The 230,686-nt window shown below is 65.9% G+C and carries 176 protein-coding genes and 8 pseudogenes (2 of these 184 only partly in view); 117 read left to right on the top strand and 67 right to left on the bottom strand.

What is annotated here, in order from left to right; all coding sequences use genetic code 11:
• The 6 genes from WS51_RS29305 to pqqE form a co-directional block, all read left to right on the top strand.
• On the top strand, positions 1–1,320 hold the 3' portion of the coding sequence (locus WS51_RS29305; protein WP_059502520.1) for a sigma-54-dependent Fis family transcriptional regulator. Its footprint begins 693 nt before the window's first position; 1,320 of the gene's 2,013 nt are visible here — the last part of the coding sequence; its start codon lies beyond the left edge, outside the window; it ends in the stop codon at positions 1,318–1,320.
• Positions 1,321–1,612: 292 nt separating this feature from the next.
• Positions 1,613–1,687, top strand: coding sequence for a pyrroloquinoline quinone precursor peptide PqqA (gene pqqA, locus WS51_RS29300; protein WP_006410019.1), 75 nt, complete (start codon positions 1,613–1,615; stop codon positions 1,685–1,687).
• Between the two features lie 64 nt (positions 1,688–1,751).
• Complete coding sequence (gene pqqB / locus WS51_RS29295) at positions 1,752–2,675, top strand: pyrroloquinoline quinone biosynthesis protein PqqB (RefSeq protein WP_069230279.1); 924 nt, start codon at positions 1,752–1,754, stop codon at positions 2,673–2,675.
• Positions 2,676–2,677: 2 nt separating this feature from the next.
• A complete protein-coding gene (pqqC, locus tag WS51_RS29290; protein ID WP_059452232.1) occupies positions 2,678–3,397 on the top strand; it encodes a pyrroloquinoline-quinone synthase PqqC in 720 nt (239 codons plus the stop codon).
• Positions 3,394–3,675, top strand: coding sequence for a pyrroloquinoline quinone biosynthesis peptide chaperone PqqD (pqqD, locus tag WS51_RS29285; RefSeq protein WP_006751646.1), 282 nt, complete (start codon positions 3,394–3,396; stop codon positions 3,673–3,675). The genes pqqC and pqqD overlap by 4 nt, the downstream gene beginning before the upstream one ends.
• Before the next feature lies 1 nt (position 3,676).
• On the top strand, positions 3,677–4,801 hold the full coding sequence (pqqE, locus tag WS51_RS29280) for a pyrroloquinoline quinone biosynthesis protein PqqE (RefSeq protein WP_069230278.1): 1,125 nt from the start codon (positions 3,677–3,679) through the stop codon (positions 4,799–4,801).
• 27 nt (positions 4,802–4,828) lie between these two features.
• Here the strand turns inward: pqqE and WS51_RS29275 are convergent, their stop codons facing one another.
• Positions 4,829–5,899: a DNA topoisomerase IB gene (locus WS51_RS29275; RefSeq protein ID WP_059502579.1), complete on the bottom strand. Its 1,071-nt coding sequence runs from the start codon at positions 5,897–5,899 to the stop codon at positions 4,829–4,831.
• 475 nt (positions 5,900–6,374) lie between these two features.
• Between WS51_RS29275 and WS51_RS29270 the strand changes: the two genes are divergently transcribed.
• From WS51_RS29270 to yjfF, 4 genes are all read left to right on the top strand, one after another.
• A complete protein-coding gene (locus WS51_RS29270; protein ID WP_059452234.1) occupies positions 6,375–7,337 on the top strand; it encodes an ABC transporter substrate-binding protein in 963 nt (320 codons plus the stop codon).
• Positions 7,338–7,405: 68 nt separating this feature from the next.
• Entirely contained in the window at positions 7,406–8,920 is a 1,515-nt protein-coding gene (locus WS51_RS29265) for a sugar ABC transporter ATP-binding protein (protein WP_069230277.1), read from the top strand.
• Complete coding sequence (locus WS51_RS29260) at positions 8,917–9,957, top strand: ABC transporter permease (protein WP_069230276.1); 1,041 nt, start codon at positions 8,917–8,919, stop codon at positions 9,955–9,957. The genes WS51_RS29265 and WS51_RS29260 overlap by 4 nt, the downstream gene beginning before the upstream one ends.
• Positions 9,954–11,063, top strand: a complete 1,110-nt coding sequence (gene yjfF, locus WS51_RS29255) for a galactofuranose ABC transporter, permease protein YjfF (protein WP_069230275.1) — start codon at positions 9,954–9,956, stop codon at positions 11,061–11,063. Before WS51_RS29260 ends, yjfF begins: the two co-directional genes overlap by 4 nt.
• Before the next feature lie 144 nt (positions 11,064–11,207).
• Here the strand turns inward: yjfF and WS51_RS29250 are convergent, their stop codons facing one another.
• Both WS51_RS29250 and WS51_RS29245 read right to left on the bottom strand, forming a co-directional pair.
• Positions 11,208–13,541: a sensor histidine kinase gene (locus tag WS51_RS29250; protein ID WP_069230388.1), complete on the bottom strand. Its 2,334-nt coding sequence runs from the start codon at positions 13,539–13,541 to the stop codon at positions 11,208–11,210.
• Positions 13,534–14,367 (bottom strand): response regulator transcription factor, encoded by an 834-nt coding sequence (locus WS51_RS29245; RefSeq protein WP_059452238.1) that lies wholly within the window; start codon positions 14,365–14,367, stop codon positions 13,534–13,536. Before WS51_RS29245 ends, WS51_RS29250 begins: the two co-directional genes overlap by 8 nt.
• A gap of 831 nt (positions 14,368–15,198) precedes the next feature.
• Between WS51_RS29245 and WS51_RS29240 the strand changes: the two genes are divergently transcribed.
• The 4 genes from WS51_RS29240 (at position 15,199) to uvrA (ending at position 27,268) form a co-directional block, all read left to right on the top strand.
• Positions 15,199–15,411 carry a hypothetical protein gene (locus tag WS51_RS29240; RefSeq protein ID WP_151005020.1) on the top strand — a complete coding sequence of 71 codons (213 nt, stop codon included), beginning with the start codon at positions 15,199–15,201 and terminating at the stop codon, positions 15,409–15,411.
• A 391-nt stretch (positions 15,412–15,802) separates the two neighbouring features.
• On the top strand, positions 15,803–20,179 hold the full coding sequence (locus WS51_RS29235; RefSeq protein ID WP_069230274.1) for a YadA-like family protein: 4,377 nt from the start codon (positions 15,803–15,805) through the stop codon (positions 20,177–20,179).
• A gap of 109 nt (positions 20,180–20,288) precedes the next feature.
• Positions 20,289–20,951 (top strand): OmpA family protein, encoded by a 663-nt coding sequence (locus WS51_RS29230; RefSeq protein WP_059502503.1) that lies wholly within the window; start codon positions 20,289–20,291, stop codon positions 20,949–20,951.
• Positions 20,952–21,373: 422 nt separating this feature from the next.
• Complete coding sequence (uvrA, locus tag WS51_RS29225) at positions 21,374–27,268, top strand: excinuclease ABC subunit UvrA (protein WP_069230273.1); 5,895 nt, start codon at positions 21,374–21,376, stop codon at positions 27,266–27,268.
• An 86-nt stretch (positions 27,269–27,354) separates the two neighbouring features.
• Here uvrA and WS51_RS29220 read toward each other — a convergent pair whose 3' ends face one another.
• The 3 genes from WS51_RS29220 to WS51_RS29210 all read right to left on the bottom strand — a co-directional run bounded on the left by WS51_RS29220 (position 27,355) and on the right by WS51_RS29210 (position 30,782).
• Positions 27,355–28,296, bottom strand: a complete 942-nt coding sequence (locus WS51_RS29220; RefSeq protein ID WP_059502500.1) for an amino acid ABC transporter substrate-binding protein — start codon at positions 28,294–28,296, stop codon at positions 27,355–27,357.
• 13 nt (positions 28,297–28,309) lie between these two features.
• Positions 28,310–29,617, bottom strand: coding sequence for a dicarboxylate/amino acid:cation symporter (locus WS51_RS29215; protein ID WP_059977522.1), 1,308 nt, complete (start codon positions 29,615–29,617; stop codon positions 28,310–28,312).
• A gap of 241 nt (positions 29,618–29,858) precedes the next feature.
• Positions 29,859–30,782 (bottom strand): LysR family transcriptional regulator, encoded by a 924-nt coding sequence (locus tag WS51_RS29210; protein ID WP_059502496.1) that lies wholly within the window; start codon positions 30,780–30,782, stop codon positions 29,859–29,861.
• A gap of 176 nt (positions 30,783–30,958) precedes the next feature.
• On the opposite strand from WS51_RS29210, the gene gltP reads away from it, so the two are divergent.
• Entirely contained in the window at positions 30,959–32,287 is a 1,329-nt protein-coding gene (gene gltP / locus WS51_RS29205; protein ID WP_069230272.1) for a glutamate/aspartate:proton symporter GltP, read from the top strand.
• A gap of 53 nt (positions 32,288–32,340) precedes the next feature.
• A complete protein-coding gene (locus WS51_RS29200) occupies positions 32,341–33,618 on the top strand; it encodes an aminotransferase class V-fold PLP-dependent enzyme (protein WP_059502576.1) in 1,278 nt (425 codons plus the stop codon).
• A 115-nt stretch (positions 33,619–33,733) separates the two neighbouring features.
• Here the strand turns inward: WS51_RS29200 and WS51_RS29195 are convergent, their stop codons facing one another.
• Complete coding sequence (locus WS51_RS29195; RefSeq protein ID WP_069230271.1) at positions 33,734–34,639, bottom strand: LysR family transcriptional regulator; 906 nt, start codon at positions 34,637–34,639, stop codon at positions 33,734–33,736.
• Positions 34,640–34,756: 117 nt separating this feature from the next.
• Here WS51_RS29195 and WS51_RS29190 point away from each other — a divergent pair, with 117 nt between their 5' ends.
• The 3 genes from WS51_RS29190 (at position 34,757) to WS51_RS29180 (ending at position 38,046) form a co-directional block, all read left to right on the top strand.
• Complete coding sequence (locus WS51_RS29190) at positions 34,757–35,350, top strand: flavodoxin family protein (RefSeq protein WP_059502490.1); 594 nt, start codon at positions 34,757–34,759, stop codon at positions 35,348–35,350.
• 71 nt (positions 35,351–35,421) lie between these two features.
• Entirely contained in the window at positions 35,422–36,477 is a 1,056-nt protein-coding gene (locus WS51_RS29185) for an aldo/keto reductase (protein WP_059502488.1), read from the top strand.
• Between the two features lie 129 nt (positions 36,478–36,606).
• Positions 36,607–38,046, top strand: coding sequence for a DEAD/DEAH box helicase (locus tag WS51_RS29180; RefSeq protein WP_059451873.1), 1,440 nt, complete (start codon positions 36,607–36,609; stop codon positions 38,044–38,046).
• A gap of 243 nt (positions 38,047–38,289) precedes the next feature.
• Here WS51_RS29180 and WS51_RS32715 read toward each other — a convergent pair whose 3' ends face one another.
• From WS51_RS32715 to WS51_RS29155, 5 genes are all read right to left on the bottom strand, one after another.
• Positions 38,290–38,460: a hypothetical protein gene (locus WS51_RS32715; RefSeq protein ID WP_196493331.1), complete on the bottom strand. Its 171-nt coding sequence runs from the start codon at positions 38,458–38,460 to the stop codon at positions 38,290–38,292.
• A 50-nt stretch (positions 38,461–38,510) separates the two neighbouring features.
• A complete protein-coding gene (locus WS51_RS29170) occupies positions 38,511–39,431 on the bottom strand; it encodes a LysR family transcriptional regulator (RefSeq protein WP_069230270.1) in 921 nt (306 codons plus the stop codon).
• 263 nt (positions 39,432–39,694) lie between these two features.
• A complete protein-coding gene (locus tag WS51_RS29165; protein ID WP_059451871.1) occupies positions 39,695–40,003 on the bottom strand; it encodes an EthD family reductase in 309 nt (102 codons plus the stop codon).
• Between the two features lie 49 nt (positions 40,004–40,052).
• Entirely contained in the window at positions 40,053–41,534 is a 1,482-nt protein-coding gene (locus WS51_RS29160; RefSeq protein ID WP_059502481.1) for an MFS transporter, read from the bottom strand.
• Positions 41,535–41,583: 49 nt separating this feature from the next.
• On the bottom strand, positions 41,584–42,180 hold the full coding sequence (locus WS51_RS29155) for a TetR/AcrR family transcriptional regulator (RefSeq protein ID WP_059451869.1): 597 nt from the start codon (positions 42,178–42,180) through the stop codon (positions 41,584–41,586).
• A gap of 153 nt (positions 42,181–42,333) precedes the next feature.
• On the opposite strand from WS51_RS29155, the gene WS51_RS29150 reads away from it, so the two are divergent.
• From WS51_RS29150 to tcuC, 4 genes are all read left to right on the top strand, one after another.
• A complete protein-coding gene (locus tag WS51_RS29150; RefSeq protein ID WP_069230269.1) occupies positions 42,334–43,287 on the top strand; it encodes a LysR family transcriptional regulator in 954 nt (317 codons plus the stop codon).
• Between the two features lie 63 nt (positions 43,288–43,350).
• A complete protein-coding gene (gene tcuA, locus WS51_RS29145; protein ID WP_059543194.1) occupies positions 43,351–44,760 on the top strand; it encodes an FAD-dependent tricarballylate dehydrogenase TcuA in 1,410 nt (469 codons plus the stop codon).
• A complete protein-coding gene (gene tcuB / locus WS51_RS29140) occupies positions 44,747–45,961 on the top strand; it encodes a tricarballylate utilization 4Fe-4S protein TcuB (protein ID WP_069230268.1) in 1,215 nt (404 codons plus the stop codon). The genes tcuA and tcuB overlap by 14 nt, the downstream gene beginning before the upstream one ends.
• Before the next feature lie 58 nt (positions 45,962–46,019).
• Positions 46,020–47,339 carry an MFS transporter gene (gene tcuC, locus WS51_RS29135; protein ID WP_069230267.1) on the top strand — a complete coding sequence of 440 codons (1,320 nt, stop codon included), beginning with the start codon at positions 46,020–46,022 and terminating at the stop codon, positions 47,337–47,339.
• Positions 47,340–47,342: 3 nt separating this feature from the next.
• Here tcuC and WS51_RS33105 read toward each other — a convergent pair.
• From WS51_RS33105 to WS51_RS29115, 4 genes and pseudogenes are all read right to left on the bottom strand, one after another.
• Positions 47,343–47,901: pseudogene (locus WS51_RS33105) on the bottom strand (cytochrome c oxidase subunit 3); the annotation flags it as partial.
• 53 nt (positions 47,902–47,954) lie between these two features.
• A complete protein-coding gene (locus WS51_RS29125; RefSeq protein ID WP_059951358.1) occupies positions 47,955–48,464 on the bottom strand; it encodes a hypothetical protein in 510 nt (169 codons plus the stop codon).
• Positions 48,465–48,882: 418 nt separating this feature from the next.
• Positions 48,883–49,617 (bottom strand): ABC transporter substrate-binding protein, encoded by a 735-nt coding sequence (locus WS51_RS29120; RefSeq protein WP_069230266.1) that lies wholly within the window; start codon positions 49,615–49,617, stop codon positions 48,883–48,885.
• A gap of 111 nt (positions 49,618–49,728) precedes the next feature.
• A complete protein-coding gene (locus WS51_RS29115; RefSeq protein ID WP_069230387.1) occupies positions 49,729–50,022 on the bottom strand; it encodes an antibiotic biosynthesis monooxygenase family protein in 294 nt (97 codons plus the stop codon).
• A gap of 231 nt (positions 50,023–50,253) precedes the next feature.
• On the opposite strand from WS51_RS29115, the gene nosR reads away from it, so the two are divergent.
• A complete protein-coding gene (gene nosR / locus WS51_RS29110) occupies positions 50,254–51,666 on the top strand; it encodes a response regulator c-di-GMP phosphodiesterase, NosR family (RefSeq protein ID WP_060256874.1) in 1,413 nt (470 codons plus the stop codon).
• Between the two features lie 81 nt (positions 51,667–51,747).
• Positions 51,748–53,520 carry a histidine kinase gene (locus WS51_RS29105; protein WP_069230265.1) on the top strand — a complete coding sequence of 591 codons (1,773 nt, stop codon included), beginning with the start codon at positions 51,748–51,750 and terminating at the stop codon, positions 53,518–53,520.
• Positions 53,521–53,538: 18 nt separating this feature from the next.
• Here WS51_RS29105 and WS51_RS29100 read toward each other — a convergent pair whose 3' ends face one another.
• The 6 genes from WS51_RS29100 to WS51_RS32360 all read right to left on the bottom strand — a co-directional run bounded on the left by WS51_RS29100 (position 53,539) and on the right by WS51_RS32360 (position 59,692).
• Complete coding sequence (locus WS51_RS29100; protein ID WP_069230264.1) at positions 53,539–54,615, bottom strand: extracellular catalytic domain type 1 short-chain-length polyhydroxyalkanoate depolymerase; 1,077 nt, start codon at positions 54,613–54,615, stop codon at positions 53,539–53,541.
• A 324-nt stretch (positions 54,616–54,939) separates the two neighbouring features.
• A complete protein-coding gene (locus WS51_RS29095) occupies positions 54,940–55,323 on the bottom strand; it encodes a GtrA family protein (RefSeq protein ID WP_059770039.1) in 384 nt (127 codons plus the stop codon).
• Between the two features lie 15 nt (positions 55,324–55,338).
• Positions 55,339–56,382: a glycosyltransferase family 2 protein gene (locus tag WS51_RS29090; protein WP_059502462.1), complete on the bottom strand. Its 1,044-nt coding sequence runs from the start codon at positions 56,380–56,382 to the stop codon at positions 55,339–55,341.
• Between the two features lie 28 nt (positions 56,383–56,410).
• The gene (locus WS51_RS29085; protein ID WP_069230263.1) at positions 56,411–57,790 is read right to left on the bottom strand and encodes a glycosyltransferase family 87 protein; all 1,380 of its coding nucleotides are present in this window, start codon (positions 57,788–57,790) and stop codon (positions 56,411–56,413) included.
• The gene (locus tag WS51_RS29080) at positions 57,787–59,025 is read right to left on the bottom strand and encodes a glycosyltransferase family 87 protein (protein WP_069230262.1); all 1,239 of its coding nucleotides are present in this window, start codon (positions 59,023–59,025) and stop codon (positions 57,787–57,789) included. The genes WS51_RS29085 and WS51_RS29080 overlap by 4 nt, the downstream gene beginning before the upstream one ends.
• Positions 58,961–59,692 carry a hypothetical protein gene (locus tag WS51_RS32360; protein ID WP_155773640.1) on the bottom strand — a complete coding sequence of 244 codons (732 nt, stop codon included), beginning with the start codon at positions 59,690–59,692 and terminating at the stop codon, positions 58,961–58,963. Before WS51_RS32360 ends, WS51_RS29080 begins: the two co-directional genes overlap by 65 nt.
• A gap of 370 nt (positions 59,693–60,062) precedes the next feature.
• Between WS51_RS32360 and WS51_RS29075 the strand changes: the two genes are divergently transcribed.
• The 15 genes from WS51_RS29075 (at position 60,063) to WS51_RS29005 (ending at position 73,318) form a co-directional block, all read left to right on the top strand.
• On the top strand, positions 60,063–60,245 hold the full coding sequence (locus WS51_RS29075) for a Flp family type IVb pilin (protein ID WP_059451855.1): 183 nt from the start codon (positions 60,063–60,065) through the stop codon (positions 60,243–60,245).
• 169 nt (positions 60,246–60,414) lie between these two features.
• On the top strand, positions 60,415–60,627 hold the full coding sequence (locus WS51_RS29070) for a Flp family type IVb pilin (protein WP_059502455.1): 213 nt from the start codon (positions 60,415–60,417) through the stop codon (positions 60,625–60,627).
• Positions 60,628–60,658: 31 nt separating this feature from the next.
• Positions 60,659–61,198 (top strand): A24 family peptidase, encoded by a 540-nt coding sequence (locus tag WS51_RS29065; protein WP_069230261.1) that lies wholly within the window; start codon positions 60,659–60,661, stop codon positions 61,196–61,198.
• A 32-nt stretch (positions 61,199–61,230) separates the two neighbouring features.
• On the top strand, positions 61,231–62,631 hold the full coding sequence (locus tag WS51_RS29060; RefSeq protein ID WP_069230260.1) for an ATP-binding protein: 1,401 nt from the start codon (positions 61,231–61,233) through the stop codon (positions 62,629–62,631).
• A gap of 35 nt (positions 62,632–62,666) precedes the next feature.
• Positions 62,667–63,512 carry a Flp pilus assembly protein CpaB gene (cpaB, locus tag WS51_RS29055; RefSeq protein WP_059451851.1) on the top strand — a complete coding sequence of 282 codons (846 nt, stop codon included), beginning with the start codon at positions 62,667–62,669 and terminating at the stop codon, positions 63,510–63,512.
• A 115-nt stretch (positions 63,513–63,627) separates the two neighbouring features.
• Positions 63,628–65,592 carry a type II and III secretion system protein family protein gene (locus WS51_RS29050; protein ID WP_069230259.1) on the top strand — a complete coding sequence of 655 codons (1,965 nt, stop codon included), beginning with the start codon at positions 63,628–63,630 and terminating at the stop codon, positions 65,590–65,592.
• Positions 65,593–65,612: 20 nt separating this feature from the next.
• Positions 65,613–65,912: a hypothetical protein gene (locus tag WS51_RS29045; RefSeq protein ID WP_069230258.1), complete on the top strand. Its 300-nt coding sequence runs from the start codon at positions 65,613–65,615 to the stop codon at positions 65,910–65,912.
• 25 nt (positions 65,913–65,937) lie between these two features.
• Positions 65,938–67,209: a pilus assembly protein TadG-related protein gene (locus WS51_RS29040; RefSeq protein ID WP_069230257.1), complete on the top strand. Its 1,272-nt coding sequence runs from the start codon at positions 65,938–65,940 to the stop codon at positions 67,207–67,209.
• Positions 67,210–67,222: 13 nt separating this feature from the next.
• Positions 67,223–67,756, top strand: coding sequence for a TadE/TadG family type IV pilus assembly protein (locus WS51_RS29035; protein ID WP_059451847.1), 534 nt, complete (start codon positions 67,223–67,225; stop codon positions 67,754–67,756).
• Positions 67,753–68,196 carry a TadE/TadG family type IV pilus assembly protein gene (locus WS51_RS29030; RefSeq protein WP_059451846.1) on the top strand — a complete coding sequence of 148 codons (444 nt, stop codon included), beginning with the start codon at positions 67,753–67,755 and terminating at the stop codon, positions 68,194–68,196. Before WS51_RS29035 ends, WS51_RS29030 begins: the two co-directional genes overlap by 4 nt.
• Positions 68,197–68,217: 21 nt before the next feature.
• On the top strand, positions 68,218–69,426 hold the full coding sequence (locus WS51_RS29025; RefSeq protein WP_069230256.1) for a CpaE/TadZ family protein: 1,209 nt from the start codon (positions 68,218–68,220) through the stop codon (positions 69,424–69,426).
• A 19-nt stretch (positions 69,427–69,445) separates the two neighbouring features.
• Complete coding sequence (locus WS51_RS29020; RefSeq protein WP_059451844.1) at positions 69,446–70,813, top strand: CpaF family protein; 1,368 nt, start codon at positions 69,446–69,448, stop codon at positions 70,811–70,813.
• A 31-nt stretch (positions 70,814–70,844) separates the two neighbouring features.
• Complete coding sequence (locus WS51_RS29015; protein ID WP_059543259.1) at positions 70,845–71,822, top strand: type II secretion system F family protein; 978 nt, start codon at positions 70,845–70,847, stop codon at positions 71,820–71,822.
• A 38-nt stretch (positions 71,823–71,860) separates the two neighbouring features.
• Positions 71,861–72,835: a type II secretion system F family protein gene (locus tag WS51_RS29010; protein WP_059451842.1), complete on the top strand. Its 975-nt coding sequence runs from the start codon at positions 71,861–71,863 to the stop codon at positions 72,833–72,835.
• A gap of 255 nt (positions 72,836–73,090) precedes the next feature.
• Positions 73,091–73,318, top strand: coding sequence for a hypothetical protein (locus tag WS51_RS29005; protein ID WP_208606691.1), 228 nt, complete (start codon positions 73,091–73,093; stop codon positions 73,316–73,318).
• Here the strand turns inward: WS51_RS29005 and WS51_RS29000 are convergent.
• The 5 genes from WS51_RS29000 to WS51_RS28980 form a co-directional block, all read right to left on the bottom strand.
• Positions 73,312–74,271, bottom strand: coding sequence for a SphA family protein (locus WS51_RS29000; RefSeq protein ID WP_155628458.1), 960 nt, complete (start codon positions 74,269–74,271; stop codon positions 73,312–73,314). The two genes, WS51_RS29005 and WS51_RS29000, sit on opposite strands and share 7 nt — an antisense overlap.
• A 33-nt stretch (positions 74,272–74,304) precedes the next feature.
• Complete coding sequence (locus tag WS51_RS28995) at positions 74,305–74,832, bottom strand: flavin reductase family protein (RefSeq protein WP_059543264.1); 528 nt, start codon at positions 74,830–74,832, stop codon at positions 74,305–74,307.
• A gap of 5 nt (positions 74,833–74,837) precedes the next feature.
• Positions 74,838–76,076, bottom strand: a complete 1,239-nt coding sequence (locus WS51_RS28990; protein WP_059543265.1) for a styrene monooxygenase/indole monooxygenase family protein — start codon at positions 76,074–76,076, stop codon at positions 74,838–74,840.
• A 64-nt stretch (positions 76,077–76,140) separates the two neighbouring features.
• Positions 76,141–76,929 carry an SDR family oxidoreductase gene (locus tag WS51_RS28985; RefSeq protein WP_059502437.1) on the bottom strand — a complete coding sequence of 263 codons (789 nt, stop codon included), beginning with the start codon at positions 76,927–76,929 and terminating at the stop codon, positions 76,141–76,143.
• A 67-nt stretch (positions 76,930–76,996) separates the two neighbouring features.
• On the bottom strand, positions 76,997–78,226 hold the full coding sequence (locus WS51_RS28980; protein ID WP_069230254.1) for a dienelactone hydrolase family protein: 1,230 nt from the start codon (positions 78,224–78,226) through the stop codon (positions 76,997–76,999).
• A gap of 354 nt (positions 78,227–78,580) precedes the next feature.
• Here WS51_RS28980 and WS51_RS28975 point away from each other — a divergent pair, with 354 nt between their 5' ends.
• Positions 78,581–79,606 (top strand): AraC family transcriptional regulator, encoded by a 1,026-nt coding sequence (locus tag WS51_RS28975; RefSeq protein WP_059502433.1) that lies wholly within the window; start codon positions 78,581–78,583, stop codon positions 79,604–79,606.
• A 278-nt stretch (positions 79,607–79,884) separates the two neighbouring features.
• Here the strand turns inward: WS51_RS28975 and WS51_RS28970 are convergent, their stop codons facing one another.
• The 4 genes from WS51_RS28970 to WS51_RS32355 form a co-directional block, all read right to left on the bottom strand.
• Positions 79,885–80,994 carry an S-(hydroxymethyl)glutathione dehydrogenase/class III alcohol dehydrogenase gene (locus tag WS51_RS28970; RefSeq protein ID WP_059502431.1) on the bottom strand — a complete coding sequence of 370 codons (1,110 nt, stop codon included), beginning with the start codon at positions 80,992–80,994 and terminating at the stop codon, positions 79,885–79,887.
• Between the two features lie 58 nt (positions 80,995–81,052).
• Positions 81,053–81,328 (bottom strand): formaldehyde-responsive transcriptional repressor FrmR, encoded by a 276-nt coding sequence (gene frmR / locus WS51_RS28965; RefSeq protein WP_006753040.1) that lies wholly within the window; start codon positions 81,326–81,328, stop codon positions 81,053–81,055.
• Positions 81,329–81,409: 81 nt separating this feature from the next.
• Complete coding sequence (locus WS51_RS28960; RefSeq protein ID WP_069230253.1) at positions 81,410–82,372, bottom strand: LysR substrate-binding domain-containing protein; 963 nt, start codon at positions 82,370–82,372, stop codon at positions 81,410–81,412.
• Positions 82,369–82,521, bottom strand: a complete 153-nt coding sequence (locus tag WS51_RS32355) for a hypothetical protein (protein WP_155773639.1) — start codon at positions 82,519–82,521, stop codon at positions 82,369–82,371. The genes WS51_RS28960 and WS51_RS32355 overlap by 4 nt, the downstream gene beginning before the upstream one ends.
• Here WS51_RS32355 and WS51_RS28955 point away from each other — a divergent pair.
• The 3 genes from WS51_RS28955 to WS51_RS28945 all read left to right on the top strand — a co-directional run bounded on the left by WS51_RS28955 (position 82,509) and on the right by WS51_RS28945 (position 85,779).
• Positions 82,509–83,678, top strand: coding sequence for a M20 aminoacylase family protein (locus WS51_RS28955; RefSeq protein WP_059543273.1), 1,170 nt, complete (start codon positions 82,509–82,511; stop codon positions 83,676–83,678). The genes WS51_RS32355 and WS51_RS28955 overlap by 13 nt on opposite strands.
• A 61-nt stretch (positions 83,679–83,739) precedes the next feature.
• Positions 83,740–84,534 (top strand): ABC transporter substrate-binding protein, encoded by a 795-nt coding sequence (locus WS51_RS28950; protein ID WP_059543275.1) that lies wholly within the window; start codon positions 83,740–83,742, stop codon positions 84,532–84,534.
• 60 nt (positions 84,535–84,594) lie between these two features.
• The gene (locus tag WS51_RS28945; protein WP_059543276.1) at positions 84,595–85,779 is read left to right on the top strand and encodes a porin; all 1,185 of its coding nucleotides are present in this window, start codon (positions 84,595–84,597) and stop codon (positions 85,777–85,779) included.
• A 131-nt stretch (positions 85,780–85,910) separates the two neighbouring features.
• On the opposite strand, the gene WS51_RS28940 is transcribed toward WS51_RS28945, so the two are convergent.
• Positions 85,911–88,400 (bottom strand): xanthine dehydrogenase family protein molybdopterin-binding subunit, encoded by a 2,490-nt coding sequence (locus WS51_RS28940; RefSeq protein ID WP_069230252.1) that lies wholly within the window; start codon positions 88,398–88,400, stop codon positions 85,911–85,913.
• A gap of 21 nt (positions 88,401–88,421) precedes the next feature.
• Positions 88,422–88,880: a (2Fe-2S)-binding protein gene (locus WS51_RS28935; RefSeq protein WP_059543280.1), complete on the bottom strand. Its 459-nt coding sequence runs from the start codon at positions 88,878–88,880 to the stop codon at positions 88,422–88,424.
• A 723-nt stretch (positions 88,881–89,603) separates the two neighbouring features.
• On the opposite strand from WS51_RS28935, the gene WS51_RS28930 reads away from it, so the two are divergent.
• Entirely contained in the window at positions 89,604–102,320 is a 12,717-nt protein-coding gene (locus WS51_RS28930) for an autotransporter-associated beta strand repeat-containing protein (RefSeq protein ID WP_069230251.1), read from the top strand.
• 248 nt (positions 102,321–102,568) lie between these two features.
• Here WS51_RS28930 and WS51_RS28925 read toward each other — a convergent pair whose 3' ends face one another.
• Entirely contained in the window at positions 102,569–103,582 is a 1,014-nt protein-coding gene (locus WS51_RS28925) for a LacI family DNA-binding transcriptional regulator (RefSeq protein WP_059502419.1), read from the bottom strand.
• A 234-nt stretch (positions 103,583–103,816) separates the two neighbouring features.
• Between WS51_RS28925 and WS51_RS28920 the strand changes: the two genes are divergently transcribed.
• From WS51_RS28920 to WS51_RS28895, 6 genes are all read left to right on the top strand, one after another.
• Positions 103,817–104,971 (top strand): ABC transporter ATP-binding protein, encoded by a 1,155-nt coding sequence (locus WS51_RS28920; protein ID WP_059541637.1) that lies wholly within the window; start codon positions 103,817–103,819, stop codon positions 104,969–104,971.
• A gap of 61 nt (positions 104,972–105,032) precedes the next feature.
• Positions 105,033–106,271 carry an ABC transporter substrate-binding protein gene (locus WS51_RS28915; protein WP_059541639.1) on the top strand — a complete coding sequence of 413 codons (1,239 nt, stop codon included), beginning with the start codon at positions 105,033–105,035 and terminating at the stop codon, positions 106,269–106,271.
• 108 nt (positions 106,272–106,379) lie between these two features.
• Complete coding sequence (locus WS51_RS28910) at positions 106,380–107,297, top strand: carbohydrate ABC transporter permease (RefSeq protein ID WP_059502413.1); 918 nt, start codon at positions 106,380–106,382, stop codon at positions 107,295–107,297.
• An 11-nt stretch (positions 107,298–107,308) separates the two neighbouring features.
• Entirely contained in the window at positions 107,309–108,160 is an 852-nt protein-coding gene (locus tag WS51_RS28905; RefSeq protein WP_059502410.1) for a carbohydrate ABC transporter permease, read from the top strand.
• Between the two features lie 33 nt (positions 108,161–108,193).
• Positions 108,194–110,164 (top strand): beta-galactosidase, encoded by a 1,971-nt coding sequence (locus tag WS51_RS28900; protein WP_059541641.1) that lies wholly within the window; start codon positions 108,194–108,196, stop codon positions 110,162–110,164.
• A gap of 4 nt (positions 110,165–110,168) precedes the next feature.
• Positions 110,169–111,467 (top strand): sugar efflux transporter, encoded by a 1,299-nt coding sequence (locus WS51_RS28895; protein WP_059868147.1) that lies wholly within the window; start codon positions 110,169–110,171, stop codon positions 111,465–111,467.
• A 44-nt stretch (positions 111,468–111,511) separates the two neighbouring features.
• Here WS51_RS28895 and WS51_RS28890 read toward each other — a convergent pair whose 3' ends face one another.
• Positions 111,512–112,669, bottom strand: coding sequence for a glycoside hydrolase family 53 protein (locus tag WS51_RS28890; RefSeq protein WP_069230386.1), 1,158 nt, complete (start codon positions 112,667–112,669; stop codon positions 111,512–111,514).
• A 630-nt stretch (positions 112,670–113,299) separates the two neighbouring features.
• On the opposite strand from WS51_RS28890, the gene WS51_RS28885 reads away from it, so the two are divergent.
• A complete protein-coding gene (locus WS51_RS28885; RefSeq protein ID WP_059502406.1) occupies positions 113,300–113,578 on the top strand; it encodes a hypothetical protein in 279 nt (92 codons plus the stop codon).
• 98 nt (positions 113,579–113,676) lie between these two features.
• On the top strand, positions 113,677–114,681 hold the full coding sequence (locus WS51_RS28880) for an SDR family oxidoreductase (RefSeq protein WP_059541643.1): 1,005 nt from the start codon (positions 113,677–113,679) through the stop codon (positions 114,679–114,681).
• Positions 114,682–114,807: 126 nt separating this feature from the next.
• On the opposite strand, the gene WS51_RS28875 is transcribed toward WS51_RS28880, so the two are convergent.
• Complete coding sequence (locus tag WS51_RS28875) at positions 114,808–115,896, bottom strand: aldose epimerase family protein (protein ID WP_059945765.1); 1,089 nt, start codon at positions 115,894–115,896, stop codon at positions 114,808–114,810.
• Between the two features lie 25 nt (positions 115,897–115,921).
• On the bottom strand, positions 115,922–117,115 hold the full coding sequence (locus tag WS51_RS28870) for a XylR family transcriptional regulator (RefSeq protein WP_069230250.1): 1,194 nt from the start codon (positions 117,113–117,115) through the stop codon (positions 115,922–115,924).
• Positions 117,116–117,380: 265 nt separating this feature from the next.
• Between WS51_RS28870 and xylA the strand changes: the two genes are divergently transcribed.
• The 5 genes from xylA (at position 117,381) to WS51_RS28845 (ending at position 124,152) form a co-directional block, all read left to right on the top strand.
• Entirely contained in the window at positions 117,381–118,703 is a 1,323-nt protein-coding gene (xylA, locus tag WS51_RS28865) for a xylose isomerase (RefSeq protein WP_069230249.1), read from the top strand.
• A gap of 4 nt (positions 118,704–118,707) precedes the next feature.
• Positions 118,708–120,186, top strand: a complete 1,479-nt coding sequence (gene xylB / locus WS51_RS28860; protein ID WP_069230248.1) for a xylulokinase — start codon at positions 118,708–118,710, stop codon at positions 120,184–120,186.
• Positions 120,187–120,294: 108 nt separating this feature from the next.
• Complete coding sequence (gene xylF, locus WS51_RS28855) at positions 120,295–121,323, top strand: D-xylose ABC transporter substrate-binding protein (RefSeq protein WP_059502380.1); 1,029 nt, start codon at positions 120,295–120,297, stop codon at positions 121,321–121,323.
• 73 nt (positions 121,324–121,396) lie between these two features.
• Positions 121,397–122,956, top strand: coding sequence for a D-xylose ABC transporter ATP-binding protein (xylG, locus tag WS51_RS28850; protein ID WP_059799419.1), 1,560 nt, complete (start codon positions 121,397–121,399; stop codon positions 122,954–122,956).
• Positions 122,953–124,152 carry a sugar ABC transporter permease gene (locus WS51_RS28845; protein ID WP_069230247.1) on the top strand — a complete coding sequence of 400 codons (1,200 nt, stop codon included), beginning with the start codon at positions 122,953–122,955 and terminating at the stop codon, positions 124,150–124,152. The genes xylG and WS51_RS28845 overlap by 4 nt, the downstream gene beginning before the upstream one ends.
• Before the next feature lie 44 nt (positions 124,153–124,196).
• On the opposite strand, the gene WS51_RS28840 is transcribed toward WS51_RS28845, so the two are convergent.
• On the bottom strand, positions 124,197–125,153 hold the full coding sequence (locus WS51_RS28840; RefSeq protein ID WP_069230246.1) for a mannuronate-specific alginate lyase: 957 nt from the start codon (positions 125,151–125,153) through the stop codon (positions 124,197–124,199).
• Positions 125,154–125,463: 310 nt separating this feature from the next.
• On the opposite strand from WS51_RS28840, the gene WS51_RS28835 reads away from it, so the two are divergent.
• From WS51_RS28835 to WS51_RS28815, 5 genes are all read left to right on the top strand, one after another.
• On the top strand, positions 125,464–126,960 hold the full coding sequence (locus WS51_RS28835; protein ID WP_059541655.1) for a sensor histidine kinase: 1,497 nt from the start codon (positions 125,464–125,466) through the stop codon (positions 126,958–126,960).
• On the top strand, positions 126,945–128,324 hold the full coding sequence (locus WS51_RS28830; RefSeq protein ID WP_069230245.1) for a sigma-54-dependent transcriptional regulator: 1,380 nt from the start codon (positions 126,945–126,947) through the stop codon (positions 128,322–128,324). The genes WS51_RS28835 and WS51_RS28830 overlap by 16 nt, the downstream gene beginning before the upstream one ends.
• Before the next feature lie 271 nt (positions 128,325–128,595).
• Positions 128,596–129,141, top strand: coding sequence for a hypothetical protein (locus WS51_RS28825; RefSeq protein ID WP_069230244.1), 546 nt, complete (start codon positions 128,596–128,598; stop codon positions 129,139–129,141).
• A 13-nt stretch (positions 129,142–129,154) separates the two neighbouring features.
• On the top strand, positions 129,155–130,450 hold the full coding sequence (locus tag WS51_RS28820) for an MFS transporter (protein ID WP_069230385.1): 1,296 nt from the start codon (positions 129,155–129,157) through the stop codon (positions 130,448–130,450).
• A 42-nt stretch (positions 130,451–130,492) separates the two neighbouring features.
• Complete coding sequence (locus WS51_RS28815; RefSeq protein WP_069230243.1) at positions 130,493–131,737, top strand: arsenic transporter; 1,245 nt, start codon at positions 130,493–130,495, stop codon at positions 131,735–131,737.
• 101 nt (positions 131,738–131,838) lie between these two features.
• Here WS51_RS28815 and WS51_RS28810 read toward each other — a convergent pair whose 3' ends face one another.
• Positions 131,839–132,741, bottom strand: a complete 903-nt coding sequence (locus WS51_RS28810; RefSeq protein WP_059799424.1) for a LysR family transcriptional regulator — start codon at positions 132,739–132,741, stop codon at positions 131,839–131,841.
• Between the two features lie 100 nt (positions 132,742–132,841).
• On the opposite strand from WS51_RS28810, the gene WS51_RS28805 reads away from it, so the two are divergent.
• Positions 132,842–133,717 (top strand): aldo/keto reductase family oxidoreductase, encoded by an 876-nt coding sequence (locus tag WS51_RS28805; protein WP_069230242.1) that lies wholly within the window; start codon positions 132,842–132,844, stop codon positions 133,715–133,717.
• Positions 133,718–133,756: 39 nt separating this feature from the next.
• Here the strand turns inward: WS51_RS28805 and WS51_RS32670 are convergent, their stop codons facing one another.
• The 9 genes from WS51_RS32670 to WS51_RS28765 form a co-directional block, all read right to left on the bottom strand.
• Positions 133,757–133,927, bottom strand: coding sequence for a hypothetical protein (locus WS51_RS32670; protein WP_167358015.1), 171 nt, complete (start codon positions 133,925–133,927; stop codon positions 133,757–133,759).
• Between the two features lie 59 nt (positions 133,928–133,986).
• Positions 133,987–134,898, bottom strand: a complete 912-nt coding sequence (locus WS51_RS28800) for a DUF72 domain-containing protein (protein ID WP_069230241.1) — start codon at positions 134,896–134,898, stop codon at positions 133,987–133,989.
• A 199-nt stretch (positions 134,899–135,097) separates the two neighbouring features.
• On the bottom strand, positions 135,098–137,056 hold the full coding sequence (locus WS51_RS28795; protein WP_059945919.1) for a phosphatase PAP2 family protein: 1,959 nt from the start codon (positions 137,054–137,056) through the stop codon (positions 135,098–135,100).
• Positions 137,057–137,270: 214 nt separating this feature from the next.
• Positions 137,271–138,791 carry a GGDEF domain-containing protein gene (locus WS51_RS28790; RefSeq protein ID WP_069230240.1) on the bottom strand — a complete coding sequence of 507 codons (1,521 nt, stop codon included), beginning with the start codon at positions 138,789–138,791 and terminating at the stop codon, positions 137,271–137,273.
• A 202-nt stretch (positions 138,792–138,993) separates the two neighbouring features.
• A complete protein-coding gene (locus WS51_RS28785; RefSeq protein ID WP_069230239.1) occupies positions 138,994–140,466 on the bottom strand; it encodes an NAD-dependent succinate-semialdehyde dehydrogenase in 1,473 nt (490 codons plus the stop codon).
• Positions 140,467–140,574: 108 nt separating this feature from the next.
• Positions 140,575–141,066: an Lrp/AsnC family transcriptional regulator gene (locus WS51_RS28780; protein WP_006749694.1), complete on the bottom strand. Its 492-nt coding sequence runs from the start codon at positions 141,064–141,066 to the stop codon at positions 140,575–140,577.
• Between the two features lie 85 nt (positions 141,067–141,151).
• Complete coding sequence (locus tag WS51_RS28775) at positions 141,152–142,552, bottom strand: aspartate aminotransferase family protein (RefSeq protein WP_059502360.1); 1,401 nt, start codon at positions 142,550–142,552, stop codon at positions 141,152–141,154.
• Positions 142,553–142,713: 161 nt separating this feature from the next.
• Positions 142,714–143,640, bottom strand: coding sequence for a 2-hydroxyacid dehydrogenase (locus WS51_RS28770; protein WP_069230238.1), 927 nt, complete (start codon positions 143,638–143,640; stop codon positions 142,714–142,716).
• Between the two features lie 10 nt (positions 143,641–143,650).
• Complete coding sequence (locus WS51_RS28765; protein ID WP_059541672.1) at positions 143,651–144,511, bottom strand: GNAT family N-acetyltransferase; 861 nt, start codon at positions 144,509–144,511, stop codon at positions 143,651–143,653.
• 466 nt (positions 144,512–144,977) lie between these two features.
• Between WS51_RS28765 and WS51_RS28755 the strand changes: the two genes are divergently transcribed.
• The 11 genes from WS51_RS28755 (at position 144,978) to WS51_RS28705 (ending at position 158,933) form a co-directional block, all read left to right on the top strand.
• Positions 144,978–145,646 carry a haloacid dehalogenase type II gene (locus WS51_RS28755; RefSeq protein ID WP_069230237.1) on the top strand — a complete coding sequence of 223 codons (669 nt, stop codon included), beginning with the start codon at positions 144,978–144,980 and terminating at the stop codon, positions 145,644–145,646.
• A gap of 769 nt (positions 145,647–146,415) precedes the next feature.
• On the top strand, positions 146,416–147,999 hold the full coding sequence (locus tag WS51_RS28750) for an ABC transporter substrate-binding protein (protein WP_059791729.1): 1,584 nt from the start codon (positions 146,416–146,418) through the stop codon (positions 147,997–147,999).
• A gap of 79 nt (positions 148,000–148,078) precedes the next feature.
• Positions 148,079–149,032, top strand: coding sequence for an ABC transporter permease (locus WS51_RS28745; protein WP_069230236.1), 954 nt, complete (start codon positions 148,079–148,081; stop codon positions 149,030–149,032).
• A 30-nt stretch (positions 149,033–149,062) separates the two neighbouring features.
• Positions 149,063–150,022, top strand: coding sequence for an ABC transporter permease (locus WS51_RS28740; RefSeq protein ID WP_069230235.1), 960 nt, complete (start codon positions 149,063–149,065; stop codon positions 150,020–150,022).
• Positions 150,022–151,893: an ABC transporter ATP-binding protein gene (locus tag WS51_RS28735; RefSeq protein WP_069230234.1), complete on the top strand. Its 1,872-nt coding sequence runs from the start codon at positions 150,022–150,024 to the stop codon at positions 151,891–151,893. The genes WS51_RS28740 and WS51_RS28735 overlap by 1 nt, the downstream gene beginning before the upstream one ends.
• 200 nt (positions 151,894–152,093) lie before the next feature.
• Complete coding sequence (locus WS51_RS28730) at positions 152,094–153,371, top strand: NAD(P)/FAD-dependent oxidoreductase (RefSeq protein ID WP_069230384.1); 1,278 nt, start codon at positions 152,094–152,096, stop codon at positions 153,369–153,371.
• A gap of 183 nt (positions 153,372–153,554) precedes the next feature.
• Positions 153,555–154,010: a helix-turn-helix domain-containing protein gene (locus tag WS51_RS28725; protein WP_059541682.1), complete on the top strand. Its 456-nt coding sequence runs from the start codon at positions 153,555–153,557 to the stop codon at positions 154,008–154,010.
• A 91-nt stretch (positions 154,011–154,101) separates the two neighbouring features.
• The gene (locus tag WS51_RS28720; RefSeq protein WP_059541683.1) at positions 154,102–154,836 is read left to right on the top strand and encodes a cupin domain-containing protein; all 735 of its coding nucleotides are present in this window, start codon (positions 154,102–154,104) and stop codon (positions 154,834–154,836) included.
• Between the two features lie 2 nt (positions 154,837–154,838).
• Positions 154,839–156,164: an NAD(P)/FAD-dependent oxidoreductase gene (locus tag WS51_RS28715; protein ID WP_059541685.1), complete on the top strand. Its 1,326-nt coding sequence runs from the start codon at positions 154,839–154,841 to the stop codon at positions 156,162–156,164.
• Positions 156,165–156,225: 61 nt separating this feature from the next.
• Positions 156,226–157,695, top strand: a complete 1,470-nt coding sequence (locus WS51_RS28710) for an aldehyde dehydrogenase family protein (RefSeq protein ID WP_069230233.1) — start codon at positions 156,226–156,228, stop codon at positions 157,693–157,695.
• A gap of 50 nt (positions 157,696–157,745) precedes the next feature.
• The gene (locus WS51_RS28705; RefSeq protein ID WP_069230232.1) at positions 157,746–158,933 is read left to right on the top strand and encodes a M20 aminoacylase family protein; all 1,188 of its coding nucleotides are present in this window, start codon (positions 157,746–157,748) and stop codon (positions 158,931–158,933) included.
• A 79-nt stretch (positions 158,934–159,012) separates the two neighbouring features.
• Here WS51_RS28705 and WS51_RS28700 read toward each other — a convergent pair whose 3' ends face one another.
• The gene (locus WS51_RS28700) at positions 159,013–161,226 is read right to left on the bottom strand and encodes a LamG-like jellyroll fold domain-containing protein (RefSeq protein WP_069230231.1); all 2,214 of its coding nucleotides are present in this window, start codon (positions 161,224–161,226) and stop codon (positions 159,013–159,015) included.
• Positions 161,227–161,873: 647 nt separating this feature from the next.
• Here WS51_RS28700 and WS51_RS28695 point away from each other — a divergent pair.
• Entirely contained in the window at positions 161,874–164,060 is a 2,187-nt protein-coding gene (locus tag WS51_RS28695; RefSeq protein ID WP_069230383.1) for a TonB-dependent siderophore receptor, read from the top strand.
• A gap of 24 nt (positions 164,061–164,084) precedes the next feature.
• On the opposite strand, the gene WS51_RS28690 is transcribed toward WS51_RS28695, so the two are convergent.
• Positions 164,085–164,909, bottom strand: a complete 825-nt coding sequence (locus WS51_RS28690) for a response regulator transcription factor (protein WP_059799439.1) — start codon at positions 164,907–164,909, stop codon at positions 164,085–164,087.
• A 208-nt stretch (positions 164,910–165,117) separates the two neighbouring features.
• Here WS51_RS28690 and WS51_RS32350 point away from each other — a divergent pair, with 208 nt between their 5' ends.
• Both WS51_RS32350 and WS51_RS28685 read left to right on the top strand, forming a co-directional pair.
• Complete coding sequence (locus WS51_RS32350) at positions 165,118–165,387, top strand: hypothetical protein (protein ID WP_155623861.1); 270 nt, start codon at positions 165,118–165,120, stop codon at positions 165,385–165,387.
• A 590-nt stretch (positions 165,388–165,977) separates the two neighbouring features.
• Entirely contained in the window at positions 165,978–169,592 is a 3,615-nt protein-coding gene (locus tag WS51_RS28685) for a YadA-like family protein (protein WP_069230230.1), read from the top strand.
• 89 nt (positions 169,593–169,681) lie between these two features.
• Here WS51_RS28685 and WS51_RS28680 read toward each other — a convergent pair whose 3' ends face one another.
• Entirely contained in the window at positions 169,682–170,800 is a 1,119-nt protein-coding gene (locus tag WS51_RS28680) for a helix-turn-helix transcriptional regulator (RefSeq protein WP_069230229.1), read from the bottom strand.
• Positions 170,801–171,032: 232 nt separating this feature from the next.
• Here WS51_RS28680 and WS51_RS28675 point away from each other — a divergent pair, with 232 nt between their 5' ends.
• Positions 171,033–173,114 carry a hypothetical protein gene (locus WS51_RS28675; RefSeq protein WP_069230228.1) on the top strand — a complete coding sequence of 694 codons (2,082 nt, stop codon included), beginning with the start codon at positions 171,033–171,035 and terminating at the stop codon, positions 173,112–173,114.
• Positions 173,115–173,273: 159 nt separating this feature from the next.
• On the opposite strand, the gene WS51_RS28670 is transcribed toward WS51_RS28675, so the two are convergent.
• The gene (locus WS51_RS28670) at positions 173,274–173,573 is read right to left on the bottom strand and encodes a hypothetical protein (protein WP_069230382.1); all 300 of its coding nucleotides are present in this window, start codon (positions 173,571–173,573) and stop codon (positions 173,274–173,276) included.
• 479 nt (positions 173,574–174,052) lie between these two features.
• On the opposite strand from WS51_RS28670, the gene WS51_RS28665 reads away from it, so the two are divergent.
• Positions 174,053–175,795 (top strand): caspase family protein, encoded by a 1,743-nt coding sequence (locus tag WS51_RS28665; RefSeq protein WP_069230227.1) that lies wholly within the window; start codon positions 174,053–174,055, stop codon positions 175,793–175,795.
• Positions 175,792–176,664, top strand: coding sequence for a hypothetical protein (locus WS51_RS28660; protein ID WP_069230226.1), 873 nt, complete (start codon positions 175,792–175,794; stop codon positions 176,662–176,664). The genes WS51_RS28665 and WS51_RS28660 overlap by 4 nt, the downstream gene beginning before the upstream one ends.
• A gap of 68 nt (positions 176,665–176,732) precedes the next feature.
• Here WS51_RS28660 and WS51_RS28655 read toward each other — a convergent pair whose 3' ends face one another.
• The 3 genes and pseudogenes from WS51_RS28655 to WS51_RS28650 all read right to left on the bottom strand — a co-directional run.
• A complete protein-coding gene (locus tag WS51_RS28655) occupies positions 176,733–177,860 on the bottom strand; it encodes a hypothetical protein (protein WP_155773638.1) in 1,128 nt (375 codons plus the stop codon).
• A 644-nt stretch (positions 177,861–178,504) separates the two neighbouring features.
• Positions 178,505–178,672: pseudogene (locus WS51_RS31755) on the bottom strand (helix-turn-helix domain-containing protein); the annotation flags it as partial.
• Positions 178,673–178,981: 309 nt separating this feature from the next.
• Positions 178,982–179,386 (bottom strand): annotated as a pseudogene (locus WS51_RS28650) (sigma-70 family RNA polymerase sigma factor); the annotation flags it as partial.
• A gap of 812 nt (positions 179,387–180,198) precedes the next feature.
• Between WS51_RS28650 and WS51_RS28645 the strand changes: the two are divergent.
• Positions 180,199–180,405, top strand: a pseudogene (locus WS51_RS28645) (integrase core domain-containing protein); the annotation flags it as partial.
• 17 nt (positions 180,406–180,422) lie between these two features.
• On the opposite strand, the gene WS51_RS28640 reads toward WS51_RS28645, so the two are convergent.
• Positions 180,423–180,719, bottom strand: a complete 297-nt coding sequence (locus WS51_RS28640; RefSeq protein ID WP_069230222.1) for a hypothetical protein — start codon at positions 180,717–180,719, stop codon at positions 180,423–180,425.
• Between the two features lie 173 nt (positions 180,720–180,892).
• Entirely contained in the window at positions 180,893–181,348 is a 456-nt protein-coding gene (locus WS51_RS28635) for a hypothetical protein (RefSeq protein ID WP_069230221.1), read from the bottom strand.
• 579 nt (positions 181,349–181,927) lie between these two features.
• On the opposite strand from WS51_RS28635, the gene tssF reads away from it, so the two are divergent.
• From tssF to WS51_RS32665, 8 genes are all read left to right on the top strand, one after another.
• On the top strand, positions 181,928–183,808 hold the full coding sequence (gene tssF / locus WS51_RS28630) for a type VI secretion system baseplate subunit TssF (RefSeq protein WP_069230220.1): 1,881 nt from the start codon (positions 181,928–181,930) through the stop codon (positions 183,806–183,808).
• Positions 183,809–183,955: 147 nt separating this feature from the next.
• On the top strand, positions 183,956–186,955 hold the full coding sequence (locus WS51_RS28625) for a type VI secretion system Vgr family protein (RefSeq protein WP_069230219.1): 3,000 nt from the start codon (positions 183,956–183,958) through the stop codon (positions 186,953–186,955).
• Positions 186,955–187,824: an ankyrin repeat domain-containing protein gene (locus tag WS51_RS28620; protein WP_034193886.1), complete on the top strand. Its 870-nt coding sequence runs from the start codon at positions 186,955–186,957 to the stop codon at positions 187,822–187,824. Before WS51_RS28625 ends, WS51_RS28620 begins: the two co-directional genes overlap by 1 nt.
• 43 nt (positions 187,825–187,867) lie before the next feature.
• On the top strand, positions 187,868–188,311 hold the full coding sequence (locus tag WS51_RS28615) for a hypothetical protein (protein WP_069230218.1): 444 nt from the start codon (positions 187,868–187,870) through the stop codon (positions 188,309–188,311).
• A gap of 65 nt (positions 188,312–188,376) precedes the next feature.
• Positions 188,377–188,835, top strand: coding sequence for a DUF1795 domain-containing protein (locus WS51_RS28610; protein WP_034203759.1), 459 nt, complete (start codon positions 188,377–188,379; stop codon positions 188,833–188,835).
• Between the two features lie 21 nt (positions 188,836–188,856).
• Positions 188,857–193,095, top strand: a complete 4,239-nt coding sequence (locus WS51_RS28605; protein WP_069230217.1) for an RHS repeat-associated core domain-containing protein — start codon at positions 188,857–188,859, stop codon at positions 193,093–193,095.
• A 6-nt stretch (positions 193,096–193,101) separates the two neighbouring features.
• Positions 193,102–193,662: an imm11 family protein gene (locus WS51_RS31745; RefSeq protein WP_081333641.1), complete on the top strand. Its 561-nt coding sequence runs from the start codon at positions 193,102–193,104 to the stop codon at positions 193,660–193,662.
• Positions 193,663–195,159: 1,497 nt separating this feature from the next.
• On the top strand, positions 195,160–195,624 hold the full coding sequence (locus WS51_RS32665; protein WP_069230216.1) for a hypothetical protein: 465 nt from the start codon (positions 195,160–195,162) through the stop codon (positions 195,622–195,624).
• Between the two features lie 64 nt (positions 195,625–195,688).
• Here WS51_RS32665 and WS51_RS28595 read toward each other — a convergent pair whose 3' ends face one another.
• Together WS51_RS28595 and WS51_RS28590 are read right to left on the bottom strand one after the other, a co-directional pair.
• On the bottom strand, positions 195,689–195,892 hold the full coding sequence (locus WS51_RS28595) for a hypothetical protein (protein ID WP_069230215.1): 204 nt from the start codon (positions 195,890–195,892) through the stop codon (positions 195,689–195,691).
• Positions 195,893–196,135: 243 nt separating this feature from the next.
• Complete coding sequence (locus tag WS51_RS28590) at positions 196,136–196,432, bottom strand: H-NS histone family protein (protein ID WP_069230214.1); 297 nt, start codon at positions 196,430–196,432, stop codon at positions 196,136–196,138.
• Between the two features lie 235 nt (positions 196,433–196,667).
• On the opposite strand from WS51_RS28590, the gene WS51_RS28585 reads away from it, so the two are divergent.
• The 4 genes from WS51_RS28585 (at position 196,668) to WS51_RS31725 (ending at position 200,908) form a co-directional block, all read left to right on the top strand.
• A complete protein-coding gene (locus WS51_RS28585) occupies positions 196,668–197,300 on the top strand; it encodes a hypothetical protein (protein ID WP_069230213.1) in 633 nt (210 codons plus the stop codon).
• The gene (locus WS51_RS28580; protein WP_069230212.1) at positions 197,300–199,285 is read left to right on the top strand and encodes an integrase core domain-containing protein; all 1,986 of its coding nucleotides are present in this window, start codon (positions 197,300–197,302) and stop codon (positions 199,283–199,285) included. The genes WS51_RS28585 and WS51_RS28580 overlap by 1 nt, the downstream gene beginning before the upstream one ends.
• A gap of 26 nt (positions 199,286–199,311) precedes the next feature.
• On the top strand, positions 199,312–200,289 hold the full coding sequence (locus WS51_RS28575) for an AAA family ATPase (RefSeq protein WP_069230211.1): 978 nt from the start codon (positions 199,312–199,314) through the stop codon (positions 200,287–200,289).
• Positions 200,290–200,356: 67 nt separating this feature from the next.
• The gene (locus tag WS51_RS31725; RefSeq protein ID WP_081053972.1) at positions 200,357–200,908 is read left to right on the top strand and encodes a hypothetical protein; all 552 of its coding nucleotides are present in this window, start codon (positions 200,357–200,359) and stop codon (positions 200,906–200,908) included.
• Positions 200,909–201,161: 253 nt separating this feature from the next.
• On the opposite strand, the pseudogene WS51_RS31720 reads toward WS51_RS31725, so the two are convergent.
• The 4 genes and pseudogenes from WS51_RS31720 to WS51_RS28555 all read right to left on the bottom strand — a co-directional run.
• Positions 201,162–201,503: pseudogene (locus tag WS51_RS31720) on the bottom strand (IS110 family transposase); the annotation flags it as partial.
• A gap of 212 nt (positions 201,504–201,715) precedes the next feature.
• Positions 201,716–202,659: pseudogene (locus WS51_RS31715) on the bottom strand (IS3 family transposase); the annotation flags it as partial.
• Between the two features lie 131 nt (positions 202,660–202,790).
• Positions 202,791–203,048: a DUF4148 domain-containing protein gene (locus tag WS51_RS28560; protein ID WP_069230210.1), complete on the bottom strand. Its 258-nt coding sequence runs from the start codon at positions 203,046–203,048 to the stop codon at positions 202,791–202,793.
• 187 nt (positions 203,049–203,235) lie between these two features.
• Positions 203,236–204,234: a LysR family transcriptional regulator gene (locus WS51_RS28555; protein ID WP_236872410.1), complete on the bottom strand. Its 999-nt coding sequence runs from the start codon at positions 204,232–204,234 to the stop codon at positions 203,236–203,238.
• Here WS51_RS28555 and WS51_RS28550 point away from each other — a divergent pair.
• The 9 genes from WS51_RS28550 to WS51_RS28510 all read left to right on the top strand — a co-directional run bounded on the left by WS51_RS28550 (position 204,234) and on the right by WS51_RS28510 (position 214,421).
• A complete protein-coding gene (locus tag WS51_RS28550; RefSeq protein ID WP_069230381.1) occupies positions 204,234–205,379 on the top strand; it encodes a TDT family transporter in 1,146 nt (381 codons plus the stop codon). The two genes, WS51_RS28555 and WS51_RS28550, sit on opposite strands and share 1 nt — an antisense overlap.
• 68 nt (positions 205,380–205,447) lie before the next feature.
• Complete coding sequence (locus WS51_RS28545) at positions 205,448–206,446, top strand: malate dehydrogenase (protein ID WP_069230208.1); 999 nt, start codon at positions 205,448–205,450, stop codon at positions 206,444–206,446.
• A 475-nt stretch (positions 206,447–206,921) separates the two neighbouring features.
• Complete coding sequence (locus WS51_RS28540) at positions 206,922–208,523, top strand: cbb3-type cytochrome c oxidase subunit I (RefSeq protein ID WP_069230207.1); 1,602 nt, start codon at positions 206,922–206,924, stop codon at positions 208,521–208,523.
• 18 nt (positions 208,524–208,541) lie between these two features.
• Positions 208,542–209,141, top strand: coding sequence for a cbb3-type cytochrome c oxidase subunit II (locus tag WS51_RS28535; RefSeq protein ID WP_069230206.1), 600 nt, complete (start codon positions 208,542–208,544; stop codon positions 209,139–209,141).
• Positions 209,138–209,704, top strand: a complete 567-nt coding sequence (locus WS51_RS28530; RefSeq protein ID WP_069230205.1) for a c-type cytochrome — start codon at positions 209,138–209,140, stop codon at positions 209,702–209,704. The genes WS51_RS28535 and WS51_RS28530 overlap by 4 nt, the downstream gene beginning before the upstream one ends.
• Positions 209,701–211,980 carry a heavy metal translocating P-type ATPase gene (locus tag WS51_RS28525; RefSeq protein ID WP_069230204.1) on the top strand — a complete coding sequence of 760 codons (2,280 nt, stop codon included), beginning with the start codon at positions 209,701–209,703 and terminating at the stop codon, positions 211,978–211,980. The genes WS51_RS28530 and WS51_RS28525 overlap by 4 nt, the downstream gene beginning before the upstream one ends.
• Positions 211,977–213,218, top strand: a complete 1,242-nt coding sequence (locus WS51_RS28520; protein WP_081333638.1) for a molybdopterin-dependent oxidoreductase — start codon at positions 211,977–211,979, stop codon at positions 213,216–213,218. The genes WS51_RS28525 and WS51_RS28520 overlap by 4 nt, the downstream gene beginning before the upstream one ends.
• Before the next feature lie 17 nt (positions 213,219–213,235).
• On the top strand, positions 213,236–213,655 hold the full coding sequence (locus WS51_RS28515; RefSeq protein ID WP_069230379.1) for a cytochrome c: 420 nt from the start codon (positions 213,236–213,238) through the stop codon (positions 213,653–213,655).
• A 118-nt stretch (positions 213,656–213,773) separates the two neighbouring features.
• The gene (locus tag WS51_RS28510) at positions 213,774–214,421 is read left to right on the top strand and encodes a thiol:disulfide interchange protein DsbA/DsbL (protein ID WP_069230203.1); all 648 of its coding nucleotides are present in this window, start codon (positions 213,774–213,776) and stop codon (positions 214,419–214,421) included.
• Between the two features lie 31 nt (positions 214,422–214,452).
• Here the strand turns inward: WS51_RS28510 and WS51_RS31710 are convergent.
• From WS51_RS31710 to WS51_RS28495, 4 genes and pseudogenes are all read right to left on the bottom strand, one after another.
• A pseudogene (locus tag WS51_RS31710) lies at positions 214,453–214,668 on the bottom strand (IS110 family transposase); the annotation flags it as partial.
• Positions 214,669–214,695: 27 nt separating this feature from the next.
• Complete coding sequence (locus WS51_RS28505) at positions 214,696–215,502, bottom strand: IS5 family transposase (protein ID WP_069230202.1); 807 nt, start codon at positions 215,500–215,502, stop codon at positions 214,696–214,698.
• 111 nt (positions 215,503–215,613) lie between these two features.
• Positions 215,614–216,210 (bottom strand): annotated as a pseudogene (locus tag WS51_RS28500) (plasmid pRiA4b ORF-3 family protein).
• Positions 216,211–216,298: 88 nt separating this feature from the next.
• Entirely contained in the window at positions 216,299–217,063 is a 765-nt protein-coding gene (locus WS51_RS28495; protein ID WP_081333636.1) for a prepilin peptidase, read from the bottom strand.
• A 592-nt stretch (positions 217,064–217,655) separates the two neighbouring features.
• Between WS51_RS28495 and WS51_RS28490 the strand changes: the two genes are divergently transcribed.
• The 14 genes from WS51_RS28490 to WS51_RS28425 form a co-directional block, all read left to right on the top strand.
• Positions 217,656–217,940, top strand: coding sequence for a Flp family type IVb pilin (locus WS51_RS28490; protein WP_069230199.1), 285 nt, complete (start codon positions 217,656–217,658; stop codon positions 217,938–217,940).
• A 22-nt stretch (positions 217,941–217,962) separates the two neighbouring features.
• Positions 217,963–219,540, top strand: a complete 1,578-nt coding sequence (locus WS51_RS28485) for a Tad domain-containing protein (RefSeq protein WP_069230198.1) — start codon at positions 217,963–217,965, stop codon at positions 219,538–219,540.
• Between the two features lie 23 nt (positions 219,541–219,563).
• Positions 219,564–220,415, top strand: coding sequence for a hypothetical protein (locus tag WS51_RS28480; RefSeq protein WP_155773637.1), 852 nt, complete (start codon positions 219,564–219,566; stop codon positions 220,413–220,415).
• Between the two features lie 83 nt (positions 220,416–220,498).
• Entirely contained in the window at positions 220,499–221,116 is a 618-nt protein-coding gene (locus tag WS51_RS28475; protein WP_236872432.1) for a hypothetical protein, read from the top strand.
• Between the two features lies 1 nt (position 221,117).
• Entirely contained in the window at positions 221,118–221,300 is a 183-nt protein-coding gene (locus WS51_RS28470; protein ID WP_059820777.1) for a hypothetical protein, read from the top strand.
• 18 nt (positions 221,301–221,318) lie between these two features.
• Positions 221,319–222,380 (top strand): Flp pilus assembly protein CpaB, encoded by a 1,062-nt coding sequence (cpaB, locus tag WS51_RS28465; RefSeq protein ID WP_069230195.1) that lies wholly within the window; start codon positions 221,319–221,321, stop codon positions 222,378–222,380.
• 27 nt (positions 222,381–222,407) lie between these two features.
• Positions 222,408–224,096: a type II and III secretion system protein family protein gene (locus tag WS51_RS28460; protein WP_081333635.1), complete on the top strand. Its 1,689-nt coding sequence runs from the start codon at positions 222,408–222,410 to the stop codon at positions 224,094–224,096.
• A 25-nt stretch (positions 224,097–224,121) separates the two neighbouring features.
• The gene (locus tag WS51_RS28455; protein WP_069230378.1) at positions 224,122–225,927 is read left to right on the top strand and encodes an ATPase, T2SS/T4P/T4SS family; all 1,806 of its coding nucleotides are present in this window, start codon (positions 224,122–224,124) and stop codon (positions 225,925–225,927) included.
• Complete coding sequence (locus WS51_RS28450; protein ID WP_069230194.1) at positions 225,924–226,772, top strand: type II secretion system F family protein; 849 nt, start codon at positions 225,924–225,926, stop codon at positions 226,770–226,772. The genes WS51_RS28455 and WS51_RS28450 overlap by 4 nt, the downstream gene beginning before the upstream one ends.
• Before the next feature lie 36 nt (positions 226,773–226,808).
• Positions 226,809–227,690: a type II secretion system F family protein gene (locus WS51_RS28445; protein WP_069230193.1), complete on the top strand. Its 882-nt coding sequence runs from the start codon at positions 226,809–226,811 to the stop codon at positions 227,688–227,690.
• Between the two features lie 74 nt (positions 227,691–227,764).
• On the top strand, positions 227,765–228,031 hold the full coding sequence (locus WS51_RS28440; RefSeq protein ID WP_335645616.1) for a DUF192 domain-containing protein: 267 nt from the start codon (positions 227,765–227,767) through the stop codon (positions 228,029–228,031).
• Positions 228,024–228,803 (top strand): TadE/TadG family type IV pilus assembly protein, encoded by a 780-nt coding sequence (locus tag WS51_RS28435; RefSeq protein ID WP_069230191.1) that lies wholly within the window; start codon positions 228,024–228,026, stop codon positions 228,801–228,803. Before WS51_RS28440 ends, WS51_RS28435 begins: the two co-directional genes overlap by 8 nt.
• A gap of 86 nt (positions 228,804–228,889) precedes the next feature.
• Positions 228,890–229,492: a lytic transglycosylase domain-containing protein gene (locus WS51_RS28430; protein WP_155773636.1), complete on the top strand. Its 603-nt coding sequence runs from the start codon at positions 228,890–228,892 to the stop codon at positions 229,490–229,492.
• 191 nt (positions 229,493–229,683) lie between these two features.
• Positions 229,684–230,686, top strand: the 5' portion of a protein-coding gene (locus WS51_RS28425; protein ID WP_236872409.1) for a tetratricopeptide repeat protein. Its footprint extends 233 nt past the window's final position; 1,003 of the gene's 1,236 nt are visible here — the first part of the coding sequence; its start codon is at positions 229,684–229,686; the stop codon falls past the right edge of the window.

The raw sequence follows: 230,686 nt of genomic DNA, 5'->3' as shown, positions 1-230,686 counted from the left end.
GGCCGCTTCCTGTCGGCCAACCGCAGCGCGCAGTTCCAGCTCGGGATGCCGCTCGCCGCGTTGCGCGCGCATACGCTCGCGTCGCTGTTCGACGTGACGAGCGCGCAACTGATCGACCGGATGCGGGCGAGCACCGAGCCGCACGTGTCGCTGAACCTCGGCAACGGCGCGGTGGTCTGCGCGCGCGTGCAGTTCCGGCGCGCGTTGCGCGCCGAGGGCAGCCGGCCCGCGGAAGTGCACGACGGCGCCGCCCCTGCCGCGCGGCCGCCGGCGGCGCAGGGCGCGGCGAGCCTGTCGCGGCTCAGTTATCTCGACACCGGCGATCCGCAGGTGGCGGCGGTGATCGCGAAGGTCCGCAAGGTGATCGGCAAGGACATTCCGGTGCTGATCACCGGCGAGACCGGAACCGGCAAGGAACTGCTCGCGCAGGCGATCCACAACGACTCGCCACGCCGCGACGGGCCGTTCGTCGCGGTCAACTGCGCGTCGATTCCGGAGACGCTGATCGAATCCGAGCTGTTCGGCTATGAGGAGGGCGCGTTTACCGGCGCGCGTCGCAAGGGCGCGACCGGCAAGCTGCTGCAGGCCAACGGCGGCACGCTCTTTCTCGACGAAATCGGCGATATGCCGTATCCGCTGCAGGTGCGGCTGCTGCGCGTGCTTCAGGAGCGCATCGTCAACCCGCTCGGCTCGACGAAGGCGATCGGCGTCGACATCGCGATCATCTGCGCGACGCACCGCGACCTGCGCGACATGATCGCGCAGAACCGCTTTCGCGAGGACTTGTACTACCGGCTCAACGGCCTCGTCGTGCGCCTGCCGCCGTTGCGCGATCGCACGGATCTCGCGGTGGTCGTCCAGAAGATGCTGCAGCGCGAGACGCTGTCGGGGCCCGGCCGACGGCCGTTGAGCGTTGCGCCCGACGTGATGGCGCTGTTCGAGCGCTGCGCGTGGCCGGGCAACTTCCGGCAGCTCGCGAACCTGCTGCGCACGGCGGCCGCGATGGTCGACGACGACTGCGAGATCCGCTGCGAACATTTGCCGGACGACTTCTTCGACGACGTGCGGCGCGACGGCGCGCCGGCCGCGCAGGAAGCCTGTACGGCCGCGCCGCCCGCGCCGCTCGCGGCGGAGACGCCGGTGTTGCCGGCCGGTGATGCGCGGCTGCAGGACGTGGCCGCGTGCGCGATCGCGGCCGCGCTCGCGCGTCATGGCGGCAACGTGTCGGCCGCCGCGCGCGCGCTCGGCGTGTCGCGCAACACGATCTACCGCAAGATGCCGGCCGCCGGACCGGATGCGCTGGAGCCGGACGAACACTGACGCAAGCCGCGACTGTCACACCGGTGTGTCAGGTTGCAACACCCGGTGTTCAAGGATTCAACAGTTGTTCGACCGGCGGTGCACGACATGAGCCGTCGCCTGACGGTTTTCGAAATATTACCGTTAGCAAATCGTAATAATCGCGGGGCCGTGACCATCCGGCGGCTGCCGCACGCGTTCGCACGCCGCTGCGCGACGCAAATCCTGCCCCGGCACGCTCCTTGCTGAACTGGTATCGGCCGCTCGATCGATGCGGTTTTTTCGACTGACCTACTCAACAAGGAGACACATCATGCAATGGACGACCCCGGCTTATACCGACCTGCGTTTCGGTTTCGAAATCACGATGTACATCGCCAACCGCTGATCGACGCGCGCAGTGCCGCCCGCATCGGCGGACACGATGCGGGCGGCACCGGGAGCACACGCAGATGAAGATCAAGATACTCGGCTCGGGCGCCGGCGGCGGGTTGCCGCAATGGAACTGCAACTGCGGCAACTGCCGCCGCGCGCGGGCCGGCACCGACGGCATCGTGCCGCGCACGCAATCGTCGATCGCGGTCAGCGGCGACGGCATCGGCTGGGTGCTGGTGAACGCGTCGCCGGACATTCTCGCGCAGCTGCGCGCCGCGCCCGATCTGCAGCCGGCCCGCGCGATCCGCGACACCGCGATCGCTGCCGTCGTGCTGTGCGACGCGCAGATCGACCACGTGACGGGCCTGCTGATGCTGCGCGAACGCACGTCGCCGCTGCCGTTGTATGCGAGCGCGCCGGTGCTCGACGACCTGTCGACCGGGCTGCCGCTCGTGCCGCTGCTCGGCCACTACTGCGGTGTCGATGTCCACCGGATCGCGCCGGGCGAATCGTTCGCGATACCGGGCGCCGACGGCATTCGCTTCACCGCCGTGCCGGTCGACAGCAAGCCGCCGCCCTATTCGCCGCGCCGTGAGGCGAGCGTGCCGGGCGACAACATCGCACTCCTGATCGAGGATACGACGAGCGGCCGGCAGGCGTTCTACGCGCCGGGGCTCGCCGACGTCGACGACGGTGTGCGCGCCGCGATGCGCGACGCCGACCTCGTGCTGGTGGACGGCACATTCTGGACCGGCACGGAGATGATCGATCTCGGCCTGTCGTCGAAGCACGCGGCCGACATGGGGCATCTCGCGCAGTGCGGCGACGCGGCGCGGCCGGGCATGATCGAGCGGCTCCGGCTGTTGCCGACGCATACGCGCAAGGTTCTCACGCACATCAACAATACGAATCCGATTCTCGACCCTGGCTCCGCGCAGCGTGCGCAGTTGCGCGAGCACGGCATCGAGGTCGCCCACGACGGCATGCAATTCGAGGTCTGACCATGAACGCACCGATTCCCGCCGCGGCATTGCACGCGATGCCCTGGAGTGCGCAGGAGTTCGAGGCGCGGCTGCGCGCGCTCGAATCGCGCTATCACATTCACCATCCGTTCAACCGGCGTCTCAATAGCGGCGCGTGCTCGCCGGCGCAGATTCGCGGCTGGGTCGCGAACCGCTTCTACTATCAGATCAGCATTCCGCTCAAGGATGCGGCGATCCTGTCCAATTGCCCCGACCGCGACACGCGCCGGTTGTGGGTCGAACGGATTCTCGACCACGACGGCCACGGCGGCCAGGAAGGCGGGATCGAGGCATGGGCGCGGCTCGGGGAGGCGGTCGGCATCGAGCGCGACGCGCTGTGGTCGCTCGAGCATGTATTGCCCGGCGTGCGATTCGCGGTGGATGCCTACGTCAATTTCGCGCGGCACGCGCCGTGGCAGGAGGCCGTGTGCTCGTCGCTGACCGAGATGTTCGCGCCGCAGATCCATCTCGACCGGCTCGCGGGCTGGCCGTCCCACTATCCGTGGATCGAGGCGGACGGGCTGCAGTATTTCCGCAGCCGCGTGCCGCTCGCGCAGCGCGACGTCGAACACGGGCTCGCGGTGACGCTGAGCCATTTCACGACACCGGCCGCGCAACGGCGCGCGCTCGACATCCTGTCGTTCAAGCTGGATGTGCTGTGGTCGATTCTCGATGCGATTGAAAAGGCGTATCCCGCATGAACTCCAACGACGCCGTCAGCGGCGTGCCGCTGCGCCCCTCGCTGAGGGGCATGTACCGCCTGCAGTGGGAGGCGGCCCAGGATGCGTACGTGCTCCTGTATCCGGAGGGCATGGTGCGGCTCAACCCGAGCGCGGGCGAGATCCTCGCGCGCTGCGACGGCACCCGCGAGCTCGACGACATCATCGACGAACTCGAGCGGCTGTTCAGTACTTCTGACCTTGCGTCGGATGTCTATCGCTTCCTCGATCATGCGCGCCTGCGCGGCTGGCTCGACTGACATGGACATGACACTTCCACCGAACCGACCGTCCGCGCCGCTGTGGCTGCTTGCCGAGCTCACGTACCGCTGTCCGTTGCACTGCGCGTTCTGCTACAACCCGGTCGATTTCGCGATGCACGGCGCGGAGCTCGATACTGAAACCTGGCGCAGGGTGATCAGCGATGCGCGCGCGCTGGGTGCCGCGCAGATCGGCTTTTCAGGCGGCGAGCCACTGCAGCGCGACGATCTGGAGACGCTGGTCGGGCATGCGCGCTCGCTGGGTTTCTATACCAACCTGATCACGTCGGGGGTGGGCCTGAATGTCACGCGCATCGACCGGCTCAAGGCGGCCGGGCTCGATCATATTCAGTTGTCGCTGCAGGATTCGACGCGCGAACTGAACGACTTCCTGACGAGCACGCGCACCTTCGACCTCAAGCGCGGCGTCGGGCGGCTGATCAAGTCGCACGGCTATCCGATGGTGCTGAACTGCGTGCTGCATCGGTACAACCTGCCTCACGTCGGCCAGATCATCGAGATGGCGCTGGACCTCGGCGCGGATTTTCTCGAGCTCGCCAACACGCAGTATTACGGATGGGCGATGCTGAATCGGGACCAGTTGATGCCGACTGTCGAACAACTGCGCGAAGCGGAGGAAACGGTCAACCGCTACCGCAAGCTCGTCGGCGAACGGTGCAAGATCCTGTTCGTCGTGCCCGATTACTTCGAGCAGCGGCCGAAGGCCTGCATGAACGGCTGGGGCTCGGTGTTCCTCGGCGTCGCGCCGGACGGCACCGCGCTGCCGTGCCATGCCGCGCGCGGGCTGCCCGGCCTCCCGCTGCCGAACGTGCGCGAGCGGTCGTTGAAGGAAATCTGGTACGAAAGCGACGCGTTCAATGCGTTTCGCGGCGACGGCTGGATGCGCGACCCGTGCCGCACGTGCGACGAGCGCCATGCGGATCATGGTGGGTGCCGCTGTCAGGCATACATGCTGGCCGGCGACCCCGCGCAGGCCGACCCGGTCTGCGCGAAGTCGCCGCATCACGGCAAGGTCGAGCATGCCGTGCAGTTCGCGCGCAGGGCGGATCGGCGGGGCGACCATCCGCTGGTGTTTCGCAGTGCTGCGAATTCGATCGGGCGCTGAGCGGCGCGTGACGCTGTCTCGGGCGCGTCACTTCGTTGACTTGCGCGACGATCGGGGCGCCGCCTGTTCGAGCAACGCGGCGAACGCGGCTTCGTCCGCGCGCAGCCCGCGCGGCGAGCGGCGTACCTCCAGCGCCGCGAGCATCCCGGCTTCGAACGCATCGAGCACCGCCGGGTGGATGTAGCAGCGCCGGCACACGGCCGGCGTGTTGCGCAATATGTCGGCGACGGCCCGCACCGTTTCGACGATCTGCTTGCGCGCATGCGCGACGTCCTCGTGCGGCACGCGCCGCAGCAATGCCAGCGCCTGCACGCTGCCTGCCCACGTCCGGTAATCCTTCGCGGTGAATTCCGCGCCTGCCGCCTCGCGCAAATAGTCGTTCACGTCGGAGGAGCCGACCGAATGACGTGTGCCGTCGTCGTCCACATACTGGAACAGCTCATGGCCGGGCAACTCCGCGCAGCGCCGCACGATCCGGCCGACGCGCGGGTCTTCCACGGTCACGTCATGCTCGATGCCGCTCTTGCCGGTGAAGCGCAGGCGAACCTGCCCCGACCGGATGGTTACATGGCGCTTGCGCAGCGTCGTCAGCCCGTACGATGCGTTCTCGCGCGCGTACTCGGCGTTGCCGATCCGCGCGAGCGTCGTGTCGAGCAGCCGGACGATCGTCGCGACGATCTTGTCGCGCGGCATGCCGGGCAGTGCCAGATCGCGCGCGACGCGCGTGCGGATGCGCGGCAGCGCACGGGCGAAGGCCGCCATCCGCGCGTACTTATTCGCGTCGCGCGTCTCGCGCCACTGCGGGTGATAGCGATACTGCTTGCGCCCGCGCGCGTCGCGCCCCGTCGCCTGCAAGTGGCCGTGCGGGTCCATGCAGATCCAGACGTCGGTGTACGCGGGTGGAATCGCGAGCGCATCGATGCGGGCGATTTCGTCGGGGTCGCGGATCCGGACGCCGTCCGGCGTGTAGTACGCGAAGCCGTTGCGTAACCGCCGGCGCGTGTAGCCGGGGTGCCGGTCGTCGACGTGGCGCAGCGGGACGGGTGAACGCGTGCCGGTTTCCGCGCCGGATCCCGTCCGGGACGTGCGTTTCTTCATGCCGCACGCTGCCGACGGAGCGGCGTATTTGTTTGCGGCGACCGCGGGTCGCGCACAGCGGGCATCGTTGTTCTCCTTGTTGTCTGAGCCGCCGTCGCGGGGCGCGAACGGCGCTTTCCAGCGCATCAGCAAGATCCGTGCGCCATCGACGGAGCCGCTACGCCGCGTTCCATGTCGACGCGGATCGCGCATACGACGGCGAACACGCGAGAGGCCGCACGACGCCGCCTTTGCGGATACGCGCGCGGGCGCTAGGTGTTTATACGTATGCCGATACCGATATCGATTCAATCCAAGATTTCATTGGAAGGTTATCGGACTTGTTCCTAGACTGATCCGGGGCGCACATACCGGTCCGGCCGCACGCGCCGGCCGGCGCCGCCCCGAACCGCGCCGCGCCACGCAGAACCACAACAGCACGGCAACCGCGCCGGGCCGGCGCCGCGGCATACAACGACATCATCGGAGACGGACCATGACATTCATCAGGAAGCTGACGGCCGGCGCGCTCGTCGCCGCGGCGACGGTATTCGCGTCGGGCGTGCACGCGCAGCAAAAGCCGATCACGCTCGGGTTCTCGCAGGTCGGCGCGGAGAGCGCATGGCGCACCGCGAACACCGTGTCGGTGAAGAGCGCGGCGAAGGACGCCGGCATCAACCTGAAATTCTCGGACGCGCAGCAGAAGCAGGAAAACCAGATTCGCGCGATCCGCTCGTTCATCGCGCAGAAGGTCGACGTGATCGCGTTCTCGCCGGTCGTGGAGTCGGGCTGGGAGCCGGTGCTGACCGAAGCGAAGGCGGCGCACATTCCGGTGATCCTGACCGATCGCGGTGTCGACGTGAAGGATCCGTCGCTGTACGTGACGATGATCGGTTCCGACTTCCTCGAGGAGGGGCGGCGCGCCGGCCACTGGATGGAAGAGCGCTACAAGAACGATCCGGGCCCGATCAACATCGTCGAGCTGCAGGGCACGGTCGGCTCCGCGCCGGCCAACGATCGCCGCGCGGGCCTGCTCGAGGTGATCAAGAACAATCCGAAGTTCAAGGTGATCGCGTCGCAAAGCGGCGACTTCACGCTCGCCGGCGGCAAGCAGGTGATGGAAGCGTTCGCGAAGACTTACGGCAAGCAGATCAACGTCGTCTATGCGCACAACGACGACATGGCGCTCGGCGCGATCCAGGCGATGGAAGAGGCCGGCATCAAGCCCGGCAAGGACGTGAGCGTCGTGTCGTTCGACGCGACCAAGGGCGGCTTCCAGGCGATGGTGGCCGGCAAGATCAACGTCGACGTCGAATGCAGCCCGCTGCTCGGGCCGCAATTGATGACCGCCGTGAAGGACGTCGTCGCCGGCAAGCAGTTGCCCAAGCGCATCGTCACGAACGAGACGGTGTTCCCGATGAGCGTCGCGGCGCAGGTGCTGCCGACCCGCAAGTACTGAGTCCCGGCGGACGCGGGCGGCGGCGCGGCTGCCGCCGTCCGCCTTCCGCCTCGAATCGAGGGCGATCCATGACGAATCCGCCGGTAGTCGAGATGATCGGCATCGACAAGGCGTTTCCGGGCGTGAACGCGCTGCAGCGCGTGAACTTCCGGCTGTTTCCGGGCGAGATCCACGCACTGATGGGCCAGAACGGCGCCGGCAAGTCGACGCTGATCAACGTGCTGACCGGCGTGCATGCGCACGATGCGGGCGAGATTCGCGTCGGCGGCGCGCCCGTGCACTTCGCCGCGCCGCGCGAGGCCGAGGCGGCGGGCATCCAGACGCTGTACCAGGAAGTGAACCTGTGCGCGAACCTGTCGGTTGCCGAGAACATCTTCGCGGGCCGGCAGCCGATGCGGCGCGGCGCGATCGACTGGAAAACGATCCATGCGCGGGCGCGCGATGCGCTTGCCGAACTCGACCTGTCGCTCGACGTCACGCGCTCGCTCGATGCGTATCCGATCGCGGTGCAGCAGATGGTCGCGATCGCGCGGGCCGTGTCGGTGGACGCGCGCGTGCTGATTCTCGACGAACCGACGTCGAGCCTCGACGACGGCGAGGTCGCTCGGCTCTTCGACGTGCTGCGCCGGCTGAAGGCGTCGGGCATCGCGATCCTGTTCGTCACGCATTTTCTCGAACAGACCTATGCGGTGTCCGACCGGATCACGGTGATGCGCAACGGCGAGCGCGAGGGCGAGTATCTCGCGCGCGATTTGCCGGTCGACATGCTGGTCGCGAAGATGACCGGCCGCGAACCGATGTCCGGCACGCTGCAGGCAGGCGCGGCGGCCGTGCAGCGCGATGCCGACGCGGCCGCGCCGTTCCTGTCGATGCAGCAGGCCGGCCGGCGCGGAATGATGAGCCCGCTCGACCTCGACGTGCGGCCCGGCGAAATCGTCGGGCTGGCCGGGCTGCTCGGCTCGGGGCGCACGGAAACCGCGCGGCTCGCGTTCGCGGCCGAGCGAACCGACACCGGCGCGATCGAGATCGACGGCGCGCGCAAGCGTCTCGCGTCGCCGCACGATGCCGTGCGCCACGGGATCGCGTATTGCCCGGAGGATCGCAAGAAGGAAGGGATCGTCGCGGCGTTGTCGATCCGCGAGAACATCGTCCTCGCGCTGCAGGCGCGGCGCGGCTGGTGGCGGCTGATCGGCCGCGCGCGCCAGCGCGAGCTCGCCGACACGTACATTGCGCGGCTGGGCATCAAGGCGCGCGACGCGGAGCAGCCGATCGGGCTGCTGTCCGGCGGTAACCAGCAGAAAGTGCTGCTCGCGCGCTGGCTCGCGACGGAGCCGAAGCTGCTGATTCTCGACGAGCCGACGCGCGGCATCGACGTCGCCGCGAAATTCGACATCATGGAGCGCGTGCTGGCGTTGTGCGCGCAGGGGCTCGCGATCCTGTTCATCTCGTCGGAGATCAGCGAAGTGGTGCGCGTTAGCCACCGGATCGCGGTGCTGCGCGATCGCCGCAAGGTCGCCGAACTGAGCGGTGCCGAGGCGTCGGAGGAACATGTGTATCAACTGATCGCGGGAGGCCGGTCATGATCCGGTTACGCACGTTGCTTCGCCACCCGCTCGTGTGGCCGGTGCTGACGCTTGCACTGCTGTTCGCGCTCGACGTCGCGCATCGGCCGGGTTTCCTGTCGATCGCAGTGCTCGACGGCCACTTGTTCGGCGCGCCCATCGACATCCTGAACCGTGCGGCGCCGCTCGTGATCGTGTCGCTCGGCATGACGCTCGTGATCGCGACGCGCGGGATCGACATCTCGGTCGGCGCGATCGTCGCGATCGCCGGCGCGGCCGCGGCGATCGTGCTCGACGGCGATCCGACGCGGGTCGGCACGGCGCTGGTCGCCGCACTCTGCGTCGGGCTGCTTGCAGGCGCATGGAACGGCGTGCTGGTCGCGTTCGTCGGGATGCAGCCGATCATCGCGACGCTGATCCTGATGGTCGCCGGACGCGGCATCGCGCAGTTGCTCACGGGCGGACAGATCATCCCGATCGGCGCGCCGGGCTATCTCCAGATCGGCGGCGGCTATCTCGCGGCCGTGCCATGCTCGGTCTGGATCGCGATCGCGACGATCGCGGCGACCGCGCTGCTGGTCAATCGCACGGCGCTCGGGCTGTTCATCCGCGCGATCGGCGTGAACCCGGTCGCGACGCGGCTCGTCGGGCTGCGCGCGGGGGCCGTCGTGTTCGGCGTCTATCTGTTCTCCGGCGTGATGTCGGCGCTCGCCGGCATTCTCGCCAGCTCGAACGTGCGCAGCGCCGACGGCAACAACGCGGGGCTGTTGCTCGAACTCGACGCAATCCTTGCGGTGACGCTCGGCGGCACGTCGCTGCTCGGCGGCCGTTTCAGCCTAGCGGGCTCCGTGCTCGGCGCGCTGATCATCCAGACGCTCACCTATACGACGTATTCGATCGGCGTGCCGCCGGAGGCGACGCTCGTCGTGAAGGCGCTCGTCGTGATCGTCGTGACGCTGATCCAGTCGGACGCGGCGCGCGCGCTGGTGATCCAGCATGCGTCGCGGCTGCTGCCTTCCACCCGTTCGCGCACCACCACCGGAGCCACGCAGCGATGAACCGATTCTTCGCACGGTTGACCGATCCGCGCACGCTGCCGATCGTCGTGACGATCGTGCTGTTCGCCGCATTGTTCGGCTTCGGATCCGTGATGTACACGGGATTCTTCTCGATGCAGGTGCTGACCGGACTGCTCGTCGACAACGCGTTCCTGCTGATCGTCGCGATCGGGATGACGTTCGTGATCGTGTCGGGCGGTATCGACCTGTCCGTCGGTTCGGTCGTTGCGCTGACAACGATCTTCTGCGCGGTGGGTGCCGAGAGGTTGCACTGGCCCGTCTGGGCGATCGTGCCGCTGGTGCTCGTATTCGGGGCGCTGTACGGCGCGGCGATGGGCGCGCTGATTCATTACTTCCGTCTGCAGCCGTTCATCGTCACGCTGGCAGGGATGTTTCTTGCACGCGGCGCATGCTTCCTGATCACGACGCAGTCGATCACGATCAACGAGCCGACCTTTCATGCGCTCGCGGGCATCAGCGTGCCGGTCGGCGGCGGGACGCTGAGCGCGGGCGCGCTGATCGCGCTGGTGACGCTGGCCGCGGCAATCTACGTCGCGCATTTCACGCGCTTCGGCCGCAATGTGTATGCGGTCGGCGGCAACGAGCGCTCGGCGCTGCTGATGGGCCTGCCCGTCGCGCGCACGAAAGTCGGCGTGTATGCGCTGAGCGGCTTCTGTTCGGCGCTCGGCGGCATGGTGTTTACGCTGTACGTGCTGTCCGGCTACGGTCTGCAGGCGCAGGGCATGGAGCTCGACGCGATCGCCGCGACCGTGATCGGCGGCACGCTGCTCACGGGCGGCGTGGGGTACGTGATCGGCTCCGTGTTCGGCGTCGGCATCCTCGGCACGATCCAGGTGTTGATCACGTTCGACGGCACGCTGAGTTCGTGGTGGACGCGGATCGTGATCGGCGCGCTGCTGTGCGTGTTCTGTCTGCTGCAGCGGGTCATCGAGCGGCATGCGGCGCGGCGGCGCAGCGGTGGGACCGGGCTCGATCCGAAACGGCGCAAGCGCGATGCCGCACAGGTGGCGCCGGCCGCACCGGGCGACGATGCGGCGCTTGGGTCGACGATGCGAAGGCTGTTGCGCTTGCAACGTTCGGCCTGACGTCAGCGCGCATTCGAGGGGCGCGCGGAGCGGCAGCGTTTGCTTCGTCGCCGTTGCCGGCCTTCGGCCGCGCGTCGGCGCGTCGGCCGGTCGCGGCAGCGGGTGGCGAACGCACGTCGTGCAACAGCGGCGCATCCATTGCAATCAAGCCGGCCCGGCCATGTCGGCTTCCGCATCGAACGACGCGTCCGCGCTGCCGGCCCGTTTCAGCGATTCGGCGAGTCGTTCGATCGCCTGCAGGTCCAGCGCGTCCAGATGCTCGCGCACCGCCTGCACGAATTCGGCATGCCGAGGCGCGTGCGCGTGCTGGCCGAGCCATTCCTCGATGTCGGTGAGGCGGCCTTCGCTCGCGAACACGGCCAGCTCGTCGAGCGCGTCGGCTGGCGGGCAGCGCATCGCGTGCGCCGCCGGCGCGGGCTCCGCTTGATCGGCAGGCTCGGCGGCGCGCACGAGCGCCGATGCCGGGATCATCGCGCGGCCGATCGCGGGCGCCACGATCTGGAACGTGAACGACGTGCCGACGCCCGGCCGGCTCGTCACGGCCAGCTCGCCGTTCATCGCGCCGACGATCCGCTGCGCGATGAACAGGCCGAGCCCCGTCCCGCCGTTGACCGCCTGCACCTGCTGGTACGCACGGAAGATGTCGGTGGTCTTGTCGATGTCGATGCCGATTCCGGTGTCGGCGACCTCGAACACGATCCGCCATGCATCGCCGTGCGCATACGCGCCGACCGACAGCGTGACGGTGCCGTCGCGCGTGAACTTCGATGCGTTCGACAACAGGTTGAGCAGCACCTGCTGCAGCCGAATGCCGTCGATCGATACTTTGCGCGGCAGCGGCGTCAACGGCCGGTAGTCGAACCGGTTGTCCTGCTGCAGACACAGCGCGACCGCATAGTCGCCGATGTCGCTCAGCAGGCCGGGCAGGTCGGTCGGGTCCGGCGAAATGCCGAGCGGCTGCAGCTCAGCCTTCGTGTATTGCAGCAATTCGTCAATCAGCGCGAGCTGGTAGCGGATGCTGCGGTCGATCGAGCGGATCAGCCGCGCCTGGCTGCGCGTCGCGCCTTCCAGCAGCAGCTTCGCGTATCCGTTGATCGTCGACAGCGGCGCGCGCAGGTCGTGGCTCACGTAGCCGAGCGTCTCGATCTTCTGCTGCATGTGCACGCGAACCTGTTGCAGCGCGTCGTTGAGCGCGACCGTGCGTTTCGCGACCTCGTCGCGCAGGCGATCCTGCTCGGTGAGCTGCCAGTGCTCGAGCCGCTTGCGTGCTTCGGTGCGCTGACGGCCCACATGGTTGATCCACGCGGCCAGCACCAGCAGGTGCGTGGCGAGACCGATGATCGCGATGACGGGGTTCGGGTAGATGTCCGACTTGAGCCAGGACAGCCAGGCCGGGATCGCGTCGTTGCCGTCGAGAACGCGGATCATCATGTTGAAGCTCGCGAACGCGATCGCGATCAGCATCACGCGGCCCGTCGGCGTGCGGCGAATCGCGAGCATCAGCGCGAGCGTGAGGTTGACGATCGACAGCGCCGTGTTCAGCCGCAGGCAGAACCACGTGAACGTGAGGAGGTCGGCGCACGCGGCCCCGGCGACGCCCACGCATTCGAGCGCGATGAAGCCCGCGTAGATCGCGCGAAACGGGATGCGTGCCTTCTCGCGACGGGCGACCGTCAGGATGAACGCGATGAAGCATATGATCGACAGATAGACGAAGATCACTTCGCCGCGCGCCCACCATTCGCGTGCGGCCGGCCACAGATACAGCGCGGTGTAGCCGCGGTAGGTGGCCTCGAACAGCGCCGTGTTCAATGCGAGCGCGGCCAGCACGACGAACATGCCGCTGCGCGAGAAGAAGCCGATCAGCAGCGCACACCACACGAGTGCGAGCAGCCCGCCGAGGAAGCCGAAGTTCCACATGGTCGCGTGAAGCTCATGGGCCTGCCACGCGTCGCGCGTGAACGCGCTCGGCGCGAGCCGCAGCTCCTTGCGCGACGTGATGCGCACCAGGATGGGCAATCGTTCGCCCGGGCGCAGCGCGGCATCGAGCACCGGATACCGGGAAGCCGGCCGGCGCATGCCGTTTTCGTCGGCGGGAAAGCGGCCGGCGAGCGCCCACTGGCCGCCGTGCTCGACGTAGAAATCGGCACGGTCGACGCGTGCGTCGCGGATCGCCAGCACCAGCGGCTGGTCGATGCCGGCGCGGTTGACCAGCGTCGCGCCGACCCACCAGGCGGAGCGCGAGAATTCGATATTGAACGACGGTCGCGCCGCCGCGGCGGCACGGCGCTGGGAATCGGCGAGCCGTGCGGCGGCCTGGTCGACGGACATCCGCGTGCCCGGATCCTCGAGCAACGAGACCGCGTCCAGCTGTGCGGGGTTTTCCGTCGCGTGCGCGCGGTGTGCCGCGCAGGAAAGTGCGAGTGCCGCCAGCAGCAGCACGATCGCGTGCCAGCCGGTGGTGCGGCGCCTATGCATCGTGCGGGTGGTCATGCGACGGCGGCGGAACATCGACCGCCGGCCGCTGGCGCCGCCAGTCCGACGGCGTGATGCCGAATCGTTCGCGAAACGCCGTCGCGAAATTGCCCGGCGTCGAGAAGCCGATTTCCTCGGCGATGTCGCCGATCCCCATCGACGTCTCGGCGAGAAAGTGCTTGGCGGCGCGCAGCCGCGTGTCGCGCAGGTATTCGAATACGGTCTGGCCGAGCTGGTCGCGGAACACGCGCGACAGCCGTTTTTCGTGCGTGCCGACCTGTCTTGCGAGTTCGTCGAGCCCCGGCGGATTGCGCAGTTCGCGCAGCAGGATGTCGCTTGCCGCGCGCACCAGCGCGGCGTCGGGATGATCGGGCAGCTCGGGCAGATGCGCGAACGGCTGGCTGCGTCGCGCCCGTTTCAGATGATTGCGGATCCGGGCGATGACTTCGACCGGCTCGAACGGCTTCACGATGTAGTCGAGCGCACCGGTTTCGAGCCCCGCGATGCGATCGTCCAGGTCGCTCGCCGCAGTGAGGATGATGACCGGAATGTTCTGCGTCGACGGCGTCGAGGCCAGCAGCCGGCACGCGGCGAAGCCGTCCATGCGCGGCATCCGCACGTCGATCAGGATCAGGTCGGGCGCGATTGCCTGCGCGCGGTGATAGGCCTGCAATCCATCGAACGCGACGCTGATCCGGCAGCGAGCGGAACGCAGGATCTCCGTCAGGAGCCGCAGGTCGTTCGGCCGGTCATCTACGACGAGAATGTGTGCGCCAACGAGATCCGGCGTGGCGCGGAGCGACGCCGGACTGGACGAGCGGGATGACATGGTTGCGAACGTGAACGGAGGGTAGGCCGGGGTCGGACTCGATGCATCTATGTGCACGATTGTTGCGAAAAATTATATGACGACGATTGAGCCGACAGTGGGGAGTCCGTGCGGTTCGTGTGGGCATGCGTGACACGGCGGCGCGGATCCACGAGTGCCCCGCTCGATTCGACGAAACGGGGTGTGGAAAAACTTTCCGAATTACAAATTGCATATCGGTTTTTATTGCCGAATGATTCTTTATGAAAATCGCGTGGCCCGAACGATGTTTTCAAGAGAGTTATGTCGTTGCAAAGCCCGGATCTGGTGCCGATCGTGTTCGCCAATTAATCATCTCCATGATCGAGATTACTTTCACATTTAAATTTATTCCGGGCGAACCTGTATGAATGTAAATATCGTCCGCTCTGGAAAAGAATTTTTCCGCTCGGGAAAAGATTTGTTCCGACGAATCCCGGCACACTAGGCCGGAAGCGCCTGGAATCGGTTCTGCGGCACGAGCGGTTTCAGCGAAAAAGCTTTATGCGAGCGCCTTTTGGGGCGCCACATTCAATGTGACATTGCATGCTGTCAATCTCGTGTTCCGGGATTGCAGCGGTGCGACGGAGACCGGCACGAGGGTAATGAAAACTTCATCATTCTTCGAATGTATTGATGCAACGAGATGCATCGAAGAATGCAGAAGTCGATGCGAGTTTGACACATAAGACAGCAAGAAATCGTCAAAGAAAGTCAGTCGATAAATGGGATGAAGGGGTCATCCGGCCAGTCGGCGGTATTTCCGGAAATCCGGAATGTCCGGCGACGGCCTGGATGTAGAAAGGGGTGAGCGTGGACGCATCGATCGCCGGGCAGTTCGGTTCCTCGAGCGGCGATCGTGCGACACCGCTGTCGATCAGGCAGGCACGAGAAGACATGAACATCAAAGGCATGGCAGATCAACGCACCGGCTCGCTCGAGCCCGTGTCGGCTGTCAGCGTTCGCGATCATGCGGCGCATGCGTCAGTTCCGATCGCCGCACGGCGGCATCCTCCTCCCGAATGAACCAGCGCGGCCGGTCTGGCCGGCCGTATCCATCCGGCGTCCGAACGACGCCTCCTCACGAGATTCGAAGTCGCCGCCGGTCCGGCGCGACGGCGCTCGCGCGCGCTGGCCGCGCGGGGTGTCGTCGCCCGTTGAGCGACGTCGGCTTCCGTGATTCGGTAACCCGCGAACGTCGCCGCGCGTCGTGTCCGACTGGCACGCGCGGTGTGCGGTCGTGTGATCGCGACAGCGGTCGCGAGTGTCATGCAGGGCTGTTCGGCAGTCTAGTTAGTCGTCCGAAGTGAGACACCGCAGAGGAGCGACGTGACGAGCGCGTGCGTGGATGCGCGCTTCGTTTGCCGTCGCTTTCGCTGGCGCGTGATTCAGCATACGAGAACCGAGGGAAAACAAGATGAACAAGTCGTTCAAGTCGATCTGGAACGAAGCATTGGGGGCGTGGGTCGCAGCGTCCGAGCTCGATCGCGCGCGCGGCAAGCGCGTGGCGTCGTCGAGAAGGACGGCGGAGCATGCCGCACCGGGTACCGGCGCCGCCGCCAGCACGGCAGCGCTGGCGGGGCTGTCGCCGCGGCGCATCGCCACGATGATCGCGGCCGCGTATCTCGGCCTGTTTCAGGCGGGCGCCCACGCGCAGTATTCGGCGGGGGGCGGTTCCGCGACCGGCGGCGCCAGTTCGATCGCCGTCGGTAACGGTTCGGTCGCCACGCAGGTGAATTCCACTGCATTCGGCAACCTGTCCACGGCGGCTGGCCTGTCAGCCACCGCGATCGGCCCGGGCGCGCATGCCATCGCCGACGGTTCGACATCCATCGGCATCAACTCTCAGGCAACCGGCGTCAACAGCGTGGCCATGGGCGTTCAGGCAATCGGATCCGGCAGCTATTCGGTCGCGATCGGCAACCTGTCGAGCTCGACGCAAAACGGCTCGGTGGCGATCGGCAGCGGTGCGTCGGCGCTCGGCGTTTCGGCGATCGGGCTCGGGAACAATGCGACGGCCTCCGGGCAATATGCAGCCGCGCTCGGGCTCGGTTCGGTCGCGTCGGGCGCGCAAGCCGTCGCGCTCGGCTTTGCATCCAATGCGACGAATACGGGTGCCGTCTCGCTCGGCAACCAGTCGACCAGTTCGGGCGCGGCCGGCGTGGCCGTGGGCAGCGGCTCGCTCGCTTCGGGCAATTCGGGCGTGGCAATGGGCGTGAACAGCGGCGCGAAGGGTACGGCGTCGATCGCCATCGGCTGGGGCGGCACGGCAGGCGTGCCGGGATCGGGTACGCAATCGCTCGGCACCAGTTCGATCGCGATGGGCTCGAACACCTCGGCCGGCGCCGACAATGCGCTGGCGTTCGGCCTGAATGCGAATGCGTCCGGCCTCAGCTCGATCGCGATGGGCGTGCAGTCGACCGCGACGCAGCAGTTCGGCGTCGCGCTCGGCAATCTCGCGCTCGCCACGGGCACATCGGGTACCGCACTGGGCGCCGGCGCGACGGCGTCTGCCGTGAATGCAACGGCGATCGGCATCAATAGCGTGGCGGCCGCCGGCGCCACGGTCGCAATCGGCGCCAGCAACTCGGTTGCGGCGGCGGCGGGCGCGGGCTCGATCGCCGGCGGCAACAACTCGCAGGTCCTGAGCGGCACCGGCGCCGTCGCGCTCGGCGAAGGCCAGACCGTGAGCGGCAATGGTGCGGTCGCCATCGGCGACCCGAGCACCTCGATCGGCACCGGCGCGGTGACGCTGGGGGCGAACAACACTGCGAATGGAAATGGCGCGGTGGCGATCGGTAATTCGAACAACGCGCAGGGTGTCGGCTCGCTCGCGCTCGGCAATACGTCGACGGCGGCAGCGGCGGGTGCGGTCGCCTTCGGCGCGTCGGCCGTGGCCAACAACGCCAACGATGTCGCACTCGGTTCCGGGTCGGTGACGGCGGCGCCGAATCCGACCGCGACCGGGACGATCGGCGGCGTCACGTACAGTTTCAACGGCATCAATCCGACCAGCGTCGTCAGCGTCGGCGCGCCGGGCAGCGAGCGTCAGATCACCAACGTCGCGGCCGGGCGGATCAGCCCGTCGAGCACGGACGCGATCAACGGGTCGCAGCTCGATGCGACGAACCAGGCGGTGACGTCGCTGTCGACGTCGACGCTGTCCAGCATCACGTCGCTGTCGACCGGGGTGTCTTCGTTGTCGACGGGCTTGTCGTCGGCGAATAGCGCGATCACGTCGTTGTCAACATCGACGTCGACGGGGATCAGCTCGCTCTCCACGGGCTTGAGCTCGACGAACAGTTCGGTGACGTCCTTGTCGACGTCCACGTCGACGGGTCTCTCGTCGGCGAACAGTGCGATTACGTCGCTGTCCACGTCGACTTCGACGGGGATCAGCTCGCTCTCCACGGGCTTGAGCTCGACGAACAGTTCAGTAACGTCGTTGTCGACGTCCACATCGACGGGCTTGTCGTCGGCGAACAGCGCGATCACGTCGTTGTCCACGTCGACGTCGACGGGGATCAGCTCACTTTCCACGGGCTTGAGCTCGACGAACAGTTCGGTGGCGTCCTTGTCGACGTCCACATCGACGGGCTTGTCGTCGGCGAACAGCGCGATCACGTCGTTGTCCACATCGACGTCGACGGGGATCAGCTCGCTTTCCACGGGCCTGAGCTCGACGAACAGTTCGGTCGCGTCTTTGTCGACGTCCACGTCGACGGGCTTGTCGTCGGCGAACAGCGCGATTACGTCGTTGTCCACATCGACGTCGACGGGGATCAGCTCGCTCTCCACGGGCCTGAGCTCGACGAACAGTTCGGTCGCGTCCCTGTCGACGTCCACGTCGACGGGCATCAGCTCGCTGTCGACCGGCCTGAGCTCGACGAACAGCTCGATCACGTCGCTGTCGACTTCGACGTCGACCACCATCGGCTCGCTGTCGACCGGCCTGTCGAGCACGAACAGCAGTCTGACCTCGCTGTCGACCGCCACGTCGACCGGCATCAGTTCGTTGTCGACGGGCTTGAGCTCCATCGCGAACAACAACACGAACCTCGGCAACAGCACGGCCGGCGCGATCGGCGGCGGTGCCACCTACGATCCGACGACCGGCACGATCTCGGCACCGTCGTACGTGACGTACAACAGCGACGGCTCGACGACGATCAACAACAACGTCGGCTCCGCGATCGACAACATCAACGCGCACGGCATCAAGTACTTCCACGCGAACTCAACCGCGCCGGACAGCCAGGCGATCGGCGTCGACAGCGTCGCGATCGGCCCGAACGCGATTTCGCGCGTGGACGGCAGCATCGCGCTCGGCTCGGGCTCGGTGGCCGACCGCGCGACGGTGCCGGCGTCCGGGATCATCCGCAACGGCACCGCGGCGATTCCGTTCAACACGACGGACCAGACGCTGCTCGGCGCGGTGTCGGTCGGCGATACGACGAACAAGACGTACCGCCAGATAACCAATGTCGCGGACGGCACCGGCCAGCAAGACGCGGTGACGGTGCGGCAGTTGACCGGCGCATTGCAGTCGTTCGCGGTCACGGGCCAGAAGTACTTCCACGCGAATTCGACGGCGGCGGACTCGCTGGCCGTCGGCGCCGAATCGGTCGCGGTCGGGCCGACGACGGTCGTCAACGGCGACAACGGTGTCGGCATCGGCAACGGCGCGATCGTGGATCAAACCGCGCCCGGCGGCGTCGCGATCGGACAGGCGGCAAGTTCCGCGCAGGCTGACGCCATTGCACTGGGCAGCGGCGCGGCGGCCATCGGTGCGCAGTCGGTGGCACAGGGCGCGAACGCGGCGGCGGTCAGCGTGGGTAGCGTCGCGCTTGGCTCGGGTGCCCGCAGCACCGCGACCGATGCGCTCGCGCTCGGTGCCGGCGCGTCGGCAACGTTCGCGAACAGCGTCGCGTTGGGCGCCGGTTCGCTGACGACGGTCGGCGCGCTGACGAACTACGTCGCGTATGGCCTGAGCAGCCCGCAGTCGTCGGCCGGTGAAGTGAACGTCGGCAACCGGCAGATCACCGGGCTCGCCGCCGGCCAGAACGGCACGGACGCGGTGAACGTGTCGCAGCTCGATTCGGTCGCGAACCGGCTGACGACGCTGATCGATCAGCGCACGACCAACGTCGGCGGTTCCTACACGTCGAACCCGTCCGGCGGCAACGTGCCGCCGGGGCCGTCCGGCTCGAACTCGTCGGCCGGCGGCTCGGGCGCCGTGGCCTCGGGCTCGAACAGCACGGCGGTCGGCAACAATTCGACGGCGTCCGGCAGCGGCTCGACCGCGATCGGCGTCGGGGCCAGCTCGTCGGGCAGCAACTCGGCGGCAGTCGGCGCGGGCAGCAACGACGGCGGCCGCTCGAACGTGGTCGCGGTCGGCTCGGCGGAATCGGCGCGGCAGGTCGTGAACGTCGCGGCGGGCACGCAGGGCACCGACGCGGTGAACGTGAACCAGTTGAACGCGGTATCGAACCAGTTCACGCAGTCGCTGAACACGGTCAACAACCAGCTCACGCAGATGCAGCAGCAGATCCAGCAGACCGATTCGATGGCACGTGAAGGGATTGCCGCGACGGCCGCGATGGCGTCGATCCCGCACATGGACCGCGATTCGAACTTCGCGATGGGTGTCGGCACGGCGTCGTTCCAGGGCCAGAAGGCGATGGCGGTCGGCATGCAGGCGCGCATCACGGAGAACCTGAAGGCGACGCTGAACGGCGGTTTCGCCGGCAGCCAGCGCGTCGTCGGCGCGGGCGTGCTGTATCAGTGGAAGTAATCGTGCACGGCGGTCCGTTCCGGCACGCGTTGCCGGAGCGGGCCGCGTCGAACGCAACGCATGCGGCCGCGCCGTCGCGCCGTGCTCAACGCATTTTCGGAGTCCTCAAGTGAAAAACATCCATCTTGTCCTGCTGGCGTCCGTGGCGTCCCTCGCTGCCTGTTCGAGCGCGTCGGGCCCGACGTACAACGCATACGAACTGCAGTCGCGAAACGGTATCCGGACGTTCCAGGTCGACTGCCACGGCATTCTGTCGACCGCGAAGACCTGCATGAAGGTCGCGACGCGCATGTGCGGCAACGAGCCCGTGCGCCTGGTCGACACCACCACGCCGTACCGCGACGGCGCCGATCCGCATTCGATCGTGTTCCAGTGCGGTGCGGCGCCGGGGCCGGCCGCCGCGGCCGTTGCGCCGGCGCCCGTGCCGGTCGAGAAAGTGAGCCTGACCGGCGATGCGTACTTCGCGACGGATTCCGCGGTGCTCTCGCCCGTCGCGCGTGCCGAGCTCGACAAGTTGCTGAACCGGCAAGGCGACCGGCATTTCTCGCGTGTCGAAGTACATGGCTACACCGATGCGACCGGCTCGGAAGCGCACAACCAGGCGCTGTCGAAGCACCGCGCCGATGCGGTCGCCGCGTATCTGCAAGAACGCGGGCTGAAGGCGGACACGTTCGAAGCGACCGGGCACGGCGAAGCCGATCCGGCCGCCCCGAACGATACCGCCGAGGGGCGTGCGCGCAATCGCCGGGTCGAAATTTCGCTGCAGAGGTAACGCGCAGCGTGCCGGTTGCCGCCGGCGTGGCCGTCGACGCCTGGCGGCGCGGCGCGCTCGCGGCAGCGGCACCAGGTTTCGTCGGGCCTGCCCAATCGACTGTCTTGCCGCGCGCGCGACGATCCGATCGACTCGCGCGGCCCTGCCTTGCCCGTGTCGCCGTTGCCCGTTCGGGCCACGCGTATGAGAAACGGGAGTCCGGAGTCCGGCGCCGCCGCATAATGCTCGTACGAGGATTATGCGGCGGCGCTTTCCCGCGTTCGCGCGGTTCGTGGAAAACTGTATGAATATACAGTATAGTATCCGGCGAACCCGAGCGGCGCGGGCATGACCCGTGCGGCCCGTGCGCCGCGCCTGCGGGCATCCGCCGCGGCGTTCCGGCACCGTGAATTCCGGCTAACTCATTCAGACGGGCAGGCAAATTGTCATCCAGCAATCTGATCCGCATTCGCGGAGCACGTCAGCACAACCTCAAGAACCTCGATCTCGACCTGCGCACCGGCGAAATGACGGTCGTCACCGGCCCGTCGGGCTCCGGCAAGTCGAGCCTCGTGTTCGACACGCTGTACGCGGAAGGCCAGCGGCGCTACGTCGAAACCTTCAGCGCGTATGCGCGGCAGTTCCTGGACCGGATGGACCGCCCGCAGGTCGAGCGCGTCGACGGCGTGCCGCCCGCGATCGCGATCGACCAGACCAACCCGGTCCGCAGTTCGCGCTCGACCGTCGGCACGATGACCGAGCTCAACGATCACCTGAAGCTGCTGTACGCGCGCGCGGCCGAGCTGTTCGATCGCCGGACCGCGCGGCAGGTGCGGCACGACACGCCCGAGACGATCTACGCGGAACTCGTCGAGCGCACGCGCGCCGACGATCCGCGCGTCGTCGTCACGTTTCCGGTCGAGCTGCCGGAAAGCGCGTCCGAAGACGAAGTCGCGCAATGGCTGTCCGCGAGCGGCTACACGCGCGTGCAGGCGCAGCGCGAAGTCGCGTCGCCCACGGGCCCACGCAAACTGCTCGACGTGGTGGCCGACCGCTTCCGCGTGCAGCAGGCCGACAAGGTACGGGTAGTCGAGGCGATCGAGGCGTCGCTCAAGCGCGGCGGCGGCCGCGTGAACGTCTACGTGCTCGGCGCCGAAGCCGATAACGCGCTCGCCGAGCCGCAGATCTGGCGTTTTTCCACCGGGCTGCACGACCCCGACAGCGACCTGCGCTACGCGGAGCCGCAGGCGGCGCTGTTCTCGTTCAACTCGGCGTACGGCGCATGCGAAACCTGTCGCGGCTTCGGCCGCGTGATCGGCGTCGATCTCGGCCTCGTGATTCCCGACGCGCGCAAGACGCTGCGCGGCGGCGCGATCAAGCCGATGCAGACGCCCGCGTGGAAGGAATGCCAGGACGACCTGATGCGCTACGCGGCGAAGGCGGACATCCGCCGCGACACGCCGTGGTCCGACCTGACGGACGCCGAGCGCGACTGGGTGATCAACGGCTCGCCGGACTGGAACGGCAAGTGGCAGAGCCAGTGGTACGGCGTCAAACGCTTCTTCGGCTATCTCGAGTCGAAGGCGTACAAGATGCACATCCGCGTGCTGCTGTCGAAGTACCGCAGCTACACGCCGTGCGAAGTGTGCGGCGGCGCGCGCCTGAAGACGGAATCGCTGCAGTGGCGGCTCGGCTCGAAGGCGAACGCCGATGCGGTGCTCGCGCCCGCGGATCGCTTCATGCCGCGCGGCGTCGAATGGACGCGCGCGCAGCTCGAGGCGCTGCCGGGCCTGACGGTACACGACCTGATGCTGCTGCCGATCGAGCGCATTCGCCGCTTCTTCGACGAAATCACGCTGCCGAGTGCGCTGCTCGACGATGCGTTGAAGCTGCTGCTCGCCGAGGTGCGCACGCGCCTGAAATACCTGTGCGACGTGGGCCTCGGCTACCTGACGCTCGATCGCCAGAGCCGCACGCTGTCGGGCGGCGAGGTGCAGCGGATCAACCTGACCACCGCGCTCGGCACGTCGCTGACCAAAACGCTGTTCGTGCTCGACGAGCCGAGCATCGGCCTGCATCCGCGCGACCTCACGCGGATCGTCGAGGCGATGCAGCGGCTGCGCGACGCGGGCAATACGCTGGTGGTCGTCGAGCACGATCCGTCGGTGATGCTCGCGGCCGACCGGCTGATCGACATGGGCCCGGGCCCCGGCGAGCGCGGCGGCACGATCGTCTACGACGGCACGCCGGGCGACATCCGTTCCGCGCACACGCTGACGGGCGAGTATCTCGGCGGCCGCAAGCACGTCGCGCATGCGTCGAACTGGGCGCGCCGCCCGGTGGACGCGAACACGCCGCGCATCGTGCTCGAAGGCGCGACCGAGCATAACCTGCGCGACGTGACGGTCGAGATCCCGCTGCAGCGGCTCGTGTGCGTGACGGGCGTGTCGGGTTCCGGCAAGTCGACGCTGCTGCAGGACGTGCTCTATCCGGCGATGGCGCGGCACCACGGCAAGGCGACCGAGTCGCCGGGCGCATATCGCAGCCTCACGGGCGCCGACCAGGTGGGCGACGTCGTGTTCGTCGACCAGTCGCCGATCGGCAAGACCACGCGGTCGAACCCGGCCAGCTACGTCGGCGCGTTCGACGAGATCCGCAAATTGTTCGCGAAGGCGCCGCTCGCGCTGCAGCGCGGCTACGGCGCCGGCACATTCAGCTTCAACTCGGGCGACGGCCGCTGCCCGACCTGCGGCGGCTCCGGCTTCGAGCACATCGAGATGCAGTTCCTGAGCGACGTCTACCTGCGTTGCCCGGATTGCGATGGCAGCCGCTACCGCGCCGAGATTCTCGAAGTGCGCATCGAGCGAGCGGGCCGCGCGCTGAACATCGCCGACGTGCTCGACCTGACCGTCAGCGAAGCGGCCGCGTTCTTCGCGACCGATGCCGAGGTGCTGCGCGTGCTGCAGCCGATCGTCGACGTCGGCCTCGAATACGTGAAGCTGGGCCAGCCGGTGCCGACGCTGTCGGGCGGCGAAGCGCAGCGGCTGAAGCTGGCCGGGTTCCTCGCCGAATCGGCCGCCGCCGCGGGCGGGCGCCGGATCGCGAGCGAGGAGGCGCGCATCGCGCGCGCGAAGCTGTTCATGTTCGACGAACCGACGACCGGGCTGCACTTCGACGACATCGCGAAGCTGATGCGCGCGTTCGGCAAGCTGCTCGCGGCCGGTCATTCGCTGATCGTGATCGAGCACAACCTCGACGTGATCCGCGCGGCCGACTGGCTGATCGATCTCGGCCCGGAGGGCGGCGACGGCGGCGGCCTCGTGCTGTGCGCGGGCACGCCCGACGACGTGAAGGCATGCGCGCAATCGCATACCGGCGTCGCGCTGCTGCAGTACGACCGTGCGATGGACGGCGAAACCACGCTCGCCGACGAGGGCGTGCCGCTGCAGGCCGTGCTGAACGCCGCTCGCGAGCGGCGCGCGATCGAGGGCGAGGATGTCGTGCGCATCGTCAACGCGCGCGAGCACAACCTGAAGGCGCTCGACGTCGATATCCCGCATGGCAAGTTCAACGTGATCACCGGCGTGTCCGGTTCCGGCAAGTCGACGCTCGCGTTCGACATCCTGTTCCACGAAGGCCAGCGCCGCTATCTCGAATCGCTGAACGCATACGCGCGCTCGATCGTGCAGCCGGCCGGGCGGCCTGAAGTCGATGCGGTGTACGGCATTCCGCCGACGGTGGCAATCGAGCAGCGGCTGTCGCGCGGCGGCCGCAAGAGCACGGTGGCGACCACGTCCGAAGTCTGGCACTTCCTGCGGCTGCTGTACGTGAAGCTCGGCCTGCAGCATTGCATCCACGACGGCACGCCCGTCACGTCGCAAACCGTCGAATCGATCGCCGCGCAGCTGCTGCGCGACCATCGCGGCGAACATGTCGGGTTGCTCGCGCCGCTCGTCGTCAACCGCAAGGGCGTGTATACCGATCTCGCGAAGTGGGCGAAGGCGCGCGGCAGCACGCATCTGCGCGTCGACGGCGAGTTCGTGACGGTCGATCCGTGGCCGAAGCTCGACCGTTTCCGCGAGCACACGATCGAATTGCCGGTGGCCGACATCGTCGTGTCGCCGGACAACGAAGCCGAGTTGCGCCGCGTGCTCGACGAAACGCTCGAGCTCGGCAAGGGCGTGATGCATCTGCTCGCGCCGCTCGACGGGCTGCACCACGCGATGCAGAACGAGCGCTCGACGGCGCGCGTCGGCGAAATCAAGGTGCTGTCGGTCAAGCGCGCGTGCCCGGTGTGCGGCACGAGCTACCCGGAACTCGATCCGCGGATGTTCTCGTACAACAGCAAGCACGGCTGGTGCACCACCTGCGTCGGCACGGGCGTTACGCTCACGCGCGAGCAGCGCGCCGCGTACGACGACACGATCCTCGCCGGCGACGAGCGCGGCCGCGAGCAGACCTTGCCGTCGGACGAGCAGGAGCCGGAAGGCATCGGCAACGAGCCGTGCCCGGATTGCGGCGGCACGCGCCTGAACCCGGCCGCGCGCGCGGTCACGTTCGATGCGCATCCGATCGTCGAGGTCGCGCAGTGGACGGTGTCCGATACGCGCCGCTGGATCGATACGCTGAAACTGACGGGGCGCGACGCGCAGATCGCGCGCGACATCGTCAGCGAGATCGGCAGCCGCCTCGCGTTTCTCGAAGAGGTCGGGCTCGGCTATCTGAGCCTCGATCGTGCGGCGCCGAGCCTGTCGGGCGGCGAAGCACAGCGGATCCGGCTTGCCGCGCAGCTCGGCAGCAACCTGCAGGGCGTGTGCTATGTGCTGGACGAGCCGACCATCGGCCTGCATCCGCGCGACAACCAGATCCTGCTCGATGCGCTGCGCAAGCTCGGCGACAAGGGCAACACGCTCGTCGTGGTCGAGCATGACGAGGACACGATCCGCCGCGCGGATCACATCATCGATGTCGGCCCGGGCGCCGGCAAGCGCGGCGGCGCGCTAGTCGCCGAGGGCGCGGTCGCCGATCTGGCCGCGCAGCCGGATTCGGTCACCGGGCGTTTGCTCGCGCACCCGATGACGCACCCGCTGCAACCGCGTCGCGCGGTGAGCCTGCCGGGCAAGAGCGGTGCACCCGCGGTGCCGGAAGGCTGGCTCACCGTCCACGGCGCGACGCTGCACAACCTGCGCGACGTCACGGTCGGCATCCCGCTGGCACGCCTCGTCGCGGTGACGGGCGTCAGCGGCTCCGGCAAGTCGACGCTCGCGCGCGACGTGCTGATGACGAACCTGCTCGACGCGGTCGGTCGTTCGGTGCTGTCGTCGCCGGCCACGCGGCGCGCGCGCAAGGCCGCGCAGCAGGACGCGCCGGCCACGAACCGGCGCTCGAGCGTGCTCGCGCGCAGCGCGCCGCGGCCGTCGCTGAACGTCACGCACGCGTGGCAAGGCTGCGAGCGGCTGAGCGGCTGGGAACGGATCGACCGCGTGCTCGAAGTCGACCAGACGCCGATCGGCAAGACGCCGCGCTCGTGCCCGGCCACCTACATCGGCGTGTGGGACACGATCCGCAAGCTGTTCGCGGATACGCTGGAAGCGCGCGCGCGCGGCTACACGGCATCGCGTTTCTCGTTCAACACCGGCGATGGGCGATGCCCGGCTTGCGAAGGACAAGGCGTGCGCACGATCGGGATGAGCTTCCTGCCCGACGTGAAGGTGCCGTGCGACGTGTGCCACGGTCAGCGCTTCAATCCGGAGACGCTCGCGGTCACGTGGCGCGGCCGGAACATCGGTGATGTGCTGACGATGGAAATCGACGAAGCGGTGGAATTCTTCGCGCCGATTTCGAACATCGCGCATCCGCTGCAGCTGATGAAGGACGTCGGCCTCGGCTATCTGACGCTCGGCCAGCCGTCGCCGACGCTGTCCGGCGGCGAGGCGCAGCGCATCAAGCTCGTCACCGAGCTCACGAAGGTGCGCGACGACGTCACGCGGCGCGGGCAGAAGGCGCCGCACACGCTGTACGTGCTCGACGAGCCGACGGTCGGCCTGCACATGGCGGACGTCGCAAAGCTGATTCGCGTGCTGCACCGGCTGGTCGACGGCGGGCACAGCGTGGTCGTGATCGAGCATGACCTCGACGTGATCGCCGAAGCCGACTGGATCATCGATCTCGGTCCGGAAGGCGGCGTGGGTGGTGGCACGATCGTCGCGGCCGCGCCGCCCGAAGGGCTCGCGCAGGTGAAGGCGAGCCATACCGGGCAGGCGCTCAAGCCCGTGCTGGCGCGAACGGCGGCGCAGGAGGGTGAAGCGGTGCGGCAGGGAGAAGCGCGGGTCGGTTGAGCGCGGTGCTTCATGCGAGCGGCTCCGGTGTGCGGTGAGGCACCGGGGCCGCTTTTGCATTCGTCCATGCGATCAGCCGCGCAGTCTCATTCGCCCTTGACGCCGATCGTCTCGATGATGGTCTCCAGTTGCGGGCTCATCGGCAGGTTGAGACTCATGCCGGACGGAAGCGGGCGCAGGAACCAGCGCTTGTACTGACGCGTGATCTCGCCATCGGCGGCCAGCTCCTCGAACGTGCTCTTCACAACGCGCGCGAGTTGCGGATCGTCCTTGCGGAACATGATGCCGTACGGGTCGTATGACAGGAAATCGCCCACCACGTCGTACTGCCCGCCCTTGCCCGCATTCTCGGCAATCAGGCCGTACAGCAGCACGTCGTCCGTCGCGAACGCATCGGCTTGACCGTTCGCGACGAGCGCGAAGCCCTGCGCATGGTCCGGCACCACCTGCAGCTGGATCCCGAGCCTGAACCGCGCGTCCAGGTCGCGCAGCGCCTTCTCGTTGGTCGTGCCCGCCGTCACCGCGACCTTCTTGCCCGCGAGATCGCGGAACGAGCGGATCGGCGAGCCTCGCTTCACCATCACCTTCGTGCCGGCCACGAAAATGATCGGCGAGAACGCCACGCGCTTCTGGCGTTCCAGGTTGCTCGTCGTGGAGCCGCATTCCAGATCGACCGTGCCGTTGACCACCGCGTCGATGCGGTTGTCGGAAGTGACCGGCACCCAGCGGATCGTCAGGCTCTTGTTGATCGCATCCTCGATCGACGACACGAGCGCCTTGCACAGCTCGATCGAATAACCGATCGGCTGGTTGCGCGCATTCAGATACGAGAACGGGATCGACGCGTCGCGGTAGCCGATCGCGATCGTGCCGCTGCTGCGCACCTTCGCGAGCGTGCCGGTCAGTTGGGCCGGCGCGGACGGCTCGACGCGCGTCGTCGTGGACGGCGCATCTTCCGCGTGCGCGGCCCCGCCCGCGGCAACCAGGCCCGCAAGCGCGAGCGCACGCCAGAATCGCAGCATCTTCATCGCCGGGCCTCCGTCAGACATCCGCCGGATGGGCGATCGTCCCTTCCTGCTCGGCGTCGATGCGGGCGACGTTGGCCTCGGCTTCCGCCTCCGACATGAGCTGGCCTTCCCACTTCGCGACCACGGCGCTCGCGATCGAATTGCCCACCGCATTGGTGGCCGAGCGGCCCATGTCGAGGAACGTGTCGACGCCGAGGATCAACAGCAGCCCGGCTTCCGGCAGCCCGAACTGATGCAGCGTGGCGGCGATCACGACGAGCGACGCGCGCGGCACGCCGGCCATTCCCTTCGACGTCAGCATCAGCACCAGCAGCATCGTGATCTGCGTGCCGAGCGACAGGTGGATGTTGTACGCCTGCGCGATGAACAGCGCCGCGAACGTGCAGTACATCATCGAGCCGTCGAGATTGAACGAATAGCCCATCGGCATCACGAAGCTCGAGATCTTGCGGCGGACGCCGAACCGGTCGAGCGCATCGAGGATCTTCGGGTATGCGGCTTCGGAGCTGGCGGTCGCGAACGACAGCATGAACGCTTCCTTGATCAGCACCAGCAGCTTGAATACGCGCCGGCCGAGGAACAGCAGCCCCGCACAGACGAGCAAGGTCCAGAGCAGGAACAGGCTCACGTAGAAGTCGCCCATGAACACCGCGAACTTCAGCAGCACCGACAGCCCGTTGACCGCGACGGTCGCGGCCATCGCCGCCAGCACCGCGAGCGGCGCGAGTTTCATCACGTAGCCGGTGATCTTCAGCATCACGTGCGACAGCTGATCGATCGCGGCCACGAGGATCTTGCCGCGCTCGCCGAGCGCGGCGAGCGCCACGCCGAAGAACATCGAGAACACGACGATCTGCAGGATCTCGTTGTTGCTCATCGCTTCGGCGAACGACCTCGGCACCATGTGGCCGACGAAGTCCTTGAGCGTGAACTTGGAGGTCGCGAGGTTCGCCGATGCGCCGATGTCCGGCAGCGGCAGGCCGAGGTTGTCGCCGGGCCGCAGCAGGTTCGCCATGAAGAGCCCGAGCAGCAGCGAGATCAGCGATGCGGTGACGAACCAGCCGAACGCCTTCACGAACACGCGCCCGACCGACGCCGCGTCGCCCATGTGCGCGATGCCCACCACCAGCGTGGAGAATACGAGAGGCCCGATCACCATCTTGATCAGGCGCAGGAACACGTCGGAGATGAGGGAGATGTACCCGGCGATCTCGGTGGTGGCCTTTTTGTCCGGAAAGCTCGAGAAGATCATGTAGCCGATCACGATGCCAGCCACCATCGCGATCAGGATCCAGACGGCTGCAGCATTCTTTTTCTGCATCGTGAGCCTCCCATGCACCGGTTCCGCTACCGGGGATGGAAAGGACAATACAGGACGCAAAAGGCGATGAACAGTGCAACCGGGGGCGGGTTTGCGCTAGCGCCGCGTCGCGACCGATTGCCCGCCGACGATTGCACCGGCGGCGCGCCGGTGCCGGCGCGCGGCGCAACCCGGTATCCGGATTGTGCGGAGCAGCAGACGGCCGGCCATGGCGCCGCGCGGGCGCTTCGGTCGCCGGGTGTCACGCCTGCTCGTGCGCACCGGGGGCCAGCAGGCTCGTGCCGAAATCGCACGTCTGCGCCGCCAGCCGGACGATTTCGGCGGTCAGCGAATGGGCCCGTTCCGCACGATGCAGCGCGACATAGCGCACCGGTGGCAGCGCCGGCCGCGTGCGCACAATCTCCAGCGCCTTGCAGGCGACCAGATGCGCGACGCATGCCTGCGGCAGATAGCTAACACCCAGGCCCGACAGCGTCAGGCCGATCTGCGCGATCAGGCTGTTGCTCGACAGCACGCGCTGCATCGCGACGCCGTGTTCCTGCAGAAAGCGCGTGTACAGATGCCCGGTGCCTGACAGCGTGCCTTGCAGGATCAGCGGAAACCGGGCGACGTCCGTCAACGAAATCGCCGCCCTGCGCGCCGGCATGAAGCCGGCCGCGCACATCCACGCGTTGTCGACTTTACCGACCACCGTCGCCGCGAACGATTCGGTCGCGTGAATCTGCGGGACGACGATCAGGTCGATCGTGTCGGCGGCGAGACGATCGCGCAGCACCGCCGTGAGGTCCACCTCCGCTTCCACGTGCACGCGCGGATAGGCGGCCTGGATTGCCGCGATCAGGCGCGGCAGCCAGGTCAGCGCGGTCAGTTCGGTCACGCCGATCCGGACATGCCGCACCAGCGCCTCCTTCGAACTCATTCGCTCGACGACGCGGTCGCGCTGCTCGAGCAATTCCCTGGCGTGGTCGAACAGTTCGGTGCCCTTGTCGGTGAGCCGGGCGCTGCGGTGCGTGCGATCGAACACCGTCAGGTCGAACGCGCGTTCGAGTTCCTGGATCCGTTTCGACACCGCCGATTGTGTCGTATTCAAGCGCGTCGCCGCCGCGTCGAACGAGCCGAGCTGCACGATCCAGTACAGCGCTTCCATCTGTTTGAACGTGAGCATCGTGTGGCGCTCGATAGATGAAGAAAAGCGATATTTTCGCATATCAAAAAATCGCTTTTTTTACATATTTCGGCTGTTTAAGGTGCTCGCGTTGCGTCGCCTAGCGAGTGCGTTCATCAGAAAACGCGCCGCATCGCACACAGCGTTCAATCGAACCCCCATTTTCTGGAGATTGCATGGACACCGTCATCGACTCCCCGCCCGCCCCCGACGCGGTGCGCAAGCCGCGCATCGGTCTCGCGTGGCAGATCGTCATCGGCCTCGTCATCGGCATCGCGACCGGGCTCGTGTTGAACCGGTTCCCGCAACTGCGCGATGCCGCCATTTCCGGGCTGCTGCAGCCGGCCGGCGACATTTTCATCAAGCTGGTGCGGATGATCGTCGTGCCGATCGTGTTCACGAGCATGGTGATCGGTATCGCCGGCGTGGGCGACGGCAAGTCGCTCGGCCGCCTCGGCCTCAAGACGCTGCTCTATTTCGAGGTGATCACGACGATCGCGATCGTGCTCGGGCTCGTGATCGGCAACGTACTGCAGCCGGGCGTCGGCACCGACGTGTCGCAACTCGGGCACACCGACATTTCCCGTTACCAGCAGACCACGCAACAGGTGCAGCAGGCACATCACGGGCTGATGGCGCTGGTGCTCGGCATCATCCCGGACAACATCGTCGCGTCGATGGCGAAGGGCGACCTGCTGCCGGTGATCTTTTTCTCGCTGCTGTTCGGGCTCGGGCTGCAGTCGGTGCCGGAAGAACATCGCAAGCCAGTGCTCGCGATGCTCAAGGGCATCGCCGATGCGATGTTCAAGGTGACGAACATGGTGATGCGCTATGCGCCGGTCGGCGTGTGCGCGCTGATCGCGGTGACCGTTTCGAGCTTCGGCTTCGGATCGCTGCTGCCGCTGCTGAAACTCGTCGCCGTCACTTACTTCGCGATCCTGCTGTTCGCGATCGCCGTGCTCGGCGTGACCGCGCGGCTGTTCGGGTTCCGCATCCTGACGCTGCTGCGCGTGATCAAGGACGAGCTGATCATCGCGTTCTCGACCTGCAGTTCAGCGACCGTGCTGCCGCAGTTGATGAAGAAGATGGAGGACTACGGCGTGCCGAAGAGCATCACGACCTTCGTGGTGCCGACCGGCTACACGTTCAACCTCGACGGCGCGTCGATCTATCTCGGCATCGGCACGCTGTTCGTCGCGCAGCTGTACGGCGTGCATCTCGGCTGGCAGCAGCAGGTGCTGCTGACGCTGACCATGGTCGTCACGTCGAAGGGCGCCGCCGGTGTGCCGGGCTTCATGTTCGTGATCATGCTCGCGACGCTCGCGAGTGCGGGGTTGCCGCTCGAAGGGCTCGCGTTCATTGCCGGCGTCGACCGGATCATGGACATGGGCCGCACCGCGCTGAACGTCGTCGGCAACGCGCTCGCGCCGCTCGTCATCGCGAAATGGGAAGGCCGGTACGACGCGGAGAAGGGCCGCGCGTACGTCGAATCGCTGCGCGGCTGAACGCCGCCATGCACGTATCGCACAACATTCCGAAGCAAACAGGAGCATCGAAGATGAGCAGTCCCCGTGGCGCACTTTTCCCCGACGCGTTGATGCAGCAGATCAAGTCGCGCTTTCATCACGTCGATCGCGACGTCGACGGCCGCGAGCGGCTGTTCTTCGACAACGCAGGCGGGTCGTTCCGGTTGAAGGCCGCGGTCGACGCGTACGCACGGGTCGATGCGCTGCCCGATTGCCCGGAGCGGATCCACGCGCGCGCGCTCGATCTGCAGGCGATCCAGTCGCGCGGCGAGGACGACGTGCGCACGATCCTGAACGCGCAGGGCGGCACCGTATATGCGTCGCTGACGGCGTCGGGCGCGATGTTCGACATGGTGCGCGCGATCATGGAGAACGTGCCGGGCACCAATGCGGTGACGACCGTGCTCGAGCATCCGTCGTCCTACGACGCGATGACGTATTACGCGCAACGCACCGGCAAGGCGCTGCGCATCGCGCCGAGCAATCCGCAGACCGGCGGCGTGGACGTCGATGCGATCGTGTCGCTGGTGGACGCCGATACCGCGCTGCTCAGCGTGATGTTCGCGTCGAACATCTCCGGCGCGAAATTCGACATCGAGACGATCGTTGCCCGTGCGCGGGAGAAGAAACCGGACCTGTTCATCGTCGTCGACGCGGTCCAGCATGCGCCGCACGGCATCATCGACGTGCAGCGCACGCCGGTCGACGGCATCAATTTCGCGCCGTACAAGTTCTTCGGCTGCCGCGGCTCGGGCATCTCGTGGCTGTCGCCGCGCGCGGCCGCGTTGCCGCATCACCGGCTCGCCGCGAAGGAGAACGGCGTATGGGAGCTGGGCAGCCCGGCGCCCGCGCAGTTCGCGGTCGTGACGTCGATCGTCGATTACGTGACCTGGATCGGCCGATATTTCCGCGATTCGGACGATCGGCGCACGCTGTTCGTCGAGGGCATGCACCGGATCGAACTGCATGAGCGTGCGCTGCTGGCCGCGTTGCTCGACGGGTGCGGCGATCGTCGCGGGCTGCGCTCGATCGACGGTGTCGAAGTCTACTGGGATCACGACGACCTGACGAAGCGCGACCTGATCGTCGGGATCGGCTTCGCGAACCTCGAACCGACGCAAGCGGTGCGAGCGTACGAGCAGCACGGCGTGATCGTCTACGAACGCGTCGCGTCGAGCCTGTATTCGGGACGGATGCTGAAGTCGTTTGGGCTCGATGGCGCGGTACGGATATCGCCGCTCCATTGTCATTCGCCCGACGACATCGCACGATTCCTGGCGATTACCGAAACGCTCGCGGCGGCCCGCTGATCGCCGGTACGGCCCGGATTTTCCGGGCCGTGTCGCATCCGGCGCCGGAAAACGCACGGCGCAACAAGCCGGCCGCGAGACAGGCAATGCCGCCGTCTGCCCGCCAAACCGCCTGTCAATCGAAATAAGGTTGCAGCACGCCCTCGATCCAGTCCATGAACGCCCGAACGCGCGGCGACAGATTGCGCCGATGCGCGACGACGAGCGACGCCGCGAGCGGTTCGGGGCGCAGGTCGGGCAGCACCTCGACCAGCGCGCCGCTTTCGATATGATTCGCGAGCGCGGAATACCCGGCCTGGATCAATCCGATGCCCGCCAGCCCGGCTGCGTGATAGGTCTGCACGTTGTTGACCTGCATCGCGCTCGGCAATGCAAGCGTCGCGTAGCCGTCGCCAGTCGGATATTCCCACCCGGGATGCCGGGCGCCCAGTGTCAGCGCGTAATGAATCATCCGATGCCCCTGGCCGAGCAGATCGTCGAGCGTTCGCGGCACGCCATGTCGCGCCAGATAGCCGGGACTTGCCGCATTGATCATGCGCAGGCGGCCCAACGGTCGGGCAATCAGCGTCTCGTCGACGATCGGCCCGAGGCGAATCACGCAATCGAACCCCTCCTGAACCAGATCGACGCGCCGATCGGTGCTCGACAGTTCCAGCTCCAGCTCCGGATGCGCCGCCATCAGTTGCGGCAGCGCGGGAACCACGACGCTGCGCGCGAGCTCGGTCGGCATGTCGACGCGCAACCGTCCGCGCAGCCGCGTGCCATTGCCGGAGAACATCGACTGCAGCTCCTGCACTTCAGCCAGCAGGTCCCGCGCTCGCGCGTAAAAGGCGCGTCCGTCTTCGGTCAGTTGCACGCTGCGCGTCGTCCGATGCAGGAGCGCGACACCCACGTCGCGCTCCAGCGCGCGGATCACCATCGACACACGCCCTTTCTGGATGCCGAGGCTTTCGGCCGCGCGCGTGAAGCTCGACATTTCGGCGACACGGGCGAAGATCAAAAGCGCATCGATGTTTTGCATTGTTCACCCTGGGAGTAACAGAACGTTCAATCTGACGTCATTTATAACTCAATTCCGACTCAGTAAAGTGCCCTCCGATGTCGTCCCCGACGACCCACCGAACGAAAGGGCACAACCATGACACAGCAGCAGACCTCAGACGTTGCAACGATCGTCGTCTATCACTCCGGGTACGGGCATACCGAGCGGATGGCGGCGGCTGTCGCCGAAGGCGCCGGCGGCGCGCTCGTCGCAATCGACGCCGACGGCAACATCGCGCCGCACGCGTGGCAAGCCCTTGCGGGCGCGGATGCCATCCTGTTCGGCTCGCCGACGTACATGGGCGGCCCCAGCTGGCAGTTCAAGAAGTTCGCCGATGCATCGTCGAAGGCGTGGTTCGAAGGCACATGGCGCAACAAGATCTTCGGCGGCTTCACCAACAGCGCGAGCATCAACGGCGACAAGCTCAACACGCTCGAATACTTCGTACTGCTTGCCGCGCAGCACGGCGGCCTCTGGGTGAGCATGGACATCAAGCCGGCGAACCTCAAGGCGTCGATGCGCGACGACCTGAACCGCATGGGCGCCTATATCGCGCCGATGGCGCAGACGCCGGCCGATGCGTCGCCGGCTGAAATGTCGCCGGGGGACCTCGAGACGGCCCGCCGCTACGGCGCACGCGTCGCGACGATCGCCGGACAATTTCGCGCCGGACACGCTCTGGCCAGCTGATACCTGGTGTGCGGATGCGCGCCGGAACGGCGCCGCCGCAATTTCTCTAGCCGATCTCGAAGGAAACGGTCATGAAATACAAGCAACTGGGCCGCACCGGCCTGTACGTCTCCGAGCTGTGTCTCGGGACGATGACGCTGGGCGGCAATGCCGATGCCGGGATGTGGGCAGCGATCGGCACGGTCGGCCAGGACGACGCGACCCGACTGATCGCCCGCGCGCTGGAAGAGGGGATCAACTTCATCGATACCGCCGACATCTACTCGTTCGGCCACTCCGAACGACTCGTGGGGCAGGCGCTGCGCGACCTCGGCGTTGCACGCGGCGAGATCGTGCTCGCGACGAAGACAGCGGGCGTGATGGGCACGAAACCCAACGATCAAGGCGCGTCGCGCGGCCACATCATGGATTCCGTGCAGCGAAGCCTCGAGCGGTTGCAGGTCGACCATATCGACCTTTACCAGATCCATGCGTACGATCCCGTGACGCCGATCGAAGAGACGTTGCGGGCGCTCGACGATCTCACGCGTCAGGGGCTGGTTCGCTATGTCGGCGTCTCGAACTGGCGCGCCGGAAAAATCGGCAAGGCGCTCGGGATCAGCGAAGCGCTTCATGCGACGCGTTTCGAAACACTGCAGGCGTACTATTCGATCGCCGGACGCGACGTGGAACGCGAGCTGGTGCCGCTCGCGACCGATGAGAAGATGGCGTTGCTCGTCTGGTCGCCGCTCGCCGGCGGGCTGCTTTCGGGGAAGTTCGGCCCCGGTGCGCCGACCGCGGACGGTTCGCGACGCAGCCATTTCGATTTCCCGCCGGTCGATCTCGAGCGCGCGTGGCCGTGCGTTGCCGCGATGCGCGCCATCGCGGATGCGCGAGGCGTGTCCGTCGCGCGGATCGCGCTCGCCTGGCTGCTCGCCAAGCCGCATGTCACAAGTGTCATCATCGGCGCCAAACGCGTCGAACAGCTCGAGGACAATCTCGGCGCCGTCGATGTCGCGCTGACCGCGGACGAGCTTGCGCATCTCGACGCCGTGAGCGCGTTGCCCGCCGACTATCCAGGCTGGATGATCGACCGTCAGGCGGCGGGCAGGCTGCCGCGGCCTTTCACGCGGGCCGTGCCGAAATAGCGCGACGGGCGGCGATCCTCGTCGTGCTCGACGAGATCGCCCGACGCCGAATGTTGCCCGGCACCGGATATCCGCGCGGCGACCATCGCGGCAACCGCTAGAATTGCGGTTTTAGCCCGGAACACGCCCATGTCTTTTGCCTCGCTAGGCCTGATCGATCCCTTGCTGCGTAATCTGCAGGGCCTCAATTACCAGACACCCACGCCGGTGCAGGCCAAGGCGATTCCCGCTGTGCTTGGCGGCAAGGACGTCATGGCCGCGGCACAGACCGGCACCGGCAAGACGGCGGGTTTTGCGCTGCCGCTGCTGCAGAGACTGGTGCAGCACGGGCCGGCGGTATCCAGCAACCGCGCGCGCGTGCTGGTGCTGGTGCCCACGCGCGAACTGGCTGAACAGGTGCTGCAGAGTTTCGTCGAGTACGGCAAGGGCCTCGACTTGCGATTCCTGGCCGCCTATGGCGGCGTGAGCATCAACCCGCAGATGATGAAGTTGCGCAAGGGCGTGGACGTGCTGGTCGCCACGCCGGGCCGGCTGCTGGACCTCAATCGTCAGAACGCCGTGCAGTTCGATCAAGTGCAGACGCTGGTGCTCGATGAAGCCGACCGCATGCTCGATCTGGGCTTCGCCCGCGAGCTCAACGCCGTGTTTGCCGCGTTGCCCGTGCAGCGCCAGACGCTGCTGTTCTCCGCGACCTTTACCGACGATATCCGCGCGATGGCGGCGAGCATTCTGCGCAGTCCGGTCAACATCAGCGTCAGTCCGCCGAATGCAACGGCCAGCAAGATCAAGCAGTGGGTCGTGCCGGTGGACAAGCGGAACAAGCCCGATCTTTTCATGCATCTGGTGGCCGAGAACAACTGGGATCACGCCCTGGTGTTCGTCAAGACCCGCAACGGCGTGGATTATCTGGCGGCCATGTTGAACGATGCGGGCTATGCGGTCGACACCATTCACGGCGACAAGCCGCAACCCGCGCGTCTGCGTGCGCTGGAGCGCTTCAAGGCGCGCGAAGTGCAGATGCTGGTGGCGACCGATGTGGCTGCGCGCGGGCTGGATATCGACGACTTGCCGCTGGTGATCAACGTCGATCTGCCGATCGTGGCGCAAGACTACGTGCACCGCATCGGTCGTACCGGCCGCGCGGGCGCAAGTGGTGTGGCGGTATCCCTCGTGTGCGCGGACGAAGCGCCGCAACTGGCCGCGATCGAGGCGTTGATCCGGCAAACGCTGCGTCGTGAGGAAGAGCCGGGTTTTGAGGCAGAACATCGCGTGCCGGAAACCAGCGCGACGGGGCAGATCATCAAGAAACCCAAAAAACCGAAGAAGCCGAAAGTGCCGCAGGCCGGGGTGGGCGCCATGCCGGTGGCGGGCAAGAAGCCACGGCCGCAGGGCGGGGAGGGCAAGCGGAAGCCGGCGGGGCAGCGTGCCGGGGCCGTGGGCAAGGGGGCGAGCTTGTCCAGCGGAAGCCCGTTCAGCGTGCAGAAGCCGCGCGGCAAACCCGCGGGCAAGGCGGCCGCGGGATCACGGAAACCGGCTGGCAAGCCGGCGGGCGGGCGCGGTACGCGTTGATGCTGATCGGGGCGTTAGGGGTTAGGGGTACCGATTCGTGGTGGAACGGCGGTTAGTTCCTTCTGGCCGCCGTCGGCCATCCTCAGTCACGAGCGCTTGCGTTTCACCGTCATGCGAGCGCCCCATCTGCACCGACTTGCGGACATCGCCCCTCGCGCATGCTTGATACCCCGATGCGCTTCTGCAATGGCAGCGGCACTACGTCAACGGCGTGGATCAGGCGCCTCGACCGAGAGACGCAGGTCAGTCCAGCGCCGCTCGCGTTTCACGAAGAATTTCTTGCGACAGTTCAGGGTCGTCGATCGCGCGAGCCAGAACGAGCGCGCCGACGATGCTCGAAAGTATATGAATCGCATCGCGACGCGCATGCTTTTTCCGTGGCTTCGAATCAGACTCGACGAAGCGTTCGAGCATACCCTCCCCATCCAGCGACCCGGCGCCGGGGCGCGAGACGCGCATGTGCCTCAGGCAGCGCCGCCGCGCGTGCTGAAAAGCCTGGATATCAGATCGATCTGATCCAGTTGTTCAATCCACCATCTCGACGCGCGTCCTGTCTTGTCCTCGCGCCAGCCGAGGTAGCAGTTCGTGTGCGCCCGCACGCCCGTTACCTGGCGCTCGACGAGCCTGCCCTGCAGTATCAACTCCTCGGCGACGGGCGCGGGCAGCATGCCGACGGCAATGCCTTCGCAAAGGAGGTCGATCTTGGCGGCCAGGTTCGGTACGACGATGACCGGTTGTCCGTCATGAATGGCCACCGATCTCGGCTCGAGGTCACGCGACGTATCGCTGATGACGACGCCGCGATGACTTGAAATTGTGCCGCTGTCGAGCGGCGTTTCGTTCGCGGCAAGCGGATGATGAGGCGCCGCGACAAAAACGTGACGCAGCATGCCGATCGGCCTTGCCGCAATGTTCGGCGCGTGTGGCGGCTCTCCCGCGGCGCCGATCGCGATATCCGCACGTCCCGTCACAAGCGCGTCCCATACGCCACCGAGCACTTCGGTCGACAAGCGAAGCCGTGTCGTCATCTTCAGTTCGTAGAAATCACGCACGTGCGGCCACAACGAAGACAACGGAAGAATCTCGTCGACGCACAGCCTGAGCTCAGCTTCCCAACCCGCATGGACGCTTCGAACCTTGCTCTCCAGCTCCTGTCCGGCTCTCAGCAAACGACGACCGTCCTCGACGAGCAGTCGCCCCGCGTCGGTCAGTTGCGCACGCCGGCCGCTGCGATCAAACAGGGCGACGCCAAGATCAGCCTCCGTCTTCTGCACCAGGTAAGTCAATGCAGACGGTACGCGATGAAGCAGCACGGCCGCTTCCGCGAACGTGCCTGCCCGGTCTATGGCATCGAGCACTTCGAGAACTTCAAACGACAACTTCAAAGCGATTACCTGTTGGATACGCGTCTGATGATCGACACAGCGGCTTGCGGCGCCGGTTGGTCGAGGCTTCCGTCGCGGCTGAAGCCACGGGGCATGCCCGACGCCCCGGCTCACGGCGCTGCGGGGGCGCCATTGTGGCAGCCGCCACGACGCTTTGCCACTGATTCCTCGGATCATGCGCGTCAGCGTGGCTGGGCTTTGGGGCACTGATGCGAGATGTTCAGGGACGAAAGCGTACGGCACGAGTCTATCAATGCCGGAAGTCAATCCGCGCGCGGGATGACATCCGTGACGTGCCGATCGGGCTCGATATCGGTGAACGCGTCGATGTCGGCCATGACGTCGGCCGCCTCCGCGGACGCGAACGCCGCGTCCAGCGCCGCCCGGTCCGCGAAGCGGCACATCGCCACGACGATCAGTTCGCTGTCCTCTCGTGCCGGAAAAAACGCGTCGACATATTCGAGTCCGTACCGCTTCCAGGATTTTTCCACGAGCGGAATATGTTGCTCGACGTAGTAACGGGAATCGAACCGCGTGCCCGCGGCACGGCGATAGGAAACGACGAAATACATATGGCCTCCCGGATCGGACTGACGTAACGATGAATAACGAGACTCTCGACTACGGCCGCTTGCGTTCGGGGCCGAAGCATGGCCGGGCGACCGCCCGCACCGAGGTCGGCGGGGAGGACGTGCGTGCGAGCGAGATGCCCAGCGCGGCGCCGGCGGCGAGGAACAACGACATCGACAGAAGCGCGACGATGAACGCATGCGCAATGGCGGCCGGATCGTCGCGCGTGCCGAGGACCGTATAGAAAATTCCGCCGATGATCGCGACGCTGAGCGACGTGCTGACCTGCAGCGTCGAACTGGCGATGCCGGCGATCATGCCGGAAAGCGCCGGCGCGACGCGCCCGGTCACCATGCGCATCAGCGTGGGCAGCGCGAGCCCCTGTCCGAAACCGATGACGAACAGCGCGGCCGCGAGCGGCACGGATGCAAGCGGCATCCCGATCGGCGTGACATCGATCAACCATGCGAGGCCGACGAGCCCGGCCACCTCCAGCACCATGCCGAACGGATTGACGTAAGCGCCGATGAGACGTGCGCAGAACGGCGTCGACAACGGACCGAGCAGGAAACCCACGCCGAACGGCAAGAACACGAGGCCCGCGCTCAGCGCGTCGACGTGCAGCGCATTCTGCAGATACACGGAGAACAGCAGGAAGAACGCGCCGATCGCGTACAGCAGCAGCGCGATCAGCAATGCCCGTCCCAGCCCCGGCGCTCGCAGCGCGGCCGGATTGAGCAGCGGTGCGCCGCCACGGCTGCCCAGCCGGCGCTCGTAGCGCCAGAAGAACGCGACGAGCGCCGGCACCGCGAGCAACGACACCCATGCCCAGACGGGCCAGCCTGCTTCGCGTCCCTCGATCAGCGGCACGATCAGCGCGCCCAGCGTCAGCATCGACAGCGCTGTGCCGCCGAGGTCGAGCTTGCGCGCATGCTGCGCACGCGTTTCCTTCAACAGCGGAATCCCGAACAGCACGACCAGAATCGCCAGCGGCAGATTGACGAGGAAGATCGTGCGCCACCCCAGGTGCAACAGGTTCAGCGAGATCAGGATCCCGCCCAGCGCCTGCCCGACCACGGCGGCGAGGCCGAACACAGCGCCATACAAGCTGAGCGCCAGCGGCTTCTCCGTTTCGGGGAAGATCGCCTGGATCGAAGCGAGCGCCTGCGGCGCCATGATCGCGGCCGTGATGCCCTGCAACGCGCGACCGGCGATCAGCATCCACGGCGAGTTCGCGAGGCCGCACAGTGTCGACGCCGTCGCAAATCCGATCAACCCGAGAAAGAACATGCGACCGCGGCCGAACAGGTCGCCCAGGCGCCCGCCGGTGATCAGCGTCACGGCGTACAGGCCGGCATACGACGAAATGACCAGTTGCTCGGCCGACGCCGAAGCGCCAAGCTCCGCGCGGATCGACGGCAGCGCGACGTTGATGATGAAGAAGTCCAGCGGTGGCAGGAATGCGCCGACGAGCAGGACCGAAAACATGGCCCAGCGACGCGGGTCGGGTGAGACGGGATCATTTCGTGACATGGACGATTCTCCATAAGGAACCAATCGGTTCCAAATTGGGTAAAAAAACTCAGTCGAGCAGGCGCATCGTGCGGTCGACCAGGGCGAGCATGTCGCGCTCGGGCACGCCGGTTTTGCCCAGCACGCGCATGCCCTCGACCTGGCAGACGAGCAATCGCGCCAGCACCTGTTCGTCTTGCTCGGCGATCTCGCCGCTCGCCTGGCCGCGGACGATCGCGCCCGCATAGAGCTGCTGCAGGCGCCGGAACATGCGCCCCGTGCGCTCCGCGACGTCTGCATCGCGTGCGGCCAGTTCGGTGGTCATCGCGACCGCGAAGCATCCGCGCCGGCCGGCCTCGCCGACGGACAGGCGCGCATAGCGCAGCAGCGAGTCGCGAATCGCATCCTTCACGGGGCCGGGTTGCGACAGGATGTCCGCGGTCTCCTTGAGACCATTGGCCATGTACAGGTCGAGCGCCGCCAGCAGCAGTGCCTTCTTGTCGCCGAATGCCTTGTAGAGACTGCCGCGCGACAGGCCGGTGCCGGCGATCAGGTCAGGCAGGGACGCGCCTTCATAGCCGCGGTCCCAGAAAACGTCCATCGCATCGCGCGCGGCATCGCCAAGTTCGAATTCGCGGGGACGGCCCACGCCAGCCGGATTTGCCATGGATCAGTTTCGCAAACGATGCGGTGCTTGAAAGTAGTGGCGATTATATGGACTGATCGGTTCCGATGTCAATGCGCTTGTGCTGGCGGGGCGGAGGAGCGTGCGACGACGTTCTGTCAGAATACCCGCTTGATCTTCCCGACCGATCGCGGAATGGAACTCAGACAACTACGCTATTTTCTCAGCGTCGTGGAACACGGAAGCATGGGCAAGGCCGCGCTGGAACTCGGCGTGGTGACCTCTGCATTGAGTCAGCAGATCAGCCGTCTCGAAGGCGAACTGTCCACGCGTCTGCTGCAACGCACCTCGGGCGGCGTCGTTCCGACCGACGCAGGTTTGGCGTTCTGGCGTCAAGCGCAACTCGCGCTGCGTCATATCGACGATGCCGCGCTCGCTGCACGCTCGGCCCGTCTGTCGGGCCATGTCAGCGTCGGCATGGCGCCGAGCACGGCGAGCGTGCTCGGTGTCGCATTCATGCAGGCCATGCGCTCGCGTTATCCCGATGTGCGGCTGCACATGGTCGAAAGTCTTTCGGGCTATCTGGCGTCCATGTTGAGCGCGCGTCAGATCGATCTCGCCGTGCTGTTCCGCGAGGAGTCCGCGCAACGCTGGAGCGTGCTGCCGCTGCTGGACGAGCGGCTGTTCCTGATCGGCGCGGGCGACCTCGATGGCATGCCGACGAGCGCATCCGTCCGGCTCAGGAATCTCGGCAGGCTTCCGCTGATTCTCCCCAGCGGCACGCACGGGCTGCGTTCGCTGCTGCTTTCGGCATTCAGACGGGCCGAGTACGAGCCGAACATCGTCGCCGAAGTCGACGGCCTCGCGCTCCTGATGGACTTCGTCCGCACCGGCATCTGCGCGACGATACAGCCGGGCGCGGCGCTCGCAAGGCCCGAGAACGTGATACTGACGAGCGTGCCCGTCGCCGAGAAATACGCCACGCGGCCCAACATGCTCGCCAGCATCTCCGATGACGAACTGTCTCCCGCCGGCCTCGCCGCGCGCGTGGTGCTTGCCGATGTCGCCCGTCAACTGGTGCGGGAAGGCCGCTGGCCCGGCGCACGGCTGCGGGAACCCCAGCCTTCACAAAAAGTGAACACCCGTTGACGGCTGGCTGATAGCGGCGCGAACACGAGGCCTTTACGATTTGCCCAAAAGGAGGCAAGTCTGATGGTCGATGTGCTCGTAATCGGAGGAGGCAATGCCGCGCTGTGTGCCGCATTGATGGCGCGCGAAGCGGGCGCCTCGGTACTCCTCCTCGAATCCGCGCCGCGCGAATGGCGCGGCGGCAACTCGCAACACACGCGCAATCTGCGCTGCATGCACGATGCCCCCCAGGACGTTCTCGTCGATGCCTATCCGGAAGAGGAATTCTGGCAGGACCTGCTGAAAGTGACCGGCGGCATCACGAATGAGCATCTCGCGCGGCTGACGATCCGCGCGTCGTCGTCGTGCCGGCCGTGGATGCGCAAGCACGGCGTACGCTTCCAGCCGCCGCTATCCGGTGCGCTGCACGTGGCCCGCACCAATGCGTTCTTCATGGGCGGCGGCAAGGCGCTCGTCAACGCGTATTACCGCAGCGCCGAAGTACTCGGCGTCGATATCCGCTATGAAACGCCCGTCGATTCGCTTGAACTCGACGGCAGCCGCTTCATCGCTGCGCGCAGCGGCTGCCGGCGCTTCGAGGCGCGCGCCTGCGTGCTGGCGGCGGGCGGCTTCGAATCAAATCGCGAATGGCTGCGCGAAGCGTGGGGGCAAAACGAGCGCGGCGAATGGCCCGCCGACAACTTCCTGATTCGCGGCACGCGCTTCAACCAGGGCGTGCTCATCAAGCATATGGCCGACGCCGGTGCCGACATGATCGGCGACCCGTCGCAGTCGCATTGCGTCGCCATCGATGCACGCGCGCCGCTCTATGACGGCGGCATCTGCACGCGCATCGACTGCGTTTCGCTGGGCGTCGTGGTGAATCGTGACGCCGAACGCTTCTACGACGAAGGCGAGGATTTCTGGCCGAAGCGCTATGCAATCTGGGGACGGCTCGTTGCGCATCAGCCGGGGCAGATCGGCTATTCGATCATCGACTCGAAGGCAATCGGCCGCTTCATGCCGCCGGTGTTTCCGGGCGAGAAGGCCGACACGCTGCCGGAACTCGCGCGCAAGCTCGGGCTGCCGGAAGCACGCTTCATGGAAACGCTCACGCGCTATAACGATTCGTGCCGCGACGGCACCTTCGATCACACCGCACTCGATGACTGCCACACCGAAGGTCTCGAGCCGCCCAAGACGCATTGGGCGCGTCGCATCGAGACGCCGCCGTTCTACGGTTATGCATTGCGGCCAGGCATCACGTTCACGTATCTCGGACTGAAGACCAACGACCGCGCGCAGGTTCATTTCGGCGGCACCGCCAGCGAGAACCTGTTCGTGGCCGGCGAAATGATGGCCGGCAACGTGCTCGGCAAGGGCTATACAGCGGGCGTCGGCATGTCGATCGGCACGGCCTTCGGACGCATTGCCGGGACGCAGGCCGCGCGCGCCGCACTCAAGACAACGGAGGCAACTCGTGCAGCAGTCTGACCCGCTCGCGCCCGAACATACGCGCACGGCCTTTTCGGTCGATACGAAAAAAATGCCGCGCGACGGCATGGCACGCGTGATTCCCATTGTGCCGATGAGCGCCAGCGAAACCGAAGTCGCCCGGCAGATGCAGATCTGCAACGCGTGCCGCTACTGCGAGGGCTTCTGCGCCGTGTTCCCTGCCATGACGCGCCGCCTGGAATTCGGCAAGGCGGACGTCAACTATCTGGCGAATCTCTGCCACAACTGCGGTGCGTGCTATCACGCGTGCCAATATGCGCCGCCGCACGAGTTCGGCGTGAACGTGCCGAAAGCAATGGCCGAAGTCCGGCTCGAAACCTACACCGAGTATGCGTTTCCCGCGTCGTTCGGCACGCTGTACAAGCGCAACGGCTTGACCGTGTCGGTCGCGCTGGCGGCCGGACTCGCGCTGTTTCTGCTGCTCGGTACGGCATTGCACGGCGGCTTGTCCGGCGATGTCGCGCCCGCGAACTTCTACGCGATCTTCCCGCACAACCTGCTTGCCGCGATGTTCGGCATCGTTTTCCTGTTCGCCATTCTCGCGCTCGGCATGGGTGTCACGCGCTTCTGGCGCGACGTGTCGGCCGGAACGGCGAGCGCAAGCGCGCCGGCCGTCGCGGAAGCGGCCAGGAATGCGCTGACGCTCAAGTACCTGGACGGTGGCCACGGCGACGGCTGCAACGAAGAGAACGATACGTTCACGCTGGCGCGGCGCCGTTTCCATCACCTGACGTTCTACGGTTTCATGCTGTGCCTTGCGGCGACCGCCGTCGCGACGCTCTATCACTACGCCTTCGGCCTGGAAGCGCCGTATCCGTTTCCGAGCGTGCCGGTGCTGCTGGGAACCGCGGGCGGCATCGGACTGATCGCGGGGCCGGCGGGATTGCTGTGGCTGAACCTGAAACGCGTCACCGAGCGTGGCGATGCCCGTCAGCGTCCGATGGACCGCGGCTTCATCGCGCTCCTGCTTCTGACGAGCACATCCGGTCTCGCGCTGCTCGCACTCCGCACGACCTCGGCGATGCCGTCGCTGCTCGCAATTCATCTCGGCATCGTGATGGCGCTGTTCGCCACGCTGCCTTACGGAAAATTCGCGCACGGCATCTTTCGATCGGCGGCGCTGCTCAAATCGTCGATCGAGAAGCGTCAACGCAACACACTGAGCCTCGGTTCGGATTAGCCCGTTACCCGGGTACGCCCTGGGTGCCCATCACTATAGACAAGAAGCAGGAGACGCAATGAACCGTACCGAACCGATCGCCGCTACGCCCGGCGTTTCGCCCACGACAAGGGCCGCCGCCGTGTTGCGTGTGACGAGCGGCAATTTCATCGAACAGTTCGATTTCTTTCTGTTCGGTTTCTACGCGACATCGATCTCGAAGATCTTCTTTCCGTCCACCAGCGAGTTCGCCTCGCTGATGCTCACCTTCGCCGTGTTCGGCGCGGGCTTTCTGATGCGTCCGCTCGGTGCGATCTTTCTCGGCGCGTATATCGACAAGGTCGGACGGCGCACCGGGTTGATCGTTACGCTGTCGATCATGGCGAGCGGCACCATTCTGATTGCCTGTGTGCCCGGGTACGCGACCATCGGCCTGCTCGCACCCGCGCTCGTGCTGCTCGGGCGTCTGTTGCAGGGTTTTTCCGCAGGAGCGGAACTCGGCGGCGTGTCCGTCTATCTTGCGGAAATGGCGACGCCCGGCAACAAAGGTTTCTACACGAGCTGGCAGTCGGCGAGCCAGCAGGTGGCCATCGTCGTGGCTGCCGCCATCGGTTACAGTCTGAACGAGTGGTTGTCCGCACAGCAGATCGCCGCATGGGGCTGGCGCGTGCCGTTCTTTATCGGCTGTGCGATCGTACCGTTCCTGTTCGTGTTGCGCCGCTCGCTGCAGGAGACCGCCGCGTTCGAAGCGCGGCGGCATCATCCGCGGGCACGCGACATTTTTGCGATGCTGCTCGGCAACTGGCGCACCGTGATCGGCGGCATGCTGCTGACGGCCATGACCACCACCACCTTCTATCTCATCACGGTCTATACACCGACGTTCGGCAAGTCGGTACTGAAGCTGTCCACCTCGGACAGCCTGATGGTGACCCTGCTTGTGGCTGCATCGAATTTCATCTGGCTTCCCATCGGCGGCACGATTTCCGACCGCATCGGCCGCAAGCCGTTGCTGCTCGCCATTTCCGTACTGGCGATCTTCACGGCCTATCCGGCGCTGTCCTGGCTTGCCGATGCGCCGAGCTTTGCGCGCATGCTGATCGTGCTGCTGTGGTTCTCGTTCTTCTTCGGCATGTATAACGGCGCGATGGTCGCCGCGCTCACCGAAGTGATGCCAGTCGAAGTGCGCGTCGCGGGTTTCTCGCTGGCATTCAGTCTCGCGACGGCGCTGTTCGGCGGTTTTACGCCGGCGGTATCGACGTATCTGATTCAGGCCTTGCACGACAAGGCCGCACCCGGCTACTGGCTGAGCTTCGCCGCGCTCTGCGGCTTGTGCGCGACGCTCGGGCTGTACCGTCGCCGCGCGGACAGCAACGCGTCGGCGGCATCGTCGGCCTGATAGCGAGGCTCCATATGGCGGCCCGCAGATGGCGGCGACAACCGCAGGGGTGAGCCAACACATCGCCGCCAGCAGCACGAGCCAGAACGCCAGCAGGAAATGCCAATAAAAGGCACCCAGCGAAATGGCGCGTTGAGCCCGGAGCGGGTCGCCATGGCGGCTGTGCGATCGTCGCGGCCCAGGCGATCAACCCGCCGAGCACGTGCAATCCGTGCAGGCCCGTGAGCAGGTAAAGGAAGCTGTTGGAAGGACTGGCGATGACGGTTTGCCCGGCCGCCGACAGCATGCGCCACGCGGTGAGTTACCCGATCACGAACACGGCGGCCAGCAAGCCGCCGCATATGAGCCACGCCCCGCGATTCACGGTCAACCGCCGGGCACGCTGCATGGCAACGCTTGCCAGCGCGTGCGCGCCGGTGTTCCACCACCGCAGCGCCGGATGCGGGATCGGCTGCCAGTCCGGCTCGTGCATGCGCATGCCGTACCCGAGCAGCAGCAGTGAAAACAATGCCGTCGCAACGGCAATGAACACGATCAGGCCGGTGCGGCTGGCATTCGGCAGGACTGAAGGGCGACCTCAGCATTCAGTCAGGCCGGGTTCCGGGTTTGCGGGTGTCACGGGAAAACCGGTGACGTAGGCTCGCCGCCCTCCAGATCCGCGTTCGGAAAATGCCGGGCGATCATCTGCTCGATTTCCTGTTCTCGCAATGCCGGCACGTCGGCCATGATCAGAATCTGGCCTTGCTTGATCGCTTCACGGAATCGCTGGAGTCGCGCGTTCGGCTCGGCGATGCCGATCATCCCGGCGGTCCATGCGCCGAATCCCGCGCCCACCATCGTCAACGCGACGACGGCGCCGCCCGCGATCACGAGCTCCGCAGGAGGGTAAACAAGCGCGACGAGACCGATGAGCGCGCCCGTTGCGCCGCCGAGTGCGACACCCCGCTCGAGCGCGTGCACCACATCGCTGCTTTGCAGCAGAGATGCTTCGGGTAACTCATCGAGTGTGACACTGTGGTCGGCGAGAACGTGGATATGGCGCCAGATGATGCGCGCGCGGAGCAGGTCGTCCACGATCGCCTTCGCCATCTGCGTGTCGGGTGCGAGGAAATAGAGGCGCCTCATGTCGGCCCCCTTTTTCAGTCCGGAGTACGTTCTATTTTATGTCGGCGTCGGAAATGTGGCGCCGCGCGCGGAGTTCTTCCCGCGAGCATGTGCGGCCCGGCGCCCCCGAGCAGTGTCGAGCTTGAATCTCCCGATAAAACAGCGGGTGCCGCCGGGTTCCAGGATATTGACGCAAACACCGTCCAGGCACCCGGCGACGCTCGTTGCGTCATCGCCCGTTGCCGGCGTCCGAAGGCAGGAAACGCTCCACCAGTCGGGCCAGAACGCGGACCCGACGACCAGATTCTCGTCGTTGAAGTCGTATGTCGTGCTGTGTAGCGTGTTCCCGCGGTGACGCCTCCAGGATGGCGTGGCGCTTCCTACTGGCAGCACCGACCTGGCGCGACCGCATCGTAAGGATGGCTGACGCTTGCGCCGATCACGCACACGGCGCGACCGACGCGCCGACGATTCCATGCCGCCGCAGCGAATCCGCGACGAAGCCCGATGCCTTCATCTCCTCGACGAACGCGCCGAGCAACGCGGCGGCAGCTTCGCCGCGGCTCTTCGGCACACCCATTGCCTGGCGGATCACCATGAAGCGCTCGTCGAGCAGGCGCAGGCCCGTCGTCTTCGCCGCATCGGCCTCGAGTTGCTGCTTCACGCCCGCCGCGACTTCGAGCTGCTGCTCGACGAACGTCTGCACGACGGCCTGCGATGTCGGTGCGCGCACGATCTGCGCGGCCTTCAGTTCGCGCGTGAGGAACAGGTCGTATGCGCTGCCCTTGCCGACGGTCACGCGATTGTGCGGCTGGTCGACGTCCGCGTTGTCGCGGATCGTCGAATCGGCGCGCACGAGATAGAAGCCTTCGATCAGCCCGTAAGGTTCGGTGAACGCGACCGTTTCGCCGCGCAGCGGATCGATCGCGAAGAAGCCGAAATCGGCGCGCTCGTCGGTCAGCGCCTGCACCGACTTGCCGGCCGTGTCGAACACGACGAGTTCGAGTTCGGCCGACAGCCGCTCGGCAAACGCGCGCGCGAGGTCGATCGATACGCCGAACGGCTCGCCGGTGGCCGGGTCGCGGTTCGCGAGGATCGGATTGCCGAGATTGATCGACGCGCGCAGCTTGCCCGCCGGCGTGAATGCGGAGAGAACGGAAGGATCGATGGTCATGAGAGGGCTCGTATGGAATCGGATGGGCCGGAACGGCGAACGGTCAGCGCGCCGAGGCAGCGTCGTGCGCGACGGATCGGTTTGCGCGTTGCGGCGATCGCTTCGCTTCGATTACTTCACCGCGACTTCCGTATGCACGACTTGCGGCGGGCTCTTGAAGAACGGCCCGGCCAGTTGCCGCCACGCCCGGAAGTCGTCCGATTGCCGGAAATGCACCATGTGATCGTCGACGGTGTCCCATTTGACGACGAGCAGGTAGCCGCCGTCGCGCTCGATCACGCGGTGCAGCTCGGCGCCGCCGCAGCCGCGCGCGCGGGCGAACAGCGGGAGCGCCTGGCGAACCGCCGATTCGAATTGCTCGGCCTGCGACGGATCGATTTCGAGCGATGCCATTTCCAGAATCATGAATGAATGCTCCATGCGGGGTGAATGATGCGACGGGCGCGCCATGCTCGACGCGTTCCGCAACGATACCGGAAGTCCGCATCGCGCGTTCCGGATGCCGTCTCGCGCGCGATCCACCGTGCGCCCGATGCCGCCGATCGGCTCATACGAATCAGCGTTTTCCCCAATATGGAATGCGCGTCAGGCGCCGATGTCACAGAGGTAGTGAAGATAAATACTCCGAGGCGAGCCATGACGACATCCGCGATGAACGGAACGAATGATGCACCACCCGAAACGATCGCCGAAGCCGCGTCCGGCAACGCCGTCGCCCCTGCGTCGATCCTGCTGGTCGACGACGAACCGAGCGTGCTGTCCGCGCTCAAGCGCGTGTTGCGGCCCGCGCGCTACGAGATCCTGACCGCCGAAAGCGGAGAAGCCGCGCTGGACATCCTGGCGTCGACCGAGGTCGACCTGATCGTGTCGGACATGCGCATGCCGAACCTGAGCGGCGCGGCATTTCTGGCCCGTGCCCGCTCGCTGTACCCGGACACGATGCGTATCCTGCTCACCGGCTATTCCGACATCGCGTCGATCGTGGAGGCCGTCAACGAAGGCGGCGTATATCGCTACCTGAACAAGCCGTGGGACGACCACGACCTGCTGATGACCATCGAGCAGGCGCTCGAACAGCGGCGCCTGCGCGGCGAGGCCGCGCGGCTGGCGGCGCTGACCGAAGCGCAGAACGAAACGCTGCGCCGCTTCAACACGGAACTCGAAACGCAGGTTCGCGCGCGCACCGAGGAGCTCGGGCAGACCGTGATGTTTCTCGAAGCGGCGCAGCACGACCTGAAAAGCAGTTTCACCGCGATGGTGCAGGTCTGCGCGAGCATGATCGAGATGCGCTGCGGGTCGGCGAGCGGGCATGCGATGCGCGTCGGCGAAATCGCGCGCCGTCTCGCGCTGTCGGCGGGGATGAGCAGCCTGCACGCGCAGGACGTGTATTTCGCGGGGCTGCTGCACGGCATCGGCAAGCTGTCGCTGCCCGACGAGCTGTTGCACAAGCCGATCGTGAAGATGACGACGGACGAACACAGCCTGTTCCAGCAGCATCCGCTGCGCGCGCAGATGGTCCTCACACCGGTCGCGCAATTGCACAAGGTCGCGTCGATCGTGCTGCACCAGTACGAGCGATTCAATGGACGCGGCACGCCGGACGGGCTCGTGGGCGACGCGATTCCGCTCGGCTCGCGGATCGTCGCGATCGCGCGCGATTTCGAAGGGCTGCGCAACGGCGAAATCGGTTCGCCGCATTCGATCGAGCAGGCGATCGACGTGCTGCACTCCCAGGCCGGCGTGCGTTACGACCCGTTGCTGGTCGCGCGCTTCATCGAACTGGTGCGGGATCCGGCGAGCCTGCGCATCGCGGCGTCCGTCGCGGAAATCCGGTCCGAGCAGCTGCGCGAGGGCATGCAGCTCGCCGATGATCTGCGCACCCATCGCGGCGTGCTGCTGATGACGAAGGGCAGCGTGATGTCGGCGCACCAGATCGAGCTCGTGCGCCGTTTCGAGGCGCGCGAAGGCACGGCGTTCGACATCCTCGTGCTGACGGGCACCGCAGCGTCGGAGTCGGCGTCTGCGCCGGGCGGCACGCCGCCTGCGTGACGTTGCGCGGACTGCTCGGCCGCTGCGTGCGAGCGGTCGCACATCGCGGCAACGCGTTCATTTCGACGGGGGCGCTCGATCATGCATGGCACCTACAACCTGCTGCTAGTCCTGCTGTCGCTCGTGATCGCGACGCTGGCCTCCTATACGGCGCTCGATCTGGCCGCATTCATTTCGCTGCTTGAGAATCCGGCGCTCAAGCGCGCGTGGCTGGCGGGCGGCGCGGCCGCGATGGGCACCGGAATCTGGTCGATGCATTTCGTCGGCATGCTGGCGCTGTCGCTGCCGATTCCGCTGGGCTACGCGTTGCCGGATACCGGCGCGTCGCTGGCGATCGCCGTGCTCGTGTCGTATTTCGCGCTGAACGTCGTCACGCGCGCGCGGTTGAGCCGCCGGCGCTTGCTGGCGGGCGGTGTGCTGATGGGCGCCGGAATCGTCGGAATGCACTACACGGGTATGGCCGCGATGCACATGGCGCCCGGCATTCGCTACGATCCCGCGCTGTTCGCGGCGTCGATCGGCGTCGCGGTGATCGCATCGACCGTCGCGCTCTGGATGGCGCAGACGTTGCGCGCGCAACAGGCGCGCCATGCGACGGCGCAGCGCATCGGCGCCGCGCTGATCATGGGCATCGCGATCACGGGCATGCACTACACGGCGATGGCGGCCGCGCATTTCGCGCCGGACGCGCGCTGCGGCGCCGCGAACGGCATCGACGCGCCGTGGCTCGCGACGACCATCGCGCTGTTCACGATGGCGACGCTGATCGTCACGCTGCTCGTCTGCCGCTTCGATGCGCGCACGACCTTCCTGCGCGGGATGACGGACACGCTCGAACGGCTGGTTCGACTGCGCACCGCGGAGCTCGAAACGGCGTTGCGGCGCTACGAACAGACGACGGCGATGCTGCAGCGCACGCGCGAGAACATGGCGACCGAGATCGACGAACGGCGGGCGGCCCAGAGTCGGCTCGAACAGGAGAAGGACGAACAGCGGCGCCTGCTGCGCGCACTCGAGGAAACCCACGTGCAGTTGCTGCAATCGGAAAAGCTCGCGTCGATCGGTCAGCTCGCGGCCGGCGTTGCGCACGAGATCAACAATCCGATCGGCTTCATCAGCGCGAACCTCAATACGCTGAGAACGTGGGTGCGAAGCCTGCTCGACGTGATCGCAGCGCATGACGCCGCGCTGACGCAGCTGGAACCGGCGACGCGCGATGCGCTGACGGCGATGCGCGGCGCGGCCGATCTGGACTACGTGCGCGACGAGATCGTGACGCTGATCGACGAATCGATCGACGGCGCGTTGCGGGTGCGCCGTATCGTGCAGGACCTGCGCGATTTCTCGCGACCGGGTAGCGGCGAGTGGAGCGTGGTGGACATTCACGCGGGCCTGGAGAGCACGCTCAACGTCGTTCACAACGAGCTCAAGTACAAGGCCGACATCGTCCGCGACTACGGCGACGTGCCGCAGGTCGAATGCCTTCCGTCGCAGTTGAACCAGGTATTCATGAACCTGCTGGTCAACGCGGCGCACGCGATTCCGGTGCGCGGCGTGATCACGATTCGCACGTCGAGCGACGGCGAACAGGTGTCGATCGCGATCAGCGATACCGGAACCGGCATGACGCCCGACGTCGTTCGGCGGATCTTCGATCCGTTCTTCACGACGAAGCCGGTCGGGCAGGGTACGGGGCTGGGGCTGTCGGTGTCGCACGGCATCGTCGAGCGTCATCGCGGCGCAATCGATGTGACGAGCGAGCCGGGGTGCGGCACGACGTTCTGTGTCCGTCTGCCGATCCGACGCGCGGCCGGCAGTGCGGATGCGGCAGCGGAAGTCGGGCAGCAGGCATGACCGCGCAATGACGCGCCGTCATCGTGCCCGCCTGCGCCGCCTGCGAAAGAAATTCCAGAACATCGCGGTCGCGTCCGGCCCTGTCGCGGAGTGGAACGCCTCGCGCGGATCGCCGCCGCTCCACGCATGCGCCAGGCGGCGGACGATGCAGACCCGCACGATCAGCCGGCCGCCGCGCAGATAGTCGGTGTAATCGACATCGTCTTGCGTGTAGGTATGTTGCTCGCCGACGCGCAGTTCACCCTGCTCGTCGACGAGCCGATTGATGCGCGCGAACGCGATGCCGAGCTGCCGCGCGTTTTGCTCGGCGACGACCGAATCGAGTCCGCCATGCACGACGAGCGCGGGCATGCCCGGATAAGCGCGCACGTCGACGCAGGTGTCGACGACGCCGATCGGATCGTCGCGCAGGCCGCGGCGCATCAGGCTCATCGCGGCCATCGTCGACAACGGCGGCGCGATGGCCGGACCCGAGTGCAGGCCGACGGCCGCGAACAGGCCGGGGGATTCGATCGCGAGCCGTGCCGCGAGCCCCGCGCCGGCCGACATGCCGGCCAGATAGATCCGGTCGCGGTCGAATCCGCGCGCCTGCACGAGCTCGTCGATCAGCGACGCAACGGCCGGCGCCTCCGACTGCGACGCATCGCCATGCCAGTTCCAGCAACGATGCGAGTGGGCGGTTTTAGCCTGTTCGGGAAACAGCACGGCAAACCCCGCGCGTTCGGCGATGCGGCAGATGCGCGTGCCCGCGGCGAACGACTCGGCCGTCTGCTTGCAACCGTGCAGCATCACGACGACGGGCATGCCCTCGCTCGACGCCGAAGTGGCGGGCAGGTATAGCGCGTAGGCGAGATGGTTGACGAGGCGGCCTGCGGCCGGGCGCGCGGAATGAAACGACCGCAGCCACGTGCCGGGTGCGTGGTGCGGCGACGTTCGCGCGGCGGGCGCCGATTCTATGCGACGCGGTGGCCGCATGTTGGCGGAGCGCTTGGCCGCTACCGCCGGTTTGGTAGTCTTCCTTTTGGGTCGCGTACTTGCCGCGGCGGAAAACAGATCGAACGGCCGTAGCCAGAGGCTGGATTTTTTCCTGGGCATGGACGAATCTCGTGCCGGCGGCTCGCGCGACTGCATGTGGCGAAGCCCGCCGCTGGATGGAGGACGGATGCGGGTGGCAGCGCACGATGCGTGCCTCGGGCAGCGTTCGCGTCGAAGTGCGGCGGCAACGCCGACACGGGACGCGGATGACCGGCAGAACTCCGCGTCACGTGACGGCGATCCAATAGCGTCCCGATTCGGCCCGGTACGCACCATGCTAGCAGGCGTTGCGCGTGCCGGGTGCGATGGTTCCGTGAACGATGGATGAGTAATCCGACCCCGGCACCGACGGAAAACGATTACATGCGAGCGGACGCCGCCGCTTCACCGATACGTCCACAACCGGTGCACCACGAACATCGTCGGCGGGATCAGCAGCGCGATCGCGACGATTGCCCAGCCGCGCGGCACGTCGAGTAGCTCGGCGGTGTGCGCGAGCAACATCGTTTCGGCGAAGCCGGCCAGCGCGGCGGTCAGATAGCGGAGCAGGTTGCGAGAATGCACGGTCGACGAGAAGCTCCACAGCGTATTCGCGAGATACGAGAACGCGGTGGCGCAGACGAACGCGACGGCGTTGGCGATCACCTGAGTCGCGTCGAACAGCGCGTACATCGCGGATGCGACCAGCATGTGCAGCGCGGTCGAGCCGAGCCCGGACAGGCCGAAGCGCGCGAGCCGCACGCGCTCGGCATAAAGCAGTTCGAACATTGCCGGCTCCGCTGCTCAGCGTGCGCCCACGCGCACGCGCGCCGGCTGTGCGCGGCGGCGAGCGTTCGGGCGCCGCGCATCGCGCGCGATCGGCAGCTCGATCACCTTGGCGTGCGTCTGGTAGCGGCGGCGAATCAGATAGACGGGGCGTTGCTTCGACTCGTCGTAGATGCGTCCGATGTACTCGCCGACCACGCCGATGCCGATCAGCTCGATCCCGCCGATGAACAGCGTCACCGACAGCAGCGACGGATAGCCGAGCACCGGGTTGCCGAACAGCAGCGTGCGGCCGACGATGAACGCGCCATACAGGAATGCGAGCGCGGCGATGCCGAGGCCGATGTAGGTCCAGCTGCGCAGCGGCACGGTGCTGAAGCTCGTGATCCCCTCCAGCGCGAAGTTCCACAGCTTCCAGCCGGAGAATTTGGAGTGCCCGGCGCTGCGCGCCTCGCGTTGATACTCGATGATCACGGTCTGGTAGCCGACCCACGCGAACAGGCCCTTCATGAAGCGATGGCGCTCGGGCAGGCTGCGCAGCGCGTTGACGACCTTGCGGTCCATCAGCCGGAAGTCGCCGACGTTCTCCGGCAGCTTCACGTCGGACAGCATGTTGTGCACGCGGTAGTAGATCGCGGCGGCGGTGCGCTTCGCGAACGAATCGCACGCGCGGTTGCTGCGCTTCGCGGCGACGACTTCGGCGCCGTCGCGCCAGTGCTCGAGCATGACCGGAATCAGGCTGGGCGGGTCCTGCAGGTCGGCGTCGAGCGGAATCACCGCGTCGCCGGCCGCTTCGTCGAGGCCGGCCGTCAGCGCCGCTTCCTTGCCGAAGTTGCGGGTGAGATCGATGACGCGCACGCGGCGATCGGTCATGCTGACGCGGATCAGGCGCTCGAGCGTGTCGTCGCGACTGCCGTCGTTCACGCAGACGATCTCGAAGCGCAATGCATCGAGACCGGCCATCAGCGGAATCACGACGTCGAAGAAGCGTTCGACGGCCTCGCCTTCGTTGTAGAACGGTACGACCAGCGAGACGAGCGGTGTGTAGAGTGGTTCGCGCATGATGGGTTCCCCTGTAATGACGTGCGTGTCAGCGGCCGGTGCCGAAGGTCGGGCGGCCGGTGCGGCGCAGTCCGTGCGCCGGGCGGTGGTGTGAGCGGACCGGATGCGGGAATCCGGTCTCGGTCGAGTTGTCGCGTGCGTCGGGCATCGACGGCACGTCGTGCCTTTCTCGTGCGATCCGGCTGACGAGCATCGCCAGCGACGCCAGCGTGACGAGCGGCATGAACTGGAACGGCAGGTGCGTGACGATTGCGAGGCCGGCCAGCGGCGTTACCCACATCAGCAGCAGCCATTCGCGATCCAGGCGTCGCCAGCCGTGCGTCCACGCATAGCGCGCATACCACGCGATCACGAGCCCGTACCAGGTCAGGTCGTAGTCGTACAGGTACGGGCTGACCATCAGGCATGCGCACGCGAGCGTGGCGGCACGCAACGCGTACGAACACGCGCCACGCCATGCGTACACGACGGCGATCGCGGCGGCGGCGGCCGACAGCAGCTGCAGGCCGCGCGCGACATGAGCTGGCCACCCCGCGAGGGTGGCCAGCGCGAACACGGTCGGCATGCGCGCGAGCTTGACGTGCCCCGCGTTGACCGTCTGATACGCGTCGTTGATGCCGTGCACGAAGGCGATCCACGATCCGATGCCGAACGAGAGCGTCGTCAGTAGAACGCCCACGGCGATCGTCGTGGCCCACGCGGCCAGTGCGCGCCATTGCCCGGCGCACAGCAGCGCGAGCGGGAACAGCACTGCCATCTGCGGCTTCATCGTCAGCAACCCGAAGCAAATACCGGCGATGACGGGCCGGCGATTGAGCGTCAGCAGCCCGAAGCCGGCGAGCGTCGCGGTAAGCAGGCTCGTCTGCCCGACGATCACCGTAAGGAACGCACCGGGGAACGCAATCGCGCAGAGCAGTGCAGCATCGCGCTGCACGATCGAGCGGATCGTCATCGCGAACAGCACGCAGGTAACGCCGAGCCACAACACCAGCGCGAGCAGGTACGGCATCCAGCCGAGCGGCAGCACCAGCAGCAACATGGTCGGCGGATAGAGCCAGGGCAGCGAGCCGTCCGCCGCATTCATCGTCGGAATCGCGAGTTTCTCGATTGCGAACAGCGACGAGAAGTGCCACGCGTCCACCGCATGCCCGAGCGCGGCGAGTCGTGCCGCGCTCCAGATCGGGGCGAGATCCTGCGCGAGCGGTTCGGGCACGCCCGTGTGCGACGCATGCACGCGCGCAAGATAGACGCAGATGAACAGCAACTCGGTGAACAGTACCGCCGTCGCGTACAGACGCACACGATCACGATTGAGCCAGTGCGGGAATCGCCGCGGCCCGGCGATCGGCAGCTCCGGATGGGCATCGATGGCCGAATCGACGCGCAGAAGGGAGAGCGGCGATTTCATGGCGCATTCCGCGACCCGAGGGTCGAGCGACGCACGACGACGAAAAGAACGGCAAGCAGCACGACCGGCCCGATCTGCGGCAGCTTCGTGATGCGGTTGAACACCTCGAATACCGGCAGCAGCCACGCGAGCACGATCACGATCTGATCTCCCGGCAGCCAGCCTTCGTCCAGCCCGTGGGCGACCAGGCAGAACACCGCGATGCCGAGCCACGCCAGTTCGTAATGCCAAAGATAGGGCGTGGTCAGCAGTGTGGCGACGACGAGCGCCGCGGCGCGCAGCCGCATGTCGTCCGTGCGGCGCCAGACCTGAATGGCGGCGGAGATGGCGAGCAGCCCGACGGCGATTTGCGCGGCAAGCGCGACGGGAATCGATGCACCCGCGAGGCGCAGCGCCGCGAACGGCGTGGGCGAGACGAACCAGTAGGCGGGAAGGGTGAAATGCATGCCGCGCACGATCGACATCGCATGAGCCAGCCCGTTCAGGGAGCCCGTGCCGGTCAGCGCGACGCCGGCCACCGCGAACAGCACGGTCGTGATCGCCGCCGACATGAAGGTTCGCCACGACCGCGTCGCGATCAGCACGAACGGAAACACCATCGCCATCTGTGGCTTGATCGCGAGCAACCCGATCAGCATGCCGGCGACGATCGGGCGTCGGCCAAGGAAATGCAGTGCGAGTGCGGCGATGCCGGCGGTGAGGATGCTGTTCTGCCCGTACAGCACGGACGCGAACACGCCGGAGTAGGCGAGCACGACGAGCGCGGCGGCGCGCGGAACGGGCAGGTGCGCACGCAGGCCCGACAGTCGCAGCACGGCGTACGCATAGCATAAAAGACTGCCCGCAAAAAAGAGGAAATACGCGGGCAGGAAAGGCACGAGGGCAACCGGCGCGATGAACAGCAGCATCGTCGGCGGATAGAGCCAGGGCAGCGATTGGTGACCGATATAGGCACCGAACTGCGCGACCTCGGCATGAGAGAAGAAGACCGGGTCGTAGGTCGACGCGGCATGACCTTGCAGCACGAGCTGCGACGCGGTCCAGAAGACGGAGAAGTCGACACCCGGGCGGGCAGTCGTCTGCGACGTGAAGGTATCCGTCACGACACCCCAGATGACCAGAAAGGTCACGCACAGAAGCAGCATGACGCAACTGTACGGAACGATCCGGTCAGCCGTCAGCCATTGAGCACAGCGTTTGGCGCGATAGCGTACTCCACGATTGGCTGTGTACATGATGCCCCGTTTGCGGTGAAGGCTGCCTGATCTGCCGCAACCTTTTTGTGTTGTCGTTTATCCGGATCGAATCGCGCTCGATGGCGCTGTCCGGTGAATGCATTGTTGGAGAAAAAATCGTGAGACGCAAACCGCGGGCCGAATCGCGAAATGGCGATTCGACCGCGACGCGGCTGAAAAGCGGGTTTTCTGGTCTGAGAAAACCGTACCGGCGCAAATGATGTTTCTCGCTTGAAACATTCCGGGTTTTTGGCCGGTCTGGCGGTATGCCGAAGGCACGTCGGCGGACGGGCGACATGGATTCGGGAAAATCCCGAGAAAATTTTTTTGAGCCCTTGCACAGCGCGACCGGGCGCAGCCGGCACGCGGCGCCGGGCGGCAGGCGTATATCAAATCTGAAACATTTTGTGCAGCGCGCCGAAACCCGATTGTCGGGTGATTCGACGGAACCCTTGCTGCGCCTGGTTTTCCTTCCCGCTGGCCTGCTCTTTGCGTCAAGGTCCGCACGACAGTCGACGACGTGATGAACGACCGGTTGAAGCAACGGACAGACAAGACCGGATTCAATCACCTGCGGAAAGCAATGGATCGAGGGCGCGTCGGGGAATACGCCGCCCAGGCCTTGAAAACCGCCGAAACGTCGACCGGGCGAAACAGGCGACGGCATCGTCCGCGCAAAAAGAATCACATGACAGCATTTGGGGAATAAAAATGAAAGACCAGAGCACGCCGCGGCTCGCATGCCGCGAAGAAAGCCCGCAGTCGCAACGACGCGTTTGCGTCATTCGCTCAATCCGTATTCATGCCCGGAGCGGTCGCCTCGCCGTTCTGCTCGATCGCGTCATTCGCCGGATCGCAGCACGCATGCATATCGCACGCATCAGCTCACCGGCAATCGTTCGCCAGGCCAGGCTCGTACCCTGCCGTGTGCGTCGCTGAGCGCGGCATCCGAATCCGTTTGTTGTGCCGGTAGTACCCGCTCCCCGCGTCGATCCGCGACAACGGGGTTTTCATAGTAGTGCGAAAGGAGAGTAGCCATGTCCACGTTCATCCAGAAGATCCGCGGTTTCGTTCAAGACGAACAAGGCGTGACGGCCATCGAATACGGCCTGATTGCCGCATTGATCGCAGTCGGCCTCGTTGCAGCACTGACGCTGGTCGGGAACGATCTCAAGACCGTCTTCAACACGATTGCAGACGATCTCAACGCGGCGATCTGAATGGCGGGGCGACGAATGGCTGGTCCGGCCCGTTCGTCGCCATCCCGTCGCTCGTGCAGGGCCGGACATTCAACCCAACAGATGTCGAATGGACCGAACGGCGGATGACTCGGCCGGTGCAGTGCTCGAGTCTCCCCCGCTCTCCTGGTCAACCGATTCGGAGGCTGTCATGCGGACCAGCGGACGTGCGGTAGCGGTAGCGGTAGCGCGATGGATCGACGACGAGCAGGGCGTGACATCGATCGAATACGCGCTGATCGCGGCAGTCTTCGCCACCATCGTACTGGGAAGCGTGGTCGTCCTGAAAGGATCGGTTCAAGACGCGTACGACACGATCGCGTCGATCGTGACCACGGCCGTCAATACCGCATTGGGTCAGTGATCCAGACCATTACAGCCAATCGAGGTTCGCCATGTTGCCTGCTGCGCTGCCTTACCCGGTTCCGTTGTGCGTGACCGTGCTCGTCGTCGTCGCGGCCAGCACGGACATCACGAGCCGACGCATCCCGAACCGGCTCGTCGCGATCGGGCTGGCCGGCGCGCTGATCGCCCAGTGCGCGCTGCACGGGCTCCAGGCGGGCGCGCTCGCGTGGCTTGCCGGCGCGGCGACAGGCTTCGGCATGCTGCTGCCGTTCTATCTGCTGCGCGGGATGGCCGCGGGCGACGTGAAGCTGATGCTGGCCATCGGCGCATGGGTCGGCGCACAGATGACGTTCTACATCGTGCTGGCCACCTTTCTGACCGGCGGAATCGGCGCGATCGGCGTTGTGTTGCTGCGCGGGCGCCTGCGCCAGATGTGCGCGAACGTCCGGGCGCTGATCGCGCATCGCTCGATGCGCGCGTATGCAGGGGCAACCGACGGCCCCGTGGAAGTCGCGTCGGTCGGCGCGTTGCCGTATGGCGTGGCGATTGCCGCCGGCACGCTGGGCATGCTGTTCGTTTCGTGCGTCTAGCGCGACGAACCCGCAACGAGGATGACACGCACATGAACACGATCTCCACCGAACCGAAGCGCGACGCGCAGGTGACACACCTGCCGCATCCGTCGCCATCGCGGGAGGCGCACATGAAGCCGGGCACGCCGTTGCCTGCCGCACCGCGCTCGCTCGAGGAAACCGGACTGAGCCAGGCGTTCGTCGCGGGGCTCGTGCTGAAGTCGACGCTGGTGCTCGGTCGCCCGTCATACGGCGAGCTGATCGAGCGCCACTGCCTGCCGCTCGCGGTGCTCGACGACGTCTTCGCGTTCCTGGTGCGCGAGCATCTGGTCGAACTGACCCATCGCGGCAAGACGGACCTCGACGTGACATTCCGCCTGACGGACGCGGGCCGCGTGGCCGCGCTCGAGGAGTCCGCGCGCAGCAGCTACAGCGGGCCCGCGCCGGTGACGCTCGATGCGTATCTCGCGTGCGTGTCCGCCCATTCGGTGCGCAAGCTGCGCGTGGCGCAGAACGACGTGTGGGCCGTATTCGAAGGCGTCGTGATGGACACGCAGATTCTCGACTCGGCGGCCGCCGCGCTCAATTCCGGACGTCCGTTGCTCATCTACGGCCCTGCCGGCAGCGGCAAGACGTTCCTCGCCGAGCGGCTCGGCGCGTTGATGGGCGGCCACGTACCCGTGCCGTATGCGATCCATGCCGCCGGGGAAGTGATCCAGATCCACGATCCGCTCGTGCATGTCGATGCGCCGTCGCAACCGGCGGGCCGGTCGGTCGATCGCCGCTGGCGCCTGTGCGAGCGGCCGGTCGTGATGTCGGGCGGCGAACTGACGCTCGACGAGCTCGACCTGCGCCGCGATGAAGCAGCGGGCTTCTACCAGGCGCCGCCGCACATGAAGGCGAACATGGGCATGTACATCATCGACGATCTCGGCCGCCAGCGTGTCGAGCCGCGCGACCTGCTCAACCGCTGGCTGCGCCCGCTCGATCGCGGTGTCGATTTCCTGACGCTCGAGTCCGGCAATCGATTCGTGCTGCCGTTCGACGTGTGGCCGGTGTTCTCGAGCAACCTGGCGCCGGAACAGTTCGCCGACGACGCATTCCTGCGCCGGCTCGGCTCCAAGCTTCACGTCGGCCCGCTGTCGATCGACCACTACCGCGCGGTGTTCGACAGCGCATGCGAGTCGCTCGGACTGGTGGCGACGCAGGACGCCTTCGACTATCTGCTGCACCGGCTGCACCTGCCGACCGGCAAGGCATATCTCGCATGCTTCCCGATGGATCTGCTGCGCCTCGTCGCCGCCGGCGCGCGGTATCGCGGCGATCCGCCCGAGGTGACGCACGACGCGCTGCACGACGCATGGGCCAGTTATTTCGGCACCGCACCCGAACGCGACGGCGGATATCTGCCGCCTGCCGAGCGCGGCGGTCACACGTACATAAGCGGTTGAGCCGTTTCTTTCACGATTCGTTGAGGAGCATTGCCATGAAAAACAGTCGAGCGCTCATGATGCTGATCGTCGCGATGGTCGCGGGGCTCGCCGCGGTCGTGTTCGCGTCCCGCTGGTTGATGAATACATCCAGCAGCTCGGTCACGTCGGTCGCGGTGGCGACCACCGACCTCAACCTGGGCGAGCCGCTCGGGCCGAACCAGATCCGGCTGGTGAGCTGGCCGTCGGGCAGCGTGCCGACCGGCGCGTTCACCGACACGAAGGAACTCGAAGGGCGCGTCGTGCGCACGAGCCTCGCGCGCGGCGAGCCGGTGATCGAGTCGAAGCTCGCGCCGGTCGGCACGAAGGGCGGGCTGTCCGCCGTGATCGCCGACGGCAGCCGCGCGATTACCGTGCGCGTGAACGACGTGGTCGGCGTCGCGGGCTTCGCGCTGCCGGGCAACTACGTCGACGTGATCGTCAACACGCAGGAACAGCAGGGCAAGACCGACGGGCAGAGCATCTCCAAGATCGTGCTCGAGCACATCCTGGTGCTGGCCGTCGCGCAGCAGGTGAGCCGCGACGACACCGCACCGAAGGTCGTCAATGCGGTCACGCTCGAAGTCACGCCCGAACAGGCCGAGCGCCTCGACCTCGCGCGCAGCGTCGGCACGCTGTCGCTCGTGCTGCGCAACCAGGTCGACCAGAAGACGCTGACGACCGACGGCGCGACGAAGTTGACGCTGCTCGGCAAGGCGCCGGTACCCGATGCGCCGCCCGCACCGGCTCACGAACACGTCCGGACCGTGCGCGTGCACGTTGCATCGCACGCGGCACCGGAAGCGCGGCGCGATTGTGTCGGTGTACTGACCGGCGTGCGGGGCAGCGTCGAATGCTTCTGAAGCCATAGACCAAACATCCAGATAAACAGATTAACCAGATCGGCCGCCGTCAGGGCACGGCGACCTTGGAAGTCGACAACCGGCGGCTCGCCGGTCACTCGGGGGATCAGACGAAATGAAGATCAATCCGCAACATTCAGGTACCGGCCCGGTGCGCACGCGCATTGCACGGGGCACGATGATGGCCGCGATCCTGTGCACGGGGTGGCTGACGGTCTACAGCGCGCTCGCCCAGGAAGGCGCGGAATCGGCCGCGCTGACGAAGGGCGGTGCGAGCGCGCCGGCTGCCGTCGCCAAGGGGCCGATGCAGATGACGATCAGCATGGCGCCGGCGCCTGCCGCGGCGCCCCCCGCATCGGCGGGCCCGCTGCGCGGACCGAATTGCGTGGGCGCGGTGCGCGACTCGACCAGCGTCAGCGTGCCGCTCGGCAAGTCGCTGCTGGTGCCGATGCCGGAGCCGGTCCGCAACCGGACGATCGGCAATCCGGCCGTCGCGCAGGCGACGATGGTGTCGCCGCAGACGCTCTACATCCTCGGGCTGTCGGTCGGCACGACCAACATGATCGTGCAGGGCCGCAGCGGCGCATGCCGCGTGATCGACGTGGCGGTCGGCGCGGACGCCGGCGGGCTGCAGGCGTCGCTGCTGCAGCTGATGCCGAACGAGCGCGACATTCACGTATCGACCGCCGCCGGCACGATCGTGCTGGCCGGCACCGTGTCGAACTCGCAGGCCGCGCAGCAGGCCGTGCAGATCGCCCACGCATACGGCGACAGTGCGGCTGAAGGCGGCAGCAAGGGCGCCGGCGTGCTCAACATGCTGGCCGTCACGTCGCCGCAGCAGGTGATGCTCGAGGTGAAGGTCGCCGAAGTGTCGAAGACGCTGATCAACCAGATGGGCAGCGCATTCAACATCCAGGGCGGCTTCGGCTCGTGGAGCGGCGCGCTCGTCAGCAATCTGCTCGCGGGTGTCGCAAGCGGTGCGGTGTTCAACAAGGCGAACAACAAGCCGTTCAGCGTCGCGGCCGATGCGCAGAACACCGACAACCTCGTCAAGATCCTCGCGGAGCCGAACCTCGTGACGATCAGCGGCCAGGAGGCGACGTTCCTTGCCGGCGGCAAGATCTTCATTCCCGTACCGCAGAGCAGCGGGACGCTCACGTCGTCGATCACGCTGCAGGAAGAGGAGTTCGGCGTCGCGCTGAAGTTCACGCCGACGGTGCTCGGCAACGGCCGGATCAGCCTGAAGGTCGCGCCGGAAGTGTCGGAGCTGTCGCAGACGGGCGTCACGCTGAGCGCGACCAACATCGGCGGCACGTCGATCCTGCCGCTGATCACGACGCGGCGCGCGTCGACGACGGTCCAGATGGGCGACGGCGAATCGTTCGCGATCGGCGGGCTGATCAAGGACAACGCGAGCGGCGCGCTCAAGGCGATTCCCGGTGTGGGCGAAGTGCCGGTGCTCGGCGCGCTGTTTCGCAGCACGTCGTTCCAGCAGGACCGCACCGAGCTGATCTTCGTGATCACGCCGCATCTGGTGAGGCCGCTTCAGACCGCCGACGTGCCGTTGCCGACCGACAGCTTCTCGAAGCCCAACGAAGCAGACGTGTATGCGACCGGCAACATGGAAGGCCGCAAGGGTGTGCGCAAGCCGGACGCGCAACCGGCGAACGGCGCGACGAATGCACCGCAGACGCCGGCACCTGCTCCCGCGCAGCAGTCGACCGCGCCCGCTGCCGCGCTGCCCGCACCGCGGGCGCCGCAGCCCGCCGATGCACCGGCAGCGGTGCCGGCGCAGCCCGAGAAGCCGGCGGCTGCAGCGGCCGCCGCGGCAGGGGCGGTGAACGCCGAATCGGCGCCTGCCGCGCAGCCGCCGTCGCAGCCGCCGTCGCAGCCGCAATCGCAGGCCGACGCGGCCAGTGCGGCACGGATCGCGCGCATCGAAGCCGCAGCCGCGCGCCTCGCGGCGGCCGGCTCCGACACGCCGGCCAAACCCGCGCCGCGTTCGAAGCACAGCCTGCCGGCCGCCGCCCACGCGCAGATCGCGCGGGCGAATGCGGAACCTGCGTCCACCGATCGTTGAAGCCATTCAAGGGGAAGCTCATGAAATCCGCCTACCTCGTATTCGCGCGCCGCGCTGCACTGGCCGTCCCGCTCGCATTCGCGCTCGCCGGCTGCATGTCGTCGACGCCGGTGTGGGACAGCCGCTTCGGCGATTCGGTCCGCGCCGTCACGCAAGCCCAGATCATCGATCCGCACGCCGCCGAACACGCGGCGTCGCGCCCGGGGGTCGACGGCAGCGCCGCCGCGTCCGCGCTCGACAACTACGACAAGTCGTTCAAGCAGCCCGAGCCGAAAGCCAATGCCTTCGTGATCGGGATCGGCAAGTCGTCGGCGCAATAACACAGGCACGCTCAGGGAGAACGCCATGTCCAGGGCAGCTCGTCATCCGAAACTCACGCGTCGCGGCATGCATCGCCAGCAAGGCGCGGTCGCGATCATCGTCGGTCTCGCACTGGCGGTGATGATCGGGTTCGTCGGTCTCGCGCTGGACCTCGGCAAGCTGTACGTCACGCGCAGCGAACTTCAGAACAGCGCCGACTCATGCGCGCTGTCCGCTGCGCGCGACCTCACGACGGCCATCAGCCTGCAGGTCGCGGAAGCGGACGGCATTGCGGCCGGCCACTCGAATTTCGCGTTCTTTCAGCAGAACGCGGTGCAGATGCAGACGGATTCGAACGTCACGTTCAGCGATTCGCTGACCAATCCGTTCCTGACGAAGACGGCGGTGACTACGCCGGCAAACATCAAGTACGTGAAGTGCACGGCGCAGTTGAGCAACATCGCGCACTGGTTCATCGAGATACTCAACACGATCCCGGGCGTGCGGGTCGCGAACGCGGCCCAGGTCTCGGCGAGCGCGATCGCGACGGTGGGCGCCGGGCAGACGACCTGTGCGATCCCGGTGTTCGTGTGCAAGGCGGCTGCCGCCGCGCCGTACAAGGTCGGCGACTGGATCTCGTCGCCTTCCGGCTCGTCGTCGACGTACGGGCCCGGCAACTTCGGCTGGGCCGCGCTCGACGGGTCGACGAACGAGCCGACCATCGCCAGCGAATTGTCCGGCAACACCTGCAACATCACGTCGCCGCCCGACCTCGGGTCGACGGGCCTGAAGGCCGCGTCGCTGCGTGCCTGGAACACGCGCTTCGGGATCTACACGAATGGCGCGAACGGCTCGAGCGGCCAGCCGGACTTCACCGGCTACGCGTACGTCGGCCCCAAATACGGGCCGCCGGGAACCGCGGGCATCGTCGGCGATGCGTACACGCAGTTCGTGCTCGATCGCGCAAGCTTCAAGGCCTATCAGGGCGACGGTGCGCCGCCTGCCGGCAGCGGCATCTCAACCAACGGGACCGCCACGGCCAGCAACTACCAGACATACGGCGGCGACCGTCGGGTCGCGCTTGCGCCCGAGGGCGATTGTTCGACGCTGTCGGGGAGCAGCAGCAAGCTGCACGTCACGCAGTGGGACTGTGTGCTGATGCTCGACCCGCTGCCGTTCAGCCCGGGCTCGGGCGGGGTCGTCGCACACCTCGAATACCTCGGTTCGACGGCGTCCGGCACCACGCCCTGCGCGACGCACGGCCTGCCCGGCAGCGGCAGCTCGGTCGGCATCAAGGTCCCGATGCTCGTTCAATAGAGGAGACGCGATCATGAAAAAGCGCCCGATTCGCCGGTCACGCATGCGCGGAGTCGCCGCGGTCGAATTCGCGCTCGTGCTGATGCCGATGATCGTGCTCGCAACCGGCGTGGCCGAGTTCGGCCGCGCGATCTACCAGTACGAGACGCTCACCAAGGCGACGCGCAACGCGGCGCGCTACCTGTCGGTCTTCTTGCCGACCGACAGCGCGTATCCGCTCGCCCAGGCGCAGTGCCTCGTCGTGTATGGCAGCACCACGTGCGGCTCCGCCGGCACCGAGCTGGTGCCGGGCCTCACGACATCGATGGTGATCGTCTGCGACGCCGCGCACACGCCCGACTGCGCCGATGCGTCCGATCCGCCGCAGTTCGCCAACCTGCCGACCTACGACTCGACCAACAACGCGGCAAGCGGCACGGCGACCGGCAGCATCAACGTCGTCGAGGTGAAGGTGAAGGGCTACCAGTACCAGCCGATTCCGGCCTACCCGGGATTGTCGTCGATCACCTTCGGCAACATCGTCACCGTGATGAGGCAAGTGTCATGAACGCGCGCCCCTTCCCGCCGTCGCGCCGTCGCGGCCAACGCGGCGCGACGATCGTCGAGTTCGCGCTGATCGCATCGATCCTGATCACGTTACTGATCGGCATCTTCGAATTCGGGCGCGTGCTGTTTTACTGGAACACCGCGACCGAGGCCATCCGGCTCGGCGCGCGCACGGCGATCGTCTGCGACGTGAACGCGGCCGGCGTCGTGAAGCGCGTGAAGTCGCTGATGCCGATGCTGTCGAACGCGAACGTGTCGGTGAGCTACATCCCGTCAGGCTGCGACGTGAGCTCCTGCTCGTTCGTGACCGTCAGCATCACCAACGTCACGGTCAGAACGATGATTCCGATCGCCAACGTGACCCTCACGATGCCGCCGTTCACGACGACGCTGTCGCGGGAAAGCCTGAATTCATCGACGGGCGGCGCCGCCTGCCAATAATCGAACCGACGAGGCACAGTCATGATCAATATCCTCGTAGCTGCCGACGATACCGCCCGGCTCACGCAGATCGCGCGCCTGGTCAGCGACAGCGGGCACTACCGTGTGACACGCGCACATGGACGGCCGTCCCAGATCGAGCATCGAACGGACGGACTCGATTCATTCGACATCCTGCTGATCGACGGCGCGACCAGCGATGCCGTCGAGCTGTCGGCGCTCGAGCGGCTCTGCCGCCTGCATCCGGGCCTGACCTGCATCCTGGTGACGGCCGATGCGGCGCCCAACATCCTGCTGGACGCGATGCGCGCCGGTGCGCGCGACGTGCTGCAGTGGCCGATCGACCCCGCGGCGCTCGCCCGTGCGCTCGAGCGGGCCGCCGTGCAAAGCACGCGGCGCGACGGCGACGATACGCGCTTCGTGTCCTTCATGTCGTGCAAAGGCGGCGCGGGCACGAGCTTCGCCGCGAGCAACGTCGCGTACGAAATCGCTGAAACCCACAAGCGCCGCGTGCTGCTGGTCGATCTGAACCAGCAGTTCGCGGATGCCGCGTTCCTCGTCAGCGACGAGACGCCGCCGTCGACGCTGCCGCAGCTGTGCGCGCAGCTCGAACGGCTCGACGGCGCGTTTCTCGACGCGAGCGTCGCGCACGTGACACCGACCTTCCACGTGCTGGCTGGCGCGGGCGACCCGATCAAGGCTGCAGAGATGCGCGAGGATGCGCTCGAATGGATCCTCGGCGTCGCGGCGCCGCGCTACGACTTCGTGATCGTCGACATCGGGGTGAGCATCAATCCGTTGTCGATGATCGCGCTGGATCGCAGCGACCAGATCCAGCTCGTGCTGCAGCCGTCGATGCCGCACGTGCGTGCCGGGCGCCGGCTGCTGGAGATTCTCGTGTCGCTCGGCTACCCGATCGACCAGATGCGCCTGGTCGTAAACCGGATGACGCGCGCCAGCGAACGTACGCGCACCGCGCTCGAGGAAGTGCTCGGCCTGCACGCGAGCAGCACGATACCCGACGACGCCGATACCGTACGCGAGGCGCTCGACCAGGGGCATCCCGTCTCGCGCGTCGCACGTGGCGCCGCCGTCACGCGCGCGTTGCAGGCCTGCGCGAAGCAGATCGTCGAAGGGGACGTGCGCACCCGCCACGACGCGTCCAGCAGCGAACCGTTGATGTCACGGCTGTTCGGCCGCAAGGCCACGCCGAAGCTCAAGTCCATGTGAATCTTTCGGGGAAACCATCATGTCATTGCGCGAACAGATGTCCTTGTACCGGACGCAGCCGGCGGCGGCGGGCACCGAACCGGCAGGCGCGACGCATTCGTCGGTGCGCGACGCGTACCAGAAGCTGCGCCGTGAAATTCACCTGGCGGTGCTCGAGCGCGTCGAGCTGGAGCGCCTGTCGCGCCTGCCGCAGGAGCAGGTGCGGCAGGAAATCGCGGCGCTGATCACGCGCATCCTCGACGAGGAGCGCCTGCCCGCGAACGACATCGAGCGGCGCCAGCTCGTGATCGACGTGTACGACGAAATGTTCGGTTTCGGCCCGCTCGAGGCGCTGCTGCGCGACCCCGGCATCTCCGACATCCTCGTGAACACGTACCGGCAGGTCTACGTCGAGCGTGCCGGCCAGCTCGAACTGACCGACGTGACGTTCTACGACGACGCGCACCTGATGAAGGTGATCGAGAAGATCGTGTCGCGCGTCGGGCGCCGCATCGACGAATCGACCCCGATGGTCGACGCGCGGCTGCCGGACGGCTCGCGCGTGAACGCGATCATTCCGCCGTCGGCGATCGACGGCCCGCTGATGTCGATCCGGCGTTTCGCGGTCAATCCGCTGAAGATGGACGACCTCGTGAATTTCCAGAGCCTCACGCCGCCGATGGCGGAGCTGCTCGACGCGCTGGCCAGGGCGAAAGTGAACGTGCTCGTGTCGGGCGGGACGGGCAGCGGGAAGACCACGTTGCTCAACATCCTGTCGGGCTTCATCCCGCGATCGGAGCGGATCGTGACGATCGAGGATGCGGCGGAGCTGCAACTGCAGCAGCCGCACGTGCTGCGGCTCGAAACACGGCCGCCGAACATCGAGGGCAAGGGCGAGATCACGCAGCGCACGCTCGTGCGCAACGCGCTGCGGATGCGCCCGGACCGGATCATCCTCGGCGAAGTGCGCGGCGCGGAAGCGCTCGACATGTTGAACGCGATGAACACCGGCCACGAAGGCTCGCTCGCGACGATCCACGCGAACACGCCGCGCGACGCGCTCACGCGGCTCGAGAACATGATCAGCGTGGGCGGGCTGACGTTGCCGCCGAAGACGATGCGCCAGCAGATCGCGTCGGCGATTTCGGTGGTGGTCCAGGCGACGCGGCTCACCGACGGCAAGCGCAAGATCGTCAGCATCCAGGAGCTGACCGGGATGGAAGGCGACATCATCAACATGCAGGAGATCTTCACGTTCAAGCGTACCGGCATGGACCGCGACGGCACGGTGCGCGGACACTTCTGCGCGACCGGCGTGCGGCCGAAGTTCGCCGAGCGGCTGCAGGCATTCGGCATCGACCTGCCGGATTCGCTGTACGACCCGGCGCAGCGTTACGAGACGAAGTGACGACGCGCGCGTCTGACTCCGGGGAGGCCTCATGGACTCGATATTCTATGGTTTTGTGATTCTCACCTTCGTGGCAGTCGTGCTCGCGATCGAAGGCGTCTATCAATGGTGGAACACACGCCACGGCGCCGCGGCACGGCGGATCGAGTCGCGCCTGCGCGCGATGTCGGCCGGCGGCAACGTGCAACAGGAGCGGCTGTCGATTCTCAAGAAGCGGATGCTCGACGAGTCGAAACCGTTCGACCGGCTGCTGCTGCGCGTGCCGCGCGTGCAGTCGGTGGATCTCATGCTGCAGCAATCGGGGCTCGACTGGACGGTGGCGAAGCTCGTCGTGTACAGCGCGGTGTTGCCGGTGACGGCGATGCTCATCCTGTTGCTCACGCCGTTGCCGCTGATCGTCGCGGTACCGATCGCGCTGCTGAGCGCATGCCTGCCGGCGATGTACGTGATGCGCCATCGCAACCGGCGGATGCTCAAGCTCGAGCGGCAACTGCCGGATGTCTGCGACATGATTGCGCGCGCGCTGCGCTCCGGCCACTCCTTCACGAGCGCGCTCGGGATGGTCGGCGAGGAGTTTCCCGATCCGATGGGCGGTGAATTCCGGATCACGTTCGACGAGATCAATTACGGCGTATCGCTGCACGATGCGCTGGTGAACCTCGCGACGCGCGTGCCGGCCCACGACCTGCGCTACTTCGTGATCGCGGTGCTGATCCAGCGCGAGACCGGCGGCAACCTGGCGGAGCTGCTCGACAGCATTGCATCGCTGGTTCGCGAGCGCTTCAAGCTGTTCGACAAGGTCCGCGTGCTGTCGGCGGAAGGGCGGCTGTCGGCCTGGATCCTCGGGCTGCTGCCGTTCGGTACCGCGGGCATGATGGCGGTGCTGAACCGGGAGTTTCTGTCGGTGCTCTGGCAGGATCCTGCCGGCGTCAAGATGGTCGGCGTGATGCTGACGTCGATGGCGTTCGGCATGCTGTGGATTCGCCGCATCATCCGGATTCGCGTCTGACGCGTGTCTCAGGCTTCACGAACCGATTCGAGGCTGTCATGCAAAACCTGAGCGTAGTACATACCGTGATGCTGGCCGGCTTGTTCGTCTTCGTCGCCGGCGGCGTGCTGGCCGCGATGCTGCTGTTTGCGCCGCGCAACATGGAGCGCCGGATTCAGCAGGCGAGCGGCGCAAGCATGGGCATCGCCGCCGGTGCGGACGAAGGCGGCGAGCAGACATCGCGATGGGTCGCGAAGCTCGTCGAACTGTCGCAACCGATTTCCCGGTTGTCGGTGCCGCAGGAGGGTTGGGAGAATTCACCGCTGCGGATCCGGATGATGAATGCCGGCTGGCGCGATCCGAGCGCAGGCGCGCTGTACTTCGCAGCGAAGACGGTACTCGCGCTGGCGTTGCCCGGCGCCGCGCTGCTGGCGCTCGCCACGACCCGGCTCGCGGATCAACGCATGCTGCTGTCGTTCATTCTCGTCGCACTCGCCGGGATCGGCTACTACGTGCCGAACGTGGTCCTGAGGCGGCGGATCGCGACGCGTCAGCGGGTGATCTTCGAGGACTTTCCCGATGCACTCGACTTGCTGACCGTATGCGTGGAAGCCGGGCTCGGGCTCGATGCGGCGCTGATGCGGGTGAGCGAGGAATTGCGCTTTCGCAGCGAAGTGGTCGCGAGCGAGCTCGACCTGCTGCTGCTCGAGATGCGCTCCGGGTTCACGAAGGAAACCGCGCTGCGCAATCTGGCACTTCGGACCGGTGTAGAGGATATCGAATCGTTCTGCGCGATGCTGATCCAGGCCGATCGCTTCGGTACGAGCATCGCCGAATCGTTGCGCGTGCTGTCCGACATGCTGCGCACGCGGCGGCGGATGCGCGCCGAGGAACGTGCCGCGAAGATCGCGCTGAAGCTGCTGTTCCCGCTGATCTTCTGCATTTTCCCCGCGCTGATGTGCGTGTTGCTCGGGCCGGCGATGATTCACGTGTATCGCGTGCTGCTGCCGACCTTCACCGGTATCGGGCAGTAAGCCGCCGCGAGGAATGACCGCGCGAACCGGATGTACGTGCCGACCGGCCATCGCGGGCCGATACGGTCACCGTCTTCATGGGAGGCTCCTTCTCCCCCCCGGGCGGCGTCGCGAGACAGATCGATCATAGCGGCGTCAGTGCAACCCGGACCCATGGTCGATCATGGAGACAGCCGTAGTCCACCGCCCGCGCGGGTGGCCCCCTACGGCTAACATCGAATGCAGTCGGGGCGGTGCGCCGGCGCGTCAGCGCATGTGCCTTCGCCGAAGGGAAGCAACGCGCTGGCGAGCCCGTGTCCGCTGACGCACCGGATGCCGATCGACAGCGACAAGAGCCTGTATGAATGGAATGCGGCGAGTGCGAAGTCGGTGAGTGACCGGCTCGAATGCAGTTCACCGCGCGGCAACGACGATCCGACGTGCAGCTTCACGCCGGCGTCGCGGGCGGCCAAACACGTCGCGCGCCGGTTCTTCGTCTACTGAAAGTGGTGTACGTACCGCAGCACCATCCGCGAACCCTGCGGCCGGTTGCGCGCATGCACCTCGAAATACGCGTTGAACATCAGGTGATCCTGCGGCGAGAAGCTGACCATGGCACCGGGCCCGATTCCGAGCACGGCTTCCCGCGTACCGGATACCGCCTGCCCGTTGACCTTCATGTCGGTGGTCTGGCGCAGCCAGTAGCCGTTGATACCCAGCCGCAGCCCGGGCCGCACTTCGTACTCGGTCGCGAAGTTCGCATGAACTGCCTGGCCGGCCTGCGTCGACGTCACGTCCGGCCCGAGCGCGGTCGCCGGTTCGTGATTGGCCGCATTCCACAGATAGTGCAGGCGCCACGATACGGTCCACTTCGGCGTGATCCAGAACGTCGCGGCCCAGTACGGATCGAACGACCAGAAATGGCTGCCCGGATTGATCGCGCGTGCCGGATCGTATGCGCCGGTCGGCGCGATGAACTGGAATTCCACTCGCTGCGCGAAGCGCGGCCCTTGCGCGCCCATCACCGGATCGAACTGGATGAACGGGCCGACCAGCAGGTCGCCGAACCCGGCTCGCGAATTCAGCGCGACATTCCCGATGCCGTCGTTCGTATGCACCGAGGCCACCCACGGCAGGATCACGTCGAGCCCGGGATGCATGCCGCCGAACGTCAGCGGCGACTGATAGACGAGCTGGCTCAGCCCTGCGAACAGATCGATGTCCTGCTTCGGCAGCCCGACCTTGTTGCCGGCATTGTCGTTGATGCGCCCGGCCGTGTAGTACTCGAGATACTGCGTACCATACCAGCCGGAGCCGGCCGGCGGCAGCCCGTCGAGGAAGCTGGTCATCCCCAGGTTGACCGACGGCAGGTCGGTCGCATGCGCGGGCGCGTGCGCGGCCACGCCGATGAACACGAGACCTGCGATCGCAAGCATGCGAGAGCCGAATTTCATCATCACCACCTCCTGTATATTTATTTGTATAACTAATCAAACGGCTCGAAAAAGATCGGGATGATCGGAGATTGCGCGATACTGGCCCGCATGGAATACGAGCGGGGCCTTTCCGAACGTGGCGAACTGCTCGATCTGCCCGATGAACAGCAGATGGTCGCCGCCTTCGTAATGGCCGACGTTGCGGCACACGAACCGCGCGCTCGCGCCATCGAGACAGGGCACGCCGCCCGCATCGGCGTCCGCGTGCGGCACACCGTCGAACTTGTCGGCGCGCGGTGTCGCGAAGCGGCGCGACAGCTCGATCTGGTCGTGCGCGAGGACATTGATCGCGAAGTGCGTGGCCGCGACGAAGTCCGGACGGCTCGGCGCGACCTTGCGCAGGCTCCACAGCACGAGTGGCGGGTCCAGCGACAGCGACGAAAACGAATTGGCGGTGAGGCCGACCTTGCGCCCGTCCGGCGAACGCGTCGTGATCACGGTAACGCCGGTCGGAAACTGGCCGAACGCTGCACGCAGTTGCTGCGGGTCGTGCGCCGGATTGCAGGTAGCAGCGGTATCCATGTCGGTTACTCCGAGCGTGCGGCGTGTTCGCGGATCAGCGCCGCGCAGGCCGACGGCTCGAACCACCACGGCGCGAACTGGCGCGGATCGTCGAAGCCGTTGACGAGCGTCGCGGCGAGCGACGGCAGCTGGCCGGCGGCACCGAGCAGCTCGAGAATGTGCGGCGGCGGCGGGGTGAGCAGCGAGTTGGTCCAGCGCACGACGTGCTGCGCGTAAGCCCAGTAGCGTTCGAACGTGTCGTGCATCCAGCCTTCGTCGAACGGTTCGGCTTCGCGCGCGAGGATTGCGTCGCCGTATACCTTCGCGCATTTGGCCGCATTGTTCGAACCCTGGCCGGTGATCGGATCGTTGACGACCACCGCATCGGCCATGCCGAACACGGTGCGTCCCGACGGCAGGCGGAAGAACGGCTTGCGCACGGTCGGGGTGAAGCGCCCGGACAGCGTGCCGTTCGGATCGGTGAGCTCGACGTCGCGGCAGCGCTCGAATTCCCACGGCACGTACTGCTGCAGGAACGACAGGCTGCGGTCGAGGTGCTGCTCGGGTGTCGTCACGTCGGCCCAGCAATCGAGTGGGCCGCCGGGGATCCCTTCGAATACCATGATTTCGCACTGCCCCGTCGTTGTCAGTGCCGGAAACACGAAGTATTCGCCGACGCCGGGCAGAAGGTTGAAGCGTACGCGCGAATATGGCTGGCTCGGCACCATGCCTTTCACGTAGGTGAGGGCAAGCGCGCGCTGCGGGCGCTCGAATGCGCTGCGTGCGTCGTCGCGGCCCAGCAGGTTCACGATTTCGCCCTTGCCGGCCGCGAGCAGCACGAGATCGTGGCTGCGCGCGAGGTCTTCGAGCTCCGGCACGCCGACGTCGCAGATACGCACGTCCGCGCCGCGGCGCCCGATCGCGTCGAGCCAGTCGGCCATCTTCACGCGCTGATCGACCGATTGCGCGTAGCGCGTCAGCCGCGACGACCAGTCGATCGCCTTGCGGCCGTTGCCGGCCGGATGCGGCACCGCGATGCCGATGCCCTCGACGGACGGGCAAGCCTCTTCCCAGGTGTTCAGGCCGAGATCGCGTTCGATCTGAAGTGCGGTATGGAACATGCACTGGCTCGACATGACCTTGCCGGTGCGAATCTGTTGCGCGTCGCGGTTGGTCGCGAGTGTGACGTGATAGCCCTGGTCGAGCAGCGTGAAGGCGAGTTGCAGGCCGGACTGGCCGGCCCCGACGATGGCGATGCGTTTCATGGTCGAATCCTTGGTAGAACGAATTACGTGATGCGGACTATGGGCCGAACGAGTCGGATGACGATTATTCGGCGAGTCGCGGAATTGCCGGCACCGCCTGCTCCGGGCCCATTGCGGAGTAGCCGCCGTCCACCGCGTAGTCGGCGCCCGTCACGAAGCTCGCCGCGTCGCTGCACAGGAACGTGACGACCTGCGCGACTTCCGACGGGTCGCCCACGCGCCCGAGCAGATGAAACGGCGCGGCCACGCGATCGGTCTTCGCGCGGTCGCCGTGCGTGAGCTCGTCCATCACGCGCGACCACGTCCATCCCGGCGACACCGAGTTGACGCGAATCCGGTCGGCGGCGAGATCCATCGCCATGCTGCGCGTGAGCTGGCGCATCGCGGCCTTCGAGGTCGGATAGAGCCAGCGGCCGGTCTGCGCGCATTGCGCGGAGATCGAACTGAAGTTGACGATCGCACCGCCGCCGCGCCGAGTCAGGTGCGGATGAACGGCCTTTGCCAGCATCGCGGCCGACACGACGTTGACGTCCATCGCCGCGAGCCAGTCGTTGCGCGTGGCCTGGATCCCGTTGTCGACGTAGCTGCAGGCCAGGTTGATCAGCAAGTCGATCGCGCCGAAGCGTTCGGCGACTGCGGACACCGCGCGGTCGATCGCGCGATCGTCGGTGATGTCGATCGCGATGAACATCCCGCGTTCACCGAGCGAATCGGCGACGCGCGCGCCGTTTTCCGCATCGAGATCGAGGATCGCGACGCACGCGCCGGCACGGCTCAGATCCTGCGCGACGGCGGCGCCGATCAGCGTGGCGCCGCCAGTGACGATCGCGACTTTGCCAGCAAGGGCAGTCATGGGGAGTCTCCTGGAATGATTGAGTGGCGGCGGCGCGCGTTGCGCGCACCGCCTGCGTATCGGTCTATCACGCGCTTTCGTGCCAGCGCTTCATCAGCCGGTTCGACGGCACGGTTTCGTCGAGCAGCTTGCGCGCCGTTTCCACGCCGGCGACGGGCAAGCCGGTCGCGTCGAGCAGGCCGATCTGCACGAGCACGCTCGCCTGATCCCAGTAGATGTGTTCGTGATACAGCTTGTCGCCGCGGAACTTGACGATCGCGACGAGCGGAATCTCGACGCGCTTGCCGGTCGGCGCGATGCCGGGCAGCATCCAGTCGATCTCGGTCGTGTGCGTGAAGCAGAAGAGCAGCTCGTCGACGATCTGGCTCGCGCCGACCGTGCGCGAGATCGGCGTGATCGTCGTGTCCGGCGGGTTCGCATGCACGAAGTGATGCGTATAGAAGCGCTTGAGCTCGTCGTAGCCGACGCCGCCCGTGAGCGTCGGAATATGGTTCACATAAGGCTGCGCGACCATCGTGGCCATCGTCGCGTCGACGTTGCGCGTGTCGAACTCGTGGCGGATGTGTTCTTCCCACAGCGCGGACAGATCGTAGTGCGGCCCGAGCGCCGCGCGGAACGCGGCGATCGCGCGCTGGTGCGCCATGACCGCGGCCGCCTTGTCGAAATGATCGCCGCCCACGCGCGCGAACGCGTGGTCGACACCCGGGTAGACGTACACTTCGACGCCGTCGCGGCCGGCCAATGCCGCGGCGATGCGCTGCTGCGCATCGGGCGGGCAGAAGCGGTCGTGCGCGGCGATCTGCAGCACGAGCCGGCCGCGCAGATGCGCGGCTTCGTCGAGCGCGTGCTCGATCCCCACGCCGTAGTAACTGACCGCGGCGGCCACGTCCGGCAACCGGCACGCGGCGAGATAGGCGAGCTTGCCGCCCAGGCAGTAGCCGAGCACGCCGGCCTGCCCCGTGCATTCCGGCCGTTGCGTCAGCACGGCCAGCGCGGCGGCGATATCGTCGACGCCCTTGTTTTCGTCGTATTCGCGGTACAGCGCCATTGCCCGTTCGAAATCGGCCGCGGTGTAACCGAGTTCGATGCCGGGGGCTTGGCGCCAGAACAGGTCGGGCACGAGCACCGTGTAGCCTTCCTCGGCGTAGTAATCGGCCACGTCGCGCATCGTTGCATTCGCGCCGAAGATCTCGTGACACAGCACGATGCCCGGCCCCGTGCCGCCGGCCGGCGTGCTCAGGTAGGCGCGAAACGTCCCGCCGTCCGCCGACGGGATCTCGATGTGTCGTCCTTGCATGTGTCCCTCCATTCTGTTCGTGACTGGCTTGGGCCCAGTATTGGCGGACGAAACGCGCGCTTCTATCCGCTTTCTTCGGCCGGTATCCGCGAATTCCGGAAACCTGCGGGTCGGCCCGCCGCGTCGGGGCTGGAGCGCGGCGCACTGCGGGTATGTGCGGATGCGGAAGCTCCGCACAGTTTTCTACGATGCGCGAACGGTCCGCTTCTTGCGTGATGTGCGCAGGGCTTGCGTAGTGTAACGAGGCGGACTGTCCGGATACTCCGGATGCTATCCGGATCGTGCGACGGGATTCCCCGGAATCGGGAACGCGTGCACGGCGCAGGTGCGATCGAGCACGACGGGAGAACTTCGATGGGGCAACTTTCGGAAGCGGGCTGGCTGGATCACGCGGCCTGTTTCAACCATGACACATTGCTGCTGCAGTCCGATGACGTCGACGAGGTACGCGCGCGCGTGGCGGACGTGTTCAAACCGCATCGGCTTACGCCGACCGGTGATTCGCGCGCGCTGCACGGCCGCATGCATCATGCGCGCTGGGGCAACCTGTCGCTGAATCTGCTCGACTACGGCGGTGAGGTGTCGATCGAGCCGGGGCCGCTCGAGCACTTCTATCTGTTGCAGATTCCGCTGCGCGGCGACGCCGAGATCGAGTGCGGCGCGACGCGCTTCGTGTCGTCGCCCGACATTGCATCGCTGCTGTCGCCGACGCTGCCGCTGCGGATGCGGTGGGGCGACGCGTGCCCGCAAGTCATCCTGCGCATCGAGCGCGAGGTGATGGAGCGGCATGCGCAGCGGCATTTCGGCGGCGACCGGCGCGTGCCGGTGGAGTTCGAGCCGGAATTCAGCCTGTCGTCGCAGCAGGGCGCGTGCCTCGCGCAAATGCTGCCGATGCTGGCCGACGCGATCGCGACGGACGGACATCCGCTGCGCCATCCGCTCGCGTTCGAGCAACTCGAATCGACGCTGCTCAACCTGTTGCTGTACGGCCACCCGAACAGCGCCCGCAACGGCATACGCGCCGCACCGGCGCCGCTCGCGCCGTTCTATGTGCGTCGCGTCGAGGAATACATCCGTGCGCATCTCGACGAGCCGCTGACGATCGAGCGGCTCGCGGAACTGGCGGGCGTCAGCCCGAGCACGCTGTTCGCCGGATTCCGCAATCGCCACGGCATCACGCCGATGGGATTCGTGCGCCAGTTGCGGCTGCAACGTGTGCGCGACGAACTGCTCGACGACGCGACACCGGGGCTCGCGTCGGTGACGGACGTCGCGCTGAAATGGGGCTTCGCGCACCTCGGGCGGTTCGCGATCGACTACAAGCGTGCGTTCGGGGAATCGCCGTCGGCCACGCTCCGGATGCGGCGCGCGCGGTGCTGACGGGAGGGGCGGCGACCACGCAGGCTCGTTGTCGAAAGTCTGGCACAAGGGCGGGGCGCTGCCTTGACGGATGTCATGAACGCAGCCGATGCCACTGCATCGCGTGACGCGCACGGTCGTTTCCCGCGTTGCGGCGCCAGCATGAATGACGTGACGTCGACCGTTGCCGGTTCGACGAAGGAGAGGGCGAAGAATGTGTCGCGCCGGCAAGCGTCGCGGCTTGCCGGCGGCATCGTGCAGCGAGACCGGCTGCCGCAGCCGGTCTCCTGACGCGTGTTTCAGAAATGCACGACGGTCCGGATGGACTTGCCTTCGTGCATCAGGTCGAACGCTTCGTTGATCTCGGTGAGCGGCTTCGTGTGCGTGACGAACGGTGCCAGCTGGATCTTGCCGGCCATCGCGTCCTCGACCATGCCCGGCAGTTCGGAGCGGCCCTTCACGCCGCCGAACGCCGTACCCAGCCAGCGGCGACCGGTGACGAGCTGGAACGGTCGCGTGGAGATTTCCTGGCCGGCGCCCGCGACGCCGATGATGACGGACTGGCCCCAGCCGCGGTGCGCGCATTCGAGCGCCGCGCGCATCACGTTGACGTTGCCGATGCACTCGAAGCTGTGGTCGACGCCCCAGCCGGTCATCTCGACGATCACCTGCTGGATGGGCTTTTCGTGGTCCTTCGGATTGACGCAGTCGGTTGCGCCGAACACGCGCGCGAGGTCGAACTTGCCCGGATTGGTGTCGATCGCGATGATGCGGCCGGCCTTCGCGAGCTTGGCGCCCTGAATCACCGCGAGGCCGATGCCGCCGAGACCGAACACGGCGACCGTATCGCCTTCCTGCACCTTCGCGGTGTTCTTCACCGCGCCGAGGCCGGTCGTGACGCCGCAACCCAGCAGGCAGACCTGCTCCGGATTCGCGTCCGGGTTGATCTTCGCAAGGGAGACTTCGGCGACGACCGTGTATTCGCTGAACGTCGAGCAGCCCATGTAATGATGGATCGGCTGGCCGTTGTAGCTGAAACGCGTGGTGCCGTCGGGCATCACGCCCTTGCCCTGGGTGGCGCGCACCGACACGCACAGATTGGTCTTGCCGCTCTTGCAGAACAGGCACTCGCCGCATTCGGCGGTGTAAAGCGGAATGACGTGGTCGCCGGGCTTCACGCTCGTCACGCCTTCGCCGACTTCCACGACGATGCCGGCGCCTTCATGACCCAGCACGGCCGGAAAGAGGCCTTCCGGATCGTCGCCCGACAACGTGAAGGCATCCGTGTGACAGACGCCGGTGTGGGTGATCTTGACGAGCACTTCGCCCTTGCGGGGCGGTTCGACGTCGATTTCGACGATCTGGAGCGGCTTACCCGCCTCGAACGCAACTGCGGCACGTGATTTCATGGCAATCCTGTCAAAAAAGAATCATCGAATGGATCGGACGTCGACGAACCTGGACCGGTCAGCGCAAGTAGGACCGGACGAGCGTCACGATATCGTCGATCGATCCGGACGAGGGCCGCGGGGCGTCCGCGAGCTGGGTGAATTCCTCGCGCAAATGGCTTTCGAGCACGCCGGCCATCACACCGTTGATCGCGCCGCGGATGGCAGCCAGTTGCTGAAGTATCGGGCCACAATCCGCGCCCTCCTCGAGCGCCTGCTCGAGCGCATTCAACTGCCCGCGAACACGGCGCACGCGGGTCAGCACGCGTTTCTTTTCTTCGGGGGAATGCGGCATGGGATCTGTGGGTTCCGGATACTGGGGGGCAGTATAGAGCAATGTGGCGCGGAGGTATACGGGAGGGCTGCCCGTCACGCGTCAGATCAGCAGCGTGAGCGTGCGGAACAGCGCGAGATCCTCGTTGCGCGCCGACCGCGCATGCCGCCGGATCACCTGCAGCAGGCAGTCGATGAAGCAGCGCGCGGCGTCGCTCAGCGTGCTGCTGCGGCGCGTGACGATGCCGAGCTCGCTCGGGTCGAAGGTTTCGGTGAGCGACAGCACGCGCATCCGCTCGCCGAACGACGGCACAGCCGCGAGGATGGTCGGGCACCACGTGCACATGCCGGCCTGTTCGAGCATCGTCTGCAGCATCGCGACCGACTGCGCGCGTACGATGCGCCGTTCGTCGATGTGCGCGCCGTGCTGCGTAAACAGATAATCGACGAGCGCGGCCTGGCCGTCGGCCGACGAATTCAGTACCCAGTCGCATTCGAGCAGATCGTGCACCGACTTCGCGCGTTCGCGCGGATGCCCGGCGCGCACCATCACCGACGTCTCGTAGCGTAGCAGCGGCTCGAATGCGAATTCCTGCGCACCGCTGCCGGCCTGCACGTGGCCGAGCGCGAAGTCCATGCTGCCGTCGCGCAGCAGCGGCTGTGCGACGGCCATCAGCGCTTCGTACAGTTCGAGGCGCACGTCGGGCATCCGCTCGCGAAACCGCAGCACGGTTTCCGCGAGGAACGTCATCGTGAGCCACGGCGTGACGCCGACGCTCAGCCGCCCTTCGATGCGCCCGCGCATCCGTTCAAGATCGCTTTGCGCATGCTCGAGCTGCTTGAGCACGAGCTTCGCGTGCGTGAGCAAGGTTTTCCCGTATTCCGTGAAGCCGATGCCTTCCGGCGCGCGCACCAGCAACGGCAGGCGCTCGCTGGCCTCCAGCTCGCGCAGCGCGCGGGTGACTGCCGCCTGCGACAGCCCGAGCGTGCGCGCCGCGCCGCGGATGCTCCCGGCCTCCGCGCTCGCGACGAGGGCCTGCAACTGATGCAGCTTGATCGTGCTCATGGTGCGATACCCGACAACGAAAGGTTGTCATCATAACGAAACTGCGGCTGTTCGCCGGTTTTTTCGCTGCCTACGATCACGCCACGATCTGCCATTCCGGCGATCGGCAACCGGAACGCATCGAGGAGCAACGGAGTTGGATCGAGCACGTATTCCGCCAGAAATGGCGGCCATCGAGACGGAGATGATCGCGTTGCGCCACCGGCTGCACGCGCATCCGGAACTCGGCTTCGAGGAGCATGCGACGAGCGAACTCGTCGCCGATTACCTGACAACATGGGGTTATCGGGTCACGCGCGGCCTCGGCGGCACCGGGGTGGTCGGCACGCTCACGCGCGGCACCGGCAAACGGCTCGGGCTGCGCGCGGACATGGATGCGTTGCCGATCCGCGAGACGACCGGGCTGCCGCACGCGAGCCGGCACGACGGCGTGATGCACGCGTGCGGCCACGACGGCCATACGGCGATGCTGCTCGCGGCGGCCCGCTGTCTCGCCGAGCGCGCTCGCTTCGCCGGCACGCTGAACCTGATTTTCCAGCCGGCGGAGGAAGGGCTCGGCGGCGCGAAGCGGATGCTCGACGACGGGCTGTTCACGCAGTTCCCGTGCGACGCCGTATTCGCGATGCACAACGTGCCCGGGTTGCCGGCAGGCGTGCTCGGCTTCTGCGACGGCCCGGCGATGGCGTCGGCCGACGAGGTGCGCGTGCGCGTGACCGGGCGCGGCGGCCATGGCGCGGCGCCGCACACGACGATCGATCCGGTGGTCGTCTGCGCGTCGATCGTGATGGCGTTGCAAACCGTCGTGTCGCGCAACGTGAATCCGCAGGAGCTGGCGATCGTCACGACCGGCTCGATTCATGCGGGCACGGCTTCGAACGTGATTCCCGCGCATGCCGATCTCGAACTGAGCGTGCGCGCGTTGTCGCCGGAGGTGCGCGCGCTGCTCGAACGGCGCATCCGCGCGATCGTGCACGGGCAGGCCGACAGCTACGGCGCGACGGCCGAGATCGACTATCGCTACGGCTATCCGGTGCTCGTCAATCATGCAGCGCAAACCGCGTTTGCCCGCGACGTAGCACGCGAATGGGGCGGCGACGACGCGCTGATTCCGCACCTGCGGCCGATCGCGGCGAGCGAGGATTTCGCGTTCATGCTCGAGGCCTGCCCGGGCAGCTACCTGTCGATCGGCAACGGCGACGGCGCGATGAGCTGCGGGCTGCACAACCCCGGCTACGATTTCAACGATGCGTGTCTCGCGACGGGCGCGAGTTACTGGATCGCGCTCGCGGAGCGCTATCTTGCGTGAGCAGGGCAGACGGACACACGGATTCGCTTCACCTTCAACGATGGAAACAAGGAGACAGGCAATGAAACAGTGGATGGTGGCGCTCGCGGCGGCGCTGACGGCAACGATGATGGCAGGGGCCGCCCACGCGGGCGACTGGACGGGCAAGGAGATCCGCCTCGCGGTCGATCCCACGTATCCGCCGCTCGAGTACAAGCAGCCCGACGGCACGCTGACCGGATTCGGAATCGACATCACCAACGCGCTCTGCGCGGAGCTGCATGCGCGCTGCGTGTGGGTCGAGTCGAGTTTCGACGGGATGATTCCCGGGCTGCTCGCGCGCAAGTTCGACGTGATCGCATCGTCGATGACCATCACGCCGAAGCGGATGCAGCAGATCGCGTTCACCAACCGGATCTCGAATGCACCGGCGCGGCTGATCGCGCGCAAGGGTTCGCCGCTGCTGCCGACGGCTGCGTCGCTGAAGGGCAAGCGGGTCGGCGTCGAGCAGGGTTCCGCGCAGGCCGACTATGCGATCGCGAACTGGCAGCCGGCCGGCGTGCAGATCGAGTCGTACCAGAACCAGGATCAGGTATACGCCGATCTCGTGACCGGGCGGCTCGATGCGGCGTTCCAGGCGTCGATCGCGGCGAGCGACGGCTTCCTGAAGAAGCCGCAGGGCAAGGACTTCATGTTCGTCGGCGCGGCGATCGACGATGCGAAGTATTTCGGGCAGGGCGACGGCCTCGGTTTGCGCAAGCAGGACACCGAGCTGCGCGACGCGTTCAACCGCGCGCTGGCGACGATCCTCGCGAACGGTACGTATCAGCGAATCAACCGCAAGTACTTCGACTTCGACATCTACGGCGCGAAGTAAGCAGCGCTGCAACGCACCGCTTCGAGCGGGTTGCGATCATCATAACGATAAGGAAAACGAATGAACTGGAGATTGTTTTTCGTCGCGATGCCGGCACTCTGTGCTGCACCGGTCTTCGCGCAAAGCAGCGTCACGCTGTACGGGCTGATCGACGCGGGTATCGACTACACGAACAACGTCGGCGGCCATGGCGCATGGCAGATGGCGAGCGGCTTTGCGCAGGGCAGCCGCTGGGGGCTGAAGGGCACCGAGGATCTCGGCGGCGGCTACAGCGCGCTGTTCCAGATCGAGAGCGGCTTCAACGTGAACAGCGGTACGCTCGCGCAGGGCGGCCGCATGTTCGGGCGGCAGGCTTACGTCGGGCTCGGCAGCACGCGCTTCGGCACGCTGACGCTCGGCCGGCAATACGACTCCGTCGTCGACTATCTCGCGCCGACCACCGCGAACGGCAGTTGGGGCACCTATCCGTTCTCGCATCCGCTCGACAACGACAACACCGGCAACACGTTCCGCGTGAACAACACGCTCAAGTATGCGAGCCCGGATTTTGCCGGCTTCTCGTTCGGCGGCACATATAGCTTCAGCAACGACACCGGGTTCGCGAACAACCGGCAGTGGAGCGTCGGCGCGCAGTACGAGCAGGGTGGCTTGCTCGTCGGCGCGGCGTTCCTGAATGCGGACAACCCGGGGACGACAGCCGGCGGTGCGGTCGCGGGCCCGGGGTCGGTCGGCGCGGATGCGAACTTCGCGTCCGCGCGGCTGCGGATCTTTGGCGCGGGCGTCAACTACACGGCAGGGCCCGCGACGATCGGGTTCGCATATACGAACAGCAACGTCACGCGGCCGACCGCGAACGTCGGCTACCTGTTCGGCGACGAGACGATCGAACCCGTCACGGGGCCGCTCGCGGGCGGCACGCTCACGGCGATCAAATATCAGAACTTCGAAGTGAACGGCAAATACCAGTTCACGCCGGCGTTCTTCGTGGGCGCGCAGTATGTGTATACGACCGTTCGCTATGAAGCGACCACGGGCAGCGCGAAGCCGAAGATCCATTCGATCGGGCTGATGGCCGACTACAACCTGTCGAAGCGCACTGACGTCTACCTGATGGGCGCATACCAGCGGGTCGCGGGCGACGCGACCGGTTCGTCGCTCGACCAGGCGCTTGCCCCGGGCGCGGCCGATCTGTCGTCGACGTCGAAGCAGGTGCTGGTGCATGCGGGGATCCGGCACAAGTTCTGACCGGAAGGCACTCGGGAGGCAGGCGCGCCGTCGCCGCCGGCCTTCCCGTCCTTGCAACCGGCGAAGGTCGCGACGGACCTGTCGCGCCCGGCTTGCGCAAGCGCCGGCAGGTCCGTTCCGTCGCTTGCGCGTTACGTCATCGTCCCTTTCTTCAATGCATCGATGCACGGAATTCCGGCGCGGCGTTTCGGCCGCAGGAATTTCGGCACCGCGCTCGGCCGCCCGACGCCGGCCTGGCTGTGTTCGACCTTCGGCTTGAACGCGGCCGTCTTCGCCTTGCGCGGGATCCGGCAACCGCCTGCCGGCAGATCGGCGTACGGATCGTCGTCCGCGGCGGTGGCGGCTGGCAGTGCGGGCGCCGTCGATGCGACCAGCATCGGCGCGAACGGCAACGCGCGCATCCGTTCGCCGGTCAGCACGAATGCGCCGTTCGCGACCGCCGGCGCGATCGGCGGCACGCCGGCTTCGCTCAGGCCGGTCGGATGCGCGTCCGACGGCACGAAGAACACGTCCACCGGCGCCGCCTCCTGCATCCGTATCGGCGGATAGTCGGCGAAGCCGGCGTTGCGGACCGCGCCGTGGTCGACGTCGATCGCGAAACCAGGCTTCGTCGTCGCGAGGCCGAACAGCGCACCGCCCTGGATCTGCGCTTCGGCGCCGGTCGGGTTCACGATGCGCCCGGCATGCACGCCGGCCGTCACGCGGTGCACACGCGGCCTTTGCGCTTCCACCGACACCTCGGTCACATACGCGACGACCGTGCCGGCCGTTTCGTGCATCGCGACACCCCATGCGTGCCCGGCCGGCAGCGTGCGCGTGCCGTAACCCGACTTGTCGACGGCGAGCGCGAGCGCGTCGCGATGGCGCGCATGCTCCGGGCCGGACAGCCGCGCCATCCTGTATGCGACCGGGTCCTGGCGCGCCGCGTGGGCGAGCTCGTCGACGAGCGTCTCCATCACGAACGCCGTATGCGTATGGCCGGCCGAGCGCCATGACTGGACCGGCACGTCGACATCCGGCTGATGGACCGACACCTGCATCGGGAATCCGTACGGACTGTTCGCGACGCCGTCTGTCAGGTCGGGATCGGTGCCGGCTTTGCGGATCGTCGTGCGTTCGAGCGGCGAGCCTTTCAGTATCGACTGGCCGACGACGACGTGCTGCCAGTCCGTCACCGCGCCGCTGCCGTCGACGCCGATGTCGACGCGATGCAGCACCATCGGGCGGTAGTAGCCGCCGCGCAGGTCGTCTTCGCGCGACCAGATCGTCTTGACCGGGCCCAGATGGCCGGCTGCGAGATACGCGGCCGATACGCGGGCCGCTTCGACCACGTAGTCCGACGTCGGTGTCGAGCGGCGCCCGTAGTCGCCGCCCGACGTCATCGTGAAGATCTGCACCTTCTCCGGTGCGACGCCGAGCGCTTTCGCCACCGCCGCGCGATCGGTCGTCTGCATCGACGAGCCGCCCCAGATCTTGATGCCGCACGCGCAGCTCGGCGGCCCGACGTCGACCGTGCAGCTGAGCGGCTCCATCGGCGCGTGTGCGAGATACGGGAATTCGTAGTCCTTCCGGATGCGTGTCGCCGCCGTCGGCGCGTTGCCGGTATCGGCCGTGCGCACGACGGTGCCCGGCGTGCCGGCGAGCTGCCTGTACGCCTGCATCTGCTCGGCGGACGACACGGTCGAGCCGGTGTCCTTCCACGTGACCTGCAGCGCGTCGCGGCCGAGCTTGGCCGGCCAGTAGCCGGTTGCGATTACCGCAACGCCGGTGCCGCCGCGATCGGTCGGGATCTCGACGACCTCGACGACACCCTTGACGGCTCGCGCGGCCGCCGCGTTGTAGCTCGCGACCTGTCCGCCGAAGCGCGGCGGACGCGCGACCACGGCCACCATCATGTCGGGCAACCGCCAGTCCATCCCGTACTTCAGCGTGCCGTCGAGCATCGCGCGTGCGTCCACGCGTGGCGTCGGTTTGCCGATGAGGCGGAACTGGTCGGGCGACTTCAGCGGCACGTGCCGCGGCACCGGCATCGCCATCGCGTCCGGCGCAAGCTCGCCGTAGGTCGCGCGATGACTGCCCGACGTCACGATCCCGTCCTGCGTCCTGCAGGTGGCCGGGTCGACGTTCCAGCGCCGGGCGGCTGCCGCGACGAGCATCGCGCGCGCGGATGCGCCGAGTTCGCGGTATTGCATGAACGAATGGTTGATCGACGTCGAACCGCCCGTCATCTGGATACCGGTCACCGGATCCTTGTACGGCTCGCCGGCCGGCGCGAGCACGGTGCGCACGTTGCGCCAGTCGGCGTCGAGTTCGTCGGCCAGCGCCATCGGCAGTGCCGTGCTCACGCCCTGGCCGGCTTCGCTCCGGTTGACGGCGACGGTGACGGTATTGTCCGGTGCAATGATCAGGAATGCTTGAGGCGGCGAAGTGCGAAGCGCGGTGCCGGCTTCGGCACGGGCGCGCAGCGGCGGGACGCCGAGTGCGAGACAGCCGCTCGCAGCGATCGTGAGCTTCAGGAAGCCGCGCCGGCCGGGCATCGGAGCAGCGGCTCCGGTGACGGACGTGACGTCGGCGTGACGGTCGTCGGTGCGTGCCGGGCGCCCGGCGGTGCGAATGCGCATGTTCGTAGTCTCCCGGCAGGCTCAGGCAAGCGCCCTGGCCGCATCGTGAATCGCGGCACGGATGCGTTGGTAAGTGGCGCAACGGCACAGATTGCCGGCCATCGCGCTGTCGATGTCGGCATCGCTCGGCGCCTTGTTGCCGCGCAGCAGCCCGGCCGCGCTCATCATCTGGCCGCTCTGGCAGTAGCCGCATTGCGCGACGTCGTGCCGGACCCACGCGTCGAGGACGGCCTTGCCGACTGCATCGTCGGCGAGGTGTTCGGACGTCGTGATGCGCGCGTTTCCGACCGACGACAGCGCCAGCGTGCAGCTGCGCACCGGTCGTCCATCGACGTGCACGGTGCACGCGCCGCAGTCTCCTGTCCCGCAACCGAACTTGGTGCCGGTCAACCCCAGGTTGTCGCGCAGCACCCAGAGCACCGGCGTCGACGGATCGGCGTCGACTTCCGCCGGCCGGTTGTTGATGTTCAACGTCACCATCGTGAAGTTCTCCCGTGGACACCTCGTTATTACCGGCAACGACTAAACCGCAATGCGGCGGATCTGAATCAATTAAAGCAGATTCACGAAATGCCGAGCTGATTAAAACCGGAATGTTTTGCGTTTTTTAACGATCCGTGTCAATTAGTTAAAATATGAAATTTACATCTCGTATACGAATCATGAAATATTGACGAAAGATTGTTGAGTTTTGACAAGATCTTTGCCGGTCCGTGGAAAACGTTTGCGAGTCGTGCCTATATTTGACTCGCGATCATTCGGGGAAGGCGCATGGATCGAATGACGGCTATTGATGCATCACGCAGCGGAACAATCGAAATGAGATTGTTCCGTTAGTGAACTGGATGTTCGTATACAGGAGGATCGCCCAGACGGGCGGGCGACTGAGGCCGGAATGCCGTTTGATGCAGATAAACAGACGCGTGGCAAGCGAAAGCACCAGCGGCGATTCCGATTGGAGCGGGACAGCGAATTCCAATTAGAGAAAAAATTACCGAACGAGGGCGGAAAAGTAAAAAATGCCGATTAAATAATTCTCATTGATTGATTCTCGCCAGTTTTTAATCCAGCAATTCGTTCGGGATTGGCGGCGGGGTATTTTTCAAAAAAATCGAATAACGCATTCAGGTATTTTCCTTTGCATTCGAGTGTGCAAAAGGAATGGCTCGGTGTCGTCGATTCTCTTTATGGGAAGGTGTGATTATGCGTATGCGCATCGGTTCGAACAAAAAACGCGCGGAAGCACGTCCGAAATTCCTCGTCCCGACCGGCATGCTGGTTGCGCTGGTCGGCGCGGGCGTCATTCCCGCCGACGCGCTGGCGGCGTGCAGCGGTACCTCCACCGTCACCTGTACCGGTGCGACCACGAACTATGCGAACGGCACGAACAGCCTGAACGTGACGGTTGCCCAGGGCGCGACCGTTTCCGTGTTCCCATTGGTGGGCGGCACCGCCATGTCGCTGACGGGTAGCGGCGTGACGTTGACGAACAACGGCACGATCGATCCGTCGCTCGGCGGGCTGAGCGTCGTGTCCAACGGCACGGTGGTCGGCAATGTCGCATCCGCGAGTACCGTCAACGTCACGAACGCGAGCACCGGCGTGATGATGGGCTCGACGAGTTCGCTGCTCAACGGCCCCGCATTGACCGTATACAACGGCATCGGCGGGACGACGAACGTCACGAACGCCGGCACCATCGGCACGACGGGCATTCTCGGCTTCGGCGCTGGCCCCACCGCGCAGGTGGTCACCACGTCGGGCGGCGCGCAGGTCAACTTCACCAACGCGAGCGGCGGCACGATCAACGGTTCGGTGGTGCTCGCGCCCAGCGGCACGCCGGGCGCAGGCAATACGTTCACGAACGCCGGCACCGTCACGGGCAACGTGTCGCTGGGCGCAGCCCTCGGCACGTCGAACACGTTCAATGCGCTGACCGGGTCGTCGGTCGGGCTTGGTGTCGACGCCGGGCTGGGCGGCAACAACACGCTGAACCTGCAGCTGAACACGGCCGCCGGCGGTGCGACGAACGGCGCCATCGCGGTCGATACGTACGGCAATTTCAACAACCTCGCCGTGCAGGGCGGCACGTGGGACATCACCGGCGCATCGACCGCGACGAACGCGTCGCTGACCGGCGGCACCGCGATCGTCCATGGCGCCGGTGCGCTGGGCATCGGCACGATCGTGGGCGGTGGCGGCACGCTCGAGGCCGGCACGGCCGGCGTGAACCTGCTCAACAACGTGACGCTGACCGGCGGCCTGACGGTGGACGGTGCCAACGGGCTCGCATTGTCGGGTGCCATCGGCGGCAGCGGCCCGCTGAACGTGAGCGGCACCGGCGCGCTGACGCTGAACGGCGCCAATTCGTTCACGGGCGGAACGAATCTGACGGGCGGCGGCGGAATCGTCGCCGGTACCGCCACGGCGCTCGGCACGGGCGCGCTGAACGTGAGCGGCGCGGGCGGCACGCTCGGCACCAGCGTCGGCGGCACGCTGCTCGGCAACGCGGTGAACATCGACACCGGCGTCACCCTCGGCCTGAACGGTTCGGCCAACCTCGGTCTGGGCGGTGCGATCGCAGGCAATGGCGGCCTCGCGCAAACCGGCACGGGGACGACGACGCTGTTCGGCGCGAACACGTTCTCGGGCGGCACGACGCTGAGCGGCGGCGGACTGATCGCCGGGAGCGGCGCGGCGCTCGGCACGGGCGCGCTGCATGTGACCGGTGCGGGCGGCTCGCTGGCGACGAACGTGGGCGGCACGCTGCTCGGCAATGCGGTGAATCTCGATGCAGGGGCCACGCTCGGCCTGAACGGCGCGGCCGCCCTGAGCCTGGGCGGTGCGATCGGCGGGAGCGGCGGCCTCGCGCAATCCGGTGCCGGCACGACGACGCTGCTCGGCGCGAACACGTTCTCGGGCGGCACCGCGCTGAGCGGCGGCGGGCTGATCGCCGGCAACGGCGCGGCGCTCGGCACGGGGGCATTGAACGTATCCGGTACCGGCGGCACGCTCGCGACGAGCGCGAGCGGCACGGTGCTCGGCAATGCGGTCAGTCTTGGCGCGGGCGCAACGCTGGGCCTGAACGGCTCGGCCGACCTGAGCCTCGGCGGCGCGATCGGCGGCAATGGCAGTCTCGCGCAAATCGGCGCGGGCACGACCACGTTGCTCGGCGCGAACACGTTTACGGGCGGCACGACCCTCGGCAGCGGCGGGCTCGTCGCCGGCAATGCCGCGGCATTGGGCACGGGGGCGCTGAACGTGATCGGCACGGGCGGCACGCTCGCGACGAACGCGAGCGGCACGGTGCTCGGCAATGCGGTGAACCTTGGCGCCGGCGCGACCCTCGGGTTGAACGGCGCGGCCGATCTCGGCCTGTCCGGCACGATTGCCGGCGCGGGCGCGCTCGCCCTTGGCGGCACCGGCGCGACGACGCTGTCCGGCGCGAACACGTTTACCGGCGGCGCGAGCCTGACGGGCGGCGGCAGCCTGATCGTCGAAGGCGGCAGCGCGCTCGGTGTCGGCGGCGCGTTGAACGTGAGCGGCCTCGGCGGTTCGCTGAGCACGGATCTGGCCGCCGGCGCGTCACTGGCGAACACGATCGGCCTGAACGGCGCGTCGCTGACGCTGAACGGCGCGAACGCTCTCGATCTGAGCGGCGCAATCGGCGGCACCGGCGGCCTCGTGTTGAGCGGCACGGGCACGACGACGCTGTCGGGCGCGAACACCTTCGGCGGCGGCACGACGCTGAGCGCCGGCACGCTGCTGGCCGGCAGCAATACGGCACTCGGCACCGGTGCGCTGAACGTCGCGGGCGCAGGCGGCGCACTCGGCGCGGCTGTGAGCGGCACGACGTTGAGCAACGCGGTGAACCTGGGCGCGGGCGCGACGCTCTCGTTGAGCGGCGCGAACGATCTCGGGCTGGGCGGCGTGATCAGCGGCGACGGCGGCCTCGCGCAGACGGGGACGGGCATCACGACGCTGCTCGGTGCGAATACGTACACCGGCGGCACGACGTTGAGCGGCGGCGGGCTCCTTGCCGGCACCGGCAGCGCGCTCGGCACGGGCGCGCTGAACGTGACCGGCGCAGGCGGCTCGCTTGGCACGACCGTCGGCGGCACGGTGCTCGGCAATGCGATCCAGCTCGACGCAGGCGCGGCGCTGACGGTCGGGAATGCGAACGACATCGGGCTGGGCGGGATCATCTCGGGTGCCGGCGGGCTGTCGGTGACGGGCCCGGGCACGACGACGCTCACCGCGGCCGAGACGTTTACCGGCGGCACGACGATCGGTAGCGGTACGCTGGCGATCGGCGCGGGCGGCAGCCTTGCCGCGTCGAGCCCGGTGAACCTGACCGGCGCCGGCGCGCAGTTCAATATCGCCGGCGCGACCACGCCGCAGTCGATCGGCACGCTGTCGGGCGTCGCGGGTTCGACGATCGATCTCGGTGCGAACAACCTGACGCTGGCCGGCAGCGGCAACGGCGTCTTCGCGGGCAACATCGGCGGCGCGGGCGGGCTGACGCTCGCCGGAACCGGCACGGAGGCGCTGACCGGCAACAACACGTATGCCGGCGGCACGGCGCTGACGGGCGGCAGCCTGCTCGTCGGCAGCGCCGCGGCGCTCGGCACCGGCGCACTCGACGTGAACGGTTCGGCCTCGCTCGGCGCGAGCGTGCCCGGCGTGACACTCGGCAATGCCGTGAACCTCGGTACCGGCGTCACGCTCGGATTGAACGGTGCGACCGATCTCGGCCTGAGCGGCACGATCGCCGGAGACGGCGGCCTCGCGCAGACGGGCACCGGCACGACGACGCTGCTCGGCGCGAACACGTACACGGGCGGCACGACGCTGAGCGCCGGCGGCCTGATCGTCGGCAGCGGCGCGGCGCTGGGTACGGGCGCGCTGAACGTGACGGGGGCAGGCGGCACGTTCGCGACGAACGTGGGCGGCACGCTCGTCGGCAATGCCGTGAACCTCGGCGCAGGCGCAACGCTCGGCCTGAACGGCGCAGCCGACCTGAGCCTGGGCGGCGTGATCTCCGGCGACGGCGGCGTTGCGCAGACCGGCACCGGCACGACGACGCTGCTCGGCGCGAACACGTACACGGGCGGTACGACGCTGAGCGGCGGCGGGCTGATCGCCGGCAACGGTTCGGCGCTCGGCACGGGTGTGCTGAACGTCGCGGGCGCGGGCGGCTCGCTCGGCACGAGCGTCGGCGGCACGGTGCTCGGCAACGCGGTGAATCTCGGCACGGGCGCGACGCTGACGGTTGGCGGTGCGAACGATCTGGGTCTGGCCGGGGCGATTTCCGGCGGCGGCAATCTGTCGGTGAACGGCCCGTCGACGACGACGCTGACCGGCGTGAGCTCGTACACGGGCGCCACGACGATCGGCAATGGCAGTACGCTCGCGGTCGGGGCGGGCGGCAGCCTGTCGGGCGGCAGCCTCGTCGATCTCGCCGGCGCGGGCGCGACGCTCGACCTGAGCGCGGCCACTTCGCCGCAGTCGACCGGCGGCCTGGTCGGCGCAGCCGGCTCGGCGGTGAACCTGGGCGGCAACACGCTGACGCTTGGAGGCTCGGTCAGCGGCACGTTCGGCGGCACGATTGGCGGCGCGGGCGGCCTGACGATGTCGGGCACCGGCACGGAGACGCTGACCGGCGCGAACACGTATACCGGCGGCACGACGATCAACAGCGGCACGCTGGCGATCGGCGGCGGCGGCAGCCTGTCGGCGAACGGTGCGGTCAACCTTGCCGGTGCGGGTGCGACGTTCGACCTGAGCGGCGCGACATTGCCGCAGACGACGGCCGCGCTGTCGGGCGTCGCCGGTTCGACGGTGAACCTCGGCGGCAACAGCCTCACACTGGGCGGCACGGGCAGCGGCACGTACGACGGCACCATCGCCGGCGCGGGCGGCAGCCTGACGTTGTCCGGTACGGGCACCGAAACGCTGAACGGCGCGAACACGTACACGGGCGGCACGAGCCTGACGGGGGGCGGCACGCTGATCGCGGGCAATGGATCGGCGCTCGGCACGGGCGCGCTGACCACGAGCGGCGCGGGCGGCTCGCTGGCCGCGAGCATCGCCGGCACGACGCTCGGCAACGCAGTGAATCTCGGCGCGGGCTCGACGCTGACGCTTGGCGGCACGAACGACCTCGGCCTGAGTGGAATCGTCTCGGGCGGCGGCAGTCTCGCGCAAACCGGCAGCGGTACGACGGCGCTGACCGGTGCGAACACGTACACGGGCGGCACGACGCTGAATGCCGGTGGGCTGTCGGTCGGCAACAACGCGGCGCTCGGCACGGGCGCGCTCAGCGTAACCGGCGCGGGTGGCACGCTCAGCGCGAGTACGGCGAACCTGCTGCTCGCGAATGCGGTCGACCTCGGCACCGGTTCGGCGCTGAATCTCGGCGGCGCGTTCGACTTCGGCCTGAACGGCATCATTTCCGGTGCAGGCGGCATCGTGCAATCGGGCACCGGCACGACCACGCTCGGCGGCGCGAACACGTACGGCGGCGGAACGACGCTGAACAGCGGCGGACTGAGCGTCGGCAGCAACAGCGCCCTCGGTACCGGCGCGCTGAACGTGACCGGCAACGGCACGCTGAGCGCCAGCGTGAACGGCACGACGCTCGGCAACGCGGTCACGCTGGGCGGGGGCGCGACGCTCGGGTTGAACGGCGCGAACGATCTCGGCCTGAGCGGCACGATTTCCGGCAGCGGCAGCCTCGCGCAGACGGGCACCGGCACGACGACGCTCACCGGCACGAACACGTACGACGGCGGCACAACGCTCAGCGGGGGCGGGCTCATCGCCGGCAACGGCAGCGCACTGGGCACCGGCGCGCTGAACGTCACCGGCACCGGCGGCTCGCTCGGCACGAACGTCGCGGGCACGACGCTCGGCAATGCCGTGAATCTCGGCGCGGGATCGACGCTGACGGTGGGTGGTGCGAACGATATTGGCCTGGGCGGCGGGATCTCCGGCAGCGGCGGCCTGTCGATCAGCGGCCCGTCGACGACCACGCTCACGGGCACGAACACCTACACCGGCAATACGACGATCGGCGGCGGCAGTACGCTGGCGGTCGGCGCGGGCGGCAGCCTGTCGTCGGGCAGCGCGCTCGATCTCGCGGGTACCGGCGCAACGCTCGACATCAGTGCAGCGACTTCGCCGCAAACGAGCGGCATGCTGTCCGGCGTATCGGGCACGAACGTGAATCTCGGCGGCAACACGCTGACGCTGGCCGGCTCCGGCAACGGCAGTTATGCCGGCACGATCGGCGGCACGGGCGGGCTGACGATGTCGGGCACGGGGACGGAAACGCTGACGGGAACCAACACGTACACCGGCGCGACGACGATCAACAGCGGCACGCTGGCGATCGGCGCAGGCGGCAGCCTGTCGGCGAGCAGCCCGGTGAATCTCGCGGGTGCGGGGGCGACCTTCGACGTGAGCGGCGCGACCACGCCGCAGACGACCGGCACGCTGTCGGGTGTCGCGGGTTCGACGGTGAACCTTGGGGGCAACAACCTGACGCTGGGCGGGTCGGGCAGCGGCACATACGGCGGCACGATTGCCGGCACGGGCGGCAGCCTGACGCTGTCGGGTACCGGCACCGAAACGCTGACGGGTAACAACACATACACGGGCGGCACGAGCCTGACGGGCGGCGGCACACTGATCGCGGGAAGCGGCTCCGCACTCGGCACCGGTGCGCTGACCACGAGCGGCGCGGGCGGCACGCTCGGCACCAGCGTAGCAGGCACGACGCTGACCAACGCGATCGATCTCGGCGCGGGTTCGACGCTGACGGTCGGCGGCGCGAACAATCTCGGCCTGGGCGGCACGATTTCGGGCAGCGGCAACGTGGCGGTGAACGGTCCGTCGACGACGACGCTCACCGGCACGAACACCTACACCGGCAACACGACGATCGGCGGCGGCAGCACGCTGGCGGTCGGCGCGGGCGGCACGCTGTCGTCGGGCAGCGCGATCGATCTGGCCGGTGCGGGCGCGACGCTGGACGTGAGCGCGGCCACGACGCCGCAGGCGACCGGCACGCTGTCGGGTACAGCCGGTTCGACGGTGAACCTGGGCGGCAATACGCTGACGCTCGGCGGTTCGGGTAACGGCACGTTCGGCGGTACCGTCGGCGGCACGGGCGGACTGACGCTGTCGGGCACCGGCACGGAAACGCTGACGGGGGCGAACACGTATACCGGCGCGACGACGATCAACAGCGGCACGCTGGCAATCGGCGCAGGCGGCAGCCTGTCGGCGAGCAGCCCGGTGAATCTGGCGGGTGCGGGCGCGACCTTCGACGTGAGCGGCGCGACCACGCCGCAGACGACCGGCACGCTGTCGGGTGTCGCGGGTTCGACGGTGAACCTCGGCGGCAACAATCTGACGCTGGGCGGCACGGGCAACGGCACGTACGGCGGCACGATCGCCGGCACGGGCGGCAGCCTGACGCTGTCGGGCACGGGTACGGAAACGCTGACGGGCAACAACACGTACACGGGCGGCACGAGCCTGAGCGGAGGCGGCACGCTGATCGCGGGGAGCAATACGGCGCTGGGCACGGGCGCGCTCAACACGAGCGGCGCAGGCGGCACGCTGGCCGCGAGCACGCCGGGCACGACGTTGACCAATGCGGTGAATCTCGGCAGCGGCTCGACGCTGACGGTTGGCGGTACGAACGATCTCGGCCTCGGCGGTGCGATCTCCGGCAGCGGCAATCTGGCGGTCAACGGGCCGGCAACGACAACGCTCACCGGCACGAACACCTACACGGGCAGCACGACGATCGGCGGCGGCAGCACGCTGGCGGTCGGTGCGGGCGGCACGCTGTCGTCGGGCAGCACGATCGACTTGTCCGGCACGGGCGCGACGCTCGACCTGAGCGCGGCCACGTCGCCGCAGACGACCGGTGCATTGTCGGGCGGCACGGGCACCAACGTGAACCTCGGCGGCAATACGCTGACGCTCGGTGGCGCGGCCAGCGGCACGTATGGAGGCGTGATTGGCGGGACGGGCGGGCTGACGCTGTCGGGCACCGGCACGGAGACGCTGACGGGCGCCAATACATACACCGGCGCGACGACGATCAACAGCGGCACGCTGGCGATCAGCGGCAACGGCAGCCTGTCGGCGAGCAGCCCGGTCAACCTGACGGCGTCCGGCGCGACACTCGACCTGAGCGGCGCGGCGTCGCCGCAATCGACGGGCGCAATCTCGGGCGTGGCGGGCTCGACCGTGAACCTCGGGAACAACAACCTGACGCTCGGCGGCTCGGGCAGCGGCACCTATGCGGGCAACATCGCCGGCACCGGCGGCGTGACGATGTCGGGCACGGGGACGGAAACGCTCACGGGCGCCAACACGTACACCGGCGCGACGACGATCAACAGCGGCACGCTCGCGATCGGCGCGGGCGGCAGCCTGTCCGCGACGACGCCGGTCAGCCTGACGGGTGCGGGCGCAACCTTCGACCTGAGCGGCGCGACCACGCCGCAGACGACCGGCACGTTGTCGGGCGTCGCCGGTTCGACGGTGAACCTGGGCGGCAACAACCTGACGCTGGGCGGCACCGGCAGCGGTACCTATGACGGCACGATCGCAGGCACGGGCGGTAGCCTGACGTTGTCCGGCACGGGCACCGAGACGTTGACCGGGACGAACACGTACACGGGCGGTACGAGCCTGACGGGCGGCGGCACGCTGATCGCGGGCAACGGATCGGCACTTGGCACGGGCGCGCTGACCACGAGCGGCGCGGGCGGCACGCTCGGCACCAGCGTGGCCGGCACGACGCTGAACAACGCGGTGGATCTCGGCGCGGGTTCGACGCTGACAGTGGGTGGTGCGAACAATCTGGGCCTCGGTGGCGCGATCACCGGCAGCGGCAACCTGGCGGTGAACGGCCCGTCGACGACGACGCTTTCCGGCACGAACACGTACACCGGGAACACGACGATCGGCAACGGCAGCACGCTGGCGGTCGGCGCGGGTGGCAGCCTGTCGGCGGGCAGCGCAGTCGATCTGGCCGGTGCCGGTGCAACGCTCGATCTGAGCGCCGCGACGGCGCCGCAGTCGACGGGTGCGTTGTCGGGCGTCGTCGGTTCGACCGTGAACCTCGGCGGCAATGCGTTGACGCTCGGCGGCACGGGCAGCGGCACATACGGCGGCACGATTGCCGGCACGGGCGGCAGCCTGACGCTGTCGGGTACCGGCACCGAAACGCTGACGGGTAACAACACATACACGGGCGGCACGAGCCTGACGGGCGGCGGCACACTGATCGCGGGAAGCGGCTCCGCACTCGGCACCGGTGCGCTGACCACGAGCGGCGCGGGCGGCACGCTCGGCACCAGCGTAGCAGGCACGACGCTGACCAACGCGATCGATCTCGGCGCGGGTTCGACGCTGACGGTCGGCGGCGCGAACAATCTCGGCCTGGGCGGCACGATTTCGGGCAGCGGCAACGTGGCGGTGAACGGTCCGTCGACGACGACGCTCACCGGCACGAACACCTACACCGGCAACACGACGATCGGCGGCGGCAGCACGCTGGCGGTCGGCGCGGGCGGCACGCTGTCGTCGGGCAGCGCGATCGATCTGGCCGGTGCGGGCGCGACGCTGGACGTGAGCGCGGCCACGACGCCGCAGGCGACCGGCACGCTGTCGGGTACAGCCGGTTCGACGGTGAACCTGGGCGGCAATACGCTGACGCTCGGCGGTTCGGGTAACGGCACGTTCGGCGGTACCGTCGGCGGCACGGGCGGGCTGACGCTGTCGGGCACGGGGACGGAAACGCTGACGGGCGCCAATACATACACCGGCGCGACGACGATCAACAGCGGCACGCTGGCAATCGGCGCAGGCGGCAGCCTGTCGGCGAGCAGCCCGGTGAATCTGGCCGGTGCGGGGGCGACCTTCGACGTGAGCGGCGCGACCACGCCGCAGACGACCGGCACGCTGTCGGGTGTCGCCGGTGCGACGGTGAATCTCGGCGGCAACAACCTGACGCTGGGCGGCACGGGCAACGGCACGTACGGCGGCACGATCGCCGGCGCGGGCGGCAGCCTGACGCTGTCGGGCACGGGTACGGAAACGCTGACGGGCAACAACACGTACACGGGTGGCACGAGCCTGAGCGGCGGCGGCACGCTGATCGCGGGGAGCAATACGGCGCTGGGCACGGGCGCGCTCAACACGAGCGGCGCAGGCGGCACGCTGGCCGCAAGCACGCCGGGCACGACGCTGACCAACGCGGTGAATCTCGGCAGCGGCTCGACGCTGACGGTTGGCGGTACGAACGACCTCGGCCTTGGCGGTGCGATCTCCGGCAGCGGCACGCTCGCGTTCAGCGGCCCGGCGACGACGACGCTTTCCGGTGCCAACACCTACACCGGCGGGACCAGCGTCACGGGCGGCGGCACGCTGATCGCCGGCACGCCGACGGCACTCGGCAGCGGCACGCTGAGCGTCGGCGGCAGCGGCGGCACGCTCGGGACGAGCGTGGCCGGCACGACGCTCGGCAATGCGGTGAACCTCGGCACGGGCTCGACGCTGACGGTCGGTGGCGCGAACAACCTTGGCCTGGGCGGCCCGATCTCGGGTGGCGGCAATCTGGCGGTGAACGGCCCGTCGACGACGACACTGACCGGTGCGAACACGTACACCGGCGGCACGACGATCGGCACCGGCAGCACGCTGGCGGTCGGCGGCAATGGCAGCCTGTCGGCCGGCAGTGCGCTGACGCTGGCCGGCAATGGCGCCACGCTCGACGTCAGCGGTGCGACGACGCCGCAGACGGCGAGCGCGTTGTCCGGTGCGGCCGGTTCCATCGTGAACCTGGGCGGCGGCACGCTGACCGTGGCCGGCCCGGCGGGTGGCACGTTCGGCGGCACGATCGCCGGCACCGGCGGTTTCGCGGTGCAGGGCGGCGGCACGCAGACGCTGACCGGCGCCAACACGTACACCGGCGGCACGACGATCGGCAGCGGCAGCACGCTTGCGCTGTCCGGCGCAGGCAGTCTCGCGCCGACGAGCCCGATGGTCCTCGCGGGCAGCGGCGCGACGTTGAACCTCGCGGGCTCCGCCGCGCCGCAGTCGATCGGCTCGCTGTCGGGCACGACGGGCTCGAACGTGAACCTCGGCAGCACGCCGCTGACGGTGAACACCGCGGGCACGAGCACGTTCGCAGGTACGTTGTCGGGCACCGGCCCGCTGACGCTTGCCGGTACGGGCGCGCAACTGTTGAGCGGCACGAACACGCTGTCCGGGCCGACGAACGTGACCGGCGGCACGCTCGCCGTCACGGGTTCGCTGGCCAGCTCGCCGGTGACGGTGGGCAACGGCGCGACCGTCACCGGAACCGGCACGATCGGCGGCCTCACGGTGGCGGGCGGCGGCACCGCATCGGTGTTGCAGCCCGGCCAACCGCTGAAGGTGGCAGGCAATGCGACGTTCCAGCCGGGCTCGACGCTGCAGGTCGGCGCCACGCCTCAACAAAGCGGCGGCCTCGACGTCAGCGGCTCGGCCGCGCTCAACGGCGGGACGGTGCAGGTCGTCGCGGCGAGCGGGCAATACCAGCCGGGCAAGCTCTACACGATCGTGAATGCAGGCGCGGGCGTGCAAGGGCAATTCAGCGCGGTGAACTCGACGTATGCATTCCTCACGCCAACGCTCCAGTACGACCCGTCGCATGTGTTGTTGTCGCTCGCGCCGAACGGCACGCCGTTCGCATCGGTTGCGACGACGCCTGACGGCCAGGCGGTGGCAGGCGCGGTCGGCACGCTCGGCGCAGGCAACCCGCTGTTCGACACGGTACTGACAGCCGATGCGCCGACCGCGAATCGCGCGTTCACGCAGTTGGCCGGCGATCTGTATCCGAGCACGCGCAGCGTGCTGCTGTCGGACAGCCGTTACGTGCGTGACGCAGTGCTCGATCGCGCACGCCTCGGCTCGCAACCGGGCGGTGCGTTGTGCGGCTGCGAGGCGCCCGTGTCGGCGGACGATCATGCGGCGTCGCTCGACCGGCGGCTTGCGTCGGAGAATGGCTGCACGCCGGCGAAGTCGTTCAAGCCGGCGGTGTGGGGCCGCATCTACGGTGCGCACAGCCGGTTCGACGGCGACGACGTCGCGTCGATCGATCGCAACCTGTACGGCTTCGTCGTCGGTACGGACGCGGAAGTCAGCAGCCACTGGCGCATCGGTATCGCGGGCGGCGCGTCGCGCAGCCAGCTCAATACCGACCAGAACGAATCGGCGAAGGTGAACGGCGAGACGATCGCGCTGTATGCCAGCGGCCGATACGACGCGTGGAACGTGCGCGGCGGCCTGGCGCAGTCGTGGTACCGCGTGCACAGCGAGCGCAATCCGTCGTTCGGCGGCTTCTCGGATCACGACACCGCCAGCTACGACGCGAACGCGACGCAGGTGTTCACCGAGATCGGCTATTCCACCGCGATCCGCAACGTTGCGCTCGAGCCGTTCGTCGGCCTCGCCTACGCGAGCGTGCATACCGGCGGCTTCAAGGAGAACGGTGGCGCGGCCGCGCTGCAGGGCGAATCGAACACGAGCGGGCTCGGCTTCTCGACGCTCGGCGTGCGGGCTTCGACCGATGTGGCGATCACGACGAAGGGCAAGGTCACCGCGTATGGCACGGTCGGCTGGCGGCATGCGTTCGGCAATACGCAGCCGGGTTCGACGCTGTCGTTCGCGAGCGGCGGCTCGCCGTTCAGCGTCGTCGGCGTGCCGGTCGCGCGGGATGCCGCGGTGCTCGAGATCGGCGTCGATGCGGCCGTGACGAAGAACCTGTCGGTCGGGCTGTCGTATAGCGGCCAGGTTGGCGGCAACGTCAGCGACCACGCGCTGTACGGCAACCTGCTGTGGAAGTTCTGAGCGCGGGCCGGCCGCTTGCGATGCGGTTTTCGTGAGCGGCCGGTTTGTTGATCGATGGCACGGTAGTCGATCGATCCGTTCGTCACACGCGTTTCGTGATCCGAAGCGATCGAGGCGGCGCGTTTCAATTGATGCCGGGCATTACGCGCGAGCAGGTTTCTGCCACCGTTCCCGCGCAATTTTCATATCGATCGATTCGTTCGTTGCGGCCGCCGCATTCCCGGGCGGCCGCGAACGCGCAACGTACGTCAATCCGGCGCCACCGCCGTCGATTCCCGCACCACGAGCTCCGGCGCGCCGATCGTATGCACGGCCGCGGCCGGCTCGACGCCGTCGATCATGTCGAGCGTCAGTGCGATCGCTCGCGCGGCGATCTGCGACGTCGGGAACCGCACCGTCGTCAGCGCGGGGCGGAACTGGTGCGCGAGCTGGATGTCGGTCATGCCGACCACCGACAGATCGGCAGGCACGCGCAGCCCGAGGTCGGCCGCGGCCTGCATCGCGCCGATCGCCATCAGGTCGTTGGTTGCGAACAGTGCGGTGAGGCCACGCTTCGCCCGCAACAGCGCGGCGGCCGCTTCGTAGCCGCCTTCGATCGAATCGTGCGTCGACACCGTCGTCAGCGCCTTCGCCGGATGGCCGCGTGCCGCGAGTTCGTCGGCGAACCCGCGCAGCCGAACCGACTGCGGGCCGCCCGAGCCTTTGCCGACGAGCGCGCCGAACCTGCGATGCCGCAGCCCGGAGAGGTGCGCGGCGGCCAGCGCGCCCGCGGCCGCGAAATCGACGGTGACGCACGGCAGCGTGCGCGACGCATGCACGTGTTCCCACATGCACAGCACGATCGATGCGCCATGGCGCGCGATGTCGGCGAGTTCGGTTTCCGTGAGATCCGTGTTCATCACGATCGCGCCGGCGGCGAGCGTGCCGGCGATGCGCTCGAGGTAGTTGCGCGTGATCGCGGGATCGTCGTCGGTATTGGACACCAGCAGGTAATGGCCGCGCTTGCGCGCCTCGCGCTCGGCGGCCAGCACGAATTCCGGGTAGAACGGGTTGGTGATGTTCGACAGCATCAACGCGAGCGTGGACGTGCGGCCCTCGGCGAGCGCCCGCGCGGTCAGGTTCGGCCGATAGCCGAGCTCGCGGATCGCCGCCATCACGCGCTCGACGGTCGCCGGCTTCACCTTCTGCGGATTGCGCAGCACGTTCGAGACCGTCGCCGCGGTGACGTTCGCGCGCTGCGCGACTTGCGCGAGCGTCACCATGCACGGCCTCGGCACGGGCGGGCAAGGCTGCACGACGGCAGCGAAGCGGGGGAATGTCTGCTCATATTCTGGGAGTGCGTCCCACAAGTTGCACAGGGACAGCCGATACGCTAATTTCTCGACACATCAGATCAAGGAGACGACATGGTACGGCGAACCGGGGCAATTGCACCATCAAAATTTAAGCGTTTAAATTTTGTGACCCGAAGCGCCTGACCAGGAGAGGAGAGCGCGATGACCGCCATTTCATTGAAGGACGTCTCGAAGCGCTACGGCGAGCACGCGCCGGTGCTGCGCGACGTGAACCTCGAGATCGCATCGCATGAATTCTGCGTGTTTCTCGGTCCGTCGGGCTGCGGCAAGTCCACGTTGCTGCGGATGATCGCCGGGCTCGAGGACGTGACCGAAGGCGAGCTGCGGATCGGCGGCGCGCGCATGAACGACACGCCGCCCGCCGAGCGCGGCGTCGCGATGGTGTTCCAGAGCTATGCGCTGTTTCCGCACATGACCGTGTTCGACAACATCGGTTTCGGCTTGCGCATCGCCGGCACGCCGAAGGACGAGATCCGGCGCCGCGTGACCGAGGCCGCGCGCGTGCTGCAGCTCGAAGCGCTGCTCGATCGCAAGCCGAAGGCGTTGTCGGGCGGCCAGCGGCAGCGCGTCGCGATCGGCCGCGCGATCGTGCGCGAGCCGCGCGTGTTCCTGTTCGACGAGCCGCTGTCGAATCTCGACGCGACGCTGCGCGGTCAGACACGCGTCGAAATCGCGCGGCTGCACGCGCGCTTCACGCAGTCGAGCTCGGTCTACGTCACGCACGACCAGATCGAGGCGATGACGCTGGCCGACCGCATCGTGCTGCTGCACGCGGGCGACGACGTCGCGCGCTTCGGCAGCATCGCGCAGGCCGGTGCGCCGCTCGAGCTGTATCACCGGCCGGCCAACCGCTTCGTCGCCGGCTTCATCGGCTCGCCGAGGATGAACTTCCTGCCGGCCGTCGTCGAAGCGGGCGATGCGCACGGCTGCCGACTGCGGCTGGACGGCACCGGCGAAACGGTGACGCTGCGCGATCGCCCGTTGCCGCGCGACGTCGGCAGCGGCGCGCGCGTGACGCTCGGGATTCGTCCCGAGCATCTGACGGTTGCGGCGTCGGGCGATGCCGAGCATCCGGCGATCGTCCGCGACATCGTGCTCGTCGAGCAGCTCGGCGAAGCCGCCTACGTGCATCTCGACCAGCCCGGCGGCATGCCGCTGCTCGCGAAGCTGCCGGGTCAGGCCGCGTTGCGGCGCGGCGAGCGCCATGCGTTTCGCGTGCCGCCGTCGCGCTGTCACCTGTTCGACGAGGCCGGCATCGCGTTGCCGGCCATCCACGCCGAAGCGGCGTTCGCATAGCGGCGCAACGCCGACTTGCCGCGCGACGCGGCACCCATCACACCAATACCAGGAGACAACGATGAGACTTCGTGCGAGCCGACTGCTGCTTGCGTTGACCATTGCCGCCGCGTTCACCGCGCAGACGGCCGATGCGGGCACGCTCAAGGTGAACGTCGCCGCGCGCGGCAACCAGCGCGCGACGTGGCAAGCGGTGTTCGACCAGTTCCACAAGGCGAATCCCGACGTCGACCTGAAGATCAGCTACGTCGGCGAGGAAGCGTACAAGGTGCAGATGTCCGGCTGGCTCGCGACCGATCCGCCCGACGTGCTGAGCTGGAACAACGGCGAGCGGCTCGCGTATTTCGCGAAGCGCGGGCTGATCGAGGACCTCAGCGCGGACTGGCAGAAGAACGGCTGGAACGACACGTATGCGGCCGTCAGGCAGTCGTCGACCTACGGCGGCAAGCTTTACAGTTTGCCGCTCGGCTATGACGCCTACGGGTTGTTCTACCGCAAGGACCTGTTCGAGAAGGCCGGCATTCACGGCGAGGCGACCGACTGGCCGCAGTTCCTGGATGCGTGCCGCAAGCTGAAGGCGGCCGGCATCGCGCCGATCGCGGTGGCCGCGCGCGATGCGTGGACGCTGGCCGCGTGGTTCGACTACCTCGACTTGCGGATCAACGGCTACGCATTCCACCAGAAGCTGATGGCCGGCGACGTCGCGTATACCGATCCGCGCGTGAGGGCCGTGTACGCGGCCTGGAAGAAGCTGATCGACGACAAGTATTTCATCGACAACGCGTTGTCCTACGACGTCGATTCGCTCAGTCCGCTGATCGTCAACGGCCAGGCCGCGATGACGCTGATGGGCACCTGGTATTCGGCCGGCCTGCTGAGCGCGACGCGCAACCCGATCAGCTTCTTCCGCTTTCCGGTGATCGACGCATCGGTGCCGCTTGCCGAGGATGGCCCGGTCAACGTGATGATCGTGCCGGCGAAGGCGCACAACAAGGCGGATGCACGGCGCCTGCTCGCGTTCATGGGGCAACCGGCGGTCAACGGCGAATTCGCGAAGGGGATGGGGCAACTGCCGTCGAACAACAAGGCGCCCGAGCCCCAGGACCCGATCTCGAAGATCGGCTTCCGCACGCTCGCGACGACGCCGGGCGGCATCGCGCAGTTCTACGACCGCGACATGACGAAGGAAATGGCGGACGAAGGGATGAAGGCGATGCAGCAGTTCCTGTCCGACCCGACGCAGCTCGATGCGATCCTGCCGCGGCTCGAGCAGACGCGCAAGCGCATCTATCGGAAGTGATGTACCGCGCGCCGGGGCGGCGACAACGCCGGTCCGGCGCGTCGGCGTCGCCGTCGCGCCCGTTTCGTCAGTCTCGTCCGTCACGTCTGTTTCGTCGAAGGTCACTTCATGTCAACCAGCTTGTCCGAAAGCGCCGCGCGCCGTGAAGCCGGCCCGCGGCGGCATGCGCGCGCGTCGCTCGCCCGCCGGCGCAACCGTGCGGCTCTGCTGTTCGTGCTGCCCGGGTTCGCGCTCTTCACCGTATTCGTGCTGTATCCGATCGTCAGCAGCATCTGGCTGAGCTTCCACCACTGGGACGGGATGACGCCGATGACCTATGCAGGGCTCGACAATTATCGCGAGCTGCTGCAGTCCGATACGTTCTACGTCGCGCTGAAGAACAACGTGCTGTGGCTCGTGCTGTTCCTCGCCGCACCGCCGCTCGGCCTCGCACTCGCGCTGTACCTGAACCAGAACGTGTTCGGGATCCGGCTCGTGAAGTCGCTGTTCTTCGCGCCGTTCGTGTTGCCGGGCGTCGTCGTCGGCCTGGTGTTCTCATGGTTCTACGATCCGACGTTCGGGCTGCTGAAGCTGATTGTCGGGCACGGCATCCCGGTGCTCGGCGATCCGCGTTATGCGACCTACGGCGTGATCGCCGCCGCGCTGTGGCCGCAGATTCCGTTCTGCATGATCCTCTACCTGACCGGGCTCACCGGCATCAACGGCGAGATCGTCGAGGCGGCGCGGATGGAAGGCGCGCGCGGCTTCACGCTGCTGTGGCACGTGATCCTGCCGCAGTTGCGGCCCGCGACCTTCATGGCGGTCGTGCTGACCGTGATCGGCGCGCTGCGCAGCTTCGACCTGATCTCCGTGATGACGGGCGGCGGCCCGTTCGACAGCTCGACCGTGCTCGCTTACTTCATGGTCGACCAGGCGATCAAGTACTACCGCGAAGGCTATTCCGCCGCGATCGCGGTCGTGCTGTTCGCGATCATGCTCGTCTACATCGTGTGGCAGCTGCGCAAGCTGGTGCGCGTCGAATCATAAGGATCGCGAAAATGTATCCGATGCCCGTGTCCCGCTGGGGACGTCCCGCCCGTTGGCTGTACCGGCTGTCGCTGCCGTGCGCGCTCGCGCTGTGGCTCGTGCCGCTGCTCGCGGTACTAGTCACGTCGATCCGCTCGACCGACGAGATCATCGCCGGCCATTACTGGGACTGGCCGAAACAGTTTGCGCTGCTGGACAACTACGGCGCCGCGCTCGCGCAGACGCCGATGCTGCATTACTTCGCGAACAGCGTCCTGATCACGGTGCCGTCCGTCGCCGCATCGATCCTGCTCGCGTCGCTCGCGGGGCACGCGCTCGCGAACTACCGGTTCCGCGGCAACCTCGTGCTGCTCGGGCTGTTCGTCGCCGGCAATTTCGTGCCGATCCAGATCCTGATGATCCCGGTGCGGCAGATCATGCTCGGTGTCGGTCTCTACAACACCGTGTGGGCGCTCGTGCTGTTCCATACCGCGTTCCAGACCGGCTTCTGCACGCTGTTCCTGCGCAACTTCATCCGCGAGCTGCCGTTCGAGCTGATCGAGGCCGCGCGCGTCGAAGGCGCGTCCGAGTGGGCGATCTACTGGCGTGTCGTGCTGCCGCTCGTGCGGCCGGCGCTCGCCGCACTCGCGATTCTCGTGTTCACGTTCGTGTGGAACGACTACTTCTGGGCGCTGTGCCTCACGCAGGGCGACGATGCGGCGCCGATCACGGTCGGCGTCGCCGCGCTCAAGGGGCAGTGGACGACCGCGTGGAACATCGTGTCGGCCGGCTCGGTGCTCGCCGCGCTGCCGTCGGTGCTGATGTTCTTCGCGATGCAGAAGCATTTCGTCGCGGGGCTCACGTTCGGCGCGACGAAAGGCTGATCCGTCCAATTCTCATTCTTCAAGGAATCCACGATGCATCTCGGCGTTTGCTACTACCCCGAACATTGGCCGCGCGAACAATGGGCTCGCGACGCGAAGCGGATGGCCGAACTGGGCCTGACCCGCGTGCGGATCGCCGAATTCGCATGGAGCCGGATGGAGCCGGAGCCGGGCCGCTACGACTGGGCGTGGCTCGACGAAGCGATCGACACGCTCGCCGGCCAGCAGCTGAAGATCGTGCTCGGCACGCCGACGGCCGCGCCGCCGAAATGGCTCGTCGATCGCCATCCGGAGATCCTGCCGGTCGGCGTGGACGGTGCCGTATGGCAATTCGGGTCGCGCCGCCATTACGACATCGCGAGCCCCGTGTATCGCGAGCACTGCGTGCGCATCGCGGACGCGATGGCACGACGCTACGGCGCGCATCCGGCAGTCATCGCATGGCAGACCGACAACGAGCTCGGCTGTCACAACACGCTGCCGAGCTATACGCGTGCGGCGCTCGAAGGGTTTCGCGCGTGGCTCGCCGTGCGCTATGGCGACATCGATGCGCTGAACCGTGCATGGGGCAACGTGTTCTGGAGCATGGAGTATCGCGGTTTCGACGAGATCGAATTGCCGCGCCATACGCCGACCGATGCGAATCCCGCGCATTTGCTCGACTTCCGCCGCTATCAGTCGGACGAGGTCGCGCGGTTCCACGCCGTGCAGGTCGATGCGATCCGTCCGCACGCGCCGGGCCGCGACGTGCTGCACAACTTCATGGGCTTTTTTACCGAGTTCGATCACCATGCGTTTGCGCGCGGCGGGCTCGACGTCGCTGCGTGGGACAGCTATCCGGTCCCGCGCACCGAAGTGCTGCCGCTCGACGAAGCGGACAAGCGGCGCTGGGCTCGTACCGGTCACCCGGACGTTTCGGCGTTCTCGCACGACCTGTATCGCGGCATCGGCAACGGGCGGATGTGGGTGATGGAGCAACAGGCCGGGCCGGTGAACTGGGGGCCGTACAACCCGGTGCCGCCCGCAGGCGCGGTGCGGCTGTGGACGTGGGAAGCGTTCGCGCATGGCGCGGAACTCGTGTCGTATTTCCGCTGGCGGCAGTATCCGCATGCGCAGGAGCAACTGCACTCGGGGCTGAATGCGCCGGATGACCGGCTGTCGCCCGGTGGCCATGAAGTCGCGCGCGTCGCGCGCGAACTGGCCGCGCTGGATGTCGAGCTCGCCACCGGCGCGCGCGGGCCGGCTCGCGTCGCGCTGCTGTTCGACTACGAGGCCGACTGGATGATCCGGATCCAGCCGCATGGCGCCGACTTCGACTACCAGCAGCACGTATTCGACTGGTATCGCGCGTTGCGCGAACTGGGGCTCGACGTCGACTTCGTCGCGGCCGATGCCGACGTGTCGCGTTATGCATTCGTCGTCGTGCCGACGCTGCCAGTCGTCACGGAGCGCGTCGTCGAGCAGGCCGCGCGCGGCGATGCGCACTGGCTGTTCGGGCCGCGCACCGGCTCGCGCACGGCGCAATTCGCGATTGAGCCGGGGCTTGCGCCCGGCAAGCTGCGCGACGTGCTGCCGGTGCGGATCGGCCAGGTCGAGTCGCTGCGGCCGTCGCTCACGCCGCGCGTCACGTTCGACGGCGTCGACGGCCGCGCGCTGAAATGGCGCGATCACATCGACATGGAATCGGCGAGCGGCGTCGACGTGCTCGCGGCTTGCGACGACGGCGTGCCCGCGCTCGTGCGGCGCGGCCGCGTGACGATGGCGACCGCCTGCTTCGACCACGCGCTGTTGCGTGCGATCGTCGCCCGCTGCGCGCGCGACGCCGGACTGCCGGTGCACGCGTTGCCGGAAGGCGTGCGGTTGCGGCGGCGCGGGCGTGTCGTATTCACGCTCAACTATGGCGACGCGCCGTGCACGCTGCCGGCGCCGGACGGTGCGCGCTTCGTGCTCGGCGGCCCGGTACTCGGCGCGGTCGACGTCGCCGCATGGGTCGAGCCGGACTGACGCGATGCAATCGCTGCGGTCGCTACAGTCGCATTTCGCGCGCCTCGCCGCGATCGCGCATTTCCTGCCGCTGTCCGGCGCGGCGCTGATGCTCGGCGTCGCGATGTCGTTTACGGCGCCGTACTTGTCGCTGTTCGGCGTGGAGGCGGCGGGGATGTCGCCGTTTCTCGCGGGCATCTTCATGACGCTGATCGCGGCGAGCGGCGTCGTCGCCAGCACGTGGGCAGGGCGCTGGTCGGATCGCCGCGACCGTCACCGGCCGTTGCTCGTCGTCTCGCTCGTGGCCGCCGCGCTCGGTTTCGCGCTGTTGTGCGTGCTGCGTGCGCACGGTCCGGTGATCGCCGCCGGCACGATCCTGCTCGGCGCGGGGGCCGTGTCGCTGTCGCAGATCTTCTCGTTTGCTCGCGCGGCGCTGCCGGTCGATGACGATGCGCAGCGCGAGCTGGCGTCGGCGGCGCTGCGCACGATGCTGTCGGTTGCCTGGGTGTTCGGCCCCGCGCTCGGCGCGCTGATCCTCGCGCAGACGGGTTTTACAGGGCTTTTTCTCGCGGCATCCGCGGGTTTCGTCGGATGCGCGGCGATCGTCGCGCGGATTCCGGAACCGGCGCGGCGGCCGCCGGCGGCGCATGTGCGCGCGGCGGATCGCGCTGCGTCGCTGCCCGCCAGTACGCGTGCGGAGATCGTCGTCGCACCGCGTGCAAGCGTGTGGCGCACCCTCGTCGCGCTTACGCTGACGGGGCTCGCGGCGAACGCGACGATGATCGTGTTGCCGCTGTACATCGTGCGCGCGCTCGGCGGATCGCCGGGTAACGTGTCGGCCGCGCTGGGTCTCGCCGCATTGCTCGAGATTCCGATGATGCTTTGGCTCGGCATCCGGTCGACGCGGCTCGACAAGGCGCGCTGGCTGACGGCGTGCGCGGCCGTGCATGCGGTGTATTTCGTCGGGCTCGCGACGGTGACGCGCGTGAACATGATCCTGCCGCTGCAACTGCTGAGTGCTTGCGTGGTCGCGATCACGTCGTGCCTCGGAATGACGCGCGTGTGCGACCTGATGCCGACGCGTCCCGGCACCGCGACCGCGATGTTCTTCAGCACCGCGCGCGTCGGCTCGATCGCATCGGGCGTGCTGTCCGGCGCGTGCGTCGATCTGTTCGGCTATCGCGCGACGTTCGCCGGGTGCTGCGTGCTTGCGCTCGTCGCGTTCGCGTTGCTCGGCACGGACGCGCGCGGCGAACGGGGCGGTGCGAGTGGCGCAGGCAGCCGGCCCGCATCGGGCCGCCGCCGCTTCGATGCACCGCACTGACGCGGGATGCGTCGGTGCGGTGATGCCGTGACATTACGAATGCGTCAGCGCTGGCGATACGCGTCGAGCGACGACAGCGCGTTGCCGTGGAAATCGAACAACGTGTTGTTGTCCCATTGATCGCCCGCACCGAGCTTCCAGCCGACACCCGGTGTCGGGATCCATTCCGGCTCCCACCAGAACACGCCCTTGCCGCGATTGCCCGGCACGCCCTTCACGATATCGACGACCGCCGCGAGGAATTGCGCCTGGCCGGCCGGCGACGGCGGGAACGCGGTCGAGCCGGTGTTCGTCATCGCGTTCGGTTCCGAATCGCCGTCGCTGGTGGTCCACGGATACGCGGTTTCGACGACGATCAATTCCTTGTCGTAGCGCACCGCGAGATCGTTCGCATTGTTGCGCAGGTCGTCGAGCGCGCCTTGCCATTGCGGGTAGTACGACAGGCCGATCACGTCGAACGCGACGCCGCGCTGCGTTGCACTGTCGAACCACCAGCGGCTTTTCGCGTTGTCGCCGCCGCTGTCGATGTGCAGCATCACCTTGATGCGCGGATCGACCGCCTTCACCGCGTCGCGCCCCGTCTTCAGCAGCTGCGCCAGGTTGTCCCACTGGTCGTAGCGGCCGAGCGGCCACAGCATGCCGCCCGTGATCTCGTTGCCGATCTGCACCCACTCGGGACGCACGCCGGCACGCTGCAATTGCCGGAGCACGTCGGTCGTGTAGGCCGACAGCAGCGCGCACGTATCGGCGAGATTCTTGCCGGCCCACGCGTGCGGCGGGTATTGCTTGCCGGGGTCGGCCCACCAGTCGCTGTAGTGGAAATCGATGAGGATGCGCATGCCGAGCGCCGCCGCGCGCTGCGCGAGCGCGACGACATGGGCCGCGTTGTTGTAGCCGGCCGCGGCGCTCTGGTTGGCCGGGAAGAAGTCCGGATTGCCGGGATCGTTCCAGACCTTGATGCGGATCGAATCGACGCCGTGCGCGTGCAGGATCTTCAGGCAGTCGCGCGGATGCCCGCGGTCGAAGTATTGCGCACCGTGCGCCTCGAGCTCCGGCAGGGTCGACACGTCGGCGCCCATCGCGAACGGGGCACCCGCGGCGGGCGCGGTGCCTTGCGCGACGGCCGGCAACGTACCGGCCAGGTCGACGCATGCGAGCGCCGCGGTCGAGAGACTCCAGCGCAACATCGATCGTCTGTTCATCGTCATCCTCCAGTATCGGGCCCGGTCGATCGATCTCGGGATCGCGGGCTTCGTCGGTTTAAGCGCTTAAATTTCAGCCTCGATTCGAGGCGGAATCGAGCGTAGCGCAGCCATGGATGCCGATGCAAAGAACATGTGCGTTGCCTACTATCTGGCGAAGATTTCTTCAGGGTTGCCTTCAATGCAACCCTGAAGAACGCCGCACGCCGTCAGTCGATCGGAACCAACGCGCGAAGGCCGAGCGGGCGGGGCGCCTGCACCGTTGTCGCGTCCCTGGACGAGCGTCGTGCCGTCTGCACCGCGCTTTGCGCGCACCGTGAAGTTGCCGTCGGGTGTCGCGTGGTTCGCGACGTTCTTCGAGAGGCCTTGCCATATCGCCATCGACAGCCGCAAGTGCTGTGCCGCACGCCTTTGTCGGCCTTTCGGTCTGGCAGAGGAGGCGACGCACGGAGCGATGCAGGATGCCGCCGAATTTGTAAATTCTGCAGCGGGCTGGTCGGACGAGGGCATGTGGGCGGTGCACGAGCGGCGGCATGTCGCTTGCTGGAATCCGGGTTGGCCGCGGCTGTTTCGACGCGCGTTGCGTCAGACTTCAGCCGCGCAGCCAAACCGCAGCGCAGGGAGGGCAGCATGACGAAATCCAGTCAACCGAAGGACACCGCGCCGCACGTCGAGCCGCGCGAATCCGCCGCTTCGCCGGAGCGGCGCGGCCCGATTCCGGGCGAGCCACCCGGGCGCCCGGGTCACGCGCCGGGCGGCGGCGAACTCGACTCGATTCCGGACGACCAGGCGCGCAAGGTCGTACCCGACGATCCGCGCCAGACAGAGGCGCGCGATCCGGCCGGCAAACCGTGGCCCGAAGGGCACGACTCGCCCGACGATTCGGGCAACCGGCCGCGGCCGCTCTAGCCGGACGGCGGGCGCCGACATCATGTGCCGCCCGTTCGTCTTCATCCGTACACGCAGAACCGGGCCCGCCCCGGTTCACGCACGCACCGGAGCCATTCATGTCATCAGATGAAGTATCCGAATCACGCCGCAAATGGATGCAGGGTACGACGGCGAGCCTCGTCGCCGGCGTCGCGATTCCGGCGGTCGCCCAGGCAGGCGGCGCGTCCGATGCCGGCGACACCGCACCGCACGATCCGCGCACGCTGTATCCGCACGCGCCGTTTCCCGAACAGCACCAGCCGTGGCCGGGTCTCGCCGGCCGCATGACGCCGCGCCCCGATCACGGCGAGCGCAGCTACCGCGGCAGCGGCCGCCTCGACGGCCGCAAGGCGCTCGTCACCGGCGGCGATTCCGGTATCGGCCGCGCGGCGGCGATCGCATTCGCACGAGAGGGCGCGGACGTCGCGATCGCCTACCTGCCGGACGAGGAGCCCGACGCGCGCGAAGTCGTGCAATACATTCGCAGCGCGGGCCGCAAGGCCGTGCCGCTACCCGTCGACATCCGCACCGAAGGCGCGTGTAACGGGCTCGTCGAGCAAGCGCTCACCGGTCTGGGCGGATTGGACATCCTCGTGAACAACGCGGCGCGGCAGCACAGCCACGATTCGATTCTCGACATCAGTACCGAAGATTTCGACTGGACGTTGCGCACCAACCTGTACGCGCTGTTCTGGATCACGCGCGCGGCGATTCCGCACATGCCGCCCGGCTCGGCGATCGTCAACACGACGTCGGTGAACGCGTACGAGCCGTCCGTGAACCTGCTCGACTACGCGATGACGAAGGCCGCGATCGCGAACTTCACCAAGGGCCTCGCGAAGCAGATGATCCAGCGCGGGATCCGTGTGAACGGTGTCGCACCCGGGCCGTTCTGGACGCCGTTGCAGGTGAGCGGCGGCCAGACCGAGAAGAACGTCGAGACATTCGGCCAGCAGGTGCCGATGGGGCGGCCCGGACAGCCGGCCGAACTCGCTTGGATCTACGTCGAACTGGCGTCGTCGCGGGCCAGTTACGTGACCGGACAGATCTACGGCGCGTCCGGCGGCGGCGGGCAGCCGTAGCGCGCTGGCCGGTGTGTCGGTTCGCGCATCGGGCGGAGGCGGCTTGATCGATCCGGTATATGGGATCGCGTGCGCTGCGAGTGGCATCCGCAGCCGCCGTGCCGACGCGGTGCATACCTGCTCCCGCTACGCGCGAATGCCGACCCGATACCGCGTCGTCTGGCGATAAGTGTCACCGGGATGAAGGATGGTTTCGTCGCGCAACGTGTCCATGTTGACCTGGTTCGGATAAAAACCGGCTTCGACGCACAGCGCCGCATGTCGCTGGCACCGGACGCCGCCGCCCACGCGCACATCGTCCAGATAGTTGCCCGTATAGAGCTGCAGCCCGCGCTGATCCGTCGCTACCGCGAGCTCCCGCCCGCTTTCCGGATCGTAGATCGATGCGACGGGCCGCACGCCGCGCGCGGGGTCCCGCAGCACGTAGCAGTGGTCGAAGCCGCGCCCGCGCGCGAGCTGCGCATGCGGCCAGCCGAGGCGGGCGCCGATCGGCGCGCTTTGCCGGAAATCGAACGCCGTGCCCGTCACGTCGGCCGTGCCGGTCGGGATCAACGCGTCGTCGACTTCGACGAAAGCGTCGGCGTCGATCTGCAGCAGGTGGCCGCGCACGTCGCTGCCCGCGCGCCCGCTGAGATTGAAGTAGCTGTGATTCGTGAGGTTCAGCGGCGTCGGTGCATCGGTGCGGGCCGAATAATCGATCGTCAGCGTGCCGTCATCGTCGAGCGCGTAGCGCACCTGCACGCTCACGTTGCCGGGAAATCCCGCATCGCCCTCCGGCGAGTCGAGCCGCAGCGTCAGCCCGCCCAGATCGTCGATCACGTCCCAGCGCGCGCGATGAAAGCCGCTCGCGCCGCCGTGCAGCAGATTGCCGTTCTCGTTGCGGTCGAGCGTGTAGTCGATGCCGTCGAGCGTGAAGCGCGCGCCCGCGATCCGATTCGCCCAGCGGCCGACCGTTGCGCCGAGGTACGCGCCCGACTCGAGGTACTCGGCCGGTGTGTCGTGGGCCAGCACGATATCGGCGAAGCGCCCGGTGCGGTCGGGGGCGAGCCACGACACGACGGTCGCGCCGAGATCGCTGACGACGACGCGCATCCCGTGCGCGTTGCGCAGCGTGTAGCGCCGCACCGGATCGCCGCCGGGCAGCGTGCCCCACGGTTCGGACGGAATGCGGCCGACGTCGGATGCCGGGCGGGGGGAGTCGGTGTCGATATGCATGAGTGGTCGCTCGTGGGCGGTGAATTCAGTGGGCCGATGCCGCGCGTTCCTGGTATTCGCGCGGCGTGCAGCCGAGTTCGCGGCGGAACACCGCGTACATGTATTGCAGCGACGTGAAGCCGCAGCGGATCGCGACTTCCGCGCTCGATGCATTGCGGCTCGCGAGCAGCGCCTGCGCCGCCTCGATCTTGTGACGCAGGATCTCCTGGTGCACGGTGCGTTGCAGCTCGCGCCGGAAGTGTTCTTCGAGCAGCGAGCGCGACACGCCGACATAGTCGGCGACCTGTTCGGTCTTGATCCCCTGGCACGCGTACTGCCGGATGAAATGCCGCGCGCGCATCACGTGCGGGCTCGCGAGCGGCTGGTGGCGCGTCGATTCGAGCACGTTGATGCCGACCGGCGGCACGAGGACTCGTTGCCCGGGAAACCGTGCGCCGCGCAGCATCCGGTGCAGCAGGTGCGCGGCGGTGCGGCCCATTTCCTCGGTGCCCTGGATCACCGACGACAGCGGAATGCGCGTCAGCGTGCGCGTGAGCGGATCGTTGTCGATGCCGATGATCGCGACCTGTTCCGGCACCGCGATGCCGGCCAGCAGGCATGCCTGCAGCAGATGCCGCGCGCGCGCATCCGTGACCGCGATCACGCCGACGGGCTTCGGCAGCGCATGCAGCCAGTCGATCAACTGCTCGATCGCATGGTTCCACCCCGACGCGCTCGTCGACACGCCGCGGTAGATCGGCGCGTCGAGCCCGTCCGCGCGTGCGAGCCGGTCGAACGCGAGCTCGCGCTGCTGCGCCCAGCGGTTCTCCTGCGCGGCCGGCAGGCTGTACATCGCGAAATGCGCGAGCCCCGCGCCGATCAGGTGCGTATAGGCGAGCGACACGAGCTTCGGGTTGTCCGTCGCAATATATGGGACGCCGTCCGGGTACTGCGCCGGATCCTCGTACGACGAGCCGACCGCGACGATCGGCAGCGGCGAACCGGCGAGCGCGTCGGCGACGGCCGGATCGTCGAAGTCCGCGATGATGCCGTCGCCGTCGAAGCGTTCGATGCCGGCGAGCCGGCAGCGGAAGTCGTCTTCGAGGAACAGGTCCCACACGACGCGCGTCGTGTGCAGGTACTGGCCGATGCCGCTGATGATCTCGCGGTCGTAGACCTTGTTCGCGTTGAACAGCAGCGCGATGCGGTGCGGCGTCTGGGCGGAAGGGGCACGGGTCATGTCGGTCTCGAGGCGGGTGCCGCAAGGGCGGCTCGCCGTTGTCTCCGGGGCGCGCGGGCGATGTCGCGCGGTTCTCTGGTGTCCGGCGATTGTAGGACGGAACGCGGGCTGCGCGCAGCGGCTGGCAAGAAACGTTAAGCGTGCTGCGCAATTTCGCAATTGCCGGCCGGCAGGCGCGCGGGCACGATCCAGCCAACCGGATTCGGCCGCGTGCGTCGCCGTCGCGACGCGCGTTGCGCTGCAACAAGACCAGCACGGAGACGCCATGTCGTATTTCGAACACATTCCCGCGATTCGCTACGAAGGTCCGCAGTCGGACAACCCGCTGGCTTACCACTATTACGACGCCGAGAAGCGCGTGCTCGGCAAGACGCTCGCCGAGCATCTGCGGATTGCGGTCTGCTACTGGCACACGTTCGTCTGGCCGGGGCACGACATCTTCGGGCAGGGCGCGTTCCAGCGGCCGTGGCAGCAGCCTGGCGACGCGCTCGAACGTGCACGCATGAAGGCCGATGCGGCATTCGAGTTCTTCACGAAGCTGGGCACGCCTTTCTATACGTTCCACGACACCGACGTCGCGCCGGAAGGCGACAGCCTGCGCGAGTACGCGGCCAATTTCGCGCGGATGGTCGACTATCTCGGCGAGCGCCAGCAGGCAAGCGGCGTGCGGCTGCTGTGGGGCACGGCGAACCTGTTCTCGCACCCGCGCTTCGCGGCGGGCGCCGCGACGAACCCGAACCCCGACGTATTCGCGTGGGCCGCGACCCAGGTGTGCCACGCGCTCGATGCGACGCATCGGCTCGGCGGCGAGAACTACGTGCTGTGGGGCGGCCGCGAAGGCTACGAGACGCTGCTCAATACCGACCTGAAGCGCGAGCGCGAGCAATTCGCGCGCTTCCTGTCGATGGTCGTCGAGCACAAGCATCGAATCGGCTTCAAGGGCGCGCTGCTGATCGAGCCGAAACCGCAGGAGCCGACCAAGCACCAGTACGACTACGACGTCGCGACCGTGCACGGTTTTCTCGTGCAATACGGACTGCAGAACGAGATTCGCGTGAACATCGAGGCGAACCACGCGACGCTCGCCGGCCACTCGTTCCATCACGAGATTGCCAACGCGTTCGCACTCGGCGTGTTCGGCAGCGTCGACGCGAACCGGGGCGATCCGCAGAACGGTTGGGATACCGATCAGTTCCCGAACAGCGTCGAGGAACTGACGCTCGCGTTCTACGAGATCCTGCGGCACGGCGGCTTCACGACCGGCGGGATGAACTTCGACGCGAAGGTGCGGCGCCAGAGCGTCGATCCGGAAGATCTCTTCCACGGCCACGTCGGTGCGATCGACGTGCTCGCGCTCGCGCTCGAACGCGCGGCCGTACTGGTCGAGAACGACCGGCTCGACGCGCTGCGCCGGCAGCGCTACGCGCAGTGGGACGACGCGTTCGGCCGCAAGATCCTGTCGGGCGGCTATACGCTGCAGTCGCTCGCGGACGACGCGCTCGCGCGCGGCGTGGACCCGCGGCATGTGAGCGGCGCGCAGGAGCGGCTCGAGAACATCGTGAACCAGGCGATCTACGGGCTGCGCTGACGCCATGTACATCGGACTCGATCTCGGCACGTCGGGCGTGAAGGCGGTGCTGCTCGACCGCGACGGTGCGGTGCGGGCGAGCGCGAGCCGCACACTGACGGTGAGCCGGCCGCGGCCGCGCTGGTCCGAACAGGCGCCGCGCGACTGGTGGGACGCCGCGTGCGGCGCGCTGGCCGCGCTCGTCGATGCGGCACGCGCGAGCGGCATCGATCCGCGTGACATCGACGCGCTGGGCCTGACCGGGCAAATGCACGGCGCGACGCTGCTCGATGCGCACGGCGACGTGCTGCGCCCCGCGATCCTGTGGAACGATGGCCGTGCGGATGCGGAATGCGCGGAACTCGAGCGGCTCGCCCCCGCGCTGCGCGCGGTGACGGGCAACGTCGCGATGCCGGGCTTCACCGCGCCGAAGCTTCTCTGGGTGCGTCGCCACGAACCCGACGTGTTCGCGCGCATCGCGCACGTGCTGCTGCCGAAGGATTACCTGCGCTACCGGCTGACCGGCGCATTCGCGACCGATCCGTCGGACGCGGCCGGCACATTGTGGCTCGACGTCGCGAAGCGCGACTACGACGACACGCTGCTCGCCGCATGCGGTCTCGCGCGCGCGCAGATGCCGGCAGTGTTCGAGGGCAACCGCGTGACCGGCACGCTGCTGCCTGCCGTCGCGCGCGCGCTCGGCCTGCGCGAGATTCCGGTCGTCGCCGGCGGTGGCGACAACGCGGCCGGCGCGGTCGGCGTCGGCATCGTGCGGCCCGGCGACGCGCTGCTGTCGCTCGGCACGTCGGGCGTGTATTTCGCGGTGTCGGACGGGTTTCGCGCAAACCCGGAATCGGCGGTGCACAGTTTCTGTCATGCGCTGCCCGACACGTGGCACCTGATGTCGGTGATGCTGAACGCGGCCGGCTGCATCGACTTCACCGCGCAACTGGCCGGTTATGACGGTGTGGCGACGCTGCTCGCCGATGCCGAGACGAACGCGCGTGCCGAGCGTCCGTGGTTCCTGCCTTACCTGAGCGGCGAGCGTACGCCGTACAACGACGTGAATGCGAAGGGCGTGTTCTACGGGCTCACGCCCGACACGCAGCGCGCGGATCTCGCGAACGCGACGCTCGAAGGCGTCGGCTTCGCGCTGCTCGATGGCATCGAAGCGCTGCATGCGGCCGGACTGGTGCCCGACGGCATCACGGTGATCGGCGGCGGCTCGCGCAGCGCTTACTGGACGCAGATGCTCGCCGACCTGAGCGGACGCGCGCTGACGCTGCGCGCGGGCGGCGAGGTCGGCCCGGCGCTCGGTGCCGCGCGGCTCGCGCATCTCGCGCTCGAACCGGACGCATCGCTCGACGACGTGTGCCCGCAACCGCCGGTCGTCGCGGTGCGCGAGCCCGATCCGGCACGGCACGCGTGGTATCGCGACGCGCGGCGGCCGACGTTCCGCGCGCTTTACCGCGCGCTCGAGCCGGTATTTGCAGCGGGCGCGTGACGGCGTTTCGCCGGCACGATGCCGTGCCGTGCAGTGATTCGATGCGGGCGGCGCATTCCCGCGGCCGCCCGGCGTTCGTGAGGTAGTTCCATAACAAGGAGTGGAGACATGAAATCCGTAACGCGTCGTACCGTATTGAGTTCCCTTGCCGGCGCCGCGGCGCTGGCGCTCTTCGTGCTTGGCGCACCGCTCGCGCATGCGAGCAAGGACAAGCCCGAGATCGGCTTCTGCATCGACGACCTGCGCGTCGAGCGCTGGTCGCGCGATCGCGACTATTTCGTTGCAGCCGCAACCAGGCTCGGCGCGAAGGTGTCGGTGCAGTCGGCCGATGCGAGCGAGGCGCGGCAGATTTCGCAGATCGAAAACCTGATCTCGCGCGGCGTCGACGTGATCGTGATCGTGCCGTTCAATTCGAAGACGCTCGGCAACGTCGTCGCCGAAGCGAGGAAGGCCGGCATCAAGGTCGTGTCGTACGACCGTCTGATCCTCGATGCGGACGTCGACGCGTACATCTCGTTCGACAACGAGAAGGTCGGCGAACTGCAGGCGCAGGGCGTGTTCGACGCGAAGCCGAAGGGCAACTATTTCCTGCTCGGCGGCGCGCCGACCGACAACAACGCGAAGATGCTACGCGAGGGCCAGTTGAAGGTGTTGAAGCCGGCGATCGATCGCGGCGACATCAAGGTCGTCGGCCAGCAGTGGGTGCCCGAATGGAGTGCATCGACCGCGCTGCGCATCGTCGAGGACGCGCTCACCGCGAACAACAACAAGATCGATGCGATCGTCGCATCGAACGACGGCACGGCGGGCGGCGCGATCCAGGCGCTCGCCGCGCAGCACCTGGCCGGCAAGGTGCCGGTGTCGGGGCAGGATGCGGACCTCGCGGCGGTCAAGCGCGTGATCGCGGGCACGCAGACCATGACCGTCTACAAGCCGCTGAAGCTGATCGCGAGCGAAGCCGCGAAGCTGGCGGTCGATCTCGCGAAGGGCACGAAGCCTGCGTTCAACGCGCAGTACGACAACGGGAAGAAGAAGGTCGACACGGTGCTGTTGCAGCCGACGCTGCTGACCAAGCGCAACGTCGACGTCGTCGTGAAGGACGGCTTCTATACCCAGGCGCAGCTCGCGAGCCAGTAACGGCACGAGGGGCAGCATGTGCGCGGCCGGCCAGGTGCGGCCGGCCGCGTACTCACTGCGAGGCAATGAACGTATGACCGAACCCTTGCTGACGATGCGCGGCATCGTCAAGGCATTCGACGGCGTGAAGGCGCTCGACGGCATCGACCTGACCGTGCGCCCCGGCGAATGCGTCGGGCTGTGCGGCGAGAACGGCGCCGGCAAGTCGACGCTGATGAAGGTGCTGTCGGGTGTCTACCCGCACGGCACGTGGGACGGCGAAATCCGTTGGGAAGGTGCGCCGCTCGTCGCGTCCGGCGTGCGCGACACCGAGCGCGCGGGCATCGTCATCATTCACCAGGAACTGATGCTCGTGCCCGAGCTGTCGGTCGCCGAGAACATCTTCCTCGGCAACGAGATCACGCTGCCCGGCGGGCGCATGCACTACGCGGAGATGGTGCGGCGTTCCGAGGCACTGCTGCGCGAGCTGCGCATCGACTCGATCAACGTTGCGCAGCCGGTGATGAACTACGGCGGCGGCCACCAGCAACTGATCGAGATCGCGAAGGCGCTGAACAAGCGCGCGAAGCTGCTGATTCTCGACGAACCGTCGTCGTCGCTGAGCGCGGCCGAGACGCGCATCCTGCTCGACATCGTGCGCGACCTGAAGCGGCGCGGCGTCGCGTGCGTGTACATCTCGCACAAGCTCGACGAAGTCGATGCGGTGTGCGACACCGTGACCGTGATCCGCGACGGCCGGCACGTCGCGACCGAGCCGATGCGCGGGATGACCACCGACCGGATCATCGCGATGATGGTCGGCCGCGAGATCCGCAACCTGTATCCGCGCGAGCCGCACGAGATCGGCGACGTCGTGCTGGACGTGCGCAACGTCACCTGTCACGACGTGGCGAACCCGCGCCGCAAGCGTGTCGACGACGTGTCGTTCAGCGTGCGGCGCGGCGAGATCCTCGGCGTCGCCGGGCTCGTCGGCGCGGGGCGCACCGAGCTGATGCAGGCGATTTTCGGTGCGTATCCGGGCGCGAGCACCGCGACCGTGCGCATGAACGGCCGGCCCCTCGCGATCCGCGCGCCTGCCGATGCGATCCGCGCGGGCATCGCGATGGTGCCCGAGGACCGCAAGCGTCACGGGATCGTGCCGCAGCTCGGTGTCGGCCACAACATCACGCTGTCGGTGCTGCGCCGTTTCGCCGCGCGCGGGCGGATCGACGCGGCCGCCGAGCTCGACGCGATCCGCACCGAGATGCAGCGGCTGTCGGTGCGTGCGGCGCACCCGTTTCTGCCGATCGCGAGCCTGTCGGGCGGCAACCAGCAGAAGGCGGTGCTCGCCAGGATGCTGCTGGCCGACCCGCAGGTGCTGATCCTCGACGAGCCGACGCGCGGTGTCGACGTGGGCGCCAAGGCCGAGATCTATCGGCTGATCTTCGCGCTCGCGAAGCGCGGCGTCGCGCTCATCGTCGTGTCGTCGGAATTGCCGGAAGTGCTCGGGCTGGCCGATCGCGTGCTCGTGATCGGCGAAGGCGAGCTGCGCGGCGATTTCGTCAACGACGGCCTGACGCAGGAACAGATACTCGGCGCCGCGCTGACGCCCGCGCGGCGGCCGGCCGAACCCATTGCAGCGAGTGCGACATGAATACCGAACTTTCTTCCTCTTCCGCCGTGCCGCCGGACGCCGACGCGCGTCGCGCGCGCCGCCATCCGCTGCGCCAGATCTTCGTGCGCTACAAGGTGCTCGCGCTGCTGTTCGCGGTCGCGGCGATCTGGGCGTTCTTCTCCGTGCTGACCGACGGCGCGTTCGTCACGCCGCGCAACGTGTCGAACCTGCTGCGGCAGATGTCGATCACCGGGATGCTCGCGTGCGGGATGGTGTTCGTGATCATCGCGGGCGAGATCGACCTGTCCGTCGGATCGCTGCTCGGGTTGCTCGGCGGCGTCGCGGCGATCCTCGACGTCAACCGCCACTGGCCCGTTGCCGCGACGGTGCCGGCCGTGCTCGCGCTGGGCGTGCTGGTCGGGCTGTTCAACGGCTGGTGGTCGACCTACCGGCGCGTGCCGTCGTTCATCGTCGGGCTGGGCGGGATGCTGGCGTTTCGCGGCATCCTGCTCGGCGTGACGGGCGGCTCGACGATCGCGCCCGTGTCCGACGGTTTCGTGTTCATCGGGCAGGGCTATCTGCCGCGCGCGGCCGGCGACGGGCTCGCGGTGCTGCTGTTCGCGCTCGTCGCGCTGCTGGTCGTGCGGCAGCGCGGTACGCGCCATCGTTACCGCCTCGCGGTCGCACCGCTGTGGCAGGACGTCGCGAAGGTCGTCGGCGCCGGCGTGGTGCTGTTCGCGTTCGTCGCGACGCTCGACCGCTACGGCGGCATTCCCGTGCCCGTGCTGCTGCTGCTCGCGCTGCTCGGCGCGTTTTCGTGGATCGCGACGCAGACCGTGTTCGGCCGGCGCATCTACGCGGTGGGCTCGAACTTGGAGGCGACGCGCCTGTCGGGCGTCGACACCGATCGCGTGAAGCTCGCGATCTTCGCACTGATGGGCCTGATGTGCGCGTTCGCGGGGATCGTCAACACCGCGCGGCTCGCGGCCGGTTCGCCGTCGGCCGGTACGATGGGCGAACTCGACGCGATCGCCGCCTGCTTCATCGGCGGCACGTCGATGCGCGGCGGATCGGGTACCGTCTACGGCGCGCTGATCGGCGCACTCGTGATGGCGAGCCTCGACAACGGGATGTCGATGCTCGACGTCGACGCGTACTGGCAGATGATCGTCAAGGGCGCGGTGCTGGTGCTGGCCGTGTGGATCGACGTGGTATCGCGATCGAACCGGCGGTGACGTGAAGCGGGATGAAGCGAGGGCAGATGCGCGGCCGCCGCCGTTCAGTGCAGCGGCACGCCCCACGCCGCGGTCACGTTGCCGCCGAGCCGCCATTCGCTGAACGGCCGGCGCGACGCGATGATCGCCGGCAGGCGGTTGTCGCCGAAGCGGGCGTAATACGGTTCTACCCAGCTCAGCTCGTCGCGCAGCGTCCACGGAAACAGCGCCTGCGGGATCGGCGTGATCTTTGCGAAGCTCGCGGGATCGACGGTGGCGTCGATCACGAGATTCGCGAGGCGGCCGATCGCGCCGTCGTTTTCCCGATAGAGATCGATATGCCGCCGCTGTACGAGTTCGGCCGCGAACACGAGCGGCAGCAGCGCGAACGTGTGGTAGTGCAGCGCGCGGTTGCCGCGTTTCACTTCGCGCGCGAGCGAGCCGTCGGGGCCGATGTCGCGAATGCCTTCGCGCACCCGCAGCAGCCCCGAATCGACGAGGCTCGCGTTGTCGGTCACGGTGCCGATCGCGATCAGGTCGAGCCCGGCCCAGTACACGAGATTGTTGTGCAGACGGTTGATTGCTTCCGAATTGCGGGTGGCGATCGCGATGCGTTCGAGCCACGGGGCGAGCGCGTCGAGCCGCGCCCGGTTCGCGTCGCGCACGTCGCGCGGCATGCGCAGGATCACCATCGCGAAATCGGTGCCGGCCCACGAACGCTCGAAATATCCCTGGTAGCCGGAGATCGGCCCCATCAGCGCGTCGGCTTGCGACCAGCCTTCGAGCAATGCGAGCGCGCACGACCAGTCGCCGCGATCGGACGCCGCATTGAGTCGCGCGATGAAGTCGCGCATCGGTTTGACCGCACGTGCGTAGCCCGCCGCATCGTCGTAGTAGCCGGGCGGGTCGATGCTCGTCACGGCGGCCGGGACGTCGCATGCGCGCACCGGCGGCGCCGCCCACCACAGTGCGGCGGCCGCGACCAGCGCGGCGAACTGCGGTCGCTTCTTCGGATTGCGCATGCGGGCCTCGGCTTGTAAGTTGGCGGGGGCGCGAGCCTCACCGGGCTGCGCGGCGCGCGGCGTTCATGTCGCGCGCATCGTGCCGCATGCAGTCTAGCGTCCGGGTCTTTCATCGGCCTTTCTCGCCGCCGCGTCCGGCGGCGCAGATGCGACTGGCGGAAGCTGCGCGGCCAAGCAGGCTGCCGCGGCGCTCGCGCGTTGGTCCGCGGAGCGGGCCGGCGGCACGCACGGTGCTTCACGATCGCGTTCATGGCTGGGTGCGGCGCATGCGTTGCGCTATCCTGTCGCGATCGACTTTTCCCCCGACGCCATGAAGCGCCCGTCGTTTTCCACCCAACTCGTGATGCTGTGGGCACTCGTTGCCGCGCTGTGCGCGACGCTGGTCGCGCTCGTGTGGATCGTTGCCGGCTCCGCCGAGAGCGAGCAGATCGCCGGCGCGCGCGCGCAGGGCGCGTCCGCGTGCGAGACGGTCGCGTCCCGCTATGCAAGCTCGGTCCGGCCGTCCGCCGCGCAACCCGATCCGGAGCCGATGCACGCGGTCCTCGATATCGTGCTCGCCCGCGCGCCGGACGTCGAAGGCGGTTTCTGGACACGCGACGGCGCAGGCGCGGACGGCCGCTTTCTCGCCTATGCGTTTCCAACCTATCAGGGCAGCGGCATCAAGCGCGACGTGCCGGAAGCCGAAACTCCGCTGATCGTGCGCACGCTGAACGCGTCGGCCGCCACGCGCGCGACCGCGACGAACGTCGTCGAAGGCGCGCAGGATGCGGTCGTGGCGGTTGCGTGCCCGGTGCCGGCCGGGCCGGACCTGTTCGTCTGGATGCTGACCCGCGCGCATCCGCCGCTCGGCCGGCATGGCGAGCTGCTTGCGACGGGGCTCGCCGCGGTGCTCGCCGTGATTCTCGCGATCGCCGCGGCGCTCGCGTTCGCATTGCGCCGCTGGAAGCGCAATCTCGCCCGCATCGAGGCGGCGCTGTCGCCGGCGGGCAGCGACCCGCAACTACCGCGCGTCGGCGAGCCCGACCTCGACCGGATCATCGACGCGTTCAACGCGCATGCCCGCCACGCCGAACGCCTGCAGCAGCAGGCCGGCGAACTCGCCGCGCGGCTCGCGCAGGCCGAGCGCTTCGGCATGCTCGGCAAGCTCGCGGCGCAGCTTGCGCATGAAATCCGCAACCCGATGGGCGCGATGCGGCTGAAGGCCGAGAATGCGCTCGCCGCCGACAGCGGCCGCCAGCAGGACGCATTGCGCATCATCCTCACGCAGATCGCGCGGATCGACGCGCAACTGTCGGGGTTGCTCGCGCTCACGCAACCGGTCAGCCCGCACATCGCGCGCGTCGATCTCGATGCATGGCTCCCGGCGGTCGTCGACGCGCACCGCGAGCTCGCGCAGCGCCAGTCGATCGCGCTCGCATGCACGCCCGACGGGCACGGCGAGCGATTTGCGCTACCGTTCGACAACCCGGCGTTCGATCCCGACCAGTTGCGCCGCGCGCTCGACAACCTGTTGCTCAATGCGCTGCGCCACGCGGGCGATGGCGGCGCGGTGTCGGTCACGGCCGCGCGCTCGGCGGCCAATGCGCGCGCGATGCTCCGCTTCACGGTGTCCGATACGGGCCCTGGCGTGCCCGACGCGCAACGCGAGCGGATTTTCGAACCGTTCGTGACCGGCCGCGCGGACGGCACGGGCCTCGGCCTCGCGGTCGTGCGCGAGGTGGCGGCGGCGCACGGCGGCCGCGCATGGCTCGATGCGACGCCGCGCGGCGCTTCTTTCGTGATCGAGATTCCATGGCAACCATCCTGATCGTCGACGACGACGCCGCCTTTCGCGACGGCCTCGCGGAAACGCTGCGCGATCTCGGCCATCGCGTCGTCGAGGCCGCATCGGGGCGCGAGGCGCTCTCGACACTGCGCGACGACGGCCGTATCGATTGCGTGTTCCTGGACTTCCGGCTGCCGGACCTCGACGGCCTCGCGGTGCTCGCGCAATGGCGCGACGATGCCGCGCTCGCCGCAGTCCCGGTCGTGATGCTGACCGCGCATGCGACCAGCGACAACACGATCGACGCGATGCGCCTCGGCGCGTTCGATCACCTGACGAAGCCCGTCGGGCGTCGCGACATCGCGCAATTGCTCGAACGCATCGTGTCCGCGCATGCGCCGCGCGCCGGCGATGCCGACACCGCTGCGTTTGCCGGCGAGCGCGCGTCGGACCGCCCGCGCCTGCTCGGCGTCAGCGCCGCGATCCGCGACGTGCAGAAGCAGCTCGGGCGTGCCGCAACGAGCGATGCGACCGTGCTCGTCACCGGCGAAACGGGCACCGGCAAGGAAGTCGCCGCACGCGTGCTGCACGCGGCGTCGGCGCGGCATGCCGGGCCGTTCGTGGCCGTGAACTGCGCGGCCATTCCGGCCGATCTGCTCGAAAGCGAACTGTTCGGACATCGCCGCGGCGCGTTCACGGGCGCGCATGCGGACCGCGCAGGGCGGCTCGTCGAGGCCGACGGCGGCACGCTGTTTCTCGACGAGATCGGAGACATGCCCGCCGCGATGCAGGCGAAGCTGCTGCGCGCGCTGCAGGAGCGCCAGGTGACGCCGCTCGGCGCGGACCGCCCGACGCCGATCGACATTCGCGTGGTGGCCGCGACGCACCGCGATCTCGCCGAGGCCGTCGCGAGCGGCACGTTTCGCGAAGACCTGTTCTACCGGCTGAACGTCATTCCGCTGCACCTGCCGCCGCTCGCCGAGCGCGTGGCCGACATCCTTCCGCTCGCCGCGCATTTTCTCGAACGCGCGGCCGGCGCGCGGCCGCTGCACCTGACGAACGACGCGCAGCGCGCGCTGCTCGGTCACCGCTGGCCCGGCAACGTGCGCGAACTGCGCAATGTGATGGAGCGCGCGGCCGCGCTCGCGCCCGGGCCGGCGATCACCGCGGCCGACCTTGCGCTCGGCGCCGCACCGGCGGCCAGCGCGCACGCGGATGACGCGCTGCCCGCGTTCCTGTTCGACCTGCCGCTGCCCGACGCGCTGGCCGTGGTCGAGCGCGCGGCGATCCTGCGTGCGCTCGAGCGCGCGAACGGCAATCGCGCGGAAGCCGCACGGCAGCTCGGCATCGGCCGCCAGTCGCTGTATGCGCGCATGGCGAACCTCGGGATCGCGCGCGACGACTGAGCGGGACGTCGGGTGTCGGATTTTCCGACACCGGTCGCGGGCATCTGTCGGAGTTGCCGACACGCGCGCGGCGGCGGGCCGGCGCAATACACCGCCGCGCGGGCGATAGCGCGCTGGCATGGGGCTTGCAAATAGGGAGTACCGCAACCCGTCGTCGCGGTTCGTCGCGCCGCCGCAGCGGCTCGGACACGCTGCGCGCGACATGGCAGCGTGCAGCCGCCATCCGCGCGATACGCGACACACGCGACGACATCCCGATGGAGAAGCCCCCATGCACTGGATCGATCCGGCGTGCCTGCCTGAAACGCGCGGCCGCGTCACCCAATTCCTGCTCAACCCGCACGGCGAAGTCGACGGCCTGATCCTGAACGGCGACCTGCAGGTTCACGTGCCGCCGCATCTCGGTCGCGAAGTCGCGCGGCACGTCGCGTGCGGCGATCGCATCCGCGTGCGCGGCATCAAGCCGCGCGGCGCGGACATGATCGCGGCCGTGCAACTGTCGGGCCGCGACGGCACGGAAATCGTCGATACCGGGCCGGCTCACGAGCCGCGTCCGCTGCCGCGCGCCGGCCGCGAACCGATGGACGTACGCGGCGAGGTCGCATTCGCGCTGCACGGGCCGAAAGGCGAATGCAACGGCGCGCTGCTGACCAACGGCAGCGCCATACGCATGCCGCCGCACGCGGCTGCCGAACTCGACGACTATCTGCGGCCCGGCACCCACGTGCAGGTGTGGGGCGACGCAATGGTCACGCCGCACGGCACGACGATCGACGTCACCGACATCGCCGAACTCGTCGATGCGCAGGCCGACTGAACGCGCGACGGCGATGAGACCGGCACGCGCGCTTGAAGCGCTCAATTTCTTCCTTGCCGACGTGCAAGCCGGGATCGGCCCGTTCGCGGGTGTCATCCTGCTGTCGCGCGGCTGGAGCGCGGACGCAATCGGCTCCGTGTTGACGCTCGCCGGCCTGGCGGCGATGGCCGCGACGCCGCTCGCCGGCGCGCTCGTCGATGCGCTGCGCGCGAAGCGTGCGCTGATCGTCGGCGCGACGGCCACGACCGCGTTCGCGACGGTGATGTTGCGGTTCGCCGACGGCTATCCGGCTGTGGCGGCCTCGCAGGTCGTCGCCGCCATCTGCGGCGCGGCACTCGCGCCGGCTGTCGCGGGCGTGACGCTCGGCATCGTGCGCACGCAGGGCTTCGATCGTCAGTTCGGCCGCAACCAGATGGCGAACCACGCGGGCAACGTCGCTGGCGCGGCGCTCGCGGGCTGGCTCGGCTGGCATGCGGGATTCGATGCGTTGTTCGCGCTCGTCGCAGTATTCGCGGTGCTCGCGATCGGGAGCGTGTTGGCGATTCCCGCCTGCGCGATCGACCATGCGAGCGCGCGCGGTCTCGGCGAGCAGCACGGCGCCGGCCGCAACGCGCGCGGCGGAAACGATTCGGATCACGATCGACTGCACGACGATGCGGGACATCGCGCCGGCGCGTGGCGCACGCTCGCCGCGAACCGGCCGCTGCTGCTCGTCGGCGTGTCGCTCGCGCTGTTTCACCTCGGCAATGCGGCGATGCTGCCGCTGTACGGCATGGGCGTCGTTGCCGCGCACCGCAGCGACCCGAGCATGTTTACCGCGCAGACCATCGTGATCGCGCAATGCGTGATGATCGCGGCCGCGTGGTGCGCGCCGCGGCTGATTCGCGATCACGGATACTGGCGCGTGCTGCTGCTGTCGTATCTGGTGCTGCCGGTACGCGGCGTGCTTGCTGCCACGCTGATGAGCGAAGCGGGCGTCTGGCCGGTGCAGGTCCTCGACGGCATCGGCGCGGGTCTGCAAAGCGTCGTCGTGCCGGCACTCGTCGTGCGGCTGCTCGACGGCTCCGGGCGCGTGAACGCGGGGCAGGGCGCGGTCGCGACCGCGCAAGGCATCGGCGCGGCGTTGAGCCCGGTGCTCGGCGGTGTGCTCGCGCAGCATTACGGCTATCCGGCCGCGTTCGTGGTGCTGGGCGCCGTGTCGACGGGGTCGGTCGCATTGTGGCTCGGTTACTCGCGTTCGTTGCGCGACGCGTGCGGCAAGCCGCCGAGCAGCAGCGCGCGGTCCAGTCTGCCGGCCGCATCGCGATGAAGCACGCGTCGATCCATTCCCGTTATCCGGACTGTTCATGCCATGAATAGCGCGCCGTTTGCCTGGCTGATTTCCGCGCTCGCCACCGCCGGCGTGATCGCGCGTCCGCTCGGCTGGCCAGAGGCGATCTGGGCCGTGGCCGGTGCGGTGCTGCTGGTCGGCCTCGGCTTGTTGCCGATGCATGCGGCGCTCGCTGCCGTCGCGAAGGGCGGCGACGTGTACCTGTTCCTCACCGGGATGATGCTGCTGTCCGAGGTCGCGCGTCGCGAAGGACTGTTCGACTGGATCGCCGCGCACGTCGTGAATCTCGCGCACGGTTCGCCGCGGCGGCTGTTCGCGCTCGTCTATCTGGTCGGGACCGTCACGACCGTATTCCTGTCGAACGACGCGACCGCCGTCGTGCTGACCCCGGCCGTGTTCGCGGCCGCGCGCCGCGCGAAGACGGACCCGCTGCCGCTGCTGTACATCTGCGCGTTCGTCGCCAACGCGGCGAGCTTCGTGCTGCCGATCTCGAATCCCGCGAACCTCGTGCTGTACGGCGCGCACATGCCCGCGCTCGGCACGTGGCTCGCGCGCTTCGCGCTGCCGTCCGTCGCGTCGATCGCATGCACGTACGCGATCCTGCGCGCGACGCAGCGGCGCGCGCTGCAAGGCCGCTGCGCGACCGATTTGCCGGTGCCGCCACTCGCGGCGGGCGGCCGCATCGCGCTGGCCGGCATCGCGGCGACGGCGGTCGCGCTGATGGCCGTGTCGCTGCTCGATCGGCCGCTCGGATTGCCGACCGCGGCGGCCGGCGTCGTCACCGCGGCGTGCGTGGCGTGGCGCGATCGCGACGCGGGCGGGCCGATGCTGCGTGAGGTTTCGTGGAGCGTGCTGCCGCTCGTGGCAGGCCTGTTCGTGCTGGTCGAGGCGCTCGACCGTACCGGCGCGGTGCACGCGCTGGCCGACGTGTTGCGCGCGCTGACGACGCACGGCACGACACGCGCGGCGGCCGCGTCGGGTGTCGCCGTCGCGCTCGCGTCGAATCTCGTCAACAACCTGCCTGCCGGGCTCGTCGCGAGCGCGACCGTCGGTGTCGCGCACAGCCCGCAACCGGTGATCGACGCGCTGCTGATCGGCGTCGATCTCGGGCCGAACCTGTCCGTCACCGGATCGCTCGCGACGATCCTTTGGCTCGCCGCGATCCGGCGGGAGGGGCAGCAGGTCAGCGCCGCGAAGTTTCTCGCGATCGGTGCATGCGTGATGCTGCCCTCGCTTGCGGCTGCGCTCGCCGTACGGCTTGCGTAGCGTGCGGCTGGCGGCGCGGCAAGACGTTCCGCTGCATGCGCTCGGCACGGCGCAGTGATGCTGCGATGTGACCGGCCTCGATACCTGCCGCCGGTCGCTCGCTACCCCGCATCCGCCTTGATGAAATCGACGAACGCGCGCAGCGGCGCCGGCACGAAGCGTCGCCCCGGATAGTACAGATACGGGCCCGAGAATGGCCGCCACCAGCCGTCGAGCACGGGCTCGAGCGCGCCGCTCGCGAGATGCGGGCGCAGCCAGTCTTCGTACAGATGCACGATGCCGAGCCCCGCGCACGCGGCATCCACGACGAGATCGACCGCGCCGCCGATTTGCACGACCAGCGGCCCCGACGGCTCCACGCGCACGACTTCGCCGTCGCGTTCGTATTCCCATGCCGGCATCGCGCCGCTCGCGAAGCGGCCGCGCAGGCATGCGTGATCGAGCAGGTCGCGCGGATGGGCCGGGCGGCCACGACGGTCGAGATACGCGGGCGCGGCGGCCGTCGCGAAACGTTGCGAGCGCGGGCCGATCGGCACGGCGATCATGTCCTGTTCGAGGCGCTCGTCGTAGCGAATGCCCGCGTCGCAACCGGCCGCGAGGATATCGACGAAGCTCTCGTCGGCCACGACCTCCAGCCGGATCTCCGGATACGCGTCGAGAAAGCGCGGAACGATCGACGGCAGCACGAGCCGCGCGGCGCTCATCGGAACGTTGAGCTTGAGCGTGCCGACCGGCTTCTCGCGGAACGTGTTCACCACGTCGAGCGCCGCTTCCACCTCGCTTAGCGCGGGCGTGAGCCGGGCGAGCAGGCGCTCGCCCGCTTCGGTCGGCGAAACGCTGCGCGTCGTGCGGTGCAGCAGCCGCACGCCGAGTTGCGCCTCCAGCCGCCGCACCGCCTCGCTCAGGCCCGATGCGCTGGCGCCCATCGTACGCGCGCCTTCGCGGAAGCCCTTCGCGCGTGCCACCGCCACGAAGGCGTTCAGATCGCCGAGATCGACTTGCATTGTTCGCCTTTTCGTACAGGTTGTGCGGATTATGGACGATTATCGCGCAGCCCGACGCGGCGTAACCTCCGGTTCATCCACTCGATACAGGAGCACGATCATGTCCGCCGTCGTTCAATCCGGCACGTTTCCCATCGCGGGCCGCCGCGTTCACCGCCTCGGCTATGGCGCGATGCAGTTGGCCGGCCCCGGCGTGTTCGGCCCGCCGAAAGATCGCGACGCGGCGCTCGCCGTGCTGCGCGAAGCCGTTGAATCGGGGGTCGATCACATCGACACCAGCGACTTTTACGGCCCGCACGTGACGAACCAGTTGATCCGCGAGGCGTTGCATCCGTATCGCGATGATCTGCTGCTCGTGACCAAGATTGGCGCGACGCGCGGCGCGGACGGTTCATGGCTGCCGGCTTTCTCCGCCGACGCACTGGCCGCCGCCGTCCACGACAATCTGCGCAATCTGGGCCTCGACGTGCTCGACGTCGTCAATCTGCGCGTCATGTTCGACGTGCACGCACCGGCCGAGGGCTCGATCGAGGCGCCGTTGACGGCACTGGCCGAGTTGCAGCGCCAGGCTCTCGTGCGGCATATCGGGCTCAGCAACGTGACGGCCGCCCAGATCGCCGAAGGCCGGCGGATCTGCGACATCGTCTGCGTGCAGAATCATTACAACCTCGCGTACCGCGACGATGACGCTCTGATCGACGCGCTGGCGCGCGACGGCGTCGCGTACGTACCGTATTTTCCGCTCGGCGGGTTCAATCCGTTGCAGTCGTCGACGCTCGATGCGGTCGCCGCGCGGCTCGGTGCGACGCCGATGCAGACCGCGCTCGCATGGCTGCTGCGCCGCGCGCCGAACATCCTGCTGATTCCGGGGACGTCGTCGGTTGCGCATCTGCGCGAGAATCTCGCAGCCGGTGCGCTGACGTTGCCGGACGACGCGCTGCGCGAACTCGACGGCATCGCGGGTGCGCGTGGGTGAGTGCAGCAGGGCGGGCGGCCACACGGCGGCGCGATCGCGCTATGTCCGGTCGCGATTGCGTGCGCGCGTCGCGCCGGTGATGACCGCGATGCCGAACAGAATGACGGCGACGATCTCGACGATGTGCTGCGAGACATGCAGCGTCATCAATCCCCATGCGACACCGGCGATGAAAATGATCCAGCCGAGCAGATAGATAAGCAGCGTCATCGCTTTTCTCCTTGCGGTTCGGGTTCGTCGTGCGCGGGGCCGTTGCGCGGCATGCCGTTCTATCCGGCCACCGCTTCGCGCACCTGCACGCCGAGGCGTTCCATCAGGCGTTGCGCGTCGAACGGTGCGTGCGTTTTCGCATCGTTGTCGAAGTAGCAGTACACGTCGCGCGTTCGCGCGCGCGGCGGCGGCAACGCCGGCGCGGCGAGATGCGCATCCGCGGGCTGCGCGCCGCGGGACCATGAATCGATCCGCGCTGCCCAGCGGTCGAGTGCGGCATCCGAGTATTCGCCCGAGTATTTCGTTTCAGTGCCGTGCAGCCGCATGTAGACGAAGTCCGCGCTCAAGTCCTCGAATTGCGGCCACGGTTCGGTCGAATCGGAGATCACGAGCGCGACCTTGTGCCGGCGCAGCAACTGCACGAACGCCGGATCGACGAAGCTCGCGTGGCGTACTTCGATCGCGTGCCGCAACGCGCGCTTGCGATCGATCTGCAGATGGGGCGTCCTCACGCGCGCGTCGTGCCGCTTCGCAAGGGCGAGGGCGGCTTCGGTATCGTGCGGCAGCATGCCGAGGAAGCGCGCGATGTGGTCGGGGTCGAATCGCAGCGACGGCGGAAATTGCCAGAGTATCGGCCCGAGCTTGTCCCGCAGCGCGAGCAGACCCTGCGCGAAAAAGTTCGCGCACGCGACCGTCGCGGTTTCATCGCGAAAGCGCAGCATGTGGGTCAGATAGCGCGCGCCTTTCACGCTGAACGTAAAAGCGGGCGGCGTTTCGTCGTACCAGCGTCGCCAGCTGGTGAGCGATTGCAGGCTGTAGTGTGTGCCGTTGATTTCGATCGTCTGCATCCGGGCCGACGCGTATCGCAGTTCAGCGGCCTGCTTCAGCCCTTCCGGATAGAAGGTGCCCCGCCAGCCGTCGTAGCGCCAGCCCGAAATGCCGATATGAATGTCGCCCGGTTTGCTTGTCACGTCGCTGCCCGTCGGTCCGTTGAATCCGCGTTGCGGCGAGCAAGATGCGTGCCGCGGCCGGGGCAGGAAGCCGCGTGCGTCGTGTCGGACGCGGTGCTGGCCGACGACAGCGAATCGTTTCTTTCGACTGCCTGCTACGTGGTAGCCGACGTTCGGAACGGTAAGCGGCCGGGCTGGCCGGCCGCACGCGACACATACATTACGATGCCGACAACCGCACCGATACGCCGGTCGCCGTATAAACCGGCGTCGCGTTGAATCCGTCGACGGTCACCGTCGCGAACTTCGCGGAAGCCGCCGCGCCGTCGATCAGTGCGATCGTGTCGCCCGCCTTCGGCGCATAGCCGTTCACGAACTTCACGTGCAGCGTGCCGCCGGCGACGGTGAGCGGGCCGCCCACGCGCAGACGGCCGCCGCCGTTGCCGTCGATGTCGAGTTCGAGCGTCGTGTTGTCGAGCTGCGTGTAGCGTGTCGCGATCGTGACCGGCGCGGCGGCGGCGATCTTCACGCTGCCGCCTGCACCGACGTATACGTCACCGTTGCCGAACGCAGTGGCCGATGCCGCGGCGAGCGTGCCGCCGCTCACCTGCGTGCCGCCCGTGTAGCTGTTGTTGCCCGCGAGCGTCAGCGTGCCGGTGCCTTGCAGCGTCAGCTTGCCGGCGCCCGCGATGTCGTTGCGCCACAGGTCGGCCGCATTCAGCCCGCCTTGCGACGCATCCATCGACACGATCACGTTGCCGTTGAATGCGCCATAACCGTCGGCGGCGGCGAACAGGTTCAGGCGGCCCCAGCCTTCCGCGTCATCCATCACCGGATAGCCGGACGATATTTCGGTCGTCTTCAGCACGACGCGCCGCTGGTCGGCGCTCAGGTACGGGAAGCGCGTCTGCAGCAGGATCTCCGCGCCCTTCGGCACGACGGGCGGCGCGCCGGTCGATTCGATCGCGCCGAAGCCGAACGTCATGCGGCGCGCGAAGGCGGCCTTGTTCGTCGCGTAATCGGCGAAGCGGTCGGTCGCCGTCGTGCCCGAATGCGCGAAGGCGGCGAACGTCGTGCCGGTCGTCCCCGTGAGCTGCTGCAGGGCCTGGTGCGCCTGGGCATACGCGGCCTGCGCATCGCTTGCATACACGGCCAGGTTCGCCGCGCTGACGGCCAGCGCGAGCATGCGCCCGCCGATCACGTCGAGCGGCGAGTGCATGCCGGCAAGGATCCGGTTCTCGCCGAGTTCGAGGCCGCGGCTGACCATCTCCTGGAAGCGTTCCGGCACGAGCCACGCCATCGTCATCGCGTCGCGCATCGCTTCGGCCGTGTGGCCGCTGATGAAGCCGCCGTCGGTCGCGGGCGTCGTGCTTTCTGCCGGCACCAGCGTCGGTGCGACGACGACGCTCGTGCTCCAGCGATACGGGCGCGCGTATTTGTAGAAGCGCTTCGTCGGTTCCGTCGACGCGTTGTTGCCCATTTCGTTGAGCAGGTCGACCACCTTGCCGAAATTCGTGTTGGTGCTGCCGCCGACACCGGTGTTGTTGCCGCTGTCGTTGTACAGCACCGTGGTTGCGTCGGCGGGCACGCTGGTGATGCTGGTCGTTTGCTGGGCGGCCGTGCGCCACGCGTCGGTGAGCGGGCCCATGCCGTCGGTCACGCTGTAGCCCTTGCCGCGCCGGTCGTCGAAGTAGGCGGCATCGGCCTGCTGTTGCGTGCGCGCGGTCGTCGCGTTGACGACATATTGAACGTTGGCCGCCAGCACCGTGTCGTTCAGGATCGTGCCGCACGGCGTGCCGCTGCCGGGCAGGCCCGAGCAGGTCGACGGCGAGATCGCCGGAAACGCGCCGTTGGCCGGTGCGCTCACGCCGGCATCGACAAGCATCGTTGCCGGCTGCCACAGGTCCAGGAAGCGGCTCACCACGCGCACGGCCGCGTTGGTCGACAGCGTCGCATAGCGCGCGTCGCCGCGCTGGTTGGTCGCGATGTTGTCGACGAAGGCCGGCACGCTCGGCACGGGCGCGCTGTCGACGAAGCCTGGATCGGCCGGCGGGGCCGGCATGGCCGCGCTGGTCGTGGCGGTCGACGCGACATCGTCGCCGCCGCCGCATGCGGCGAGCACGATCGCGCTCGACAATGCTGCGACGTGCAGCGGGAAACGGCTTCGTGACGCAAACATGCAATGCTCCATCCTGAGTGTCGAAGATGGCGGATTGTCGTGGGCGATCGTGACGCAGCCGTTACGGATTTGTTTCGGGTCGCGGTCGATGCGCCCGATTTCTCACTATTTGGTGAATTCGGGCTGCTAAACATGGCGGCACGGGGAAATCGGTTGGTTGGCGATGTCGGATCGCGCGTGCGCGCGTGGTCGAAAAGACGGGCCGCCGGAACGGTCAGGCCGTTTGGGCGACCGATTCCGCATCGGCCCGGCGCACGCGGTTTCTGCCCTGGCGCTTCGCCGCATAGAGCGCGAGGTCGGCCTGATGCGACAGCGCGTGCACGGAGCGCGGGTGCGCACGGTGCGCGGTCGCGTAGCCGATGCTGACCGTGAACGCCGGAATCGTCGCGTCGAACCCATCGAGCCGGTTGCACTCCACGGCGCGGCGAATCGCTTCGGCGACTTTCGCGGCGCCGCTTTCATCGGTATCGGGCAATACGACGACGAATTCCTCGCCGCCGTAGCGCGCGGCAAGATCGCCGCGCCGCCGCGTATGCGCGCGAATGCACTCCGCGAGAAAGCGCAGCGCCGTGTCGCCTTGCGCGTGACCGAAGCGGTCGTTGTACTGCTTGAAGTGATCGGCGTCGATGAACAGCACCGACAGGCTGTCGTCGCTGCCGCGTTGCAGCCGCGCCCATTCGTCGGCGAGCGCGGCATCGAGCGCGCGACGATTGTGCAGGCCCGTGAGCGGATCGATACGCGTCAGGTCGGTGAGCAGCGTCTGCTTGCGCAGGTTGTCCCGCAGCGCGAACGCGAGCAGCCACACCACCGCGCAGAACAGCGCGCCGATGACGGACGCGGATACGCCGACCGTCCACATCAGGTGCGTGGTGCCGGCCAGCACGTCGTGCTCGGCCGGTGCGACGACCGCGATCAGCGGCGTGCCGGGCACCCGCTGGAATGTGTAAAGCCGCATGATGCCGTCGATGCTCGAGCGCGCGGCATAGAAGCCCGATTCGCGGCTCACCATCCTCTCGAACGCCTTCGAGCGGCGCAGGCGGATCATCTGGTGATCGGTCAGCGGCGGGTTTCGCGCGAGGATCGTGCCGTCCGCGCGCAGGATCGCGCTGACGCCGTGCGGACCGACGTTCAGGCGGGACAGCAGCCGATCGAAGTACGCGAGGTCGACGGCAACCACCGCGATCCCGTCGAACGTGTGATCTGCCCGCTTGATGCGCCGCGACAGCGCGATCGATTCCGTGCCGCCGCGCGAACGCGCGCGATACGCCTCGGACACGTAGAGGCCGACGTCATCCGCATCGCGATGGACCTTGAAGTAGTCGCGATCGCTGAAGTCCCAGTTGTGGGTCGAGCTGCAACAGCCGTCGATCAAACGGCCGTAGCGGTCCGTCACGCCCATGCCGGTCACGTATTGCGCGGCCGTGCGTTCGAACAGTACGTCGTGACGCAGCCCGGCGTCCATGCGTGCGACGGCGGGGTTGCCGAGATTGGTGGCGAGTGCGACCAGCGCATTGTTGGACGTCTCGACGGTGCGCGCGATCTCGCTGACCAGCACGGCCGCGATGTTGCGCGACGTCTCGTGCGCATGTCCGACGACCTCGCTGCGCGCGGCCCACAGCGTCGCCGCGCTGATGCCGAGCGCCGCGAGCGACATGAGCGTGCCAAGCACGCCGACGATCAGGTGGTTGCGGCCGGCCCAGTCGGCAATTTTCTCGATCGAAATGGATGCAGGCATTGCTCGCGCTAGTGCTCGTGCGGGAAGCCGGCTGCGACCGCAGCGGCGCTGGTCAAATCCGGGTTAACGGCACGGTTACCCGGAAATCGAGGCCGGCAGGCGAAGCAACGAGCGTACGGAATGGCGCAAACGTGTGCGACCGGCGCGCGCCGGCCGCGGCACGCCGCGCGCCGCGAGCGCAACGACGGGCCGCTGCGCGGAATCAGTCGAGCCCGCCCTGGCACAGGTACTTGATCGACAGGTAGTCGTCGAGGCCGTAGCGCGAGCCTTCGCGGCCGTAGCCCGATTCCTTCACGCCGCCGAACGGCGCGGCTTCGCTCGCGAGCGCGCCTTCGTTGATGCCGACGATGCCCGTCTCGAGCCGCGCCGACACGCGCGCGATGCGGCGCACGTCCTGCGAGTAGAAATAGGCGGCGAGGCCGAACGGCGTGTCGTTCGCGGCGTCGACGGCCTCGTCCTCGGTATCGAAGCGAAACAGCGCGGCGACCGGCCCGAAGGTTTCCTCGCAGGTCAGTTGCATGTCGGCGGTGGCGTCGGCGAGCACCGTCGGCGCGTAATAGTTCGGGCCGAGTTCGGCCAGGCGTTTGCCGCCGGTGAGCACGCGCGCGCCGCGCTCGATGGCATCGCCGACGTGGCGTGCGATCTTGTCGACCGCGCGCGCGTTGATCATCGGCCCGATCTGCGCGGCAGGGTCGGTCGCGGGCGCGACCCTCAGCGCGGCGACGCGCGCGGCGAGCTTCGCGGCGAACGCGTCGTAGACGCCGGCCTGCACGTACACGCGATTCGGCGACACGCAGGTCTGGCCGCCGTTGCGGAATTTGGCGGCCATCAGCCCGTCGATCGCGGCGTCGAGTTCCGCATCGTCGAACACGATGAACGGTGCATTGCCGCCGAGCTCCAGCGACAGCTTCTTCAGCGTTGCCGCGGACTCGCGCGCCAGCAGCTTGCCGACGAGCGTCGAACCGGTGAACGTGATCTTGCGCACGCGGGCGTCGGCGAGCCAGTCGGCCACCGCATCGATGCCGCGTTCGCGTGACGCCGCGATCAGGTTCAGCACGCCGGGCGGCACGCCCGCTTCCTGCGCGAGGAAGGCGAGCGCCAGCGCGGTGAGCGGCGTGTCCTCCGCCGGCTTCGCGACGACCGTGCAGCCGGCGGCGAGCGCCGGTGCGATCTTGCGCGCGATCATCGCGAGCGGGAAATTCCACGGCGTGATCGCGGCGACGATGCCGATCGGCTCCTTTACCGCACTGAGCCGCTTGCCGCGCTGCTGCTGCGGAATCAGATCGCCGTAAGCGCGCGTGGCTTCCTCGGCGAACCAGAGAACGTACGACGCGCCGTACGCGACTTCGCCGCGCGCTTCGGCGAGCGGCTTGCCCTGTTCGCGCGACATCAGCTTCGCGAGATCGTCGGTGTGCGCGACGATCGACGCATGCCAAGCGCGCAGGATCGCGGCCCGTTCTCGGGCGGGTGTCCCGCGCCATGCGGGCAGCGCGCGCGCGGCCGCATCGGTCGCGGCGCGCGCGTCGGCCGCGCCGCTGTCGGGCGCGTGCGCAACGGTCTCGAGCGTCGCCGGATCGGTGACGTCGAAGCGGCGGCCGTCGAGCGCGTCGCGCCAGGCGCCGTCGATCAGGTTGGCGGTGCGAACGAGTTCGGGGCGGGCGAGCGTAAGCGGCATGACAGGTCCTTGGATGGAGCGGTTCGGTGACGACGGCCTCGGCGCGGGCGCGCGACTATCCGGCGCGGGCGGCGGGCCGCCGCGTTCGTGGATGCCGCGCGCCGGCCGTCAGTGACGTTCGCCGAACAGCGATTCGAGCGGGTAATGCCGTTTGACGAACGGCGACTTGATGATCACGTAACTGAAATACTTCTCGATGCCGATGTTCTGCTCGAGCAGCCCTTCGACGATCGTCTGGTAATGGCTCACGCTGCGCGTGATGAACTTGAGCAGGTAGTCGTAGCCGCCGCTCGCAAGGTGGCATTCGACGATCTCGTCGACGTTGCGGATCGCCGCGACGAAACGGTCGAAGTCCTCGCGCCGGTGGTCGGCGAGCGTGACCTCGGTAAACACCACCTGCACGTCGCCCAGTTTCTCGAGCTGGATGTGCGCGCCGTATCCGCCGATATAGCCGGCCTTCTCGAGCCGCTTCACGCGGATCAGGCAAGGACTGGGCGACAGTCCGACCGCATCGGCCAGTTCGACGTTGGTCATGCGGCCGCGCTTTTGCAACTGGGAGAGGATGCGCAGGTCGATGCGATCCAGCTTGCTGTCCGTCATGTTCGCGTGAGAGGGAAAAAATGGAATGTCCGGTTACTTTAGAGTCGAAAGATGGCCGCCACAAGCCCGGCTTTCCCTTGGCCGCTCAGGCCGGTTGCGCGTGCGCGGCGTCGAGCGCGCGCTGCACGCCCGGGTCGGCCAGCACGTCGTCGAGCGTCTTGCGCACACGTTCGAACATCAGGTCGAATTCGCCTGCCGTGAAGCTCAGCGCCGGCGCGAATCCGAGCACGCCGTCGCCGAACGCGCGAAACACCACGCCGTTCGCATACGCGGCGGCGGCGATCCTGTCGGGCACGTTCAGCGCAGGGTCGAAGCGCGTCTTGCGGGTCTTGTCGGCCACCAGTTCGAGCGCGCCGAGCAGGCCGGCCGAACGCGCGTCGCCGACGAGCGGATGCGCGCGCAGCGCATCGAGCCCGGCGGCGAACCGCGGCGCCATCGCCTGGCCGTTCGCGAGCAGGCCGCCTTCGTGATAGAGCTTCAGCACTTCGAGGCCGATCGCCGCGCTCACCGGGTGCGCGGAATACGTGTGGCCGTGGCCGACCGCGGCCGATTCCGCGCGGCTGCCCGCAATGCCTTCATAGATTTCGTCGGACATCAGCACCGCGCCCATCGGCGCATAGCCGGCGGTCAGCCCTTTCGCGACGGTCATCAGGTCCGGGTCGACCTGCTCGGTCTCGCATGCGAACAACGGGCCCGTGCGGCCGAAGCCGGTGATCACCTCGTCGGCGACGAACAGGATGCCGAGGCGCCGGCACGCGTCGCGCATCGCCTTCAGCCATCCGGCCGGCGGCACGATCACGCCGCCGGAACCCTGCACGGGCTCGCAGAAGAAGGCCGCGACGTTGTCCGCGCCGAGTTCGGCGACCTTCGCATCGAGCGCGGCGACCGACGCGGCGATCAGCGCCTGCGGATCGTCGCCGAGCGGGTGGCGATACGGGTAGGGCGACGGGATGTGATGCTGGTCCGCGCGCGGCAGATCGAAGTGACGGTGGAACGCGGGCAGCGCGGTGAGACCGGCGCCGATCGACGACGAGCCGTGATAGCCGCGCTCGAGCGCGATCATGTGCTTTTTCGTCGGGCGGCCGGTCGCGTTGAAATAGTGCGTGATGAAACGCACGGCGGAGTCGATCGCATCGGAGCCGCCGAGCGTGAAGTACACGCGGTTCAGCGACGGCGGCGCGAGCGCCGCGAGCCGTTCGGCCAGCTCGATCGCGGGTTGCGAGCCGAAATGGAAATAGCCGGTTGCGTACGGCAGCTTCGCCATCTGTTCGGCGGCGGCCTTCACGATGCTGTCGCGGCCGTAGCCGACGTTCACGCACCACAGGCCGGAGAACGCATCGAGCAGCGTATGGCCTTCGGCGTCGCGCAGGAACACGCCTTCGGCGGATTCGAGCACGGTGACGCCGCGCGCCTCGTGCGCACGATAGTTGACGACGGGGTGGATCAGGTGTTGACGATCGGCTTCGATCAGCGCGGCTTGGTTCATGGCAGTGCGGGACTCTCGTCGGGTGTCAGCGTGAGGTCATGCTACCGGGCGAGACATCCGCACGCGTCTTCAATTTGCGCGCTGAAACGTATGAAAGCAGTGTTTGCACGGGGCGCTTCGGCATTTTCTGCTGCGCGCTACGACGGGCCGGGGCGAGCGCGTCAGTAGCCGCGTGCGCGATCGACGACGCCGATCATCGGCTGCCCCGCGCGATGGCGCGCGAGGTTCGCGAGCACGGCATCGACCGCGCTGTCGGGCCGCGTCGCGCTGGCGATGTGCGGCGTGATGCGAATGCGCGGATGCGTCCAGAAAGGATGGCCGGCCGGCAACGGCTCGGGGTCCGTCACGTCGAGGATCGCGCTGTCGAGCCGGCCGCTGTCGAGTGCGGCGAGCAGCGCGGCGGCATCGAGCTGCGGGCCGCGCCCGACCTGCACGAGCGATGCGCCCGCCGGCAGCGCGTCGAACACGCGCGCGCCGAGCAGGCCGCGCGTGTCGTCGGTGAGCGGCAGCAGGCAGATCAGGATGTCGGTGCGGGCGAGGAACGCGTCGAGCGCTGCGTCGCCCGCATGACAGTCGATGCCGTCGAGCGTGCGGGGCGTGCGGCTCCAGCCGGCGCACGGAAAACCGAAGCGCCGCAGCGTGTCGAGCACGGCCTGCCCGAGGGTGCCGAGCCCGAGCACGCCGACGCGTCGCGATGCGGCCGCGCGCACCGGCTTCTCGCGCCACACGTGCTCGCGCTGCTGCGCCGCGTAGTCGAACAGGTCGCGATGGATCGTCAGCACGGCCTGCGTCACGTATTCGACCATTCCCTCGACGATGCCCGGCTCGATCATCCGCACGACCGGGATGTGCGCGGGCACGCGCGACAGGTCGAATTGATCGATGCCGGCGCCGACGGAGAACACGATCTCCAGATTCGGCAGCAGCGCGCACGGATCGTCGGGCGGTTGCCACGCGGCGAGATATCGCACGGTTTCCGGATCGCCGAGATCCGGCCAGATCCGGAACGCGAGGTCGGGCGCCTGTTGCGCGAAGCGCTGCGCCCATCGCGCGCCGCGCACCGGGTCGGCCTTGTAGAGAAAGCTCATCGCGTGCCGCTCAACCGAGCGCCTGATTGACGATCGCGAACGCGCGCAATGCGGGATCGCGGGCGGGCGCCGCGCCGCGCGCCATCGCGACGACGGTGTCGACGCGCGGCAGGCCGAGCCCTTGCAGCCAGTCGGACAGCCCGCTGTCGCCCGGTACGTCGAGGCGCACGAACATCCCTTCGTGCAGCGCGAGCCAGTGGCTGATCAGCGCCTGCGCGCGCAGCGCGTCCGGCGCGATCACCGGGCCGATCACGTGGCCGCGGCCGAAACGGCGGAACAGCGCGAAGCCGAGCAACTCGCCGTCGCGATCGAGTGCGATTCCGTTGGCGACGTCGAGCAGCGCATCGATCACCGTGTCGCGCGGGTAGCCGGCCGCGCGCGACGCGAGTGCGGCCAGGCGCGGCCCGTCGTTGGTGCCGAGCGGCCGCAGGCGCTCGCCGGGCGGCAGCGAGATCAGCGGCGGCTGGAACGCGGCGCCCTGGTGCTGATCGATCGTGCCGATCGCGTCGAAACCGAACTTCACGTAGAGCGGCTCGCCCGACGGCGTCGCATGCAGGAAGATCGTGCGCGCGCCGAGGCTGTCGACGACGCGTGCGAGCAGCTCGCGGCCGATGCCGCGGCCCTGGCGCTCGGGCGACACGATCACCATGCCGAGCGAAGCGTGCGACTCGCCGAAACGCCAGCCGAGCGCGGTGCCGACGATGCCGGATGCGTCCTCGGCGACGAAGCCGCTGCCGAGCTGGAATGCGAAGCGCCAGTCCTCGAGCCGGTGCGGCCACTTGACTGCCTCCGACAGCCCGTGCGCGGCGGACAGGTCGGTTTCGGTGAACGGGCGATAGGTGAGCGTGCTGGAAGAATTGAGGTCGGCCACGCCGGGCTCCGGATGGGTAGGAATGACACATCGACTCTGCCAGCGCCGCCACGAATCGGATAGGACGATTCGCCTGTTTTGCGGCGTCGGACGGCGGCCGTGCGAGATCGACGCAAACCGGGTCGACCGGTGCGCACGAACGCGTGCTTCATGCCGGCGCGGCCCGCTATTCCGACAGCTTCTGCTGTGGGAATGACACTACGATAAAAACGCGGCGGTGCTGCCGCTCGCGGGCGAGCCGTGCCGGGCGGTTGCCGCACGGCGGTTGCGTGAAGTCCGCCGGCCGGTGCGCGGCGCCGCGTGCGGCCGCGCCGCAGATCGTGCTGCCCGGGGCATGCAACACGCGGCGAATCTGCGTTTCGAGCGGCGTCGAACGACGTGCGACCGGCTTTTTGCCCTGATTCAATTCCGTTGAAGCCATCCCGTCCCCGGCGCTGCCGGGGTTTCATACCGACAGGACCCGACCATGATCCAATTTGAACCGAAGTACATCACGTTCGACTGCTACGGCACGCTGACCCGCTTCCGGATGGCGGAACTGGCGCGCGATATCTACGCGGACCGGTTGTCGCCGGTCGCGATGGAGGAATTCGTGCGCGCGTTCGCCGCGTATCGGCTCGACGAGGTGCTCGGGGCGTGGAAGCCGTACCGCGACGTCGTCGTCAACGCGATTCGGCGCACCTGTGCGCGGGTGGGCGTGAAGTTCGACGAAGCCGAGGCCGAGCGCTTCTACCACGCGGTGCCGACCTGGGGCCCGCATCCGGACGTGCCGGCCGGGCTGTCGCGGCTGGCGTCGAAGTACAAGCTGGTGATCCTGTCGAACGCAATGGACGAACAGATCATGAGCAACGTCGACAAGCTCGGCGCGCCGTTTCATGCGGTGTTCACCGCGCAGCAGGCGCAATCGTACAAGCCGCGCATGCAGGGCTTCGAATACATGTTCGGCCAGCTCGGCTGCAAGCCCGAGGACGTGCTGCACGTGTCGTCGAGCCTGCGCTACGACCTGATGACGGCCGAGGATCTCGGCATCAAGCATAAGGCGTTCGTCAATCGCGGCCACGAGCCCGGCACGCCGTTCTACAACTATTGCGAAGTGTCGGACATCGGCCATCTCGCGACGCAGCTCGGGCTGTAAGCGCGAGGTTCGTTGCCGGCGAACCGCGACGCGCTGGAACACGCGCACGCGGCATGCCGGCAGCGCTGCAGGATCGTGTCGACATACGTATCGCGCACGTCATCCGTCGTTGTGCTCGCCGACCTGCGCGACGCAGCGACCCGTTTCGCCCGCGCCGACCCGGTTCGCGCCTTCACCATCCCGGCAAGCCTCGCGCGCCGCATATCGAGGCTGCATCGTCTCCGACTCTCTCTCACGTCGCGCCGGCAAACACCCGGCGTGAATTCGAACACGCCGATCCCGAACGCGCGAGCGGCCGGATCGCGCGGCGGCAGGCCGGTTTCGAAAGCACGACGCAATGATCTGAATTTTCGTACGAAGGCACGGGACGGAACCGTGAGGTCGCCCGGCCGTCGAGTCGACGCGAGCAGGCCGGCCGGACGCGCCGGCCACGTTTGAGTGCCGAGCGGGCCGTGTTGTCGGCTCGATTCGCGGCGGGCGTCGCTTGACGATTCCCCATCGCCCTGCCGCCGGTTGCCCGATCGGCGCGGCATCGCATCGCGCAAACGCCGGCAGGTGCGCTCGCGCAGCAAATCATGCTGCGCGGGTGGCCCAAAACGGTCGAATCGTGTGGTGCAGCCGCCCCGAATCGCGACAACCCGCATTTTGGCGATGCTTAAATGAACTCAATGCGCATGACGTCGCGCCCGCTACCAGCAGGCGGCCGCGACGGGTTTCTCGAACCACGCTGGACCCCAGGACCCACTTTCCACAGTCAGGAGCAGTTCGGATGAGCGACGATATCGACAACGGCGGCACGGGCGGCTTCACGCGCCGCGACATGATGCGGGTCATGGCGGCGAGCGGCATGATGGCCGTCGGCGGCGGCGGGCTGCTGACGGGCGCGCGCTCGGCGTTCGCCGCGCCGGCACCGAAGCGCGGCGGCAAGATCCGGGTCGCGAACGAATCGAGTTCGACGGCCGATACGCTCGACCCGGCCAAGGGCTCGACGGGCGCCGACTACATTCGTTTCTTCATGTTCTACAGCGGCCTCACGCAGCTCGATGGGAGCCTCACGCCGCAGATGAACCTCGCCCAGTCGTTGCAGACGACCGACGCGAAGACGTGGATCATCAAGCTGCGCAAGGGCGTCACGTTCCACGACGGGAAGCCGGTCGGGCCGGCCGACGTGGTGTTCTCGCTGATGCGCCACAAGAACGCGGCCACCGCGTCGAAGGTCAAGCCGCTCGCCGATCAGTTCGCCGATGCGAAGGCGAGCGGCCCGGACGAGGTCACGCTCACGCTCGTCAGCGCGAACGCCGATCTGCCGGTGATCCTCGCGACGCCGCAGCTCGTGATCGTCAAGGACGGCACGACCGACTTCAGCACCGGCATCGGTTGCGGCCCGTACAAGCTGAAGTCGTTCAAGCCGGGCGTGTCGACCGTCGGCGTGCGCAACGACAGCTACTTCAAGCCGGGAATGCCGTACCTCGACGAAATCGAGCTGATCGGCATCAGCGACAGCGCCGCGCGCCTGAACGCGCTGCTGTCGGGCGACGTGCACCTGATCAACGCGATCGATCCGCGCTCGACGCAGCGGGTCGCGTCGACGCCGGGCTATGCGCTGCAGGAAACCAAGTCGGGGCTCTATACCGACCTGATCGTGCGCAGCGACAACCCGATCACCGCGAATCCCGATTTCGTCGAAGGGATGAAGTACCTGTTCGATCGCGAGCAGATCCGCTCGGCGGTGTTCCGCGGCTACGCGGTGATCGGCAACGACCAGCCGATCCCGCCGGGGCATCGCTACTTCAACGCGTCGCTGCCGCAGCGGCCGCACGATCCGGACAAGGCGAAGTTCCTGTTCCAGAAGGCGGGCGCGCTGGGCGCCACGCTGCCGCCGATCTATGCGACGTCCGACGCGAACGGATCGATCGAAATGGCCGTGCTGCTGCAGCAGGCCGGCCAGAAGATCGGGCTGAACCTGCAGGTGAACCGCGTGTCGCCCGACGGCTACTGGTCGAACCACTGGATGAAACACCCGCTCGGCTTCGGCAACATCAACCCGCGCTCGAGCGCCGACGTCGTGTTCACGCAGTTCTTCAAGTCGGATGCGCCGTGGAACGAGTCGGGCTGGAAGAACGCGAAGTTCGACCAGTTGCTGCTCGCCGCGCGTTCCGAAACCGACGACGCGAAGCGCAAGCAGATGTACGGCGACATGCAGGCGCTCGTCGCGCAGCAGTGCCGGGTCGGCATTCCGGCCTTCATCAGCTTCCTTGACGGCTACGACAAACGGCTCGCGGGCCTCGGCTCGATTCCGACCGGCGGGATGATGGGCTTCATGTTCGCCGAGCACGTGTGGTGGAACGCCTGAGCCGGGTGCGTGCCGCCGCCGCACGGCCGGTGCGGGTGACTGCGCCGGTCGCGCACGGCCTTTTCCGGAGTGCCGCTTCATGAATCGAATCCTGCTCGGACTGATCGGCCGGCGCATCGCGGTCACCGCGCTGACGCTGCTGATCGTGTCCGCGATCATCTTCACGATCACGAACCTGTTGCCGGGCGACGCCGCGCAGGCCGCGCTCGGCCAGTCCGCGACGCCGGAGACGGTCGCCGCGCTGCGTCAGCAGTTCGGCCTCGACATGCCGGCCCACGTGCGCTACCTGCACTGGCTCGCCGGGTTGCCGCACGGCGATTTCGGCCGCTCGCTGTCGGGCGACATGCCGGTGTCGGCGATGATCGGCGGACGCCTGCCGAAGTCGCTCGCGCTCGCGGCGATCACGACCGCCGTGTCGGTGCCGATCGCGCTGCTGCTCGGGATCCTCGCGGCGGTCAAGCGCGAGTCGGTGGTCGATCGCGTGATCAGCCTCGGCACGCTGTCGCTCGTCGCGACGCCGGAATTCCTGATCGCGACGGTCGCCGTGCTCGTGCTGGCCGTGAAGCTGCACTGGCTGTCCGCGCTGTCGTACGGCGGCCCGATCGACAGCCTGCATGATTTCCTGCGGGCGTATGCGATGCCGGTGCTGACGCTGTGCGCGGTCGTGATCGCACAGATGGCGCGGATGACGCGCGCCGCGGTGATCGAGCAGTTGAGCGCGTCGTATGTCGAGATGGCCGTGCTCAAGGGGGCGAGCCCGGCGCGCGTCGTGCTGCGTCATGCGCTGCCGAACGCGATCGGCCCGATCGCCAATGCGATCGCGTTGAGTCTGTCGTATCTGCTCGGCGGCGTGATCGTCGTCGAGACGATCTTCAACTATCCGGGCCTCGCGAGCCTGATGGTCGATGCCGTCGGCAACCGCGATTTCCCGCTGGTCCAGGCGTGCACGCTGATCTTCTGCGTCGCCTACCTGACGCTCGTGCTGTTCGCCGACCTGTGCTCGATCGTGTCGAACCCGAGACTGCGGACCTGAGCGTTCCGTCCTCCTTCCGAGATGCCGCCCATGCACCCGACCGAACCCGTTCATCGCAGCAGCGCGCTGCCGCCGTCCGGCGATCAGCCGCCGCCGTGGAGCGGCGCGACGCCGCCCGCCGCACCCGCGCCCGACCACCCGCGCAAGCGCCGCGCCCCGCGCATGGCACTGACGACCGGCGGCCGTGTCGGCTTGTCGATGGTCGCGCTGATGCTGTTCATCGCGGCGTTCGCGCCGCTGCTTGCGCCGCACGACGTCGGCGCGATCGTCACGCCCGACGTGTTCGCGCCGTTCAGCGCGAAGCTGCCGTTCGGCTCCGACTTCCTCGGCCGCGACATGCTGAGCCGGATCCTGTACGGCACGCGCCTGACCGTGCTGCTCGCGCTCGCGGCGGTGCTGCTCGCCGCGCTGACCGGCACGACGCTCGGGCTGCTCGCGACCGTGTCGGGCCGCGCGGTCGACGAGACGATGAGCCGGCTGCTCGATGCGCTCACGTCGATTCCGTCGAAGATGTTCGCGTTGATGTTCGTCGCCGCGTTCGGCTCGTCGCTGCCGCTGCTGGTCATGACCGCGGCGGTCAGCTACATGCCGGGCTCGTACCGGATCGCGCGCGCGCTGGCGGTCAACATCAGCACGCTCGAGTTCGTGCAGGTTGCACGCGCGCGCGGCGAAAGCGCGCTGTACATCGCGTGCGTCGAGATGCTGCCGAACATGATCCACCCGATGCTCGCCGATACCGGGCTGCGCTTCACGTTCGTCGTGCTGCTGCTGAGCGGCCTGAGTTTTCTCGGGCTCGGCGTGCAGCCGCCGTACGCGGACCTCGGCTCGCTCGTGCGCGAGAACATCGCGAGCCTCGGCGACGGCTCGGCCGTCGCGATCATGCCCGCGGTCGCGATCGCGATCCTCACGGTGGGCGTCAACCTGTTGATCGACGGCCTGCCGCATCGCGGCCGCCGCAAGGGCGCGGCCGCTGCCGCCGGAGGACACTGATGCGACACGATTCGACTCCGCTCGTCGAGGTGCGCGGGCTGCGCGTGGTCGGCGGACGGCCGGGCGGCGAGGAAACGACGATCGTCCACGGCGTCGACTTCGATATCGGGCGAGGCGAGGTGCTCGCGCTGATCGGCGAATCGGGCTCCGGCAAGACCACGATCGCGCTGTCGCTGATGGGCCATGCGCGTGCCGGCTGCCGGATCGCCGGCGGCTCGGTGAAGCTCGGCGGCACCGATGTCTGCACGTTGCCCGCACCGGCGCTGGCCGCGCTGCGCGGCCGCAGGGTCGCGTACATCGCGCAGAGCGCGGCCGCCGCGTTCAACCCGTCGCGCACGATTCTCGACCAGGTGATCGAGAGCGCGCTGATCCACAAGACGCTGTCGAAGCGCGACGCGCAGGCGAAGGCGGTCGAACTGTTCCGCGCGCTCGCGCTGCCCGAGCCCGAGACGATCGGCAAACGCTATCCGCATCAGGTGTCGGGCGGCCAGCTGCAGCGGCTGATGGCCGCGATGGCACTGATCACCGATCCGGAGCTGGTGATCCTCGACGAGCCGACCACCGCGCTCGACGTGACCACGCAGATCGACGTGCTGCAGGCGTTCAGGAGCGTGATCCGGCGCTATGGCATGAGCGCCGTCTACGTGTCGCACGACCTGGCCGTGGTCGCGCAGATGGCCGACCGCATCGTCGTGTTGAGCGACGGCGTGATCCGCGAAGCGGGTGATACCGAACAGATCCTGCATGCGCCGACGCATCCGTACACGCAGAGCCTGATCGCCGCGGTGACGCCGAACGATGCCGAACGCGAATCGACGGCGGCGCGCGCGGCGCCTGCGCCGCTGCTCGACGTGCGCGGCGCGGTCGCTGGCTACGGCGGCCGGACCGCGAAAGGCTGGCCGGCGAAGGTGATCCTGCACGAAGTGGACCTGCGCATCGGGCGCGGGCAGACGGTCGGCGTGATCGGCGAATCGGGCTCGGGCAAGACCACGCTCGCGAAGGTGATCGCGGGCCTCGTGCCGGCGACGGCCGGTCGGATCCTGCTCGACGGCGAGCCGCTCGCGCTCGATATCGCCCGGCGCACCAAGGAGCAGCACCGTCGCGTGCAGATCGTGTTCCAGAACGCCGACACCGCGCTCAACCCGGTGCATACCGTCGAGCGCACGCTCGCGCGGCCGCTCGCGTTCTATCACGGGATCAAGGGCGCGCGTGCGCGGCAGCGTGTCACCGAGCTGCTCGAACTCGTGCGGTTGCCGCAGGCGGTGGCCGCGCGGCGCACCGGCGAGTTGTCCGGCGGGCAGAAGCAGCGCGTGAACCTCGCGCGTGCGCTTGCGGCCGAACCCGACCTGATCCTGTGCGACGAGGTCACGTCGGCACTCGACACCGTGGTCGGCGCCGCGATCATCGATTTGCTGCGCGACCTGCAGGCGAAGCTGGGCGTGTCGTACGTGTTCATCACGCACGACATCGCGAAAGTGCGCGCGATCAGCGACGACATCGTCGTGCTGTACGCGGGCCGTCGCGTTGAAACGGGTAGCCGCGACGCGCTGTGCGCGCCGCCTTATCACCCGTATTCGCATCTGCTCGTGTCGTCCGCGCCGGAGTTGCGCGCGGGCTGGCTCGACGATGCGGCCGAGCGTTGCCACCGCCCGCTCGTGCCGATCGGCGCGAACGCCGACGATGCCGATCTGTGCCCGTTCCTGTCGCGTTGCGCGATGCGGGTGGACGGCGTGTGCAACCGGACGGCACCCGCGCTGCGCACGCTCGAGAATGGCGCACAGGTGCTGTGCCATCGCAGCGAGGAGGATCTCGCACGCTTCCAGGCCGAACCGGCGAAGCACGTCGCGCCGGTGCAGCCGGTACGTCCGTAGCATGCCGAAGCGTGCGTCCATCGCAGGCGCCGATGCGGCGCGCAGCCGTGCCGCATAGTGTGCTGCGGCGGTCGTGCAAAACGGTGGATCGTGCGCGTGCCGTGCGCGAATACGCGGCAACCGCGCTTTTTGACGGTGATTAAATGGCTTTCAGCGGGCGATCACCGATCGCTGTCGACGCAATGCTCGAGAAGGATCCGATGAAATTCGAATCGTACTGGCTGGATACGCGCCCCGCGTTTCGCGCAGGCTGCGAAGGCCCCGTCGACGGGCGTGCCGACGTGGCCGTGATCGGCGGCGGCTTCACCGGCCTGTCGGCGGCGCTCGCGCTGGCGCAGCGCGGCGTATCGGTGGTCGTGCTCGAAGCCGCGCAGATCGCGGGCGAAGCATCGGGCCGCAACGGCGGCCAGTGCAACACGGGCGTCGCGCAGGACTACGCGTCGCTGGCCGCGCGGATCGGCGCCGAACCGGCAACGCAGTTCTATCGCGCGTACGAAAGCGCGGTGAAGAGCGTCGAGGCGATCGTCGCCGAACATGCGATCGACTGCGATTTCCGCCGTGCCGGCAAGCTGAAGCTCGCCGCGAAGCCGCAGCATTTCGCGGGACTGGCGAAGACGTTCGACGCGCTGCGGCGCGACGTGGATCCCGACATCGAGCTGATCGAACCGTCGCGGATTCGCGATGAAATCGCGTCCGACGGCTTTTACGGCGGGCTGTTGCAGCGTAACGGCGTGCAGATGCACATGGGCAAGTTCGGCGTCGGCCTCGCGCAGGCAGCCGTCCGGGCGGGCGCACGCATCTACGAGCAGGCGGCCGTCACGCGGCTCGAGCGGATCGACGGCGAGCGCCACGCGATCACCAGCACGCGCGGCACGCTCGTCGCCGATCGCGTGCTGGTCGCGACCGGCGCGTCGCAGCACGGCCCGTTTTCATGGTTTCGCCGACGCATCGCACCCGTCGGCAGTTTCATCGTCGTCACGGAACCATTGCCCGACGCGCAACTGAACCGGCTGTTCCCGCATCGCCGTGCGTACGTCACCTCGCGCCAGATCGGCAACTACTTCCGCGTGACGCCCGACAACCGGCTGCTGTTCGGCGGCCGCGCGCGCTTCGCGATGTCGGGCCCGCGCTCCGATGCGAAAAGCGGCGAGATCCTGCGCGCCGGCATGGCCGGCTATTTCCCGGAGCTGGCGAACGTGCGGCTCGATTACTGCTGGGGCGGGCTGGTCGACATCACCGCCGACCGGCTGCCGCGCGCGGGCCAGCATGACGGGCTCTATTACTCGATGGGCTATAGCGGCCACGGCGTGCAGATGGCCGTGCACATGGGCCGCGTGATGGCGGACGTGCTGTACGGCAAGGCCGCATCGAATCCGTGGCGCGAACTCGACTGGCCGGCGATGCCCGGCCATTTCGGGCACGCGTGGTTCCTGCCGTTCGTCGGCGCGTATTACCGGATGCAGGATCTCCTGCACTGAACCGGCTGCCACGGGAGGATTCGATATGACCGCACGATGCATTTGCCTGCCTGCCGTGAACGAAGGCCGCCGCGACGGGGCGCGAGCCGGTGACGGGATGGCCGCGTCGATCGGGCCGTGCCCGATCGCGCATTCCGTCGCACAACGCACTGCCGCCAAGGCGATCGCATGAGGACGGCGAGCATGGCCACCCTGTTCCACGAATCGCCCGAAGGCGCGATGCCGCGCGCACCGCGTGTTCCGCAGCCCGTCTCGCCGGCGATCGGCGACGTGCTGCGCACGATCGATGCATCGTTCGCGCAGCCGCTTAACCTTGACACGCTCGCGGCCGTGGCCGGATTGAGCGTGTCGCGTTTCACCGCGCGCTTTCGCGGCGAGGTCGGCGTGTCGCCGCACCGGTATCTGTGTCTCGTGCGGGTGCGACGTGCGCAGGATTTGCTGCGCGCCGGCCTGGCGCCGTCGGTCGTCGCGACCGAGGTCGGCTTCTTCGATCAGAGCCATCTGTGCCGACATTTTCGGCGGGTGCTCGGCATCACGCCGCGCGATTACGTGCGGGCCCGGCCCGGTGACGCGCCGGTGCGACCGTCGTCGATGCGTACGCGTGCCGAACGCCGCGACGTGTCGTGTCGCGTTGCGTAGGCGCGGTGCGGGCGACATCCGCCAACAACGATTTCCGATACCGCGCGACGAGGTCCCCGACGACATCGTCGCGCACAGGGCAGGAGCAGAAATGACCGCAGTGTTCGTGTTGCACCGTGCCGACGGCACGACCAATCCAACCGCCTTCCGCAAGCAGGCATTCGGCGAGCGCGATCCGTTCGCGCGACATCGGGAGATCGCGTGGGAAGGGCCCGACGCGATGGCCGCCGGGAGGATCCGTTTCGCCGGCGAGTTCGACGTCACGCGTTATCCGCACATCGAGACCCTCATCGTCGTCGAAGGCGAACTGACGCTGGAAGCGGCGGGTGCGGCGGCGTTGGTGCTGGGCCCGGGGGAAGGGGCCGTCATCGGCGCCGGCACGGCGCTTCGCGTCGCGGCGGAATCGCGCGTGCTCGTCATGTTCTGCGCCGCCGCGTGCACTGAACCGACGAAGCGCGGCGTGTTCGCGCTGCGCGCCGACGCCGACTTCAAGCCGTCGGCGTCGCTGCCGCCCGAGGTGCTGCTCGGCCCCGCGCCGCAATGCCGCAGCGACAACGTGTTCATCGACGACGGCGCCGCGTACTGCGCGGGCACATGGGATTCGACGCCCTATCACCGGATCGTGCGCCCGCATCGCGCGAACGAGTTCATGCTTCTGCTCGCCGGCAGCGTACGGTTCGCCGCGCCCGACGGCAGCGTGCTGTCGCTCGGCGCCGGCGACGCGCTCTTCGTGCCGCGCGGCGCATCGATCGGATGGGAAAGCAGCGAACGCGTGGCGAAATTCTACGTCGTGCAAAACGTCCACGTATCAACCGAACGAGACTGAACATGTCCCCTCCGTTGCGCCAAATCGAAACGCCGTCCACGCCGCCGGCTTCGGCCGACGTCGTCGTGATCGGCGGCGGCATCATCGGCGTTTTCACCGCGTACTACCTGGCCCGGCGCGGCGTGTCGGTCGCGCTGGTCGAGAAGGGCCGAATCGGGGCCGAGCAGTCGAGCCGCAACTGGGGCTGGTGCCGGCAGCAGAACCGCGACGAACGCGAATTGCCGATGGCGAGCAAGAGCATCGATCTGTGGGAGCGCTTCGCCGCCGAATCCGGCGAAGACACGGGCTTTCATCGCTGCGGGCTGCTGTATCTGAGCAACGACGAGGCCGAGCTGGCGCGCTGGGCCAGTTGGGGCGAGTTCGCGAAGACGGCAGGCGTGACGACGTACATGCTCGACAGCAAGCAGGCCGGCGAGCGCGGGCGCGTGACCGGCCGGCCGTGGAAGGGCGGCGTGTTCTCGCCGAGCGACGGCACGGCCGACCCGGGAAAGGCTGCGCCGGCCGTGGCGGCCGCGTTCATGAAGCTCGGCGGCAGCGTCAATCAGCACTGCGCTGCGCGCGGCATCGAGCTGGAGGGCGGGCGTGTCAGCGGCGTCGTCACCGAAGCCGGCGTGATCAAGGCCAGGACGGTCGTGCTCGCCGGCGGCGCATGGGCGTCGTCGTTTTGCCGGCAGCTCGGCATCCGCTTTCCGCAGGCGTCGATCCGCCAGTCGATCCTGAGCGTGTCGCCCATCGAGCAGCGCCTGCCGGATGCGCTGTACACGTCCGGCGTGTCGGTGACGCGTCGCGGCGACGGGCGTTACGCACTGGCCATCAGCGGCCGCGCACGCGTGGACGTGACGCCGCAGTTCCTGCGATTCGCGCCGCAGTTCGTGCCGATGTTCGCGAAGCGCTGGCGCAATCTGCTGCCGGGCGGCCTCGAAGGGATGCGCGGCGGACACGAAACGCTGAAGCGCTGGCGGCTCGATGCGCCGACGCCGATGGAGGCGGTGCGCATCCTCGATCCGAAGCCCGACATGCCGACGATCGCCGAAACGTACCGCCGCGCCGTCGAATTGCTCCCGGAACTTCGCGAATCGACGATCACGCATGCCTGGGCCGGATTCGTCGACAGCACGCCGGACGGCGTGCCGGGGATCGGCGAAGTGCCGGGCGTGCCGGGATTGATCCTGGCCGCAGGCTTTTCCGGTCACGGCTTCGGCATTGGCCCCGGCGCCGGTCACCTGATCGCGGATCTCGCCACGGGTGCGCAACCGATCGTGGACCCGATCCCGTATCGGCCGAGCCGGTTCGGCGATTCCGCGTGGGGCAAGGTCGCCGATTTCTAGTCGGCACACGGCGGCTTCGCCCGTTCGCGGGCGCACGGCATCGACTCAAGGACATCGTGTAATGAATTCATCCATCGCTTCACCGGTTCGTCATCTGAGAGAAGCCGGCAGGCTCGATCGCTTCTTCATCGACGGCGACTGGGTTGTGCCGGACGGCGGCGACCGTTTCGCGGTCGTCTGCCCGTCCACCGAAGACGTGCTGTGCGACATCCCGCTCGGTAACGCACGCGACGCCGACCGCGCGGTGCAGGCCGCACGCAGTGCGTTCGAGCGCTGGTCGGCGACGCCACCGCAAGAACGCGCGGCGTTCCTCGACCGCATTCACGCGCTGATCCTCGCGCGTGCCGAACGGTTCGCCATGGCACTCGCGCTGGAAATGGGCGCGCCGATCGGCTATGCACGCAGCGCGCATGTGCCGCTCGCGGCCGAACATATCCGTGTCGCGCGCGACAACCTGGTCAACTATCCGTTTCGCACCCGGCGCGGGACGACCGCGATCGTGCGCGAGCCGATCGGTGTCTGCGCGTTGATCACGCCGTGGAACTGGCCGATCTACCAGATCACAGCGAAGGTCGGACCGGCGCTCGCGGCGGGCTGCACGGTGGTGTTGAAGCCCAGCGAGCTGTCGCCGCTCAGCGCGTTGCTGTTCGCGGAAGTGATCGCCGATGCGGGCGTGCCCGCGGGTGTATTCAACCTGGTGAGCGGCAGCGGAACGGAAGTGGGCGCGGCGCTCGCATCGCACGCCGAAGTCGACATGGTGTCGATCACCGGGTCCACGCGTGCCGGCGTGCTGGTCGCGCAGGCGGCAGCACCGACCGTCAAGCGCGTCGCGCAGGAGCTTGGCGGCAAGTCGCCGAACATCGTGTTGCCCGATGCGGACCTGTCGCGCGCCATCGCGCCGGGCGTTGCCGCCGCGTTCCGGAACATGGGCCAGTCGTGCAGCGCGCCGACCCGGCTGATCGTGCCGCGCGGCGCGCTGGCCGACGTCGAGGCGCTGGCCGTCGCGGCAATCGAGCAAATGGTCGTCGGCGATCCGTTCGCCGAGGCGACCACGCACGGCCCGCTGGCCAATCGCGCGCAGTTCGGCCGGGTCGCACACATGATCGATGCGGGCATCGACGAACGGGCGAAGCTGATCGCCGGCGGCCCGGGGCGGCCGGCGGGATTCGAGCGCGGGTTCTACGTCCGGCCGACGATCTTTTCCGACGTCCGCACCGACATGGCGATCGCGCAGCAGGAGATCTTCGGCCCGGTCCTCGCGATCCTGCCTTACGATACCGTCGACGAAGCCGTCGCCATCGCGAACGATACGGTCTACGGGCTTGGCGCGCACGTGCAGGGCACGGACATGGAGCGCGTGCGTGCGGTGGCCGCGCGCATTCGGTCGGGGCAGGTGCACCTGAACTACCCGGCATGGGATCCTCAGGCGCCGTTCGGCGGATACAAGCAGTCGGGCAACGGCCGCGAATACGGGATCGAAGGGATGGAAGAGTACATGGAGGTCAAGTCGATCGTGGGATTTCATGATTGACGCGGCCGCAGCCCCGACTTGAACCGGTTTGCCTTGCGAGAGGGTCGAAATTGGAAAACGCCATCATCCCCGAGACGTCGTTGGATACGCATCACGCGCACTGGGCGACCTTGCGTCGCGACCTGCATGCGCATCCGGAGTTGCGATTCGAGGAACACCGGACGGCCGACGTCGTCGCCCGCGAGCTCGAAGATATGGGTTATGCGGTGACGCGCGGGCTGGGCGGCACGGGCGTCGTCGCGAGCCTGCCCGGTGCGGACCCGGGCCGTGGAATCGTGCTGCGCGCCGATCTGGATGCGCTGCCGATCCAGGAAGCCAACGACTTCGCGCATGCATCCAGCGTGCAAGGGATCATGCACGCGTGCGGGCATGACGGGCATACCGTCATGCTGCTCGGCGCGGCGCGCATGCTGAAGGCGCTGCCGCAGTTGGCGGGCACGGTTCATTTCGTGTTCCAGCCCGGCGAAGAGGGCGGCGCGGGCGCGCGGAAGATGATCGACGACGGGCTGTTCGAGCAATGCCCGACGGAAGCGGTATTCGGCATGCACAACTGGCCGGGCTTGCCGGCCGGGCATTTCGGTTTGCGCACGGGGGCCATCATGGCCGCGGGCTCGCGGTTCAGGATCACGGTTACCGGCAAGGGCGCGCATGCGGCGCAGCCGCACCTCGGCATCGATCCCGTTCCGCTTGCCTGTTCGATGGTGCTGCAGTGCCAGACCATCGCCGCACGGCATAAGGATCCCGTGGATCCGGCCGTCATTTCCGTCTGCATGTTCCATGCTGGCACGACGGACAACGTCATTCCGGACAGCGTCGAACTGCGGGGAACGATTCGCACGCTGTCGTCGACGCTGCAGCAACAGTTGCAGCGCGACGTGCGGCTCGTCTGCGAGGCGCTCGCCCGCGCGCATGGCGCGCAAGTCGACGTCGAGTTCTTTCAGTATTACCCGGCGACGGTCAACACGCCGGCCGAGACCGCGCTCTGCGAAGCGCTGATTCGCGACACCTTCGGCGACGAACGCCTTCACGCCGACGTGCCGCCGAACATGACCTCCGAAGACTTCGGCTTCATGCTCGAGGAGCGCCCCGGTGCTTATGTGCTGATCGGCAATGCGCCGACGGGAGCGGCCGCGCCGGCGCTGCATCACCCGAAGTACGATTTCAACGACGACATCATTCCGGCCGGAGTCCGGTATTGGGTCGCGTTGGCGCAGCGTTACTTCAGCCGGTCGCCGTGACCGCGCGCGATGTCGCGGCGGCGGGCGGTGGAGGCACGGCGCGCCGCGGCGCGCATTCGCGAGCGGCACACGGCACGCGTTACGCGCGTTGAGCGAGCGCCTTCACCTGCGCGGCCGACATCGCGCAGCGATGGATGCGGAACTCGTCGATCGCGCCGTTGAAGAACGGATCGCCCGGATACTGCGAGCGTCCGATCCAGTTCTGCGCGGTCTTGCCGATGCGCCAAGGCGCGAAGATGACGTCGGTCGCCGAGCCGATTGCATTGCCGTCCAGATAGAGCGTCGCAGTCGTCGCAGAGAGCGTGAGCGCGACGTGCGCCCACTGCCCGGCCGGCAGTGCGGTGTTGCCGTCGATCGTGCGTTCGCCGTGCCCGCCGTTGGTCGTGATCGCGAAGCGCATCGTCCCGCGCGCGCTTTTCGGCGTGACGAACAGATAGCGTCCGGTGCCTGAACCGAAATCGAAGATGCGCGCCCACGTCTGTGCGCCGCGCCAGTTCACCCACGCCGCGATCGTGAAGTCCGATACGTCGGCGACGATGTCGTTCGGCAGCGCGACGTAGCCGCTGGCGCCGTCGAGCGACACCGCGTTGCCGATCTTCCCCGGTACGCGCGATGCGCCGCCGACGAGCGTACCTGCATGACCGTTGCCGGATGTGTCCGCGGCGGTCGTGCCGTCAATCTCGTCGAAGGGCAGCATCGTGTGCAGTTGCAGTGTCGTCGACGCGGCGACTTCGACCGAATTTGCTGATTCGCCCGATGCGGTCTGCGCACTGACGACGTAGTACCAGACGCCTTGCGCGGGGATGTCCGTGTAGGTGAGTGGGTCGACGATGCCGCTTGCCACGGTCTTGTACGGGCCGCCCGCCGTGGCGGCGCGCTTCACGTCGTAGCTGATGGCGTTCGCGATGCCCCACCATGACAACACGACCCGTCCGGCGGCCGGCCACGCGGTCAGCCCGCTCGGCGCGGGTGCGGGCGCAACGGGGTCGCGCGTGCATGTCAGCGTGCCGTAGCCGAGCTGATCGTAGCCACCGCTCGCTTCGCCGTAGTTGCCGCCGCCGCCTTCGGGCTGGATCGCGTGCGCGAACTTCGCGGACCACGGCGCCGACAGCCCCTTGCGGTTCACGTAATGGTTGTAGACGAGCGCCCAGCACGGACGGATCGCGCCCTGGCTGGCCTTCGAGAATTGCGCTTGCGTGACATCGACGTTCGCATACGGTACGTACGGCATCGGAAGGAACGTGCCGTCCGGCTGCACGAGATTCGCCTTCGCGACATATTCGGCACCCGCGAGGAAACGGTTGTTGTCGTGTCCGTACAAGTCGATGCCCTGGTTCCACGCCATTTCGCAGATCGCACCGCCGAGCGCGATGCCGAGCGTGTTGTGCCCCTGGTCGCGGCCCGACTCCTGCCATTGACCCAGATGGCCCGGGTGCAGGTAGTAGACGGCCTGCGCGATCGCGCCGTTGCCGGGGCCGTCGATGAAATAGTTGACGGCTTCGTCGAATTTCGCGTGGTCGTCGCACAGCACGCCGATCGCCATCATCGACGCGATATTGCACAAATCCCAGTTTGCCCAGTAGTGCGTGATGTCGGTGTTGTTGTGGCGGTTCAGGAAATCGGCGTTGATCGGGTAGAACTTGCCGGCCATCATCGCCTGGAACGCGGCGAAGTCGGCGGCGGCCCAGCCGCGGTAGGTGCGCATGATCTCGCCGGCGTTCGCGAACTCGTAGCCGTAGATGCCGGCAGCGAGGTCGACGTTCGAATCGCCGGCAAGGTTCTGCAGCGTCGACGACCACGCATTCATGATCTGCACGGCCTTGTCCGCATACGCGGTGTCGCCGGAGATCTTCCAGCGCAGCGCGCACGCATACGCGGCCGCGATGTCCTTGTACAGCACCGGGTAGTTCTGCGAGCCGGTGCCGCCGCGCGTGACGACGGCCTGCGGGCGCGGCGACCACGACAACTGTGCATGCGCGTTCGCGATCAGCGTGTTCCAGCCCTCGCGCCACGGCGATGCGGCGGCCGCCACTTTCTGCGCGATTCGCTGGAAGTCGGCCTGGGTGTGCAGCAGGCCGGGATGCGCGAACGCGTGGTTCGTGGCGATGGGGGCGGTACCGGTGGCCACGCGCGCGAGTGCACGATTGCCGGTCGCGGCCGCCATGGCGCCGGTGACGCTTTCGCTTGCTCTCGTGTCGCCGCACGCGGAAAGTGCCAGCGCGCCGATGCTGTAAAGGAAGGTGCGCCGGGAAATGCGCGCGCCGGATTCAGGCCGAAACTGCGGGTCGTTCATGTGCGTGTGTCCTTTCTTGTGGGGACTCGGCTGACGAGAAGCGGCCCCGTTCGAAATCAGTCATCGCATGACGATGCGGATTGTACCGGAAGGATCAGACTTTTCGACCACCGGGTTCCCGATCATGTCGATGTATTTTGGAGATACCGATTCCGGCGCGTTTGTTGATTAACATGCTAAGAATGTGGAAACAAATGGCGATTGATACGTTTGCGAGATATGATCGTCGCCGGCCGGCGCGCTGCGGGCTTTTCAGGTCTCCCAAGCGATCGATGCTGACTCTTTCATCGTGTTGTCACACGACATATGACGTGATGCCGGTTGCGTCGCACCGCGCAGGGCGGCACTGACGGGCGTCGCGTCGACATCGCGAATATGACCGACCAGGCTTGCGCGACAGGCGACCCGGGTTGCGTGGCGCGTGCCGGTCGCGTTTTCCGTTGAACACGCGCGGCACCGGCGGACGGTACGGAGTCCGCGTCACAGGGAACGCGGGCGTGTGCATCTTCATGAAACCGCGCAATCCTCGGCCGATATCATGCACGCGCTCGAAGATCACGCAATCGAACGACGCGCACCGATGCGTGCGCGGCAGGCAGCACACGAGGCGGCAGGGCCGCGACGGCACGACGGAGAAAATCGAAACGATGGGAATTGCGACAGGGTCGGTGCGACGCGCAATCGCGATCGCGGCAGGGGGGGCGTTGTGCGCGGCGGCGGGCGGCGCATACGCGCAGGCATCCGATACGGCGCCGCCGCGGCCAGCCGACGCGCCGTCGATGCTGCCGAGGATCGACGTGACAAGCGAGGCCGAGCGTGCGTCGCGCGGGCTGGTCGGGTTGCGCACGGCGACCGCGACCAGAACCGACACGCCAATCGGCGAGATCCCGCAGACGACCAACCTCGTGACCGCGCAGCAGATCGAGATGACGGGCGCGACCGACCTGAACCAGGCATTGCGCTATGTGCCGGGCTTCGCGACGTTCGGCGCCGACACGCGCACCGACTGGTATGCGGCGCTGCGCGGCTTCACGCCGACGCTGTATGTCGATGGCGTGCCGGCGCCGAATACGGCGGTCATTGCGAACTGGCGCGTCGACCCTTACACGATCGACTCGATCGCCGTGCTGCGCGGGCCAACGTCGGTGCTCTACGGCGCCGGCGAGCCGGGCGCGATCGTCGATGCGCATACCAAGCTCGCGGACGGCGAGCGCATTCGCGAAGCCGGCGTGCAGATCGGCAACGATGCGCGCAAGCAGACCATGCTCGATATCGGCGACACGCTGGATCCGGGCGGCAAGGTTGCGTATCGCTTCGTCGGTGTCGCACGCGACGGCAACGCGGCGACCGGCCCGCGCGCCGACCGGCGCGTCGCGGTGGCGCCGTCGTTGCGCTGGCGGCCGACGGCCGACACGTCGCTGACGGTGTCCGCATCGTTCCTGCAGGATCACGGCGACATTTCATCGAACTTCCTGCCGGCGTCGGGCACGGTGTTGCCGAACCCGAACGGCCGCCTGTCGCAGGACATCTACATGGGCGACCCGGCGTTCAACGATTATCGGAAGAAGCAGTGGTCGCTCGGCTACGCGCTCGAGCATCGCATCGATGCGATGTGGACGCTGCAACAGGACGTGCGCTGGTCACGGCTGTCGCTCGACGACGCGACGGTATTCGGCAACGGGTTCGCGCCCGGCAGTACGACCGACATGCTGCGCACCGCCGGGCTGTTCCAGCTGAACTACAGTCGGCTGGACATCGACAACCGCGCACAGGCGCGCTTCGCCACCGGCCCGCTCGAACACACGTTGTTGCTCGGCCTGCAATTCGACCGACAGACGACGACCAACAGCGTGTGGCTCGCGCTGGCGCCGTCGCTGAACCTGTACCACCCGGTCTATCTTCCGGTGACGGCCGCGATCTTTTCAGGCCGGACGTCGCTCGGGCGTTTCGATCAGTACACGGCCATGAATACGCTCGGTGCGTATGCGCAGGACCAGATCCGCTGGAACCGCTGGACGCTCACGCTCGGCGGCCGCGAGGATCGCGTGAGCGCGCGGTTCGACGATCGGGTGGCCAGAACCGGCACGCAGCAGGACATCAGTGCATTTTCCGGACGCGTCGGGCTCACCTGGCAGGGCGACGCTGGGCTCGCGCCGTATGTCAGTTACTCGACGTCGTTCGATCCTGTGATCGGCGTGCGCATGTACGGCGGCGGCTTGCCGAAACCGACGCGCGGCGCGCAGACCGAGGCCGGGCTGCGCTGGCAGCCGCGTGGCCGGAACCTGATGCTCACCGCCGCGGTTTATCGGATCGATCAGACCAACGTCGTTACGCCGGCGCCGCAGCATCTCGATCCGACCGGCACGTCGTCCGTGCAGACCGGAAAAGTGCGTTCGCGCGGCATCGAGCTGAGCGCGGTCGGGAAGGTGACGCGTGAATTGTCGATCGTCGCGTCGTACGCCTACCAGGACGTCAAGAATGTGCAGGCGAACGATGCGTCGCTGAACAACTGGCCGGTGTCGGTCCCGCTGCCCAGGCAGATGGCGTCGCTATGGGCGGACTGGACCTGGCACGGCGGCGCGCTCGCGGGCGTCGGGATCGGGGCGGGCGTGCGCTATCAGAGTGCGTTGGCCGGTGCGCCGGACAACTTGCTGACGGTGCCGAGCGCCACGTTGTACGACCTGGCGATGCACTACGACCTGCGTCACTGGCGGTTCGCGTTGAACGTCGCGAACCTGTTCGACCGGCGCTACGTCAGCGGCTGCCAGTCGTATGCGGTGTGCGTGTTCGGCAACGAGCGAACGGTGCTGGCGAGCGCGAAATACAACTGGTAGTCGTGATCGTCCGCGCGGGCGCGGCTACGCGTCGCGCTGCGGCTCGCGGGTGGCCGCGCGTTCGGCTGCATGGCGCTGTCGTCGCCATTCGGTCGGCGTGATGCCGAACCGTTCGCGGAACGCGGTGGCGAAATTCGCCGGCGTGGAAAAACCGATCTCCTTCGCGATGCTCGCAATGCTGAGCGATGTCGAATCGAGCAGGCCCTGCGCGATGCGCAGCCGCTCGTGCCGCAGATACTCGAACACCGTCTGCCCGAGATTGTCGCGAAACGCGCGCGACAAGCGCTTCTCGTGCGTGCCGACCGCGCGCGCCAGTTGCTCGACCGTCGGCGGATCGTTCAGCGAGCGCGACAGATGGCGAATCGCCGCGCGCACGATGATGTCGTCGTCCTTGCCGGCCGCGAACGGGGCGGGCGCCGCCTCGATGTCCTCCGTATCCGCCGGCAGCTGGCGGATCGTCCGCATCAGCTGTACACGAATCCGTGCGATGACTTCCGCCGGCTCGAACGGCTTCAACACATAGTCGACGCCGCCGATCTCGAGCCCCTCGATGCGTTCGTGCAACTCGCCGGCCACCGTCAGGAAGATCACCGGGATCGCGCGCGTCAGCGGATCGGCGGCAAGCCGGCGGCATGCGGTGAAGCCGTCCATGCGCGGCATGCGCACGTCCATCAGGATCAGATCGGGCACGAGCGCCTGCGCGCGCTCGCACGCTTGCAATCCGTCGAATGCGACGCTGATTCGGCACCCGGTGCCGCGCAGGATATCGATCAGCAAGCGCAGTTGCTCGGGCTGATCGTCGACGATCAGGATATGGGCGCGGCTCAATGCGGAGCTCGGTCGAGGCATCGTGCACCTGTTCGGGAAAGGCTGCGGAGAGCGTTCCGGCACGGCGACTATTCCGTTCGGGAAAATCGCCGAAAGCCGCGATGCGACTTCGCGAAAGCGCATCGCATGCTCGCACCGACAAGCGGACGCCGCCGGACTGCACGGCAGGCAGCGGGCGGCGCAATACCCGGCGTTCGTTGTTCTGATCACTGGCCGATAAAAGGCGCGGATGATTGCCGGTACCGGAATCGATGCGAGCGGAATTGTAGGAGGTTATTCGGATTCGCGCCAGATGACGGGCTTCCATTCTTCATGCGTCGTTTCCGGGTTCTGTCGTGGCGCCATCTTTTCCGTGTTTTTATCCCGTATCGGTTCTCGCGGATGCGCGAATTCGCGTGCCGTTAGGGGCGCTGGCGGTGATCCGGCGCGCTTCTTTGAAAATTTTAAAAAATCTCGCGTTATTTCGATCCGCTCCGGCAAAGTATTTGTCCGTCCGTGAAAACATTTTTATTAAGTGTAAAAGTAGTAAATCGTTTGCGAGCCCGGTGGATTTTGCGTAAACGTTTGAAAATATTGGGTTTTACAATCTATAAAGAATGTCGTCTTCTCTGATGCCGAGTGGTGTCTCATAATTCGTCCGACTTTTGAATGACGAGTGGATCGGGCGGCGCGAAAATGGCGCCGCTCTGGCAAATGAAAAGAGCGGTCGCGAAAAGGTCCACTCGGCAGCACGCGATGAAATAAATAGACGGGGTTGGTCGCGCTCAATGCGGCATCGAATTCGGAATGCTCGGCGTAACGGGTTGAATCGCAAGAATCGATCGGGAGTGAACGCGTCCAGATCGAGTGATCTGCATTCCTTATGTATTTATCGAATGAACGAGACGGGCCGGCGATCATCCGGCGGCCCGGGGCTGCGTGCGCGCTGTCGACACGAGCGGTAGCTGCATATCGCCACCGGCCTGACGCGGCGGTGCAGCGCACGCAGTACGTATCGCACTGAAGTCGGAGTTGGAGTCGAGCTGGAAGCTGTGAATAAACGTAAGTAGTCCGTATTCAAATCGAACGCTATAAACGGAGCACGAGAAAATGAAGAGGAACCAGATCCCGGCGCTCGTCGCCGCCATGTTCGCAGGCGCAGGTGTGCTGGTCGCGGGGGCCGCACATGCAGACAATTTCGTCGATCGCGGCAACCCGGACAATGCGCTGAACGGGCAATGCATCGACGGGACCAACACGGCCTGTATCGCGACGAAGAGCGGGACTTACGTCGCCACCAGCAGCACGAATTTCACATCGGGCACGAATGCGAAGGCCGGTTCCAGCGGCATCGCGATCGGCGATCAGTCGAACGCCGGCAGCAAGAGCGGCACGAGCAGCGGCGGCGGAATTGCGATCGGCGTCGGCGCGCAGGCGCTCGCGAATTCGGCCACGGCGATCGGCACGGTCGCCCTCGCGCAAGGCAACACGGCACTCGCGATGGGCCGCCAGTCCGCCGCGATCGGCGACTACTCGATGGCGCTCGGCAACGTCGCGGATGCGCACGGCACGAGCTCGATCGCGCTCGGTCACTCGGCACTGGCGAGCGGCGATCGATCGATTGCAATCGGCGGCGCGAATCCGACCACGAGCGACGGCGTATCGAACGGCGCCGCGTACGACGCGGCTACGCAAACACGTGCGGGCGGCACGCAGTCCGTCGCGATCGGCGCCGGCGCGCAGACGAACGACGACAACCAGGTGGCGATCGGTTCGGGCAGCGCCGGCGCGAACAACGGCGGCACACCCGTGTTCGGCGGCACGGCCGCACCGGTCGGCGGCGCCGTCTCGTTCGGCTCGCTCGGTCACGAGCGTCAGCTCAAGAACGTCGCGGCCGGCGCGGCAGATACGGATGCCGTCAACGTCCAGCAACTGAAGAACGTCAACAGCGCGCTCAGCACCGGCATCGGCAACGTCGACGCTCGCGTGACCTCCGTCGGCAATGCGCTGTCGACGTCGATCGCGAATGTCGACCAGCGCGTGACCAGCGTCGGCAACAGCCTCAGCACGAGCATCGTGACCGCGACGCAGAACGTCGTCAAATACACCGACGATTCGCATGCCGCGATCGCACTCGACGGCAGCAACGGCACGACCATCAGCGGTGTCGCCGCCGGTGTCGCCGATACGGACGCGGTCAACGTCGGGCAATTGAAGGGTAGCGTCGCACCGCTGCAGACGTCGTTGTCGACGGTCGCCACGAACATCACGAACCTGCAGAACAACGTGTCCGTCCTCAATGCGTCGCTCAGCACGGCCGCATCGAACATCGGCGGCCTGCAGGCCGCCGATGCGCGCAACGTGAAATACGACGGCCAGAGCGGCTTCGACTCGGTCACGTTCGCCGGCCCGAACGGCACGACGCTGCACAACGTCGCGGACGGCAAGGATGCGCACGACGCAGTGAACGTCGGCCAGCTGGGCGGCGGTCTCGCATCGCTCAGCACGAGCGTGGCCAACAGCGTCAGCACGACGATCGGCAACCTGAGCACGTCGATCACGAGCCAGATCGGCAACGCGACGAAGAACGCGGTGCAGTACGACGACGATGCGCATGGCGGCGTGACGCTCGGTGGCCAGGGCGCGCCGGCACCGGTTGGCGTGCACAACGTCGCGGATGGCGTGGCAGCGAACGATGCGGTGAACGTCGGCCAGCTCGGCAAGGCGACCGACACGCTGAATCAGTCGATCGCCAACGTCGGCAACAGCGTGACGAAGCTCGGCGACCAGGTCGCGACGAACACGGGCAACATCGCGGCGCTGCAGCAGGATGCGCTGCAATGGAACGCGAGCCTCGGCACCTACGATGCGAGCCACGGCGGCAACGGCCCGCAGCGCATCGGCAACCTCGCGGCCGGCCGCAACGGCACCGACGCGGTCAACGTCGACCAGTTGAACGCGGCGATCCACGACGGCACGAGCCAGCTCGACGCGCTTGCCGTGAAATACGACGATGCCGGCAAGCGGCAGGTTTCGCTCGGCGCCGGTAACGGCGGGGTGCCGGTGCGCGTGACCAATGTCGCGCAAGGCGACGTGTCGGCCGGCAGCACCGATGCGGTGAACGGTGCGCAATTGCGCAGGGCGATCGACGGCACGGCGGCCGCGCTCGGCGGCGGCGCGACGGCGAATCCTGACGGCTCGATCACGGCGCCTTCGTACAAGGTCGGCGGCGATTCATTCAACAATGTCGGCGACGCGCTGACGAACCTCGATGGCCGCGTCGCCGGCAACACCACGACGCTCGACAATCACGAGACGCGCATCGGCAACGCCGAAACCAGCATCGCCGGCAATACGACCGCGATCGCGGGGCTGCAGAAGGATGCGTTGCAGTTCGATCCGACGCTCGGCGCATACAGTGCCGCCCGTGGAGGCGCGCCGACGAAACTGACCAACGTCGCCGACGGCAACGTCGCCGCCGGCAGCACCGATGCGGTGAACGGCGGCCAGTTGTACGGCGTGAAGTCCGACCTCGAGCAACGCATCACGCAGGTGTCGAACCAGGCCGGCGACGCCGTGAAGAATGTCGTCAAGTACGACGTCGACGGCAACGGCAACCGGCTGAACTCGGTGTCGCTGATCGGCGGCAACGCGAGCGCGGCAGTCGTGCTGAAGAACGTCGCGGCCGGCACCGACGATACCGACGCCGTGAACGTGAAGCAGTTGAAGTCGGTGCAGTCGAATCTCGACCAGCTCGGCGCGCTCGCGGTGCAGTACGACGACAGCTCGAAGGGCGCGATCACGCTCGGCGGTGCGGGCGGCACACGCATCACCAACGTGAAGGCCGGCACGCTCGGCGCGACCAGCACCGATGCCGTGAACGGCTCGCAGCTCTACGCGACGAACCAGCAAGTATCGAAGAACACGACCGATATCGCCAACCTCCAGAACAACGTGACCGACATCGCGAACGGCAAGGCGGGCCTCGTGCAGCAGCAGGATCCGAACGGCCAGATCACGGTCGGCAAGGATTCGGGCGGCACCAGCGTCAACTTCTCCGGCACGGCGGGCGACCGCGTGCTGAGCGGGGTCGCGGCCGGTGTGAACGCCAACGATGCGGTCAACATGGCGCAGTTCAACGACGCGCTGAAGACCGCGGCGATCAACGACAAGGTCCGCGCGGCGGCGACGGATGCGAACACGTCGTGGATCGCCCGCGCGGATGCGGGCTCGATCGGCTCGACGGCGACCGCCACGGGCAAGAACGCAGTGGCGGTCGGCCAGGGCTCGGTTGCCGACCGCGACAACTCGTTCTCGGTCGGCGCGAAGGGCAGCGAGCGCCAGGTCACGAACGTGGCGGCCGGCACGGCACCGACCGACGCGGTGAACGTGCAGCAGTTGAACGACAATCTCGGCGCCGCGTCGGCGCAGGCGAAAGGCTACACCGACCAGCGGATCGGCCAGGTGTACAACGCGTTCAACGACCTGAAGAAGGACATGTACGGTGGCGTGGCATCGGCGATGGCGGTGGCCGGGTTGCCGCAGCCGACGGGTGCGGGGCGTTCGATGGTGTCGGCGGCGACTTCGAATTATCACGGGCAGCAAGGATTCGCGGCCGGGTATTCGTACGTGACCGAGAACAATCGCTGGGTCGTCAAGGCGTCGGTGACGGGGAATGCGCGGTCGGACTTTGGTGCGGTGGTCGGGGCCGGTTACCAGTTCTGATCGGGGCTCAACGGCGTTAAAAGGCGAACGCGGCGGGCACGGGGATGTCCGCCGCGTTCGATACGCCGGTGGTGCGCGGTTTCGAGAGATCACTCGTCACGCGCGTGCCGGGGGAGGATCCAGAGCATGCGTCCAACCGCTTCGGCCTGGTTTCGGGAATGTGTCTTCTCGTAGATCGCACGCAGTTGCGTGCGAACTGTCGAGAGCGACACGCCCGCGATGGCCGCGCATTCCTCGGGGGTCTTGCCGCCGATCAATGCTTCGGCGACGGCGGCTTCGGCGCTCGTCAAGCCGAATGCCTGCCGCAACTGTCGCGCGACGACGAGCGGTGCGGCGCTGCGGCGTCTCGCGGTGATCAGGATCGCCGCGTCGCCGAGTGCGCCACCGCGGATTTGTCCGGATAACGAAGCAATGCCGAGAAAGACTTCGTGCGCGGTGCTGACGGTGCCGGCCAGCGCAAGATTCTCGCTTTTGCGGGTCCTGGCGACACGTGTTACCGCTGCCTTGAGTGCGTCGTTCTGCGGCGCGCTCGTCGCGCTCAGATGGCCATGCTCGAGCTTGAGGCACGTGGTGGCGCGCAACAACGCTTCTGCCGCCGTGTTGACGTATACGACGCGCGAATGCCGGTCGAGCGTGAAGATGGACAAGCCCAGTTCTTCCATCAATTCGTTGCCGAGCGCGGCGTCCCGACGCAGCACGCTTGCATCCTGCCAAAGATTGATTGCGCGTTGCAGATGCCCGGCCATGCCCGTCAGATTCGCGCGCTCCTCCGACGAATAAGGCGGTCGCCCGTACGCTCGCAGCAAGCCGAGCAGGATGTCGTCGCTGCCGGGGCGCGCGAAGCGCATTCCCATCAGATAGCGAATGCCCGACGGAATCTGATAGTCCTGAAAGAATTCGCTGCGCTCGACATCGCGTTCGGTCAGATGATCCTGGCAGCAAACGAATTCGCCGAGCGGCGCATTCTCGACGAAGCCGCGGCGCGGATCGAGTGCGCCGTAATACTGGTCGTAGAGTGCGACGATCGAATCCAGTTCAGCGCGCGGCGAATAGATCGAGAATTTCGGGGCGTTGCGCACTGCGTCCCAGCTGAACATATGAAAGACGTTTGCGCCGAGCGATTCGGATACCCGATGGAATACCTCGAGAAAACCATCCGGGCACAGGGCGGCCTCGTAGAGGTCCCCGATGAGCTGGTCCCGTTCCATGCTGCCCCCGCCGCGTAATGATTTCGTATGCGGATTTTGTCTGACGATACTGATTCGAACGCCTGAATTGTTTTCAGGCTAGCACAGGTCATTTGCTTTTCGTACCGCATTGTTACGGACTTTCATTCACCTGAACGATGATCGAAGAAATCGACTTTGCGAGAATTCCGGTCAGCGTGCATGCGCGTTGCGTATCGCGCCTGATATCCAGAAGACTCTCGGGGGGAAAACAATGAAACTCAAACCTGTCGCATGGGGTATCGCAGTGCTGGCGCTGTCTGCTTGCGGAGGCGGCGGCGGTTCTTCTTCATCGCCATCCGAGCCCGCCGCACAGACGGTCAGCGGCGTCGCGGCAGCCGGTGCGGCCATGCAGGCCGCGACGGTCAAACTGGTCGACGCTACCGGCAAATCGGTCGACTGTCCCGCCGATGCCGCGACCGGCGCGTTTCATTGCACCGTGACCGGGCTGACTGCGCCTTTCGCGTTGTCCGCTTACGGCAACGTCGCGGATTCGCAGGCCACGCTGGTCGCACTCAGCGCCACGGCCGGCACGCAGACGATCAACATCACGCCGATCACGAATGCGATCGCCGCCACGATCGTTGGCGACAACCCGACGAAGCTGCTTGCCGACACCGCGCTGCTGCAGAGCAAGGTCACGGCTCAGACGGTGGCCAGCACGGTGCAGGCTTACTCGTCGGCACTTGGCGACCTGCTGACCGCAACCGGCAATACGGGTGTCGACCTGATTTCCGGCCCGCTGGTCGCAGGCGGCCCGGGCCTCGACCGGCTGCTCGATCAGGTGAAGGTCAACGTGCTGCCGGATGGCGGCGTTCAGATCAGCTCGGTGGCGGGCGCGTCCAGCGATACGCCGGTGCAGCTTCAGCTCGCGCCCGGTGTCGCGCCGCAGCCCGGCGACAAGGCCAGCCTGCCGGCCTCCGCGACGCTCAACGGCACGGTGGTGACGAACCTGCCGAATGCGAGCGACCTCGCGGGATTGCGAGACGCGCTCAATCAGTGTTTCGCCGGTTCGACCGGCGCGGCGCGCGCGGCCGGCAACGTATCGGCGTGCAGCCGGATCTTCGTCGATGGCGTCGCGTCGGGTGCGCTGAACGCGGGCGTGCCCGCCGCGTACCTCAACAACGGCATGTCGGTCGACCAGGAGTTCGGCGCGCATGCCGGAGGCACGCCGGGCATCATGGCCGACGATGCAATGAACAATGCCAGCTTCAGCTTGCCGGAAGTCATCCGCGTCGTCGCCGGCGACACGATGTGGGTCAAGCTCGCGTGGACGCGCGCCGACGGCATTCGCGACGGCATGCAGCAGCATGTGCAACTCGCGGTGATGGCGAGCAGCCGCGCGAGCGGCGATACCGGCTGGCGTGTGGTCGGCAATCAGCGCGCGGTGCTGAGCAAGGTCAACGCGAACGCGCAGAAATGGGACTGGCTGAACTCGGCCAATCCATCGACGGGGACCAATGCGTTCGTCGATTCGCTCAACCTGCAGGTGGGCACCGTCGATGCGTCCGGCACTCCGGTGGATTTCGCGATCGTCAATGGCCCGGGATTGCGCAACGGCGTGTTCCTTCAGTCGTCGAGCGGCACGTGCGACACGCTGAACATCCGCGCGCAGATCGCGAGCGGACAGACGCCGGCCCAGCTCGCCGCGATGACGAAGAATGCACTGTGCCGCAACAATTTCCGCCTGGCCGGCGTCGCGCAGGACGCGGCCAACCAGGGCCTGTTCACGTGGCCCGGCGATGCGCCACGAAACAACACCGCGTGGGCGAAGCCGCGATTGAGCGCTATGGAGCTGGCCGACATCAAGCCATTCAGCGCCTATACGATCGACATCTACCAGAACGGCGACACTTCGGCGCCGGCCAGGCATTACACGGTCCGGCTCCGCACGCCGTCGCCATCGCCCGACGCGCTGCGCCAGTATGCATGGCACGATCTCGCGCAGTCCACGCGCGACAGCCTGACACCGGGCAGCGCCGGCACGTTCGCGGGCGGCCGCACATTCCCGCTGAGCTGGACGTCGAACGCGGGGCTGCCGTTCGCCAAGCGCGGCAACGTGCAGATTCGCGCGACCGCGTCGGGGCAGAGCGTGGCGACGTTCGTCAGCGGTTCGGCCCAGGCCGCGCCGGTCCTGCCTGGAGCGGCGGTGACGCTCAATGTGCCAGGCGATCAGGGCGTCGCGTTCCCGTCCGTGGCCGGTTGGACGGGCGTCACCGACTTCTCGTTCGTGAGCCTGAGTTGGTCGGACACGGTCGACACGGTCTTTACCGAGTCCTTCGAGTACGACCGGTGACGAGTGGTGGGCAGATAGGCTCGGCGTGAAGGGGCCGGCGGGGAGATTCTTGATCCCGCAGGCTCGTTTTGCGTCATCGCATAGCGAGATGGTGCACGCCATCTCCTGGACGGTCTTCAGGCAACAGCGGTTTGCGTGGTATCTAGCGATGAGTTTGCATTACTCACGATAGTCGTGTTCGTGCATGTGTTCGCGTTCGTGCTCATGCTCGCGCCACGGGTCATGTTCGTGCGGGTGGCGATGCATCCATGCGTCGTGTTCCCAATAGCGATGGCCGTCCCAGTAGCGGTCGCCGTGCATGCCTATCGTGACCGATACATCGGGCGCCGGGGACGGCTCTTCATGCCTCGGCTGCGGTGCCACGTAGACTTGCGCGAGAGCTGCGCTGGCCGTGACGAGTGCGCTGCTCACCACGAGTGTTGCCAGAATCCGGCGGTTTGCAATTGTCAGGGGTTTCATTGCGGTGTCCTCCATTCAATACCGGACAACGCGCACGATTCGTTCCCGTGCGGAGTGGCTGGCGCTTCGCTGGATGCTTCAACGACGCTATCCACGTCGCTTCTGATCAGCGTCAATCCGATGGTCGAATGTGCAATGTCATCGATCGCTCAGTGGCATGCTATGAAGAATGAATAGTAGGACTACAGACCATTGAGATTCGGAGAGAACATGCGATTAGCGAGCGGACTGACACCATTAGCAGTACCTACGAACCTCAACATCAACACTAGCGTTCAAGCCCCGGGGCGGCATGCCGCCTGTTTCCTCCAGAATCCGTTGTACCGAGGAATGGGGTTGATCAAATAACCGAGCGATGTGCTGCACCGAGTCGCCCTTGCGCCTACACTGCCATCCGTGGGCTTGGCGCGGCAGCGCTGGGGCATACACAAAAAAAGAATAGCGCTCTATTCAACGGGCGCTGTAATTAAGGGGAAATTATGAAGCTGTTTTTGACCATCGGGGTTTCGGAGGCGCCACCACTTTCGCATTTGCCGGGGGCTATTACAGTCGCTAACGAAATGGGTGATTGGGCGCGAAAGGCCGGGTTCGTCACGGAAGTGATCACTGATGAAAATAAAACTCCCGTCACGATCGCACGTATCCGTGAAGCTCTGCTCGGAATGCTCCCAACCAATGACGAGGTGGAGCTCTTTATTTTGCACTTCGCCGGGCACGGGCTTCGATCTGGCGCGGAACAAAACGTCTGGCTCCCCAGTGACTGGTACAAGGAAACGCGCGCCATATCTGTGGAAGGGCTGAAAAGGCGGCTTTACAGGCATGGAATAAAGAGCCTGTCGATCTTCAGCGACGCCTGCCGGTCGTTACCCATGGACATTGACACTGCGGATATTTTCGAAGACCCTGTACTCCCGAGGGGGCCGTACGATGAAGTGGCTCCCATCATTGATCGCTTCAACGCGGTTGGGGATGGTCAACAGGCGTACATGCTGAAAGGAGATGACGTTGCCCCGCCCAGGTGCGTTTTTTCCACTGTCTTGGTCGAAGGGCTGTGCGGCCTCAAGGATGAGGCATTTGACAAGTACAATTCAGATTGTGTGATTCCCGAGTCGCTTGCGTTGTTCTCGATGGAGCGATTAAAGGAAATTGCTGAGACATACGATCTGAAGTGTTCTCCCGATTGCCATCCCGGCATCCCCAGGGAGCACGCGATTTATTTCAGGCGCGGCGAGAATCCGACCGACCTACCCATTCCTCAATGGCCCGCGCCGCCTTCCCCCCTGGCTCAAGCACCGGATAACACCAGCGAGGATCTGCAGGCGAGTCCGCCCGATATCGAATTCCGACCTCTCAAGTGGCACTTCCGAGCCAGCCTATCGCTGCATTCCTATCTCTCTCCGTGGAGGTTCAACCTCGCAATCCGCGGTGCGGTGCCGAAGAAGATATGGAGCACGTCTCCAGTTGAAAAAGGCTTGATCGATGCTGATGGAGCAGCCTACCGAGTACGAGGTACGGAAGATGGTGCAATCCAAATCCTCGTCGAATTTGACGATGGCGTGTTCGCATCGGCAGTAGTATATGAGAACCTCATCACGCTGATAAGTCGAGACGAAAAGGGCGAGATAAATTGGACTTGTGTTTCTGAATGGGCTGAATTCAGGAGGGGCCTGAACACGTCCATCGATGTGATGAAGGATCTTCAGGCGGGAAATCTTTCTGCTGATCGAGTGGACGATATCGCGGCAAAACTGCGAGAAGCAAAACACATCAATCCAACCTTGGGTGCCATCGCGAGCTATTTGTACGATTACACAGGGGACATCGATAGCATACGTCGCATGGCGTTCTTTTACTGCCATTACTATCAACCCATGCCGTTCGACGTGGCGTTTATGGGGTTGCTCTCAACCAAAGATATGGGACGGGACGGCATTGTGGTGGACGTGCCGCCAATTCCAGCAAGGCCGCAGTCGCGGACAAATGGTAAGTTGCCGGACTGGGTTACGAGAGCAACCGGTGGAAAGTCGGGGCAAGTTGCGGGCTTTTGGCCTTGGCTCCGCCAGGGATGGCAATTCATGGAGGATCCAGCGCCGCAAGAAAAAGCGGCTGCAGAAGGATTGCGTGATGTCGCAAAATTTCTGTTGCCCTCGCAATTCTCTGCATTTAGAGAGCAAGGGGCGAGGATACTGATAGATAGATTTAACTTGGAGGCGAGCGAATGAACGTTTTGATGATTCATGGAATTGGTCAAGAGGCTTCCATTAAGGATGAACTCCTCAAGAAATGGACAGAGTCCCTCTACACCGTTCAGCCAGGCTTGCTTGATGGGGCGTCGGTCGAAATGGCGTATTACGGTACGACGCTTTCCGACTGGACAAATGGCAAGGCAAAGAATGCAGTCGGTATGGGTGCTGAGTCCACGGCGGTTGACGTCGGTGATGCTGATGAATTGAAATTCCTCAGCGCCGTAATGGATGAGTTCGCCAGCGACCATGGCATCAGCGAGGCTGAGATTGAGGCTGCGATAGAGGCGACGGGGAATAATGCAGTACCGATGGACAACTTCATCGCAAGGCGCCTTGTCGGTTTACTGCGCGTGGTCGAGAAGGTCTCTCCAGCCAAAGGCTCGCTTCTTCTTCGGGTCATTAGGCAGGGGCATACCTATCTTTCTTCGCCCGGGGCAGCAAAGGCGGTCGATAGCATTGTGCGACCATTCTTGCAAAGAAGCCCTCAGGTGCTGATTACTCACTCGCTCGGAACCGTTATTGCATTCAAGCTGCTGCGCGAGATGGAAGTGAAGGGCACTGAAGTTCATATTCCACTTCTTATAACCATGGGATCGCCGCTGGGCCTGGATGCGTTCAAGGCGAAACTTGGCACGCCGCGGCGAAAGCCAGCCTTTGTGGAGCAGTGGATAAACTTCTATGACCCATCTGACTTTGTCGCGCTTGGAAAGCCGTTGAATGAGGAAAATTTCGCAAGCAACATCGATAACGATGGCACCGTTGATAACAAGACCTTCAACGCTCATGGCATTGTTGGCTATCTCCCTCACAAGGGCGTCATCGACGCGCTCAAACGCGTTCTGTAGCAGCCCTTGTCGCAGCTCGAGCAGTGGCCTATGGGCAGCCGAAAGATAAGCAGGGCCTGTCTACTTTCTTAGGGGTGGTGCAGGCGCATGTACTTCAGCACGTGAGCTTGTAGCTCACTCCTGAAGGAATCCGAGTAGAAAAAATACACATTGTTGCTGCGTGCAATGGCACGGAAGGCTTTGGCCGCAAAGCCAATAGGACCATCGTACTTCCTGATGAAGGGAATCGTGAAGCTGCCAGTTGGCAGCTTCACTTTGATCACAAAGCAAAGAAATTCCCCTGAAAGATCGATGTCCTCGCAGCCTTCTTCAACGTGGGTTTCATGGTAGCGGGTGATCGGGGCAATGGTGAACGTCCGGTCATTTTGGGTTGTGTGATGATCCTCATCCTCGTCGTAGTGAATTTCCATGCTCCTAATTTTGAGGTCATCGCCGCGATAGGTGGACTTGAGCAGGAATTTTGGTAGTTCGACCTGAAGCATGCCATCGGCGTCGACCTCTGCCTCTGCATAGACGTAAACCACGTCTGAGATCTTGTGGAACTGGCCTCCGTGGTATGCCACTACCTCGTACCCGCCTCCGAACAGGTCACTAATAGTCTCGGACTCAAATTTGTTTTCGAACTCGTCAATCACGTGACCTGCGAACTGATGGAGAGCCATGCAGGTGCCTTGCGCAGCGATGTCTTCCAAAGAAGCATCGAATACATGAAGAGGGTACTGCTCATAGTGCTGAATGGCGTGTTGTAACCCCGATCCGCCCACGTATAGTTCGAAGTGCTCGTTTGAGAATCCAAACTCCGCTCGGTGTTTCGTGATCTGGATTTCATCGCCCTCGACACCGAGTGCGATTGCGCTCAACGGAGCGTCTTTTAGTTGCTCGTCAATGAGGAGCGCGTCCACGAAACGCTTGCCGGTCAAGTCGGGGCATTGCGCAAGGAGCGAATCAATCAGCCTTGCAGCATCCTGGATGGCGGCAACACTCCCGGCAAAAGCGACGGCGAAGTGTTCGTTGACTACCAGGATCTTTTGGCAAAGCCCGACTACGGTGTGAGCCTTCAGGGTCGTGCCGTCAGCATCGGGTTTAAACGACGGAATCTGCGAAGGGCGCATCCGGGTGCTCTTGGGACCGGTGAGCAGAATGTCTGCCTGGAGAAACCCTCCATTCTTTAAGTGATAGCCTGTGATCATGGTCATGTGTCTTACTCTCAGAGGGAGCGGTTCAGTAAGGTACAACGCTATACGCTTGGCCTGAGCCGATTGATGCCGCGGAACACTCGCGCCGCGAGGATAGCGCACGAAAGGGCGAATGTGGCTGCAACCGAACCGGCGAGGCCGTAGCCCCCATGGTCTGCGAAAGTGTCGTGACGATCCCCTTCCCCTAGCGTCGGATCGGAGCGCTACGCGGAGACGACAGCGGAGGAGCGCTGGCTGGGGCTGCCAGGCTAGGCGGTCTACCGTTTAGGCGGGCACGAGTTCTTGGATGTCGACCTGGAACAGCGCAAGGTTGGTCCACACGCTCAACTGTGTGTTGCTGAGTTCTTCGACAGGCTGCTGGCGCGAAATTGCGCGCGTTGACTGGCGTTCGCGTTGCCCAAGAACCCCCATTTGCTGTCGCGTGCCGATCCCATCGTCGGGATGAGCGTGCCAGCAACATAGGGAACCTTATCACTATGGACCGATAGCTGAGTCAAACTGAGGTTCCGTACACCGCGTGATTGCTGCTGCCAGCGTTCCAGGGAAGTTGCTACTGCTCTTCGCGACTCTGGGCTCGGCAAGAGCTTTGCTTAGGTCTACGCCACGCGAAGAGTCGTTGCCCGATCGGCGTCCGAGACCTTTCAATTCGGGCTGGTCAGAGGGCGACGGCTTTGCGAGCGAAGACCTCCTTCTACCGCTTCCTGGTAGCGGCGCAGCCACTTGCGAAGCGTTGGCTTAGAGATGCCACAACGCGTACATACGAGACCGGCGTTGCCATTCTCTTGATACATGAGAACCCAACGTAATCGCATCGAGATTTCGCGTTCCATCGTCCCATCTTAGTTGAAACGATGTCTGTGAATCACACATGTCAGGAGTGCAGCTCACAAATTTCCGCAAACCGCTGGGTGTCCCAACGCAATCAACGACCGCGGTCCTCCATCTCGACGAATAGCCGGATGCCTTTCTGTATGCACTCCGAACTACATGATATCGCCTCCTTAATCCGTCTGACCTCGCTCCATCATGCGACGACATCCCGGATCAATCATGCGTGAACGCTGCGGGGCTGGCTGGAGCAGGGCGTCGAAAGAGTGGGCGGCACCCGCATCCGCCTTGGCTCAACGCTCGAGGAAGGGCCGCAACTTGTCCGCGCGGCTGGGGTGCATCAGCTTGCGCATCGCCTTGCTCTCGATCTGACGGATCCGCTCGCGCGTCACGTCGAACTGCTTGCCGACCTCTTCGAGCGTGTGATCAGAGGCCGTGTCGAGCCCGAATCGCATCCGAAGAACCGTGGCCTCACGCGGCGACAGCCCGTCGAGCGCCTCGTCGATCGCCGCACGCATGTTCGCGTGAATCGCGGCCTCGGCCGGTGAACTCGCGGAGGCATCCTCGATCATGTCGCCGAGCGTCGCGTCGGCATCGTCGCCCACCGGGGTCTCGAGCGACACAGGTTGCTTGGCGATCTTGAGGATGCTGCGCACTTTCTCCTCGGACATCTCCATGCGCTCGGCGAGGACAGCAGGTGTAGGCGTTCATTATTAGCGCTAGCCGTGTTCAGAAACGTTGCTAGCGGAAATTCTCAAAGAAGCCTCGGCGAACAGGGACTTTTTGAAGTTTTCTGGCGGCGGCTTAGCCGTTGCGTTTCTGCAACAGAAACTTGGCTAATGTTCACTAACGTTGCTAGCACGTTGCACGTGTTCTTTAATGCTGCTAGCGCACGTGTCGCGTGGATTGATAGGGATCCATATGGCTTCGATCGAAGAGCGGGCCGCTCGGGCAGCGAAGATTGCGTCCGTGCTTCGACCGCTTGGCAACGGCGTGCTTTCCCGAAAGCAGGCAGAACGAGCAGCACAGCTATTAGGCGTTCACTGCACCACCGTATATCGCCTGCGTCGACGTTTCCTCGCAGATCCGGTCGCCAGCACATTAGAGCCAAGTCAGCCGGGTAGGGCGACCGGGGGCAGACTGGACGCCGCCGTCGGACGCGTCATCGACGAGGCCGTGCACGAATGGCTCCCGAATCAGCGGCACCTTGCGCATCCTGCAACTGATCTTGTGCTTGAGTGTTCTGAACGACGCCGATGTCACTGCATCACGGTGGAAGAGGGAGTGGCTCGATCCGTCAGCCGACTACTACCGGGTGCACCACAGCCTGCTCGAGACTGTTCCGCAATCGATTTTCGCCAGAGCTCCGAATTTCGACGCCGCGCTGCGGGCGATATCACGTTATCGATGCCCACCGCTCAGGCTGAGCAAAACATTACGCTAGCAGTATTAGTGAACATTGCTAGCACTCCTTTGGGCGCGGCTAGCATTGATTGTGAACTCCTACAGCAGCCCGCAAAGTAACGGCATGGCAGAAAGCTTCGTGAAGACGATGAAGCGTGACTACGTGGCGTTCATGCCCAAGCCAGACGCCGCGAGCACAGCGCGCAATCTCGCTATCGCATTCGAGCATTACAACGAGAAGCGTCCGCATAGCGCGTTGAGGTATCGCTCTCCACGTGAGTTCAGGCGAACCTTGGCCCGGGAGGGAATCTGATGCAACCTGATGTGGTACTACGTCTCCGCCTCAGAACCACGGCCGAAGGGGGACGAAATGGGCCGGTGTTCATAAATCCGGGCATGCACTTCGGTTGCCCGCTGGTTATCGACGGCCAATACTTCGATTGCCGCTGGTTGGTGGACGGTCGAGCTCTCGAACTTGGTCACGAACACGATGTACCGGTAAAGTTTCTGTCCTTCGCCCTGGTTGCCCCACTTCTGGCAGTCGGGAAAGAAATCCAGATGTGGGAGGGCGGGGTCTTCGCAGATGGCGTCATTACGGACATCTGTCGAATACCTGATTCGCAACATTGATGAGTTCGTTCTGGCGCGTGTCCGGAGATACAGGGGCAAATCCAGCAACGTGTCGCTCTCAGTCGGCCGCGGGCGCGCGCGTCGTTGTCTGCGACGCGCGTCGATCGAAAGTCAACGGAGGGAAGGAAGTAGCCGCGAAGTTGAGATGTCTATTCTCGGAGGTGAGGGTGTCACCAAAATTCGACGCCTCTAGCGTCAGCTCGCTTGTACGCCGCTTCGTGAAAATCCTGCAGGTCGAACGTTCGGCGAAAAGTGTTCAAGGGGCAAATGGCCGCGGCTTCGACAACAAATCGAGCGGGAGCAAAGCGATCCGAATCGGTTGAGGAGCGTCGCACCCATCCGTGCTTGTCCCACGCGTCTATCAGGCCGCTATTCGCAAGCAATCGGTCGAACGCGTCGACTCGTTCGAGGAAGCAGGCTCGCGTGTTTTCGTCCGAGAAGACATCGGTTGCGACGGTCGCGAGGGCAAGTTCGTAGGGGCCAGGATCCGCTCCATAGAACGCAATCAGCATTCCGCGAATGTTCGAAACTCTGCGAGCGTCGACCAACACCTCGCCATCGTAGATTGCGCCGGCCAACTCGAAGGCCGTACAGAACAAGCGTGGCATCAACAAAGGGACGATCACGATGACCTCCGGTGCCGTGTCGAGTACGGTATAGGCGAACCAGCTTCGTTCTGCAAGAGCACACTATTTTTGGATTGGGCCGGCGCATATCGCGCGTACTGAGTGGTTGGCCGAAGGTGCCGGCCGCTGGAGGTGCGAGGAACGGGGACGTACGCGATGCAATGGTCGTTTTGCCACACTGGGCAGTTGTGTCGACGTAGAAACCGTTCCGAGATCGGTGCCTGCGGACGAGCGATATTGAGCGCATGGCTGGCAATCGGTGAACAATCGTTAAACCATGTCGGCGAACGAACCTGCTCTGCTACGATGCAGAGAAGTTTCGAGAGCGTGCTCATCGCTTTTGCTCGCTTGGTGGTGGGCAACCGAACCTCCCGAAGCCCAGAGGGCTGTCACGAGGGCCATAGTGGCGGCCCTCGTTTCACGGCATGCCTCATGGCCTGCGTATTTCAAACGCTATAATTGATTCGCTCTCGGCTCGATAAATTCGAGATAAGCGTGCGCGACGCCCGGTTAGAATCGCTGCGTCTACCCATGAGCACGGTACCGATTGACAGATCGGCGTGACCATCTGAAACGCGTATGGCCATCGAACCCGAGGATCTTCTACCGCATTTTGAGCGCGAGTTGGGTCTGCTGCGCCGCTCGACGCGCGCATTCGCCGAGCTTTACCCCAAAATCGCGGCTCGTCTTGCGATGTCCGGTGAGCACTCGGATGACCCACACGTCGAACGGCTGCTGCAATCGTTCGCGTTGATGTGCGCTCGGCACGACATCCGACTCGAAGATGAGGTGCCGGAGTTTACTCACGCGTTGATTGACACAATCCACGGAGCGTTCCTGCGGCCGTTTCCATCTTGTGCGATCGCCCAATTCCGCGTGGATCGAGACAGCAAGCAGACCGAGCCGCGAATAGTTCCACGCGGCACCCAATTGGTGGCGCCGAATAGCCGCTTGGTGTTCCGCACTGCCGCCGACGTCACGTTGGTGCCGTTGACCGTTTCCGCTGTATGTTACGCGACGTCGACCGTCGCGCCGATGCAAACGACACTGCCGTCCGACACGACGGGGATTTTGTCTTTCACCCTTGAGCTCACGGCACCGTCAGCCCAGTTCTCCATCGCTCCCGATATGCTGCGGATACATTTGGCGGGGGAGCGGGAGGTGGTGGCTGCGCTCGCCGACGGCGTGCTGATGCACGCCACGCGTGCCTTCGTTGAACTGGACGGCAACGGGCGCTGGCGTCGGGTGGACATGCCGCTGGCGGCCGCAGGTTTCGACGATGCCGACGCGTTGCATCCGCCGCCTCGCGACAACACGACTGCTCCGTTTCATTTGTTGATGGAGTACGGCGCCTTTCCCGCTCGATTTGACAACCTCGATCTAGATTTGGCGCGGTTGAAACTGTTGGCGGGCGGTGCGCGCCGGATCACGTTACATTTGGCCCTTGCCGGCGTCCACCCTGACTCACGTCGCGCCCAACGATTGATTGCAGCGTCGGCCGACAATCTACGGCTGTTTTGCACACCTGTAGTCAACTTGTTCTCGAGCAATGCGGAGCCAATCGAAACGAAGGCTGGGCAAGCGTACTATGCGCTGAAACCGTTTTCTTTGAAGACCGCGGCCACGACCGAGATCTGGTCAGTTGATCAGGTCCGTATAACGACCGCCCAGGGTGCCGCGGTTCTGCCGCCCTTCGAATCTTTGCAGCACGCGCTTGGCGCAGCGCCAGGCCCGTATTGGGTTGTTTTGCGCGACGAAGCCCGGCGTGCGCCGAAGCCGCCTTCCGAGCCCGGCAAGACGGGACAGGAAGCGCTGCGCGTACAGGCAACTGGAGCTCGCGCAGACGGATTGCGTGGCTTGGAACTTGCACTTGTGAACGCCCGCGGCGAGCCCGTTGATCCGGTGGCGCAGCGCCAGCTCGACATCGTGCTGTCTTGCACAAATGGCAATCTGGCGGACGTGCGCGAGAGCCAGTTGGCCGTGCGTGATGGGGACTCGGGTGACGAGATCGAGTTATTGGCTCAGCCCAGTGCAAGTCCCGCGCCGATTCTTCGCCGCGGCGACCTGTGGGAATTGGTATCGTGGCTGGTTCCGCAGGCAGCGCGGCTAAACGCCGATGGCCTCGATGAGTTCAAGCGGCTGTGCGTCCGCTTCGGCATGTTTGCTCCCGACGCCGGCCGGCGATTCGACGCGCTCGTGTCCCTCTCGACTGAACGGGTGCGGCGCTGGATGCCAGGCAAGCCGGCTTCAGCGTTCGTCCAAGGATTGGAGGTCCGGCTCGTGATCGACGAGCAGCGTTTCGTCCAATTCAGTCTCGCCGGATTGGCGCGCGTGATGGATCGACTATTTTCCCCGTACGTTCCAGTCACCAGCTTCGTGCAAATCGTATTGGTCTCGGCAGAAACCGGTGCGGTACTGCGACGCGGTGAACCCTGCGCCGGATCCCAACCGCTTATTTGATTGGCGGGTGGAAAAGGTATCAGCAGGGAAATTGCAAAGGAATCTCAGGTATCTTTCGCTGGCAAACGTTTTGTCCTACAGTAGCGGGGCCTCAAGCTGGTGAGCCAATTGGGGACAGAACCTGAGACGAAAATAAAGGGAATTCAAATGAGTTTCGCCCCGAATGGCGGTATTCCAGCCGGTTCCGGCGGGAATCTGTTGGGCTCGCTGAGCGCGCTTGGCGGCCTTGCCGGGCCGGTCGCATCCACGGTGGCAGGACAGATTGGCCCGCTCGCCGGCGTCGCAAGTCATATCGACACCGTGCAACGCGCGGTTCAGCTTGCGCAGACCGGTTTCTCGCTGATGAACAAAACGCCGGCCGCGATTGCGGACGCGCTCAACAATGCGGCGGGTGGCGTTGCTCGGCTGACTCAGCTAAATCGATACGTGACCATCGACTCGCCGCTCGGTCCGGACGTGCTGCTGGTCAGCACCGCGGTCATCGATGAACATGTCAATCGGTTGCCAGAGATTCACCTCGATTTGCTGTCACACCAGCATGACCTGGTGCCTGATCAGTTGATCGGGCAACCGATCAAGATTCGATTCGACCAGAGCGCGCGGCAGTCCACGCTTGAGCGCATCGTCTCATCAGGCGGGGCCGACAGCATCCGTTACTTCGACGGCTACGTCACGTCGTTTGACCGGGCGGGTAACCCGGGCAAGGTGACGCAATATCAAATGACGGTGGCGCCGTGGTTCTGGTTTTTGACGCGCTCGACCGACTGCCGGATTTTCCAGAACAAGACCGCTCAGGACATCCTCACCGAGATTTTCCAGGATCACGGGTTCACCGATTTCGAATTCGACATCCGGACCGCGCAGAAGCCGCTCGAATACATCGTGATGTACCAGGAGTCCTATTACAACTTCTGTGCGCGTCTGATGGAGCAGGAAGGCCTGATCTGGACGCACCGCTACGAGAAGGAAAAGCACTTTCTTGTCATCGGCGATACGAATTTCGTTTTCCGCCCGATCGACGGGCTGGCCAGCTTGCCGTATAACGCCAGCGCGGCGAGTGAAGACAACGGTATCGACCAGTTGCATGAAGGCCGGCGTTTTGGTGTCGGCAAGATCGCCTTTCGCGACTTCAATCACCAAAACCCGTCGTCGCCGCTGATGCTGGCGCAGGCTGAGCCGGAGAATCTCCGGCATGCGGGGCTCGAAACGACAGAGCGTTTCGAACATCAATCGTTGTTCGACCACGGCGATGACGGTGACCGTTACGCACGCATTGCGATGCAAGCAGAAGAAGCGAGCGCACATCGGTATACGGGCAGCGGCTATGCGTGGCGGATGAGCGCTGCAGGCAGTGTGACGGTGACCAACCATCCAGTCATGGCCAATAATCAGGAATACGCCATCCTGCACGTTCGTCATGAGGCCGTGAACGATTACACGGAACACAACGCGAAACTGCCGTACCGCAATACATTCTCTCTGCTCCCAAAGAAGTTTCCGTATCGTTCGCCCAGAAGTACGCCGAAGCCCGTCATTCACGGCACGCAGTCGGCAATCGTGGTCGGCCCAAAGGGCGAAGAAATTCACACGAACGGCAGTGCCGTGAAGGTGCACTTTCTGTGGGATCGGCGCGGCAAGTTGGACGGTTCGGATTCGATGTGGATCCGCGTGTCCCAACCTTGGGCGGGCGACGGGTGGGGGGCGGCCGCCATCCCACGGATCAATCAGGAGGTCTTGGTCGCGTTTAATCAAGGGGACCCCGACAATCCGGTTATTGTGGGCCGCGTCTACAACGGCGAGCAAGGCAATCCTTATCACGGGGCCGCCGGGCAGACCATGGGGATCAAGAGCCAGACGCACAAGGGCGCCGGCTCGAACGAACTGCGGTTCTCCGACGTGAACGGCGCGCAAGAAGTCTTTCTGCACGCGCAGAAAGACATGAACACGGTCGTCAAGGATTCGGAAACGCATACGGTTGAAGCCGGCGGCCGCACGGTGTCGCTGCTCAAGGGCAGCGAGACGAAGCAGATCGCGCAGGGCGGATTGAAGGAAACCATCGCGCTGACGCGCGACACCACGGCGAACGTGATCAATACGAAGGCCATCGCAAGCAAGGCCGGGCCCGGATTGCAAAGCCATCAGGCGAGCGACGGCATCGAGCATCGTGTCGGCGATGGCGTCGTGACGATGACGCCGGACAGCATCAAGCTGACATTCGGTCCGTCAACGATCGTCATCAACGCGAACGGCATCTATCTCGACGGGCCGGTCATCCATCTGAATCGCGGCAGTGCGCAATCCGCGGAACAGGCGCTTGCGCTCGAGTGGGCGGCAGAGCAGGCGACGATCGCGAAGGGGCTGGCGAGCCCCGATCCGGCGACGCGCGCGGCGGCGGCCAAACTGGCGAGCTCATTGAAGGCGCAGCAACTGGCGAAGCTCGCGGATCACGTGTATCACCCGAACGATCCGCCGCCGACCGGGTGGAAGATGGCGACGAACGATCCGGAGGCGTTGAAGGCGTTCGGGCTCAAGCCGAGCGACTTTGAGAAAAGCGGTAGCAACTTCGGGTCGCAGATGTATGTCCCGGATCCGAATGTTTTCGGCGACAGCATGAAGCCGACGGTCGCGTTCAAGGGAACCCAGCAGCTCTTCGGCGAAGACATGAGCAACAACATGGCGCAAGGGCTCGGCGCCGATGCGCCGTATTACCGCAATGCGGTCACGATCGGCAAGAACATCGAGACCACGGGCGCGTCGGCCGGCGTCGATTTCACCGGGCATTCGCTCGGCGGTGGCCTGGCGTCTGCTGCAGCCGAGGCCAGCGGCGGCTCGGCGGTGACCTTCAATGCTGCCGGCCTCAATCCGGAAACCGTCGCACAATACGGCGGGACCGCCCAGCCGGCCAACATCACGGCCTACCGCGTCGACGGCGATATCCTGACTGGCCTGCAGGAAGGCCGACTCGGGCCGATCAGCGACGGTACGGCGGCGCTGATGCCCAAAGCTGTTGGTAGCCCCGTCACGCTCGATGGTGAGAGCGTGACCACGGTCGGCCGTCACCTGATGGGTGACGTGACGAACGGGATCAACCAGCAGGTCGCGAAGGATCAACTCGACCTTGTCTCCCAACTGAATTCATCTCACTGATGCGATACAAAAAAGCGATAACCGCCGGCGCGATTGCCGCACTCGTTGGAGTGTCCTCGCCGCTCTGGTGGCCAACTCAAGCCCAAGGGACGAACATGACTGGCTTTAAGCGTTATGCACCGGAAGATTTCTTTTCGGGGCAGCAACTCACGTTGGCTCAGGCCATTCATGACGGCGATCTTACTCGCGTTCAGCAGCTTGCGCCTAAGACCGATCTGAATGCGCCGGGCGCGAAGAATACGACGCTGCTGTCGTATGCCGTGCAGGAAATCGTCCCGGTCAAGAACGACGCGTCCAATCCGCGCTACCAGATCATTTCGGTGCTCGTGAAGAACGGCGCGGATCCCAAGGCGCCGGTCGGTGCCAGCGGCGGATCGGTGGTCGACGTCGCATTGCGGGCCGATACGCCCAACCTCCTGCGCGTGTTGTTGAACAGCGGGCTCGATCCCAACTGGCAATACAACGGCGACACGCCGATGATTTTTGCAGTGGCAGAGAACCGGTTGCTGCCCCAGCTGAAGCTGCTGGTCGAGCACAAGGCGAACGTGAATGCTCGCGATTCGCTCGGAAAGACAGCACTCTTCGAGGCGACGATGATTCAGCAGTGGGACGTCGTCGACTACCTCCTCTCGCACGGCGCAGATCCGAAGATTGCCAGCCAGCTCGGCGTGTCGTACGGGTGGGTGCTGCAAAACGAGTTAAAGAACCATACGGCTGCGGATTCCGCAGCGCGTACGCGCATCGAAGATATCCGCCGAAAGATCGTAACGGCCGGCGCGCCGTGGCCGCCGCTCGATCCGAAGGCGCAACGTGCAGCGATGCGCGCGCGCGGCGAGAAGGTCGTGACGCCGGCCGGCCAGACGGATTGAACGCACGCGTGACGGTTGAAGCGTCGTGCAATGGATTCGGGAAATGATGAACGTTTTTGATTCGACGCCGCGTATCAGGCGGGAGACGGTCCTCGGCGTATCCGGGGCGCTGTACCTCCTCTCGCTGACGATGCCGGCGATGCATTTCGAAAAGGAAGCGTCGCTCAGCGGGCTGTCGGTTCTCGCCCAGGGCTGGTTGGGACTGTTCATGCTCAATCCAGCATGGCTGGCCAATCCGCTCTACGTGTCCGCGGCCGTCCAGCTCGCTCGGAGCCGATATACCCGCGCGAGCCAGCTTTCGGCCGCTGCGCTCGCGTGTGCGCTCTGTTCACTGTTCACGACGAAGTGGTACTTCAACGAAGCAGATGCGACGCCGATATCCGGCTACGGCGTTGCGTTTTACGCGTGGCTCGTCGCACATGTCGTATTGCTCGCGGGCAGCTTGCGCTTGCGCCGGGAAAGCGCCGTCGCGCTGCAAGGAAAATGAGTGGTGGCGCGAGTGGGCGCTGATTTCCACTCATTCCAACAACTACATATCACGAGAGAACCAGCATGACGGATTCCGAAAACCGTATCCGGATTCACGAAGGCAGCATCGTTCTGCCGAACGGTTTCGAGGATCGCACGACCAACCTGTTCGTGCCGGCCGATACGGCCGCACAGCCGAACCTCAGTGTCGCACGCGACTGGCTGAAGGACGGAGAGACCCTTGCGCCGTATATCGATCGGCAGATCGCGCTGCTCAAATCGAGGCTGCAGGGACACCGGGTGCTTTCGCGTCAGGCAGAACGGCTTGGGCCAGAAACTGAAGGAATGCCCGGGGAGCGCATCGACGCTGCCTATCGGAACGGTCCAAAGACCGTTTTTCAACGGCAAGGCGCATTCATTGTTGCCCCAGGACGCGTGCTGATCTTTACCGCGTCGAGCGCAAAGAGCTTCGGCGAAACGCTCGACGCATTGTGGCGCAACTGGCTCGACGGCTATCGTCCGGCAGAACAAGAGTCGGCATAACAACAGCAAAGGACCATCATCGTGTACGAAGCCGCACGAGTTACTGACCCGATCGATCACACCAGCGCGCTTGCGGGCTTTCTGGTCGGCGCCGTGCTGGGCATTGCCCTGATCGCCGCAGTCGCCTTCGCCACTTTCACATGCGGATTCGGCGTGGCGTTGCTGGCGGGCATGATGGCCGGTATCGGAGCGCAGGCTCTCCTATCAATAGGCGAGTCGATCGGCAAGATGTTCAGCTCGCAATCCGGCAACATCATTACAGGTTCACCGGACGTCTACGTCAATTCCTTGTCGGCGGCCTATGCGACGCTGAGCGGCGTGGCATGCAGCAAGCACAATCCCATTCCGCTTGTCGCGCAAGGATCGACGAACATCTTCATCAACGGGCGGCCCGCGGCGCGAAAGGACGACAAGATTACCTGCGGCGCGACGATCGGCGACGGTTCTCACGACACGTTCTTTCACGGCGGCACGCAGACATACCTACCGGTCGACGACGAAGTGCCGCCGTGGCTGCGAACGGCGACGGAATGGGCGTTCGTGCTGGCGGGGCTGGTCGGCGGCTTGGGTGGGTTGTTGAAGCAGGCTGGCGGGCTGTCGCGCGCGGTCCTGCCGTGCGCTGCGAAGTTCATCGGCGGGTACGTGCTCGGTGAAGCGTTCGGGCGGTACGTTGCCGCGCCGGCGATCAACAAGGCGCTCGGCGGGATGTTCGGCAACCCAGTCGACGTCACGACCGGAAGAAAGATCCTGTTGGCCGAATCGGAAACTGACTTCGTGATCCCGAGCCCGATGCCGGTCGCGATCAAGCGGTTCTATTCGAGCGGTATCGACTATGCAGGGACGCTTGGCCGCGGCTGGGTGGCGCCGTGGGAGCTTCGTCTCCATGCTCGCGAAGGGCGACTCTGGTACACCGACGCGCAAGGGCGCGAGAGCGGATTCCCGTTGCTGCGCGCCGGGCAAGCCGCATTCAGCGAGGCAGAGCAACGCTATCTGACCTGTACGCCCGACGGCCGCTACATCCTGCATGACATCGGCGAGACGTATTACGACTTCGGCCGATACGAGCCGGACTCCGGCCGCATCGCATGGGTGCGCCGCATCGAGGATCAGGCGGGACAGTGGTGCCAGTTCGAGCGCGATAGCCGCGGCCGCGTCACCGAGATTCTGACGTGTGGCGGCTTGAATGCTGTACTCGATTACGAGGAGGAGCACGGACGTCTTGGCACGGTCACGCTCGTTCATGGCGATGAGCGGCGACTGGCCGTCGCTTACGGATACGATCAGAACGGCCAGCTGGCGTCGGTGACGGATGCAAATGGAGCGGTCGTGCGGCGGTTCGCATATACCAACGGCCTCATGGCGAGTCATGTGAACGCACTGGGTTTCACGTCGAGTTACGTGTGGTCGACGATCGAAGGGCAGCCGCGGGTGGTGGCGACGCGTACCAGCGAGGGTGAGGACTGGTCGTTCGAATACGAAGTCGACGGCCGGCAGACGCGCGTCCGGCACGCCGATGGCCGCACCGCGCACTGGCGCTTCGACGCACAGTTTCAGATCGTCGAGTACACCGACTTCGATGGCGGACTCTACCGGATCAAGTACAACGACGCCGGTATGCCGGTGATGCTGATGCTGCCGGGTGAGCGCACGGCCGAGTTCGAGTACGACGACGCAGGCAGGATCGTCGCCGAGACTGATCCGCTGGGCCGTGCGACTCGGACTCGTTACGACGGCAACAGCATGCGGCCCGTGGAAGTTGTCGGGGCCGACGGCGGTGCCTGGCGCGCGGAATACGATCCGCAAGGCCGGTTGCTGTCGACCAAGGATCCGCTTGGCCACGAGAATCGCTACGAGTATCCGAAGGGATTGACTGCGTTGCCGATCGCACATATCGACGCGCGTGGCGGACGCAAGACGCTCGAGTGGAATCGTCTCGGAGAGTTGGTTGCCTATACGGACTGCTCTGGTAAAACCACGCGCAGCAGTTTCGACGCGTTTGGACTGCCGCTTGCACGGGAGAATGCCCTGGGGCAGCGCGTCGCATATGACATACGTCCGACCGGCGAGCCACGTCGCATCACGTATCCCGATGGCAGCACGGAGACTTTCGAATACGACGCGGCTGGGCTCGTCGTGCGGCATGTCGGCCTCGGAGGCCGGATGCAACAGTCACTGCGCAATGCCCGCGGTCAACTTGTCGAAGCGATCGATCCTGCCGGACGACGGACCCGCTATCACTATGATGTAGCGGGGCGCCTGCGCGAACTCCAGCAGGGCCACGCACGCTACGTGTACACGTACAGCGCCGGCGGCCGTCTGTTGACCGAAACGAGGCCCGACGGTGTCCAGCGGCGATTCGAGTATGGCGAAGGCGGTGAATTGCTGGGGCTGGACATCGTGGGCTCGCCGGACGGTCATGCGACGGCGGATCGTCCGATCCGTACGATCCGATTCGAACGCGACCGGATGGGTAACCTGAAGGTCCAGCATACGCCGACCGACGTTACACGTTACGAGCGTAACAAGAATGACCAACTGGTGAAGGTCGAACGTACACCGACGGCCGCCGGTACAGCACTCGGCATCACGGCGGACGTGGTGCGTTTCGAGTACGACAAGGTTGGTCGTCTTGTTGCCGAGCACGGTGCGAATGGCGACGTCGAATACAACCTTGATGAACTGGGCAACGTGATATCGCTTGCACTACCGAACGACCAGACGCTACAGATGCTGCGCTATGGCTCCGGTCACGTTCACCAGATCCGCTGTGGTGATCAGGTGGTGAGCGACTTCGAGCGTGACGACTTGCATCGTGAGATCGCGAGAACGCAGGGAAGGCTGACTCAGCGTTTTGCCTACGATCCGCTTGGCCGAAGAGTTTGGCAGTCCGCGGGTTTCCAACCGGACGCTCTCGGTCGAGGACGCGGGCAGTTGTGGCGTAACTACGGTTACGACGCAGCGGGCGAACTGATCGAGATCAGCGACTGCCTGCGTGGCAGCACGCAGTACAGTTACGATCCGGCCGGACAGCTGACACGTCGTGTGAACACCATGGATCGGGAGCTAGAGGAATTTGCCTGGGATGCCGCTGGCAATATGCTCGACGGCGCACAGGGCAAGAGTCGCGGATACGTCGAAGGCAATCGTCTGCGGATGTGGCAGGACATCCGCTTCGAATACGATCCGTTCGGCAATCTGGCGACGAAGCTTCGCGGAGCCAACCAGCAGCAGCGCTTCACATACGATGGGCAAGATCGGCTGATCGCGGTGCGCACGCAGGACGCGCGTGGCGTGGTTGAAACGCGCTTCCAGTACGATTCGCTGGGTCGGCGTATTTCGAAGACCGATACCACTTTTGACGTGCGTGGTGTGAAACTGCGCAGCGAGACGAAACGGTTCGTATGGGAAGGCTTGCGCCTCGCGCAGGAAGTGCGCGAGACAGGCGTGAGCAGCTATGTATACAGCCCTGATGATCCGTACTCACCGGCTGCCCGCGTCGATGCGGTGATCGCGGAGGCCCTGGCCGCGGCCGCGATCGATACGGCGAAGCGCGCGTCGCGGATCTACCACTTCCATACGGATCTGGCAGGGGCGCCACAAGAGGTCACCGACGAGGCTGGCGAGCTGGTCTGGGCGGGGCAATACACGGCGTGGGGCAAAATCGAGCCGAGCAAGCGGCAGCTCGCGACCGCGCGGACAGATCAGCCGCTGCGCTATGCCGGTCAGTATGCCGACGAAAGTACGGGGCTACACTACAACACGTTCCGGTTCTATGATCCGGATGTGGGGCGGTTTATCAATCAGGATCCGATTGGGCTATACGGAGGTGGAAATTTATATGCCTATGGTCCGAATTCGCAGCAATGGACCGACCCATGGGGTTGGTGCTCAGTCAAGCTGAGTAACAATATGGAGAAGTCGGGCATAACTCGCCCGGCCAACTCTGCCGCACACCATATCGTTGGTGATACTTCGAAGCAAGCTGCTCCTGCGCGTGCTATTTTGAGCAAATATGGTATTGACGTTGATTCTGAATTGAATGGGGTGTTTTTGCCTAATAGGAATAATGCCGACAATCTTGGCGGTATATTGCATAACGGGAAACATCCTGATGTTTATTTCCAGAAGGTCAACCAACTCCTGCAACAGGCCGATCTGGGTGGCAAGGAAGCGGTTCTTGACCAGTTGCAAGCGATAAGAGAAACGCTGCAGAACGCATCCAGAGACACGCCGTGGAAGTCCGTTCTTTCTGAATTGTGAGGCTATATGGGCAATATTTATGGCATGAGGCAGGATGAAGCATTTCAGCCTCTCGTTCAAGTCGATGATGACGGTGAAATCGCATATGACAAGAGCGTAGCTATACGAGCAACCGCTCTCTGCGGGCGAGGGTTTGGGCAAGACTATGAGCCCGTTAAGCTTACGTGGGGCACTTCGCGCAGAAAAAAGACCAGCGACGTTCATACGATGCTATCTCCGTTTCTAGTATTCAGTCAGCGGGCACTTGATGTATTGGCGCCAGTACTTCGTGACAGCGGGGAGATATTGCAGGTCGAGGCCCCGAAAAAGGACATGTTCGGATTTCATGTAACCCGGGTGATAGAGAATGCTGTCGATATGGATGCGTCAAAATTCAAAGTCTATCCTCAGGCGACGGTTTTTAATAAAATATTTATTCTGAAAAGTCGTGTCGAAGGGGTTGATATATTTCGCCTAAAAGAAAGCCCTGCAACAGTATTTGTATCCGAGCATTTTAGAGAGCTTGTGGAGAAAAATAAATTGAAAGGGTTCGATTTTGGAGAGATTATTTCGCAATCTGAAAAATAGGATTTCGCAACTCCCGGTGACTGGTCAGGGCATGGCGCGGGTGGCCGTGATTTCACGAGAGTAACTTCTGAGAATCATACGTCGGAGGTTGTCGACTTCTTGGCCTCTCTGCGCGGGTAAGCCGACGAAAGGAATTTTGCGGAGCAGCAGCGTTGTCACTCGATCAGTTGAAGCGAATGCGAGAGGCACTTCGTCCATACGGACTGAAGTTGCTGGAATCGGAATGGAAAGGTTGGCACGCGCAGTATCGATTTCGATGTCGCAAGGGACACGAATCGAGCCGATGCGGCTCCTATCTGTTCTATACGATGGTCCAGTGTCCGGCATGTCGCGTCGACGAGGTACTTCGTCAGATCCATCAACTTGCGCGCCAGGCCGGCGGGCGGTGTCTTTCGGAGCAGTACGCGGGCCGAGGCTTACCACTCCAGTTTGTCTGTAAGGCAGGGCACGTTTTCGAAAAAACTGCCGAGAATCTGCGAAAAGGCTCTTGGTGCGTGCTCTGCGCGAGGGCGCAACATTCGAGGCGCATGGCCGATCCGGATGGGATGACGCGCATGCGAGCCGCGGCGAGAGCGAGAGGCGGCAAGTGTTTGTCGACCGGCTACACGAAACTGACAGGGCGCTATCGTTTCCGATGTGCTGCTGGGCACGAATGGGAGACTTCCGGTAGTGAGATCGTGCGGGGCGCGTGGTGCCGCATTTGCGCGGACCGAGAGAAGGTGCACGCATATCGTCACAAGGACGGCCTCGCAAGGTTACGTGAACGAGCGAAGAGTCATGGTGGGCTTTGTCTCTCGAAGGTCTACGAGGGCAGCAAAGCCTACTACAGGTTCCGGTGTGGTGCTGATCACGAGTGGGAAACACAAGGCGCGAGAATCTTTCGTGGTGCTTGGTGCCCGGAGTGTCCACGGGACTCGATGCGCTTTGGGATCGAGCACATGCGCCAGCGGGCGACGCAGCTGGGCGGTCGGTGCTTGTCCGAAACATACCGAAACGCGGCGACGCCCCTGAAATGGGAGTGCGAACACGGGCATCGCTGGGAGGCTGCTCCTGGGGCAGTTGTTCGGGGACACTGGTGCCCAGTGTGTAGCCGCGACGCGTCCACGCTTGGGCTTGATCTGATGAAAGACATTGCGCTTGAGCGTGGTGGGAAGTGCGTCTCAGCGACTTATGTGAATAGCGCAACCAGACTTGAGTGGGAATGCGCCCGAGGCCATCGATGGCTCGCCACACCGAATACGATTCGACGTGGCCACTGGTGTGCTCGGTGTTATTTCATCAGTATCACGACAACCGAAAGGACTCGCCGCAAGCGGCGACATGAAGCAGTCGGGAGGTGAGCTTTTCAACCGGATGCGCGACGCGCCGGCGCGTTTCAGCTCAGTGAGATTGTCTTTGGCGGACAATGACGCGATAGGATATGAGCCGTTGCTCAATCGCTCATGACGTACTGTTTTGTTATGCTCCGGTGTGATCGCATGGAATCAGAGACGAACGATGCTCATTCGAGAACAAGGGCGCCTCATCAAGTTGCTTCGGGTCGAGCCTCCAAAGCGGCCTTCCATCAGGGCGCGGATGCGCGAATGTGTCATCGGTACGTTTCGTGCCGACGAACCTGTCCCGACTGGGTTGCTTGACACTCTGTCCCGCGACGAGCGGAAGCTGCTCGAGCGATGGCTCGAAGCCTATCGGGAAAGCAAGGCGCGCGATCAAGTGCGCCCCGTGCTGGCCAGCGCATCCGAACAACTCGAGAGGCTTGTTGGTGCGCTCGAAGTGGCGGCCGACACTTTGTCGAGCGCCGAAGCAGATCAGATTTGGGCGCAGCTCCATGCGATTGCGCGCACGTTGAAGAGAGCGGGCCATTCGCGGCCGCGAGCGGCACGTCGGCCGCCGGCGCCACTGCCAGGGCAGCAGGACTTCTTTGGTGAATTCGACGAGCTCGAACGGCTCGCCGAACAATGAAGATGCGCCGCTTGGTCTTCTCTATGCGAGGTGGACGGGCATAGGTTGGCGGACCGGTCGTCGTCTACAACAACGACATCTGGATCGAAGTGCTTTCGGCGATCGCCTTATCGGCTTCCTTAGCGGGCCGGATCCGCCGAGTTGCAGATTGGGCACGCCCGTTTGGAAGTTCAATTTCGGTGATCTGCTGATACTTTCGTGCCCAGTCGGCCCCGAGTACATCGGCGGAGAACACGACACCCGGCGCAATCTGAACAAGCTGGCTCATCGGCAGGTCTTCCTAAGCGGACTGAACGTCGAAGTGCGCAGCGGCGTAACGCGCGCTGCAGTTCCACACTTCGACGCCGTCACGGGTGAACGTAGCCCATCCATCTTTCACGATCATCTCTGCACACGGAAATACGTCGCGATGTCCGTTTGCCGTTGCCGCGACAATCGTACGCTCCCGACATGTCGTCCAGTATTGCCCGTCGGACAGAGGCGGGACATCGTGATCAACTGTCAACTCGGCTCACTGTTCGATCAAAAAGCGACTGCGATTCTTGGCCTGCGCAATCCACTGCGGCGCTTTACCGCGGCCGCTCCACGTTGCGCCGGTCTTCGGATCACGATACTTCGGCGCGATCGGGGCACGAGGGCTCGATGCAACGGCTCGACGTCGACCGAAAAGTTGTTCGGGCGTGATCCCGTATTCGGCAATCTGTTCGCGGATGGAGGAAATGATGGCGTCCAGCTCTGCAAGCCGCGCTTCTTCCGCTTGTTGTGCCAGCGCTTCGGCTTGCGCCTTCAGTTCGAGATAGGTAGCCATAAGTGTGCCGGGATGTCTTCTTAGAAAATTAGCAGTGTGTAAAATGCCCGTCGGTATCCGTAGAGCAAATTAATTCTGTCACTCCAGAATCCCCACGGTTCAAGGCATCTGGCACCTGAGTTGACGACTTTATTGACAGTCTCACCAAAATAATGTCGTCAATTCGCATATGTCCGGATTAAATTTGTCAACTCCCGTCATAGACTTCGAAGCCCGACCGTAAGGCTCTGATCTTATGGACGATTCCCGGCACGCGATGCGGCCGGTTACGACGCCGCGCCCGCGCGGTGCACCCCGGCTGGACGCCTTCAGCCTCAAACTCAATCGCCGACTGACGATGTTCCAACGCGGCGCGCCTGAACTGTGGCTGCTGATCGAAGCGGATCCGGCGGTCCAATCGTTTTGCGAGCGGCCGGGTTACGCGCAGCTCAGCGGACAGCGCTACCTCGCCGATTTTTGGGTCCGCTATGCCAACCGCGAAGAGTTGGTCATCCTGTCCGATTCGCTAGCGGAAAAGCCGCAACCAGCTGCGCGCCCTGATGACGAACTCAAGGGCATACCCATCCGTTTGGTGACATCAACCGACCTCGCGGCCGCACGCGCCTGGATCGATAATTGGCGGCACATGCTGCCCTGTCTAGTCGCGGCGCGCGGGTTGGTCTCGTCTTCGCTCCTACGCGCAGTCGAAATTTTCGTGACGATACCGCATACCTTGCTCGAGATCGAGCGCGAGTTCTCGGTCGGCGATCCGGCGCTGGTCCATGCGGCGGTTTTCGGGCTCTTGCATGCAGGGCACGTCGACGCGGTTGACCTGCGTACCGAGCCGCTGTCGTTGCTGACGCGCTTCGCCGCAACCGAGGCGACATGATGGCACGTCGCAAGGCGGAATTTCAAACGCTGGATCCGTCGACCTGGCCGACCGTCGCGTGGACCGAGTTCGATGCTGCCGAACGGGAATCGATCCGGGCGCGTACGACAGCGATCGAGCAGTATGCGCGCGGCGCGCCGATCAAGGAGATCGAGCAGAGCACGGGCGTCAACCGACGACAACTTTATCGCCTGCTCGAGCGCGCACTCACGGCACATCCAGACGGGCGCCTCTGTGGCTTTCGCGCGCTGATCTTGCACTCACGCGTTGCCGATTACGTCCGCTTGAGTCCGGTGAAACTGAACGGCGAACGCGGAAGCCGCGGCGCCGTCGGCGCGTTGTCGCAACTGCTTGAGCGTTTCCCGGTGCTCGCGGCGTGGCTGCGGTTGCAAATCAAGCAGCACCGCGTCGCGTTGATCGAGATCCGTACCGGCGGAGAATTGCGCACACGCCTACGCGGCCTGCAAGGACTGCATGCGGGCTTTCTGCAGCAATGTCGTCAGTGCGGCCTCGTGGCTGCCGACTATCCGTTCAATACGGCGAGCCACGCGATCCGCTCGCTCTCGGCCCGCGTGAAAAGCGAACTGCTGAGCGGATTCGGCACCGCTGCGCGTGCCGCCGGCGCGACGCATCTGAAAGGCCTGCCGCGCAGCGATGATTTCGCTGCGCCCGCCGCGACACGCCCCTACCAGGTCGTTGAATTCGATGGACACCGGCTCGATATCCGTCTCAAGGTCGTGATGCTCGATCCGCTCGGTTTTACGCACGAGTTCGAAATCGAACGCGTCTGGTTGCTGGTGATCATTGACGTTTGCACACGCGCGGTGCTCGGGCATCACCTCGTCCTGGCGCGCGAATACAGTCGCTACGACGTCATCAAAGTGATCGAAACAGTACTCGAGCCGCATCGGGTCCGGTCCTTCACGATTCCCGAACTCGGCCACGGTCCCATGGATGGCTACCCGTCTCAACGCATGCCGGAGCTCGCCTACGTGACTTGGGAGCACATCAAGCTCGACAACGCGAAGGCGAATCTCGCGACCGAGACACTGGCCGCCTTATGCGAGTTCGTTGGCTGTCAGGTCGCGGCCGGACCGAAGCACAGTCCGGATGAGCGCCCTTACATCGAGCGGTTCTTTGGCACGATCGCCAGTCGGTTGTCCTCGCGTTTGCCGGGCTACACTGGCAGCCATCCTCGGGATCTGCGTCGCGCGTTGTCGGACCCAAAGGGCAATCTGCGCCTGTTCGTGTCCTTCGACGAGCTCGAAGAGTTGGTCGAATATGCGATTGGGAGTTACAACGGTGCGCCGCACACTGGACTCAACAACGTCACGCCGCTCGAGGCAATGGAATCCTTCGTCCGTGGCAAACACACGCTCGTGAACTGGTTGCCGGAGCCCCGCCGTCGCACGCTGTGCCTGATGCAGTCGGCGAAGCGCTGTCGTGTCCACGCCTATCTGAATCAGGGTACCCGACCGCATATCAACCTCTACGGTGTGCGGTATTCGAGTCCCGTACTGGCTTGCAGCACTGGGCTCATCGGTAAGCAGCTGCTCATCTACCTGAACGCGGACGACTTGCGGAGTGTCCGCGCGTTCCTGCTCGACGGCACCGAATTAGGTGTCCTCGACGCGCAAGGTGCGTGGCACGTCGTGCCGCACAACCTGACCTTGCGACAGGAGATTCGCAAGGCCCAAAGCCGCAAGCGTCTGCGGGCATCACTGGATGCCAGCGGGATCGAGAAGTACATCCGCGCCAAGCTCGAGCAAGCGGGGAAAACCCGCCGAGCCGCGTCCGATTTGGCGCAAGCGGCTCGCATTCTGGCGGCCGCGCCAATCGTTCGGACGCCGCCGGGACCGGTGTCGACATCGATGTCCACGTCGACCGCCGTAGTCTACCCGGCTACCAGTGTAGTGCAGCCCGAAGTCCCACAGGTCCGGGCGCATCCGCGCAAGCTGAAGATCGGCACTGGTCAGGTAGGTTGAGCCAACGTTTCCGAGAGGAGGACACCATGTCAGTCGAGGTTCCACGTCCCATCGATCCGGCGTTGCATCCCTTGGCGACCGGCAATTACCGGATCGCTACGCCCGCCATTGAGGCTTTCTACGATCTTGTCACGAAATGTTTGCGTTATCGCATCATGGGCGCGCTTATCTATGGCCCGCCGCGCATTGGTAAGACCCGGGCAATTGAATATCTGCGCCTACTGCTGGCTCGCGACCTGCCAAAGATTACCAGCTACCATGCGCAGTGCGAGCACAAGCCTCGGCACGCCGAAGGCCCATTCTTCGTGAACCTGCTCGAGGCGGTCGGAGACCATAACCCGAACGCAGGTGTCGGTTCGGCCAAGCGCATGCGTTTGACGTTGCGCATTCGCGAAGCGGCCGCCCGCGCCGGCAGCGGTACTGTGCTGCTGTTTTGCGACGAGGCGCAGCGGTACAATGAAAACGAATACGAATGGTTGCGTGACGTTCACGATGCACTCGATCGCCAGCAAATTAAGCTGTTCACGTTCCTCGTCGGCCAACAGGAACTGCTCTCCCAGAAAACCGCCCTGCAGATTGCCGGCAAGACGCAGATCGTCGCGCGCCTGATGGTCGAGGAACTGCCGTTTTACGGAATTCGCAACGGCGACGATGTCGCCAGCTGTCTGAACGGCTACGATCAGACTGCGTATCCGGAGACGAGCGACTGGAGCTTTACGCGATTCTATCTGCCGCAGGCTTTCGACGCCGGCTATCGCTTGCTCGACGACGCGGGTGAACTCTGGCGGGCGTTCGAGGCGGCCCACCACAAGGCCCGTTTGCCGGGCCGTCTCGAGATTCCGATGGAGTCGTTCGCGCGCGCGGTGGAAATCGTTTTGAAGGACAGCGAGTTAATGGATGCGCCGGGTTACTGTCCCGAGCCGACCTTGTGGACGCACGCGGCGCATCAATGTGGTTACATTCAGTCTCGCCATGCGACCGGCCAGGTCCTCGCCACAGCGTAGCGGAGCGTCGCTCCAGCCGCCGCGCCTGCCGATTCTGACGCTCGACGAGCAAAAGCTGACACCGTCGATGGGCTACGTGTTCAACAAGCGCTGGCTGGACCCCTGCGAATCGCTCGTGTCGATTTTGTGGAAGTTCGAGAAAGTAAATGCATTGCCTGGGAATGTTGTGGCGCGGGTGATGGGCCCCGATGTCGATCCGTACGAGGGCGTAGTACCCCAACTCGGTATCGTCAGTGTTGCGCGGCTACACAGCATCCTCGGTATTCCCTATGCGTCGCTCGAGATTGGACTGCTGCACCCGAGTCAGCGGCGCCAGTACAGTCCACTGTTTCGTCACTGCCGCAGCTGCATTGCGCGCGGCTACCATAGCGTGGTGCACCAGATGCTGAAATTCAACACCTGTCCGGCGCATTATCGGCAGTTGGAAACTGCGTGTCGCCGCTGCGGCTATGAGGCCCCCTACGTCGTGAATGTTCGCCTGCTCGAGTCGCCGTATCGATGCGCGATCTGTGGTGGCAGTTACGGAGGCGGCGGTTGGTCGCCAGACAAGGCTTGTCCGATGAAGTCTACGTACCGCAAGGCGTTGACGCGACGCTATTACGAACGTCACCTGGGATAGGGCGCAGATCCGGAAGTTGCACGCGCGATCAACGATCGCCTGTTCAAACGCAAGGGTTGAACATCGCGTGACTGCGACAGCAGGCACTACGGGGAATTGACGCCGGTCTTCGCGACACCACGCGCGGTGACGATTTTATTTCGCGGTACGCAAATCCATGATTTCTTGGCAATTTTCCGATTCCGCGTCGGTGTCGACCTCTGAAGTGACATTTTTACTTCGCAAACGGTGACAACTTTGCTTCGGTCTACGCTGCCCTGCCTGATAAAACCGCTCGTGCTGCGCTTTCTGCGTCCGTTGGATCAGACTTGCCACGAAAGCGCCGGTCCGCGCGGTCCGGGCGGTTCACTTCCCAGACTTCGATTTCGTGATCTAGGAGAACGCGTGCTAGTCCCGCGCCATATGTCCCGGTGCCCTCCACACCGGCGCGGCGCAGGTTGCCGAGCGACTTCGCCCAGATGAGCAAGTCGATGTATCCGCTCGAGTTTGCTGAGACAGAACGAGTTCCCAGCAACTTTCCTGTTTCGCTTATGACCGCTCCAACGTGGACATCAAGATGCGTATCGACGCCCAAGATCACTTCTGCTTGTTCCATGCGTGATTTCCATGTAGTGGGCGCATCACCAACCCCACTCGCAGGACAGGACACTCACGGCGCGGTACGAAGCTCCTATTAGGTCACAGACGCTGGGCCCAGCAATGCTCGGGGAACGTCGAATCCAAGCGACAGGTCAATGCGAAGGCATCGTGGCCAGTCGTAGCACGGGTCAGATTGGAGCGACGTTCAGAAGCGATCTTAGACTGAGTGTCGTAGCAGTTGCCACGGCGGCTCATCGACGCGCGCATGTCAAACTGGCCGATGAGTGCTTGATAAGCCAGCGCACAATATTGCGACCCACGGTCGCTATGGTGAATCAGGCGGCGGTCGTCGGGTTGCGACAGCGCGAAACAGCGCCTGCATGACCAGATTTTTCGTCATCCGTTCGCTCATCGCATAGCCGACGATTTCGCCGCTGTACAGGTCCTTCAGGCCGGCAAGATACAGCCAGCCCTCGTCGGTCGCGAAATAGATGATGTCACCGCACCAGGCCTGATTGGGCGCGGTCACTGAGAAATCCTGGTTCAACAGATTCGGCGCGACAGGCAGGTCGTGCTTCGAATTCTTCATGGCCTTGAACCGGCGTTTCTGCTTGCAGCGCAGTCCCAGTTTTCTGCGCAGTCGCCTGATCCGGTGCACGCCGATTCGCACGCCACGTTCATCGAGATGTTGCTTCAGGCGCTCGGGCCCGAAGCTTTCCCGAGTTCGCTGATGTGCCGCAAGTACCTCCGCTTCCAGGCGAGGCTCCTGCTGCGTTCTTTCGGACGTAGCCGCTCACCGATACACCCAGCACGCGGCACATCGGCGGCACGGGATAGTCCTGTCGCATTTGTTCGATCACGCCGTACTCCCACCGCGACTCCTTCGCGAAGTACGTCGCGAACTTTTTTCGCAGATCGCGCTCCATTTTGACCTCGGCCAGTTCGCGCTTGACCTGCGCCAGCTCGGCCTCCATTTCCGTCAGTGGCCTCTGGTGGCGGCCGACATCTTTCAGCTTACCGGCCTTCGCCGCGCGCACCCAGTTTGCCAGCGTCTTGATTGGGATCGACAAGCGCCGGGAAGCTTCCGATACCCCCACACCTTCGGCCAACGCCAACTTGACCGCTTCGTCGCGAAGCTCCTTCGTATAGACCGCTCTTGGAATTCGATTCATCCATGCCTCCGTTTCTCGATTTTACGAAACGTTGGCTTCCATTTTTTTCCGACCGGCCTTATGGGCACGGCTAGCATTGATTGTGAACTCCTACAATTGTGCCACTGCATCCGCGCCACCGAGCTCTGGCGTTACGAGCCGTGGTAAATCGTATCGTTCAGGCGTTGCAGCGTACCATCTTGCTCGGCCTTGATCAGCTCGTTGATCACTTCGCGGCGCGTCAGCGCGTGCTGGGCTTCAGGCGTCGCATTCTGCTGAATAACAGGCGGGACTGAGTGGTTGGCCGGCGAAGTCGTTCCTGGGGAAGGGGTAGCAAACGCGGCCGTGGTGGAAGCAGCCAGCGTGAGTGCCGACAGGACGTAAGAAATGTGACGGATGCTCTTGTTCATGATGTTGCCTTTTCCTTGTTTCGATTCATACAGTCAGTAGTGCGATTCACTGTCTGCATGGACTGAAGTCTAGGGAATGCGATCCATCATGAAAAATACATGTTTCAAACACCAGCCATAACTTCGAGGCATGGCGCGAAAATCACGGAGCCGTCGCGCGTTTCGTGCCTGCCACGGCGCGACACGATCAGGTTGCCGGGGCGCAATGGTCGATCAGCATATCGCGGAATCGCCGTGCACTCGGGCTCAACGTGCTGTCTTTTCGCCAGATGATCGTCAAGTCGCGTTCGATGATCAGCCCCTCGACTGGCAGACGCACGAGCAAACCCGTCGTCAGTTCCGATTCGATCGTCATGCGCGAGACCCATGCAATTGCGGTGCCACGCACCAGCAGCCGGTTCATCGCTTCGGCGCTGCCGACCGACAGGCGTGGCGAAAAGGTCAGCCCGCATGCGGCGAACGCCGCTTCGACGGCATTTCGTGTGCCGGAGCCGGGCTCGCGCGACAGCACGTCGTGGCGCGCAATGTCGTCGATCCGGATCTTGCGCTTGCGCGCGAGCGGATGGGACGGCGCGGCGACGGGGATGAGCGGGTCCTGGCCGAACCGTGCCGAGTCGAACGAACTCGTGTCATACGGGCCTTCGACGAAACCGAGCTGGCGATCGTAGGCCAGTACCGCGGCCTCGACCTGCTCCGTATTCATCTCTGCCACGTCGATCGATACATTCCGGTATTGCTCGCCGAAAGCATGCAGCACGGACGGCAGCAGATAGCTGCCGATCGTGCGGCTGGCCGCTAGCTTCAGGCTACCGCGCACGAGACCCGAGAATTCATCGAGCATCGCCTCGGCTTCGTCCGACAGCGAAAAGATTCGCACTGCATAGTCGGCCAGCAGTTGCCCTGCCTCGGTCGGGCTCATGCCGCGCGGGCGCCGGTCGAACAGCGTGACGCCCAGGCGTTCCTCGAGCTCGCGGATTTCGCGGGTCAGCGCTGGCTGACTGACGTGCAAGCGCGCGGATGCGCCGGTTACGCTACCCGCCTCGACCACGGCGAGGAAGGCCGCCAGATGGGTAAAGTTCATTCTGATGTATATAGAAAAGGTATGGATATTATCATCTATATGTATTTTTAATATGTCAAGCGCATCGCTATCGTAGCGGCCATGGGTCGTTGATGGAGATCGCAATGTTCAATTCAAATGCAAACACGGGCACCGTATCTGCCGGTTTTCTCGCGTACAAGATTCGGCAATTCACGCCGAACTGGTTCGCGGTGACCATGGGCAACGGCATCGTCGCATTGGTACTCGCTACGCTGCCGTTTCGTTTTCCGGGCCAGCAGGGCATCGCGGCTGCGCTATGGTGCGCGGATGTCGTGCTGTATGCCGTATTCGCCGCAATGCTGCTGACGCGTGCGATCCGGTATCCCGACACAATCCGGCCGATGCTGCGGCACCCGCTGCAGTCGATGTTCCTCGGCGCCATTCCGATGGGCCTCGTCCCGATCATCAACGGCTGCGTGCTGTTCGCGGCGCCGGCGATCGGGCCGGTGGCCCATTCGGTCGCGCAGGTCCTCTGGTGGATCGATGCGCTGCTCGCCGTCGTGGTGGCCATTGCGGTGCCGTATCTGATGTTCACCGAGCAGAATCATGCATTCGAGCGCGTCAGCGCCGTGTTGTTGCTGCCGCTCGTCGGCCCGGAAGTGACCGCGTCGAGCGGCGCGGTGATCGCGCCGCACTTGTCGATCGACGGCGCACAAGCGGTGATCGGCGTCAGCTACGCACTCTGGGCCGTCTCGCTAGCCATGGCGTTCGCGGTGCTCACGCTGGTGTTTTTCCGACTGGTCATCCACAAGCTGCCGCACCGCGATCTCGCACCGTCGAGCTGGCTCACGCTGGGGCCGATCGGAACAGGGGCACTCGGCATTCTCGGTCTCGGCCGGGTGGCGCCGGCAGCGTTCGACGGCAGTTCGTTCGCGCCGCTCGCCGCGCTCGCAAACGAACTCGGCATGGCATGCGCGCTGCTGCTCTGGAGCGCAGGCATCTGGTGGTTCGTAATTGCCGTGCTGTTCACGCTGCGCTATCGCAAGGAAGGGATGCAGTTCAATCTCGGCTGGTGGGGTTTCACGTTCCCGCTTGGCGTGTACACCGCAGCCACGATCGGCTTGTATCGCGCGACCGACATGATGGTGTTCGCCGTGCTGGGTACTGCCTTCGCGCTGATGCTGTTTTGTTTCTGGAGCGTGGTGGCGGCTCGCACCCTGAGCGGTGTGATGCAGGGCCGGCTGTTCCATGCACCCTGCCTCGCGCCGAATAGCCAAATCGCGAGCTGAAAACCTGATAGGAGTACCGATCACGTGTACCACATCGCTAATCCAGAAAATATACTGAGGAATTCAAAATGGATGCCATAAAGCCGGATATTAAGCGTATCGCCGTGACGGGCGCCGCTGGGCAGATCGCCTATTCGCTGCTGTTCCGAATCGCGCGAGGCGACCTGTTCGGCAACGACCAGCCCGTCATCCTGCAACTGCTCGACTTGCCGCAAGCGTATGGTGCGATGCAGGGCGTCGTGATGGAGCTGCAAGATTGCGCGTTTCCACTCCTGCGCCGGGTAGAAGTGACGACCGACCCGACCGTCGCGTTCCGCGACGCCGATTGCGCGTTCCTGATCGGTTCGAAGCCGCGCGGGCGAGGCATGGAGCGCCGCGATCTGCTGGCGGAGAACGCGGCGATCTTTCGCACGCAAGGCAAGGCGCTCAATGCGTCAGCTAGCCGCGACGTCAAGGTGCTGGTCGTCGGCAACCCGGCGAACACCAATGCGGCCATCGCGCGCCGCTTTGCGCCCGACCTGCCCGAGGATGCGATCACGGCAATGATCCGCCTCGATCACAACCGCGCGGTATCGATGCTGGCCCAGCGCTGCGCGATCGCGGTCAATGTGATCGGCAACATGATCGTGTGGGGCAACCATTCGCCGACGATGTTTCCCGACTATCGGTATGCGCGAGTCGGCCGCTACCTGATTAAGGATCTGGTCAACGACGAGAACTGGTACCGCGAGACCTTCATCCCGGAAGTTGCGGGGCGCGGAACGACCCTGATCCAGGCGCGCGGCGCATCGTCTGCGGCGTCGGCCGCGAATGCGGCGATCGACCAGATGCGTGACTGGATCCGCGGCAGCGACGGCCGTTGGGTGTCGATGAGCGTGCCGTCCGATGGTAGCTACGGCATTCCGCGGGGGCTGATATTCGGCGTGCCTGTGATTTGTCACGACGGCCGCTACGAGCGAGTCGAGGGCATTCATATCGATGCATTCGCGCGGCAATGCATCGACCGCTCGGTGCACGAACTGCAGGACGAGGTGGCCACCGTCGATGCGTTGTTCGCCGAGTGTTAACGGCAGGTGTCAGGACGTCGACGGATTGGCCTTGATATGCCGGTCCACGACCAAGCGCCCTCAAGGGCATTTGTGGCGCAGGTCAGCGAAATTTCGCGAACTTTCTGACTTTTCAAATTTATCTCTTAGTGCCGATAGGCGAACATCGCCCGTCTTTCCAATGGAGCAGTCATGTCGAATCAGATTCAGGCTAACGAAGCAATGAACCGGACCCTAGCGCGAGACGGATTCCGGCGCCGAATTGTGGCAGGCGCACTGTCGGCGACCGTCGCTGTCACTTGCGCGTTGGCGGCGAACGCGCATGCGGCGAATGCCCCGTTTTTCATGACGTTCGCGAAGGCGTCGAACGATCTCCCGATCGTCATGCCGATTTGTTGCCAGGGGCGTGCGAGCTGAGCCCGCTTTCGTTTAGACGGGGCGTGCTGCCTGCGTAGTCGGCGCATCGATCTAGCTTCAACGCAACAAGGGAGAACTCATGAATTTCACACTGGGCGTGCTGCTCAGCCTGTCGTTCATCATCACGGTGCTCGGACTGTTCGTCTTCATCTGGGCGCAATCGAGCGGTTTGCTGAAAATGGGGCAGTCGGCCGCCACGGTGATCTTCGCCGAAGGCGAGATCGGCCATGCGGAGCCGTTCGCGGGCGTTTCGCCGGAAGGCGGTGCCGCCGCTGGTGCGCAGCCCGACCCCGCTGAACTGCGTGATCGCGTGCTGGCTGACCGGTCGAGCAGTGCGCCGGCGCTCGCCTTCATCGCGTCGTCGGTGGGCTGGCTGCTGCTTGGTTCGCTGTTCGGCCTGCTTGCATCGCTGAACTTCCAGGTGCCTGACTGGCTGTCGGGCTCGCCGTTGTTGACGTTCGGCCGCACGCGCATCGTGCACCTGAACATCGTGACGTACGGGTGGGCGTCGATGGCGGGCATCGGCGTTGCGCTGTGGCTGCTGCCTCGCTTGTTGAAGACGCAACTGGTCGGTGCGCGCTTCGCGATTGTCGGCGCGGTTCTGTGGAACCTCGGCGTCGCGATGGGCTGTGCTGCAATCCTGTTCGGCTGGAGCGATGGACTCGAATGGCTCGAGATTCCCTGGCAGATCGGCATCTTGCTCGCGATCGCGGGTGCGCTGGCGGCCGTGCCGCTGCTGCTGACCCTGCGGCATCGCAAGGTTGATCACCTGTACGTGTCGGTATGGTATCTCGCCGCCGCGCTGCTGTGGTTCCCGATTCTGTATGTGGTCGCGAAAGTGCCGCACGTGCACTTCGGCGTCGAATCGGCGATTGTCAACTGGTGGTTCGCGCACAACGTGCTCGGCCTGTGGCTCACGCCGCTCGGCCTTGGTACCGCCTACTACCTGATCGCGAAGATCGTCGGCCGCCCGATCTACTCGTACAACCTGTCGCTGATCGGCTTTTGGGCGCTGGCCATGTTCTACAGCCAGGCCGGCGTGCACCACCTGATCGGCGGCCCGGTGCCTGAATGGGTCGTAACGGTGTCGATCGTGCAGAGCGTGATGATGATCGTGCCGGTGATTGCGGTGGCGATCAATCACATGATGACGCTCAAGGGGCATGGCGAGATTCTGAGGCAATCGTATTCATTGCGCTTCGTCGCACTCGGCTCCGCGCTATACACACTGGTGTCGATGCAGGGTTCGCTCGAAGCGGTGCGATCGTTCAACCGCGTGGTCCATTTCACGCAGTACACGATCGGCCATGCGCATCTGGGCGTGTACGGCTTCTATTCGCTGATCATGTTCGGCGCCATCTACTTCCTGATGCCACGCGTGGCCGGGCGCGAATGGCCGTTTCCGAAGCTGATCGCGTGGCACTTCTGGCTGGTCGTCGCGGGCATCGGCATCTACTTCGTGTCACTGACCATCGGTGGCGTGCTGCAAGGCTTGGCGATGCTCGACCCGAAACAGCCGTTCATGGCGTCCGTTACCGTCACGCTGCCGTATCTTGCGGCCCGCACGGTTGGCGGCACGCTGATGACCCTCGGGCACTGCGTGTTCGCGTATCACTTCTGCAAACTTCTGACGATGCGTACGGACCGTCGGGCAGTTGCGGCCGTCACGGCCGAGGCCTAATCATCGACGAGACATCACATGAAACGAATCATGACCGTCATCATCGGGTCGCTGATCCTTATCGCGCTCTCGATGGTGGTGCTGATCGCGATGCCGTATCGCGAACTCGAACGCGAGAAAGCACCTGAAAAGCTTAGCCCCTATACGCTCGCACAACTGCGCGGGCGCGCGACTTACGTGTCGCTGGGCTGCGCGACCTGCCACTCCCAGCAGCCGCGACCGGCGGCGATGGGCCCGGATGCACTGCGTGGTTGGGGCCGCGCGGCGGTGCCGAGCGACTACGTGTACGACTATCCGCACCAGCTCGGCACGTCGCGTACGGGGCCGGACCTGTTCAACATCGGTGCGCGTCAGCCGAGCGCCGACTGGCATCTCGCCCACTTGTACCAACCGCGCGCGGTGATGCCGGGCAGTGTGATGCCGGCCTTTCCGTATCTGTTCAAGATCGTCGATACGCCGGCCGCGGGCGACACGGTGGTGAAGCTGCCTCCCTCGTTTTCGCCCGTGCATGGGCAGGTCGTAGCGACGCAGGAAGCGCTCGACCTCGTCGACTACCTGGTCGGGCTGAACCACACCTACCCGGTAGAAAAAGCCGCACAGGAGGGCAGCGCAAAATGAGCATCGAACGCGACAACGAAGCGGCCCGGCGCGAGAAGGCCGAGCCGACCGAGGGCGTGCGGCCGGTGCCCTGGCTGTTCGTCGGCATTATCGCTTGCCTCACGGCCTGGGGCAGCTTCACGCTTTATCACGGCGCGGGGCGGGAGCCCGATCAGTCGCTGGCGTCCGGCAACCTGCCGCAGGTGATCGACGGCGGCGTGCTGTATACCGCGCATTGCGCGGCCTGCCACCAGGCCGACGGCAAAGGCGTAGCCGGCGCGTTTCCGCCGCTGGCCGGCTCCGAGTGGGTCAACGGCAAGCCGGACATGGTCGCGCGCATCCTGTTGCTGGGAATCGACGGCCCGATCGGCGTGAAGGGTAGTCAATACAACGGCTCGATGCCGGCATTCGGTGCCACGCTGTCGGACGCCGAGTTGGTGGCCGTCGCCAATCACATCCGCACGGAGTTCGGGAACGACGCGAAGCCGCCGCTCGACGCGCCCATGCTCAAGGCCGAGCGCGAGCAATTGAAGGGGCGGACCAAGTCGTGGAGCGGCGGCGCGGAACTGGGGAGTCTTGAATGACATCCCCCAGCGTGCCGCAACGCGACGTCGCAGCGTACACCGCCGGCAGCGCGGTGGTCGATGTGCGCGGCATGTGGTGTCCGAGTTGCGCGAACGCCGTCGAGCGGGTGCTGGCCCGGCAGCCCGGTGTGCTCGAGGCGCGCGTGAGTTTCGCGGCCGAGGCCGCGCACGTGCAGTGGGATGCGACGCAAACCACGCTCGAGGTGCTGCTCGACGCCGTCGCACGTCTCGGCTACACGGCGACACTCGAAGGCACGACGCGCGACCGGCGCGCTCATCTCGCCCGTGAGGCCGCCCGCGTACGACTGCGACTCATCGTGGCCGTCGTGTTTGGGATGTGGGCGATGCCGGCGCAATGGACACTCTATTTCGACACGCATCACACCATTCCCGAATCGATCCGGCTGGGGCTCGCGTGGTTCGCTGGCGCGACCACGCTACCGGTCCTGGCGTTCAGCGGATGGCCGTTCCTGCGCGCGGCGTGGCGCACGTTGCGCGCGGGCGCGCCGGGAATGGACGTGCTGGTCGCCTGTGGGGCGACCATCGCATTCGGGCTGTCGGTCTGGCGATTGCTGTCCGGCAGCGCCGACGTGTTCTTTGATTCGTCGGCCATGATTGTCACGCTGTTGCTGGCTGGGCGGCTGATCGAGCACACGATTCGCGCGCGGGCGTCCGACGCGATGCAGGCGTTGCTGGCGCTGCCGGCCGAAACCGTATTGATGATCGATGCGGACGGCAGCCGGCACGAGCGGCTCGCGAAGCGCGCGGTGGTTGGGCAGCGGTTCGTGCTGCGTCCCGGTGAGCGAGCGGCGCTCGACGGCCAGATCGAGAGCGGCACGTCGACGCTCGATCGCGCGCTGCTGACGGGCGAGTCGTCGCCGGTGGCCGTGAGTGCCGGCGACGGAGTCGAGGCAGGTGTGCTGAACGGTACCGGCAGTCTGACGGTGCGGGTCACATCGGCCGTTGGCGAACGCCGCGCCGATGCGATTGCACGCACACTGCGGCGCATGCTCGCGCGCAAGACCGCGACGGACGCGCTCGCGGAGCGGTTCACGCGGCGTTTCGTGCCGTTCATTTTCATGGTGGCGGCTGCCACCTGCGCTTACGGCGTAGGCTCGGGTGCCGGGTGGGGCGCGGCGCTCGAACATGCGATTGCCGTGTTGGTCATCACCTGCCCGTGCGCGCTCGGCCTCGCAACGCCATTAGCGCTGATGGTCGGTGCGGGCCGAGCCGCGCGCGCCGGAATTCTGTTTCAGGATGTCGAAGCGATCGAGCGCGCGGGCCGGATCGATGCCGTGTTCTTCGATAAGACCGGGACGCTGACCCTCGGCGAGCCGCGCATCGTGCGCGTGCATGCCGAACCCGATTCGTGCGAGACGGCAGTGCTGATTGCGGCCGCGACAGCCGAGCAGGGAAGCGAGCATCCGCTCGCCCGTGCGCTGCGCCAATACTGCGTGCACGACATCAACGCCTGCGCGGGCGAAAGTGAAGCCATTCCCGGCCTGGGTGTGGTGTGGCGGGGAACCGACGGCACGCGCATTGTCGTCGGATCCGGCGCGCTGCTTGCTCGCGAGGGGATCGCGGCGTCGGACCAGCCGGGCGACGAGGGTACGGTAGCGTTCGTCGCGCGCAATGGCCGCTTGCTCGGACATGTGCTGATGGCCGACACACCGCGTGCCGATGCGCCGGCGGCGATCGCCGAACTGCGCGCGCGCGGCATCGAGCTTGGCATGCTGACCGGCGATCGTGCCGGGCCGGCGATCACGGTGGCCGACGCCGTCGGGCTCCCGCGCTCGTGCGTGAGGGCGGATGTCAGCCCCGAGGGCAAGGCGGAGATCGTCGCGAGCACGCAGCGCGCGCATCGGGTCGTCGCGTTCGTCGGCGACGGGCTCAACGACGGACCGGCGCTGGCGGCAGCTGATTACGGGATCGCCGTCCAGAGCGCATGCGCGTCGTCGTCGGCCGCCGCAGCCGTCGTGCTGTCGCGTGGCGATGTCGGGCAGGTGGCCGATGCGATCGCGATCGGCCGGCGCATCGCGCGCGTGATGCGTCAGAACCTCGGCTGGGCCGCAACGTACAACCTGATCGCATTGCCTGTCGCGATCTGTGGCTATGCATCTCCCGCGCTTGCCGCAGCGGCGATGGTTTTCAGCTCGGTGTCCGTCACGCTCAACGCGTGCCGGTTGAACACCCTACCGGCGCGCCGACTGGAACGCAAGGCCAGGTCATCGGGCACTTCACTGGAATTTCATTCGAAACAGGATTGCACTCAATGAACAAGAAGACGTCGCAGTTTTCCGCTACGGGGCGCCGCAAGTTCCTCGAGCGGACGTTCGGGCTCGGCCTGGCTGGGCTGGCGGGTGCCGATGCGTGGGGCGCGGTCGAGAAGGCTATCGAGCTGCCGTTCGGCAATGGCCGTCGCGCGATCACGAACAGTTTTCCGCAAAAGCACGACGTGATCCTGCAACGCACGCGGCCGCCGCTGCTCGAAACGCCGTTCGACGTGTTCGACCGGCATCTGTTTACGCCGAACGACAAGTTCTACGTGCGCTGGCATATGGCGAACATTCCTTCGAGCATCGATGTCGCGAAGTTTCGCCTGAACGTGCGCGGCCACGTGAGGCAACCCGTGGCCCTTACGCTGGACGACTTGATTCACGATTTCGAACCGGTCGAGGTGGCGGCCGTGAACCAGTGTTCGGGTAATTCGCGGGGCTTTTACACGCCGCGCGTGCCGGGTGCGCAGTGGGGCCACGGCGCGATGGGGAACGCGCGCTGGACCGGCGTGAGGCTCAAGGATGTGCTCGACCGCGTGGGCGTGCGGGCCGGCGCGGTGCAGGTGCGCATGCACGGGCTCGAATCGCCGGCCGCGCCGCAGACGCCGTACTTCAAGAAATCACTGGCGATCGATCACGCGCTCGACGGCGAGGTGATCATCGCGTATCTGATGAACGGCGAACCTCTCCCGCTGCTGAACGGCTTCCCGATCCGCATGATCGTGCCAGGGTGGTATGCGACGTACTGGATCAAGATGCTCTGCGATCTCGAAGTGCTCGACCAACCTGACGACAACTACTGGAGCAAGAGTGCGTACCTGATTCCCGATACACCGGGGGCGAACGTGAAGCCCGGCCAGACCGGCATGAAGATGATTCCGATCAACAAGATGGTGCCGCGCTCGTTCATCACGAACGTGAAGGACGGCGATGTACTGAGGCGCAACGAGCACGTCGAGGTGCGCGGGTTTGCGTTCGGCGGTGACTGCGGCCTCGCGAACGTACGGATCTCGGCGGACGGTGGGCACACCTGGATCGATGCCCGGCTCGACCGCGACTACGGGCAGTACAGCTTCCGGCGCTGGTCGTTCGGCTTCACGCCGCCCGCGGTTGGCCCGCTGGTGCTGATGGTGCGTGCCACCAATACGGCGGGGCTCGCCCAGCCGATGCAGTCGAACTGGAACGGTTCGGGTTTCATGCGCAACGGCGTCGAATCCGTTGCGCTGCAAGTCGTTTGATCGCGGGAGATCAGAGCATGAATCGTCAAGCGTTTCGTCTGGCTTTGATGTGGGGCATTCCGGTCGTCATTGGTGTGACGATGGCGGCGGCATGGATGCCAGAAGGGGGCTTCGACTGGCGGCGGCATCCAGAGCAGGTCGTGAAGATTCCGTCGGTCGATGCGGTGTTGCCGGTCAGCGCCGAGCGGTTTCCGCCTGGGCAGGGCTCGGAGATCGCGAACGCGCAGTGTCTGATTTGTCACTCGACGGGCATGGTGACGCGCCAGCCGCCTTTGACCGAAAAGGAGTGGGCCACGATCAGCAACAAGATGCGGCTGTCGTACGGCGCCCCGCTGCCAGCCGAGCAGGTCGATGCGCTCGCGAAGTACTTGTACAGCATCAACGGGCGCAAGGAAGCGGGGAAGGGGCCGGCGGTTGTGGATATGCAGGGGAGTTGAGCATACCGACGAAGAAGTGCCGCGCGTTGCCGCGGCGCCCCGTAAATAGAAATCCGGCATCGGTGCGGCGGGAGTGTCCAACACGTTTCGCGCCGGTTGCCGGCACAAGGGAAACACGATGAAGAAAGAGTGGGTGCGGGCCGCGTTGATCACGGCGCTGGTCGTTGTACTTCAGGGCGGTCTCGATGTGCAGGCGGCGCAGGCGGGTGTTCGAACGCTCGATACGCCGGTACCGGTGAGCGTGCCGGCTGGCAAGGTCGAAGTCGTCGAATTCTTTCATTTCGGCTGCCAGTACTGCCGGTTGCTCGAACCGACCCTCGCGACCTGGCGGGAAAAGCAGGGCGACAGGATCGTGTTCCGACGTGTGCCGGTCGCGCCAGTTCCGCAATTGCTCCCGTATGCGAAGCTCTATCACGCGCTGGTTGCGTTGCACCAGGAGGCGTTGATTCCGGCCGCGTTCGATGCGATTCACGGGGGTAGCAACCGGTTGCTGACCACGGAACAACAGATGGCGTTCGTTTCCGCACACGGCGTCGATCCGCAGCGCTTCGCCGCAATGGTCGATGCGCCGGCGACGCAACGTGCGCTGCAGGCGGACCGGCAAATGTGGGAAGCGTACCGCGTGCGCGCGGTGCCGATGTTGGTTGTACAGGGGAAGTACAGCCCCACGCTGGGCACCGGGCCGGCCGAGACGGTCGATGCGCTTGATCGCATCGTTGCCGATCAAGTGAACGAGTATCAACGTGAGGCAGGTCGTAAAAAATAGAGGCCAACGTTTCGTACAATTATGAAACGGAGGCATCCGCCGCGTCGTTCTTGTTGCGGATGTTGAACGCCTTTACGAATTCCCCTGGCATCAGCTTGTGTGCCCAGTGATGCGCTCCGCCGCATGCTTCCATTCCGATAAGGCAAGGGGACCAGTTCGCGAAATGTTCGAGAAACGCAGCGCGTCTGATTGGCTTGTTCACAACCTCGCCAGTGTCATGGTCTACGTAATGAACTGCCCCAAGAATCGTGGAGGCTGGTTGGTTTAGAGCGTGTTAGGCACTTTTGCTAAGGTCTACAAAGTGGACGAGCATAAGCACGGCGAATACGATGAAGTGAAGTCCGGCCAAGGTTTCGGGCAATCGCTCGTAGTCTCTGGTCAATCGCCGGAAGCGGTTCAGCCAGCCGAAGCTGCGCTCGACCACCCAGCGCCTGGGCAACAGCACAAAGCCTTTCTTCGCCTCTGGCAGCTTGATGACGTGAAGCTCGATACCTTCGTCGCGGGCGGATTCGGCGGGTTCCTTACCCGTATAGCCCTGATCGGCAAACGCCACCTTCACCGTCTGGCCAGTGGCGCGCTGAACCTGTCGAGCAAGTTCACCCACTTGCGCACGTTCCTGTTCGTTGGCTGGTGTCACGTGTACCGCGAGCAGCTGCCCCAACGTGTCCACCGCCATGTGCACCTTGCTGCCGCGCTTTCGTTTGTACCCGTCGTAGCCCGCACGCGGACCGCTCTCGCATGTCGACTGCAGCGTGCGGCCGTCGAGGATTACCGCGCTGGGCTGGCCCTGCCGATCCTGCGCAACACGAATTACCGAGCGCAGGTCGTTCACCATCGCTTCGAAGCAGCCCGCCTGTATCCATCGCTGTGTCTGCTCGTACACCATTTCCCATGGCGGAAACTCGTGAGGAATCAGGCGCCACGGGGCACCCGCACGCACAATCCAGCGCAGCGCGTTGAACATCTCGCGCAGTTCGTACCGCCGCTGCGGAGCGTCCTTTGTCATCAGCGTCAGGTACGGCGCCGCAAAACTCCATTCTTCGTCGGACACATCCGTCGGGTAAGGCTTCCGTTCTTTCATCTCAATACAATAGCAGTCCTTAGCGAAAGTTCATAACACGCTCTAAGTTGCTACGGGTTCAGTGGCAGTTGTTTCGGAAGCGTGGGGCCGATACCGTCTTGACGGCGTGAGTTACCGGTTTCCCCAACGATTGGATACCATGCGCAGCAGTGTGGCATTGGCAGCACGCAGATCGAATCAATCGGCATCGAAGCCGGGGCCACCCCAGTTTCGGTAATGTTCTGCCTCTTCGCTATTCGGATCGCTAGATAGCGTGTTTAGGAACGCGTCGTAGCCAGGCGGGCCGCCCACATCTTCTGGCGGACACGCGCGAGCACCATCGATGACCTGGGCCGCGCCCCACGGTTCGCTTTCAACGATTTCCACTTTCTCAACAACGATGGCGTGATCCCACCCGTCCCCGAAGTCGTACCGGTAGAGGAAGCGTGAGCCAGGTTTCAGCACCTTCTGCAGTCGAACCTTACGGCCATCGGCGGTCGTGCCCGGATTAGCGAAGTCCAGCACGTCATCGACCTCGAACGTGGTGTAGGTCATGCCGTCGATCAGGAAGTCGTGCAGGTGAGAGTCTTCCCAGCCGAAGACTGCCTGCAGGATATGGTGCAGCTTGCGCGGTGACTCGGTTCCTTCGACCTCGATCCGGCGCCAGATGGGCGGCTCGGTGTGTTGAAGCTGCACGTGCAGGGTAAAGCGCTGGAACGATTTCGCCATCTGATCGCCGTGGAACGGGAAGCCAGCGGCACTTTCGCCTTACGATGCCGGGGTGGTCACTTTCCAGGGCAGCGGGCCTTCGTGGACATCAACATGCCGGCAGGTAGCCTGAATATAGCACCGCCACGCCCGTGAGGGCCATAAACGGGCCGAATGCAATCGGCGTGTCGGCGCGATTGCGCCCGGTGGCGATTAGTACGATGCCGACGACGGCGCCGGCAACCGACGATATGACGACAATCCATGGGAGTGGTGCCCATCCTAGCCACGCACCGAGCGCGGCCAGCAGTTTGAAATCTCCATATCCCATTCCTTCGACGCCACGTAACAGCCTGAACGGCCAGTGGAGCGTCCACAGCACAAGATACCCGCAGGCTGCGCCGATCACTGCACTCGACAGCGTCGTGAACACGCCAGCGAGATTCACGATCAAGCCGGCCCACAATAGCGGCAAGGTGATCATGTCGGGCAGAAGCCTATGCCGTACGTCGATGATGCTCGCCACGACGAGCGACACGCTGAATCCGCACGCGGCCACCGCCGCGTACGTCGGACCAAAAGCGAAGCGCGCGAGAATCGCCGAAAACGTACACACGGCGGTGACCCACGGCAGCAGCGTCGTGAGGCGTTCGCCGCAGCGAAAGCAACTGGGCGCGAGACGCAGCAGTCGGATTGATGTGACGCACTCCAGTGGTGTCAGCATACGGTCGCAGTGGTCACAACGTGCGCGGTGCGTGGGTGTAATGGGTGCTGGTACACCATCGCGTTCGACGGCACTTGGCAGATAGGCAACCGCGAATGTCGCCAGCAGGCCCGAGACACCGCCAAGCAGAATGAAAAGCAGCCACGTCATGGGGAGCTCATTTGGACGGACGCCAATGCCTGGGATGTGTCTGTCCCTGCGATGGCACCGGGATATTGCCGCGATCGCGAATCGACAGCGGTTCGAAAAATGATTCTTCGGTCGAATGGCTGCGGATCGTTTTGAACAAGCTAAACCGGTAAGTGAACAATTAAGAAATTTGTGAATTCAATAGCGACGAAAAAATTATCGTCGGTTGGATGAATGAGATTATCACGTATAGGCAGATGCGGTCTCGCGGGGGTAATGAATTTTTATCGAGACAAAAAATCTGACTAATCAACTTTCATTCAAGGGATCGCGGAGATAGCATTTGCTGTTCTTGGCAGCCGCGCCGGCGAGGCGTGCCGGGTGGCCGCGGTGGCGCCGAGTCCGAACTGCGCTGGTCGATCGACGCCGTTGGTGTGCATCGATGTTTCTCATCACGCGACTCTTGGGAAGTGCGGCGCTAGTTGCCGGTCAAGTTCCGGGCGCAGGAATTGCCGCATTGGCGCTTTCGTGTGCGGCGAGCTTTTTGCTATGTCGGTGGTCGTCATTTTTTTTAGCTGGAAGATATTTTATGCCTCTGATGGAAAAAATTAATATGAAAAATAATCGTCGAATTCGCAAGCAGCTGGGTCAGGGGATGACCGAGTACATCATTATTGTTGCGCTGATCGCCGTGTCGGCGATTGCGGTGTATTCATTCTTCGGCAAGACGGTGCGCAATCAGACTGCGGGTCTCGCAATCGAGCTGTCCGGCAAGAGTGCCAGTGGGAACATCACCTCGGCGCAGAAGGCCGCGCAAGAAGCTGGGCAGGAGGCGGACACGACCAAGGGCCTCGGCAGCTATGACAACGAGAAGATCACCAATTCGGGTGGCAACTAGCACACGCTGTCTGTCATAAGCGATGGTGTTCCGTACCTTTCGTGCCTGTTCGGGTGAAGTAGTGCCTGCCCGCGAGAGCGGGCAGGCACTCGTTCCGGCATTGCTGTTTCTGGTCGTGGGCGGCGTTGCACTCAACCTTGCGTTCAATTCGCTCCAGCTGACCAGTGCAAAGATCAAGTTGCAGAATACGGCGGACGCGGGGGCGTACGCGGTTGCGTTGATGCAGGCGCGCGACTACAACTTTTCCGCGTATACCAATCGCGCCATGGTTGCAAATCAAGCCGCAGTCGCGCAGATGGTCAGTCTGAAGTCATTCGTCGACATGCTCGACGAACATGTTGCACCCAGCTCGCGTTCCGATCGTTTGGCGGATCAATACAGCGGTGGCGCGGATGACTGGTTCATGAAAAAGAGCCGGGCGAGAGAAATGATTCATCCGGTGCGGCAGCGTCTGGATGCCGATCTTCTCGGTATGGCGCGCAATCTCGACACGATCATTGCGGCGCTGAGCAGCGCGCAGCGTGCGTACCACGAAGCAACGCTTGCCGGTGCGCCCAACCTCGCCGACGAGATCGCACGTGCGAACGAACCCAATACGCGCGTCGTGCGCGGATCGTTCGACGATCAGCTATCGCGAACGGAATTCGCCGCGTGGCGGACGCATTCGACAACGTTCGACCCGCGTGCGGGCTACGACGATCGGTTTGCCGAAGTCGTTGCTGACGCCCGCACGCTCGGCGACTTTGTGCGCAGTCGGCCGGTGGAAGAGTTTGGAAGCGGGTTTGTGCCGGGATGCTGGGGAAGCGTAGGTCGTCGTTCGCGGATGGATGGCGGCACGCAATTGCGGCCCGATCGCCGTGGGTGGCAGGCCATCGATGGCGCGATGACGCGCGTCTGGACCGCACACGACTGCATCGAGATTCACACGGAATGGGTATGGGTCGAGGATGCGCCGGCTGAGAGCGGGGTGAGTGGCGAACTACCGGTGTCCAAGGGGCACTGGGAGGCCCGGGAAGTGACGATTGTCAAGGCAGGCATCGATGACACGAGTACGGAAGGCCGAGCGGGCGCAGGGAACGGCAATGCGATGAGCTATCAGAGCTGGTATGGCTATGGCGGGTACCTGAATTTCGGCTATCCAAGCAGTTCACCAGGATGGGTATCGTCGGCAATGCGATCGCAGTACGCAGCGGGGCCGGGCGTGACGATGAGCATGAATGGCGGTTTGCAACCCTATCGGGATCTGGCTGGACAAGGCGTGGCGAGCGCCGCGCCACGCATCACGATTCGCTTGGCACGCGAACAGGGCTCGACGATAAGCGATTCGCGCCTGCTCGGCGGCGGGCGGCTCGCGCTCTCGCACGATCTGCGCCCGCTAATGGCCGTCGCCGCCGGGGAGGCATATTTCGTGAGGCCGGACGAGAATGGGCTGCGGTCTATCTACGGATTGCTGCGTTACCCGTCCAACTGGTCGCGCACTGACCGGCGAGCCGAGTATCCGAGCTTATTCAGTCCGTACTGGGAAGCGCGCCTGGCGGCGGTTCCGGAGGAAGCGCGGGCCAGAGTAGGGGATGCGCGGGCGAGTGGAGGGGGGCGATGAGCCGTCGGTACAGGTGGCCTTCCGTGCGCCGTCAACACGGGCAGGCGATGGTCGAAATGGTCGCCGGGCTCGGGCTGGTGTTCATCGCCGGGCTTCTCGCGATGGCGATGCTCGGCAAACTTAACGACGTGCGTAACAAGGTGCTGGTTGGCTCGCGCTACGTTGCATGGGAGCGCACGGTATGGACGAATCCGGACGACGCGGGCACGGGCTCCGACAGCTGGTGGTACCAGAAATTCGGCGCGGGTGCGCAAACCGTGACCAAAACGGACGACGTGCTGTTGAACGAGTTCCTTGCGCGGGTCGTTGCGCCGCGTCGCACGTCCTTGTCAAGCAGCGACGGCAGTGTCGCGCTGTCGGCGGAGTTGCCGGCCGCGTGGCGCGACCCAGGTGGCGCGGCGTTCGTCGAATCGGCGCGCGACATCGCGGTATCCACGCGCGCGACCGATCGACTGACTGCGGGCACGACGAAGCTCGCAAACAAGACGATCGGCGTCTATCAGTCGCCGCGCGTGCGCCAGGAGGTGGCATTGCAGATGGCGTCGCGCACGGCTCAGGACGGGCGAGTATCGGTGCATGTCGGATTGCGCGGCGAGAGCGCAAAGCGGCTGTGGCCGTCGCTCGCGCAGCTGACGTTCCAGGACACGACCACGCTCGTGACCAATACCTGGACACCGGATGGCAGGCTCGGCTTGGTGTCGGCGATCGGGCCCGAGGTGGCGGCGCCGGCGGCAAAGCTCGACGCGATGCTCCAGACGCGTGATCGGCAGACGCTCGTCAAGGCCATGGACGGTGTAGGCACCGTGCTGGGGCCGGCGTACTTCAAGCCGGGCCGAATCGAGGCAGACGTGGTGCCTGCGGGGGTGCTGAAGTGAGTGCGGCGTCATGGTGGCGGTGCTGGGTGCTGGTGGGCACCGTCTGGGCGGGAACGCACGCGAGCGCGCAGACCTGCGACCGAATGCCGGTGCCTGCGGCTCGCGCGCAGTCGATCGGCGGCGACATGCTGTTGAACGGCATGCCGGCCGCGGTCTGGGCGCTGACGTTCGACATGACGGTCGAGCAGGTCGAGCGCGCGTTCCGCGCCTATTGGGAGCGCGCGGAATTGCCAGCGATCGGGATGTCGGGCCCGCGCGGCCGGACGATGAGCGGGCTCGACGGCGTTTGCCAATACGTGCTCGAACTGCCGGCCGGCCAGCACGGCGACACGACCCGCGGCGTCCTGAGCGTGATGCAGCTCGACTCTGCCGGGGCGCGGAATGCAATTCCGGTGTCGGTTGCTGCACTGCCGGCCGGCCGTGTTCTGTCCGACCTCGAAAGCCGCGATCCCGGGCGAGCGGGACGCACATGGGTGATCGCGTTGCCGGGTCGCGCCGACGAGCATGCCGCGCGCTATCGCGACGCGCTGGTGCGTGCCGGATGGCGGACGATGTCGAGTACGACGGTTGCGCAGTCGAACGTGCGGCGTGCGCCCGATGTCGGGCTCGCGATGCAAAAGGGTAGGTACAAGCTGGACGCCGTGTTTTCCGGACAGGCTGGACAAGCCACGGCGGTGATCAATGTGATGGAGAGTGGTTGATATGCAACGTTTGACTGGCCGCATGCGGCGTCAACGCGGCCAAGCCTACGTGGAGTACTTCGTGGTCGCTGGATTGATTATTGCAGGACTCGTCGTGGGCGGCGATACGTCGGTCATGAATACGCTTCTGGTCGCGATGAAGTCGTTCTTCGGCGCATACAGCTATGCGTTGTCATTGCCCTAAGCGCGTCAGGATAGTCCAGTGATATTCAGTCGAATCAACTATCGTTCGCTGTTTGCGAACACTTGGCTGCTGGTCAGCATTGCCGTGATCACAGCGGGCGGCATCACCTGGATGACGTACCGCTACATCACGGCCAGCGAGGCCCGCATAAAGGCCGAGGCCGAGACACGTCATCAGGGGCGCGGCATCTCCGTGGTCGTGCCGCGTGCCGACGTACCGGCCGGTACGCCGCTGACGAGCGACGTGTTCGTTGCTCGCGACATTCCGGCGGATCTCGTCTATGACGATATGCTGCGCGCGGCCGATTTCAACCAGTTCCGGCTCGCGACGCTCGTCAAGCCAGTCAGGCGCGGGCGGGCGTTGCGCGCGCAGGATATTGATGCGCTGCAGGCGCGCGACTTCTCGGACATCCTGCCGTCCGGCACGCGCGCGCTCACTTTGCAGATCGACACGGTCAATTCGACCGATGCGATGCTGCGTCCCGGCAACCACGTGGATCTCTACTGGATTGGCCAGAACCCGGATTCGACGATGAGCGGCGGCAACGACGCGGCTGGCGGCGCACAGTCCATTCTGCTATTGATGCCGGATGTGCTCGTGCTCGCGACCGGCAACGATGTGCGACCGCGCGACGCAGGCGAGGCAGCGCGAGACATGGCCGACGGCGCGCAGCGCGAAAGCTACGCGACGGTCACGTTACAGGTGCCGGTCGCGGAGGCCGCACGCATCGTGCTCGCGCAGAAGGTCGGCATGTTGCGCCTGATCCTCCGTAACAGCGAGGATCGTGCCGCGCCGCCGCCGAAGCGGCTTGATGAACCGGGATTGTTCGCGGCCGCGCCGGACGGTGCCGTCGCAGAAAGCGACGTCGTCGAAATCATCACCGGCGGCAGAGGTAGCGCGACGTTGTCGCGGATCGCTGCGTCGCCGGCCGATGCCGGTATCCCCGGCAGCGCGCCAGTGCCGGCTCCGGTGTCGAAGCCGGCCGCACGGCCCCGGGCGGCGAGCGGAGCCTATCAGCAGGCAAACGCGCTTGCAGACCGCCTGCAAGCCGAAATGGGTGCGTCCAGCGCGCCGCGGTAACGTTCGAGAACGCAATACGGGTTGTTCATGAAAGTCATAGATTGTGCGGCGGAGCGCCGCAGCAGGGTGTTGTCGTGCGCATTGGCCGGCGTGCTTGCTGCCCAGGGCATGCCACAAGCGTTCGCCGCGCCACGTATCAACCACGAGGAGCACGTCGCGCCGGCGCGTGCCGCCGTACTCGATTTGTATCGCGGCGAGATCCGGATGATCGACGTACCGAGCCAGATCAAGCGCATCGCGATCGGTGACGGCACCTTGGTGACGGCCAACGTTGTCGATGGCCGGTTGATGTTGCTGGCGGAGAAGCCCGGCATCACGTCGCTCGTCGTCTGGACGACGAACGGCGTCGCGGTGAATACGACGGTGCGCATCGCGAAGGGCAACGTGCACGAAACCGCCGCGCAGCTGCGCCGGGTCCTGGTCGGTGTCCCCGGCGTGCAGGTCGTGGAATCCGGCCCGAACATCGTGCTGACCGGCACGGTGCACCGCGACATGCTCGGCCGCATCAAGGCAGCGACCGTCGACGTGCCGAATCTGCTCGATGCGACGATCGTCGATGAGGGCGATGCGCTGAAGAAGACGATCCACTTCAAGGTGCAGATCATGGAACTCACGCGGAATGCGCAGGAGAACCTCGGCATTCAGTGGGACCAGAAAATTGCCGGGCCGCAGGCGGGTGCGCAAGGGTTCATCGGAAGCCAGGCCGCCACGGCGGCGGGCATGGTTTTCGCGGGAATATCGACGAAGATCACGTCGATGATCAACCTTATGGTCAACAACGGCGATGCCTACGTGCTGGCGGCCCCCGAGCTCAATACGAAGAGCGGCGGCACGGCGAGCTTCCTCGCGGGCGGGCAGGTGCCGATTCCGCGCGCCGGCGCGCTGGGTACGACCGACGTCGAATACAAGGACTACGGGATCAAACTGAATATCAAACCGGTCGTCGACGCGAACAACGTGATCTCCGCGCAGATCGACACCGAGATCAGCCAGATCGATCCATCCGTGTCTTATGGCGGCTACCCGGGCTTTCTGACGCGTAGCGCGCGATCCGATATCTCGTTGCGAGCGGGGGAGACCATGGCGATTTCCGGCCTGATCAATGCGGACGCGATTGGTAATGCGAGCCGCGTGCCCTTTCTCGGGCGGCTACCGATCATCGGGCGCCTGTTCAGGTCCGACGAGTTTCGTTCGAAGCGCAGTGATCTCGTGATCCTGGTCACGCCGCTCATCTCGGATCCGACGCTCGCACCGAATACGGACATGCTCGCGCGCGCCAACCTTATCAACCGCGGATTCCACGACAAGCACGGCGATCCGAGTCCGCTTGCCGACGATTCGCGCGGCTCGAACGGCACGCTGAATCCGATCGGGCCGACCCGGCCGCAGCAGTTCGGCCCCGTTCGAGTGCAGCCGGCACCGTTACATGCTGCGCCGGGCGGCGACGAGGCGGGCGCATCGGGGCCGGCCGGGCGCGGCGACGGTAGCGCCGACGCCAGGCCGACTTCGGCCGATACGGCGGACGAACGAGCGACGACGGGCGAGCGGGACTTAAAGAACGCGCGGGGCGACTTCGACACGAAGGACGAGGCCGCGCGTCCTGCGCGGCCGTTGCACACAATTCTCGCAACGCCGGTGACGTGGCGTCCGGCAGTGCCGGCTTCCGCTGTCGATGCAGAGGCGCCCGGCCGCGCGGCGGCTGCCGGTGCGCCGTGACGACCGCTCGAAAGGAGAGAACGTTATGCTGAGTTTGCAAGTACAGGCCCGTCACGGCGCGCCGCGGATCGTGCAGGTCGAGGATGTCTGCACGATCGGCAAGTCACCGGATTGCGACATCGTGGTCAAGGGGATGCTGATCGGCCGAATCCAGGCCCGCATCGCGCTACACGGCAACGCGTGGTATCTCGAGGATCAGGGCGGGATCGTCACCACGCTCGTCAACGGCTCACCGGTCGAGAATTTCGGTCCACTGACGGATGCCGACGAAATCGAGGTAGGAACGACGAGGATTCGCGTGGTGACGGAGACGCAGCCCCGTGCAGCTGGTGGTGCGCCGGACGCTCCGGCGCAACCCACGGCCGCGACAAGCCAGGAAGCCAAGCCACAGGCCGCGCCATCCTCACAAGCGAGACCGGCGGCCGATGCCGCCCCCGTGCTCGACGCAGACTCGCCGTCGTCCACACGTGCCGAGCGGCGGGACCGGCGCCCGGCGCGTCGCGCGTCAGCCGCGCCGGATCAACGGACGTCGTCGATCAACAGTCGTGCCGGCATCGAACTGCGAAAGCAGGTGCATATGCGCCTGATCGCCGAGTTCGATCTGCGCCGTCTCAACGTCGCGAGAATGGACGAGGATGAATTGCGGCGCACGGTGGGCAGCGCGCTCGACGAGATTCTGAACGGAGATCCGAGCTTCCGGTCGCCCGACGTGTCGCTCGATGCGTTGCGAAAGAGTGTATTCGACGAAGTGATCGGGCTGGGGCCGCTCGAGGAGTTGATCGCCGATCCGGACGTCAGTGAAATCATGGTGAATTGCCACGACGAGATCTTCATTGAGCGGCGTGGCAAGTTGACGCGGTCGCCGGTGATCTTCACCGACGATCGTGCGGTGCTCGGTGCGATCGAACGCATCGTCGCGCCGATCGGACGCCGCATCGACGAAAGCTCCCCGATGGTCGACGCGCGTCTGTCGGACGGATCCCGTGTCAACGCGGTGATTCCGCCGCTCGCGCTGAAAGGGCCGAGCATGACGATCCGAAAATTCTCGCAGCGCAAGTTGACGGGCGAGGACCTGATCGATTTCGGCTCCATGTCGGCGGATATGCTCGAGTTCCTGCAAACGGCCGTCGAGCAGCGTGCGAACATCATCATCTCGGGCGGCACGGGGTCGGGCAAGACCACGCTGCTCAACGTGCTGTCGAGTTACATTCCGGATGATGAGCGGATCGTGACGGTCGAAGACGCAGCAGAGCTTAAGTTGTCCCAACCGAACCTCGTGTCGCTGGAGGCGCGTCCGCCGAACATGGAAGGCAAGGGCGCGGTCCATATCAGGGATCTCGTGAAAAACTGCCTGCGGATGCGTCCCGACCGGATCGTGGTGGGCGAATGCCGTGGCGGCGAAGCGCTCGACATGCTGCAAGCGATGAACACCGGCCACGACGGTTCGCTCACGACCGCGCACGCGAACTCACCGCGCGACTGCATCGCGCGACTTGAAGTGATGACGCTGATGGCCGGTCTGGACTTGCCGGTACAGGCTATCCGCGAGCAGATTTGCTCGGCCGTCGACATCATCGTCCAGCAGACGCGCTTCTCGTGCGGCTCCCGGCGCGTCACGTATGTGACGGAGGTGAGCGGAATGGAGTCGGGCGTGATCCAGCTGCAGGACGTGTTCGTATTCAAGCAGGACGGGTTTGGCGAGGACGGCAAGGTGCAGGGCACGTTCCGCCCGACTGCTTACGTCCCCGACTTCTACCAGGAGCTGATCCGCCGGCGCATTCCGGTCGATACGACGATATTCACCGGCGGCGCGGAGCTCACGCACCCATGAACATCGTCGTGCTGCTCGCGGCCGTGTTCGCCGGGCTTGCGATTTTCCTGGTCGTGGCGATCAAGCTCGGACGGCGTGCCGTCACCACGCGCTCGAAGCGCGTGGTCAACGAGCTCGAGGCATCGCTTGCGGAGGCATTCGTGTTGGCGAACCGGCAGCGCGTCGCCTTTCTGTCGCTGCTGGGCATCGTCCTGCTGCCGTTGCTTGCCTATCAGCTGTTCGACAGCGTGTTCTTCGCAGGCCTCGGGCTCGTCGTGGCGCTGATGGCGCCGGGCCGCGTGTTCGCGGTCATGCGCAAGCGGCGCACCGCACAACTCGAACGCCAACTGCCGGACGTATTGCTGATGATGGCCGGCGCATTGCGCGCGGGAGCAAGCTTCGCGGTCGCGCTCGAAAGTGTCGTGTCCGAATCGCCGGCGCCGATTTCCCAGGAGCTTGAACTGCTCGTACGAGAGCTGCGTCTCGGCATCGATCTCGACATCGCCATGCAAAACATCGAGAAACGCATTCCGGTGCCCGATTTCCTGATGGTCACGGCGGCCGTCACCATTTCACGTGAAGTGGGAGGGAACCTCGCGGAGGCCCTCGAATCGGTCGCACGGACGCTGGGTGCGAAGTTGCAGATGGAAGGCAAGATCCGTGCGCTGACGTCGCAGGGCCGGATGCAGGGCGTGGTGATGACGTTGCTGCCGGTCGGGCTCATGTTCGTGCTCGACTTCATGGAGCCGGAGGCGATGGCCCCTCTGTTCCACGAACGGATCGGGTGGATGACGCTCGGCGTGATCGGGGTGATGGAGTTCCTCGGTTACAAGGCGATTGCCAAGATCACCAATATCGACGTATGAGCCGGGCGTGCCGCGTCGTCATCTGGGAGTGAAGTGATGATTCTGTTTATATCGACGCTCATCGGATTCGGTGCGATGTTCGTGTTGTTCTTGCTGACGCGATCTGCCTTGCAAGTGCAACAGGCAGTGCCGAAAGAGGACCGTGCGTATCTCGACCCGTTGCCAAAGGGGTTGAGGGTCATCTGGCCGCTCGTCAATGTCGTCGAGCACTGGATGGGCGACCGTCTCGGTACCGCCTACGTTGAGCAGGTCGATCTGCAATTGCGGCTTACGCCCCTGATTTTCCTGATGTCGGCGCGTCAGTTCGTGGCGCTGAGCATCGTGTCGGCCGTCGTCGCGACATCGGTAGTGCTGTTCGCGATGGTGGCGCTCGGGGTGTTTTCTCTCCTTGCGCCGCCCATTGCCGCGCTCCTGGGTTATTACTATCCGCGCATCTGGATGCGCGACGTACGGCGCGCGCGGATCGCCGCGATCCAGAAGCAGCTGCCGGTTTACCTGGACTTCATGACGCTCGCGGTCGAAGCTGGCCTCAACATCAATGGCGCGATTCAGAAGGCGGTCGAAAAGGGGCCGGACGGGCCGCTGCGGCGTGAGTTTGAACACGTGCTGCGCGACCTCAAGTCCGGTTTGAATCGCGCCGATGCGCTGCGTCGCTTCGATGAGCGGCAGGGGATCAAGGAGATCACCAATCTGGTTGGTGCCGTGATTCAAGCCGAGCGTATGGGCGCGGGTCTCGCGAGTACGTTGCGTTTCCAGTCAGAGCAACGGCGCGCGGAGCGCTTCCAGCGTGCCGAGAAGCAGGCGATGGAAGCGCCTGTCAAGCTCGTGTTTCCGTTGATGGTGTTCATATTTCCCGTGACGTTCGTCGTGCTCGGGTTCCCGATCGCGATGAAGTTCATGCAAGGAGGATTTCTGTGAGGCAACGCGTACTTGTCGTGGGAGGCCGAGTAACCAGCGTGCGCGTGGCGGTTACGGAATCGGCGCGCGAGCGTATGCAGGGCCTGCTGGGGCGCGATGCGCTCGGCGCCGACGAAGCATTGCTGCTTGCGCGATGCGCGGCCGTGCATACCTTCGGGATGCGCTTTGCGATCGACGTGTTGTTCGTGAGCCGGACAAACCGGGTCGTCGCCGTCCATCGTGGAGTGCGCGCGGGCCGCATCCTGATGCACTGGCGCGGCGCGAAGACGCTCGAGATGGCGTCCGGTGCCGCCGCACGTCATGGGGTCGGCGTCGGCATGGACCTAGAGTGGGATGCGTGACGCGATGGCGATTCGTCTTAAACGTGCGCGTGAGCGCGGTCAGTCGCTCGTCGAGTTCGTGATCGTTGCACCGGTATTGTTGTTCTTCTGCTTCGGCCTGCTGCAATACGCATTGATGTATCAAGCCAAGGCGACGCTTGATTCGGCGGCGTTGGAAGCCGCGCGCGAGGGCGCGGTCAACCATGCCGAACTCGCGCCGATGCAACGCGCGCTCGCGCGCGGCCTTGCGCCCCTTTACTCACACGAAGCGAGCGCTGAAGGTGCTGAAAATGCGCTCGCGCGCGCCAGGGAGGATGTGCTGGCGCATGCGCGGATCGCGATTGTCAATCCGACGCGCGCGCAACTAGACGATTTCGGACAGGCCCGCTACGACCCGCAGACGCGCAAGACGGTCGTTGAAATTCCGAACGATCTGCTGCGCTATCGCCGGACGGAAATCGGCCGCGCGTCGGGCGCAGACATCCAAGACGCCAACCTGCTGAAGATTCGCGTGCACTACTGCTATGACATGGTCGTGCCGTTCGTGAATCGCGCTGTGTATTACGCGGTCAACGGGATCGGAGCGGTGTCGCGCGACGGCCTGTCACCGACCGAGCCCGTCGATTCGAACCAGGATCCGTACGGTGCGCCTGTCACGCCGGACTTCATGTGCAGGCGCAAGCTTGAGGACGGGCGCGCGACGGGGCGCTGGCCGATCGCATTGGAGTCGGAAGTCGTCGTGCGGATGCAGTCGGCCTATCGCGGTGCGGTCGGACAGGTCATGGATCGATGAGCGCGCCGCATGCATGGCGGCTTCTCCCGCATAGGCAGGGTGCGCGGCCGGTCGGTGCGCTGTGTCGGGGCTGCGTGGCGGTTGCGATGATCGCCGTGGCTCCGCCGGCGGCTGCCGCCGGCGACGTAAGGGCGCACGGCGTAGCGATGATCTTCGGCGGAGCGCGAATGTCGGCGGCGCCGGGCACTGCCGCGCGACGCGGCGTGGTGCTTACGTTCGCGGTCGCCGGCGCGCAGCCGAGGACGATGGTGACGGCTTACGCACACCGGCGCATGTTGGCCCTGGCGCCGCTCGTGGCGGAGATCGCGCACGCGTTTCGGCTGGACGCGGCATTGTTGATGGCGGTCATCCACGCCGAATCGGCGGGCGATCGGCGCGCAGTTTCACCCAAGGGCGCGACCGGCCTGATGCAGTTGATGCCGGCCACGGGCGCGGAATACGGCGCGACCGATCTGTTCGATGCGCGGCAGAACATTGTGGCCGGTGCCCGTTTTCTGGGCGACCTGCTGCAACGTTATGGCTCGCGCGATCTCGCGCTGGCCGCCTTCAATGCGGGCGCGGGGGCCGTCGATCGCTACGGCGGCCGCATCCCGCCCTACGACGAAACGAGACGCTACGTCGTGAGGGTCAATGGCCTGTATGCACGCTATGCGTACGCAGACGAGGCGTTGACGCAGGCGGTGCAGTGAAAATCTGACTAGTCAGATTGGTTCGTGCGTTGCGAGCGGAGATACTGCCGCAAGCATCCATTTCCAGTCGCGTATGCGGCGTAACGGAGACCACGACCAGTCATTCGATTCGTGCAATGAGCAGAAGATACTCTATTCCTTATGGACGCGGCCCGCGGGCTGCAAGCGTCCCCGTCGCGGCCGAAAAGCGCATGCATGCGCTGGCCAACGAATTTCGTGCGGCGATGGCCGCATGCCATTACGGCGCGGCGCGCCGTCTCGCCGAGCGCGCGCTCGCGATTGCGCCGGGCAACCCGACCGTGCTGGGCGATTACGCACTGTGCCTGATGCGCGAAGGGCGCCATGATGCGGCCTACCGCGTCTATCGAGGCATCGAGGCGCTGCCGCCGACGCGACAGAACCTCGTCTCTCCGACCTGGATAGACGGATTGGCCGAGGTATGTGGTTGGTTGCAGAAGCCCGATGAGCTGCGTCATTACGGATATCGGTCGCTCGCGGCCGCGGATGCCCGTTTTTCTGTCAATCGTCGCTGGGCGGTGCCCGTTGCACCGCCGCCGCCCTTCGATGCGAGCGAACCTGCTCGCAACGTGATCGCCTACAGTTTATACGGTGCCGATCCGCGCTACGGCGAGTCGGCCGTGATGAACGTACGAACGGCGGCGGAGTTGTTCCCGGGCTGGATCTGTCGCGTGTACCTCGACGACACGGTGCCTGATCACGTACGAACGCGTCTACGCGATGGAGGGGCGCAGGTGGTGACCGTCGACGCCGTGACCCGCCGTGCAATACCGGGCACGATGTGGCGCTTTCTCGTGCTCGACGATCCGTCCGTGACTCGCTTCATGGTGCGCGATGCCGACGCGCTGCTGTCCGAGCGTGAGACATCGGCGATTGCCGCATGGATCGGCAGCGACCGCTGGTTTCATCACATGCGCGACTACTTCACGCACACGGAGCTGTTGCTCGCCGGCATGTGGGCAGGATGCGGTGGCGTGTTCCCGCCCGTGGCCCAGCTGATGGCCGACTATGTACGGCAACATCCGGATGAGCGCCGCTTTACCGACCAGCACTTTCTGCGTGAAGTCCTTTGGCCGACGATTCGCGACAGCGTGCTGAACCACGATGAACTGTTTGGTTTTCACGACGCCCGGCCGTTTCCTCCGCATCCTCCCGTGCGTTGGCGCACGGCCGAAT

The sequence above is a fragment of the Burkholderia territorii genome (assembly GCF_001718335.1).
Classification (GTDB): Bacteria; Pseudomonadota; Gammaproteobacteria; order Burkholderiales; family Burkholderiaceae; genus Burkholderia; species Burkholderia territorii.
This window is presented reverse-complemented; position numbering and strand designations above follow the sequence as displayed.

Bases quoted from the DNA above. Each gene is read 5' to 3' on its own strand.
- pqqB (WP_069230279.1), top strand. From the start codon at position 1,752: ATGAAGATCAAGATACTCGGCTCGGGCGCCGGCGGCGGGTTGCCGCAA.
- pqqC (WP_059452232.1), top strand. From the start codon at position 2,678: ATGAACGCACCGATTCCCGCCGCGGCATTGCACGCGATGCCCTGGAGT.
- pqqD (WP_006751646.1), top strand. From the start codon at position 3,394: ATGAACTCCAACGACGCCGTCAGCGGCGTGCCGCTGCGCCCCTCGCTG.
- pqqE (WP_069230278.1), top strand. From the start codon at position 3,677: ATGGACATGACACTTCCACCGAACCGACCGTCCGCGCCGCTGTGGCTG.
- WS51_RS29275 (WP_059502579.1), bottom strand. From the start codon at position 5,899: ATGAAGAAACGCACGTCCCGGACGGGATCCGGCGCGGAAACCGGCACG.
- WS51_RS29270 (WP_059452234.1), top strand. From the start codon at position 6,375: ATGACATTCATCAGGAAGCTGACGGCCGGCGCGCTCGTCGCCGCGGCG.
- WS51_RS29265 (WP_069230277.1), top strand. From the start codon at position 7,406: ATGACGAATCCGCCGGTAGTCGAGATGATCGGCATCGACAAGGCGTTT.
- WS51_RS29260 (WP_069230276.1), top strand. From the start codon at position 8,917: ATGATCCGGTTACGCACGTTGCTTCGCCACCCGCTCGTGTGGCCGGTG.
- yjfF (WP_069230275.1), top strand. From the start codon at position 9,954: ATGAACCGATTCTTCGCACGGTTGACCGATCCGCGCACGCTGCCGATC.
- WS51_RS29250 (WP_069230388.1), bottom strand. From the start codon at position 13,541: ATGCATAGGCGCCGCACCACCGGCTGGCACGCGATCGTGCTGCTGCTG.
- WS51_RS29245 (WP_059452238.1), bottom strand. From the start codon at position 14,367: ATGTCATCCCGCTCGTCCAGTCCGGCGTCGCTCCGCGCCACGCCGGAT.
- WS51_RS29235 (WP_069230274.1), top strand. From the start codon at position 15,803: ATGAACAAGTCGTTCAAGTCGATCTGGAACGAAGCATTGGGGGCGTGG.
- WS51_RS29220 (WP_059502500.1), bottom strand. From the start codon at position 28,296: ATGAAGATGCTGCGATTCTGGCGTGCGCTCGCGCTTGCGGGCCTGGTT.
- WS51_RS29215 (WP_059977522.1), bottom strand. From the start codon at position 29,617: ATGCAGAAAAAGAATGCTGCAGCCGTCTGGATCCTGATCGCGATGGTG.
- WS51_RS29210 (WP_059502496.1), bottom strand. From the start codon at position 30,782: ATGCTCACGTTCAAACAGATGGAAGCGCTGTACTGGATCGTGCAGCTC.
- gltP (WP_069230272.1), top strand. From the start codon at position 30,959: ATGGACACCGTCATCGACTCCCCGCCCGCCCCCGACGCGGTGCGCAAG.
- WS51_RS29200 (WP_059502576.1), top strand. From the start codon at position 32,341: ATGAGCAGTCCCCGTGGCGCACTTTTCCCCGACGCGTTGATGCAGCAG.
- WS51_RS29195 (WP_069230271.1), bottom strand. From the start codon at position 34,639: ATGCAAAACATCGATGCGCTTTTGATCTTCGCCCGTGTCGCCGAAATG.
- WS51_RS29190 (WP_059502490.1), top strand. From the start codon at position 34,757: ATGACACAGCAGCAGACCTCAGACGTTGCAACGATCGTCGTCTATCAC.
- WS51_RS29185 (WP_059502488.1), top strand. From the start codon at position 35,422: ATGAAATACAAGCAACTGGGCCGCACCGGCCTGTACGTCTCCGAGCTG.
- WS51_RS29180 (WP_059451873.1), top strand. From the start codon at position 36,607: ATGTCTTTTGCCTCGCTAGGCCTGATCGATCCCTTGCTGCGTAATCTG.
- WS51_RS32715 (WP_196493331.1), bottom strand. From the start codon at position 38,460: ATGCTCGAACGCTTCGTCGAGTCTGATTCGAAGCCACGGAAAAAGCAT.
- WS51_RS29165 (WP_059451871.1), bottom strand. From the start codon at position 40,003: ATGTATTTCGTCGTTTCCTATCGCCGTGCCGCGGGCACGCGGTTCGAT.
- WS51_RS29160 (WP_059502481.1), bottom strand. From the start codon at position 41,534: ATGTCACGAAATGATCCCGTCTCACCCGACCCGCGTCGCTGGGCCATG.
- WS51_RS29155 (WP_059451869.1), bottom strand. From the start codon at position 42,180: ATGGCAAATCCGGCTGGCGTGGGCCGTCCCCGCGAATTCGAACTTGGC.
- WS51_RS29150 (WP_069230269.1), top strand. From the start codon at position 42,334: ATGGAACTCAGACAACTACGCTATTTTCTCAGCGTCGTGGAACACGGA.
- tcuA (WP_059543194.1), top strand. From the start codon at position 43,351: ATGGTCGATGTGCTCGTAATCGGAGGAGGCAATGCCGCGCTGTGTGCC.
- tcuC (WP_069230267.1), top strand. From the start codon at position 46,020: ATGAACCGTACCGAACCGATCGCCGCTACGCCCGGCGTTTCGCCCACG.
- WS51_RS29125 (WP_059951358.1), bottom strand. From the start codon at position 48,464: ATGAGGCGCCTCTATTTCCTCGCACCCGACACGCAGATGGCGAAGGCG.
- WS51_RS29120 (WP_069230266.1), bottom strand. From the start codon at position 49,617: ATGACCATCGATCCTTCCGTTCTCTCCGCATTCACGCCGGCGGGCAAG.
- WS51_RS29115 (WP_069230387.1), bottom strand. From the start codon at position 50,022: ATGATTCTGGAAATGGCATCGCTCGAAATCGATCCGTCGCAGGCCGAG.
- nosR (WP_060256874.1), top strand. From the start codon at position 50,254: ATGACGACATCCGCGATGAACGGAACGAATGATGCACCACCCGAAACG.
- WS51_RS29105 (WP_069230265.1), top strand. From the start codon at position 51,748: ATGCATGGCACCTACAACCTGCTGCTAGTCCTGCTGTCGCTCGTGATC.
- WS51_RS29100 (WP_069230264.1), bottom strand. From the start codon at position 54,615: ATGCCCAGGAAAAAATCCAGCCTCTGGCTACGGCCGTTCGATCTGTTT.
- WS51_RS29095 (WP_059770039.1), bottom strand. From the start codon at position 55,323: ATGTTCGAACTGCTTTATGCCGAGCGCGTGCGGCTCGCGCGCTTCGGC.
- WS51_RS29090 (WP_059502462.1), bottom strand. From the start codon at position 56,382: ATGCGCGAACCACTCTACACACCGCTCGTCTCGCTGGTCGTACCGTTC.
- WS51_RS29085 (WP_069230263.1), bottom strand. From the start codon at position 57,790: ATGAAATCGCCGCTCTCCCTTCTGCGCGTCGATTCGGCCATCGATGCC.
- WS51_RS29080 (WP_069230262.1), bottom strand. From the start codon at position 59,025: ATGTACACAGCCAATCGTGGAGTACGCTATCGCGCCAAACGCTGTGCT.
- WS51_RS32360 (WP_155773640.1), bottom strand. From the start codon at position 59,692: ATGCCGTCGCCTGTTTCGCCCGGTCGACGTTTCGGCGGTTTTCAAGGC.
- WS51_RS29075 (WP_059451855.1), top strand. From the start codon at position 60,063: ATGTCCACGTTCATCCAGAAGATCCGCGGTTTCGTTCAAGACGAACAA.
- WS51_RS29070 (WP_059502455.1), top strand. From the start codon at position 60,415: ATGCGGACCAGCGGACGTGCGGTAGCGGTAGCGGTAGCGCGATGGATC.
- WS51_RS29065 (WP_069230261.1), top strand. From the start codon at position 60,659: ATGTTGCCTGCTGCGCTGCCTTACCCGGTTCCGTTGTGCGTGACCGTG.
- WS51_RS29060 (WP_069230260.1), top strand. From the start codon at position 61,231: ATGAACACGATCTCCACCGAACCGAAGCGCGACGCGCAGGTGACACAC.
- cpaB (WP_059451851.1), top strand. From the start codon at position 62,667: ATGAAAAACAGTCGAGCGCTCATGATGCTGATCGTCGCGATGGTCGCG.
- WS51_RS29050 (WP_069230259.1), top strand. From the start codon at position 63,628: ATGAAGATCAATCCGCAACATTCAGGTACCGGCCCGGTGCGCACGCGC.
- WS51_RS29045 (WP_069230258.1), top strand. From the start codon at position 65,613: ATGAAATCCGCCTACCTCGTATTCGCGCGCCGCGCTGCACTGGCCGTC.
- WS51_RS29040 (WP_069230257.1), top strand. From the start codon at position 65,938: ATGTCCAGGGCAGCTCGTCATCCGAAACTCACGCGTCGCGGCATGCAT.
- WS51_RS29035 (WP_059451847.1), top strand. From the start codon at position 67,223: ATGAAAAAGCGCCCGATTCGCCGGTCACGCATGCGCGGAGTCGCCGCG.
- WS51_RS29030 (WP_059451846.1), top strand. From the start codon at position 67,753: ATGAACGCGCGCCCCTTCCCGCCGTCGCGCCGTCGCGGCCAACGCGGC.
- WS51_RS29025 (WP_069230256.1), top strand. From the start codon at position 68,218: ATGATCAATATCCTCGTAGCTGCCGACGATACCGCCCGGCTCACGCAG.
- WS51_RS29020 (WP_059451844.1), top strand. From the start codon at position 69,446: ATGTCATTGCGCGAACAGATGTCCTTGTACCGGACGCAGCCGGCGGCG.
- WS51_RS29015 (WP_059543259.1), top strand. From the start codon at position 70,845: ATGGACTCGATATTCTATGGTTTTGTGATTCTCACCTTCGTGGCAGTC.
- WS51_RS29010 (WP_059451842.1), top strand. From the start codon at position 71,861: ATGCAAAACCTGAGCGTAGTACATACCGTGATGCTGGCCGGCTTGTTC.
- WS51_RS29000 (WP_155628458.1), bottom strand. From the start codon at position 74,271: ATGATGAAATTCGGCTCTCGCATGCTTGCGATCGCAGGTCTCGTGTTC.
- WS51_RS28995 (WP_059543264.1), bottom strand. From the start codon at position 74,832: ATGGATACCGCTGCTACCTGCAATCCGGCGCACGACCCGCAGCAACTG.
- WS51_RS28990 (WP_059543265.1), bottom strand. From the start codon at position 76,076: ATGAAACGCATCGCCATCGTCGGGGCCGGCCAGTCCGGCCTGCAACTC.
- WS51_RS28985 (WP_059502437.1), bottom strand. From the start codon at position 76,929: ATGACTGCCCTTGCTGGCAAAGTCGCGATCGTCACTGGCGGCGCCACG.
- WS51_RS28980 (WP_069230254.1), bottom strand. From the start codon at position 78,226: ATGCAAGGACGACACATCGAGATCCCGTCGGCGGACGGCGGGACGTTT.
- WS51_RS28975 (WP_059502433.1), top strand. From the start codon at position 78,581: ATGGGGCAACTTTCGGAAGCGGGCTGGCTGGATCACGCGGCCTGTTTC.
- WS51_RS28970 (WP_059502431.1), bottom strand. From the start codon at position 80,994: ATGAAATCACGTGCCGCAGTTGCGTTCGAGGCGGGTAAGCCGCTCCAG.
- frmR (WP_006753040.1), bottom strand. From the start codon at position 81,328: ATGCCGCATTCCCCCGAAGAAAAGAAACGCGTGCTGACCCGCGTGCGC.
- WS51_RS28960 (WP_069230253.1), bottom strand. From the start codon at position 82,372: ATGAGCACGATCAAGCTGCATCAGTTGCAGGCCCTCGTCGCGAGCGCG.
- WS51_RS28950 (WP_059543275.1), top strand. From the start codon at position 83,740: ATGAAACAGTGGATGGTGGCGCTCGCGGCGGCGCTGACGGCAACGATG.
- WS51_RS28945 (WP_059543276.1), top strand. From the start codon at position 84,595: ATGAACTGGAGATTGTTTTTCGTCGCGATGCCGGCACTCTGTGCTGCA.
- WS51_RS28940 (WP_069230252.1), bottom strand. From the start codon at position 88,400: ATGCGCATTCGCACCGCCGGGCGCCCGGCACGCACCGACGACCGTCAC.
- WS51_RS28935 (WP_059543280.1), bottom strand. From the start codon at position 88,880: ATGGTGACGTTGAACATCAACAACCGGCCGGCGGAAGTCGACGCCGAT.
- WS51_RS28930 (WP_069230251.1), top strand. From the start codon at position 89,604: ATGCGTATGCGCATCGGTTCGAACAAAAAACGCGCGGAAGCACGTCCG.
- WS51_RS28925 (WP_059502419.1), bottom strand. From the start codon at position 103,582: ATGGTGACGCTCGCGCAAGTCGCGCAGCGCGCGAACGTCACCGCGGCG.
- WS51_RS28920 (WP_059541637.1), top strand. From the start codon at position 103,817: ATGACCGCCATTTCATTGAAGGACGTCTCGAAGCGCTACGGCGAGCAC.
- WS51_RS28915 (WP_059541639.1), top strand. From the start codon at position 105,033: ATGAGACTTCGTGCGAGCCGACTGCTGCTTGCGTTGACCATTGCCGCC.
- WS51_RS28910 (WP_059502413.1), top strand. From the start codon at position 106,380: ATGTCAACCAGCTTGTCCGAAAGCGCCGCGCGCCGTGAAGCCGGCCCG.
- WS51_RS28905 (WP_059502410.1), top strand. From the start codon at position 107,309: ATGTATCCGATGCCCGTGTCCCGCTGGGGACGTCCCGCCCGTTGGCTG.
- WS51_RS28900 (WP_059541641.1), top strand. From the start codon at position 108,194: ATGCATCTCGGCGTTTGCTACTACCCCGAACATTGGCCGCGCGAACAA.
- WS51_RS28895 (WP_059868147.1), top strand. From the start codon at position 110,169: ATGCAATCGCTGCGGTCGCTACAGTCGCATTTCGCGCGCCTCGCCGCG.
- WS51_RS28890 (WP_069230386.1), bottom strand. From the start codon at position 112,669: ATGAACAGACGATCGATGTTGCGCTGGAGTCTCTCGACCGCGGCGCTC.
- WS51_RS28885 (WP_059502406.1), top strand. From the start codon at position 113,300: ATGACGAAATCCAGTCAACCGAAGGACACCGCGCCGCACGTCGAGCCG.
- WS51_RS28880 (WP_059541643.1), top strand. From the start codon at position 113,677: ATGTCATCAGATGAAGTATCCGAATCACGCCGCAAATGGATGCAGGGT.
- WS51_RS28875 (WP_059945765.1), bottom strand. From the start codon at position 115,896: ATGCATATCGACACCGACTCCCCCCGCCCGGCATCCGACGTCGGCCGC.
- WS51_RS28870 (WP_069230250.1), bottom strand. From the start codon at position 117,115: ATGACCCGTGCCCCTTCCGCCCAGACGCCGCACCGCATCGCGCTGCTG.
- xylA (WP_069230249.1), top strand. From the start codon at position 117,381: ATGTCGTATTTCGAACACATTCCCGCGATTCGCTACGAAGGTCCGCAG.
- xylB (WP_069230248.1), top strand. From the start codon at position 118,708: ATGTACATCGGACTCGATCTCGGCACGTCGGGCGTGAAGGCGGTGCTG.
- xylF (WP_059502380.1), top strand. From the start codon at position 120,295: ATGAAATCCGTAACGCGTCGTACCGTATTGAGTTCCCTTGCCGGCGCC.
- xylG (WP_059799419.1), top strand. From the start codon at position 121,397: ATGACCGAACCCTTGCTGACGATGCGCGGCATCGTCAAGGCATTCGAC.
- WS51_RS28845 (WP_069230247.1), top strand. From the start codon at position 122,953: ATGAATACCGAACTTTCTTCCTCTTCCGCCGTGCCGCCGGACGCCGAC.
- WS51_RS28840 (WP_069230246.1), bottom strand. From the start codon at position 125,153: ATGCGCAATCCGAAGAAGCGACCGCAGTTCGCCGCGCTGGTCGCGGCC.
- WS51_RS28835 (WP_059541655.1), top strand. From the start codon at position 125,464: ATGAAGCGCCCGTCGTTTTCCACCCAACTCGTGATGCTGTGGGCACTC.
- WS51_RS28830 (WP_069230245.1), top strand. From the start codon at position 126,945: ATGGCAACCATCCTGATCGTCGACGACGACGCCGCCTTTCGCGACGGC.
- WS51_RS28825 (WP_069230244.1), top strand. From the start codon at position 128,596: ATGCACTGGATCGATCCGGCGTGCCTGCCTGAAACGCGCGGCCGCGTC.
- WS51_RS28820 (WP_069230385.1), top strand. From the start codon at position 129,155: ATGAGACCGGCACGCGCGCTTGAAGCGCTCAATTTCTTCCTTGCCGAC.
- WS51_RS28815 (WP_069230243.1), top strand. From the start codon at position 130,493: ATGAATAGCGCGCCGTTTGCCTGGCTGATTTCCGCGCTCGCCACCGCC.
- WS51_RS28810 (WP_059799424.1), bottom strand. From the start codon at position 132,741: ATGCAAGTCGATCTCGGCGATCTGAACGCCTTCGTGGCGGTGGCACGC.
- WS51_RS28805 (WP_069230242.1), top strand. From the start codon at position 132,842: ATGTCCGCCGTCGTTCAATCCGGCACGTTTCCCATCGCGGGCCGCCGC.
- WS51_RS32670 (WP_167358015.1), bottom strand. From the start codon at position 133,927: ATGACGCTGCTTATCTATCTGCTCGGCTGGATCATTTTCATCGCCGGT.
- WS51_RS28795 (WP_059945919.1), bottom strand. From the start codon at position 137,056: ATGTTTGCGTCACGAAGCCGTTTCCCGCTGCACGTCGCAGCATTGTCG.
- WS51_RS28790 (WP_069230240.1), bottom strand. From the start codon at position 138,791: ATGCCTGCATCCATTTCGATCGAGAAAATTGCCGACTGGGCCGGCCGC.
- WS51_RS28785 (WP_069230239.1), bottom strand. From the start codon at position 140,466: ATGCCGCTTACGCTCGCCCGCCCCGAACTCGTTCGCACCGCCAACCTG.
- WS51_RS28780 (WP_006749694.1), bottom strand. From the start codon at position 141,066: ATGACGGACAGCAAGCTGGATCGCATCGACCTGCGCATCCTCTCCCAG.
- WS51_RS28775 (WP_059502360.1), bottom strand. From the start codon at position 142,552: ATGAACCAAGCCGCGCTGATCGAAGCCGATCGTCAACACCTGATCCAC.
- WS51_RS28770 (WP_069230238.1), bottom strand. From the start codon at position 143,640: ATGAGCTTTCTCTACAAGGCCGACCCGGTGCGCGGCGCGCGATGGGCG.
- WS51_RS28755 (WP_069230237.1), top strand. From the start codon at position 144,978: ATGATCCAATTTGAACCGAAGTACATCACGTTCGACTGCTACGGCACG.
- WS51_RS28750 (WP_059791729.1), top strand. From the start codon at position 146,416: ATGAGCGACGATATCGACAACGGCGGCACGGGCGGCTTCACGCGCCGC.
- WS51_RS28745 (WP_069230236.1), top strand. From the start codon at position 148,079: ATGAATCGAATCCTGCTCGGACTGATCGGCCGGCGCATCGCGGTCACC.
- WS51_RS28740 (WP_069230235.1), top strand. From the start codon at position 149,063: ATGCACCCGACCGAACCCGTTCATCGCAGCAGCGCGCTGCCGCCGTCC.
- WS51_RS28735 (WP_069230234.1), top strand. From the start codon at position 150,022: ATGCGACACGATTCGACTCCGCTCGTCGAGGTGCGCGGGCTGCGCGTG.
- WS51_RS28730 (WP_069230384.1), top strand. From the start codon at position 152,094: ATGAAATTCGAATCGTACTGGCTGGATACGCGCCCCGCGTTTCGCGCA.
- WS51_RS28725 (WP_059541682.1), top strand. From the start codon at position 153,555: ATGGCCACCCTGTTCCACGAATCGCCCGAAGGCGCGATGCCGCGCGCA.
- WS51_RS28720 (WP_059541683.1), top strand. From the start codon at position 154,102: ATGACCGCAGTGTTCGTGTTGCACCGTGCCGACGGCACGACCAATCCA.
- WS51_RS28715 (WP_059541685.1), top strand. From the start codon at position 154,839: ATGTCCCCTCCGTTGCGCCAAATCGAAACGCCGTCCACGCCGCCGGCT.
- WS51_RS28710 (WP_069230233.1), top strand. From the start codon at position 156,226: ATGAATTCATCCATCGCTTCACCGGTTCGTCATCTGAGAGAAGCCGGC.
- WS51_RS28700 (WP_069230231.1), bottom strand. From the start codon at position 161,226: ATGAACGACCCGCAGTTTCGGCCTGAATCCGGCGCGCGCATTTCCCGG.
- WS51_RS28695 (WP_069230383.1), top strand. From the start codon at position 161,874: ATGGGAATTGCGACAGGGTCGGTGCGACGCGCAATCGCGATCGCGGCA.
- WS51_RS28690 (WP_059799439.1), bottom strand. From the start codon at position 164,909: ATGCCTCGACCGAGCTCCGCATTGAGCCGCGCCCATATCCTGATCGTC.
- WS51_RS32350 (WP_155623861.1), top strand. From the start codon at position 165,118: ATGATTGCCGGTACCGGAATCGATGCGAGCGGAATTGTAGGAGGTTAT.
- WS51_RS28685 (WP_069230230.1), top strand. From the start codon at position 165,978: ATGAAGAGGAACCAGATCCCGGCGCTCGTCGCCGCCATGTTCGCAGGC.
- WS51_RS28680 (WP_069230229.1), bottom strand. From the start codon at position 170,800: ATGGAACGGGACCAGCTCATCGGGGACCTCTACGAGGCCGCCCTGTGC.
- WS51_RS28675 (WP_069230228.1), top strand. From the start codon at position 171,033: ATGAAACTCAAACCTGTCGCATGGGGTATCGCAGTGCTGGCGCTGTCT.
- WS51_RS28670 (WP_069230382.1), bottom strand. From the start codon at position 173,573: ATGAAACCCCTGACAATTGCAAACCGCCGGATTCTGGCAACACTCGTG.
- WS51_RS28665 (WP_069230227.1), top strand. From the start codon at position 174,053: ATGAAGCTGTTTTTGACCATCGGGGTTTCGGAGGCGCCACCACTTTCG.
- WS51_RS28660 (WP_069230226.1), top strand. From the start codon at position 175,792: ATGAACGTTTTGATGATTCATGGAATTGGTCAAGAGGCTTCCATTAAG.
- WS51_RS28655 (WP_155773638.1), bottom strand. From the start codon at position 177,860: ATGACCATGATCACAGGCTATCACTTAAAGAATGGAGGGTTTCTCCAG.
- WS51_RS28640 (WP_069230222.1), bottom strand. From the start codon at position 180,719: ATGTTGCGAATCAGGTATTCGACAGATGTCCGTAATGACGCCATCTGC.
- tssF (WP_069230220.1), top strand. From the start codon at position 181,928: ATGGCCATCGAACCCGAGGATCTTCTACCGCATTTTGAGCGCGAGTTG.
- WS51_RS28625 (WP_069230219.1), top strand. From the start codon at position 183,956: ATGAGTTTCGCCCCGAATGGCGGTATTCCAGCCGGTTCCGGCGGGAAT.
- WS51_RS28620 (WP_034193886.1), top strand. From the start codon at position 186,955: ATGCGATACAAAAAAGCGATAACCGCCGGCGCGATTGCCGCACTCGTT.
- WS51_RS28615 (WP_069230218.1), top strand. From the start codon at position 187,868: ATGATGAACGTTTTTGATTCGACGCCGCGTATCAGGCGGGAGACGGTC.
- WS51_RS28610 (WP_034203759.1), top strand. From the start codon at position 188,377: ATGACGGATTCCGAAAACCGTATCCGGATTCACGAAGGCAGCATCGTT.
- WS51_RS31745 (WP_081333641.1), top strand. From the start codon at position 193,102: ATGGGCAATATTTATGGCATGAGGCAGGATGAAGCATTTCAGCCTCTC.
- WS51_RS32665 (WP_069230216.1), top strand. From the start codon at position 195,160: ATGCTCATTCGAGAACAAGGGCGCCTCATCAAGTTGCTTCGGGTCGAG.
- WS51_RS28595 (WP_069230215.1), bottom strand. From the start codon at position 195,892: ATGAGCCAGCTTGTTCAGATTGCGCCGGGTGTCGTGTTCTCCGCCGAT.
- WS51_RS28590 (WP_069230214.1), bottom strand. From the start codon at position 196,432: ATGGCTACCTATCTCGAACTGAAGGCGCAAGCCGAAGCGCTGGCACAA.
- WS51_RS28585 (WP_069230213.1), top strand. From the start codon at position 196,668: ATGGACGATTCCCGGCACGCGATGCGGCCGGTTACGACGCCGCGCCCG.
- WS51_RS28580 (WP_069230212.1), top strand. From the start codon at position 197,300: ATGGCACGTCGCAAGGCGGAATTTCAAACGCTGGATCCGTCGACCTGG.
- WS51_RS28575 (WP_069230211.1), top strand. From the start codon at position 199,312: ATGTCAGTCGAGGTTCCACGTCCCATCGATCCGGCGTTGCATCCCTTG.
- WS51_RS31725 (WP_081053972.1), top strand. From the start codon at position 200,357: ATGGGCTACGTGTTCAACAAGCGCTGGCTGGACCCCTGCGAATCGCTC.
- WS51_RS28560 (WP_069230210.1), bottom strand. From the start codon at position 203,048: ATGAACAAGAGCATCCGTCACATTTCTTACGTCCTGTCGGCACTCACG.
- WS51_RS28550 (WP_069230381.1), top strand. From the start codon at position 204,234: ATGTTCAATTCAAATGCAAACACGGGCACCGTATCTGCCGGTTTTCTC.
- WS51_RS28545 (WP_069230208.1), top strand. From the start codon at position 205,448: ATGGATGCCATAAAGCCGGATATTAAGCGTATCGCCGTGACGGGCGCC.
- WS51_RS28540 (WP_069230207.1), top strand. From the start codon at position 206,922: ATGAATTTCACACTGGGCGTGCTGCTCAGCCTGTCGTTCATCATCACG.
- WS51_RS28535 (WP_069230206.1), top strand. From the start codon at position 208,542: ATGAAACGAATCATGACCGTCATCATCGGGTCGCTGATCCTTATCGCG.
- WS51_RS28530 (WP_069230205.1), top strand. From the start codon at position 209,138: ATGAGCATCGAACGCGACAACGAAGCGGCCCGGCGCGAGAAGGCCGAG.
- WS51_RS28525 (WP_069230204.1), top strand. From the start codon at position 209,701: ATGACATCCCCCAGCGTGCCGCAACGCGACGTCGCAGCGTACACCGCC.
- WS51_RS28520 (WP_081333638.1), top strand. From the start codon at position 211,977: ATGAACAAGAAGACGTCGCAGTTTTCCGCTACGGGGCGCCGCAAGTTC.
- WS51_RS28515 (WP_069230379.1), top strand. From the start codon at position 213,236: ATGAATCGTCAAGCGTTTCGTCTGGCTTTGATGTGGGGCATTCCGGTC.
- WS51_RS28510 (WP_069230203.1), top strand. From the start codon at position 213,774: ATGAAGAAAGAGTGGGTGCGGGCCGCGTTGATCACGGCGCTGGTCGTT.
- WS51_RS28505 (WP_069230202.1), bottom strand. From the start codon at position 215,502: ATGAAAGAACGGAAGCCTTACCCGACGGATGTGTCCGACGAAGAATGG.
- WS51_RS28495 (WP_081333636.1), bottom strand. From the start codon at position 217,063: ATGACGTGGCTGCTTTTCATTCTGCTTGGCGGTGTCTCGGGCCTGCTG.
- WS51_RS28490 (WP_069230199.1), top strand. From the start codon at position 217,656: ATGAAAAATAATCGTCGAATTCGCAAGCAGCTGGGTCAGGGGATGACC.
- WS51_RS28485 (WP_069230198.1), top strand. From the start codon at position 217,963: ATGGTGTTCCGTACCTTTCGTGCCTGTTCGGGTGAAGTAGTGCCTGCC.
- WS51_RS28475 (WP_236872432.1), top strand. From the start codon at position 220,499: ATGCCGGTGCCTGCGGCTCGCGCGCAGTCGATCGGCGGCGACATGCTG.
- WS51_RS28470 (WP_059820777.1), top strand. From the start codon at position 221,118: ATGCAACGTTTGACTGGCCGCATGCGGCGTCAACGCGGCCAAGCCTAC.
- WS51_RS28460 (WP_081333635.1), top strand. From the start codon at position 222,408: ATGAAAGTCATAGATTGTGCGGCGGAGCGCCGCAGCAGGGTGTTGTCG.
- WS51_RS28455 (WP_069230378.1), top strand. From the start codon at position 224,122: ATGCTGAGTTTGCAAGTACAGGCCCGTCACGGCGCGCCGCGGATCGTG.
- WS51_RS28450 (WP_069230194.1), top strand. From the start codon at position 225,924: ATGAACATCGTCGTGCTGCTCGCGGCCGTGTTCGCCGGGCTTGCGATT.
- WS51_RS28445 (WP_069230193.1), top strand. From the start codon at position 226,809: ATGATTCTGTTTATATCGACGCTCATCGGATTCGGTGCGATGTTCGTG.
- WS51_RS28440 (WP_335645616.1), top strand. From the start codon at position 227,765: ATGCAGGGCCTGCTGGGGCGCGATGCGCTCGGCGCCGACGAAGCATTG.
- WS51_RS28435 (WP_069230191.1), top strand. From the start codon at position 228,024: ATGCGTGACGCGATGGCGATTCGTCTTAAACGTGCGCGTGAGCGCGGT.
- WS51_RS28430 (WP_155773636.1), top strand. From the start codon at position 228,890: ATGATCGCCGTGGCTCCGCCGGCGGCTGCCGCCGGCGACGTAAGGGCG.